Below are 228,732 nucleotides of genomic sequence, written 5' to 3' on the forward strand. Positions count from 1 at the left end.
GGGCCGAGCAGGGCGACGCGTTCGCCCCGGTCGACCGTCAGGTTCACGCCGAAGAGTGCCTGATGGCCGTCGGGGTAGGCGTAGGCGAGGCCGCTGACCTCCAGCGACGGCGCGGGGGCGGTGTGCAGGCTCATAGGGTCCATCCCAGCAGGCAGATCGTGAGGGCGAGGACGGGGAGGGCGGCGGCGTACGCCCACTGGGTCCGGGAGGCCGTCACCTCGTCGATGACCGGCATGGAACCGGCGTAGCCGCGGCTGACCATCGCGAGGTGGACGCGTTCGCCACGCTCGTACGACCTGATGAAGAGCGCGCCCGCCGATTTGGCCAGGACGCCCCACTGCCGTATCCCGCGGGCCTCGAAGCCGCGGGAGCGGCGGGCGATCGACATCCGGCGCATCTCGTCGGTGATCACGTCGCCGTACCGGATCATGAAGGACGCGATCTGGACGAGCAGCGGCGGCAGCTTGAGCCGTTGGAGGCCGAGCAGCAGTGCGCGCAGTTCGGTGGTGGAGGCGAGGAGCACGGAGGCGGCGACGCCGAGGGTGCCCTTGGCCAGGACGTTCCAGGCGCCCCAGAGGCCGGGGACGCTGACGGAGAGTCCGAGGACGTGGGTCTGCTCGCCAGGCACCACGAACGGCATGAGCAGCGCGAACGCGACGAATGGCACCTCGATGAGCAGCCGCTTGAGCAGGAAGCCCGCGGGGATGCGGGCCAGCGCGGTGACGGCGCCGATCAGTACCGCGTAGAACGCGAACGCCCACACCGCCTCGCGCGGCGTCGAGACGACGACCACGACGAAGCAGAAGGCGGCGGCGAGCTTGCAGTGCGGCGGCAGGTCGTGGACGGGCGAGTGCCCGTGCCGGTAGAGCCTGTGCGCATGTCCCGCGCCCACGTCAGACCATTTCCCGGTCGTGCGCGGAGCCGGCGGGCGCGTCCGGCGTGCGGCGGCGGCGGAGCACGTAGAAGACCCCGCTGCCGACCACGATCGTGGCGCCGACACCGATCACCCCGGCGAGGCCGCCGGAGACGCGGGCGTCGGAGATGTCCTTGACGCCGTAGTCGGCGAGCGGGGAGTCCTTGGCGGCGTGCTCCTCGGTCTTCTTGTCGATGCCCTGGTCGGCGGCGACCTTCTCCAGGCCGTCGGGGCTCGCGGAGGCGTAGAAGGAGACGAAGCCCGCCAGGACGAGGGCGGTGATCAGGCCGGTGGCCCAGAGTCCCCGGGGGGAGCGGGCGGCGACCGGGGCGACGGGCTGCCGGGCCGGGACGTCGACGAGCTCGCCGTCGACCCGGAGCTTGAGCGGGGCGGTGAGTCCGCGGGCGCCGTGGACCAGGTCGGGGCGTACGGCGACGACGGCGCCGACGGTCAGCGCGGTGATCACGGCCTCGCCGATCCCGATGAGGACGTGGACCCCGACCATGGCGGTGAAGACCTTGCCGATCGGGATGTCCGTGGTGCCGCCGATCCAGTAGATCAGCGTGAAGACGCCGGCCGCGGCCGGTACGGAGACCAGGGCGGCGACGAAGGACGCGACCGTCACGGAGCGGCGGGTCCGCGGGAGGACGCGGGCCAGCCCGCGGAAGAGGGCGTACGCGACGACGGTGGTCGTGATGCCCATGTCGAGCACGTTCACGCCGAGCGCGGTGAGGCCGCCGTCGGCGAAGAGGATGCCCTGCATGAGCAGGACGACGGAGATACAGAGCACCCCGGTGTACGGCCCGACCAGGATCGCGGCGAGCGCCCCGCCCAGCAGATGCCCGCTGGTGCCCGCGGCGACCGGGAAGTTCAGCATCTGCACGGCAAAGATGAACGCGGCGACGAGGCCGGCGAGCGGCGCGGTGCGCTCGTCCAGCTCCCGGCGGGCGCCCCGCAGGCTGACGGCGACGGCGCCCGCGGCGACGACTCCGGCGGCGGCGGAGACGGGGGCGTCGATGAATCCGTCGGGTACATGCATGTGGGCGCTCCGCTTCCTGCGATCCTGCGTCACCGCGAACGGTGTCGTGAACCGCTCAATGATAGGGCCTTGTTGCGAACGCTTCGCAAGAGCGGGAATGTCACAGCTGGACGCCCCCGGCTCCCCGGCAGGAAACCTCACCGCGCCTTCAGCAGGAAATATGGGACATTAAATGACGAACCCCAACAGACTGGAGGAGTCGGCCATGCCCCCCGTGATTCATGAACAGGCCGAGGCCTGGCTCGTCAATGACACCCCCGACCTCCCGGCGGTACCGGTCGACCTGCTGTACGACGCCGACGTGGACCCGCGCACCGTCCATGTCGCCTTCCCCGGCGGCATCGACTGGGCCTTCAGCCGCGATCTGCTGGAGCGCGGACTGCGCTCCCCCGCCGAACTCGGCGGCATCCGGGTGTGGCCGTGCGGCCGGACCCAGCTGGTCGTGGAGCTCCGCTCGAAGGAGGGAGTGGAGGTGGTGCAGTTCGACAGCGCGCCGCTGATCCGTTTTCTGCACCGCACCTACGGCGAGGACGCCCCCGACCGCACGCCCATGACCCATATGGACGCATGACACCCACGCAATGACACCCACGCGATGAGGCATCCGCGATGAGGCCCACGCGATGACGCATCCGCATGACGGAAGCCCCCGTGCCGCACGGGGGCTTCCGTCATCGCCCGGTCCCCCGTCCCCACAGGTGACCGGCGCATCCGGGGCCGCGCTCCGCTCGGACGCGGGCCCCTCAGGCTCCATGGCTCAGACGCGGGTCAGCTCGCGCTCACCCTCGGCGTCGCCGCCGCGTCCGTCGCCGCCGAGTCCGTCGGCGCCGCCCCCGGACGTCTCGCCGAGCTGCTTGCGCAGCCCCTCGCCCTCCACGTCCACGTTCGGCAGGAGCCGGTCCAGCCGGCGCGGCAGCCACCATGCGCGCTTGCCGAGCAGGGCGAGGACCGCGGGCACGATCGCCATGCGGACCACGAACGCGTCGAAGAAGACGGCGATGGCGAGCGAGAAGCCGATCATCTTGACCATCTGCTCGCTGGAGCCGATGAAGCCGGCGAAAACCGCCATCATGATCACGGCCGCGGCCGTGACGACCCGGGCGCCGTGCCGGAAGCCGGTGACGATCGCCTGGCCGGGCTTCTCGCCGTGGACGTACGCCTCCCGCATCCGGGTCACGAGGAAGACCTCGTAGTCCATGGCCAGGCCGAAGACCACGCCCACCATGAAGATCGGCATCATGGACATGATCGGGCCGGTCTGTTCCACGCCGAAGAGCGAGCCGAGCCAGCCCCACTGGAAGACCGCGACGACCGCGCCCAGGGCCGCGACGACCGAGAGCAGGAAGCCGAGCGCCGCCTTCAGGGGCACCAGCACCGACCGGAAGACCAGCATCAGCAGCAGGAAGGCGAGGCCGACGACGAGCGCCAGGTACGGCAGCAGCGCGTCGTTCATCTTCTGCGAGAAGTCGATGTTCATCGCCGTGGAGCCGGTGACCAGAACCTCGGCGCCGGTGCCGGACTTGATGTCCTTGCCCGTGTCACGGATCGCGTGGACCACGTTCTCGGTCTCGGTGGAGCTCGGCCGGTCCTTCGGGACGACGGTGATCATCGCGGTGTCGCCGGCCTTGTTGAACTGGGCCGGGGAGACGGCGACGACGCCCGGGATGCCGGAGATCTCATCGGCGACCTGCTTGGCCGCACTCTTGCCGTCGGAGCTGTTCACGGTGTCGACGACGACCATCAGCGGCCCGTTGAAGCCGGGGCCGAAGCCGTCGGAGAGCAGGTCGTAGGCGCGCCGCTGGGTGGTGCTGGTGGGCTGGGAGCCGTCGTCCGGCAGACCCATCTCCAGGGAGGCGGCCGGTACGGCGACGACACCGAGGCCGATGACACCGGCCAGCAGCACCCAGACCGGCTTGCGCAGCACGAACCGCGCCCAGCGGGTGCCCATGTTCGGCTTGTCCTCGGCCCGGCCCGGGGCCCCGGCGGCCTTGCGCCCCTTGCGTCCCAGGACGTGCTTGCCCGCGAAGCCCATCATGGCCGGGACCAGGGTGAGCGCGATGAGGACGGCGATCGCGACCGTGCCGGCCGCGGCGAAGCCCATCTTCGACAGCATCGGGATGTTCACGACGGCGAGGCCGACCAGCGCGATCACGACGGTGAGGCCGGCGAAGACGACCGCGGAACCGGCCGTACCGACGGCCCGTCCGGCCGCTTCCTCGCCCTCCCGGCCCTCGGCCAGCTCGGCGCGGTAGCGGGAGACGATGAACAGCGCGTAGTCGATGCCGACCGCGAGGCCGATCATCATCGCGAGGATGGAGGTGGTGGAGCCCAGGTCGAGCACGTTCGCCAGGGCCGTGATCGTCGAGACTCCGATGCCGACCCCGATCAGGGCGGTGAGCAGCGGCAGCCCGGCGGCGATCAGCGAGCCGAAGGTGATGACCAGCACCACCGCGGCGATGGCGACACCGATGATCTCGGTGGCTCCGGTCTCCGGCATCACCTGGAGCGCGTCACCGCCGATCTCCACGGTCATCCCGCTCTTCTGCGCCGTGTGGCCCGCGTCCTCCAGAGCGGTGCGGGTCGCGTCGGTCAGCTCCATCGAGTTGACCTTGTAGGACACGGAGACGTACGCCGTGGAGCCGTTCTCGCTGACGGCGCCCGCGGTGTACGGGTCGGTGACGGAGGCGATCTGGTCCGAGCCGGACTTCAGCTCGCCGGCGACCCTGTTCACCTCGGCCTTGTTCGCCGGGTCCGTCATCTTCTGGCCGTCGGGGGCCTTGAAGACGACCCGTGCGGTCGCGCCGTCGGCGCCGACGTCGGGGAAGCGCTGTTCCAGCAGGTCGAAGGCCCTCTGCGCCTCCGTACCCGGGATCGAGAAGGAACTGGAGGTGGCGGTGGACGCGGAGGCCGCGCCGAATCCGGCGAGTGCCAGCAGTGCCACCCAGATCAGGGCGACATAGCGGCGGCGCCGGAAGGCGAGCCGTCCGAGCTTGTAGAGAAATGTGGCCACGGAGTCGTACTCCCGGTCAGGTCGTGTGCGTGGAAAAGGGCGTGAGGAACCAGCCCGACGACGAGAGCGGCGTGTCAGGTGGAGCTTGGGGAGAGGGCCGTACGAAGGGGACGGGTCGCGCTGAACGGTCCTGCCGCGCGAAGGGGTCAGACTCCGAGAGCGGGGAGAACCACGGAGTCGACGTAGTCGGTGAGGAATGCCTGGTCGACGGCGCGGTCCTCGACCAGCTGCCGGGCGGCGAAGGCGCCGATCAGCATGTGCGATACGTATTTCAGCGCCGGATTGTCCGGACGCAGTTCACCCCGGGACACGGCTCGGCGCAGCAGCGTGTCGAGGCCGGTCATCTCCGGCTCGATCAGCAGCTCGCGCAGGGCCTGGAGGAGATCGGGATTGTCGTGGACGGCATGGCTCAGGCCCCGCATCAGCGCGGAGTCCTTCTCCATCTGACAGTCGTCACTGCGGCTCAGCACGGCGTGGAAGTCACCGCGCAGCGATCCGGTGTCGATCTCCGCGAGGGAGACCGGCTTGTTGTGCCGCAGGGCCCTGACGACCAGCTCGGGCTTGCTCCCCCACTGGCGGTAGAGGGTGGCCTTGCTGGAACGGGTACGGGCGGCGACGGCGTCCATGGTCAGGGCGTCGTAGCCGACTTCGCGGAGCAGGTCGAGCACGGCGGCGTACAGCTCGCTCTCACGCTCGGGCGTGAGCCGGGTGCGCGCCATGGGTCGACCTCCCGTTCCCGTTTCTCGATCTCGCACATCAGCCATGGAACGAAACTGTTTCGTACACATCGACGGTACCCCGCCCGTCCAGCGAAACGAAATCGTTTCGCTTGTGTTCCGCACCACAAGTTGCCGGGGCCCCCGCGCGCGGAAAGCATTGAAGAGTGAGTGACGACGTCGCGTATCTCCGATTCCCGCACCTCCACGACGATCTGCTCTGCTTCGCCGCCGAGGACGACCTCTGGGTCGCTCCCCTCGCGCCGGAGGGGCAGCGGCCGGGCCGCGCGTGGCGGCTGACCGTCGACCGGACCAGAGTCAGCCACCCGCGGTTCTCCCCCGACGGGAGCCGCATCGCCTACACGACCTGGCGCAGCCTCGACCCCGAGATCCATCTCGCACCGGTCGAGGGGGGCCCGGCGAGGCGGCTCACCTACTGGGGGTCCATGGATGCCCGCGTCTGCGGCTGGACGCCCGATCCCGGGGACGCCGCCCAGATCCTCGCCGTGTCCTCGCACAACCAGCCGTTCTCGCACATCTCCTGGGCCTACGCCCTCCCCACGGACGGCAGCCCCGGCGGCAAGCTGCCCTGGGGACCGGTCTCCGACATCGCGGTCGCCGACATCGACGGCGAGCGCCGCACCCTGCTGCTCACCGGCAAGCCGCCGCACGAACCGGCCTCCTGGAAGCGGTACCGGGGCGGTGCGATGGGACGGCTGTGGCTGCACGGCAAGCGGCTGCTCCCGGACATCGGCGGGCACCTCGACTCGCCCATGTTCGTCGGCGACCGGATCGCGTTCCTCTCCGACCACGAAGGCGTCGGCAATCTGTACTCCTGCCGGCCCGACGGCACCGATCTGCGCCGCCACACGGACCACGACGCCTTCTACGCCCGGCACGCCTCCAGCGACGGCCGCCGGGTCGTCTATCAGTGCGCGGGCGACGTGTGGCTGGTGGACGACCTGGCGTCGCCGGACGCGGTACCGCGGAAACTGGAGGTACGGCTCGGCGGGCCGCGCGTCGGACGGCGTACGCACCAGGTGCCGGCCGCCAGCAACATCGACGCACTGTCCGTGGACGAGACGGGCCGGGCCAGCGCCGTCTCCGTACGCGGCAGCCTGTACTGGCTCACCCACCGCGACGGCCCCGCCCGGACGATCGCCGACACCCCGGGCGTCCGGGTCCGGCTGCCCGAGATGCTCGGCAGCGGCGGCCAGGTCGCCTACGTCACGGACGCCGACGGCGAGGACGCGATCGAGATCGCCTACCTGCCGCGCGCCAGCGGCGACCGCGCCCCGCGCCGGCTGGCCTCCGGACTGATCGGCCGGGTCCACGAACTGGTCTCCGACCCGGACGGCGAACGCCTGGCGATCGCGACTAACGACGGGCGGCTGCTGCTCCTGGACACGGACGAGGAGACGTCCACGGAGGAGCCCGTGGAACTGATCCGCTCCATCAACGGCCCGGTCCGCGACATGGCGTTCTCGCCGGACGGCGCCTGGCTGGCCTGGTCGCACCCCGGGATCGGCCGTTCACTGCGCCAGATCAAACTGGCCCGCATCCTCGGGACGGGATCGCCGGTCATCGTCGACGTCACCAACGGCCGCTTCGAGGACGAGAACCCCGTCTTCACGGGCGACGGACGCTACCTCGCCTTCCTCTCCTGGCGCGGTTTCGACCCGGTGTACGACGTCCACACCGGGGACCTCTCCTTCCCGCTGGGCTGCCGCCCCTACCTGGTGCCGCTCTCCTCGGCGACGCCCTCCCCGTTCGCCCTGTCGCCGGAGGGGCGCCCGGCGGCGGGCGGTCTCGACCCGGCCGACGACGTACCCGACGTGGGTGTGGGAGAGGGGCCGTCGACGGTCACGGTCGAGTTCGAGGGGCTGGAGAACCGGGTGACGCCGTTCCCCGTCTCGGCATCGAAGTACTCGGCCCTTCGTCCGGTGAGCGGCGGCGGGCTCGTCTGGCTGCGCTGGCCGATCTCCGGCGCGCTCGGTGAAACGTTCGCGAACCCGGCGGACATGTCGGGTCGCCCCACCCTCGAACACTTCAACATCTCCAAGGCCAGGAAAACCGAACTCGTCGGCCACCTCGACTGGTTCGCGGTCAGCGGCGACGCGACACGGCTGGTCGTCATGGACGAGGGCGAGCTGCGCGCCGTCCCCGCCACCGAGATCGGCGACAGCGACTCGACGGTCTACCTCGACCTGCGCCGCATCCTGCACGAGGTCGACCCGGCGGCGGAGTGGCGCCAGGCGTACGCGGAGGGCGGCCGCATCATCCGCTCGTACTTCTGGGAACCGGACATGTGCGGCATCGACTGGGACGCCGTGCTCGACCAGTACCGCCCGCTGGTCGAGCGGGTCGCCTCCCCCGACGAGTTCGCCGATCTGATGCGTGAGGTCCTGGGCGAACTGGGCACCTCGCACGCGTACGTCGCACCGGCCCGCCGCAACGAGGGCCCGCCGCACTACCAGCGGGCGATCGGGCTGCTCGGCGCGAACCTGGTGTGCCGGGACGGCGACTGGACGATCCGTCGCATCCTGCCCGGTGACTCCTCCGACTCCAAGGCCCGTTCCCCGCTGGCCGGTACGGGCATCCGGGCGGGCGCGGTCCTCACCCATATCGACGGCCGCCCCGTCGACCCGGTGGCGGGCCCGTACCCCCTCCTCTCCGCGGCGGGCGGCACCACCGTGGAACTCACCTTCCGCCCACCCGAAGGGGAGGGCCCCTCCCGCCGCGTCGCGATCATCCCCCTGATCGACGAACGCCCCCTGCGCTATCAGGACTGGGTGGCCAAACGCCGTGAAGTCGTAAGGGAGTTGAGCCACGGCAAGTGCGGGTACCTGCACATCCCCGACATGGGCGGCTCCGGCTGGGCACAGTTCAACCGGGACCTGCGCATGGAGGTCTCCCGCCCGGCGCTGATCGTCGACGTACGCGGCAACGCGGGCGGCCACATCAGCGAGCTGGTGGTCGAGAAGCTCACCCGCACGATCCTCGGCTGGGACCTGACCCGCAACGCCCAGCCGGTCAGTTACGCCTCCAACGCGCCCCGGGGCCCGGTGGTCGCCCTGGCCGACGAGGCGACGTCCTCCGACGGCGACATGATCACCGCCGTGTTCCGGCTGCTGAAGCTGGGCCCGGTGGTGGGCCAGCGGACGTGGGGCGGCGTGGTCGGCATGACCGGCCGGCACCGGCTGGGCGACGGCACGGTGATCACGGTGCCGATGAACGCGGCCTGGTTCGAGACGTACGGCTGGTCGGTCGAGAACTACGGCGTCGAACCGGACCTGGAGGCCCTGCGCACCCCGCTCGACTGGGCCGAGGGCCGGTACGCGGTACTCGACGACGCGGTGCGGGTGGCCCTGGACCTGCTGGCCGCGCACCCGGCGGCGACCCCGCCGACGTACGACTCCGTCCCGGACCGGCGGCGCCCGCCCCTGCCACCGCGGTAGAAGGCCCCGCGGCGGCACACCGTTCGGCGCTCAGCACGTCGGCCCGGCTCCGGATCTGCCGAGGACGGCGCGGCGCAGGGGGCACGCTGAGTATTTCTCGCCCTGGAGGCCCTGGCCGGCTTCGGCCTGCAGCCCGTCGCTCTGGCCGCTGCTCCCCTGCTGGTCGCCCTCACGGGAATCACACCGTTCGCGAATATTGCAGTGATCGTTCTGCTGACGTCCACCTATGCCGTACTCATCGTGCCGGGTACCGTCCAGCTTGCGTCACCCGCAACAGTCAAGGACCGGCTCGACCACAGGGCGACGATCCCGACTTCGTGAGGAGCACCCAAGACGTGGCCCAGCTTCGCTGCACCGGCATCACCTATGCGTACGGCGGTCTTACCGTCCTGGACGGGGCGGACCTGTCGGTCTCGGCAGGGGAACGCGTGGGCATCGTCGCCCCGAACGGCACAGGCAAGTCAACCCTGCTGCGGATAGCCGGCGGTGACCTGGCTCCGGACAGCGGGACCGTAACCCGGGCGCCGGTGACCGCGACCGTTATCCGTCTGGCCCAAGAACGGGACATGCACGACGGCGAGCCGCTGGGTGACTATCTCGCCCGCCGTACCGGTGTCGCCCAGGCACAGAAGGACCTGGACGCCACCACCCGGTTGTTGGAGGAGCAACTGCCTGGTGCAGACCACGCTTACGCCGAGGCCTGGGACAGGTGGCTCGCCCTGGGAGGAGCGGACCTTCCCGAACGCGCCGCCGGCGTTACGGCCGACCTGGGACTGCGGCTCGACGCCAGAGCCACCTGCGAGCTGTCCGGTGGACAACGCGCACGACTGGCGCTGGCCGCCGTGCTGCTGGCTCAACCGGATATCCTGCTGCTGGACGAACCGACCAACGACCTGGACGACGACGGGCTGTCCCGGCTGGAGCAGCATGTCCGGCACAGCCGAGCGGGCATCGCGCTGATCAGCCACGACCGTGCCTTCCTGGCGGCAACGGTGGACAAGGTCGTGGAACTGGACGAGTTCACCCGCCGTACCAGCGAGTTCGGCGGCGGTTGGGACAGCTTCGTCACGGAGCGTGCCGCCGCCCGGCAGCGGGCTGTCGAGGCCTACGCGGCCTATGAGGCCACCCGGCAGCAGCTGACCGGCACGGCCCGCACGCAGCGGGAGTGGGCCCGTCAGGGCGCGGCTCGTGCGGTCAATCCGCGACGGCAGCCCGATGGGGACAAGTTCCGCAAGGCGTCCCGGCTCGCTGGTGCGCAGAACACCGGTGCGGCAGCTGCCAAGGCCGACCGTGCCGTGCAGCGGCTTGATGCCGCCGCACCTGAGCAGGTGAGGGAGGCATGGCGACTGCAGTTCACGATCGCCGAGGCCGGCGCCCCGTCCGGGACCGCATTGTCGCTGCACGGGGCAGTCGTGCGGCGCGGATCGTGCCACCTCGGGCCCCTGGACCTTGAGGTCGGCTTCGGTGAGCGGGTGCGGATCGCCGGTCACAACGGCAGCGGCAAGACGACGCTGCTGAGCGCCCTGCTCGGTCGTCTGCGGTTGGCGAAGGGCACGCAGCACATCAGCTCTGCTGCCCGCTTGGGCGAGGTCGATCAGACACGAGCCCTACTGGACTGCGAACGGTCCACCGCCGACATCGTGGGCGACGCCACCGGCATGGACACCACCGAGACCCGTACACTCCTGGCCAAATTCCGGCTTGGCCAGGACCTGGCGCTGCGGCCGGCATCGTCGCTGTCGCCGGGCGAACGCACCCGCGCCGGTCTCGCACTTCTGCAGGCACAAGGTGTCAACTGCCTGATACTCGACGAGCCCACCAACCACCTGGACATCGAAGCGGTGGAACAGCTCGAACAAGCGGTGGCCTCCTTCACCGGCTCGCTGTTGCTGATCACGCACGACCGACGTCTGGCCGACGCCGTCCGCGTCGACCGCACCATCCGCGTCGACGACTACCGGCAGCCGTGAGCCAATGCTCTGCCGACTGCCGGCCTACCGGGCCAGAGCAAGGCGAACCAGGTCCGCCTTGTTACGCACACCCAGCTTCGAACGGATCCGCTTCACATGGGTGTCGACCGTGTGCTGGCTGATGCCCAGGCGACGCGCGGCCTGAGCGTGGGTGAGTCCGGCGGCGATGAAGTCCAGCACCCCGGCGTCATCCCCGTCCGCGACTCCAAGCGCGCCGAAGGCCCGGCGCTCGTGATCCCCGCGTCCGCCTGGACCCCGTTCGTCGAGTCCGTCAAGGCGCCCTGAGCGTCGAGCAGTTCACTGCCCACCCGGAGCGAGCGTGGCGACCGGTCACTGGACGGCGGTGACGCCGTCCGGGTTCGGGTCCGGCTTCCCTCTCTCCAGGCACCTCCACGCCACGGGGAAATGACCACGTCTCCCGGTGATGGGCCAGCCGATGACCTCTTCCAGTTGGAGATCGCGGAGAACAGCTTTGTCGAGCTTGGCGCCGGTGGCATTCGTCAGCCCGTGGGGTGGGGCACCGGTGAGGACCCGGCCGAAACGGGCTCCGGTCAGATCCGCTGCGCGCAGGTCGGCGCCAGTCAGATCGCAGCCCGCCAAATTGACCCCCCGCGTGGAGGCGCCGCTCAAATTCGCTCCGCGGAGATCGCATAGTTTGAAGTGGCAGCCATCGAGGGCGGCTTGGCGGAGATCTGTCTCGCGAAATGTGCACCGCGTGAACCACAACGACCGCAAGCGCACCGAAACGAGATCCGCGCCGTCAAAGGACTCCCGCTGGAGAGTCGCGTACTGACGGCGGGAGGCGAGGTTCTCCTTCAGCGTTACCAGTCGGCCCATGCTGGACATCGTGCCAGCTCTTGAATGGGGCTGTCGTTGCCGGACAGTTGGCCGAGCACGGCTACTGCGCCGGCCACAGCCGCTTCTTCCGTGGCCTTCGACTGCACCTGGTGTGCACCCTCAGCGCCTGCCGATCGCTTTCGCCCCGACCAGGGCCAAGGCCGACGAGCGCGAGACGCTGCTGGACCTGCTCGCTGCCGAACCGGAACGTTGGAATCGATCATCCAGGAAGGCCTCAGGATCGGCCTTCCTGGACGGGTCCGTCCCGGAACGACCCCGGACGATCCTCTACCACCGGGCGCCGCAGTGTCTCCCACTGCGCTGCGGCACCGTCCAGCAGCATCTCCAGGGCCGTGGGGTAGGCACTGTCGACCATGCGGGTCGCCAGGAGGGGCGCCGCCTCGGCAATCCGGGGGTGTGTGGTTTGCGGCAGGCGGGCGTACGTCGAGCGCCACATGTCCTCGTCCGCTCTGAGGCTTTCGCGCGGCAGGGCCAGCGAGGCGGCGTCGAGCGCGGCGAAGGCCAGGGTCTGGTCGATGAAGGCCTGGTAGATCCGTACCGCGTCCGGCAGCGGGAACCCCGCCGTGCGAAGTACGTCGAGGATGGCCTCGTCGGCCGCCACCTCGTTGGCTCTGCCGGTGACCCGGTTCGCGGTCAGCAGCGCCGCCTGCGGATGCGCCAGGTACACGGCGTGGATGCGCAGACCGAGGCCGCGCAGATCCGACCGCCATTCCCCCGTGGGCCGCCAGCCCTGCAGGGCCTGCCCGATGAGGGCGTCGCCGATGGCGAGGGTCAGATCGTCCATTCCGCGGAAGTACCGGTAGAGGGTGCTGGGGTCGGCGTCCAGGGCCAGTCCGAGACGGCGGGCGGTGAGTCCCGCGCTGCCGTGCTCACGCAGCATCCGCAGGGCGGTCTCGACGATCAGTTCCCCGGACAGCACGGTGCCGCTCCGGGTGGGACGACGGCGTCGCCGCTTCTCCTCGGGCACCACCGTTTTCGCCACCGCTGCCTCCTCGCCCGACCCTTATGCCAACACCATTGACCTTATCCGAGTACCCGGCGTTGGATCTCCTGGCAGGGGCGCCGCACCTCCCGTCCGTGCGGGCACGCCCCGTCTCCGCAGAGAGGAAGTCCGTGTCATGCGTGTTCTGCTTGTGGGAGCCGGCGGTGTGGGCACCGCGATCACCCGGATCGCGGCCCGGCGCTCGTTCTTCGACGAGATGGTCGTGGCCGACTACGACCTGAGCAGGGCCGAGGCGGCGGTCGCCGCTCTCACGGGCACGGAAGGCTCCGAGGGCCGCTTCCGCGCCGAGCGCGTGGACGCCTCCGACCGGACGGCCGTGTCGGCGCTGCTGACGCGGTACGGATGCGACGTCCTGCTCAATGCCACCGACCCGCGGTTCGTGATGCCCCTCTTCCACGCGGCGCGCGCGGCCGGCGCGACCTACCTCGACATGGCGATGTCCCTGTCGCGCCCGCACCCCGAGCGACCGCACGAGGAGTGCGGGGTCATGCTCGGCGACGCGCAGTTCGCGCAGGCCGACGACTGGGAGAAGGCGGGCGCGCTGGCCCTCGTCGGTATGGGTGTGGAGCCGGGGCTGTCCGACGTCTTCGCGCGGTACGCGGCCGACGAACTCTTCGACGAGATCGAGGAGATCGGCATCCGCGACGGTGCGAACCTCACCGTCGACGGCTATGACTTCGCCCCCTCCTTCAACATCTGGACCACCATCGAGGAGTGTCTCAATCCGCCGGTCGTCTACGAGGCGGACCGCGGCTGGTTCACCACCGCGCCCTTCAGCGAGCCGGAGGTGTTCGACTTCCCCGAGGGCATCGGCCCGGTCGAGTGCGTGAACGTGGAGCACGAGGAGGTGCTGCTCGTCCCCCGTTGGATCGGCGCACAGCGCGTGACCTTCAAGTACGGCCTGGGCGAAGAATTCATCCAGACCCTCAAGACGCTGCACCTCCTGGGCCTGGACAGCACCGAACCGGTGACCGTGCCGGGCGCTGCGGGGCCGGTGAGTGTGTCGCCCCGCGATGTCGTGGCCGCCTGCCTGCCGGACCCGGCGACGCTGGGCGATCGTATGCACGGCAAGACCTGCGCGGGCACCTGGGTGCGCGGCACCAAGGACGGCGCACCGCGCGAGGTCTACCTCTACCACGTGGTCGACAACCAGTGGTCAATGGCCGAGTACGGCTCCCAGGCGGTGGTGTGGCAGACGGCCATCAACCCGGTCGTCGCGCTCGAACTCCTGGCAACGGGCGCGTGGACCGGCTCGGGAGTCCTCGGCCCGGAGGCCTTCCCCGCCCGCCCCTTCCTGGATCTGCTCAACGCGTATGGCTCTCCGTGGGGCATGCGGGAGCAGTGACCGTCTCGGCTCATCAAGGATCCGACGTCCCTCCTGGGTGGGGCGAGCGCCCCGCAGCCGATCCACTCGCCGCTGTCGGGGTATTCCCCGCTCGTCGTCCCCGCGTCCGCTCGGACCCCGCTCGCCGGGCCCGTCAAGGCACCCTGCCGCGAACACCGGGCGGACGCCGTCCGCCCCGCCGGTGACCTGTGGTCTCCGGCGGGGCGGAACGTCCGTACGGAGCGCGGGAATTCGCCCGTTCGGGCGTGATCAGCCGACGCGCACGCCGAACTGGAAGCTGCCGATGGTGTTCATCGACTCGTAGCGGACCAACGTGCCCGGGTAAGGGGCGTGCAGGACGGTGTTGTTGCCCGCGTAGAGCGCCACGTGCGAGGTGTTGTTGAAGAAGACCAGGTCGCCCGGCTTCAGCGCGCTGCGCCCGATGCGGACACCGTCGTTGACCTGGGTGTACGTGACCCGGGAGATCTGGACATTGGCCTGGGCGTAGGCCCACTGGGTCAGCCCGGAGCAGTCGAAGGATCCGGGGCCGGTACCGCCGCGGCCGTACGGCTTGCCCACCTGGGCAGAGGCGGCGTTCAGGGCGGCGGCACCCCAGGCGGAGGCGGGGACCTCGTTGCCGAGTTCGACCCGGTCGCCCGCGGCACGGCTGGCGCGCTGCTGGTCCTCGCGCATCTTCGCGCGCTCGGCTTCGGTCATCGTGTTGAGCAGGCGCTGCGCCTCGGCCAGCTTGCTCTGGAGCTTCTTCTTCTTCGCGCCGAGCGTCTTGCGCACGTCCGCGAGGTCACCGAGCTTGTCCTGGGCCTCCTTGCGCTCCTGCGCGAGGATCCGCTGCTTCCCCTGGATCTTCCCCAGGGTATCGGTCTGCTTGGCCGTCAACTGGTCGAGGGCCGAGGCCTCGTCGAGGAAGGTGTCCGGGTTGGACGAGAGGAAGAGCTGCACCGACGGGTCGATGCCGCCGGAGCGGTACTGCGCCGCAGCGAGCGAACCGAGGCCGTTGCGGAGCGCGTTGATCTCCTGCTGGCTGCGGGCCACCTTGTCCTGCAGCGCGCTGACTTCCTTCTCCAGCTTCTGCTGCTTCTCCTTGGCGCCGTAGTACTGCTCATTGGCCTCGCCCGCCTCGTGGCTGAGTTTCTCGACCTCCGCCCTGACCTCGCCCTTGGAGGGCTTCGGTGCGGCTTGGGCCGCCTGGGAGGTCAGAGCCACGGCCGCGGCGGCGGTCGCGGTGAGCACGGTCACGCGGGCGCGGCTCGGCTGCTTGGGACGACGGTGGGACGCCACGAAGGCGAGCTCCTTCTTCCTCCAGCCGCCTACCGGGCTGTGGGGGAGACGAATCCCCGGCTCCGTGCACGTCACGGACTCGGCGGTGCCTTCACTGCCACCCCGGTTGGGTGATCAATCGCGCGAAGGTTCGAGGCCCGACCTTAGTAACCATCGTGTGACCAGTTCAATTCCTCGCGGGAAGAATCTCGTCACAGGGGCACTTCTTTGGTCACATCGCACCGGCTGTAGCCGTGACTTGACGGTCCGTTCCTGATTTCCAGCACGCCGCAACGGGTCTCACCAGACGCGTGAAAGCCGTTTCGGAGGCAAGGCGGACGCAAACCGGGCCCGGCCCCCGCCCTCCGCCTCTCCGTCGCGCACGTCCGGCACGAAGGCTGCGCGGACATTTGCCGGACACACCGTGCCGGTGGTTTGTTGACTGCGGGTCAGGGCTGTAGTAGGCCATTCAAGGCCGTGCACGCGGTTGCCGACAATGCGGCCGTGATCGTGGCCGAAGACCTCACCACGACTTTCGCCGGCGTCAAGAAGCTGGGGAAGAACACGAACCGACGCCTCGCCGCGTGGACCAAGGGTGTCACCGCGGAAGCGCTCAATGCCGTGTCGGACCGCAGAGGTTCTGCGGTGCGGCTGGTCAACGCTGCCTATACATCACAAGTCGTCCCCTTTACGAACATCCTTGGTGTCCGCAAAGGGGACAGGCTTCACTGCACCGAGTGCGGGACTGTGTGGCAAGCCGACCACGCCGGAGCGGTCAACATCCTGCACAGGGACAGTGATCCCATCACCCTGTTCACCGCGCACACGCGGGTGAGACAGCTCTTGCAGGAACGTACCGACCGCCAACGGTCCCGACTGCCGATGGACCAGGACTCCAGCACGTCAGCACAACTGTGCTCGTGCGGAGAGCAAAATATCCGAATGCTCAACAACGAGCAATAAGCAGGAAGCAGCAACGACGTGCACCAGCTCACGTACGACGACATCAAGGCCGCCACCGAACGGATCGCCGGGCACGTCCGCCCGGTCGCCGTGGCCCCCGTCGACCCGGGAACGATCCGCACGGCGCACCGCGGTCCGCTCGACGACCGGCCCGAGAAGCCCTACGAGGTCTGGTTCGCACTGGAGTTCATGCAGTACACCGGCTCCTTCAAGGCGCGCGGCGCGCAGAACTTCATCCAGGCCCACCGCGAGGCAGGCACCCTGCCGAGCGCTGGGGTGACCATCGCCTCCGGCGGCAATGCCGGGCTGGCCTGCGCCTGGGCGGCCCGGCAACAGGGCGTGCGGGCAACGGTGTTCGTGCCGACCGTCGCCCCGGCGGTGAAGGTGGCCAAGCTCCGCGGCTTCGGGGCGGACGTGCGGCTGGTCGGCGCGGAGTACGCCGAAGCCCTGGAAGCGTGCGAGGAGTTCGCCGCCTCGTCCGGCGCGCTCGCCGCGCACGCCTACGACCACCCGCTGATCGCCGCAGGGGCCGGCACCCTGCTGGAGGAGATCCACGCCCGGATCCCCGGTCTGGACACCGTGGTGGTCTCGGTCGGCGGCGGCGGCCTGTTCGCCGGCGTCGCCGCCGCTGCCCGGCACCACGGAATCCGCACGGTCGCCGTCGAGCCGGAGAACTGCCGGGCGCTGAACGCCGCCATCGAGGCCGGTCGCCCGGTCGACGTCCCCGTCGACTCGATCGCCGTCGACGCCCTCGGCGCCCGACGCGCCACCGCACTGGCCCTGCACGCCGCCCGCCAGGACGACGTCCGCTCCGTCCTGGTACCGGACGGCGAAATCGTCCGCGCCCGCCAGACGTTGTGGGACCACCACCGCGTCGCCGTCGAACACGCTGCCGCCACCGCACTGGGCGCGCTCACCGCTCCGGACCTTCCGAACGGGCCGACGGCGCCGGGCCACGGCTACCGGCCGCGCGACGGCGAGCGGGTCGCCGTGGTGCTGTGCGGGGCGAACACCGACCCGAGCGACCTGGTGCGCCCGGCCGAGAACTGAGATCCGGTGGCCGGCCGGGACTTGCCGCCCTGGCCGGTGGCCCCGCCGGAAGCCCCGGCCGACGCCACGCGAAAGGGGCGCACCCGGTCACCCGGGCACGCCCCTCACAGGCAACGCGCAGTGTCACGAATCGCGTCAGCGGTCGAAGCGCTCGCGGGTGTCGTCCGTCGCGCCCTGGGCCTTGCCACGGCCCTGCTGCGACGTCTTCGAGCCCGGCTTCGAGGCCCGCTGGGACGCGCCCTGCGCCCGCTCCCGGCCCTCGCCGTGGGCCTCGCGGCCCGCGCCCTTGCCCTCGTTCGTCTTCTTCTTCGCCTGGTCGGCGAGCTCCTGCGCCTTGTCCTTGAACTGGTCTGCGATACCCATGCTGTTTACTCCTAGTGATTGCGTGGGGACGACCCGTAAGGGCCTCGATCAGAGTTACACGCTCCGACACGCCGCGCATTTCGATCAATTACGCTGCGTACGCACCGCCCGCGCGTCCCGGTCCGCCGCGCCTCCCGCGCCCACGAGCCCCTTGCTCACGCCCTCCAGCCGCGGCCCGAACCGTCGCATCTCCCGCTGCCCGACGACGCCGATCAGCGCGGGGAGGTAGCCCCGTACGGACTGCATCCCGCGCAGCCACCACTGCGCGTACACGTGCGCGGAGCGCCGTTCGATACCGGCCACGATCCGGTCGACCGCCGGTCCCAGCGGGTACGTACGGTTCGACGGCCAGGGCAGCCGCTGCCGCAGTTCCCGCATGACGTCGTCCTGGTCGGCGCCCCGCACCATGTCCGTGTCGGTCCAGGACAGATAGCCGACCCCGACCTTCACGCCGCGGTAGCCGACCTCGGCCCGCAGGCTGTGCGCGAACGCCTCGACCCCCGACTTGGACGCGCAGTACGCGGTCATCATCGGCGCGGGCGTTATGGCGGCGAGCGAGGCGATCTGGAGGAAGTAGCCGCGGCTTTCCATGAGGACCGGCAGGAACGCCCGGCCCGTCACCGCGCCGCCGATCAGGTTGACCTCGATGACCCGCCGCCACGCCTCCGGGTCCGAGTCGACGAACGGACCGCCCGACGCGACCCCGGCGTTGGCGACGACGACGTCGACCTTCCCGAACCGCTCCTTGACCTCCTCGGCGACGCGGGCCATCGCCTCATGGTCGGTGACGTCCGCGAACCAGTGGTCGCTCTCCGAATGCAGCCGCTCGGAGACCTTCTTCAGCTCGTCCGGCTCCAGGCCGACCAGCGCGAGCTTCGCGCCGCGCGCCGAGAGCTTGCGGGCCAGCAGTTCACCCACGCCACGCGCCGCGCCCGTGACGACGACGACCTGTCCTTCGAGACTCCGCCGATCGCTCATGCGACATCCTCCTTCTCGGCCGTACCGTCCACACCATCCGCAACGCCCGAACTGCCCGCACCGGTCGTGCCGGCCGTGCCGCCCGCGCCGCCCGCGCCGCCCGCCGGGACGTACGCGGTGACGAGCTCCCGGATCTTCGCGGTGACCGCCTCGGGCGCCTCCACCGGTGTCATGTGCCCCATGCCCGCCAGTTCGGTGAGGCCCAGGCAGTCGGGGAGCGCCGCCGCGATCGCGCGGGCGTGCACGGGCGGCGTCAACCGGTCCTGCGCACCCGCGATCACCGCCGTGGGCACCCGCAACTCCCGTACCCCGGCGTCGAGATCGAGGTCCGCGAGGACGTGCCCCCAGGCGACCCTGGCCACCCGCGGACACGCGTGCACGATCCGGGCGCAGGTCTCGACCCGTTCCGGGGCCGAGCCCGCTCCCATCGTGCCGTACTTGAGTATCCGCCTGGAAACCGGCGTGACCGGTCCCAGCGGGGCGCGTGCCCCGAGAATCGCGCGGGTCGTCCGGGTCCGGACGGCCCCGGCCCGCAACGGCACCACCAGCGACTCGTCGATCAGCCGCGAACTGCCGGTGCTGCACAGCAGTATGGCCGCCGCGTGCGCTCGCAGTCCGGCGCGCCGCGCGGCGGCCATCATCGTCATGCCGCCCATGGAGTGCCCGGCGAGCACGGCCTTCTCGCCCGGTGCGAGGGTGGCGGCCAGTACCGCTTCGAGGTCGTCGGCGAGGGCGTCGGTGCTGTAGCCCTCGCGGCCGACGGCGGGTGAACGGCCGTGGCCCCGCTGGTCGTAGGCGACGACCCGGTGGTCCGCCGCCAGATCCCGGATCTGTGCGGCCCAGAAGTGGGTGTTGCAGGTCCAGCCGTGCGCGAGGACCACCGCGGGGGCACCGTCCGGTCCGTGCACCTCGACGTAGATCCGGGCGCCGTCGGCGGAGAGCGCGGTCAGCTCACGTGCGGGGACCGGCGGGGCGTCGTCCCGTCGTAGCAGCCGGCTCATCCCACGGCCTCCTCGGAGACGGCCCGTTCGGCGGCGACCCGCTTCGGTATCCGCACGATCGCGTACTCCGCAAGGTCGACCGACCGCGTCGCCCTACGGAATTCGGCGGTGGTACCCGGCCACACCGTGGTGTTGCGGCCGTTGGCGTCCAGGTACCAGCTGGTGCAGCCGCCGGTGTTCCACACGGTGCGCTTCATCCGGTCCTGGACGCGACGGTTCCACGCGCCGACCGCCGAGGGTCGCGCGTCGAGTGCGACCCGGCCGCCCAGCACGTTCAACTGGCGCAGGTAGTCGGCCATGTAGTTCAGCTGGGACTCGATCATCAGGATCATCGAGGAGTTCCCGAGCCCCGTGTTCGGGCCGATGATCGTCATCCAGTTGGGGAAGCCGGCCGCGCTCGCACCGCGCAGCGCCTGCATACCGCCCTTCCAGGATTCGGCGAGCGTGCTGCCTTCCGCGCCCACCACCCGGTCGGCGATCGGCATGTCGGTCACGTGGAAGCCGGTGCCGAAGATGATCGCGTCGACCTCGGTCTCCGTACCGTCACAGGCGACGACCGTGGAGCCGCGCACCTCGGCCAGCCCGGAGGCGACCACGTCCACGTTGGGCTGGGCGAGCGCCGGGTAATAGGCGCTGGAGAGCAGGATGCGTTTGCAGCCGATGCGGTACGAGGGGGTCAGCTTGGCCCGCAGCGCCGGGTCCTTGATGGACCGGGCCATGTTGGACTTGGCTATCTTCTCGACCAGGCTCAGTTCGTTCGGGTGTTTGGTGAAGGCGCTGACCTGCAACTCCCGTATGCCCCAGAGCAGTCCGCGGCGTGCGGCGCCGGTGACGGGGAGCGTGCGGTGCAGCCAGCGCTCGGCGCCGCTGATCCTGCGGTCCATGCGGGGCATGACCCAGGGCGGGGTGCGCTGGAAGAGCGTCAGCCTGGCGGCCTTCGGCTGGATCGAGGGCACGATCTGGATGGCGGAGGCGCCGGTGCCGATCATCGCGACGCGCTTGCCGGTCAGGTCGTAGTCGTGGTCCCAGCGGGCCGAGTGGAAGACCTTGCCGGGGAAGCCGTCGAGCCCGGGAATGTCCGGCGTCTTCGGGTCGGAGAGCGGTCCGGTCGCGGAGACGACGACATCGGCCGTGAGCGTGGCCCCGTTGCCGGTCCCGATGACCCAGTGGAGCTCGTCGCGGTCCCAACTCATCTTCATGACTTCATGGTTGAGTCTGATGTGCGGGCGCAGCCCGAAGGTGTCCGCGACATGTCCCAGATAGGCGCGGATGTGTTCCTGCCCGGAGAAGGTGCGCGGCCACTCGGGGTTGGGCGCGAACGAGAACGAGTAGAGGTGGGACGGTACGTCGCAGGCGCAGCCCGGGTAGCTGTTGTCGCGCCAGGTGCCGCCGACGGAGCCGGCCCGTTCCAGGACGACGAAGTCCGTGATGCCTTCGCGGCGCAGCCGGACCGCGGCCCCGAGGCCCCCGAATCCGGATCCGATCACCGCCACTCGTACGTGCTCGTGCTGGGCCATGCTGCCGCCTCCCGCGGTACGTCACACGACTCCGCCAGCAATCACTGGCATTGTTGGGAGGGTAGAGCAGCTCTCTACCGATGGGTAGGGGTCCGGCAAGGGAAAGTTACCGGCGGTACAACATAGGGTGCGGGTGTGGCTGAGGGACGCGAGCACCGCGAATACCGGATGGAGGAGCTGGCCAAGGAGGCCGGCATCCCCGTACGGACCGTGCGCTTCTACCGGGAGCGCGGCCTGATCTCGCCGCCCCGCCGCGAGGGGCGCATCGCCTGGTACGACGATCACCACCTGGCCCGGCTGCGCACCATCGCGGGCCTGCTGGAGCGGGGCCACACCCTGACCGGCATCGCCGATCTCGCCCGCACTTTCGAGAGCGGGCGCGATGTCGCCGAGGTGCTGGGCCTGGGCGAGCCCAGCGAGGAGACGCCGGTCCGCGTCACCCCCGAACAGCTCGCGGACTACTTCGAGGGCGAGGTCACCCCGGAGAACCTGGCCGCCGCCCTCGACCTGGGCTATCTGGCCACCGACGGCGACGAGATCGTCCACATCAGCCGCCGTCTGCTGGAGGTCTCGGCGGAGCTGGTACGGGAAGGGGTGCCGCTCGCCACGGTGTTCGCGGCCGGCCGCCGGGTCCGCGAACACGCGGACGCACTCGCCGAACTCTTCGTCAGCGTCCTCGAAGCCCACAGCGACGAGGATGCCCGCGGCAACGCGCCTGAACCGCCCCAACTACGCCCGCTGGCACGCGCGGTGGTGGACGCCGAGCTCTCCATGGCCCTGGACCGCCGCCTGCGCCGAGAGGACACCGACCGACCGCCGCGCAAGCCGGCTTCCTGACGCGGAGGGCCCGGAACGGCGTGCGCCCGACGGCCAACAGGCCGACGACCGAAACGGCGTTGACCGGCAGACCGAAGGTCTACAGGCCGAAGACCGGCGGACCGAAGACCGGCAGGCCAAAGACCTACAGGTCGAAGACCACCGTCACCGGCGCGTGGTCGCTCCAACGCTCGCCGTGCGTCGCAGCCCGCTCGACCCAGCCCTTCACCGCACGGGCGGCCAGCCCCGGCGTCGCGACCTGGTAGTCGATCCGCCAGCCCATTGAAATATAGATACAGTTTGCTCCCGGAGGGGGATTCGCATGACCCATACGAACAACGACCGCCCCGGACTGCGGGCACTCGTCGCGGTACGACTGAGCGTCAGGACCGAGGAATCGACATCGCCGAAGCGCCAGCGGGAAGCCGGCGAGGCGGAGGCCAGGCGCCTCGGAGCTGAGGTCGTCGGCTACGCGGAGGACCTGGATGTCTCCGCCACCAGGACGACTCCGTTCGAACGGCCGGAACTGGGCGACTGGCTGGCCAGACCCGACGACTTCGACGTGATCGTCTGGTGGCGGCTCGACCGTGCCGTCCGCTCCATGGGCGACATGGCCGAGCTGACGCGCTGGGCGAAGCGCCACGGCAAGCGCCTGGTCTTCGCGGAGGGCCCGGGAGGCAGCTCACTGGAACTGGACATGACCTCGATCATGTCCGAATTGATCACCATGCTGCTGGCCTTCGCCGCGCAGATGGAGAGCCAGGCCATCAAGGAGCGCGTCACGAGCGCCAATGCGGCGCTGCGGGCGATGGGGCGGTACTCCGGAGGGCTCCCGCCGTACGGATACGCACCCGTTCAGCGTCCAGCCGGCGAAGGATGGACGCTGGCCCAGGACCCGAAGCGCGTGGAAGCCATCGAAACGATGATCCGGATGCTACTGGACGGCAACGCTCCGAACGCCATCGCATTCCATCTGAACAGCGAAGACATCTTGACGCCTCGCGATTGGAATGACGTTCGGCAAGGGCGAAACCCGAAGGGGCGCAAGTGGGTCGGCCAGACCGTCAAACGCGTACTGCTGTCCCCGTCGCTCCTCGGTCACCAAACGTACGCGGGCTCCGTCGTCCGGGACGGCAACGGCCTGCCGGTGAGCATCACCTCCGACCCGATCCTGACGCGAGACCGGTTCGAGCAGATCAAGGCCGCGCTTGGTGAACGCCCCAAGGGGGCCGCAGGGAATCGCAAGGACACCGGCGCACTCCTGCTCGGCGTCCTGCACTGCGCCTCCTGCAAGGGCCGCATGTACCGGGTCCCCGCACACGGCTACTCGGTCTACGTCTGCCGGGCCCGCACCAAGGGACTTCACTGCGAGGCTTCCGTAGCCATCAAGACCGACTGGGTGGAGGAGTACGCGGAACGGGAGTTCCTGAAGGAGTGGGGAGGCTTCCCCGTACTGGAACGGGTGACGTACCCCGGCTACGACCCCCGCCCCGAACTGGAGGAGATCACCACCGAACTCCGCGAGCTGTACGCCGTTCGCGAATCGCGGCGATCACGTGTCGGCCTCGCCATCTGGCAGGAGCAGGTGGACGCACTGGAGGGCCGCGCCGAGGTCCTGGAAGCAACTCCAGTACAGAAAGAACGCACGGAGCTGGTTCCCACAGGGAAGACCTACGCCGATTACTGGAGGATCGGCGACGCCCGCGAACGGCGGTTCATGCTGCTCGACACCGGAACCCGCCTGGAGTGCGCGAAGGGTCAGCGAGGGGGACGCCCTGCGGACATGAAGCGCCGCGCACTGGAACGCCTGTCGATCGACTTGCAGGGCACGAGGGTCCAGCGGCAGGGGCATACGGCCGCCTGAGCCTGTCTGAGCACCGTTCACGGCCCGCCGCTGGGGAGATTCCCTGGTGTCGGGCCGTTTGCGCGCTACGGGGGCGCCGCTGCCTTGCTGCTCTCTCAGAGGCAGAACGATGACGGAATGACGGTTCTCCCTACTTTTTTTGATTGCACATAGAAAAATAAGAGAAAAACAGATCGAGGGCCTCATCCGTCATCCCGTCATCGCGGGCGCCTGCTTCGCTGTCGCGCTGCCGGACACGGACCCCAGGGAGGTGCCCCTACCCTGTTCCCGCCAGAGCGGAAGGGAGGGAAATCTCTCGCGTGGCTGATTGGACTGCTTGCGCGGGGAGTTGCTGTGTGTGACGGTCGGCGGGGCGTCCATCAAACGATGGTTATTGAGACGTTCCCGCCGCCCCTTCTCAACCCCCGAAACCGTGTACCGAAACCCGTCTCGCAACCCACCCAGACCCCTTGAGGTTTTGAGACGGATTGTGAGACAGCCTCGTCGTGAACGCGACCACGGGGCACCTCATCGGCTACGCGCGAGTCTCCACCGACGACCAGGAAGCACAGTTGCAGCACGACGCGCTGGCTGATGCGGGGTGCGCCCGGATCTTCACGGACAAGGCGAGCGGGAAGAACACGGACCGCCCCGAACTTGCCGCCGTGCTCGACTACGTCCGCCCCGGAGAGACCCTCTGTGTGTGGAAGCTGGACCGGTTTGCCCGCTCGCTGATCGACCTGGTGAACATGGTGGACGCGCTTGCCGCGCGGGGAGTTGGGTTCCGGGTGCTGACGGGCGCGCTGGCCAGCATCGACCCGAACACCCCGGACGGGCGGCTCATGCTGCAAGTGGTGGGCGCGATGGCGGAGTTCAAACGCAGCTTGATCAAGGACCGGACCCGCGCCGGTTTGGACGCTGCCCGCACTCAGGGGCGTACGGGTGGACGGCCCGCCGTGATGGACGCTGACAAGCTCGCTGCAGCCAAGGCGCGCCGCGCCAAGGGGGAGAGCGTCACGGCCATCGCCAAGGCCCTCGGGGTGTCCCGTGCCACGCTGTACCGAGCGCTGAGCAAAGCCGAGTAGCCCGACCCGATCGGAGAGACCGCCTTCCCCTGGTGGCGGACGGTCTTTCTCGTGTGCGGACCCAAGGGGTAAGCGGGCTCTGTCGCTGATCTTCCGACCTGTCGTGCCGTTAAGATCCGCTCACCTGTACGACACCTTGGGGGGAACACCATGCGTACCGCCACCACAGCCATGTCCGTTGGCCTGCTCTGCGCAGCCCTCGCCGCGTGCGGTAGTAACAGTGAAGCTGTCAGCGAGACCGTGCAGGGGGCTACGTCGGCTCCAACGCCTGCACCGTCGAAGTCGGAGCAGCTGAGCAATGACGATCCGCAAGTCGGCGGCGGCCTCACCTATGCCGCGCCTCCAGACGACCCCATGGCTCTCGGCGAGGCATGGCAGTGGAGCAGCACTACACGCAGTGACGCAAAGGGTACCGGCACGACAGCGGTGCTGGCCTACAAGCAAAACATGCCGCCCAAAGTGGCAGATGAGGACCTTCGATACGACCAGGTGAAGGTTCGTATCTGCAGCACCACCGGAACGCCGATCACCGTCTATCGGAGCTTCTTCGCACTCATCAAGCCCAGCGGCGAAGTGAACACCATGAAGATGGTTGCCCCCGATCCCAGGACTGCTTTTCCGAGTAAGGACACCATCCTCAAGCCCGGGCAGTGCACCGAAGGCACCATCGACTTCCTTGGTGTCCGCAGCGAACAGCCCGTCCTGGCCGTGTAGGAACCCGATGGCGCGCCCAAGCCCGCAGCGTGGGTCATTTCCCAGTGAGCCACCGCCGCCGACGATCAAGTTGCGCGAGTGCCCCGAAGCCACCGACTCAGGGGCCGCAACGTGATGCGGGGCTACTCAGGCGCGGGTTTCGAGGCCCGAGGCACAGCCCGCTCCCACAGTTCCTCGCCGTGCTCTGCGAACCGGTCGAACATGCCCCCACTGCTATGGCGACGCAGATGCAGGAGTGGTGAGTCGTGCCCCACGAGCCGAGCGAGGTGCGGTGTCACCAAGGCATCGTCATCGAAGCGGAACACGGACAGGCTCACGTGATTGATGGCGTCCAGAGGGGCGGACACGCGCGTCTCCAGCCCTTCCAGCGGGCCGAGCCGGTCAAGGTGCTCCAGGGTGATCCTGATGCGCGTGGAGACGGACAACGCCACGTCCTCGATCGTCTCTCGCTGGCGGGTCACCTCTCCGTCCGGGTCCCCCACGAGGAACCGCACGCGGCACCCTGACTCGACTTTGCGCCGGATCGTCTCCGCGAAGTGCGGGATCTGCGTCCAGAAGAAGTAGTTCGTATAGCCGGCGAGGAAGAGCTCCGCTCGGGCCGACTCGACAAGTTCCGTCCAGACCGTGGACGAGCACGCGGAACGGTAGGGGTAGCTGTGGACCAGCTCCCGGTCAGTGCCGGTCTTCACGCGCTCTTGCACAGCCTTCGGCCACAACATCTCTTCGTCGACTCCCAGCGCCCGACAGGCGTCCGCTCGGTTCCTTGCGTGTGGTGTCAGATCAGCATTGCCCAACCATCGTTCCACCTGCTTCGCAGATACCCCCACCCGGTACGCTAACTGGCGCGGGGACAGGCCGACGTCATCCATGGCGGACTGAAGAGCGGCGTTCAAGTCAACCCCCTCGCCGTGGCCTTTTAGGCTTTCTTCGACCCTAGCGTCAGACGTCTCAACTGTCCGCCATGTGGGGGAGATACGTCCGCAGGGGTGGGCCACGCTCCCGCCATGACCGAACCCACGCGATACAGCACCCCGCCGATCGAACTGCCGCTGGACCTGGACTGGGAGCCGGACCCCATCGACGGGTGCGCGGGTTGCGTCGAACTCGCCGCCGTACGGGACCGCGCTCGCATCGTGGGTGACTGGACGTCCGTGAGCGACTGCAACGTATTCATTCGGCGCCACCCCGAGGGGCACTGATGGTCACACGAGCGGACATCGGCCGAAGCGTGCAAGACCGCACGGGACGGGTCGGCATCCTGCATGCCGTGATCCCGGACTACGAAGATCCCGCCGAGTCTCCCGGAGAGCGCCACAAGCGCCCCACGGCGTTCCTGCGGCCCGAGGGTGGGGGCCAAGAGTGGCTGGTCCCGCCCAGCGACGTACAGCGCGCCTAGCGCCCACCAAGCGGCCCCGTCCGGCAACGGCGAGCAAACACAGCCAGGCGGGGCTTTCCGCTGCCGCTTCCTACAGATCGAACACGGCAGTCACGGGCGCGTGATCGCTCCACCGTTCCGCATGGCTCGCGGCCCTCTCCACGTACGCCTTCACCGCACGCTCCGCCAAGCGAGGCGAACTGACGATAAGGTCAATCCGCCAGCCCGTATCGTTGTCGAAGGCCCGCCCGCGGTAGGACCACCACGAGTACGGCCCCTCCTCCTCCGGATGCAGCGCCCGTACGACATCGACGTACTCGGCCTCGTCGAAGACCCGGGTCAGCCACTCCCGCTCCTCGGGGAGGAAGCCGGAGTTCTTCTTGTTGCCCTTCCAGTTCTTCAGGTCGGCCTCCTGGTGGGCGATGTTCCAGTCACCGCACACCACGACCTCACGGCCGTCGGCCGCCGCCCGCTTCCTGAGGCCCTTCAGATACGGGAGGAACGCTGCCATGAACCGTTCCTTCTCGTCCTGCTTCTCCGTGCCGACCTCACCTGAGGGCAAATACAGGCTCGCGGCCGTGACACCGGGCAGGTCGACCTCGATGTAGCGGCCGCTCGCGTCGAACTCCTCGCTCCCGGCGTCCCCGAAGCCGCCGAACCCTATCTGCACACGCTCGGGCGCCCGCCGCGTGTACAGGGAGACGCCGGCCCGCCCCTTGGCGGCGGCCGGTGCGTGCACGGTGTGCCAGCCCTCGGGGTCACGCACCTCCTCGGGCAGTTGCTGCGGCTCGGCCCGTACCTCCTGCAGGCAGATCACATCGGCTTCGGTCCGGGCCAGCCACTCGACGAAGCCCTTCTTGGCGGCGGCACGGAGCCCGTTTACATTGACTGTGGTGACAGTGAGCATTCCGGCACGATACCGACAGACCCAGGTCGCATACATGTACCATCTTTTGCATGAATATCCGCCCTCGGTGCTTCGATCACGCCGATGCCGTCAAACTCAACGACCAGGTACAGCTCGAATACGCGGCGCGGTACGGCGACGAGGGCGATGTCACACCGCTCGACGCGTCGATGTTCGAGCCGCCGAACGGTCTGTATCTCCTCACCTACGATGCGCAGGGCCGCCCGGTCGCCACCGGTGGCTGGCGCTCCCAGGAGCAGAACGACCAGGGCTACTCCGACGGCGACGCCGAGATCAAGCGGATGTTCGTCATACCCGAGGGTCGCGGCAACGGGCTGGCGCGCCGCATCCTGGCCGCCCTGGAGGCCGACGCGCGGGCGGCGGGCCGTAGTCGCATGGTGCTGGAGACCGGGGACAAGCAGCCCGAGGCGATCGCGCTGTACACGTCCAGCGGTTACACCCCATGCGAGAAATTCGGCCACTACCGCACGTACGAGAACAGCATCTGCCTCGCGAAGCCGCTGCACTAGCAGGTCTCACCGCCCCGGGCCTCAGGTCCCGGCCGCGTACCGCCAGAACTCCCGCATGACCGCGGGCGGGGTCGGTCCGGCCCTCTCCAGCTGAGTGAGCAGGACGGTGACCGTGCCGGGGGACGGAGTGAGGTGCGCCGTCGTTCCGGTGCCACCCACCCAGCCGTAGCGTCCCGGTACGTTCCAGGGGTCGATGGCCTCGACATCGACCCTGCCGACTCGGCGTACCGGCCGAGGTCGGTACGGCCAACGGACGTGGGCGCGCAGAGGCAGCCCGTCGGGCGCACCGCCGCCGCAGGCGCCGGGGCCCTGGACCGGACAGGCGGATCCTGCGCGCCGTACGGGAGCGACCAGCTCGCGCAGCTCCGATGTGTCGTCGGCGAACTCGCCGGCGAAAGCAGCCTCAGCGAACCGCCTCGGCATCCGGCTCTTCGACCGGAACGGAACCCGGGCCCGGGTCCTCGGTGTCGGAGTCGAACGGCGGCGCCTCCTCGGTCCACTTCATCGACGTGATCGTCGTGTAGTCCAGCAACTCGCCCTTGCTCACGCCGTCACCGCCCCGGGTGGCCACCTTCTCGGTGCCGAGCGGCATGCCCGTGGACTTGTCGAAGATCAGGCGGAGTTCGGCGGGCTCGTGGGGGCTGGGGAGGGCGACGGCGTAGCCGGTGCGGCCGGTGTGGTCCTTGACGTCGCCGAGCGAGCGCACGCCGGGTTCGGCGGCGAGGAGGCGGTAGGCGGCGGCGCGCAGGGCCGGGGTGGACGGGAGGGTCGTGGCGAGTCGGACGGCTGTGTCGACGACGATCATGTCGAGGATTTTCTCGGGGGCGTTGTAGTCCTTGTCGACCAGGGCGAAAAGGCTCTTGCGGAGGGCCTGTTCATCGGTGGGGAGCGTGGCCAGAAGGCGGAGAGGGAGGTCGCCCATCGCGACGACGTCCGCGCTTCCGCCGGGGGCGTCGTGTTGGATCTCGCCCTTGCCGGCGTAGGTGAAGGTCTCACCCTCCACGTTCCACGACGTGGGGGAACCGTCCGCCTTCCACGCCGCCTCGTCGGCCTTCGTGGCCGGACGTGCACCCAGGTCCAGGAGTTGCGACCACTGCTTGTTCTTGGCGGCGGCCGTCCAGTACCGCTGCTCGGTGCGGACGTCGACGGTGTAGTTCTTGCCGGGGACCTTGTGGAGGGAACCGAAGTGTTCCTCCACGTACCAGTACGTGCCGGAGCCGGCCGGTTGCTGCTCGACGTGGGACGCGGCAGCGAGAAGGACCTGGCTGCCGGAGCCCGACGTCGCGGAGGGCGCAGGTCCTGGCTTCTCCGGCACGGTGTCGGCGATCAGGAGAGCCGCCACCGCCGTCGCCGTGGCCAGGGCGAGACCCGAGACGAGAGGGCGGCCCACCCTCCGCGGCTGGGCGGTGGTGCGAGCCGTGCGCGCCGCGCGCGGACAGGCCGTGAACGTTGCGAGCTCCTCTTCCCGAACCGGCGACGGCGTGGGGCGGTCGGGGTCGAGGTGGGTGGGGCGGGCGGCTGTCAGACGGTGCAGGACGTCGTTCTTCACCGGGCTTCCTTTCCTACGGCGATCCGGACTCGGGTGGACACGCGGCGCACGGTTGCGGCTTCCTCCGTGGGTGGGGAGGCCGACGCGGCCTGGGTGAGACGTTTGCGCGCCCGGTGCAGACGGACCCGCAGGGTGATGGGCGAGCAGCCGACCACCGCGGCCGCCTGTGCCGGGGTCAGGCCCTGCCACCCGGAAAGGATCAGCAGTTCCCGATCGTCCTCCGGCAGCGTGGCCAACGCGTTGAGCAGCGCGCTTCGCTCGGATACCTCCTCGGCGATGTCCGCCTCGGCGGGTTCCGCCCAGGAGCGCAGTTCGGCGGCGAACGACGCGTGCCTGGCCTCCGCCCGGATGTTGTCCCGCAGGATGTTGCGGGCGACCCCGAGCAGCCATGGCAGCGGCGGCTCGGGGACGTCGTCCAGCTTGCGCCAGGCCACGGTGAACGTCTCGTTCACCACCTCGTCGGCGACCTGCCGTCCCGCACGGCTGACCACGTAGGCCCACACGCGTTGCCGACAGCCGTCGTAGATGGCGGTGAAACGATCCGCGTCGTAATCGGGCACTGCCGCACCTCCTGTCTCTCCTGGTGTGCTCTGTCGTCAGGTAATGGGCCGAACGGGGTGATCGTTACAGCGGCATGCCAGGAAACACGCCCGAGAAACGAGGCGTACGTCACATCAGGGGGCTCGGGCGCGGGCGAGGTCGTAATGGGGCCGGTCACCGCTCAGCCGGTCCGGGATGTGCGTCAGCCGGTCAGCCGTCACGCATACCGTTCCGGCGGCCCCACAACGCGGATGGAGAGCACCGCTGGGAACAGCGGCAGCCGGCAAGACCCCCGTACCGGTCGAGCCTGAAGGAGACGTACTCGCCGGCGCGGGCGGCGGCGTGGGGCGTGGACGGCAAGGCCACGCCGGGAGCGGCGTGTGCGTGGGGCGCCACGACGGCGGTACGGGCGGCGGTCGCGCCAAGCAGTGCGGCGGCGACAGCCGCGGTCGCGGCAGCGGTACGGGCAGGATGCACGAGCAGAGTCCTCTCGAAGAGCATGGACACGTCGTGAACTTCGTACCGGTCGGCCGCATCACGCCGTGCCGGAGAACCATTCCCCCTCTCACCCGGCCGGACGATAAGTCAGATCAGTACAGCCGCAGCCCCAGCCGGGCATGAGGGGCCGTCAACGGACCGACGGCCCCTCATGAATGATCGAGGCTGATGTTCGGCGTATCAAAACCTTATGTTTTGCCTGCGATCGAAATTCATGACCGCGTCGAGCCCAGGTGCATATGGTCGGAGAATCTCGTTCAGGTGATTTCCCATCGGGATCTCCGGGCATGGATGGCTGGCATCCCTAAGATGCTCGTCCAATGCCGATGCGCTCGCAATGGCGAAGCGGCTTTCCGGTTCGGCATTGCGACTGAAGGGGAAAATTATGATTTCAAGAACGAGGAACGTTGCGCGCACCGCGGCAGCGACGCTTGCCGCGGCCGTCGCGTTCACCCTGGCCGGTCCGGCCGGAACGGCGTCCGCCATCGACCACGTCACCTGTGACCCCGACGCGGGTTTCTTGAAGATCTGGTCGCACAACAGCAGCGGTCGTCAGAGCGTGGACTGCTATGCGAACCGCGGAAAGACCAATTTCGGCGGGTGGTGGGTCGACCAGATCTCGACGGGGAACAACGACGTGAAGTACTACGACGCCAATGGCGATGTAGTGAAAATCACCCGGTGGAATAATGTCAAGTATCGGAACGTGCCGAAGGTCAACGCCATCGAAATCCTGTAAAGACTTCTCCCGGGGACGTTTCGGAGTCCCGGTGGGCGAATGAGTCCACAGGCCGTGGCAGGGCGAGGAGTCCGTGCCGGCCCGTCATGGATGCAACGAAGCTCCGGTCGAACGGGGCGGCCCCCCAAGTTGCCCCGAATCGCCGGAGCTTCGGTGTATCGACGGCCTGCCGCTGTCGGCCCGTCGGCCAGCTGACGGCCCTTTGGCCTCGGCAATTCATGACGGTCCGCCGGATCTTCCGGCGGGCCGTTTCGGCTCTTCGGGCGCCGGACGACCAGCTCCGGGGTGGCCGTGTCCGTGGGACCCGGTCCGGCCGCCGGCGAGGCAGGCAGGACCGGGAGTCCCAAGGGCCGTTGCGGTCACGCGTCACAGGTTCCGGCATCCCGGGCATCCCCGGCATCCTCGATGTCCGCCACGTGCAGGCGCATGCCGCGCGACTCGGCAACCCTCAGTGCGTCACTCAGGCACTCGGCGAGCCTGATCCCGGCGTACCGCACCTCGCTGTACGGGGACATGGTGTCACCCAGCACCGTGCGGGCGTGGTCGAGGATCTCGACCCCCATCTCCAACTGCACGTCCTCCATCTCGTCGGCCAGCCGGGACAGGTGGCTGCTCTGGTCGTCGGTGACGAGGAAGCACGGCTTGCCCTCGGTGGACGACCAGGGGAGCAGGCGGGACGGGGCAGCTGTGGACGGCGTGGCGGGCTGAGCTACGGAGTTCGGCAGGGCGTCCATCAGACCGCCACCCCCTGTGCGCCGACGACATGCTGGTCGAGGTCGAACCCGAAGTCGGCGGCGAGCACCAGGGCGAGCCGCCGCCGTCGCTGCCGTGCGCGCTCGTGGCCACAGGCGACGAGGTACGGGCGCACCAGTGCGCTCGCCCTGCCGTCGAGCGCGTGGTCCAGCCCGTAGAGCGACCGCGCATCGGGGAGGTGTTGGGGGCCGTCCATCCGGTGGACGGGGGCGGCGTGGGGCTCGCGGGGTGGTGTACTGGCGCGGTGGCGGCCGATACAGGGACCGAGGATCGGCCTCAGCAACCATGCGGCGATCCGGCGGATATGGTCGTGCATGTCGACGCTCCTAACTCAGCGTTGGCCATGCCCCGGGGCCCTGCCAGGCCGCCGGGGTCTTCACTGTCTCGACCCACTATGCATTAGGAAGCATAGGGTAGCAACCTAACGCTTTAGGAAGCATGTGGACGTTGCCGTACGTGGTGGGCTGCTACGAGTCGCCTTAGCGTGCAGATATGGCTGACGATCCCGACTGGAAGCCCGACCCGGCGAGCCACGTGTACGTCTATCTCCAAGTCGTGCACCACATCGCCGAGCAGATCCGCACCGGCCGCCTTCCTGCAGGCGCCCGGCTACCGGCCGAACGCGACCTCGGCGAGCAGTACGGCGTAGCCGTCAACACCATCCGCAGGGCCGTCCGTGAACTGCGTGACCAAGGCCTTGTCATCACTGTCCCCATCAAGGGCACCTTTGTGCGCGCGGAAGCACCTCCTGGAGACGTCCCCGAAGGGGACGAGGCCGCCAACTGACAATTCCCCGGCGCTTCAAGAACGCCGGAGAAGAACACCCCCTACTCGGCAGTCTTGGGGCGCCGCCCGCCCCTGCCGCACTCCGGGCTCCGGGCTCCGGGCTCCGGGCTCCGGGCTCCGGGCTCCAAGCACGGTGGTCGGCCTCCGAGAGGTTCCGATCCGCACAGCCACGGTTCAGCATGGTCTGGAACTCCTGGGCGGGGCTGTCGCCCCACTCCTCGTCGTACGCGTCGCACCAGGGGAGGACCCGCCGCATGACCTCCCGCAGCCCGCAAGCAGCGGAACGAAGCGCGGATCGCCCGGCGCCCGTGTACTTCGGCGGAACCTTGACAGGGGCCCGACCGGTTGGCCGAGGTTACGACTGCCGCACGGCCGGCCCTCGCAATGCGTGGAGCGAAAATCGGCCGGATGGCCACTTTGTTCGTTGCTACCGGGAAGCACACCGTGACAGCATTCGACGGTGTTCGATAACGGGGATGACATAAGCGGGGATGACGTAGCAGAGCCTGGCCGGCCTTCGAAGATCGCCGACTTGGCCGATTGGCCTGTTCCCGAGGCGCTGTCGGCACCGCGTGAGGCACCGGAACCAATCCCTGCGACGACGTCGGAACACGATCCGACAGCGGTGGCCCGGTATGAGTTTGCTGTGTTGCTGGGTGAATTCCGGCGTACGGCGGTGCTGGTGCCGCTGGATGAGGCTGGGGATCTGTGGTCGGCGGAGCAGAACGGGGTCCGTTGGATCTGTGCGTTCTCGGACGAGGCGGCCCTTGCCCGGTTTGCGCAGGCCAGGGGTGACGCCGAGCGGGAGTGGACGTATCGGGCCGTGTTGGGTGCGCGGTTGTTGGATGTGATGGTGCCGATGTTGCCGGGGCCGGCGGGGGTGGCGCTGGATGCGGGCAGTGCGGACGGGATGTTGTTCCCGCCGGTGGCGGGCATCGTGCCGGATGCTGCGGCGGTCGGTCTCGGGGGGACGCGATGAGTGGGGACGGTTCTGATCTTCAAGTGCCGCCGGAGGCCTTGACCGCGATCGCGGAGGGGATCGATCTGGCTCATGCCGAGTTGAAGGACCTGGGTGGGATCGGAGAGTCGTTCGCCGGGCGTGGGTTCTCCGACCTGGCGTTGTCGGGTCTGGAGTTGGGGCACGGCGGGCTGACGTCGGAGTTCGAGACGTTCTGCAGCCGCTGGGAGTGGGGTGTGCGGGCGCTGACGCTCCGTGGGAACAACTTCGCGCTGGGGGTGGGCCTCTCGGCCGGCTCGTTCGCCGAGCAGGAGCAGTACATGAAGGACTCGTTCAAGATTGGCGTGAACTCCCTCAACGGCAACCCGCACTTGACCGAGGACGAGGTCAAGCAGATGAGCTGGGAGACGATCCGCGACCAGCACGCGTGGGACAACGCGGACTGGAGCAGTGAGTCGTTCTCCGAGGCCCACGCAGAGGTCAAGCAGACGTGGAAGGACACCACGTACGACGTCATGGACGCGCAGATGGACTCCATGGAGCGCTCCGGCATCATCGACCCGGCAGTGCGGGATCTGCTGGACGAGCAACTGAAGGATGATCTCGATCCGTCCCAGGAGACGGTGACGCAGGCCGAGCAGCCGCGGTGGGGGGAAGGTCGCTGATGGCGGATTTCGGAGTCATAGGCGGCCTCGTCGGCAAGGCCACCGACAAAGTCGTCGACGGGATCGATACCGGCATCGACAAGGGCAAAAAACTTCTCGGCGAGGGGGTCGACTGGGCAACCGACAAAGCCGGTGACGGCCTGCGGCACTACGGATACGACGGCGTCGCCGACGCCGTAGAGGACTGGGGTGATGAGACAGCCTCCTCACTCGGCGCGGAGATCGGTGAACAACAGCTCGGCCAGACCGAGGAGCCCGACGAGCTGATCCACGGCAAGCCCGAGCAGATCGCTGCGACGGTCAAGAACCTGCACGACTTCCGACACGCATTCGATCTGGTCGGCGGCGGGATGAAGAAGCTCGACTCCAGCAACTGGAAGGGCGAAGCGGCCAACGCCTTCCGCGAGAAGTTCGAGACGCTGCCCACGGACTGGCTCCGGGCCGCCGACGCGTTCGAGGACGCGGCCAAGGCACTGGAGACATACTCCAAGACGATCACCAGCGCACAGGGCAAGGCCCGCGAGGCGATCGCCCTGTACAAGGAGGGCGAGAAAGACTCCAAGGCAGCTGTCGAGGCATACAACAAGAAGGCCGATGCCTATGAGGCTGCCCGCAACGGCGACACCCCGCTGCCCCACCCCGGCACGTTCACCGACCCCGGCAAAGCCAAGCGAGCCAGAGCACGAGAGATTCTGACCGATGCGAGGCGCGCCCGCAACGAGGCCGCCGAGTTGGCGAAGAGCTCTGTCACGGCTGCGATGGCCCACGCACCGAAGGAGCCCACCGGCCGCGAGAAGCTGAAGCTCGAAATCGTCGACCAGGGCCTGGGCACGGGCGCCGAGAGCATGCACCTGGCCGGCGGAGTCGTCAAAGGCACAGCAGGCCTGGTCAACTTCGTCCGATCCGTCCACCCTCTCGACGCCTACAACCTGACTCACCCCGCCGAGTACTACAAGGGCGTCAACATGACGCTCGCAGGCCTCGTCTCCACCGCCGCCAACCCCGACCGCGCCCTCAAGAACGCCTGGGACGCCGCAAAGGGCGACCCCGCCGAATTCATCGGCCGCCTCATACCCGAACTGGTCGGCACCAAGGGCGGCGGCCTCATCAAGGGCGGCCTGCGGGCCGGGATGAAGGACCTCCTCGAACGCCCGAAAGGCAAGAACCGGCACGGACACGAGAAGGCCCCCGACTCCAACGCCAAGAAGTGCAGCGAGGTCAGGTGCGCCGGAGACCCCGTCGACGTCGCCACCGGACGCATGCTGCTCCCGCAGACGGACATCACGCTGCCCGGATCGCTGCCCCTGGTCTTCGCGCGCGTCTTCGACTCCTCCTACCGAGCCGGCCGCTGGTTCGGTACCGGCTGGTCGAGCACGGTCGACCAGCGCCTGGAGATCGACGCGGAAGGCGTGGTGTTCAGTTGCGCCGAGGGCAGCCTGCTCGCCTACCCGCATCCCGCGCCCGGCGTTCCCGTCATGCCCACGCATGGTCGGCGCTGGCCCCTGGACCGGGTGGACGACGGCTACACCGTCACCGACCCGGAAACCGGCCTGGTCCGGCACTTCGTCGACCACCCCGAGGGGGAACTGGCGCTCCTGGCCCAGATCGACGACCGCAACGGCCGCTGGATCGCCTTCGAGTACGACGAGACAGGTGCCCCGACGTCGATCGTGCACCACGGCGGCTACCACCTGAAGCTCACCACGAACGACGGCAGGGTCACCGCCCTGCACCTGTCAGGCGCCGCACCGGACGGCACCGACCAGGAGATCCTGCGCTACGGCTACACCGACGGCCACCTCACCGACGTCACCAACTCATCAGGCAAGCCATTGCGCTTCGGCTACGACGAACTGGGCCGCATCACCTCGTGGACGGACACCAACGGCAGCCGGTACGAGTACGTCTACGACGAACACGACCGCTGCGTGTACCAGACCGGCTCCAACGGCCACCTCGAAGCCCACTTCACCTGGGACGACACCGCCCCCGACACCGCCCTGCGCATGACGTCCATGACCGACGGCCTCGGCCACACCACGCGATACGTGATCAACGACCGCTCCCAAGTCATCGCCGAAATCAACGCACTGGGAGCGGTCACCCGCTACGAGCACGACCGCTACCACCGGCTCCTGTCCCGCACCGACCCGCTCGGACGCATCACCCGCTCCACATACGACGAGCACGGCCTCCTCACCTCGGTAGTCCGCCCGGACGGGCGCGAACTGACCGCCGAATACAACGCCCTCGGCCTGCCGGTGCGGGTCAAGGGCGCGGACGGGACGATCACCCGCCAGACGTACGACGAGCGCGGCAACCGTACGTCGGTCACCGAGGCCTCGGGCGCGACGACGACTTACTCGTACGACGAAGCCGGGAACGTCACATCTGCGACGGACGCCCTCGGGCATCGCTCCGAGGCACGGTACGACAGGGCTGGTCTGCCCACCGAGACCACGGACCCGCTGGGCGCGACGACTCGCTGCGAACGGGACGCCTTCGGTCGGCCGGTTACCGTCACCGACGCCCTAGACACAACCAGCCGGTACCAATGGACAGTCGAAGGTCGGCTGGCTCGGCGTACTGAGCCGGACGGCAGCGAGGAATCCTGGACGCATGACGGCGAAGGCAATTGCCTGTCCCATACCAATGCCATGGGTACGGTCAGCCATTTCGAGTACACCGACTTCGACCTCCTTGCAGCACGCACGGGCCCGGACGGGGCTCGCTACGAGTTCATTCACGACACCAATCTGCGGCTGACTGAGGTAAGCAACCCGCATGGCATGAAATGGAGTTACACCTACGATCCCAGCGGTCGCCTCATCGCGGAGACCGACTTCGACGGCCGCACACTCGCATACGGTCACGACGAGGCCGGACGCTTGACCACTCGCACCAATGGGCTTGGCCAGCAAATCCGTTACGAGCGCAACGAAATCGGACAGCTGCTGCGCAAGCATGCGGACGGCGCGGTCACCACCTTCGAATACGACATCTTCGACCAACTAGCCTGCGCCGTCGGCCCTGACGCGACCCTCACCCGCCTTCATGACCGGCACGGGAGGCTCAGGTCCGAGACCGTAAACGGACGTACACTGACTTACGGCTATGACACGTTGGGGCGACGGATCTCCCGAACAACCCCCTCCGGCGTGACAAGCACCTTGGACTACGATGCCGCCGGGCGATGCAGCAGCCTCAGCAGTTCCGGCCGAACCGTGGCGTTCACGCGGAACGCCGCCGGGCAGGAGAGCGCCCGGCACATCGCGCAGTCGATCAGCCTCACCCACGAATTCGATACGGCGGGCCGTCTCACCAGCGAGCAGGTGTGGGTCCAGGGGCAGAGCCTGAAGCACCGCGCTTACGCCTACCGCGCAGACGGCAACCTCATCGGAATCCACGACAGCGTTTCCGGAGCCCGACACTTCGAGCTGGACGCCGTCGGCCGGGTAACCGCGGTCGACGGCACGCACTGGACCGAAACCTACGCTTACGACCAAGCGGGCAACCAGACACAGGCAGCGTGGCCTGCAGGTCACCCCGGTCACGAGGCCACGGGCGAACGTACCTACACAGGCACACGGCTCACCCGCGCCGGCCGCGTCCGCTACGAGCACGACGCCCAGGGCCGCATCGTCCTCCGTCAGAAGACCCGCCTCTCCCGCGCACCGGAAACCTGGCGCTACACCTGGGACTCTGAGGACCGGCTCACTTCGGTCACCACTCCTGACGGGGCGCACTGGCGTTATCTCTACGACCCTCTCGGCCGCCGCATGGCCAAGCAACGCCTGCAAGCCCAAAGCGACGCAGTGGTAGAGGAAGTCTCATTCACCTGGGACGGAACCACTCTGTGCGAACAGATAGCCTCCGCCGAAGCGCTGGCCAACCCGGTTGCCCTCACTTGGGACCACGACGGGCTCCGCCCCCTCACCCAGACGGAACGAATCCTCTCGGCCAACACCCCGCAAGACACCGTCGACGAGCGATTCTTCGCCGTAGTCACCGACCTCATCGGCACCCCGACCGAACTCATCGACGAATCGGGCGCGTTGGCCTGGTACACCCGCAGCACCTTGTGGGGAACCACCAGCTGGTCCGCCACCAGCATCGCCTACACACCACTTCGCTTCCCCGGCCAGTATTTCGATCCGGAAACCGGCCTCCACTACAACTTTCACCGCCACTACGACCCAGAAACCGCCCGATACCTATCTGTCGACCCTCTGGGTATCGCACCGTCACCCAACTCGGATACCTACGTCGCAAATCCCCACATAGGGGCAGATCCTTTAGGGCTTGCCCCCTGCCCCGAAGTCAACCCGAGAAAGTTGGATTACCTGTTCAATAAGGACGTGAAGCCGGATCCTCACAACACGCCGAGGGCAATACAAAATGCCAATCAACTCAAGAGTATAGGGTTCCATGACACTCCGGCCTCTCGCCAATTCGTGACCGACCACTTGAAGGAGGCAACCGGCAATGGATTCTCAGAACATTTCACCAACGAATGGGGGAATTTCGGGAAAACAAAATCCGTCCTATACGGCCCGCATGGAATGCTCGGCGTGGAGAGCACCTGGCAGATCATGCCCGACGGCGGATACAGGCTCTCGACCGTAATATTCCGCAGCTGAGAGACCCACCGACCGTTTACAGTCCGGACAGGTAATCGCATACGGTCCGGACAGGTAATCGCACGCGAAATCCAGGAGGAAATTTCTTGCCAGCCGAATTCGTCACACCTGACCCCCAGGACGTCGTCAACGCACTGGGAGTCGAACCAGAGATCACTGGGGAGACTCAGAGGACTGTAAATCTCGCCGATGTCACAGGCGAAGACTTGACATTGTCGTACGACGCAGTCGGACAGTCGGTAACTGTACGCTGGTGCACACCATCCGGCAAGGTCATTTTGAATCTGTTCAGAGAAGGTGCGATTCTTCTCCGCGTTCAGGAGGGAGATGGCGAGACAAAAATCGTCGTGGAATTCGAAACTAGAGACACCACAGGAGAGCTCAGATTGCAGGTATTCCCAGAAGTATCTATCACCGAAACATCGCTCTTCTCGTGAGCCGTTCGTGAAGAGAATAGGGTTCCCTCGCAGCATTCAGGTCAGGGACGGCTCCACTCCCACGTTCCGAAGACTCGCCTTCTCTTAACCACCACGAATCAGCGGAACAGTCCCAACGACAAGCCCCCCCGGGCCAGGGCCAGGGAACCCGACAGCTCGCCTGCTCGCACGCCCCTGACTTCAACTCCTTCAGGAACAGCCCGTCGAGCACCACCCACCCGGTCGCCCGGTCCACGACATCCATCCAGAGCGGGCGAGGCCTCGGGATCCTCCATGGGGACGAGAAGCCACGGGCCGTGCGGGGGTCGGCTGGGCGCCCTGCGGCGTTCTGCAACGCGACCAGCAACTCCCATACCCCCACCTGCCAGTAGTGGGCGAGCAGCACCGTGCATGGGCCCGAAGCCGTGGCCAGCTCCGCGACCCGCTCCAACGCCAGTCGCGCGTAGGAGGCGAGGCCCGCACCGACGCTGCCGGAGGCAGCGAACGCGGCGCCCGCTGCTCCACGGCAAGCTCCCGCAGTGTCGTGAGAAGGAGCTCGCCCAGGGCGAGCGGCGTCGCATCGAAGCGTTCCGCCAACTGATCGGCCACACCAGGGAGTTCGGGCCCCTTGACCGTCAAGGCTACGAAACCGTCCCCTCGGCGGGCCGCCTGGAGACGGGCGGCAAAGGACGCACCGGGGATCGCGGCCAGGCGCCAGTTCACCCTGCGCATACGCGATCAGCGTCCGGGTCCTGGCCAGGGCGGACACCGTCGGCCAAATCGGCTGCCTGCACAGGGCCGGCCGCACCCTGCCTTCCGTCCGACGGCGATGCTCCGGCATCGGCAGAGCGGGGGCCGCGGCGCGGAGCGGCCGTCGAAGGAGGTGGAATTCAAGGACCCGGACACCGGAAAGACCTGGCGCAGGAGGCGTCAACGCAGCTTCAACTGCTCGCGAAGACGGTTCACATGCGCCTGGATGTCGCGTTCGATGCCGGGGGCTGCCTCGGGGGCAGGGTGGGCGGCAGGGCCCGGAGCGGGTTGGCAGCAGGGGCCGCACAGCCCGTCGCGGAACGCCTCGTACTTACCGGGTGCGCCGCATTCGGTGCACTCGACCATCAGACGGCGTACGGGAGAGCCCGGCGCAGCCGGTGCCGGGGTGGCGGGGAGGCGGGGCGGGATCTTGTCGAGGAGGCGACGCCTGACGAAACCGGCGGGCGAGTCGACAGCCGCAGGAAGTCCGGCGGTGAGGGCGTGCGTGAGGTAGTCGGCGTCGACACCGCGTGCGAACCACTCGGCGGCCGTCTGCTCCAGCGCTGTGCAGTCTGCGGCGGAGAGGGCCAAGCGGGGTTCGGTACGGCCGAGTTGAGCCAGGGCGAGGAAGGCGAGCGAGGGGTGCCCCGAGGCACCCTTGGCGCACTTCGGCTCCGCAGTGCGCTGCTGCGGCACGGCCGGGACGGGTGGCGGTACCGCTACGGGTGCGGCCGCTTCGGCCGGGACATCTGCCCGGGGTGCGGCGGGATCGGCAGGGGCCCACTGCGGCGGGGGCGCGATGGCCACTGTGGTCTCCTGCGGTACGGGGCAGCTCTCCTCGGCGGCGAGGAAGGTGGTCCACCACTCGTTGTCGCGGGCTGTGCGGGACCAGAAGGTGCGGGTGACCCAGCGGGCCTGGCCGCCTTCGCCGGTCAGGCACCGTACGTGGCGCAGGTGACCGGCCACTCCCAGGGCCCGCAGCGCACTGCCGACGGCCATCTGCCCGTACAGCGGCTGGCACTTGGCCAGCGACTTGATGTCCATGGCCGCGCCGTCAGGCAGTTTGTCGACGTAGCCCGCGATGTGCCGCTCGCGCTCGGGCAGAAACGTGAAATCGTCGTTGTGGGGCGGGTGCTGGTCCGGTACGGATCGCTTCCCGTAGCCGGGCTTCGCCTTCGGGTACGGGCGCGAGGATGCGGGCGCGCACAGGGCAGGGCTAAGGTTCTGGGTAGCCAAGGGATCGCCTCTTTCGATCTTGAGGTGAGACCCCGGCTCGGTGCTGCTAACACCGCGTCGGGGTCGTTACGTTGGGGGCACCGTAAGCAGTCGCGACTCCGCGCCGCAAGTCGGTCACGATTAGTCATACTTGCTGGCCGTGACGGGTCAGGGCGGGTAGGTAGGTTTCCCCAATCCCCTTCTTTTACCTACCGGTTGTAAGACACGGCTCGGGTACCGAAGCCCGGGCCCCGACGCCCGGATCCCGAAGCTCAAGACTCGGGCGCGGCGCCGTCCCCGTGGCCACGAAAAAGTAGGCGGGCCCCTCCCGGGCCTCGAACCCCGAAGCCCGGTTCCGGAATCCCGGCTCCCGAGGCTCGGGCTGCGGGGGATTCCGTGAGCGCACATGATCATGAACCGTCCAATGCGGTGCTCGCGGTCCACGCCCAGCGGTTCCGTCGCAGATGGCAGGCATCGTCGGCCTCGGGTGCGGTTCGGGTGCGGCGAGGTTTCACACCTTGACGATCTCTACCGTGGGGCCGTAGAGGGGCGCGAGGTCCTCCAGGCCGGAAGTGAGAACGGTGACCGGCCGGGGCACGGCTCCGGCAATATCGGCAAAGGCGGCGTCGATGGCGTACTTGCGGCCATGGAGGTGGTGGGCGCGACCCACGAACATCGCCCAAGCGGGTGGGTGAACAGACTTGGGTACCAACCATGCCTGAAACGACAGGATCCCGGTCCGACGATGATCGTCGGACCGGGATCCTTAATGTGCGGTGGACCTGTGGGGATTTGAACCCCAGACCCCCTCGATGCGAACGAGGTGCGCTACCAGACTGCGCCACAGGCCCTTGCAACGAGTGAAACTCTAGCACCCCCGCGGGGGTGCTCGGAAATCCGTTACGTGCTGGTCAGCCGAGTCTGTGTCGCAGCGGGGGACGGCGGTCTCACTCGTTGGCGGCACGAGGGCGTTCCCCGTCCTCGTACTGGTCGAAGAGCGGGGTCCGGCCGCGGTCTCGGGTGCGGCGGGACTGGTTGGTGCGCTGGCGCGGTGCCGGGTCGACGGAAGGTGCCGCGGCGTGCGAGGTGCCCGTCCGGGTGGGTTCCGCGGCGCTGGAGCGGGCCGCGCTCCAGGCCTCCGGGTTGCCGACCTCGACGCCGCCCGTGGCGCGCGGGGCGACCGGGGCGGTGACGTACGTCGGCAGCGGGACCGGGACGGGCTCCCAGCTGTCACCCTGGCCCCGGCCGCGTTCGCGCTGCTGGTCGACCCATTCCGCGTGGTCCGTCTGCTCGACCAGGGCGCGGCGGCCGGCCTCCTGCGGGGAGACCGCGGGTGCGGGCTCGGGCTCGGGGCGGCGCGCCTCGGGCTCCTCGTCGGCCTCTGCGGGGGCCGACGCGGCCGGCTGGTGCCTGCGGGGGCGGTTCTCGCGCAGATGCTGCGCCGCGACCTCGGCCCGCCGCCGGTCCATGGTGAAGGCGAACCGGCGCCGCTCCTGGGCGCGCAGATGCACGATGTACGTGCTCAGCAGCACCGCCGGAACCGCGGGCGCCCACAGGAAGCCGAGTCCGCCGACCGCCGCGACGATCGCGCCGAGAGTGAAGGCGAGGAAGAGGACGACAGTGGTACGCCGACGGCGCGCGAGGACCTGCAGGCGCTGGGCGTGCCGGATCCGCTCGGCGTCCGCCCCGCCCGGGCGCGGGCGCGGGCGCGCGCGCCGTGCGGATGCGGGGCGTTCCCGGTCCGTGCGCTCGGGCGGATGTGCCGGGTCGTGCAACCGGGCTTCGGTATGCGCCGGAGGCGCGGCGAAGGCCCGGACGTCCACGGAATCCATACGGTCCGTGTCGACGTCCGGGTCGGCGTCGGGCCCCGCCTCCTCGGCGGTGCGCTCCCGCAACTCCTTGGCGTACCGGCGTTCCATCGCCGCCCGTCCGGACAGCAGCCGGATGGCGGTACTGAAGCGTTCCGTCGGACGGGCTTCGTTGAGCTCGTCCTGCCTGCGGAGCCACATCGGCACCAAGTAGGCGGCCCAGGCCCCGACGATGACTGCGTAGATGAGGCCGCTGCTGCTCACGTCTCACACCGTAGAGGGGTTTACCCGGAGGCATCCGCCAATTGGCCCGGTGTGTCGCACGATCCGGCTGATCTCAAAGACTTTTTTTGTGATTGTTCAGATCGGCGGCGCATGTTTGCGCGTTCATTTGTGGTCACGCGCCGATCGATATCGAACACTTATTTCATTTCCGTGGTGTTCCGGGTCGTGCCTGGTGCCAACGCCGGAGCAGCCCCTCGGGCACTTCCTCCGCGGTGAGCGCGTAGATCAGATGGTCCCGCCAGGCGCCGTCGATGTGGAGATAGCGCGGACGCAGGCCTTCCTCACGGAATCCCAGTTTCTCGACGACCCTTCTGCTGGGCCGGTTCTCCGGACGAATGCACACCTCGATGCGGTGCAGTCCGACCCTTTGGAAGCAGTGGTCGGCCGCGAGGGCGACGGCTGTCGGCATCACACCGCGGCCCGCCACGTCCTGGTCGACCCAGTAGCCGACATGGCCCGAGCACATCGAGCCCCAGGTGATGCCGGCGACCGTCAGCTGGCCGACCAGCCGGCCCTCGTACTCGATGACGAAGGGCAGCATCCGGCCCGCGTTGGCCTCCAGGCGCAGATGACGGACCATCTGACGGTAGGTGGGGCGCTGGGCCACCGGGCCGCCCGGGGCGGGCGGCGGCACGGTCGCCTCCCAGGGACGCAGCCAGTCACGGTTGCGCCGGTTGACCTCGCGCCACATGCGCTGGTCGCGCAGTTTCACCGGGCGAAGGGTGACCGCTCCGTCCGTAAGGACCACCGGCCAGGTCGGGACGTTCAGCTCGGGCTCCCGGGTCGGGGGTGATCGCCGCCGCGAAGCTGGTCGACGGCGTGCACCAGGAGACGTTCGAGGACGGCGAGGCCGTCGCGCACCCCGCCGGTGGAGCCCGGCAGGTTCACGATGAGTGTGCGGTCGGCGACGCCCGCGAGGCCCCGGGAGAGCGCGGCGGTGGGCACCTTGTCGCGGCCCTCGGCGCGGATCGCCTCGGGGATGCCGGGGATCTCGTGGTCGAGGACGCGACGGGTGGCGTCGGGGGTGCGGTCGGTGGGCGAGATGCCCGTACCTCCGGTGGTGACGATGACGTCGTACCCGGCGGCCACGCCGGCGCGCAGCGCCTGTTCGACCGGGTCGCCGTCGGGCACGACCCGCGGTCCGTCGACGGCGAAGCCGAGCCGCGTGAGCGCCTCGGAGATCAGGGGGCCGCCCTTGTCCGCGTAGACCCCGGCAAAGGCGCGGTTCGACGCGGTCACGACGAGGGCCGCGTACGGGGCGGTCAGCGCGCCACCGAGCGGAGGCTCGGCCGGTCGGCCGGCGCCGGACTGCCCGGTTCCGGACGTTGCGTTCTCGTCCGGCCCGCCGGGGGCTGCCGCGTCGGGCGCCGTCACGCGTCCGCTCCGTCCGGCGCGGTGCGCCGGTACTCGCCGGACTTGCCGCCCGACTTCGACTCGACCCGCACGTCCGTGATGACCGCCGCCCTGTCGACCGCCTTGACCATGTCGATCACGGTGAGCGCGGCGACCGAGACGGCCGTCAGGGCCTCCATCTCGACGCCGGTGCGGTCCGTGGTCTTCACCGTGGCGAGGATCTCCACCGCGTCGTCGGCGACGCTCAGCTCGACCTTGACGCCGGAGACGGCGAGCGGGTGGCAGAGCGGAATCAGCTCGGGGGTGCGCTTGGCGCCCATGATCCCGGCGATCCGGGCGGTGGCGAGGGCGTCGCCCTTGGGTACGCCTTCGCCGCGGAGCAGCTCGATGACGCGCGGCGAGACGAGGACCCGGCCACTGGCGCTGGCGGCGCGCGCGGTGACGGCCTTCTCCGAGACGTCGACCATGCGGGCCGCGCCCGCCTCGTCGATGTGCGTCAGCCTGTTCTGCGTACTCAACTCACTCCGCCTCGCGGTAGGGCGCCGGTTGTCCGACCGGCCCGCACCACTGGTGCGGGCCGAGGGGCCCGGGGGTGTCCCCGGGACGGCACAGCGGCAGATACCGTACCGCCACCGCCCGGGGATCAGCGGAGCAGGATCACCTCGGTGTCCGTGCCGGGTTCGGCGGAGGTGACGTCCTCGGGCAGCACGATCAGCGCGTCCGCCTGTGCGAGGGCCGCGATCAGATGCGATCCGGAGCCGCCGACGGGGGTGACGGTGCCGGCCTCCGCGTCGTACGTACCGCGCAGGAACTGGCGCCGGCCGGCCGGTGAGGAGAGCGCCTTGTCGGTGTTCAGCGTGGCCCGGGCGGTGGGACGGTTCACGTCCTGAAGACCCATCAGGGCGCGGATCGCGGGCCGTACGAACAGCTCGAAGGAGACGTACGACGAGACGGGGTTGCCCGGGAGCGCCAGCAGCGGGGTGTGGTCGGGGCCGATCGAGCCGAAGCCCTGCGGCTTGCCGGGCTGCATGGCCAGCTTGCGGAAGTCGATGCCGCTGCCGGGCTCGTCCTCGTCGCCCATCGAGGACAGGGCTTCCTTGACGACGTCGTACGCGCCGACGCTGACGCCACCGGTGGTGACGACGATGTCGGCGCGGATCAGCTGGTCCTCGATCGTGGCGCGGAGCGTGTCGGCGTCGTCGGTGACGGCGCCGACCCGGTAGGCGATCGCTCCGGCGTCCCGGGCGGCGGCCGTGAGCGCGAAGCTGTTGGAGTCGTAGATCCGGCCGCCGGTCAGCTCCTCGCCGGGCTGCACCAGCTCGCTGCCGGTCGAGATGACGACGACGCGCGGCCGGGGCCGCACCTTCACCGTGGAACGGCCGATCGCGGCGAGCAGACCGATCTGGGGCGGGCCGATCACCGACCCGGCGCTCAGGGCCAGATCGCCCGGCCTGACGTCGCTGCCGCGGTCCCTGACATGGGCGCGGGCCTCGACGGAGCGGTGGACGCGGACCTCGCCGCCCGCACCCTCCGGGGCGTCTCGGTGGGCGCGCATCGTGTCGGCCGGGCCGCCGCCCGTACCCCCGTCGGTCCACTCGACCGGGACCACGGCCTCGGCGCCCTCCGGCAGCGGGGCGCCGGTCATGATGCGGGCGGCCTCACCGGGGCCGACGCGCCGGTCCCCGGGCAGCCCGTCGCTGCCGGCCGCGATGTCACCGATGACGGTGAGCACCGCGGGGAACTCCTCGTCGGCGCCCTCGACATCGGCGACGCGGACCGCGTACCCGTCCATCGAGCTGTTGTCGAAGGGGGGCAGGGCGATCTCCACGACGACATCCTCGACGAGGACGCAGCCCTGCGCATCGTGCAGTTGCAGCTCGATGGGTTCGAGCGGTCGCACCGCGCCGAGAATGTCTTCCAGGTGCTCGTCCACCGACCAGATCGTGCTGCTCAAGGTGCTACAACTCCTCGGTGACGTAACTGCGGAGCCAGGTCCTGAAGTCCGGGCCCAGGTCTTCACGTTCGCACGCGAGTCTGACAATGGCACGGAGGTAGTCGCTCCGGTCACCGGTGTCATAGCGGCGCCCCTTGAAGACGACGCCGTGCACGGGGCCGCCGATCTTCTCGTCCTCGGCGAGGATTTGCAGGGCGTCGGTCAGCTGGATCTCGCCGCCGCGCCCCGGCTCGGTCCTGCGCAGTATGCCGAAGACGGCGGGGTCGAGGACGTAGCGGCCGATGATGGCGAGGTTGCTGGGTGCTTCCGCCCTGTCGGGCTTCTCGACGAGGCCGGTGACGCGCACCACATCGCCCTCGGCGGTGGGCTCCACGGCCGCGCAGCCGTACATGTGGATCTGCTCCGGCGCGACCTCCATCAGCGCGACGACGCTGCCGCCCTCGCGCTCCTGGATCTCGACCATGCGGGCCAGCAGCGGGTCGCGCGGGTCGATCAGGTCGTCGCCGAGGAGGACCGCGAACGGCTGGTCGCCGACGTGCGGCGAGGCGCACAGCACGGCGTGACCGAGACCGCGCGGATCGCCCTGCCGGACGTAGTGAATGGTGGCCAGGTCGCTCGACTCCTGGACCTTCTGGAGCCGTTCGGCGTCTCCCTTGCGGGTGAGCGCGGACTCCAGTTCGTAGTTGCGGTCGAAGTGGTCCTCAAGGGGACGCTTGTTGCGGCCGGTGATCATCAGGACGTCGGAGAGGCCGGCGGCCACCGCTTCTTCGACGACGTACTGGATTGCGGGCTTGTCGACGACCGGCAGCATCTCCTTGGGAGTGGCTTTGGTGGCCGGCAGAAAGCGGGTACCGAGTCCTGCCGCCGGGATGACAGCCTTGCTGATCCTGGTGTGCGACTGAGTCATGCGCAGAACCATAACCGGTACGTATGGGCGGAAGATGAGGTTCCGGTTAACTTTGTACGCCTATATGAACCTAAGAGAAATTCAGGTGCCCATTGAATACTGACATGTCACGAAAGGCGCTTCTCCGGCGTGAACTGCTGGCCGCGCGGCGCCTTCTGACCAACGAAGACGTGGACGACGCCGCGGTGGTTCTGTCCCGGGGCGCATTGCGTCTTCCGGAGCTCTCCGGGGCCCGCACCGTCGCCGCGTACGTCTCGGTGGGGAGCGAGCCGGGCACCCGTCCCCTGCTGGACGCACTGCGCGCGCGGGGCGTGCGGGTGCTGCTGCCGGTGCTCCTGGCGGACAACGATCTGGACTGGGCGCCGTACGAGGGAGCCGGCCGTCTGGTCCCGGCCGGTCGCGGACTGCTGGAACCGGACGGCGAACGGCTCGGCCCCGATGCCGTTCTGGACGCCGAGGTGGTCCTGCTGCCGGGTCTCGCGGTGGACCCGCGCGGGATGCGGCTGGGCCGCGGCGGCGGCAGTTACGACCGGGTGCTGGCCCGGCTCGCCGCGGCGGGTGCGCATCCGTTGCTGGTCGTCCTGCTGTACGACGACGAGGTGGTCGCGCGGGTCCCCGAGGAACCGCACGACCACCCCGTGGACGCGGTGGTGACTCCGGCCATGACCCGCCGGACGGGTCCTACGGTTTGAGGGTCAGGGTGTCGGTCGTCGACGCGGCGACGGCGTTGGTCCCGAAGGACCAGCCGAGCAGTTCGCCGTTGACCCACTTGTCGGTCTGATCGGTGTAATGCGCGCTGAACGCGTGCCCGGAGGCGCCGGTGAGGTTGATCCAGCGGGACTTGTCCCAGTCCCCCACGTTGACCACCATCCGCATGGACGGCACCCAGACGACGTCGTAGCCGCCCGCCGCGTTCCAGCCGGTGGCGTTCACCGCGGCCTCGCCGCCGCCGAGGTTCCACGGGCCGCGGTTGAGGGCCCGCTGGAGCAGACCGGGGCCCTCGGTGCCGAGGGTCTGGTTCTTCAGGGTCAGCCGGTGCAGCCGGCCCCAGTTCCAGGTGGTGATGTCCTTGCCGAGCTTGGCGGTCAGCTCCCAGCGGGCGTCTTCCATGGCTCGGGCGAAGAGCTGGTCGCGGTTCTCGGTCGCCTCGGCGCGGCCGCGCTCCGGCGACTTCCACCAGTCGCTCTTCGTGTCCTTCATCAGCCGCTCGACGACCTGGTACCAGCGGTCGCCGCCGTCCGGCTGTGCCGTGTCCGCGTCGCGCCGGCCGCACTCGCGCACCAGCTTGCCCTGCTCGTCGACCGGGCCCGAGTTGTCGGCCCGCGGCACGTACAGGCACTCGCCCTTGACCCGCAGCTCCTTGGGCAGCTTGTCGCCGAAGGCCAGCTTCAGGATGTTGCGCCAGACCGCGTTGAAGTACGCGGCGGCGGCCGAGTCGGGCTCCTGGGTGTAGTCCCAGCCCTCCAGCAGCTTCTGCGCCTCGCGGACACTCTTGTCCGAGATGTTGATCTTCATCAGCTCGGGCACCAGCAGCGCGGCGATCTCGCTGGTGTTGTCCATCTGCATCTTCTGCATGTCTTCGGTCGAGATCTTCCCGCCGCCCTTGATCTTCGACTCGATGAGGTCGTTGATCCGCTGGCTGCGGGAGCCGTAACCCCAGTCCTTGGTGAGCATGGGGGCGTACGTGTTCTCGTCGATGACGGCCTGGTTGGCGGTGACGATGTAGCCGCGCTTCGGGTCGTACCCGTGGGGCAGCTCGTCGAACGGGACCGGGTCCTTCTTCCAGCCGTGCTCCGAGGACCAGCCGGGGCTGGGCATCGTGCCGTCGCCCTGGAGGCGGACCGGGATCTTTCCGGGTGCCTGGTAGCCGATGTGGCCCTTGGTGTCGGCGTAGATGAGGTTCTGCGAGGGAACCTCGAAGTGCGCGGCCGCCTTGCGGAAGGACGGGAAGTCCTTGGCCCGGTTGAGCTCGAAGACGGCGTCCATGGAGTGGCCGGGGTCCAGCGCGGTCCACTTCAGGGCGACCGCGTAACCCTCGGCCCGGTCGGGGGCCGCGTTGGCGACGGGGGCCTTCTGGCCGACCTTCTCCAGTTCGCTGCTGCGGTCGGAGACCAGCGGACCGTTGTTGGTCTCGCGGACGGTGATCTGCCGGCTCTTGCCGCCCGCGACCTTGATGGTCTCCTCGCGGACGGTGAAGGGCTCGACCTTGCCGTCGTACAGGTAGCCGTCGCCGGAGACCTTCTCCAGGAAGAGGTCGGTGACGTCCGCGCCGAGGTTGGTGAAGCCCCAGGCGATGTCCTGGTTGTGGCCGATGACCACGCCCGGCATGCCGGAGAAGGTGTAGCCGGCGGTGTCGTACTGGCACTTCGCCGAGATCTGGCGGCAGTGCAGCCCCATCTGGTACCAGAGCGAGGGCAGCTGCGGCGCCAGGTGCGGGTCGTTGGCGAGCAGCGGATTGCCGGTCGTCGTGTACTTGCCGGAGACCACCCAGGAGTTGGACCCGATGCCGGTCCCGTTCGGGCCGAGGAGCGCCGGGATCTGGTCGAGGGTGTCGGAGAGCGAGGAGAGCTGGGTGTTCAGGCCCTCGGTGGCGCCCACCACGGTGTTCGAGCCGAGGCTCGTCGACGGTGTCGCGTCCGGGTCGAACTTCCCGGTGACCGGGGAGATCGCGCCCCCGTCGACGATCGGCTTGTGCTTGTCGTACGGGTAGGCCGGGTACAGGTCCTCGATCTGCTTCGCGTCGAGCCTGCTGGTCATCAGCGAGCGGTCGATCTCGTCCTGCATGTTGCCGCGCAGGTCCCAGGCCATGGCCTTGAGCCAGGCGACGGAGTCGACCGGGGTCCACTCGGCCGGCTTGTAGTCGTTGGTGAAGCCGAGGGCGGCGTACTCGACGGAGATGTCCTTGCCGTCGCGCCCCTTCAGGTAGGCGTTGACGCCGTCCGCGTACGCCTGGAGGTTCTTCTTGGTGTCCGGGGACAGGACCTTGTCGTACTCCTCCTGCGCGACCTTGTGCCAGCCGAGCGTGCGCAGGAAGGAGTCCGTCTCGACCTGGCCGGAACCGAACATCTCGGAGAGCCGGCCCGCCGTCATGTGGCGGCGGACGTCCATCTCCCAGAAGCGGTCCTGCGCCTGCACGAAGCCCTGGGCGCGGAAGAGATCGGTGTCGGAGTCCGCGTACAGCTGCGGGATTCCGTAGGAGTCGCGCTTGACGTCGACGTTGCCGTCGAGGCCGTCGAGCTTCAGCGACCCGGTCGTCTGCGGGTACGAGGCCCGCACGGTCGATACGGACCAGAACGCGCCGTACCCGATACCCGCGACAAGCGCCAGCACCAGAACGATCACGAACAGGCGGGCACGTCGCCCCTTCTTCCTGCCGGTCTTCCCACCGGCGGAACCGGTGGTGCCGGAAGAGGCAGTTGTGTTGGCGGGCATCGCTGTCCTTCGAGGGGCAGGTGGTCCTGGGAGTGCAGGAGCAACCATAGGCGCAGCACCGGGGCGGCTCTGACGCGGCATAGGAATGATTCGAATTCCACAGCGATCGCACGAACGCTCGAGCGCGTCAAGAAAGCGTTAAAGATTAGGTAAGGTAACGAAGTGTCGGCGGGGAACAGCCGATGCCGAAGGTCGATTCGGCAGGCGTACGCAGGGAAGGAACGGCCACTGACTGTCCACGCGCTCAACGAACTCCTGCTCGTCTGCTCACTCGTCCTGCTCGTCGCGGTGGCGGCGGTGCGCATCTCGTCCCGCAGCGGGCTCCCCAGCCTGCTCCTGTACCTGGGCATCGGGATCGCCATAGGGCAGGACGGCATCTTCGACGTCACGTTCAACAACGCCGAACTGACCCAGGTGATCGGCTATGCCGCACTGGTCGTGATCCTCGCCGAGGGTGGCCTGGGCACGAAGTGGAAAGAGATCAAGCCCGCGCTGCCGGCCGCGGCGATACTCTCGACCGTCGGCGTCGCGGTGAGTGTCGGCGTCACCGCGGCCGGGGCCCATTACCTGGTCGGCCTGGACTGGCGGCAGTCACTGATCATCGGCGCGGTCGTCTCGTCGACGGACGCCGCCGCGGTCTTCTCCGTCCTGCGCAAGGTGCCGCTGCCCGCCCGCATCACGGGTGTACTGGAGGCCGAGTCCGGCTTCAACGACGCCCCTGTGGTGATCCTGGTGGTGGCCTTCTCGGCCAAGGGATCGGTGGACAGCTGGTACGTACTGGTCGGCGAGATAGCCCTGGAACTCGCGATCGGCGCGGCCGTCGGTCTCGCCGTCGGCTGGCTCGGCTCGTTCGGACTGCGCCATGTCGCGTTGCCCGCGTCCGGCCTGTACCCGATCGCCGTGATGGCGATCGCGGTGTCCGCGTACGCGGCGGGCGCCATGGCCCACGGCAGCGGCTTCCTCGCCGTCTACCTGGCCGCGGTGATCCTCGGCAACGCCAAGCTGCCGCACTGGCCCGCCACCCGCGGATTCGCCGACGGGCTCGGCTGGCTGGCCCAGATCGGCATGTTCGTACTGCTCGGACTTCTGGTCACGCCGCACGATCTGTACGCCGACTTCTGGCCCGCGGTCATCGTGGGACTGGTCCTGACCGTGGTCGCACGGCCGCTGGAGGTCTTCATCTCGCTGGCGCCGTTCCGGCTGCCGTGGCAGGAGAAGGCGCTCATGTCCTGGGCGGGGCTGCGCGGCGCCGTACCCATCATCCTGGCGACCATTCCGATGGTGTCCGGAATCGAGGGCTCCACCCGGGTCTTCAACATCGTCTTCGTGCTCGTCATCGTCTACACCGTCATCCAGGGACCGACCCTGCCCTGGCTGGCGAAGGCACTGAAGATCGCCGAGGATCCGGCCGAGGCATCCGACCTGGGCATCGAATCGGCGCCGCTGGAGCGGTTGCGCGGCCATCTGCTGTCGGTGGCGATCCCCGGGAAGTCGAAGATGCACGGCGTGGAGATCGGGGAGCTGCGGTTGCCCGCCGGAGCCGCGGTCACGCTGGTCGTACGGGACGGGAAGAGCTTCGTACCGGCGCCGTCGACCGCACTGCGGCACGGCGACGAACTGCTGGTGGTCACCACCGACCCGGTGCGTGACGCCGCGGAGGAACGGCTGCGCGCGGTCGGCGAGGGCGGCAAGCTCGCGGGCTGGCTGGGGACGACCGGCACGGGCGGCGAAAGCCTCGCCGGGAGCCATGTGGCACAGGATGTGGCACACGCGCTCAAGACCGTGACGAAGCGCGGGAAGACCGACGGACCGAAAGCGCACCAGTGAGATTCCTGCGTCACCTGAGACTCCTGCGTCCCGTGATGCTCCTACGTCACCGGGGGTGAAGGTGGCCGCGGGTCAAGGGCTCATGTGCTGCCGATCCGAGGCGGGGCAATCCCAAGCGGGGGCGGAGGCCCACTGCACATTCAGAGGTGTGCGGGGGCGTCCGCCTGTATCATCAAGGATGCCTGTTCGGCCCTTACTACGGACGGGACCGGTCGGCCCGACGACCGACCCGAACACCCCCACGCGAACGCTCCACACAAACACCCCACTCGAACGACCAACTCGAACGACCAACTCTGCCTGATGCAGAGCTGGCGCGACCGTATGGCGGTCGTGGCGTCCTCCGCCTCTGCTGAGCGCCCGGCATCTACCGCAGTTCCGCGCGAAGAGGACAGCTCTCGGCAGCACCCGTACGCGCCCGCACCACCCGTGCCGGCCGGCTCCGGGAGCTCTGCCACCAGGCGGCAGAAAGGCATGGACCGTGGCATCCACGGTCTCCGACCGCCCCGGTTACGGGCAGTTGCTGCGCACCCCCGGTGCGTGGACGTTTCTCCTTCCGGGCTTCGCCGCACGGCAGCCCTTCGCGATGCTGACGATCGGCATCGTGCTCCTGGTTCAGCACACCACCGGCTCGTACGGCAGCGCGGGCTCCGTCGCCGCCGTGACCGGTGTCTCCATGGCCCTGTTCGCGCCGCAGACCGGCAAGCTCGCCGACCGTTTCGGCCAGCGCGCCGTGCTGCTGCCCGGTGTCCTGGTGCACGCGGCGTCCGTGTCGGCACTGGCGGCGCTCGCGCTGGCGGACGCGCCCCTGTGGGTGCTGTTCGTGGCTGCCGTTCCGACCGGTGCGTCGGTTCCGCAGGTCGGGCCGATGGTCCGGGCCCGCTGGGCGGCCCTGCTGGGCGCGGCACCGGGCCGCGAGGCTTCACCGTTGCTGTCCACCGCGGCCGCGTTCGAATCGGTGACGGACGAGTTCACCTTCGTCATCGGCCCGGTGCTCGCCACCGCACTGTGCACGGGGGTGCACCCGGCGGCAGGCCTGATCACGGAGGCCGGCCTGACCCTGGTCGGCGGACTGCTCTTCGCCGCGCAGCGCCGCACCCAGCCCGCGGTGCGCAACGCCGCGCCCGGCACCTCCCGGCGGCACGCGTCCGCACTGTCCGTACCGGGTGTCCGGGTGCTCGCGGTGGCCTTCCTGGGGATCGGCGCGGTCTTCGGCGGCATGCAGGTCTCGCTGACCGCCTTCGCCGAGGAGATCGGCCGGCCGGGGGCGAACGGCCTGCTGTACGGGGTCTTCGCGGCCGGCAACATGCTGGCCGGTATCGCCTGTGGCGCCATCGCCTGGAAGATCGGACCGCGGCGGCGGCTGATCGTCGGGTACGCGGCGCTGACCCTGACCGCGTCCGGACTGTGGGCGGTGCACTCCGTGCCGCTGCTGGCCGGGCTCGGACTGCTGGTCGGGCTGTCCATCGCCCCGGCCCTGATCAGCGGCTACACGTTGGTGGAGGCATTGGTTCCGGACTCCGCCCGGACCGAGGCGTTCACCTGGCTGACGGGCTCGGTCGCCCTCGGCCAGGCGGCTGCGGTGACGGTCGCCGGACGGCTCGCGGACGTCCACGGCGCGAGCACCGGTTTCGTCGTGCCACTGGTCGGGACCGTACTCGCACTGGTCATACTCGTCGCGCTGCGTTCGAGGCTGGCACCGGCCCGCGCGACCGTCACGGCCGCGCGTGGTGCGGTTCGCCGCGATGCTGTCACGGCCGGAGAATGACGATTCCCGCGCTCGAATCACTCGAATTTCATGGGAACCGCGGAAGCCACTGGAACGACTGGAACCGCGGAGTCGGCGGGATGCGCCGGTGTGACTCATACGGACTCCTGCGGGCTCGGGCGCCGCATGATGTGGCAGCCTTCTCACCCGGGCCGACGGCCCTCACGACGGCCGAACCCTGACCGCTGCCCACCGGGCAGGTGACAGACGTTACTGCAGACAGCGGCCCGCAGCAGTTACCATGGACGACTGTTAGCACTCATCGAGTGAGAGTGCCAGGAGGAAGACAAGTGCCGACCTATCAGTACCAGTGCACCGAATGCGGCGAGGGCCTCGAGGCGGTGCAGAAGTTCACCGATGATGCCCTGACCGTGTGCCCGAGCTGCGAAGGACGCCTGAAGAAGGTGTTCTCGGCGGTAGGCATTGTCTTCAAGGGTTCCGGTTTCTACCGGAACGACAGCCGTGGCTCCTCGTCGAGCAGCGCGTCGTCCTCGGCGAAGGCGACCGGTTCCGATTCGTCGTCGACGGGGTCGGACGCGAAGTCGTCCGCCTCCTCCTCGGCTGCCGCGTCCTCGTCGTCGTCCTCTTCTTCGACTTCGACGTCTTCTTCGTCCTCTTCGTCCTCGACGAGTGGTACGTCGGCCGCCTGACCCGCACCGCACCTCCCCGGGGACCCCGCCGATCCGTTCGGCGGGGTCCCCGGCGTTTTTCAGCGCCGCTACTGTGATCGCATGGCGAACGCAGAGATCGGTGTCATCGGCGGCTCGGGCCTGTACTCCTTCCTGGAGGACGTCACGGAGCTGCGTGTGGACACCCCGTACGGACAGCCGAGCGACTCCCTCTTCCTGGGCGAGGTCGGCGGCCGCCGGGTCGCCTTCCTTCCCCGCCACGGACGCGGCCACCATCTGCCGCCGCACCGCATCAACTACCGGGCCAACATGTGGGCGCTGCGTTCCGTCGGCGTACGACAGGTACTCGGCCCGTGCGCGGTGGGCGGACTGCGTCCGGAGTACGGACCGGGCACGCTGCTCGTACCCGACCAGATGGTGGACCGCACCAAGGCTCGTACGCAGACGTTCTACGACGGGGAGATCCGGGCCGATGGCGCGGAGTCGAATGTCCTGCATCTGGGCTTCGCCGACCCGTACTGCCCCGAGGGGCGCAGGGCCGCGCTGACGGCGGCTCGCGCGAAGCGCTGGGAGCCGGTGGACGGCGGGACGCTGGTGGTCGTCGAGGGGCCGCGCTTCTCGACCCGGGCGGAGTCGCGCTGGCATGCGGCGATGGGCTGGTCGGTGGTCGGGATGACGGGGCACCCGGAGGCGATCCTCGCCCGTGAACTGGGCCTCTGCTACACGACGATGACGCTGGTGACGGACCTGGACGCCGGGGCGGAGGCCGGGGAGGGCGTCTCGCACGGCGATGTGCTGAAGGTGTTCGCGGCCAATGTGGACCGGCTGCGCGCAGTGCTCTTCGGCGTGGTGGCCGCGCTGCCCGCCGAGGCGGACCGCGACTGCCCGTGCTCGCGTGCGCTGGACGGGCTGGAGACGGGGATCGAACTTCCTTAGCCGGGGCAGTCGGGGCAGTCGGGGCAGTCGGGGCGGCCAGGGGCCGGGGGGCGACCCGGAGGTGGCCGGGTGACGGAGTTATCCACAAAACCGGGGCTGTCCACAGGCTTCGGCGGGAAATTCACGGACGGTGGATCGTGAGGGCTGTTCGTCCGAAACTCCTCACGCCAGGTGGTGCTGACCATGTTCCCGTCGTCACAGACACCCCACTCCTCCCCGCCGTCCCCGCCGTCCCCGCCGTCCCCGCCGTCCCCGCCGTCCCCGCCGTCCCCGCTGTTCCCGCCATCCCCGCTGTTCCCGTCGCGCTCCGGGCGGTCCGCTCCGACGATGGCTCCAGGTCCTCCGGCATCTGCTCCCCCGCCGTGTGGCGTGCCCGCGTTCGAACCGTTGCGGGTGCGCGGAGGCGGTGGGCACCGATTGCGGCGGGCACTGTGGCGGCAACGCCACACCATGGCCGCCGGACTGGCCCTGACTGCTGCGGCGCTGGCCGCGACGGGGCTGGGCGGGAGCGGCGGGGGCAGCGATTCCGGGCATGGTGCGGGAGCAGAGGCAGGGGGTGCGGCCGGGGCGGCGGCGGAGCGGGCGCGGGGGACGGCTCCGTTGGTGTCCGCACCGGTCCGGATCGCGGATGCGGGGACGGTGCGGCTGTTACGGCCGGGCGACCGCGTCGATGTCATCGCCGCCGAGAGAACCGGATCCGACGCCCGGGTGCTGGCGAAGGGCGCGCGAGTGGTGGACGTACCGCAGGCCCCGGCCGAGGGTTCCGCGGAGGACGGTGCGTTGATCGTGCTGTCCGTACCGCGGGGCACGGCCGCGTCGCTGGCCGGTGCGGGCATCTCCGCCAGGCTGGCGGTGACCCTGTGCTGAAGCGTACTGATGGATGGTCAGTATCAGGACCCTGCGGGGCTCGGTGCGCGGGAGAACCGACAGCAGCGTCGTCGGACCACCACGGAGCGGGGGCTCAGATGTGGTGGGGCGGCTTCTCGTCGAGGAAGCGTGCCAGATCGGCGGCGCTGCCGCCGGCCGGGGCCCGCTCGCCCCACCCTCGGTCCGTATCGTCCGCGGACTGCTGGTCCAGCGGATCGTCGAAGATCAGAGCCGGTTCGGGTTTCGGCTGTTCCGGCTGGGACGGCTTCGAATCGCGCGGGCCGGGGGCGGGGGCGGTGCTCATGCATCCAGGGTACGGCGACGGCCCGCGGCACGGCGGCCGTCAGCCGGACGTCTGTGATCAGAGGAACGTCGACGGTCAGAGGAACGTCGACGGTCAGCGGTCCTTCGGGGGCGGGCAGCCACAGCCCGAGGACGACGAGGAACGACGGACAGAGGAAACCGGCGCCCCACCAGGCCGTGCCGGTGTTGCCCTCCGTCCACGCGTCGACGATGACGGTCGGGCCCCGGAGCTGTCCGATGACGACGGTCATGGCCAGAACCAGCCAGGCCGTCAGTTTCGAGGAGCGTTCTCTCTCCTGCCCGGCCTTGAACATGCGCCGGGCATGGTACGCGGAGACCCAGCCAGTGCGACCGTCCAGTCGCCCGCGTCGAAGGCGCGCGGCACCCCGGCGGCGAGGACGAGCACGCCGGTGATCTGCACGGACGTGACCTGGCGGTGCTGCGGATCGTCGGTGTTCATCTGGGGATACGGATACTTCCTGATCTTCGGCTCCGCGGCCGCGACCGGCTCGGACCTCGAGCTCGCGGTGGAGGAGGCCGTGGGTCCCAACGACGGTGGCCACCGCCGCGGCGACCGTGCCCTCCGCGCTCTTCCTGCTGACGATGTGGGCGCTGCACGCCCGCCGCTTCACGCGCGATCTCGCGGAGCAACTGCCCCTCCCCGTGGCCGCGCCGGCGATCCTGGCCTGTACGTTCGCCGGGGAGTGGGCCGTGTTCGCGGCCGGCCTGATGGCTGCGGCGACCGTGGCCGTGGGGGTGCTGCTGTCCCGGCGGCCCGCGGTGGCGGGGTGAGCACACAGATGTGGCGCGGCACCCCGGCGGACGGCGAGTGGTGAGTTGCCAGTGGTGAAACCTGTGAGGAGCGCGTGATGACGCAAGAACCGCACGAGCCGACCGGCCTCTCCGCCGTGCAGCACACGCCGCCGCCGTCCGCCGGGCCGCTCGACGCGCTCACCGATGTGGCCGGGCTGCGCGTCGGCCATGCGCAGGTGCCGGGCGCGGGCGCGCTGAGCGGCACCACCGTCGTCCTCGCCCCCGAGGGCGGCGCGATCGCGGCCGTCGACGTACGCGGTGGCGGCCCCGGCACCCGGGAGACGGACGCGCTCGATCCGCGCAATCTGGTGCAGCGCATCGATGCGGTCGTCCTGACGGGCGGCAGCGCGTACGGACTGGACGCGGCGTCCGGCGTGATGGCCTGGCTGGAGGAACAGGGTCGCGGAGTGCGGGTCGGGCCCGATCCGGCGCAGGTGGTGCCGGTCGTTCCGGCCGCGTGCGTCTTCGACCTGGGGCGGGGCGGCGACTGGCGGGCCCGCCCGGACGCGTCGACCGGTCGCGCGGCGGTGGTGGACGCGGCGGGTACGGAGACCGGGGCGCCGGTCGCCGAGGGGAATGTCGGCGCCGGTACGGGGGCGGTCGCCGGGCAGCTCAAGGGCGGGGTCGGCACGGCAAGCGTGCGGCTGGCGTCCGGGATCACGGTGGGCGCGCTCGTCGTGGTGAACGCGGCGGGTTCGGTGATCGATCCGGGGACCGGAGTGCTGTACGGGGAGTACGGCGCCGCCGAACCTCCGGTACCCCCCGCGCCCGAGGTCCACCGTGCGGCGCGACAGCGCCTGGCCGAGGCCCGGGAGGCGACCCCGCTCAACACCACGCTCGCGGTCGTCGCCACGGACGCCGACCTCACCCGGGCCCAGGCGCAGAAGCTCGCGGGTACGGCGCACGACGGACTGGCGCGCGCCGTCCGCCCCGTGCATCTGCTGACCGATGGGGACACCGTTTTCGCGCTGGCCACCGGCGTCCGGTCACTGGATCCGCAGAACCCGATCGCGCTCAACGACCTCCTGGCGGCGGGCGCGGACGCGCTGACCCGTGCCATCGTGAAGGCCGTCCGCGCAGCTCAGAGCGTCAATGGCCGCCCCGGCGAGGGCGGCTACCCCGCGTACAGTGATCTCTACGGCGCGAGCCGGTCCCCATCACGGCCGTCGCCGCAAAGCCGCCCGGACCTCGACTCACCTGCCGGGTAAGAAAGTTCGGACGAACCGCCAGGAACCATCTGCGTGCGTCATACGTTTTCCTGAACCCCGGTCACGATGTCAGACCCAGGGACTACGTTAAGCACGCATCAAGTAACACGCGGCGACGGCCTGGAGACAGCACCTTGAGCGATCCGTACGAGACAACCGAGCAGCACCTCGAGCGACTCCTGCGACGGGCACTCAACTCTTTCGACCTGCCCGACAGCACGGTCGAGAGACTCGGTACCGCACTCGCCCACAGCAGTTCCCTGCACTCCTCGCACCACAGTTCCGTACTCCACCGCGAGACCTACCGACACACATATCTGCTGTCCGACGGCACCCCCCTCACCCTGTGGGAGCTGGTGCACGGCGGTCCGCGGAGCCCGATGAACCCGATGAACCCGATGAACCCGCGCTCCCGGACGGAGCCCGACCTCCGGCACCACGAGCTGTACGACGACGAGACCGATGCCCATATCGCCGCCGCGCGGCTGACCGGCGGCTTCGGTGACGTCCCGGCGTTCGGGGAGGACGGGCCGCAGGGCGACCTGGAGATACTCACGGTCCTGATGGCGGCTCCCCCGGTCCCGCTGCCCCGGACGTACGCCCCTGACAACTCCGCCGACCATGCCCGCCGCGTCCTGCGCCGCGCGGAGAACAGCGACTGCCCCGGTGAGGAGACCGCCCGGCTGCTGCGCGCCGCGTTCGCCCACCACATCACCCAGGTCTTCGGCCGGCAGTGCCAGGTGGACGGGCGGGACGCCGGATTCACGCTGTACGAGCACGCCTTCCTGCTCCTCGACGGCAGCGAGACGAGCCTGTGGGAGGTCGAGCACACGGCCACGCCGGACGGCCGCCACATGTGCGAGGTGTACGGCGACGAGGACTCCGCGCGCGGGGCCATGGAGAGCCGCACACGCATCTGCTGACCCGAGGCGACCCGAGGGGACCCGGGCGAGAAGCGGCGAGGAGTAAACGGCGACGGTGCCCGCACCCCCTCGGGGGATGCGGGCACCGTCGCCCTTCTCCACGCCGGAGCAACGCCGGAGCATCAGGGAGTGAAGGCGGGCTCCTTGCCGAGCCCGGGCTTGTCCACGGCGTGCGCGGATCCGGCCAGGGTGTCCGGAGCGTCGTCCGCATGCCCGTGATCCACGGCTTCGTCCGTGGCGTCCGCGCCCTCGCCGCCGCCCTCCGCGTGCCGCCGCGGCCGGGCGGGCAGCGCGAACATCACCAGGAAGATCACCGCGAGCACCCCGGCCACCCACCACAGCGAGTGCTGGAACCCCTCCGCGAAGGCCGGGCCCATCTGCTGCGGCGTCAGCCGGTCCCCGATCGAACTGAAGAAGACGACCGAGACCAGTCCGAGCCCGAGCGCGTTGCCCATCTGCTGCACGGTGTTGATCAGCCCGGAGGCCGAACCGGAGTGTTCCTTGGGCACCTCGGACAGCACCATGTCCGTCAGCGGGGCCACGATCAGGCCCATGCCGGCGCCCATGACCACGAGCGGCAGCGCCATCTGCCAGGACGTGATGCCCATGCCGTACCGGTCGGACTCCCAGATGTAGAGGAGCAGGCCGATGATCATCAGCAGCGCGCCGGTCTGGAGGACCTTACGGCCGAAGCGGGGCACCAGCTTCTGTACGGAGATCCCGGCGGCGAACGAGACGGCGATCGAGAACGGGATACCGGTCGTGCCGGCCCGCAGCGCGCTCCAGCCGAGCCCCTTCTGCATGTACAGCGTCCAGACCAGGAAGAAGATGCCGAGGCCGACGCCGAAGGCCAGCTGCACGGCGATGCCCGCCGCGAAGCTCTTGACCCGGAACAGCGACAGTTCCACGAGCGGCGAACCGTCCTTGCGCGCCTTCTGCCGCTCGAACACCACCAGGACCAGGAACACCAGCAGGCTGCCGATCATCGACGCATGGCCCCACAGCGGCCAGCCCAGCTCGCGGCCACGGGTCAGCGGGTAGATCAGCATCAGGAGCCCCAGCGTCACCAGGGCGACGCCGATCAGGTCGAGCCGGAGCGCCTTCGGCGCCTTGGATTCGGTGATGAACTTCCGGCCCAGGACGAGGCCGACGAGGCCGACCGGCAGGTTGATCAGGAAGATCGGCCGCCATTGAAGACCGGCGATGTTCCACTCGGTGAGCAGCGCACCCAGCAGCGGTCCGAGCACGGCGCCGAGGCCGACGATCGCACCGAAGAGGCCGAAGACCTTGCCGCGCTCGTGTGCCGGGAAGGTGGCGTGCACGATCGACAGCACCTGCGGAACCATCAGCGCGGCGGTGCCGCCCTGGAGGATGCGGGAGGCGACCAGCATCTCCGGATTCATCGCGAATCCGCAGAGTGCGGAGGCCAGCGTGAAACCGCCTATGCCGATGAGGAACAGCCGCTTGCGGCCGTAGATGTCGCCCAGTCGGCCGCCGGTGATCAGCCCGGCCGCGAAGGCCAGGGCGTACCCGGCGGTGATCCACTGGATCGAGCTGAACGAGGCGCCGATGTCCTTCTGGATGCTCGGGACGGCGATGTTGACAATCGTGACGTCGACCAGGTCCATGAAGGCCGCGGTCATCACGATGGCGAGCGCGAACCAGCGTCGCCGGTCCGACGGGTCCGAGGACACCGTGGGCCCGGATGCCGTGGACGGCAGAGATGCGGAAGAAGTCATGAGAAGAAGCTAAACATCCATTAGGACAGGTCATGACCCAATGGACGGGCAACCTGGTGAGACGACCGACACCCGGACACACCGGCACCCGGACACGAGGATGGGCCCATGACGGACACCCCGGCACGACTGCTGAACCTGCTGTCGCTCCTCCAGACGCCTCGCGAGTGGCCGGGCAGCGAGCTCGCCGAGCGGCTCGACGTCAGCCCGCGCACCATCCGTCGCGACATCGACCGGCTCCGCGAACTCGGCTATCCGGTCGAGGCCTCGCGCGGTTCGGTCGGCGGCTACCGCCTCGTCGCCGGCACCGCCATGCCGCCGCTGCTCCTCGACGACGAGGAGGCGGTGGCCATCGCGGTCGGCCTGCGGGCGGGTGCCGGGCATGCCATCGAGGGGGTCGACGAGGCGTCCGTGCGGGCTCTGGCGAAGCTGGAGCAGGTGCTGCCGTCGCGGTTGCGGTACCGGGTCTCGACCCTGCAGAACGCGACGATGCCGCTGACCCGTGGCGACGGCTCGACGATCGATCCGCACACGCTGACGGTGTTGGCGTCGGCGGTCACCGGCCGGGAGCGGCTGCGGTTCGCCTACCGCGCGGGCGACGGCGCGGAGACGAAGCGGGAGGCCGAGCCGTACCGGCTGGTGAGCACGGGGTGGCGCTGGTATCTCGTCGCATACGACCTGGGACGCGAGGACTGGCGTACGTTCCGGGTGGACCGGGTCAGCGAGCCGTTCGCGACCGGGACCCGGTTCACACCGCGCGAGCTGCCCACGGGGGACGCGGCGGAGTTCCTCGCCGGCTCGATCGCCCGGCGGCAGCCGGAGCTGGCGGTGGATGTCGACTTCGCGGCCCCGGTGGACTTCGTGTCGGCGCGGCTGCCCGCCTCGTTCGGCCCGCTGGAGCGGACCGGCGAGAACAGCTGCCGGCTGCGGGCGGTGCTGTCGGACTCGCTCGAGTGGTTGGCGCTCCGACTCGCGCTGGTGGACTGCGAGTTCACCGCCCACGAGCCGCCGCAGCTGGTGGAGTACCTGGGCGATCTGGGCGCCCGCCTGACGCGCGCGACGGCGCGCTGACTCATTGCCCGCCGGACAGCGTCCAGGGGAGACGGCCGGACGACCGCCGGGCAACGGCCGACGGCCGAGCGTCAAAAAATACGTGCGAGCACCACAATGCGCGCGAGAGCCAAAAGACGTGCGAGAGCAAAAAAAGAATGAGCCCCGGCGCCAGGGGGGGGTGGGCGCCGGGACTCAGCTCAGGGGGTCACACGAAGCGACCTAATTGGGAGGATACTGGACCGAGGCTCAGGCCGCAGCGTCAAAACCCGTGTCGTGGGCCATTCGCTTCAGTTCGAGCAGCGCGTGCTTCTCGATCTGCCGGATCCGCTCACGGGTCAGGCCGTGCTGCTTGCCCACCTCCGTGAGGGTCCGCTCGCGGCCGTCCTCGATGCCGTACCGCATACGGATGATCGACGCGGTGCGGTTGTCGAGCTTGCCGATCAGGTCCTCCAGTTCCTCGCTGCGCAGCAGCGTCATCACCGACTGCTCGGGTGACACCGCGGAGGTGTCCTCCAGCAGATCGCCGAACTGCGTCTCACCCTCGTCGTCGACGGACATGTTGAGACTGACCGGGTCACGAGCCCAGTCCAGGACGTCGCCCACGCGCCCCGGCGTGGAGTCCAGCTCGGCGGCTATTTCCGCGTGCTCCGGCTCGCGCCCGTGCTCGCGGTTGAATTCGCGCTGCACCCGGCGTATCCGGCCGAGCTCCTCCACCAGGTGGACGGGGAGCCGGATCGTACGGGACTGGTCGGCTATGGAACGGGTGATGGCCTGGCGGATCCACCACGTCGCATACGTGGAGAACTTGAAGCCCTTGGCGTAGTCGAACTTCTCGACCGCGCGCACCAGGCCCGCGTTGCCCTCCTGGATCAGGTCGAGCAGGGGCAGCCCGGCCCGCGGATAGCGGCGGGCGACGGCAACGACGAGTCGGAGGTTGGAACGGATGAATATGTCCTTGGCGCGCTCGCCCTCGGCGACCAGCGCCTCCAGCTCCGCGCGTGATGCTCCGCCGGCTTCGCTCTCCACCGTACCGTCGAGAATCTGCCGCGCGTACACACCCGCCTCGACGGTTTGCGACAGCTCGACCTCCTTCGCGGCGTCCAGCAGCGGCGTACGCGCGATCTCGTCCAGGTACATGCCGACCAGGTCGCGGTCGGCGATCTCTCCGCCCGAGGCGCGAACACTGCTTGCCCGGCTGGTCCCACCGGTGGCGGACGAACGACGGGCGACGGCACGGGTTGCCATGCGTGCTCCCTTGCTGAGTAGGTCGCGACACCCTCTCGGGTGCCCTGCATCCGATGGAAACAACGACTGGAATCCGGACAGAATTCCCATGCCTGGCATTCATTTTCGCGATCATGCAGTACCCTGTGCCGCCACGAGGGGAGATCGCATGCCGAACGCCCGGACAAAAGCGCTGGTCAGGCCGGGCACCGAAGGTGATTTGGCGGCACTCACGGACATCTACAACCATTACGTGCGTGAGACCGCGCTCACATTCGATACGGACCCCTTTACACCTGAACGGCGTCTGCCGTGGCTTCGTTCCCACCCTGAAGACGGCCCGCACCGCCTCCAGGTTGCTCAGGATGTCCGCATTGTCGGCCCCGCCTCGATCCTGGGCTATGCCACCAGCAGCGCATTCCGCCCCAAGCCGGCGTACGCGACCTCGGTCGAGGTGAGCGTGTACTGCGCCCCCTCGGCCACCGGCCGCGGCATCGGCACGCTCCTCTACTCGTCGCTGTTCGAGGCGCTGGCCGGTCAGGACCTGCATCGCGCGTACGCGGGCATCACCCAGCCCAACGACGCCTCGGTCCGGCTGCACGAGCGCTTCGGCTTCCGTCACGTCGGCACGTACGCGGAGGTGGGCCGGAAGTTCGGCACGTACTGGGACGTGGCCTGGTACGAGAAGCGGCTGGGACCGCGACCCTAGAGCCCGGCCCCGGCCCCGGCCCGCCCCCAACACGGACAGGGCCCGCCGTCCGTTGCGGGCCGCGGGCGCCACGGGCCGCCCGGCTCCGCTCGCCGGCCTCAGCCGAACTGCGCCGACCGAACTGCACCAACCCTCAGCCGAACTGCACCGACCGCTTCGCGAGTCCCATCCAGAACCCGTCGATGACACTGCGACCCCGGTCCAGTTCGTTCTCCGACGCGCCGAGCGTCACGAAGAGCGGTGCGAAGTGCTCGGTACGCGGGTGGGCCAGCCGACCTGCCGGGGACTTGTGCTCGAAGTCCAGCAGGGCGTCGACGTCCTGCGCCTGGAGCGCCCGGTTCCCCCAGTCGTCGAACTCCGCCGACCAGCCGGGGGTGCCACCGCCCGCGTGCCGCAGGGCGGCCAGGTTGTGCGTGAAGAAGCCGCTGCCGACGATCAGGACGCCCTCGTCGCGCAGCGGCGCGAGCTTGCGCCCGATGTCCATCAGCCGTTGCGGGTCCAGGGTCGGCATGGAGATCTGGAGTACGGGGATGTCGGCGTCGGGGAACATCTCGACCAGCGGGACGTACGCCCCGTGGTCGAGCCCGCGGTCCGGGATGTCCTGGACCGGCATGCCGGCACCGCGCAGCAGCTTGCGTACGTTCTCGGCCAGCGCCGGGGCGCCCGGGGCCGCGTACCGCACCTGGTAATAGTGCTCGGGGAATCCCCAGAAGTCGTACACGAGCGGGACCGCCTCCGTGGCACCGAGGGCGAGCGGGGCCTCCTCCCAGTGCGCGGAGACCATCAGGATCGCGCGGGGGCGGGGCAGAGAGGCGGACCAGGTGGCCAGTTCGCCGGGCCAGAGCGGGTCGTCGGCCAGCGGCGGTGCGCCGTGGGAGAGGTAGAGGGCGGGCATGCGCTCCGCGGTGACAGTCATGACACTCCCCATCCGCTGCTGATCGAGGTAAGTCTTTTACAGGTGTCTTCGAGAAGGAAGGATTCTTGGATTCTTTAATCTTCAAGCTCCTACCTCCGGAGACCTTAGCTCCATCTAGTTAAACCTTCAAGAAAAGGTCGTACAGTGGAGTACATGACCCCGGCATCCCCCGGCGAGCCGCGCTGGCTCTCCGACGAAGAGCAGTGCGTCTGGCGTGCGTACCTCCACGCCACGACGCTCATGGAGGACCATCTCGACCGTCAGCTGCAGCGCGATGCCGGCATGCCGCACATCTATTACGGACTGCTCGTCCAGCTCTCCCAGGCGCCCCGCCGCCAGAAGCGGATGACCGAGCTGGCCAAGGACGCCAAGATCACCCGGTCCCGGCTCTCGCACGCCGTCGCGCGGCTGGAGAAGAGCGGCTGGGTGCGCCGCGAGGACTGCCCGTCCGACAAGCGCGGCCAGAACGCGGTCCTCACCGACGAGGGCTACGAGATGCTGCGCCGGTCCGCGCCGGGCCATGTCAGCGCCGTGCGCCAGGCGATGTTCGACCGGCTGACTCCCGAGCAGATGCGCTCGCTGGGCGAGATCATGCAGGTCGTCGCCACCGGACTGCAGCCGGAGGGCACGGACGCGGATCTCCCCTGGCTGCGCTGAGCCGCCCGCCGAAGCGGCTCTGCCCCGGTCCCGTCGAACGGAACCGGGGCAGAGCCGCGTTCATACCACGTGAGTCTTCAGGGCCACGTCAGTGGGCGACGACCGGGACCTTGAACTCGTCCTCGACACCGTCGGCGTCGCCCGAACCGGCGCCCCCGCCCACCGCGGCCGCCGAGGGACGACCGGCGTTGATGAAGGTCAGCGCGATCGCGGAGGCCACCACCAGGATGCCGACGGCCCACCAGATGGCGCCGGTGAAGCCGTGCACCATCGCCTGGAGCTTCAGCAGCTCCGGGTCGGTGGCACCGAGCGCGGCGTGCGAGGTGGCGTACGCCGTCGCGGCCGAGGCGGCCACGGTGTTCAGCAGCGCCGTACCGATCGCGCCGCCCACCTGCTGCGAGGTGTTGACCATCGCGGACGCGACGCCCGAGTCCCTCGGCTCGACACCGTGCGTAGCCAGCGACATGGCCGGCATGAACGCCGTACCCATACCCAGGCCCAGCAGGAGCTGCGCGGGCAGGATGAGCAGGGTGTAGGAGGAACCGATCTCCAGCTGCGTGAGCAGCAGCATGCCGACGGCGGCGGTCAGGAAGCCGGGGCCCATCAGCTTGCGCGCCGGAACCCGGGTCATCAGCCGGGCGCCGATCTGCGTCGAGCCGGTGATCATGCCCGCGATCATCGGGAGGAAGGCGAAGCCCGTCCTGATCGGCGAGTAGCCCCTCACGACCTGCAGGTAGTACGTCAGGAAGAGGAACAGCCCGAACATCGCGATGATGGCCAGACCCAGCGAGAGGTAGACGCCACCGCGGTTACGGTCCAGCAGGACGCGCAGCGGCATCAGCGGCGACGAGACCCGGGACTCGGTCACGACGAACGCCAGGAGCAGCACGCCGGACGCGACGAACATGCCGATGGTCAGCGCGTCCGACCAGCCCGCGGACTCGGCGCGGGTGAATCCGTACACCAGGGAGACCAGCCCGAGCGCGGACAGGACGACACCGGGGATGTCGAGCGACGAGCGGTTGCGGCTGCCGGCCGGCTCACGGATCACGAAGTACGCGCCGAGGGCCGCGACGATCGCGAACGGGATGTTGACGAAGAACGTCCAGCGCCAGTTCAGCGCCTGGGTCAGGAATCCGCCGAGGATCAGGCCGACGGCGCCACCGCCACCGGCGATCGCGCCGTAGATTCCGAACGCCTTGGCGCGCTCCTTGGCATCGGTGAACATCACGGCGAGCAGGGACAGCGCCGCCGGGGCGAGCAGCGCGCCGAAGACGCCCTGGAGCGCACGGGAGCCGAAGAGCATGCCCTGGTTCTGCGCGGCACCCCCGAGCGCGGAGGCCAGCGCGAAGCCGATCAGGCCGACGACGAAGGTCCGCTTGCGGCCCCAGAGATCGGCGATCCGGCCTCCGAAGAGCAGCAGCCCGCCGAAGGCGAGGGCGTAGGCCGTGATGACCCACTGCTTGTTGGCATCGGAGATACCCAGTGCCGTCTGGGCGTGCGGCAGCGCGATGTTCACGATCGTGGCGTCGAGTACGACCATCAGCTGCGCGAGGGCGATGAAGGCCAGCGCTTTCCAGCGGCTGGGGTCCGGGAGTCGGATGTCGGCTGTTTTTGGCATGGCGGTATCCACCTAATGGCGCGCGGGAGCGCGGAGTCATGAACCGAGAGGTCGGCGAACGGGCAGTCGGTCAGGGACGGTCGAAGACAGCGACCGTCGGTGAAAGGCGGGCGGTGAAAGGCGGGCGGTGAAAGGGAAGACGGTGGGCGGGAGGACGGCGAAAGGGCTGGTCGTGAAAGGGCTGGCCGCAAGGCCGTGGCCCGTGAGGACGCGGCCCGTGGGAGCAGGAGGTGTGTGAGGACGAGGCGTGAAAGCCCGGGTCATGAAAGGCATGGCGTGGTCGAGGTGCACCGGCCGCCCGGTGGCGGGCCCGGTGCGGGCGTCATGACCGGCGCCGCAGATCCTCCAAGGTCGCCGCCGTTCCGGGCAGCCGGGACCGGGCCGGGGTCTCCAGTCCGTCCAGGAACAGTTGTAGATGGCGGTGGGTGAACCGGTCGATGTCCGGGCAGCCGATGCCGGGCAGCGGCCGGGTGAGCTGGGAGAGGGCGACCAGTACGTCACCGACGGCAATGTCGGTACGCAGGCGCCCCGCGGACATGGCGCGCGACACGAGCCCTTCGACGGCCTCTTCGAGACGTCGGCGCTCGGCGAGCAATTCGGGATGGTCCTTGTCGAAGCCGCCGGACAGCATCGGGCACAGCGCCCCGATCCGTTCGTCGGCCGCCGCGTGCACGAAGCGGCTGAGTGCGGCGAAGGGATCGGCCTCCTCGGCCGTCGCCTCCTCCGCGCGTTCGGTGGTACGGGAGGTGACCGCGAGCACGACTTCGTGCGTCAGCGCGGCCCGGTCGGGGAAGTTCCGGTACAGCGTGGCGTTGCCGACGCCGGCGCGGCGGGCCACCTCGTCGAGCGGCACGTCCGGCCCGAACTCGACGAACATCTCGCGCGCGGCCGTCACGATCCGCTCCCGGTTGCGCAGCGCGTCCGCCCGCGGACGGGTCGTCCGGTGCTGCGCCGCTCCGGTGGCGGTGCGGGTGACGGTATCCACGACGGCTCTCCCTGCCTTCCGACTCTTGCTGCTCATGTTGCTCTTCTGGAGCTTCTGGTCCTTCTGGAGCTTCTGGTCCTTCTGGTCCTTCTGGTCCTTCTGGAGCTTCTGGTCCTTCTGGTCCTTCTGGTCCTTCTGGTCCTTCTGGAGCCTCCGGGCCCGCTGACCCGTCCGGCTCTCGTCGCCACGCCCTTCGTCGCCGCGACGCTCTTCGTTCTTCATGGCGACCCCCTTCCGTAACCGGGGACCACCTCCCCGGTTCGCGGGGACAGACGTTCAAACGGGGAAACGGTCCCCGGATATTTCCCCAGCACAATGTGACCTGACCCACACCTCCAGATCGGAAATACCAACCGATCGGCGCACTCAACGAGCGGTGCCGCACCACCCATCACAGGCTGATCCGCAGAGCGCAGTCCGGGCCGGCCGACTGCCGCGGACCCCGAGGCGCCTCTATGCAGAATCCCCGCCACCGGATACGCAAGCACCGCCACCCGATCGCGCTCGGTACGGCAACCGCCCTGATCATCGCCACTTTGGCCTCGGCCAGCAGCAATCTTCCGATATCCAGCCGGGCCTCGGACGGCCCCGTGGCCACCGCCCGGGCCGCGGGGATAGCCCCGTGCCGCATACCGGCGACCATGGGCGTACAGATGTCGGAGGGCATACCGACACCGGAGGGCTACACCCGCTCCACGGGCCGGATCCACGCCCTCATCCTGATGATCGACTTCCCGGACGCACCGGGCCCCGATCCGGCGATGGACCGGTTCGACGAATTCTTCCCGCAGACCATCAACTGGTTCCGGACCGCCTCGTACGGGCGACTCACCTACGTCCCCGACGCCCCCGTGAAGTCCTGGCTGCGGATGCCACTGCCGTTCTCGGAGTACGGGATCGAGCGCGGATCACCCTACGAGCCGGGCTACCGCCACCTCGTCCAGGACATCGTCGCGGCCGCCGATCCGAAGGTCGACTTCAGCACGTACGACCTGGTCAACATCCTGGTCACCCCGAACGCCGGACCCTCCGCCCTGGACACCGTCCTGTCCGTGACCTTCTCCGGCAATCAGGACGCACCCCCCGCGGACGGCGCGCCCCTCGGTAACACGTCCTTCATCTACAGCCACCAGGACGACGGCTCGGGGTCGTTCAAACAGAACGGATTCCGCGTCCTGCCGCACGAGAACGGGCACATCTTCGGCCTTCCCGACCTCTATACCGTGGAGGGCGGCGGCGCGGTCGGACACTGGGACATCATGTCCGAGGACTGGGGGGCCGACAACGACCTGCTCGGCTGGCACAAATGGAAGCTCGGCTGGCTGGACAACAAGCAGATCAGCTGCGCCGCCAGGCCCGGCACCAGCGACCACGTCCTCGAACCGCTGGCCACCCGCCGGGGCGGGACGAAGCTGGCGTTCGTCCCGCTGAGCGACGTGTCCGGCTACGCGGTGGAGGTACGGACGCAGGCGGGCAACGACCAGGCGGTCTGCCGGCCCGGCGTGCTCATCTACAAGGTGACCACGAACGTCGACACCGGTCAGGGGCCGGTGTCCGTCATGGACAGCACCAAGGACAGCATCGGCTGCACCCGGCTGCCCAATGTGCACGGCGAGCTCTCCGACGCCGCCTTCCGGCCCGGCCAGACCTTCACCGACCGGACCCACGGGATACGCATATCCGTGGTCGACAAAGAGGGCAACGGGAACTACCGCGTCCGGGTCACTCGCCCCTGACCACACCCCCGGCCGCCCGCCGCACCTCCGCCTCGGCAGGCCCGCGCAGCTCCCGCTTGAGGATCTTCCCGGTCGGATTCCGGGGCAGCGGCTCCTCGCGTACGAGCACGTGGGCCGGGACCTTGAACGCGGCCAGGCTCCGCCCGACGTGCGCCCGCAGCTCCTCGGCCGTGGCGGTCGCACCGGCCCGCAGCCGGACGACGGACACGACCTCCTCGCCCAGGACCGGGTGCGCCACCCCCAGCACCGCGGCGTCCTCCACGTCCGGATGGTCGTGCAGGACCGCCTCGACCTCCACGCAGTACACGTTCTCGCCGCCGCGGATCACCATGTCCTTGATCCGGTCGACCACCTCGACCCGTCCCTCCCGCACCACCGCGAGATCACCGGTCCGCAACCACCCGTCGGTGAACGCCCGAGCGGTCGCCGCCTCGTCCCGCCAGTAGCCGCGGACCAGGGACTGGCCGCGCAGCCACAGCTCACCGACCTCACCCTCGGGCAGCGCCTCGCCCGCGGGACCGGCGATGCGTACCTCGGTGACGGGCGTCGGCCGGCCGACGCTGCCCGGGTGGAGCCGGTACTCGGCGCCGAAGTTCGCGAGGACACCCCCGCTGGTCTCGGTCAGGCCGTAGCCGTTGCGCGGCTCGATCCGGTCGCCGTGGCGGGCGGTCAGCCGCGCGACCAGATCGGGCGGGGCGGCGGCCCCGCCGGTGTTCAGCATCTGGAGGCTCTCCAGGCCGTCGCCCGTCCGCTCGGCCGCGGCAAGCAGTTGGAGCGCGGTCGTCGGGACGCCCGCGTAGTGCGTGACGCCGTGCTCACGGATCAGCCGCAGCGCCTCCTCGGCGTCCCACTTCCGCATCAGGACGAGGGTGCCGCCCGCCGCCATCGCCGCGTAGAAGCCGGTGAACGCGGCGACATGGAAGAACGGGAACGTCAGCAGCGTCACGGGGGCGGGCCCCTGCCCCGGGATGATCCCGCGCCCGAGCGCGGAGGCGGCCGCGTGGTAGCGCGGGTTGAGTACGGCCCCCACCTGGGCGAGATGGGTGGCGACGGCGCCCTTGGGCCGGCCGGTGGTGCCGGAGGTGTAGATGATCGTCGCGTCGTCCTCGGGCCGGATCTCGACCTCGGGTGGCGCGGCGAGCGGATCGGGCCCGGGCAGGTCCTCGTACTGCTCGACGCCGTCCGGAACCGCGCCCTCCGCGTGGCAGACGACGACGCGCGCGCCGTTCTTCGCCGCCCAGCCGGCGACCCGCGGCAGCCGCTCACCGTCCACCAGGAGCACCCGCGGCCCGGAGTCGTCGAGCGCGTACGTGAACTCGTCCTCCGTCCACCAGGCATTGAGCGGTACGGCGACCAGACCGGCCAACTGCGCAGCCCAGAAGGCAATCTGCCACTCCGGGTGGTTGCGCATCGCGATGACGGCCCGGTCGCCCCGGCGGAGCCCGTACGTCCCGGTCATCCGGCACGCCAGCGCGGACGCGGCGGCGAAGAATTCGGCGTACGAGTAGCGGCGCTCCTGCGCGATCAGGAACGGCCGGTCCCCGAAGGCCCAGGTGGTCTCCACGAACTCTCGGAGCGTCCTGGGTCCGTCCGCGTACACGAGCGAGCCCGCGTGCGCCCCGTCCTCCACGCGCACCACGGCGAACGGGGCTCCCGGGTTGGTCAGCGCGGCTTCGATATGCGGCACGAACGACCTCTCTAAGCGCTTGCTCAGTACTTCGCGACGGTATGCCCGCGCTCATTGCCCGTCAAGGGAGCCGTCCGGCCCGGTCCCGACCGCAGATCGCCGCCTGCCGGCGTTCACCCGGACCGTGCAACGGGATGACGGACAGCGGACGCCGAACCCGCGACAAAAATGCAAAAGGGCAGCCCGATCCGCCGGTCCGCCTGACGCGGTCTACGGTCGCCGCACCTCGAACTGGAAGCAGCCGTACTCCAGCGCCCGCACATGTACCAGTGCCACCTCCGGCTCGGCGAACGCCTCCCCGAAGACCCGGTCGAACCCGGCCTCGGCGTTGTCGGGGATCTCGAAGAAACGGCCCCCCATGATGTGTCCGTCGGCGTTGTAGCGGCGAATGGTGCGCAGCGCCCCGGGACGGGCGAAGGGATAGCCCCGGACTCCCCGCGCGGCTCCGCATTCATCGGCGTGGATGAATACCGGCCCCGCCTCGTCGTAAGCCCCCGGCTCGGCACCGGTCGCCATCGCCCAGCGGCGCAGCGGCGCGTAGGAGACGAGTGCGACTCGTTCGCCGGGCTCGATGGCCCGCAGGCAGCACCGCAGCGGACTGCCTACGCAGTCGAGGGGGACACCGTCCTCGCGTGCGGTGTACGGCCGCAGTGGCTGTCCGGCGTCGTCGACGTGGCGGAGTTCTTCGAGTGCGGCGGGCGGGATGGGGAGGGGCGTGTACGTGGTCGTGGATGTCATGGTTCCAGCGTCGGCGGGTCCCCGGTGGCCCGCTGGCGGAATTCGGACGCGATGGTCCACCCGGACACCTGCGACGGATCCGGCAGCGTGCGCGGTACGCGGCGGGAGCGATCAGGGGGCGGGGCAGCCGTGCCGCTCGCCCGAAGCGGTGGCGTACGACTCCAGAATCCGCTTCAGCGCCGCGGGGTCACTCGCTCCATCCGTTCCGACGGCGCCGTCCGCCGCCTTGCCCTTGGCGCGCTCAAGCTTGAAGTAGGCGGTCCCGATGGCGCCCCCGCATTCGACGGTGCGGGTGTAGGCGCCCTTCACCGTGCCCGGATACTTGTTGTCGAGATACATCTCCTCCTGCGCCGACGGCCCGTAGTAGCCGGTCATGCTGAACAGGCCCAACTTGCCCCGGCCCATCGCGCATTGTTCCGTCAGCGCACGCCCCGCGGGCTTCTCTGTGACGTCGGTAACGCGCAGCCGGGCAGCCTCACGCCCGGCAACCACGCCGCCGCACGTGCCCGTCGCCCGACCGACGGGCCGCGTCGTCCACTCCGCGCGGTCGACAGTTCCCGGACGTTCACCGAGCACGCCCTCGCACTCGGCGCGACCGGCCGCTCGACGCGCCGTCTCCGTCGCGACCCGTGCCACTTGGAGCAGCTGCCGGGCGGAGAGGTCCTCCGACTTCCTGCTCGTCTCGGCCGTGACGAGCAGACCGGCGCCCGCCATCGCCTTGCAGTCGACCAGCACAGCGGCTCCCGGCGAATACCCGCTCACGAAGGACCCGGTCCAACCGTGGCCGATCGGCGTCGCCGACGCATCCGCGGCAGACCCGCTCGACCGGTAGGACCCTCGCGGCCATACCCGGAGCTTGAGGACCGGTCCGCTGTCATCACCCTCGGCCCAGACCGAGCACCACTGGGCGTCGTGCCCGCCCCAGTCGGCGGTGCGGCCGCGCGCCTTCAGCCTGGCGCCGTCGAAGAACTGCCGCGCCTCCTCCACCGCGAGGGAACCCTGGCACCGGTCTGCGAGGTCTTCGCCGTCACCGCCCTTGGACCAGGCGCTCCAGGCCAGCCCGCCGGCAACCAGCACGAGGAGCAGCCCCCCGACGCACAGGGACAGTCTCAGCCGCGTCATTCGTTCCCCCCGGAAGCGGTTGCATCAGTCATACGCCCACAGCGGTCGTGCAAGCCGTGCACCCACCACGGTGCGCCGCCCGCCGACGCGTTCCACAGGGGCGACTCCGCTTCAGTTGATCTCCCCCGCACCCTGCCGTCCCTCCATAGCCTACGAGTTCGAACATCCGGGGCGACCAGGGCCCGGGATCGACAAGCAAGCACCGGCGTGACCGGGCCGGCCCGTACGTACAAGGACGCCGCGAAGGGCAAACCAGGGGGCACAGCCACCGCTTCCGACCGAGAGGGACGACCACTCGACCACCGCGAGACGCCGAACCAGGAAAGAACGGACGGCCAGAACTCCTGGTCCGCGGCAGAGCGTTCACGCGCCAGAAGGACCACGGCCCCGGGACCAGCCGGCCCGAACCGGCCCACCCCGGAAGCAGCAGGTCAGAGGAGTGCAGCCCGCGTCTCGCGTGGCTAACCCGATAGGGAAGCCCTTCACCGACACGGATCCGCTAGGCTGTCCCTGGTCGGTCGTTGGTACGTCCCACTCTCTGCCCGAGCAAGATCGCAGAGGTAGCGCACCGCATCCGACCAGCGGGCTTGTGAACATTGCCGTAGATCCACTTCTTGTGTTTTCGGCAAGGTTTCCTCCAAGCCCCCGCCTTCGTAGCTCAGGGGATAGAGCACCGCTCTCCTAAAGCGGGTGTCGCAGGTTCGAATCCTGCCGGGGGCACAGCACAAAGGGCCAGTTCGGAGGCTTGATCTCTCGAACTGGCCCTTTCGCTGATCCAGTCCGTGCCACATGTGCCACTGCGTCGCGGCATCTCCTTGCCCCTCGCGGAGTATCGCCGCCTGCCGATCGGCGATTGCACGGTCCCGATCGGCGGTCCTGTGCTGAAGCGCAGCGAGCACGGTGCACGCCCCCTCTCCCGTAACCCCTCGCGTCTTACCGAGCCCGACACCTGAATCGCGCCACAATACGTCACCATCCACCGCGGAACGTAACCGCTGCCCGGCATGAGCGCGGAAGCGCACGCCATGTCGATCGATCTGCAGGTGCTAACAATCGGGAGTCTCCGGCGGTCTCGCCACATAGGTTCCCACCTGCATAGAAGCACTTTCATAAAGCCCCCATCGCGCGACCTTGACCAGGCCGATCGGGGCGGGCGCGACCAGCCCGTCCGGCAACGTGCCCAGCACTGGGGCTGTGAAGCGGATTCGGTCATTCTGCCCGGAGCCCGTTGCTGTGACCTCGACCGGCCCTCATCCTGGAACGTTCGTCAGCGGCCAAGAAGGAGAATGGTGAACGTTTCGCGACGCCACGCGAGTGATCCTGACGTCATCGGGCAGACAGCAGGGCTGGTCAACTTCCTGCGCGACGTGGTCCATAGCAGCCACCAGCGACAGCGTGACGACCGCGGTCGTGAGCGCCTCTGGCTGGCCCGGCTGCCGGAACCCATCCGCAGGCCGGCGTCGCGCGATGACGGCGTGCTGCTGACACTCGGCCACGTGCCGCAGAGTGCGCCGCCCGGCCTGCCCGCCTCCCTCGACGGCTGGGTCGAACCGACACGCTGTCTGGATCCCGATGGAGGTGATCCGCCTCTTGCCGAGGAGGGTCCGGGGCGGGAGCTGGTGCGCGTCGCGGACGAGAGGGAGCGGCTGGAGGAGGAAGGTACCCTGCGCCGCGAAGAGGCCGGTGAGGTGCTGCGGGCCTACGGCACCTGGCTGGACCGCTGGCGCAGGTGGGCAGAGCGGGAGCGCGCGGAACGGCCGCTCCGGGAGCTCTACGATCGGGTCTACGCATGGCACCAGAAGCTGGCCCAAGAGGACGACCAGACGGAACTCATCCTGGGCATAGGGCTATTGACCTGGACTGGTCCGAACGAGGACACAGTGCACCGCCATCTGTTCACCCATCGGGTGGAAACGTCAGTGGACCGGCGCACGGCAATGCTGACGGTGCGGCTGTCGTCGGAGAGCGCCCTGCGCCTCGAAGACCAGGACTTCCTGGACAGTGACGACGGATGGGTACGCGAGCGCGGGGCCGCTCTCTCGGAAGAGATCACCACTCGCGGGATGGACCCGCTGGGGCCCGAGGCGCTGGAGCAACTGGCGCAGTGGCAGGAGCGGGCGACCACGCGTCCCATGGGCTTCAGTGCCGCGTGGGAGCCACCCCGCGCACCTGAGCCTGGAGCGCGCCTCACATACGCGCCCGCGCTGGTCATGCGCCCCCGCAATCTCAACTCTCTGCTGCGGTTCTACGGCCAGATCGCGGAGGCCGTGGCCTCGGAGGGCCGCGCACCGCTCGGCTTGGCCCAAATGGCCATGACGATCGAGACCAACGACCGATCTGCCTGGGACGGAACCCAGAGGGCACCGCTCTTCGGTGAAGATCCTCTCTTCCCGGGCAAAACGAATGCACAGCAACGCAGCGTGCTAGGGCGCCTGGAGCACGACACCGGCGTGGTGGTCCAGGGGCCGCCCGGCACGGGCAAGACCCACACGATCGCCAACCTCGTCTCCGCGCTGCTCGCACAGGGCCAGCGGGTACTCGTCACCAGCGCCCGCGACCAGGCACTGACCGTGCTGCGGGACAAACTTCCGCCCGCAGTTAGGGACTTGTGTGTCCTGCTGCTCAGCTCCACTCGCCACGATGGCGCGGGCGAGCTGGAACGCACCATCAACGCGCTCACCGACCAGGTGGCCGCCAGTGACCGCGACGAACTACGCGCCGAGATCCGCCAACTCGCCGGCGAGCGAGACGAGGTACGGGGACGCATCGAGACGCTCACAGAGCAGGTGATCTCGCTCCGAGAGGCCGAGTACCGGCATCGGAGCGTGGCTCCGGGATACGCGGGAACGCTCGCCGAGATCGTGGAGCGGGTCCGCGCCGGTGCCGAGGACTTCGGGTGGGTCAGCCCTCTCCCGGACACCGCCGTGGACACTCCGCCGCTGGCCTCCGAGCAAGCCCAGGAACTCCTCCTCTTGCTGCGTGACGGCGCGGGTGAGCCGCGCGCGGGCGGCGCGCTTCCCGTCCCTGACGAGCTCCCTTCGCCCCAGCGCGTCGCGGACGTCTTCGCGGCGGGCCGCCTCAGCGACGAGGGTCTTTCTCCGGAAGCCGTCGAGTTCCGGAACCTGCTCGCCCCTCTCGACGCATCCGTGACCGCCGAGCTGGCCTCGCTGCTCGATGCCTGCGAGACGGCCCTTCATCACCTCGGGGTGCCTGCCGACGCCACGCGTTGGGATCTGGATTCCTGGATCACCCGGGCGCTGACGGACCGGCTCCGCCGGTCCGACCTCGGACTGTGGCAGCGCGTGGCAGCCGTCACCGAAGACATCCAGGCGGTTGCGCGGGACGTGGACACGCTGGGCCTTCGCCTGGTCACCATGCCCAAGGACCTGGATGCCCAGAAGGCCGGCCATCTGGCGACCGTCGGCTCCGCGCTCCGAGCCCACCTGGCCACGGGCAAGACCCTGCGATCCCGGTTTCCGAGCAAGGTACAGAAGAACGCCAGAGAGTTGCTGGACTCCTGCACTGTCGACGGCCGTGCGCCGCAGACGACCGATGACCTGGACGCAGTACTGGCGTACCTCCGGGCCCACTCCGCGCTCGTGGGCGCGGCCACACGCTGGCAACAGGCGAAAGCCGCGATCCCCCCAGGGGACGTGGAGGTACAACTGGCCGAACTGACCGCACGCGCCGAGCGCCTTGAGCACGTGCAGGCATTCGGCTCGGCTCGGGACCGCGTCGACGAGCTTCTCGTACGTCACGGCGTACGCCTGACGGTCGCCTCCCGCCGGGCGTGGCAAGACTTCAATGCCGGAGTCGCCGCTCTCCATGGCCGACGCGCCGCCGACGAGGCGGTCGCGCAGCTGGCGGCGTGGGACGAACTCCTGCGCACCCCTGTCAATGGCGCGCAGCCATCCTCAGAGTCCATGTCTCTCGTACAGGCCCTCCGCAATCAGGACGTGGACGCTTATACCGAGGCCCTGGAGGCACTGGCCGCCGCGCACCGGCGGGAGCACCACACACGCCGGTGCGCCGAACTGCTGGGCGTCCTACGCGCCGCTCACCCTCTGCTGGCAGGCCGCCTCGTGGACAGCGCCGGCAACCCCGACTGGGAGGAACGGCTGGGCTCCCTGGAGCAGGCTTGGGCGTGGGCGAAAGCTTCTCAGTTCCTGGACAGGCAGCGCACGCCCGGACTGGAGCGCAAGCTCGAAGGCGATCTCAGCGAGAACGAAACCCGGCTGGAACATGTGACTGGTGAACTTGCCGCGGCCTGGGGTCGGTTGCACTGCCTGGAGCGGATGACGCAGGACCAGCGGTCGGCGCTCCAGGCGTACCGGACGCACGTGGCGTCCCTCGGCAAGGGCAAGGGGCGGAACTCGGGGCTCTTCAAAGCCGCGGCGCGCGATGCCATGTCCGTGGCCCAAAACGCGGTCCCCGCATGGGTCATGCCCATCCCACAGGTCGCCGAGATGGTGCAGGCGAAGCGGGACGCCTTCGACGTCGTCATCGTGGACGAGGCCAGCCAGGCGGGCATGGACGCGCTGTTCCTCTTGTGGCTGGCTCCCCGCGTGATCGTCGTCGGTGACGACAAACAGTGCGCGCCCTCCGTCACGCGCAACGGCCGTCACCAGGCCATCCAGGACAAGCTGGCGGCCCATCTGCCGGACGTGCCCACCCGGCTGCGCCAGCTCTACACGCCACACACCAACCTCTACCAGTTGCTGTCCACCTTCTTTCCGCAGGTGATCCGCCTCGAAGAGCACTTCCGCTGTGTGCCCGAGATCATCAACTGGTCCTCCAGCACTTTCTACGACAACAAGCTTTTGCCCCTGCGCCAGTACGGCGCCGAACGGCTGGACCCGTTGCGTACCCATTTCGTCGAAGGCGCCGTGGTCGCGGGCCGCGACAGCCGTGTCCACAACCCCAAGGAGGCCGAGGCGATCGTCGACTGCCTGGCCAGCCTGGCCAAGGACCCCGCCTACCAGGACAAGACCATGGGCGTGATCGTGCTCCAGGGCTTCGGGCAGATCAAGCTCCTGGAGAACCTCATCGAACAGCGGCTGCCGGCCACCGTGCGCGAACAGCACCAGATACGCGTCGGCAACGCGGCCTCGTTCCAGGGCGACGAGCGCCACGTCATCCTGCTGTCCATGGTCGTGACGAACCCACCGCGCGCAGCGGGCGGGAACAAGAGCGAGCAACAGGCGTACAACGTCGCCGCCAGCCGGGCCCAGGACCAGATGCGGCTCTTCTACTCGGTCCCACCGGATCGCCTCAAGCCACACGACCTGCGGCTCAACCTCCTGACATACATGGAGAACCCGCCCGCCGCGCTGGAGGCCGCCGACGACATCGGACCGGTGCTGCCGGACGTCCGGAGGGCTCCCTTCGACTCGCTCTTCGAACAGCAGGTGTACCTGGAGATCAAGCAACAGGGCTACCACGTAGTCCCGCAGTTCCCGGCCGGCAGCAAGCGCATCGACCTGGTGGTGGTAGGGGCCCGCGGTCGGCTCGCCGTCGAGTGCGACGGTGACGCCTTCCACCGCGCCACGCGGGAGCAGATCGAGAGCGACCAACGGCGGGACCGTGAACTGAAGCGCGTGGGGTGGAAGTTCTGGCGGCTACGGGAGAGCGACTTCCGCTTCGATCCCGTCGAGGCCCTCGACGGCCTGTGGGAAGAACTCGACCGGCAGGGGATCCGTCCCGCGAACTACACGCGGTCCTCGGCGGCCACCCAGTCGGTCAACTCCAACGCTGGCTGGAAGCCACTCGACCTCTCCTCGGACGACGCACTCACCGATGACGAGGGCATCGGGGACGAGCAGACCGACGACCGTTACGACGACCAGACCGACGACGACACCATGGAGGACGACGCCGCATGACGCAGGAAACCGTTCTGGGCCCGCTCGACGGCAACACCTTGAAGGAGCTGGCCCGCGTCATCTGCGGCGACGACCACCTCTTCTACCGCAGGGGCTTCGAGATCGCCCAGTTCCTGGAGAACGCCGGGTGGCGCAACGTGCCCGAGTACGACGGCGAGTACCGGGGCGAGTGGGCACTTCAGCTACTCACGGAACGTCGCGAGAGCCCTACCGAGCTGGAAAAGGTGCTCCTCAGACTCGCGGACGCGCGCGAGTACCTCGAAGAACCCGGCGTCCTCCCGACCGTCGTTAACGCGGTCAACACCTTCCTGGTCCACGAAGGCTTCCGCCTGGAGAACCCCGGCGGCAGACCCAGGGTTGTCGTCTGCGACCCAACCATGGCGCACCCGGGCCAGCAGGCATCGGTCGAGCTCAAGGCCACCATGGCCGAGATCATCCGAGAACCGCGGATGGCCGCGCTGCTCCAGCGCCGGCTGGACGAGGCCCGCACCTGCTATGCCAACGGAGCCCACGTCGCGGCCATCATCATGCTGGGCAGCCTCCTCGAAGGCGTCCTGCTCACGGTGATCGAGGAACGCGACGCCTCACTGCTGGGCAACAAGGACCCCAATTTCATCGGTCTCAAGGTCCTCATCGACATCTGCCACAAGGCGGGCTGGGTCGACGTCGACATGGAGCGCTTCAGTCAGGCCCTTCGCGAGTACCGCAATTTCGTCCACCCACGGCGTGAGTTCCGCGAGGCGCACACGCCCGACCGCGACACGCTCACCGTGTCCTGGTATGTCGTGAACGGTGCTCTCAACGACCTCGCGGCCAGCCAGCCCGAAGCCAGCGCGTAGAGCGGGCACGAACGAAAGCCACTGCGTGGCTACCGGGCCACGCAGTCAGACCAGGGACAACGGATCACGAGGGGGAGCAGGTTGAAGCTCACGGCAGAGGTGCTGAGAGACCTTGCGGAGCCGTCGAACGTCGCAGTCCACTCGAACTCGGGGCTGGCCGGGGATGTGCGCGCCGCGGCGGCAGACGACGACAAGCAGAGAAAGGGGAAGGAGGTCGACCCGCTTCGACGAAAGCCGGAGCTACAGCCCATACCGGCGAAGGATCTCAACCGGCTCGTGCAAATCACGCCCTGGGAGGTGCTGCACACCTTGGGACGGTCTATTACCTTGGCCCGGCGCGGCGCGGGACGCGGCCTCGCCGAGCACTGGGGCTGCCTCAAGTACAACCAGGCTCTGACCGGGAACTCGGACTCCTTCATGGCCCTCTCGGTCGAGGGCCGGGAGACCGCGGACTATTACAAGGCGCTTCAGTCGGGAGAACTCGGCACCGGTTTCGCGCTGGCGCTCGCCACACGACTCCTGAGCATGCGCTACCCGGATCACTTCGTCTCGATCGTGCCGGCCGACACGGCCCTGCGTGCAGGATGGGCCCTGACCAGCAGGGACTCCGGCCCGAGGTCGGGCTACCGGTACCGCCCGCAGTTCTTCGCCGAGGTATGGAGACCCGGCGAGCCCTCTCGCGTCTTGCCGATCGTATGCAAGGGCAACCACAGTGGGCTCTCCACCTCGCATACTCAGCTCGCATCGGCTTCCGCCCACGTTGAGGCGGTGCAGATCGGGGCATGGGATGAGACACCGTGTCTCGTGTTCAGCACTGAGCTCCCCCTCGACGGACCACTGACGGTCCACACACTGGAGGCGGGAGGAAAGGGCGGTTGGCTGGACGCTCCGGGCCGCGTTCTTGATCACGCGTTGGAGGACGAGAACGTCTATCCCGGCATCCGGCCGCCCACGCAAGGCGACAGGCCCATGGAGCCCGAACCCGGCTATCACGTGAGCCCGGATCTCTACGCATGGTTCCAACATGCCCTCGCCCGCACATCCGCAGCCGGTCTCACCGCCTTCGCTGGGGACGGAAGGGCGACCGCCCCGTACCTGACGAAGCGGCAAGGGCAGCGGCACTTCACAGGCTTGACGCACGCGGCCACGGACAGCGTCCAGGACGCACGCCACCGGTTCCTCGGCATCGACTTCGTTGGCACGGACCACGTCTTCCGGCTCAACCGGAAGCGGGTCGAGGCATTCTCCGGAGTCGCGGAGGATCTCTTCCGCCACCTTGAGGAGGGGCAGGTGGAGCAGTACCGTCACGAAATCTACACGCGCCGGTCCACCTGGCCACGCGAGACGTGGGACCCACGCTGGAACGGTCCTGTCTCCGTGCACCCTGACGGTTCCGTGCTGGCCATGCGCCTACTGCGCGATTAGTCGACGCTGCATATATGCACAGGCGGCGCTCGGCCCTTTCATGAGCGGAGCTCATGAGTCTGGTCCGATGAGCGGAACAGGCTCACGAGCACCGACACGGGGCCTGCATCTGGGGTGCAGCGCCTCACACACAGGGCTATTCCTCTGGCCGAGGTGAGGTTCCCTATCCACCACAGCCAAGGGCCGGCACACTCCAGACGGTTCGCCACTGAGCAATGGCACCGCCCGGCAGGGGGCAACGTCCCGTCGACAGGCGCCGCTTCTCCTTGGTATGCACAGGCTAGGGCGGAGCGGAGGCCATCTGCGGCAAGGGCATGGGCGCACGGCTGGTTGCCGACTAGAGTCGCCTCATCACTGCTGGTTATGGGGCCAGGGCTTGGTGCACGCACGCCGAGTCTCTGGTGGGGAGGGCCTGTAGAGCATGAACCGTCGCTCCAATGGGTTGGTCGGTGTCTGGGCTGAAGCGCAGCGCCAACAGCAACGTCAACGTGAGGCGCAAGCCAGATACCAGCGGGATCAGGAGAGGCAACAACGCGCCTACCAGCGAGAGCTGGCGCGCAGCCACCGTGAACAGAGAGCGGCGTATCGGGAGCAGCGCGAGGCGGAGGCCCGGCGGCGCACGGAGGAACTCGACGCACGGGTTGAGTCGTTGCAGGGTCTGTTGGCGGCAGGGTGCCGAGCTCCGGCGTTCAGGGCCGACGCACTGACTCGGGCGGAGCAGATCGAGGCGTTCTTCCCTGGACAGCTCGCGCACCCCATCCGCATGCCGGACCCGAACCAGTACCAGCCGCAGGGTGGTTGGACCGCAATACGACGAGCTCAGGCACAAGCGGAGGCCCAGTCCAGGTTCGAGCGCGACTGGCAGGCCGCACAGGCTGCAGAAGCACAGCGTCAGCACCAGTTGGCTACCTACCAGTTGCAGTACCAGCAGTGGGCCGAAACCCAGTTGGGCGAGATCCGTCGACACAACGCCGGTATCGCAGAGATGACGACGGGGCTTCGCAACGGAGATCCCGAGGCCGCGGTGGAGTATTTCTCCGCCGCCCTCTACGCCTCGACCGGTTGGCCGGAAGACCTGCCCCGCCAGGTATCCGCAGCGTACGACCCCGGTGCGCGCCAGTTGGTACTGAACTGGGAGCTGCCCAAGTACGACGTCGTCCCGGAGGCGAAGTCGGTGCGCTACATGATCAACGCCGATCAGGAGAAGGAGTCGCCCCGACCGGTCACGCAGCGCCGCGCCCTGTACCGGGACGTACTCGCGCAGTGTCTCCTGTTGGTTCTGCGTGATCTTTTCGCAGCCGATGAGTTCGGTGCGCTGGAATCGGTCGCGTTGAACGGTTTCGTGGACGATCACGACCCGACGACCGGCCGACGCGCACCCATGTTCCTCGGCACTGTCATGGCCCCGCGTTCGACTTTCGCAGAGCTGCATCTGGAACAGGTGAACGCTGTCAACTGCCTGGTGGACGGACTCCGGGGGCAACTGTCGTCGCGCCCCGATCAGTACGCGTCCGTACGGCCCGGCCGGGTTCCCGAAGACGTCGGTAACGGTGTCGTCACCCATGGAGGCGACGAAGTTCCGGATCTGTACGAGATGGATCCCATCGCCTTCGAAGCGCTGGTCGCCGATCTGTTCCGGGCCATGGGCATGCAGGCCGTGACCACACAACGCTCGAACGACGGGGGCGTGGACGTCGAAGCGCTGGACCCGACCCCGATTCGCGGCGGCAAGATCGTCGTCCAGGTCAAGCGCTACCGCAACACCGTGCCCCCGACAGCCGTCCGCGACTTGTACGGCACCGTCCAGGGCGCCGGCGCCAACAAAGGTGTCCTGGTCACGACGTCCGGATTCGGCCCCGGCTCACACACCTTCGCCAACGGCAAGCCCTTGGAACTGGTGGCAGGCTCCGAGCTGGTCGACCTGCTGCACCGCCACGGGCTGCGCGGGCGACTGGGCAACGGCGAACGCTCGGTGCCCGCCCAGCGGACAGCGTCGGACAGCGAGACCAGCACGGACGACCACAACGTGCTGGGCATGTACTGGTCGGGCAACGTCGCCTTGGACGTGTGCGCGCTCGTCTGCCACGGCAACCGCGTCCTGGACGACGACCACTTCGTCTTCTTCAACAACCCCCGGACACCCGACGGCGCGGTCCGCGCGCTCATCCCCGTCGCGCCGGACAGAGCCGCCATCCAAGTCTCCTTCGATGCGTTACCGACGCGCGCTGACCGTCTCGTCATCATCGCCGCGGTCGACCCTGTCGCCAACCCCGCGGCCGATCTGTCCGGCTTCACCGACGCCGGTATTCGGCTGCTGGACACCGAGAGAACTCCACTCGACCAGTTGGAAGTCTCCGACGGCCGCACCGGCGAAACCGCCCTCGTACTGGGGTCCTTCCGTCGCCGCGCGAACGACGACTGGGAGTTCGTCACCGGAGGTAAGGGATACCGAGGCGGCTTGGAGGAACTGGTCCAGGAGTACGGCATCGATGTGGATTAGCGCCACTGCCGACATGAGACCTCAAGCAGGGTGCCGCTGATCCTTCGTGTCTGTCACGAAGACCCGCTGCCGACCACCTGCCGAGTAGCCCCGATTCAGAACGGATTCAGCACACATCAGGACGGGAAACCACGCGAACACGTGTGAACTCGGGAGAGGAATCCTTCCAGGCGAGGCACCCTACGCCCGACATTTATGCAGGTCACGACCTCGCCCCCGGAAAACTCCTAAAGCGGGTGTCGCAGGTTCGAATCCTGCCGGGGGCACCAGCGCAAAGGCCCCGGACCGATCATGGTCCGGGGCCTTTGACATCAGTTTTTGACATCAACGAGGGCGGTCACTCACGGCCGGGGCGCCTCTTGAGTAGCCGTTCCATGTGGCTGATGGCCTCGCGCTGCGTGTCGTGGACGACGTGCGACCACACGCCAGTCGAGGATGTCGCGGTCTACGCTCGCCGGCAGTGCGGTCACGGGTCCTCCGAAGTCGCTGTACAGCAGCGGAGTACAGCAACGGCGCAGACCGCAGTCAACCGAGTAGGACCCCCTTGCCAACCTGCTGGACAGCCCGTCGCCCCTCAGCGACCGGCGCGCCCATAGTTCGCATCGAGGGGGCGTCGACCCGTCGGAATGACTCAGTCACTTAGACTCCGCCGACCACCGCTGAGCAGTGCGGCCAAGGGGAGACTCATGAGTGATCAAGGCCTGATGCGGGACCCGCTCACGGCAGCGGACCGCCTACTGATCTTCCTGAAGATCATCGTGGCGGTGATCGTCTTGCCAGTTGCGCTCATGTGGGCTGCGGCCCTGTTGTTCTACGTACTGGTCGGCACGGCATAGCTCGCGTTGAGGTGAACTATCGAAGATGGGGGATTCAGACGCCCCAACCTGCCTTGAGTGCAGCCAAGCCATGCAGTTCGGCGGATTCGTCCTCTGTGTGCGGGAGGACGACGGTGAGCGGACGTGCCGTGCGCTGTGGAAGTGCACCAGTCGCCATGTGTGGTGGAAATGGGCCGACCGACCGGATGAACCGTTGGAGGTCTGCCCAATGCCGGAGCTGTTCCGCCGACGTCCAGCGTTGACATCAACGACTATGGACAGCCGCAGCGTTCAGCGATCGCGAATGGCCCGAGTGTGCACGGGTGGAGCCCGACAGGCAGCGGGTGGATCGAACCCCTAAAGCGGGTGTCGCAGGTTCGAATCCTGCCGGGGGCACCAAGCGTTACTGCTCTGACCTGGGGTTTCTCCCCCAGGGAGGGGCTTTACTCGGCCTCGGACTTCTCATCCGGGGCCGTTTGCGTGAGCGGAAGGACGTCCTCGTCGAGGGTGTCGGCACGGTGTCGAGGTCACGGTGACCCTGGTCGAGGGCGGCTCCGCCCGGGTCCGGTCAGTGTGCCGTGCATCGTGCGCCGCTCGACGGCTGGGCGATCCGCGCAGGCGACCGACATCCTGGTGCGCCCCTGCTCCTCAGTTGCGTCCAGGCGGTCCTTCGCGAGGCAGGGCCGCGTATCGGGGCCAGAGACGCGGCCGACCCGAGTTCGGCCGGCAGTACGTAGGCCGTGTGGGCCGGCGTTGCGGCACCGTAGCGCAAGTCGTGGAGCCGGACCGGCGGGAGACCGACTCTCCTCGCACAGCTCGACGAACCGCCGTGTGGCGCGTTGGTGGGGTGGAGCATCTCGCCGTTCCCTCGGGGCACTTCTTGCCACTGCTCCGGCTGGTCGAACGCATCGCCCCCGGAGCCGATGCAGGACGGGGCGCCGCTGCAAGTCCGGAGTCTCCGACCGGATCGACGAACTGCGCCGGCGAGCGTGGCGCCGGCCTTTCCCCTGGCGGTGTCGGCTTCGTCGCGTTGCGCGCCGGCACCGGGCGTCACATCTGTTGCAGGCGATGCGCGCTGAGGGCCAGGACGACCAGGGCCGCGTCCTCGGGGCGTCTGGGGTCGCGGCCGGTGAGTTCGGCGAAGCGGTTGAGGCGTTGTTGGATCGTGTTGCGGTGGCAGTACAGGGCGGCGGCCGTGTCGGCCACCGATCCGCTGCCCGACAGATGGACCTGGACGGTTTCCAGCAGGCGTTCCGCCTCCGCCGCAGGAACCGCGGGAACTCCCGTGTACAGGCCGCCGAGCACGTCGGACGCCAGGTCCCGGCCGAGGTCGCCGGCGCGGTGGACCAGGACATCGAGCCAGTTGTCCTCCAGCCGGTGCGGTTCTGTGGCGTCGGGCGGCAGCACGCGGGCCGTGGCGGTCGCGAGCGTCACCGCGCGGGGCACCTCGGTGAGTCCGGTCACCACGCGGGAAACGCCGCACGGCGTCCCGTGCAGCTGTGTCAGCACCGCTTCCCGGGTGAGGCGTGGGCCCAGCTGGACCACCAGGACCATGTCCGAGGCGACCGCCTGCTGTTGCAGAGGGGCGTCGAGGTTGCGGAGGGCGTTCGCGACTCTCCGTAGCGACGCCTCGCCGCCTCCGGGCGCTACCGCGCACACGAACTGCCCGGGCACCTGGAATCCGAGGGCCCGCGCCGCGTCCTGCACCACGGTGGGGTTGCGGCCGTCGGTGTCCAGGAGCCTGCTGAACCACAGACGCCGCTCGTCCTCCGTCCGCCGCCCCATCTCCAGGACGGTGCGCTGATAGGCGGTCATGATGCCGGTGACGTGGCGCTCGACCGCCTCCCACACGTAGTAGGCGGAGGTGACCAGCTGCGCCCTGCCCTCCTCGCCCGCGCGCCGCACCAGGGCGGCCCAGACGACCCGGAAGTCCACGCGGGCGGCCTGCAGCAGCGCATCCAGCGGAACGCCCTGCCGGGCACGCTGTTCGCCGACCCGCTCGGAGACGCCGGCGATGTGTTCCGGCACCGGCAACTGCGCGACGGTGCGCAGCAAGAGCTCGAACGCCTGCCAGGCGCTGTCGCGGAACTCGTGCCGGGAGACCAGGTCCGAGTAGGAGGCGCGGACCGGCCCCACGTACTCGGCCCACTCGTCGACCAGGCTGTCGATCTCCTCCAGGCACTCGCGGGCCAGAGCGACGACATGTGGGTCCGGCGAGGGCAGGGCGGCCGGGTGCGGAGTCGGGGTGTGCATGTGCTCCATCGTGCCTCGTCCCCGCCGGGGTGGAAACGCCGAGTCAGCTCGCCCGGCCGCGTACGCGGATCACCTTCCGGTTCACGAACTCCGCCATTCCGTACGCCCCCAGCTCCCGCCCCACGCCGGACAGCTTGACCCCTCCGAAGGGGAGGTCCTCCTGGGTCTGGGAGGAGCCGTTGATCGAGACCATGCCGACGTCGAGCGCGTCGGCGACCGCCTTCGCGGCGGCGAGGTCGCGGCCGAACACGACGCTGCCGAGGCCGTACGGGGTGTCGTTGGCGAGGCGGATCGCCGTCGCGGTGTCGGGGACGCGGTGGACGACCGCGACCGGGCCGAAGATCTCCTCCTGGTACGCCCGCATACCGGGGGTGACCCCGGTGAGGACGGTCGGTTCGACGAAGGCACCCTCGCGGGCCGGCCGCTTGCCCCCCGTCACCGCCGTCGCGCCCCGCTCCACCGCGTCGTTCACCTGCGCGATCACGGCCCGGGCGGCCTCCTCGGAGGAGAGGGGACCGAAGGAGACGCCGTCGTCGGTGGGGTCTCCAACGGTCAACGCCCGCACCGCGTCCGTGAAGGCGCCGAGGAAACGGTCGTAGAGAGGGTCTACGACTATGAACCGCTTCGAGGCGGTGCACGCCTGGCCCGCGTTGCCCATCCGGCCCTCGACGGCCGCGGCGACGGCGGCCTCCAGGTCGGCGTCGGGAAGGACAACGAAGGGGTCGGAGCCGCCGAGTTCGAGGACGTACTTCTTGAGGTGGCGGCCCGCGACCTCGCCCACCGCTCGCCCGGCCCGCTCCGAGCCCGTGAGCGACACCCCCTGGACCCGAGGGTCCGCTATGACGCGGGCGACCTGCTGGTTGGTGGCGTACACGTTGGTGTACGCGCCCGCCGGCAGTCCGGCCGCCCGCATGATGTCCTCGATGGCCTGCGCCGACTCGGGGCAGTTCGGGGCGTGCTTGAGGACGACGGTGTTGCCGAGGACGAGGTTGGGGGCCGCGAAGCGGGCGACCTGGTAGTACGGGTAGTTCCACGGCATCACGCCGAGCAGCACGCCCAGCGGCTCGGACCGTACGACCACGTCGTCGCCGCCGCGGATGTCGAGCCGCTGGTCGGCGGCCAAGTCGGGGCCGTGCTCCGCGTAGTACGCGAAGATCGCCGCCGACAGGTCCACCTCACCCAGGGCTTCGCGGGTGGTCTTGCCCATCTCGCGGGTGACGATCGCGGCCAGTTCCTCCCGCCGGTTCTCGAACTCCCGGGACACGGCGAGTACGGCGTCGGCCCGCTCTTCGACCGGGCGTCGCCGCCAGGCCGTGAACTCCGCTGCCGCCGCCTCGACCGCGCGGTCGACCGTGGCGTCGTCCGACGTCGGGTACCGCCGCACGAGAACGTTCGTGGCCGGGTCGACGATCTTGTATTCCGTCACGCGTGTCTTCTTCCTTCGCATAGCCAAAGGTGGATCAGCCGAGGTGCAGAAGCGTCCGGAGGTCCTCGCCCGCGCGGATCCGCCGCAGGAGCTCCGGCTCCGCCGCGTCCGACAGTTCCGCCTCGTGCACTACGGCGGCCAGCGCTGCCGGCGGCAGGGCGATCACGCCGTTGGCGTCGCCGATGACGATGTCCCCCGGCGCGATGCGGACACCGCCGATCTCCACGGGCACCTGGTGCCGCCCGCCCCGGCCGTCAAGCCGCTTGGTGGTCAGGCAGCTGGTGCCCCGGGCGTGGACCGGCAGGCCGAAGGCCGGGTCCGTGAGCGCGTCCACATCCGTCACCACTCCGTCGACGAGGATGCCCGCGGCTCCGCGCGCTCGCGCCGCCGCTACCGTGACGGCGCCGATCGGCGCGTGGGTGTGGTCGCCGCGCATGTCGACGACCAGCACCTCGCCGGGGCGCAGCGCGACGAGCGCGCGGTTCACCGCCACGGCGTCCGGGGCGTCGAGGGCGAGGGTGGCGGCCGTACCGGCCATCCGCCGTGGCCGGCCAAGTCGCCGGACGGCCGAGTCGACGAAGCCTTCTTCCAGGAAATGGCCAAGCGTCGGAAGGTCCACTCGACGCAGGCGCTCCAGCAACTCCCCGGGTGCGAGTCCGGCCTGATCGGGGGCGGCGGTGACGCTCACTCCCCCGCTCCTTCCTTGACCACCGCGATGCAGTCGATCTCCAGGGACACGCCCCACAGCCCCACGCAGACCGTCGTCCGCGCCGGCCGGCGGTCGGCGAAGAACGCCTCGTACGCCTGGTTGTAGGGCGCGAGCTGGTCCGGCGAGCTGAGATAGGTGTTGACCTTGACGATGTGGTCGAGATCCGAACCCGCCGCGTGGAGAACGGCTTCGAGGTTGCGCAGCGTCGCGCGCACGTCGTCCTCGAAGGCGCCGTTCGACTGCCCCGGGGCGGCGGGTATCTGACCGGTGGTGAAAACGAAGCCACCGGCGGACGTCGCCTGGACGTAGGGGCCCACGGCGGCCGGGACGCCCGGCGCCGAGTCGATCCGCTTGATCCCGCGTCCATTTGTCGCTGTTGCCGCCGTTGTCGCTGTGCTCATGCGACCGCCCCGATCGGGCGCGCGGCGGACCGGGACTCCACGCCCGGCTCGTCGATGTCCCCGAACCGTGTCTCCGCGAGCAGGAGCAGGGCCAGCAGGGACAAGGACGCGGCACCGAGCACGTACCAGGCGATCGAGGAGCTGCTTCCGGTGACCGACAGCAGCCAGGCGGTGACGGCCGGAGTCGCCGCGGAGCCCAGCAGGCCCGACAGCATGTAGGCGACCGAGAGGCCCGAGTACCGGACCCGGGTGCCGAAGAGCTCGGCGAGGAAGGTCGCGATGGGGCCGTAGTTGGCGGAGAACGCGAGCATCATGAGCGTGTAGGCAACGAAGACCCCGAGCGCCGATCCGGTGTCCAGCAGCCAGAAGAACGGGAAGGCGAGTACGGCCTCCGCCGCGATGCCCGCGTAGATGACGGGCTTGCGGCCCACCCGGTCGGACAGCCGGCCGAAGTACGGGATGGCCAGGAACGCGATGGCGCATGCCACCATGACCGCCCACAGCATCAGGTTCTTGGAGTGTCCGAGGTCGTTGGTCCCGTAGCTCACGCCGGAGGCCACCATCAGGGTGAAGGTCGACCCCGTGGACAGGGTCGCTACGCCGCCCAGCAGCACCTGGCGCCAGTACCGGCTCATCAGCGCGAAGAACGGGATCCTGGCCTTGACGCCCTCCTCCCGGACCGCCTGGAAGGACGGCGTCTCCTCGATGTGGAGCCGGATGTAGAAGCCGATCCCGACGAGGATCGCCGAGGCCAGGAAGGGGATCCGCCAGCCCCACGAGTACAGCGCGTCACTGCTCGTGGTCGAGGCGACCAGCAGGAACGCCCCGTTGGCGAGCAGCGTTCCGATCGGCACCCCGATCTGGACCATGGAGCCGAAGAATCCGCGCCGGTTCTCCGGTGCGTGCTCGACGGTCATCAGTACGGCACCGCCCCACTCGCCGCCCAGCGCGAGACCCTGCACCACGCGGAGGCCGAGCAGCAGGAGGGGCGCGGCCACGCCGAGGGTGGCGTAACCGGGCACGAGGCCGATGGCGAAGGTGGCCACGCCCATCGTCGTCAGGGAGATCAGCAGCATGGACTTGCGGCCGAGACGGTCTCCGAAGTGGCCGAAGAGCACGGCGCCCACCATGCGCGCCAGGTAGGCGGAGGCGAAGGTCAGAAACGAGAGGATCGTGCCTACGGCCCCGTCGAACTCGGGGAAGAACACCTTGCCGAAGACCAGCGCGGAGGCGGTGCCGAACAGGAACAGGTCGTACCACTCGACCGTGGTGCCGACCATGCTGGCGAGGGAGATCCTGCGCATCTTCGTCGCGTCGAGCCGGCTGCCGGTGGTCGGCGGGAAAGCGGGAGCGGTCATGGGGACTCCGGTCTGAGGTCTGAGCCGAGGAATCGTCTGGGGGACTGGGGGCTGGGGGCTGAGCGGGCGCCGTCCGGTTGGCCAACGGTGCATCGACGACTTCACCGACCACAAGGAGCAGAAGCACACCGCCACGGGGCGACGACTGTGCACATGACCAATGCGCCATGTCGCGCTCCGAATTCCAGCTGAAATCTTTCGTGTTACGGACCTGGCCCCTCGCCCACGCCTGTTCATCTGCACATCGCAGCACCGCTATCCGGGGGCCTTTGCCCCGTGTCTCCGGCCGCCTCGAAAGCAACACTGGCCGGGCAACCGCGGCCTCAAGAGAAGGAACAGACCCCCGATGGCGAACGTCGCACCCGAGCCCACCGACTCCCCCGAGCGCCCCCTCTCCGCCGGCCATCTGATCGTCGCGCAACTGGAGCGCGAGGGCGTCCGGCGGGTGTACGGGGTTCCCGGTGAGTCCTTCCTCGACGTTCTGGACGGCCTGCACGACTCGTCGATCTCGACGGTGGTGACCCGGCACGAGGGCGGTGCGGGCTTCATGGCGCTGGCGGAGGGCAGGCTGACGGGCCTGCCCGGGGTGGCGATGGTGACCCGGGGGCCGGGCGCCGCCAACGCCTTCATCGCCGTCCACACCGCGTACCAGGACGCGACCCCGATGCTCCTCTTCGTCGGGCTGGTCCCGGTGCCCGACCGCGGCCGGGAGGCATTCCAGGAGTTCGACCTCAGCGGGTGGTTCGGCAGCACGGCGAAGAAGGTCGTCATGCTGGACGACCCCACCGCCGCCGCCCGCGTCGTCGCGGAGAGCGTCCACGCGGCCCGCAGCGGCCGGCCCGGCCCGGTGGTGATCGGCCTTCCCGAGGACGTACTCACCCTCCCCGCGGGCCCCGCCCTCGGGGTTCGGCCGCTTGCGGTGCCGCGGCCCGGCGCCGCAGAAGCGGAGCTGAAGGAGCTGGTGCGCCGGTTCGAGCGCGCGCGGCGGCCCCTGGTCGTCGTAGGCGGAGAGGGCTGGACCGCGGAGAGCGGCCAGGAACTCATGCGCTGGGCGACACGGCACTCGATCCCCGTCCTCGCCGACTTCCGCGCGTACGACGCCGTCCCCCACGACCTCGAAGGCCTCGGCGCCTACGCCGGCTCGCTCGGCTACGGCCGTGGCGACCACGCGGCCCGGCTGCTGGACGAGGCCGACCTCACGGTCTTCCTCGGCGCACCGCGCGGTGACGTGCTCAGCGACGGATACGCCCGCGGCCTCGACTCGGAGACGGTGCTCGTCCTCCCCGGCGACGCACAGGGCCACTGCGGCCGCATCGACCAGTTCGTCTCGGCCCACGCGCCCGCCTTCGTCCTCGACCTCGTCACCACGCCGGCGGCGCCGGACGCCGACGCCGCGTGGTTCGGGGCGGCCGTGGACACCCAGGCCCGCTTCGCCACTCCCCCCTCCGAGCCGACCGAGGAAGACACCCACGACACCTACGTCGACCTCACCGCGGTCATGGGCGTGCTGCGGGAGGAGCTCACCCACGACGCCGTCATCACCTACGGCGCCGGAAACCACGCCCTCTGGCCGGCCCGCTACCTCCCGCACCGCGCCCCGGCCTCCCTCGTCGCCCCCCGCAACGGCGCCATGGGCATGGGCATACCGGCCGCCGTCGCGGCCTCGCTGGCCTTCCCTGGACGCGAGGTCGTGTCGGTCGCGGGTGACGGCTGCTTCCTGATGAACGGTCAGGAACTGGCCACCGCGGTGGGACACGGCGCCACCTTCGTCGCCCTGGTGGTCGACAACGGCTGCTACGCGACGATCCGCGAGCACCAGGAGGGCGCCTACCCGGGCCGCCCGTCCGGCACCCAGCTGACCAACCCGGACTTCGCGGCATGGGCCCGCTCGTACGGTGCGTACGGCGAGACCGTGACCTCGCACCGCGACTTCCGCGAGGCGTTCCGGCGGGCCCGCGCGAGCGGCCTCCCGGCCGTGCTGCACCTGATCCAGGACCCGGCGGTCCGCGCTCCGGCGACCGCCGCCTGAGCCCCGAAGCCGCCCGCCCGATGAGCCGCGAGGCCACCCGCCCGATGCCCCCCGCGCCACCCCACGACCGCCGGCGCCCCACCCGCCCCCGCCAAGGTGACCTGCCTCCCTCCGTGGACGCGTTCCCGCACCCCACCCCGCAAACCGACAGGACGTGATCATGAGCAACCCCGCCACCTCTTCCACGGCTCCGACCGCACACGACGTCACCCTGCTGGAGGACTTCGCGACTCTCTCGGCGTTCGGCGCCACACCCGGCGGTGGGGTCGACCGACAGGCTGCCACCCCCGCCGACGCAGAACAGCGTGCCTGGCTCCACCGGTGGCTCACCGCCCGCGGCGCCGAAGTGCGCTACGACGGTGTCGGCAACCAGTTCGGTCTCTTCACCGTCACACCCGGAGCCCCGTACGTCCTCACCGGCTCACACCTGGACAGCCAGCCGCTCGGTGGCCGCTACGACGGTGCGTACGGCGTCCTGGCCTCGGCCCACGCCGCGCACCGGGCCGTGGAACGGTACGGCGTCTCGGACGCCGCACCGAAGTACAACGTGGCCGTGGTCAACTGGTTCAACGAGGAAGGCTCCCGGTTCAAGCCGAGCATGATGGGGAGCTCGGTGTTCACGGGGAAGCTGCCGGTCCGGACCGCCCTCACGACGACCGATCCTGCGGGCATCACGGTCGAAGCCGCGCTCCGCGGGATCGGAACGATCGGCGACTACGCCGGGCCGGACGTGGCGGCGTACGCCGAGATCCACATCGAGCAGGGCCGCGACCTGGAGAACAAGGGGATCACGATCGGCCTGGTGGATGCCACCTGGGCGGCACGCAAGTACCAGGTCGTGGTTCGCGGCGAGCAGTCGCATACCGGATCGGCGATCATGGCGGACCGACGCGACGCCCTGTTCGGCGCCTCACTCCTCGTCGTGGCGGTGCGTGAACTGGCCGAGCAGAGCACGGACATCCCGTTGCACACCTCGGTGAGCGAGATGACCATCGAGCCCAATTCTCCCGTGGTGGTCGCGCGCGAGGTGCGCATGCACGTCGATCTGCGTTCGCCCGACGAAGCGTTTCTCGACTCGGCGGCCAAGAAGCTGGCCGAGTCGATCCCCGGCATCGAGGAGCGTGCGTCGGTCACCATCGAGCAGGTTCAGACACACGGTTGGGGCGTGGCGCCGTTCCCGGCGGCCGGGGTCGAGCTCGCAGCCCAAGCAGCCGACGAACTGGGGCTCAGCCACCGGACCATGATGACCATCGCGGGACACGACTCGGTGAACATGAAGGATGTCGCGCCCTCGATCATGCTGTTCGTGCCCAGCATCGAGGGAATCTCCCACAACGAGGGCGAGTTCACGAACGACCAGGACATCAGCGCGGGCACCGATCTGCTGACCGAGGTGGTCCGCCGGCTCATGTCGGGTGCTCTGGACGGCGCACGGTGACCCGCGGGGCAGAAACGGATTACGCCTCTCCCGCGCGGTCCTTGTGGACGCGGCCGGGATCCTCACAGCCGACACCGCACAACTCCAGCGGAACGGATTCAGCACACATGAGGCCGGGAAGCCCCGTGAACACGTGAGAAGCGCAGAGGGGTGTTTTCCCGGGCCAGGCACCCCGCAACCACTGTTTCCGCAGGTTACAGCCCTCACCCGGGAAAGCTCCTAAAGCGAGTGTCGCAGGTTCGAATCCTGCCGGGGGCACAGACAGAAGGGCCGGCTCAGGAACGGTTCCTCCCAGGAGACGGAACGCACCCCGGCCGCGGACTTCGGCGCCTGTCGGAGAGCCGGCCGTCCTGCAGCTCGCTTGCGCTCGGCGAACAGTGGCGGTCAGCCCCGCCGGATCGATGCCCCGGCGCCGCGTCATCGAGGCCCTGAACCTCAGCGGCTCGCGGCGGGGCCTTCTGGCTCGGTGTGGATTGCCGCATCCGCACCGGCGGCCAGAAAGGCCCTCGTGCCGCACCGCTGACCGAAATCCGGGGCGCCACCCCCTGTGTGGCGCCCCGGCGGGTGGCGCTACGGCAACCGCTTCTCGTAGTTCTTGTCCTTGTCGGAGTCGTAGACCAGCTTGCTGTCGGCGTCATAACCCTTGATGCGCGGGGCCACGGTGACCTGCTGGTTCAGGACACCAGAGGCGACGAACCAGCCGTGGTCCAGGGCGGCCTGGCTGGTGGCGCCGCCGTAGGAGACGGTCACCCGGGCCACTGACGGCTCGACGGTGCCGATGACACCCCACCTGAACGGCAGCTTCCAGTTGCCGCGGTCGAGGATCGACTGCTGGTAGAGCTTGCCGCCGTTGATGTCGGCCATCACGGGGCCGGCGCCCGGCACATCGTCGGAGCCTACGCCGGCGTTGAGGCCGTTTGCCTTGCCGTCCTTCACGTTGCAGATCAGCCGGGTCTGCTTCGGTTGCTCCTTCACCGCGACGACGTACATGCCATCGCCGGACACGTTGGAGTCGCCGGTGCTGTTCATCGCCAGGATGATCCGGTACTCCTCGGCCGCGCCCATGTCCGTGCGGAAGTCGGCCGGGCCGAGAGTGTGCGACTGCTCGTATGCGAGGCACTCCTTCAGACCGTCGACGGCCTGCCCGAAGGTGATCCCGTCGAGGAGTTGGTCCTCCGTGGCCGGCCGCGCGGGCCTCGCCGGCGAGGCGGACGGCGTCGCTGACGTCCGCGGTGTGGCGCTGACCGGCGGTGTCGATGCCACCGTGTTCCCATCCGCATCCCCGCCGGCCAGCGCGTACGCCCCCACGGGCATCGCCACCAGCGTCACCAGGGCCGCCCCGGTCGCCGCCACCCGGCGTCGCCGCTCGACCGTGCCCCGGTGGCGGATCACCGGATACGGCACCGGCGCGGGCCGGATCGTGTTCGCGTCCCCGGCGAGCAGCTCGCGCAGCTGCTCCTCGAAGTCCCCGCCGGTTCCCGTCCCCTGCTGCTTCTGTTCCTCGTTCACTTGCTGCCTTCCTGCCCGGACGACACTCGGCTGCGGACAGGTTCGTCCACGACCTGCGCGAGCCCCGGATACGTACGCAACTTCGCCAGCGCCTTGGACGCCTGGCTCTTGACCGTGCCAGGGGAGCAGCCGAGCACCTCGGCGACCTCGGCCTCGGACAGGTCCTCCCAGTAGCGCATGACGATCACCGCCCGCTGCTTCGGCGGCAGTCCGGCCAGCGCCGCGAGCAGGGCGCTGCGCTCGTCGGCCCACGAGACGGCCTCGTCGCGCCCGGCCACCTCCGGCGGCGCCGCGGTCAGAGCCTCCGTAACCCGCCGCTTGCGGAACCGGTCGTTGTTGCAGTTGACCAGTATCCGCCGGACGTACGCATCCGGCCTGTCGCTGCGCGAGACGCGCCGCCATGAGCGGTACGCCTTGGCCAGCGCCGTCTGAGCCAGGTCTTCGGCGTAGTGCACGTCACCTGTGAGCAGATACGCGGTCCGTACGAGATGGGACCACCGCGCTCTGACGAATTCTTGGAACTCGGCCTCTTGTTTGGCCTGCATCAAGCACCCTCCCTCGCCCTCCAGACCACAGTTTCGGCGGATTCGGTTGCCCGGGATCCGGTGCCTCGTCGGTCAGGTGAGCGGGGCCACTGACAACCATCAGCTGGGACCGAAATGTCAGGCGTCTCCCGGGACCGGACGCAAGGCACCGTGATGAGCCCGGCGTCCAGGCGGGTGTCGGTCCGCCTCTGGCTGCATGCCTCACCGCGCCGCGGTCCGCGGAAGGCGACCAGGTGGAACAGCGCGTACAGACGCTCCTCGGCGACATGGCCGAGGAAACGGCCGGTGTGCTCCGGCGTCCGGACCATCACCGGTGAACTCCTCGCCCCCGACGCCGTCACGCGCCGTCCCGACCACCTTCTCGTGCACGCTGGTCGCAGCGTGCGAGCTGCGCGAACGCGTGGAGCAGGCGCGGATCCAAACCTCCACCCAGCGCACCACCTCGACGTCCTCTGCATCCTCGACGTCCTCGGCCTCCTCGACTCCGAAGACTGCGGAGAATCCGGTACGCCTTGACGACGGTCGGCTCGCCCACCCCGGCCGCAGAGCAGTTGGCCGTGTCAGGCCCGGACGCGGGACGTGGTGACGTCGGCCAGAGATCCCGATCCGATCGTCTGCGTGATGTGCAGTCGGATCACCGCCCATGGCAGCCTCGTCGCACAGGGCGGACAGTGGGATCAGGGGCATCAGGGAAGCGAGATGGTCATGGACCGTTACCCGCCCATTGCCGACCACGGCCTCGTCGGCGACCTGCAGACCGCTGCTCTGGTGTCGTCCCAGGGAGTCGTCGACTGGTTCGCGGCTCCCCGGTTCGACTCGCCCAGTGTCTTCGCCGCCCTGCTCGACCACGACCGCGGCGGCTACTTCCTGTTCGCGCCGGAAAGCCGGGCCACCACCTGCAAGCAGCTCTACTACCCCGACACCGCAATCCTGGTGACGCGGTTCATGTCCCCGGACGGGGTCGGCGAGGTATTCGACTGCATGCCGCCGGATCGCACCGGCACCCCAACGGACAGGCACATGCTGATGCGCGGAGTGCGGGCGGTGCGCGGAACGGTGCGCTTCACTTTGGAGTGCCGTCCGCGCTTCGACTACAGCCGGGCCACCCACCATCTCGACTTGCAGGACGGTACCGCCACGTTCCGTGCACCGGACGTCACCGCCTTTCTGCAGAGCACCTTCCCCCTGCAGCAGGACGGCAGGGACGTGCGGGGTGCGGTGACCTTGAGGCCGGGTGAGGTGGCCGCGGCGGTGTTCACCGTCGGCGGACCCGATGGTGACCCTCCGCCGCCGGTCACCCCGGACTCGGCGATGGAGCGGTTCTGGGACGTGGTGGAATTCTGGCAGCGCTGGGTGCACTCCTCCCGGTATCGCGGCCGGTGGCCGGGGGTGGTGCACCGCTCGGCCATCACGCTCAAGCTGCTCACCTACGCACCCACAGGTGCTCCCGTCGCCGCCGCCACCATGGGCCTGCCCGAGCAGATCGGGGGTGAACGCAACTGGGACTACCGCTACACCTGGGTCCGTGACGGCTCCCTGTCCGTGCGTGCCCTGCTCGACCTGGGGTTCGCCGAGGAGGCGACGCAGTTCACGCGCTGGCTGAGCGACCGCCTCCAGGACCGGGAGGGCGTCGAAGGCGAGCCGCTGCAGATCATGTACCGCGTCGACGGGGACTCCGAGCTGCCGGAAGAGGTTCTCTCGCACTTCGAGGGCTATCGGGGTTCGTACCCGGTACGGGCCGGGAACGCAGCAGCCGATCAGCTGCAGCTGGACATCTACGGCGAGGCGCTCTATGCCTTGTCGGAGGGGCGTGAGATCGCCGTGGGCGGCAGCTACCACGGCTGGAAGAACCTCGCGCGGACGCTGGACTGGCTCGCCGATTCCTGGGATCGCCCCGACGCAGGCATCTGGGAGACCCGTGGTGGGCGCCAGGACTTCACCTTCAGCCGAGTGATGGCGTGGGTGGCCTTCGACCGGGGGCTGCGCCTGGCGAGAGAGCACAGCCGTCCCGCCGACGCTCCTCGTTGGACCGCGGCTCGCGACGCGATCCTCGAACAGGTGATGGAGCGGGGCTGGAACGAGACGGAGCAGGCTCTCGTCCAGCACTACGGAAGCGATGTCCTCGACGCTTCGTTGCTGCTCATTCCGCGCGTCGGGTTCCTGGCGCCCAAGACGGTCAGCTGGCTGTCGACCTTGGACGCGATGGAACGCACCCTGATATCGGACAGCCTCGTCTACCGCTACGACCCCGCGGCCTCCCCGGACGGTCTGCGGGGCTCCGAAGGCACGTTCAGTCTCTGCACCTTCCTCTATGTGGACGCTCTTGCCCGCGCCGGGCGGATTCGTCCGGCGCGCTATGCCTTCGAGAAGATGCAGACCTACGCCAACCACGTCGGCCTGTTCGCTGAGGAGATCGGCCCCAGTGGCGAGCAGTTGGGCAATTTCCCGCAGGCTTTCACGCATCTGTCCCTGATCATGGCGGCCACCACCCTGGACAACGCCTTCGCGCCTGCCGCTCGTGGCCGCCGCAGCGGTTCAGCCGCCGGTGGCGAAACCGGGAAAGAGGGTCATGCCGCCGTCCACGTAGAGAGTGGTGCCCACCACGTAGTCCATGAGGTCCGAGGCGAGCCCGACGACCGCGTGGGCGATGTCCTCCGGATCGCCGACGCGCCCGTAAGGAATCAGCTGCAACAGGTCCTTTTCGGCGTCGGGGGTGTTCCAGGCGCTGCGATTGATGGGAGTCCTGATGGCTCCCGGAGCAATTGCGTTGACCCTGATCCTGTGGGGCGCGAGCTCCTGGGCGAGCGTCTCCATCATCATCTGCACGCCGCCCTTGGAGGCCGCGTAATTGACGTGGCCGGCCCAAGGGATGAGTTGGTGCACCGAGCTCATGCAGATGATCTTCCCGGCCGCTCGCGACACCTCGGGGACGACTCCCCTTCTCAAGAACTCCTTCGTCGCCTCCCGGGCGCACAGGAACTGGCCGGTGAGGTTGACGTCCAGCACCTTCTGCCACTGGGCCGTCGTCATCTCGGTGAACGGAGCGTCGCGCTGCAGCCCGGCGTTGGCCACGAGGATGTCGATGGTTCCGAACTCCTGCACCATCCGATCGATCATCGCGACGACCTGGTCCTCCTGGGACACATCGGCCTCGTACGCCTTCGCGCGCACGCCGAACCCGGAGATCTCCCCGACCACCTGCTCGGCCTCCTCGCGCCCGGCGACGTAGTTCACGACCACGTCGGCTCCGGCGCGCCCCAGGCCGATGGCCGTCGCCTTGCCGATGCCAGAGTTCGCGCCGGTGACAAGTGCCTTCTGGCCCTTCAGCAGTTGCGAGGGAATGAGGCCCTGCGGGGCTCCCTGAGTCACACTCACGCCGGTTCTCCTCCTCGACTGGCCGACCTCGCGACCACAGGTGAGTCAGGTCGGCTCCTGCCGACACCGAACCATCCGAAAGCCCGGGTCACACGCCGGACACGGACGGATTGCACCGATCGGTCGAACGCGACCGGGCCTCGGGGACATGGGGCTCCGGAGCCGAACGGCAGCGCAGCCTTTCCCGGAGTGCGGGCAAAGTACGCGCGGGCTACGCTGTTTGGCAGGAAGGCCAGGATTTCTGGGCGGTTCTACCCGCCGGTCGCCTTGTACGCGATAACCAACCTTCTGCGGCGACCCGACGAGCGCGGTGCATCTCCTGGCGACCGCGGAGCTGGGCAACGGCTGCACGCGTTCACTCGCGCCGTCTCGCGCCGTGCGCTCCTTGCGCTCCTTGCGCTCCTTGCGCACCGAGTGGCGACGGTTTCCGGGCCCGCAGCTTGTAGTCCCTGTGGAGGTCGGGATGAGAGTTGTCGTTGATCTTTCCCGATGTGAAGGGTATGCGCAGTGCGCCTTCCTGGCTCCGGACGCGTTCCGGATGCACGGCGAGGAAGCGCTGATGTACGACCCGAACGCCGACGACGCCCAGCGCGACCAAGTGCTGCGCGCCGCGAAGGCCTGTCCGGTCCAAGCGATCCTGGTCGACCGGTTGGAGGAACCGGACGCACCGGCGGAGGCGTCGCCGTCATGACCAGCGCCGACAATCTGCAAGCGTTCAAGCGCGATGGCCGCATCGTGGTTGTCGGGGCGTCGCTGGCAGGACTGCGGGCCGCGGAGGCACTGCGCGACGAGGGTTTCACCGGATCGCTGACCATGATCGGCGACGAGCTGGGCGAGCCCTACGACCGGCCCCCCCTGTCCAAGCAGGTACTGACCGGGTGGGTGCCGGCCGAAAGCACCAAACTGCCGCGACGTCGTGACATCGATGCGGAGTGGCTGCTGGGTGTGCCTGCCGGCGGGCTGGACCTGGGGACCAACCACATACGTCTCGCCGACGGACGCGACGTCCCCTTCGACCGGGTGTTGATCTCCACCGGGGTCCGGGCCCGGCCTTGGTTCGTCGAGAGCGAGGCGGCTCTGGACGGGGTCTTTGTCGTGCGCACGCGCGAACACGCCGGGGGCCTGCAGCGAGCCCTCGCCGCCGGCCCCTCGCGCGTCCTGGTCATCGGTGCGGGATTCACCGGCTCCGAGATCGCCTCAGTCTGCCGCGAACGGGACATCCCGGTGACCGTCGCCGAACTCGCGCCGGCCCCGCTGGTCGGGGCGCTCGGCGCCATGATCGGTGAGGTTGCGGCGGACATGCAGCGCGCTCACGGTGTAGACCTGCGCTGCGGTGTCAAGGTGACCCGGCTGGAGGGCGACGCGCAGGGGCGGCTTCGCCGCGCTCACTTCGACGACGGCACCACGATCGACGCCGACGTGGCGGTGGTGGCACTCGGTGGCATCCGCAACACCGAGTGGCTGCAAGGCTCAGGACTGGCGGCGGGTGTCTGGGGAATCGCCTGCGACACGGGCTGTCGCGCCCTCGACCTCAACGGCCTCGTCACCGACGATGTCTTCGTCGCCGGAGACGTGGCACGCTGCCCGAACCCGATCTACGAGTACCGGCTCATCTCGCTGGAGCACTGGGCCAACGCAGTGGAGCAGGCCGAGGTCGCGGCACACAACATGGTCAGCTCCCAGGCGGACCGCTGGCCCCACCTGTCCATCCCGCTGTTCTGGTCGATCCAGTTCGGCGTCAACATCAAGTCCGTCGGCGTGCCGACCTTCGCCGACGAGGTGGTCGTCACCCAGGGATCGGTGCCCGACCACCGCTTCGTCGCCGCATACGGCTACCGGGGCCGCGTCACCGCGGCAGTGAGCTTCAACAACGCGAAGTGGCTGGACCACTACCGGACGCTCATCGAGACGGCCGCACCCTTCCCGCCTCCCTGCCCCACGCCCGACCGGCCCGCCGACATGAAACCGGTGCCCGTCGACTTCCCCGGGCCCGTTCTGCTCGCCCAGGGCGCCACCGTCGTCGTCACCGGCCACGATCCGGGCGAGCGACGCGTCACGGCCGCGCGCCAGCACCGGTAGGAGGGAAGCGAGATGACCACGATCAACACGCCCGACCTGCTGCGCCGGGTCCTCGACCACTCCTCCCGGGCCGACCCGTATCCGCTGTACGCCGAGCTGCGCAAAACACCGGTGGCCCGGCAGGAGGACGGCAGCTACGTCATCAGTACCTATCGCGAGATCACGGACATCCTGCACAACCCGCACCTGAGCTCCGACACCCGCAATCTCTCGCATCCGACGGCCGGAGCCGAGGAGCATACCACGCCGGCGTTCATCAACCTCGACCCGCCCGAGCACGACCGCCTGCGGCGTATGGCGATGCGCCATTTCGGCCCCCCGCACACCCCGGGGCTGGTGACCGGCATGGAACCCGCCCTGACCGCCACCGTCAGCGGCCTGATCGACGCTTTTGCGGGCAAGGAGCAGATCGACGTCGTGGACGACTTCGCCTACCCGTTCCCCGTCACCGTGATCTGCCACCTGCTCGGCGTGCCACGCGAGGACGAACCGCGGTTCCACCTGTGGGTGAACGACATCATCAACTCGATCGACTACGACCCCAAGACCGATCCGAAGGAAAAACTGGACAACGGCGTGCAGGCCCGCAAGGACTTGCGCCAGTACCTCGGCGGGCTGCTCGAGCAACGCCACGGCCGGCCGGGCGACGACCTGTTGTCACGGCTGGCCAACGACGACGGGCCCGACGGGCGGATGACCGACGAGGAAATCGCCAGCACCGCCAACCTGCTGCTGATCGCCGGCCATGAGACCACCGTCAACCTCATCACCAACGGCATGCTGACGCTGCTGCGCCACCCGCAGGTGCTCCAGCGCCTGCGCGACGAACCGGGCCTCGTCATACCGCTGGTCGAGGAACTGCTGCGTTACGAGCCGCCCGTGCACATCATTCCCTGGCGGGCGGCGTACAGCGACATCGCTGTCGCCGACACCGTGATCCCCAAGGGCTCGCAGATCATGCTGATGCTGGCCTCGGGCAACCGCGATCCGGACCGCTTCCACGATCCCGACCGCTTCGACCCCGATCGGCGTGACAACCAGCACCTCGGCTTCGGCAGCGGCATTCACCTGTGCTTCGGCGGCCCGCTGGCCCGAAGGGAAACCCACATCGCACTGACCGAGCTGGTACGCCGCCTCGACCGGCCAAGGCTGGTCGCCGACCCGCCACCGTACCGGCGCAGCCCCGTTCTGCGCGGGCCGATCCACCTGCGCATCGAGCAGGGCGACGGTTAGCGCGACGATCGTGCCGGACGGCGCTTCGCCGATCCGGGCCGTGGAGACGGACCGGTCCCCGCCGATCCGTCTCCACGGCCTCCGTCACGGCGCCGCCAACGCCGGCTCACGCGGCCGGCGCCGATGGCGACGCGGCAGGAAGGCTGGGTGCGCTCCAAGTGACGGGGCCTCGCAGCAAAAGAACGGTCCGATTGCATGGGCGAGTTCGGTGCCGTCCTCGGCATGGGCGACCTCCTCGTGTACGCCCTCTTCACCACCGTGGCCTACAAGGCGTACGGACGTTCGGGGCTGACCTTGGCCCTTGGGCTGTGTCGCCGTGTTCGCGCGCTCGTGCCGACGCTGACACCCATCACGGTCGAGGCGCTCACCGGACACCTTCCGAAGGTTGTGCCCGCGCAGATCTTCTTCGGTCCGGCCGCGTTCTTCGGGTACGTCGTGCTGCGGCGGCGCGGCCCGGAGCGGCGCATGGCCGATGTCCGGCCGCCCGCGCGGCTCGCGACAGCCCACGGACAGCTGGAGGCCGCGAGCCCCCGCACTCGCGCGTGAGCCGTCAAGGGCCCTCGGGGCCCGGTCCAGCCGGGGGCTGAGTCCGGCACGCGCTGCTGGGGTGTGGCTCGGCTCCGCGGCCGATCAGATCAACGACGAAGCAGCGGAGAACAGCCGCCCGCCTTTACGGCTTCCCGCCCGAGGAACACCCGCCATTCGTCCGGGCCCGCGGGATTCGCCCGCCACTGGCCAATATCGGAGCGCCGCAGGATCAGGCCCGCGCCCTTGACACCTATGAGTCATCCAGTTGCGACATTTCTTTAAAGCATTGGGTCGGGGTTCTACATCGGCACGGCGCCCGGTATTGGTGCCGCGTTCATGTCCTGCTCCTACCGTTTGCCTCGCCCGGCCTGTCCCGGTGCATCGTCCAACGTCCGAGGAGAGCACCCCGCACATGCGCAGCAGACCAAGCAAGATCCTGGCGGTTCTCGCCGTGACCGGTGCACTTGCCGCCAGCACCGCGGCGACCGCCAACTCCGCGCCCCAGCAGGGCGGCAATGGCAAGAAGCCGGAGATCCGTAACGTCATCTACCTGCTCGGCGACGGCATGGGCCGTACCCATGTCACCGCCGGGCGGGAGCGCTACTACGGCGCCGAGGGCAAGCTGAACATGGAGCGGCTGCCGAGCTATGGCGCGGTGGCGACGTCCGCCGTCGAGAAGGGCAGTGACCGGCCGGCGCTGGTCACCGACTCCGCCAGCGCGGCCACCGCGTGGTCCTCCGGTGTGAAGACGTACAACGCGGCCATCGGCGTCGACTCGTACGAGAAGAAGCTGCCCACGCTGATGGAGCAGGCCAAGAAGTCGGGCTTCGCGACCGGCAACGTGTCCACCGCCGAGATCACCGACGCCACCCCGGCCGCCCAGATGAGCCACGCTCTGCTGCGCGGCTGCCAGGGCCCGGTGTACTCCGACGCGGCGTGCCTGCCGAAGAAGGACGACGGGTCGTACGAGGACAAGCCCGCCGACAAGACCCTGATCACGCCGATCGCCCAGCAGATCGCCCGTAACGGCACCGCCGACGTGATCTTCGGCGGCGGCCTCGCACGCTTCGCGCCGGACGACCAGAAGGCGCTGGGGTCGCAGGGCTACCAGGTGCTCGGCAGCTTCGGCGACCCGGCGCTGCCCGCCCAGACCGCTGAGAGCCAGAAGGTCGCCACCAAGGCCGATCTCGACAAGGTCAAGAGCGGCAAGGTCGTCGGACTGTTCAACCGCGGGAACCTGACGGTCGAGACGTCCAAGGCCGGACTGCCCGCCGCCGCCCCGGAGAAGAAGGAGCCGACGCTCGCCGAGCTGACCAAGAAGTCGATCTCGCTGCTCGACGGCCGGTCCAAGAAGGGCTTCCTGCTCCAGGTCGAAGGCGCGCTGATCGACAAGCGCTCGCACGCCAACGACGCGTCGCAGACCCTGGGCGAGATCAAGGCGTTCGACGACGCGGTCAAGGCCGCCACGGACTTCGCGAAGAAGGACGGCCACACCCTCGTCGTCGTGACGGCGGACCACGAGTGCGCCGGCTTCAACATCATCGAGAAGGGCACCTTCACCAACGCCGAGGCGGCGGCCCCGCCGGCCAACAACGACTCGGGCAACACGGCCAACGACTCCGTACCCGCGCGCTCGTCCTCGGCCAACGTCAAGGACCCGGCCCGCTCCTCCGGCATCGTCAACGGCTCGGGTGCCGGCGACGCCAAGAACTTCGGCCCGGCCACCTTCCGTACCCCCGACGACCCGGCGGGTGTGAAGGACGGCAGCAAGGACGCCGGCCTCTGGCTGACCTACCTGTCCGGTAACCACACCGGCGCCGATGTGCCGATCTACGCGTACGGACCGGGCAACAGCGCCTTCGCCGCCAGCCAGGACAACACCGAGCTCTACGGCAAGATGTACCGCTCGCTGTTCGGCACCGCACCGCACGGCCACTGACCGTCGCTCAGCCACACGACCCGGGGCCGGGAGGGGGTGCCCCTCCCGGCCCCGGGTCGTTCGTATCCCAGGAGCATGTCCGATGAGACACCCGATCCGCATCACGACGGCCGCCGCGCTGGGCGCTCTCGCGCTGACCGCTCTCACGGGCTGCGGAACCTCCGCGGGGACCGACCCGGGCAAGGGCGAGCCGCTCGCGGCCGCCACCTCGGCCACCGGTCTGCCCCTGCCCCCTCCCCGTTCCGCGCCGTCCCCGGCCGCGACGCTCCCGGCGCCCCCCGCGCAGGGCGAGGTACGTGTCGAGGAAGGGCCGTTCACCGACCGCATCCGCCTCACGCGGCTCACGCTCACCGGCGGGTCCGCCGTCAGCGGGCATCTGGCGATCACCTCCGACGTCAGCGATGTGCTCGCGCTGGAGCTGAGTGCCGCCTATTACGATTCCCGGGGTCGTTTCATCGGCACCGGCAGCTTCCAGTACCAGGAAGAGGGGCAGGACGCAGAAGGCGGCCATCACCACGACGGGCCGCGCGCGGCGGGCGAGGGCATCGACTTCAAGGCGCCCGCCACCAAGCTCACCGGCACCGCGGCAGCCGCCGTCGTCTCCGTCCCCGTCCTGGTCAACGAGTAGCCGGGCTGGTCGACGAGCAGCCGTCCTGGTCAGCGCGCAGCCGGGCGTCCGGTACGACACGACCAGAAGAGCACGGCGTACATGGGCGTACTCCATCGTGGGGCGTGAAGTGCCCCGGCCGCACCTGTGGACGTGCGGCGCGGCGTTCAGACGATCGGCGTGGACACGGCGCCGATTCCGTCGATCGTCACCTCGACCACGTCTCCGGCCTTCAGGTACACCTGCGGTGTACGAGCCCGCCCCACTCCGCCGGGGGTTCCGGTGAGGATCAGGTCTCCGGGGCGCAGCGGCAGCATGGTGGACACGTACGTGACCAGGTGGGCCGGGGTGAACAGCAGGTCCGCGATCCCGTGTTCCTGGACGGATGTTCCGTTGACCGTGGTACGCAGGACCGCGGTGGTGGGATCGAATTCATCGGGCGTGACCAGGACCGGACCCACCGGGGTGGAACGCGCCCAGATCTTGCCCTGCAGCCACTCCGTCGAACGGTACTGCCAGCCCCGCATCGAGATGTCGTTGGCGACCGTGAAGCCGGCGATGTACTCGCCCGCTTCCTCCTTGCCCACCTTGTAGGCGGTCCGTCCGATGACGACGCCGAGTTCGCCCTCCCAGTCCATCTCGGGATCCTCCGCCACGGCCGCCACGGAGTCGGTGGGGCCGGTCAGGGTGTCGGCGAACTTCGCGAAGAGGGTGGGGTACGAGGGAAGGTCCCGGCCCATCTCCTGGATGTGGCCGGTGTAGTTGAGTCCGGCGCAGAGCACCTTCGACGGGTTCGGTACGACCGTCTCCAGCTCGACCTCGTCCACGCGGTGCCGGCTTCCGGTGGCGTTCCTCGCGATCTCCCGCCAGTTCTCGTTCGCCAGCAGGGCGCCGTGTCGGCATGGCCGGGGATCTCGGTGAGCACGTCACCGTCCAGCCGGGCCGCGATCGTCCCGTCGTGGGTGCGCAGGGTTGCCAGTTTCATGTCTCTCTTCTCCTCTTGTCCCGTTCGACGGCGCCGGCGCCGTCAGGCGGCCGTCGCGGCCGGCTCGGGGACGACCAGGTCGAAGAAGCCCCAGTGCGCGCCGGCGGGCAGCGTGCCCGACAGCATCCGGCCGCACTTCTGCGTCACGATGTGCGAGGAGCCCCGGTGCTGGCTTCCGGCATGGCTGTCGCGGAAGAAGCGCTGCAGGATGCCGTCCCGCATGACCTGCGCACCCGCGAATCGGTGCACGAGCTGGCTGATCTCCAGCGCGGTACGGGTGGCGAGGCTGCAGGCGAGCCGCGACATCGTCTCCTGCTCGTCGTTCAGCTGGGCTCCCGCAGCGAGCGTCGACTCGTTGTCGCGCAGGGTGTCGCGCAGCAGCGCCATCGTGCCCCGGACGTGCGAGAAGTGCCGCGCGAACTCGCCGAAGAACTCGTCGCTGGTGACCAGGGAGCCCTCCGCCGGGTCCTTGCGCCGGGTCAGCTCGCGCAGTTCGTCGAGCATGCGCCGCCCGACGCCCTGCGACCAGGCGGCCTGGTGCAGGCCGGCCAGCAGAGCAGGGCTGAGCCAGTGCGTGGAACGGCCTCGGCGGGCGTTCTCCGGGCCGATGCCGAACACGTACTTGTCCTCGACCAGCACGTCCTCGGCCCGGTAGTCGAGACTGGCGGTCGCGCGCAGTCCGAGCATCTCCCAGTTGTCGCTGATCCGCACGGCCGAGCGGGGCACGAGGCAGACCAGCCGCTCCCCGGTCTCCTCGACCGTCGCCGCGAGATTGAGGTGCGTGGCCATGGACACCCCGGGGGCGAACTGCCAGACGCCACTCACCCGGTAGCCGCCGTCGACCCGTACGGCCCGGCCGGTGAACGAGGTCGACTGCCCCGCCACCAGCGGGCACCCGCCGTCGGCGAAGAGCTCGGTCACCGCCTCGTCGCCCAGGTAGGTGGCCGCGGTCGCCGTCTCACTCGTGACGGCACGCACGAGCCAGACCAGCGAGGCGTCGGCGTGCGACAGCTTCTCCACCACGTGCAGGACCTGCAGGGGCGAAGCCTCCATACCGCCGAGTTCGGCCGGCACGTGCAGCTTGAAGATTCCGCTGTCGCGGAGTGCGTCCTGCACCACGGGGGTCGGACGGCGCAGCCGCTCGCTGTCCGCGGCCTCGCTCTGCAGGAGCGGGTAGATCTCGTCCAGTTTCTCCAGCAGCCCGGAGAATTCCACTTCCACCTGCGTGTGGACCGTCACGGTCGGCTCCTTTCGGACTGCGCGCCGTCCTTGGCGTTGTCTTCGGTGTCCTGGGCCAGCGCGCTCCACTGGCCGCGGTAGAAGAGCAGGGGCCGGGTGTCGTCCTGCTGGCCGTAGGACAGCACACGTCCGAGCACCAGGGCGTGGTCCCCGCCGTCGTAGCCCGCCCATGGCGTGCACTGGAAGTACGCCAGTGAACCGTTGATCCGCGGCGCCACGTCGTCCTCGACCCATTCGATGGGCTGGGACTGCGGCTTGCCCGCGAAGTGGAGCGCGGTGTCGAGCTGGTTGTCCCCGAGGACATTGACCGCGAAGGGGCGTTCGAGCAGATACGTCAGTGCGCGCGAGGTCCGCTGCATGGAGACCAGCACCAGGGGCGGGTCCAGAGATACCGAGGTGAAGGAGTTCACCGTGACCCCGTAGTAGCTGTCGTCCGCCTGGTAGGTGAGTACGACGACGCCGGTGGCGAAGTTGCCCAGCGTATTGCGAAGTTGACGGGGATCGGCGAGCGATTTTGACGGAAGTCCATGCTCCCCTGCCTTTCATGGCCCCCGGGAAATACCGACAAGCAGGCAGATTAGCCGCGATCGTTCATGAGCCCGACAGCCCCTCGGGCGTGCGGCACCGGCTGCCGGGTGGCTCAGGACGACGTGATGCGGCACCTGTTGCCGAGTGGCTCAGGACCACGTGATGCGGCACCCGTTGCCGGGTGGCTCAGGTCGACGTGACCGCGCTCAGCGCAGTTCCTCCGGGCACGGCGTGCCGGGAAGCAGCTGGTAGGGGGCGGCGAGCCGGTACATACCCGGCCGCGGCGCGAGCAGTTCCGTCCACTCGTCGCCGTTCTCGTCCTCGTCGACCTTGATCAGGCAGCCGTCGGTGTTGAGATACGTCCGCGGGCTGTTCTGGTCCTCGCGCCGCTTGGACTCCTCGGTCTCCTGCGGCCGCTCGACGCTCTTGCCCCGATCGTCGACCACGGCGAGCCAGCGCGAGTACGGGATGCGGATCAGGATCCGGCCGGCCGTCTTCACATGGATGGTCAGCTCGTCCGCACCGGCCCGGTCCACCGTGGCGGGCGGATCGGCCAGCGGTACGGGGCTGTCGACCTCGAAGAGCCGCCAGTTGGCGTCGGACCAGACCAGCTTCAGATACGGCAGCCCGCCGTCGACGAGCTCCGCCTCCTGCACCGCGCCGGTGGAGTCCGGTGTCCCCCGGGGCAGCACCACGTAGTGCACCGCCCAGCGGTCGAGCCACTCGCGGTAGCCGGCGCTGTTCAAGGTGTCGTCGTAGAAGAGCGGGTTGCGCTCCATGTCCGCCTGCCGGTTCCAGCCACGGGCCAGATTGACGTACGGCGCGAGCGCGGACGCCTCCCGGTGGCTGCTCGCGGGCACGACCTCGACCCGCCCGCGCTCGGCCCCGACCTCCTGGAGTTCGTTGACCAGCGGGGCCAGCTCTCGCGTCCAGGACGCGGCGGGGGCGGTACGGACGATGTCGTCGACGCCCTTGAAGCCGATCCAGAAGTTCAGCCCGGCGAAGGCGAGAACCAGCGCGTACCAGCGCCGGGAGCGCGGCTCCGCGTACGGAAGAGCGGCGAGCAGCACCACCCCGGCGAACAGCATCGCCATCCGCGTGACGTTCGAGCCGATCTGCGAGTCGATCACATAGGTCAGCAGTGTCCCGACGCCGTACACGGCGGCCGCGGTACGGACCGTCTTCCAGTCGCGCGGTACGAGGACGAAGACGAGGACCGCGAAGAGGAACGGCAGCGACAGCGTCGCGATCGACATCGGCTGCGTACCGGAGAACGGGAACAGCCACGCGGACAGCGCCACGACCGCGACCGGTGCCAGGCCCAGCGCGTACGCGCCGGGGCGCCGCTTGTTCAGGAAGAGCGCGGCGGCGACCACGCCCAGGAACAGACCGGCGACGGGGCTGCTCGCCGTCGCCAGCGCGGCGAGCGGAGCGGCGACGGCGGCCTTCGCCCACCGCTTGTACCGCCAGCGGTAGGGCCAGCAGAACACCGCGGCCACGGCGCCCACCGCGAACATCATGCCGAGCCCGAACGTCACCCGCCCGGACAGCGCGTTGCACAGGTACGCGAAGACCCCGGCGAGCGAGCAGGCGAGCGGATTGCGGACGGCCCGGACCCGGACCACGATCATGGCGGTCAGCGCCGCCGACACGGTCCCGGCAACCATCATCGTCGTACGCACACCGAGCACGGACATCAGATACGGCGACACGACGCTGTACGAGACGGGGTGCATGCCCCCGTACCAGGCGAGGTTGTACGCGGTACCCGGATGCCGGCCGACGAACTCGGCCCAGGCGTCCTGGGCCGCGAGGTCGCCGCCGCTGTTCGCGAAGAAGAAGAACCAGAGCACGTGGGTGACCGCGGCGGCCGCCGTCGCGATCGTCACCGGATGCCGCAGCAGCCGCTCGGCACGGGTCCGCCGCGCCGGGGCGGTGCGCGGCCCCTGGGTGTCCGTGGCGGGGCGGTCCGGGGCGGGCACGGCTGTCCGCGTGCTGCCACTGCTGCTACCGCTACCGCTGCTGCCCCTGCTGTCCCTGCTGTCCCTCATGCCGCTGCTGTCGGCCGCCTCACGGCCGGGCTTCGGCTCCGCGGTGGTCACTACGGCTCTCCCCGTCTTCCCGAATCCGCCGGCCCCGTGCCCCGTACCCCGTACACCTGTGAGGACGCCGTCGCGGCATCCCTGAGTTGCTCCGGGACGCTAACACGTACGCAGTCGGGAAGTGGGTGCCGGGACCGGCACCCACTTCCCGACTACCGAGCTGTTCCGGCCACCGGCCGGTCAGCCGATCCGGGTCAGCTTGTCCCCGGCCGCCGGCTCCGCCAGATCGCTCTGCAGCGCGACGGGCACCTTCACCTGGCTGGTGCCCTCGCCCACGGTGAGCGTTCCGACGTGGGTGCCGGCCGCCGCCGAGTGCGGGATCGTCCTTCCGTCGTCGGTCAGTTCGACCCTGACCGTGAGACCGGACCAGCCGACCGCCGTCACGTCCTTGGTCGCGACCACCGGGGTGCTGCCGCCCAGGCCGTCGGAGACGGTCCCGACGACATCGCCCTTCTTGATGACCTTCGCGCCCTTCAGCAGATCCTGCGTCGCGATCATGACGTCCTTGCTGGCCGCGTTGACCGTGTCGATGATGGACGGCTTGTGCTGGCCGAGAATGGCGCCGACGATCAGCTGGTCGGTGTCGCCGACCATCTTGTGCGCGGCGAAGAGCAGGTTGCCACCGGCCTTGGTGGTCGTGCCCGTCTTGATGCCGAGCGAGTTGTTGTACGGAACGAGGCTGTTCCAGTTCGGCCACCGGTGGCCCGAGGGGTCGGTCCACGACGGCAGCACGGTGATCGCCATCAGCGCCGGGATCTCCACCAGCTTCTGCCCGAGCTTCACCTGGTCCTCGGCCGAACTGACCGTGGTCTCGTGGAGACCGGACGGATCGGTGTAGGTGGTGTTCGTCATCCCGAGCGACTTGGCGGTGTCGTTCATCTTCTTGACGAACGCCTCCTCCGAACCCGCGTCCCAGCGCGCCAGCAACCGCGCGATGTTGTTGGCGGAGGGAATCATGATGGCCGCGAGCGCCTGCTTCTCGGTGAGCTTGTCGCCCTTCTTCACGGTGTTGAGCGTCGACTCGTTCACCGCGTCGAGCCCGCCTTCCTCCTCGGCCTTGGCGTCGACCGTGATCGACGGACCCTCCTCGCCCTTCTTCAGCGGGTGGTCCTTGAGCACGATGTACGCGGTCATCGCCTTGGCCACACTGCCGATCGGCACGCCCTTCTGCTCGCCGAACGAGCCCACCGTGCCCAGACCGGTGGCCGCCATGTAGCCCTGGCCCTCGCCCGGCCACGGCAGCGACGGCTTGCTCCCCTTGAAGGTGTACGTCGGATTCGCCGACATCCGGAGCTCGGGGTCCGGGAGCGGGCGCACCATCTGCACGATCGCAAAGACGATCAACAGGAGCAGGACCAGGGGGGTCCAGATCTTGACCCGGCGGACGGCGGTGCGGACCGGCGTCTCGGGTGGCGGGGGTGTGTTCGTCAGCTCGGCCAGCAGGTCGAGCGGCGGCTTGGGCGGCATCGGCTGCTGCGTGGTCCGCTCGGCGCCGGAGAGCGCGGGGGCGGCGGAGAGCGCGGGGGCGGCGGCCGGCACCGGTCGTACGTCGTCCCCGCGCAGGGGTACGAACGTGCTGGTCCGCCCAGCACCGGCCCCGGGCTTCGAATCCGGCTTGGAATCCGGCTTCGGCGGGGTCTTCGACGCGGGCGGGATGATCTTCAGCGCGGTCGTCGGCTGGTCGCCCCTGGCCGCCGCCGGCGCCCTGAAGACGGCGGTCGGCTGATCGACTCCGCGCTTGCCCCCGGCGGTGTCGGCCTTGTCTGCGTCGTCGCTCTTGCCTGCGTCCTTGCCTGCGTCGTCCGCGTCGTCCGCATCGTCCGCATCGTCCGCGTCGTTCGCGTCGTCCGCATCGGCGGTGCCAGCGCGGTCCTTGGCGTCGGCTTCGGCGGCCTTCGCGTGCTCGGCGGCCTCGGCGGAGGCGTCGTCGTCGGACGGCTCGTCCGCACCGTCGGGCTGCGCCGCGGCGTCGGTGTCCGTGCCGTTGGCGCCATCCGCGCCACCCGGGCTTCCCGTGCCGGACGCGTCGGCCTTCGGGCTCTCGTCGCTCCCGGCGGGCTCGTCGCTTTCGGCGTCTTCCTTCGACACCCATGCTGCGACCGCCGCACGCAGCCGCGTGTCGCCCTCCTCGGACGCTTCGTGCGCTTCGTGCGCTTCGCCATCGGCATCGGCATCGGCGGGCTCGGTGCCGTCCGCGTCCTCGGAGCCCTTGGGGCCCTCGGACTCCTTGGGGGACTCGACCGACTCATCGGCAGATTCTTCGGCGGACTCCTCAAGGGGCTCCCCGACCGGCTCCTCATCGGCCCCAGATGCCTCATCAGGCGCCTCCTCCGGGCCCGCGGCAACCTTCTCGACCCCCTCGGAGCCCTCGGAGTCCTCGGAGCTCTCAGCCGCCGAGGAGCCCTCCCGCGCCCCGCGGTCGCCGGAGTCCGAGGAGTCGTCGCCCCGACCGCCGTCCCCGACGGTTTCGCTGCCCTCGCCGTCGTCGGCTCCGGACGGCCCCGGCCTCGATCCCGTCCCCGGCCCCGTGCGGAAAACGGCCGTCGCCGTGTCCGTACCCCCGCCGGCCCCGGCCTCGGCCTCGGCGGACGGTTCGCGGAAAACGGCAAGCCGCGGATCGCTCTCGCTCCACGCCGTCCCCGACGACTTCTGCTGCTTCGACTTGTCGGGGGACTCGCCCGCCACCGATGCCTCCTCCATGCGGCGCGGGGACATCCCCGCGCTGTCCGAACCATCTACCAGTGTCCCGTGTGAACCACTGACCCGGCTGCTAGACGGGAACGACATACCTACTGGTTCCCGTGCAAAGCGCCCAGGCACCCTCGACAGACCAATGTGAGAGGGGTCACCCTGTCATTCATCCACGCGGGGAGGCATGGATGGGCAGGAGCCGCAGAACAATTCCGGAGGAGCTTCTGCTGCTCGCTCTGGACCCGGCCACGGGTACCACAGCGCAGCCGCAGTCGCTCGACCTCGGCCTCGCCGGAGCTCAGCTAGTGGAGCTGGCTCTGGCAGGACGGATAGCCCCTGACGGGGATCGTATCGCCGTGGTGATGCCACGGCCGACAGGAGATCCGACTCTGGACTCCGCACTGGAACTGCTGCGCCGACGCGGCAGCCCGGTTCGGGCGGTCCACTGGATAGGCGGACCCCGGCTGGGGCTGCGCCAGATCTACCTCGCTCATCTGGAGCGGTGCGGCATGGTGCATGCCGTGGCGGGCCAGATGTGCGGAGTGCTGCCGACGACTCGCTACCAGGCGACGGAGACGGCAATCAGCCGGGACATCAGAGCCAGGCTGGACAGTGCGATCCGCACCGGCGTACCGCCGGACCCGCGGACCGCGGCGCTCGCCGCGCTGGCCCACGCGGTCGGACTCGGCAAGCATCTTTATCCCGGAAACGAGGGGCGTTCATCCCGCTCCAGGCTCCGGGACCTGATCAGACACGACCCGATGGGCGGACTCGTGGCCCATGCCGTGATGGACGTCCAGAACGGGGCGGTCGCACAGCCGCGCCGCAACCAGGCGGCCGGAATGCCGTTGCAATCGCAAGTCCAGTCGCAGTCACGCCGCGACAGCATGGCGCACACCGCGGCCCACTAGGGCCTGTCGCCGTACGCACCGCAGCACCGACCGCAGTGCCAACCGAATACCGCCGCACCGTCGTCCCCAAGACCCGGTTCGGGAGCCGCACCAAGCGCGGGGCAGCCGGAATACTGGCTGCCCCGCGCCCTTGCGTGTGACCATTTCCCAGCGCGGCCGGGGTCGGAGGTGGCAATCTGCTCAGCAGTAGATACGCACAGCTACATAGCCGGAGGTGCCGTTTCCGTGCCGTCCAACGTCAATCCCACCGTCAGGCGACGCCGGTTGGGCCAGGAATTGCGCCGACTGCGCGAACTCAAGGGCATGACGGCCGAGGAGGTCGCGGAGCGACTGCTGGTCTCGCAGTCGAAGATCAGCCGTCTCGAAAACGGCCGCCGCTCCATCAGCCAGCGCGATGTACGGGACCTCTGCGGGGTGTACGAGGTCGAGGATCACCGGGTCGTCGACTCGCTCATGCAGATGGCCAAGGACTCGCGCCAGCAGGGCTGGTGGCACGCCTTCGGCGACATCCCGTACAGCGTCTACATCGGCCTGGAGACCGATGCCGAGTCGCTGCGGGTGTACGAACCCCAGGTGGTCCCGGGCCTGTTGCAGACCCGCGGATACGCCGAGGCACTGATCAACGGCGCACTGCCGGAGGCCCCGCCGAGCGACATCGACAAGCGCGTCAGCGTCCGGGCCCGCCGCCAGGACCGCATCACCGCCCTGGAGAATCCGCTGCGGCTGTGGGCGGTGATCGACGAATCCGCGCTGCGCCGGATGGTCGGCGGCAAGCAGGTCATGATCGAGCAGTTGGAGCAACTGGTCGAGCTGTCGCACCTGCCTCATGTCACCGTGCAGGTACTGCCCTTCGACATGGGTGCGCACCCCGGCATCAACGGGCAGTACGCCATTCTCGAATTCCCGGACGCCGCCGACTCCAGCGTCGTCTATATCGAGGGCGTCACCAGCGACCTCTATCTGGAGAAGGCCAATGACGTGCAGCGGTACAGCGTCATGTACGAGCACCTGCGGGCACAAGCGCTGAACGTCGAGCAGACCCGGCACTTCATCAGCGACATCGCGAAGCAGTACGCCGGGCGCTCGGGCGCGTAGATCCGGACAGCCCGCAAAGTCTGGTATGCGGGAAAAGAAGTGATGTCACGAGGAGGGGCGGCGGTAAGGTACACCGCCGCCCGTCCGCAGCGGAAGGTCTTGGTGGTATATACCATCCGGTCGAGTGAACGCACCCTTCACTCAAGAGACTTGGCGAGTAGCGTCGATCACGCCAACCGGAACGCTGTTGGTGTCCTTCACACGACTCTCTGAACCGGAGTGAACATGGCCATTCGTCAGGGTGCTACGGACAAGTGGACGAAGTCCTCGTATTCCGGGGGCAACGGCGCCTGCGTCGAAGTCAAGTCCCCTCTCACGCGGGCGATCGCGGTGCGCGACTCGAAGGCCCCCGAGGGCCCTTCGATCACGTTCGTCCCCGCCGCGTGGAACGCCTTCGTGCGTGACGTCGGCAAGGGTGCCATCGACGCCTGACCACCCCTTCCCCCGTACGCATCGCAGCATCGGTTCCGGGGCTGCCGGTAGCCCTCTCGACTGGTCCGCCGTCCTGGCCGAGGGGGCTCGATGCCACTCGATGCCAGGCCGGCGGCTCGTGCCCGACCGGGCGCTCAGCGCAGCCGGTCGACATACAGATCGGTGCCGGGCACGGTCGGGATGAACGGTGCCACCAACTCCACCCGCCCCAGCCCCGATTCCGCGACCTCGGCGTCGAGCCCGGTGAAGTGCCCGGCCCAGCAGTCCCGCGGGTCCTCCTGGAGGAACCACAACAGGGTCAGTCGGGTGTCGACGCCCTCGACCTGCTTCACGTAACTCATCCGGTCGCCCGGCAGCGGCGTGGGACGGAAGACGGTCACCATCGCCGCCGGCGAGCCGCCCAGCCGCTTCGGCAGATGGCGCGAGCGCAGCCACTCCAGCAACTCGGCCCGCTGCTCCGCCCCTTCGGCGTCGATCACCTGAAGGACCAGCCCGCGGTAGGGGTGGTCGAGCGCATGGAAGTCCCGCGGCCCCGCGGCGCCGTCCCGGTAGACCGTCGCCTCGTGGTCCTGGAACGACGTGAACACATGGGTGCGGTCCTGGTAGACCCGGCCGTCCCGGTTCAGCCGCTTGTTGATCCCGACGGTCCACCTCATGTGGTCGTCGTAGCGCCCGTCCGTCACCCAGTACGTGGACAGATAGCAGCCGGCGCCGACGGGCTGCGCGACCGCGGACTTCTCCGGGTAGCGCAGTTCCCGCAGCTCCCGGGTGGCCACCCAGCGGCGCCCGGCGAACATCCAGGGCATCGCCATCGCGCCTGCGTAGTAGTGATCGTCTTCGTACCATCTGTGGTAGGCGTGCTCATGTCCAGCGTGAGGCTCGACCATGGTGATCAATGCATGTCCCACCTCAACCCGGTACGGACCAACCGAGGCCAACTTGGCGTACAGATCCGAGTAGGTCTCCTCGCTGCCGTCACTCATCGCACTCCCTCCTCATTCCGCCCGGCACAGCCACCTGACGGTATGTCACTTACAAACCAATGGGAATGCCTGTGCGATCGCCCATTCGTCTGCGTGAGCAGCGCGCAATGCGCCGGTGCATTCGCGGGCAATGGCTACGTTCAGGGGTGCCATGAACGTCCTGCCAGGAGGCGCCATGAACCCGCGACGCAACCCGGCCCCCTCGCACGCCGACCTGTTCCTGGAAGGCGTCCTGATCCCAGAGCGTGTCCGAAACCGCACCACAGTCGCGCTCTCCATTGGCGACTCACTCCGCGAATTCGTTCCCCGCCGTCCAGGGTGCTACCTGCGCACCTCGTACGACAGGCGCGGCAACGAGCGGAGCCTCGAACTGCAGCTCCATGACGCAGAACTAAAGCGGATCAAGCTCGGCTGGGGCCCGTTCGCCGAGACCTACCGGGAGAACGACACCGGGGCCTTCAAGAAAAAGCGGATCGTACAGGCGGACGGGTCAGTCGACTGGATAGTGGTGCGCCCCGAGTTCCGGCGCATGCTCAGTGACCTGCTCGCAGGCCGGATCGACGGCGTCATCTTCTACGACACCGATCGACTCGCGCGTCAGCCCCGCGATCTCGAAGACCTGATCGACGTAGTGGAGCACGCCAAGCGTCCTGCGACGGGCGTCACGGGTGACCTCAATCTGATCCACGACGCCGACCGGCACATGGCCCGGATGCTGTGCATCATGGCCCTCAATGCTTCGGAAGACACATCCCGGAGGATCGCCCGAAACCATCTGGCGGACGCCTCGGCAGGCGAGTTGACCGGACGCACGCCCTATGCTTGGAACCCCGACGGAACGCTCCGCCGGGATCGCGCGCGGATCGCACGGCGCATCTACGAACGGTTCGCAGCCGGCACATCGATCGCGGGGATCGCCCGCGAACTCAACCGAGACAGAATCCCGTCACCACAGGGGGTCAAGTGGGCGCCCGCCACGGTGAAGGCGATCATTACCAATCCGCGCTACTGCGGGTTCGTCTCCTATCAGGGGAAGCATCGCACGGGAAATCCTGGATCTCGCGAAAGCTGTGGTCCGATACCCAGCTTGAACTCGACCACCGGAGGCTGCTGGACCGGGAGAGAGGCATCTCGCGGAACCTTGAGGGAGCCAACCAACGCAAGTACGTTTTCACCGGATATCTTCGATGCGGCATCTGCAAAGCACCCATGAGCGCCAAGTGGGTGTCCCGGCGCGGCCATGCGATCTACTACTGCCCCGGCAAGGTCCGCAATGCCTGCGGCAAGGTGAGTCGACGCGCCGCACCTGTCGATGCCCGCCTGGAAGAACTGATCACCGAATGGGCGCACTCTCGAGCGTCGACCCCTTCGCCGACCGAAGAGCCTTCCGAACCGGTGGCCGACGTCCACTCCCGCATCTCAGTGATCAGCACCCGCAAACAGGAGCTCATTACCGCCTGGGCCAAGGGCGCTGCCAGCGTGCGCGACATGCACCCAGACGACTACTACCAGTTACTTTCCTCGATGAATGCCGAACTGGCCACTCTGGAACAGCGGCTGGCGGATGCCGCGACGCGACCAGCGGGACTACCGACCCGCAACTACGAGGCAGAGTGGAAGAACGGCAGTTTCGAACATCGACGCGCCATCGTAGGTGAGGCATTCACGGCCGTGTATGTCATGCCTTCCGGAAAGGGCCGGGCACCCTTCAACCCCGCACACATCCGCCCCGAGTGGGTCGAGTGACTTCCCTCCACCGACAGCCAGCCCTACTCTGACGCCCCGTCAGGAGAATTGCCAGAGCCGGGAGGCCACCGATGTTGCTCGCAGGGAAGACCGTCATCGTGTCCGGTGTGGGCGCCGGGCTCGGCCATCAGGTCGCGGCGACGGTCGTCCGGGACGGCGGCAACGCGGTGCTCGGGGCGCGCACCGCCGCGAATCTCGCCAAGTCGGCCGCGGAGATCGACCCGGAGGGCCGGCACACCGCCCATCTGGCCACCGACATCACGGACGAGGCGCAGTGCGAGGCGCTCGCCGCGCTGGCGCTGGAGCGGTTCGGACGGATCGACGCGGTGGTCCATGTCGCCGCCTGGGACAGCTACTTCGGCGGGATCGAGGACGCCGACTTCGCCACCTGGCAGTCGGTCGTCGACGTCAATCTGCTCGGCACGCTACGGATGACCCGCGCCTGCCTGCCCGGCCTCAAGGAGCGGGGCGGCTCGGTGGTCGTCATCGGCACGCAGTCCTCGGTGGCCGCACCGTCCCAGGTGCAGCAGGCTGCATACGCGGCCTCGAAGGGGGCGCTCACCTCGGCGATGTACTCCATGGCACGGGAGTTCGGCCCGCACCGGATCCGGGTGAACACGGTGCTGCCCGGCTGGATGTGGGGTCCTCCGGTACAGGCGTACGTACGGTTCACGGCGCACACCGAGGGTGTGCCCGAGGCGGAGGTGCTGGGCAGGCTCACCGAGCGCATGGCGCTTCCGGACCTTGCCACGGACGGCGATGTGGCCGAGGCCGTCGCATTCCTGGCCTCTGACAGGGCGCGGGCGATCACCGGGCAGTCCCTGCTGGTCAATGCCGGCGAGCTGATGCGGTAGAGCCACGTCCGTAAGGGCAGCTGCCCCTCCTTCTCGGCCGCACGGGACCCGCATCCCGTGCGGTCTTTCTGCGCTTCTCCCGGTACTCCCGATGCTCTGCACAGCCTGACGAAGCGCCCGCTCATCGTGTGGCCGCCGTCACGGTCGCGACAACGCTTACGTGAGTCAAGAGCAAGCAAAATTGTCCGACTTACTGATCTGCGTTCACATCTCTGATCGTGAAAAACCTTGACCGGGGACCAGGCAGGCGGTTCAATCCCCGATGTCCCCGCTCCCGCACGGGGCCCCGCTGAGCGGCCGTACCGACGAAGTGCGTACGCGTTCACAAGGCGGACCCCGGGAGGGGGCACATGAACAGTCTCGACTGGGTCGTGCTCATCGGCTACTTCGGCGTGTTGATCGCGATCGGGCTCTGGTCCCACAAGCGTGTGGACAACGTCGGCGACTTCTTCACGGCCGGTGGCAAGATGCCGTGGTGGCTGTCCGGCATCTCGCACCACATGTCCGGCTACAGCGCGGTGATGTTCACCGGATACGCCGGTATCGCGTACCAGTACGGCGTCACGTCCTTCGTGACCTGGTCGCTGCCGATCGCCATCGGTATCGGCATCGGCGCCCAGCTCTTCGCGCCCCGGCTCAACCGGCTGCGTTCGCGGCTGCATGTCGCGTCCCCGCTCGAGTACCTGAAGAACCGCTACAACATCCAGACCCAGCAGGCGCTCGCCTGGTCCGGGCTGCTGCTGAAGATCGTCGACGTCGGCGCCAAGTGGGCGGCCATCGCCACCCTCCTCTCCGTCTTCACCGGCATCTCGATCACCCAGGGCATCTTCATCACCGGCTGCATCACCGCCATCTACTGCACGGTCGGCGGCCTGTGGGCGGATGCGCTCACGGAGCTGGGGCAGTTCGTCATCCAGCTCTTCGCCGGGGTGGCGATGCTCGTCACCGCCATGGCGAAGCTCGTCATCAAGCCGGAGGACACCCCGGAGCGGGACGCGATCACCGCGAAGATCAACTCGGACGGTGACGGCTCGGCGGCCGGGGCGACGGTGCCGGCTCAGGCCGGCCCGGAGGACGCGGCGGTCACGGAGGGCGTGAAGGACTGACGCCCGCCGCTCGACGGGGACGGGGTGGGGTCGGAAAAAAACGTGACAGAGAACCGTTTCACTGTCACGTTCTTTTCCGCACCCCTGCCCTCGCCCGTGCTCCGCGTGCCGGCCGCATGGGCAGCGCGCGTCAGCCGTGAGCAGCGCGGGTCAGCCGCGCGGGTAGCGGGTCAGCCAGCCCGGCGCGACGGCTGACGGGCTGTGCAGGGCCGGGCCCTGGGTCATCTCCATGGCGAAGTCGTCGGCGAGTTCGAGAAGGGTTGCCCGCCCTTCCAGCTCCGCGAGCCAGGCGGGCGGCAGCGCGGTCTCGCCGTGCAGCGCACCGAGCAGCGCCCCGCACAGGGCCCCGGTGGCCGCGGATGGGCCGCCGTGGTTGACGGCCAGCCGCAGACCGTGCCGGATGTCCTCGCCGACCAGGGCGCAGTACACGGCGACGGCGAGGACGTCCTCCGCCGAATCCGTGGCGCCGAGCGACTCGATCAGGGCCGGTCCCGGGATGCCCTGGCGCACGGTTCCGAGGGCCCGCTTCAGCGCTTCGGAGACCGGTTCGTGCCCGGGCCGCTCGGCGAGCAGTGCCAGCGCGTGCTGGACGGAACCGTCCAGGGTCTCGGCGCGGGCCAGCCCATGCACGATGACGGCGAGGGCGCCCGCGGAGAGCAGGGCGGTGGGGTGGCCGTGGGTCTGCGCGGCGCATTCGACGGCCAGTTGGAGGACGAGCTGCGGCTCCCAGCCGACGAGCAGCCCGAACGGCGCGGACCGGGTGAGGGCCGCCGAGTCCCGTGCGGTGGGGTTCTTGGGCTGGTCGAGGGTGCCCATGGTGGCGTCCCCGAGCCCGGTGAGGCATTCCCGGGTGGGGGTGCGGCGGGCGTAGAGCCACTCCTGCTGGGCGAGCCAGCCGTTGTCCTTGCGGCGCTCGTCGGGCCCCCAGTCGTGCTGGGTGGCCGCCCAGCGCAGATGGGCCCGGTGCACATCGGTGGGCGGGTGCCAGGCGCCGGTGTCGCGCCGGACCTGGGCGCGGATCAGCCCGTCGACGGTGAACAGGCTGAGCTGGGTGACGGCGGTGACGGTGCCGCGCCCGCCGTGCGCGGGCACGAAGTCGGTGAGGGCGTCGGCGCCGTGGGCCGCCCGGATCTCTTCGAGCGTGAGCCCGTCGACCCCCGCCCCGAGTGCGTCGCCGATGGCCCCGCCCAGCAGAGCGCCCCGCACCCGGCTACGGAAGTCCTGCTGCTCGGCACGGCCCCAGACCGCTGTGGTCCCTGTGCTCACCGTGCCCCTCCCCCGTCGACCCGTCCGACCGCCCGTCCGCCCGTCTGTCTGCGACTGCGCAGCACTGTAATCGAACCGGAACGATCGGTTGAGGGCGCGGAACCGAGTACGCGTGGGTATGTGGACGGACGTCCCGCAGGTCGTTTTTGACCGGTCGAGGACGGATCGGAGGTGCACGACACCTCGCGTCGCCACAAGCGTTACCCAGCGGGCCACTGACGACTACGACTGGCACGTCCGAGCAACCCGGACAGCCATGAGCCATTACTTTCCATTGCGGAAAGTACATGCCAGGATGGGAAGGCAACGCAGTTCACCCAGCGACGCGAAGGCCAAGAATCTCCATGCCCTCACCCGAGAACGTCCCAGCACAAACAAGTGCGGTTCCCATGTCGGGCGATCTCGCGGCAGATGCCCTGCGGGATGTCGACGCGGCCAAATCGCTGGCCCGTCTCAGGGCCAGGCTGACTCCCGCCTGGTACGGCCCCGCCGCGGCTGCGGCGGTGATCGTTCCGGCCCTCGGCGAAGCCTGGACAGAGGGGCGGGGCGGCTGGGCGGCGCTGCTCTCCCTCCCGATCTCGCTCGCGGGCCTGGCCGTGGTGCTCGTGCTCGCCAACGCCGCCAGGCGACGGGCGGGAGTGATGGTGACCTTGCCCTGGTCCGTACGTCTGCGCCGGGCGGCGATCCCTCTGCTCTCGCTGCTGGCCGCGGGGATCGTGACGTACGCGCTGTGCCGCCAGTTCGGAGCCGACCGCGCGACCACCAAGGTCGTGCTGTTCGCCGTGCTGGGGCTCGGCGTCTGGGCGGTGTTCGCCCTCCGGAACAAGTCGATCGGGAAGACGCTCGCGCAAGGCTCCTGGAGGACGGATGACCACCGCGTCCGAGTCGGGTAGACCACTGATCGACGCGACGATCCACCATCCCACCCGGCTGACGGTCGTCGCCTTCCTCTCCGCGTGCGACGAGGCCGAGTTCGCCACCGTGCGCAGCAGCTGCCAGGTGTCCGATTCGGTACTCAGCAAGATCTCCTCCGCTCTGGAGGAGGCCGGATACCTCACCGTCCGCAAGGGCCACGTCGGCAAGCGCCCCCGAACCTGGCTTTCGCTCACCCCCATGGGGCGACAGGCCCTGGACCGGCACATCTCGGCACTCCAGGACATCGCCACCACAGCCAGGAAGGCGGGCACCAGAGCCCAGGCCGACCCGGCACACGGGACGGACTCGCCGCGCGGCGACGACGCGATCAATCACTAGGACATCGAGCGGCGTCGCAGCCGCGCCGGCGGCCTGCGGCTCAGTTCGGCAGCACGGGAAGCAGCTCCGGCAGGTGGCCGTCCGAGGCGGCGGCCGCCGTGACCCGCTCTTCGGGGACAGGGCCCGCACCCTCTGGGAGGCGGCCCTCGCCGCTTCGATGTGCGTGTGGGGGGGCCGGCCCGGTCGCGAAGGATGAAAGCGGGCACCGGGTTCAGTGCATCGCGCCGAACGTGTTCCGAGCCCGGAAATCTAACCGCTGGTCATGCTGCGTGCCGAGGAGTACACGTCGAGGACGGCCAGGCAGAGGGGGACGAGCGCGAGGAGGAGAACCACCTCGGCCAGGTCGGAGAGACGGCCCCAGAAGGGTGACAGTCCCCTCTTCGGAATGATCAGAGCGATGCCGATCAGCAGGGCGGCACCGGCCGTGACGGCCGTGGCGAGCCACAAGGTACGGATGTCGAGCGGCCCTCGGTCCTGTTCCGTCAGGAGCTTGATGACAGCGTCGGCAGGCGGATTGAGCGCCAGCCCCAGCACCAGCAGGCCCAGGGCGGCGAGGCCCGCGCCCAGAACGGCGGCGACTTGGGCGGTGTAACGGAAGAGCCGTGCTCGCAACAGCATGGCCAGGCCTGCGACCAGCGCGAGGGTCTGGCCCCAGACGTCACTGGAGAAGCCCAGGACAGCGGCGGCCGCGACCACCACGACGCAGCAGCCTCCGACAAGGCCCAGCAGCAGCTCGTGCCCGCGCCGGGCCTGGGCCGCGATGCGTTCGGCGTCGACAGGATCGGGCTCGCCGACGCCCGGCTCGTTGTCGAGGTCGGCGTCCGTCGTGGGGCGGGGGGCGGCGTAGCCGATCGGCAGGTGGGCCACCCGCGCGGAGAGCCCGGGCAGGAAGGCGACGGCGCCGATCGCGACGACCGCGCAGACAGCGGCGGTCTCGCTGGGACGGGCGTCGGTGAGGATCGCGCAGAACGTCGCGAGGGTACCGACTCCCGAGGCGAAGACCAGGGCGACGAAGGGTGCGTCGCCGGTCGGCATCGCGGCGACGAGCCCGGCCGAGACGAAGAGCACCGTGGCGCAGCCCAGCATGAACTGGAGACGTCCGATACCGGCGCCCGGGTCGAGCGCGAGGAGGCCGGACCCGGCGATCATCAGGTGCGGCAGGGCCGCGAGGCCGAGCGCGATTGCGGAGGCCCGGTCGCCGTAGCTCCGCGCCCTGACGCCGGCGAGCGTGACGAGCAGCGTACCGACGGCGGCGGCAACGATGCCCGGCAGTCCATGCATGTCATGCCGGACCGGGTCGGAGAACCAGAGCACAAAGCCCATGAGTACGAGAAGGAGCGCGCCACCGAAGCGACCGGAGACGCCCAACAGCTGGTCGCTCCACAGTGCGCGGTCGCGGCGGACGGCGGACGCGACCGCGTCGGCGACATCGTCGAAGACGGCCGGGGGGAGCGATTCGGCGAAGGGCCGAAGCCGCAGGACGTCACCGTCCAGGACCCGCTGGACGGCCAACGGGTGGGTGGCGTCCAGAAGGGTGCCGTCGCGGCGGGCCAGATGGTAGCCGGGGGGCGCCCCCGGTGGTGTGACCTGGCCGGTCAGCCGCAGGATCTCCGGTAGGAGATCGGCGACAGCGACATCGTCCGGGAGGGCGACATCGACACGGCCGTCCGGCGCCACGACCGTTACTCGGCAAAAACCGGTTGTCAGGGTCGAACTCACCTGGTGGATCCCCTCGTTCGCTGTACACCACGCTCCGGGCCAAGGGCGCCACCCTATCGGGGTCCTTCCCATGGCCTACACGTAGGATTATTGGCGCGCGGAGGTAGGTCGCTGCCACGGGGGTGCCGGCCCGCAACTCTCCGGGCCGCACTGAGGGATTGATTCGCCGGTGACCCAGATCGTCGTCAAGCGCCTGCCCCGAGCCATGCCACCTGAGACATCTGCGGCGGAGGTGCGACTCGAGTCGCCTCCCGAACTGCCGCGTGGGCAGCAGGAGGGCATGGCCATGCAGTTGCTGCCGATGCTCGGCATGGGCTCATCGGTGGTGTTCTTCTTCATGCCCGGCTCACAGCCGTTCATGAAGATCATGGGCGTCATGATGCTGCTGTCGACAGCGGCCATGGCGATAGCGCAGGTGATGCGGCACCGCAAGGGAACCCAGGGCGAGGCCTCGGAGGGGCGCCGGGACTACCTGAAGTATCTCGCGCAGACCCGGCGGAAGGTACGCCGTACCGCGCGGATCCAGAGGGACGCGCAGTTTTATCTGCATCCGGATCCGGACCAGTTGTGGTCGCTGGTCGCCGAGGGCGAGCGGCTCTGGGAGCGGCGGATCGGCGACAAGGACTTCGGACAGGTCCGCATCGGTCTGGGACCACAGCAGTTGTGGACACCGCTGGTGGCTCCGAGCACCGCGCCGCTGGATGAGCTGGAGCCGCTGTCGGCCGGTGCCATGCACCAGTTCCTGGCCTCTCATGGTTCGCTCGACCGGCTCCCCATGGCGGTATCTCTTCGCGCCTTCTACCACGTCGTGATTTCGGGCGAGCCGGGGTCGGTGCGCGGTTCCGCACGCGCGCTGGTGGCCGGCCTGGTCGCGCTGCACTCACCCGACGACCTCGTGGTCGCGGTGGTGGCATCTCCGGATGTGACGGACCAGTGGGACTGGACGAAGTGGCTGCCGCACGCCCAGGTTCCTGGATCTTCCGACGGGGCCGGTACGAAGCGGCTGTTCGGCGACAACCTGATGGAAGTCGAGGCACTGCTCGAAAACACCCTGGCGGGCCGGTCGAGGTTCAACCGCGAGGGATCCCCGCTCCTCGACCAGCCGCACGTGGTCGTCGTGCTGGACGGCAGTTTCGTGCCGGCCGAGTCGCTGCTCGCCTCTCCGGAGGGGCTGCAGGGTGTGACCGTCGTGGAGATCGTTCCGGAAGAGCTGGACGAACCCCGCGGCGGACTGCACATCGCCGTACGGCCGGGCCGGCTACGGCTGGAGTCGGCCGCGGCCACCTATCACGGCACGCCCGACTTCCTGCCGGTCGAAACCGCGGAGGCCCTGGGCCGTCAGCTCGCCCCGTTGCGGATGGGCAGCGGCGCGGAGGACGACGAGCCTCTGCTCGCCAACCTGGACTTCACGGACCTGCTGGGAATCGGCGATCCGGCCGCGGTCGACACCAATACTGTCTGGCGGCCCCGCTCGACGGCCGACCGGCTGCGCGTACCGATCGGCATCGGCGAGGACGGCTCGCCCGTCATGCTCGACCTCAAGGAGGCCGCGCAGGAGGGTATGGGCCCGCACGGGCTGTGTGTGGGAGCGACCGGTTCCGGCAAGTCCGAGCTGCTGCGCACCCTGGTGCTGGGCCTGGCGGTCACCCACTCCTCCGAGACGCTGAACTTCGTCCTGGCCGACTTCAAGGGTGGTGCGACGTTCGCCGGAATGTCCGAGCTTCCGCATGTCGCCGCGGTCATCACCAACCTGTCGGACGACCTCACCCTGGTCGACCGTATGCGGGACTCCATCACGGGTGAGCTGCAGCGCCGCCAGGAGCTCCTTCGGTCGTCGGGCAATTACGCGAACCTCACCGACTACGAGAAGGCGCGCGCCGCCGGGGCCCCGCTGGAGCCCCTGGCCTCGCTGGTCCTGGTGATCGACGAGTTCAGCGAACTCCTCACCGCCAAGCCCGATTTCATTGACATGTTCATCCAGATCGGCCGCATCGGACGGTCCCTGGGCGTGCACCTGCTGCTGGCCTCGCAGCGCCTGGAGGAGGGCCGCCTGCGCGGCCTGGACACCTACCTGTCCTACCGGATCGGCCTGCGTACGTTCTCCGCCGCCGAGTCCCGTACCGCCCTGGGTGTGCCCGACGCGTACCACCTGCCCTCGGTCCCCGGTTCCGGGTTCCTGAAGTTCGGCACGGAGGGGATGACCCGCTTCAAGGCCGCCTACGTGTCGGGTACCTACCGGCCGGGAGTCGCCCCGACCGTCGGCAGCGGGGAACTTCCCATCGACCGGCGCCCCGTGCTGTTCACCGCGACTCCGGTGGCGGTCCACTACCCCGAGCCCGATCCGGACATCTCCTTCGCACCCGGACAGCGAACTGACGATGCGCTGGCGGACACCGTTCTCGACGTCATCGCACGCCGCTTGGAGGGACAGGGGCCCCTCGCCCATCAGGTGTGGCTGCCGCCGCTCACCGAAGCACCTTCCCTCGATCAGATGCTGCCCCCGCTGGCGGTGACGCCCGAGCGCGGACTCCACTCCCCGCAGTACGCGCAGAACGGCGCTCTCGTCATTCCCTTCGGTCTGGTGGACAAGCCCTTCGAGCAGCGGCGCGACCCTCTGGTGCGGGACTTCTCCGGCGCCGCCGGCCACATGCTGATCGTCGGCGGCCCCCGCTCCGGCAAATCCACCCTCCTGCGCGCCCTCATCGGCTCCTTCGCCCTCACGCACACGCCGCACGAAGTGCAGTTCTACGGAATGGACTTCGGCGGCGGCGGCATGATCGCCGTCGAAGGCCTGCCCCACGTCGGTGGGGTGGCCTCCCGGCTCGACCCGGAGAAGATCCGCCGCACGGTCGCCGAGGTCTCCGGGATCCTCAACCGGCGCGAGGAGTTCTTCCGGGACAACAACATCGACTCGATCGCCACCTACCGCCGGCTCCGCGCCGCCGGCCGGCTGCCGGGCGAGCCGTGGGGCGACGTCTTCCTGATCATCGACGGCTGGCAGTCCTTCAAGACGGACTACGAGTTCCTGGAGCCCGTCGTCGCCGACATCGCCGCACGGGGCCTCGGACTGGGCGTGCACCTGATCGCCACCGTCGCCCGGTACATGGAGATGCGGGCAGCGCTCAAGGACCAGTTGCTCAACCGGCTGGAGCTGCGCCTCGGTGACCCGACCGACTCCGAACTGGACCGCAAGATCGCGGTGAACGTCCCGGTCGGCGCACCTGGCCGAGGCCTGACGGCGGAGAAGCTCCACTTCATGGGCGCGCTGCCGCGCATCGACGACTCCGCGGGCTCCGGCGACGACCTGTCCGAGGCCACCAGCGCCTTCGTCCGGGCCTCGTCCGACAACTGGCCCGGCCCGCACGCCCCGCAGGTCCGCATGCTGCCCAGGAAGCTGTCCGCGCGCGAGCTGCCGAGCGGCCCCGACCGGTCGCGCGGTGGTGTCGCGATCGGCATCGACGAGATGAACCTCGCACCGGTCCTCGTCGACTTCGACACCGACCCGCTGTTCGCGGTCTTCGGTGAGTCGGAGTCCGGGAAGACCGCCCTGCTGCGGCTGCTCATCAAGCAGATCACCGAGCGGTACACCCCGGAGGAGGCGTTGATCTGCGTCGGTGACTACCGGCGCAGCCTGCTGGAGTGCGTGCCCGAGCCGTACCTGGTGGGATACGCGACGACGCACAACGCGTTCGAGACGTACCTCAACGACATGAACACCCTCATCAGCAGCCGCATCCCCGGACCGGATGTGACCCCGCAGCAGCTGCGCACGCGCAGCTGGTGGCGGGGGCCCCGGGCGTTCATCATCGTCGACGACTACGACCTGGTCGCCACGTCCTCCAACAACCCCATGGCGATGCTGGTCGACAATCTGCCGTACGCCCGCGACGCCGGGGTGAACTTCATCATCGCGCGCAGCAGCGCGGGGGCCGGCCGCTCCTCGTACGAGCCCTTCGTCCAGCGCTTCAAGGAGCTGGGCGCCCAGGGCGTCGTCCTGTCCGGTCACCCCGGTGAGGGCGAACTCCTCGGCGACGTGAAGGCCCGCCCGCTGCCTCCCGGTCGCGGCCTGTTCGTCTCCCGCCGCAGCGCGCCTTCCCTGATCCAGACGGGCTGGCTGCCGACGGACCTGGACTGAGCGGGTCACCGCGGAACGGAGGAGGGGGTCGGCCCGGTCACGGGCTGACCCCCTCTTACGCTCTCAGTGGTACGTCACGAAGGAGGCGTGCGTCCTGAGCGGGTCAGGCGCCCTCGAAGGTCTCGCCGTCCAGCCCCGAGCCATCCGGCTCGTGCTGGAGCGCGCTCGTGCCGTCCGCAGGGATGTCAATGCAGTCCGACCGTTCCCGGCGGCGGGGGGGGACTTGTCCAGCTGGCCGCGCGGCTCGGCGTCGGCGGGGTACATGTCCACGCGGCGCACGCGAGTCCGTGCACGGCGCTCCGGTATTCAATCTTCGGTGAGACGGGACGCCGATGCCCGAACTGCGCATACTTCGACTACACCGAGGCGCCCGCCCCTGTCGCGCCGCCCTTGCCCAGGTTCCAGGGCTCGACGGTGTACCTTCCCGGGGCAAACCGCTCGACCGCGTCAACGATCAAGTCATGGTGAGCCGGCCTCCGTCGGCGCCAGAGGGAGTTTCCGAGCGAGTAGTAGGGCACAGCCACCGTCGGCCCGCCAACGGCGTTCGGCTTCCCCGGGCGGGAGCCTGCCTTCATCACCAGCACCAGGATGCTCCGCTTCGTCGTGAACTGAACCTTGTCGATATCAGCCCACGGCACGGTCTCCGTTCCGCGACGCCGCACCTTGCTGATGCCCGTTGGATCGATGCGCAGGGCCGGTTGTCGCCACGCAAGCGCGAACAGCGGCAGGCTCACTACTGCTGCGATCACCGGCAGTCCCACATATCCGCCGACGCCCGGCGAGCCCATAGTTCCCATGTCGTCACCCGCGATCAGCACGCCGCCCACAAATACCGATACGCCTTCGAGGATCGCCAGGCAGAGCATCACTGCGAGGACCATACCGAGGTAGGCCCCACCGCGGCGCGCCCGCTCAGCGGGGAGCAACAGCCCTTCGACGGCGGCACCAGAGGGTGTGGACATGATGTTTCCTTCATTGAGTCTCAGGCGGCGAGTACAAGTCGCACAACTCTCCGCTGGCGAAGCGTGATTGAACATCACATATGAACTGTCCAGGCTGGTAGCGCAATGTCAACACGTGAGCTGCCACGGACTCTCCCCCGGTTTCCAGTCGCCCGACGGGCCGGGGTATCAGCCTGATGGCCCCGGGCCTGCGCGTCGTCTCAGGTGGACTCAAAAGGCGAGGCCGGCCGCGCGGCTCGGCGTCGGCGGGTTACATGTCCACGCGGCGCACGCGAGTCCGTGCACGGCGCTCCGGTACTCAATCTTCGGTGAGACGGGACGCCGATCCCCGAACTGCGCATACTTCGACTACACCGAGGCGCCCGCCCCTGTCGCGCCGCCCTTGCCCAGGTTCCAGGGCTCGACGGTGTACCTTCCCGGGGCAAACCGCTCGACCGCGTCAATGATCAAGTCAGCTTGAGCCGGCCTTCGTCGGCGCCAGAGGGAGTTTCCGAGCGAGTGCATCAGAACCGCTCTCGGCCCTTCAACGGCGTTCGGCAGCTCCGGGAGTGCACCTTCCTTCAGCAGCAGTATCAGGTAGCTCCGCCTGCTGTTGAACCGGACCTTGTCGATATCAGCCCAGCGCACGGTCTCCGTGCGGCCACGCCACACCTTGCTGATGCCCATTGAATCGATGCGCAGGGCCGAATATCGCGGCACAAGGTAGATCAGCAGCAGCAGACTCACTACTCCTCCCATCACCGGTAGTCCCGTACACAGGCCGACGACGCCCACACTGCCCATAAACTCAATACCTTCACCCAAGATCAGCACGCAGGTAACAAACACCACGAGTGCTCCCAAAAGCACCATGCAGAGCATCGCAGCGAGAACCAAACCGAGGTAGAACCCGCCGCGGCGCGCCCGCTCAGCGGGGAGCAATAGCCCTTCGGCGGAACCGGGGGGTGTGGACATGATGTTTCCTCCATTGAGTCTCGGGCGGCGAGTGCACGTCTCACAACTCTCCACGGCCAAGCCGATCGGCATCCAGAGCACTGCACAGCGCCGAACCTTGACGGCCATGGTGAGCGGGTACAGCGCTCACAGCGCTTGGATTTCTTGGATGCCGCCTTCCCTGGCACCAACACGAACTCAGGGAGGGCACGCCGCCTCGCAGCGCACCCTCCCTGATCCGGACCCGTCTGTGGCACGCGGGCTCACAATGCCTTGACCAGGGTTACCGCCACGTCCAACGGAAGCCGGGGAAGCCGGCGCTTGACCTCCCGTACCGCGTTGGCAGGCGCCTTCTCGTCGCGGATGCGACGCAGGCCCGGCTCGTCAACGGCCTTCCGCAGCACGTCGATCGAGCCGAAGCTCTGGGCGTACCAATCCCGTTGCTCCGCTTGGCGCGCTTTCTGTTTCCGGTGTGCCACCTGGCCCTCGGCCACCAACGGGCAGGCCAGGGACAAGACTACGGAGAGCATCAGGACCACCTCGGGGAGATCCGATCTCATCAAGAAGAACGAACACCCCAAGGCCACCAGGCCGATGGCCCAGAGAGCGACCCGCAATCCGTACATGAAGTCCACCCTGCCTGTTGATCCGAGAATTCCGCGCGCCCGGTCATGCACTGGGCGAAAGTCGGGCGTCGGACGGTGCCCAGGAGAAGGCAACGGCACCCGGCGCCGCGATCGCGCCGCTCAGGGTCACGACGTACTCAGCCGGGATGACGCCCGGCGTGACGTAGAACGCGCCCCGACAGCGCCACGCAGCGCTGGGCCCATGACGGCCTTATCCGTGCTTGTTCCGACCTTGACGACCGCGGTGAGCGAGTGGAGCGGTCACAGCGACTGGATCATCTTCAGGGCTTCACTCAAGGGACACCGAGGAAATTCGCGCCTGAACCGGCGAGCAGCCACTAGCAACCCTTTTTCGTCACGGATCCGCCGGAGCTCTGCCTCGTCCGTCACTATCAACCGCAGTTCGTCGACGGACGCAAATCTCTGTTCGTACCAATCTCTCTGGCGCCGCCTTTGCGCGTATCCCTCGACCCAGCTCGGGAGGAAAACGGCCAGGCCGTAGAGGAGTGCGAGCAACACCACGTTACGAGGCGTATGGAAGAACGTCACGTAAAAACAGGCCAGGGAGGCACACCAAAGCGGTAGTCGAATCCAGTACATGCGAAACCATCACCCGTCATTCAGAAGGTCCTGCCTTCCCGGCGTCATCAAGCACTGCCGAGCTAGCAGAATCAATTCGGCAGCGCCGCACCTGCATCAAACAGTCGCGGACGGCCACTTACCTCCCTGGGGGAAGGCACTGTTGTCGTTTGCTTCACCCTTGGCAACGGCCATTTGACCAGCCTGCGCTGTGAGCACCCCCACCAGCGCTACCACAAGTCCGGTGATGATGCCGGCGTCCGAAACCGCTTCCCCCACGGCGGCGAGCAGGCCCGCCCACGAGAACACGACGGAGGCCGCAGCAGCGGCTGCCGCGATCATGATAACGATGGCCTTGATCAAAACGGCCAGCAGCGCCAAATAGAATGCCGCCCCGGCCACCGCGCACAACGTCAATGCCGTGGCAAGCTTATCGGAGCTCGTCTCGATCTGAGTGGCTGCGATGGGCTGACCCTTCACTGCCCCGACGTACGCCGTGGCGCCGTCGCCCGTCCAGCTGAGGGGCGCCTTGAGCGATTCCCCCGCAACGTTTCCGGCAACGCCCGACACCTTCCCCCGGATCTGCGGCCCTTCCCATTCCTGCGCATCCAAATAGAACATCACTGGCGCGGCAGCACCCTTGAGGCATTCGACGACCTTGTCCCGGATCCAGCATCCGAGCTCTATCATCTTGTTTGCGAACCAGATCAACGGCTTGGCGATGGCATCCGGCACGTACCAATGGTTCACCGCCTTCTCGACGGCCGGGCCGATGAGATCCAGCTTGGCCGACATCTTGGTGACGCCGGAGTTCAACTTCTCTACTGTCGCCTGCGTTTGAGCCACATTGAACGCCATTTCAAGTTCCTCTAATCAGTAGGCGTCTTCGACGGACTTGGTGGTATCCGCCTCGTGATTGTCGTAGGCGTTCGCGTTTTTGATCAATGCATCCGCGACCTCCGCCATGCGACTTTCTCCCTCGAAGCATCGGGCCGAGATGTGATCGATGGCCTCGTTGTAGTTGGAGACAACCAGTTGGAAGATGCCGGCCTCAAGGCGCGTCAGCCTCATCCCGTCAGCCGCGCGGGCCACCTCCCCCAAAGCAACGCTCTGTTCGTCCCACATTCCCGCTTCGGCCCGCAGCGCATCGGTGATGTGCTTGAGATCTGCCATGTCGACCTGCCCCTTCGAAACTCAGTCAGCGAAACGTTGCGGATCACGGAGTATGGCCAGAGCCTCGTCCAGCAAACCGTCCACCTGCAGGCCTGCAAGGCCGTCCGCGGCAGCAGCCTCAGCACTGCTCAGCTTGTCCCTGGCATCACCGAGGGCCTCTTCGAAGGCCTGGTTCAGTCCGATGTACGTCTGACCGGCCGCCCATCGCTGATCTACTTCGCAAGAGCGCAGAGCGCCCTTGGACACGACGAGGGTCACATGGCGGGCAGTGGACGTTCCCTCGGCCTCGGCCGGTCCTGACGCCGTCTCGTCCATCCGTTCCACCGCGTCGAAGGCCGAAAGAACATCCTCGGCCAGCGCGTCGAGGGGGCGGGAGACCACGTAGCGCAGGTCCCGCTCAGGAATGTCGGGCTGCGCTGCGGGAGCGGCCGAGGCGTCCGGTTGACCGAACTGGCTGCCCAGTCGGTCTGCCTTGCCCTGCCAGTCGCCGTCCTCGAAGACCTGGGCCCATGCCGTCATCTGCTGACTCATGGCCGCTTCGTAAGCTTCGCTGACGGCTGCCCCGATGACCTCGGGCGCCTGCCTGCGCTGCCAGTCCGATGCGGCCCTGATGAATTCCGGAAGCCCGTCCGCCGCCAGTCGTACGGTCACGGCACCCTGGGCGTCCGTTCCTTCGGCACCCTGCGGCATCCGGTTCTGCATGTCGGTCATCATGCTCTGCAGGTTCAGTGCGTGCTGCTGGAACTGCTGCAGGCCGCGTATGAATTCGTCGTCCACGATGCCTCCTCCTGACCTATGGCGTACAGATGATTTCGAATGGGGCGGTGCGTGATGACCCGCGTTCAACGCCAGATGCCGGCAGCTCTCCGGCGCAGCAGGAGCACCACGCCGACAACGACGACCACGCCGACTCCGACGGTGATCCAGACGATCGCACCGGCGCCCTTGCCGTCATCGGCCTGAGCCGAGGCAGCGGGTGAGGCCGACGGCTTCGAGGGGTTCGAGGAGCTGCCGGATCCGCTTGGGGCGGACGGTGACGGGGACTTGGGGGATCGGGCAGCAACCAGAGGGTTCACGTCGGCGGGGCCCGGGTCTCCGGGATCGCCGAGGACGGCCACGCGGGGGCGGACCGTGCCGTAGCCGATGTAGCGGCTGGGGATCGCGCCCTCGGTCGGTTTGCCGGCGGTGTTCATCAGGACGCGGAGAACCTGGTTGCCGGTCCAGGACGGGTGCATGGACCAGATGAGGGCGGCTGAGGCGGAGGCGAGGGCGGTTGCCTGACTCGTGCCCCAGCTGCTGCAATATCCGGGCGTGCCGCCGCCACAGAGGATCGGGATGTCCTCACCGGGGGCGGCGAGCGCCACCTGGGGTCCTGACACCGAGAACTTCGTGACCGAGGACGTCTTGTCGACGGCCCCGATACCGGCGACGCCGATGCTTCCCGCCGGGTACGAGACCTTGTTCTCCTTGTCGCCCCTGTTGCCGGTCGCCGCCAGAAGCAGCTTCCCGCGCTCCACGGCGTAATCCACAGCCTTTTGGATCTGGTCCCGCTCGCCCACGTCGAGCATGAAGTCCTCGAAGCCCAAGGACATGTTGATAATCCTGGCTTCGCTGTCGGCGGCATATCGGATAGCCGCGACGAGAGCCGGGATGCTATTGGTGCCCGATTCCTTGGAGGATCCGAAAACGGTCAGCGGGAGAATGTGTGCGTCCGGTGAAAGCCCCTTCACCCCCTGGTCGTTCACCCCGTCTCCCGCGATGAGCATCGCCATGGCGGTGCCATGCCCGTCCTTGTCCTTGTGCGCACCCCGCTCCGGCTCGACAAAGTTCTTGCCGGTGAGCACTTTCCCCGTCAGTTCAGGAACAGAGGGGATCACGCCGGTATCAAGAACAGCGACAGTGATCCCTTTGCCGGTGCTGGTTTTCCACATCTCAGCGGCCTGCATCCGGTCCAGGTACCACTCGCGGTCGCGCATGGTGTCCGCAGACGCAGCCGGGGCGATGGCGCCGCCGATGAGGAGCAGGGAACCCAGGACTGCCACCACCGCCGGCGCCCGCCTGCGTTGATGCCTGACCATTGACCTCATGCCACCCACTCGTTCTCTGTCCGCCGTCTGGCGTCGCTGCTCCGGAAACGGCGCTAGTCGATCACGGGGGGAACAACGCCGTCGTCCCCCGTGACCCAGGTCTCTTCGCCCTCGGCGAGGTATCCCGGATTTTCTCCGTCACGTCGCTGTGAACGTCGCCCTGTGCCCTGGGACACGCCGCCCATCGCACCGCCCATCGGGCCCATCGCACCGCCCGTTCGTGGCGATTCACGGACGAGCCCGGTGCCACCCGGGGTGAATTCCCGTCCCACCCCCAGCTGCGTCCCGCGCGGTGACCGCACAGTGCCACCGGGCTCGGTGACCAGGCGCTGCGAGCCACCACCGAGGCCAGTGGCACCGGACCGCCCCCCGGTCACCCCGTGCGCGCCACCGCCGCCCATCATTCCGTGGCTGGTCGACGGCTTCTCGCCGCCGATCACCGTCCCACGCGACGTGCTCCGGACCGGGCCGACCCCGGTCTGCCCGTGAGCCGGTGTACCGCCGTGGATGCCGGTGTCGGTGCGGGTGGTCATGGGGGGACGGACGCCTTCCACGCCGCCCCTGCCGGGGTTGATCGTCGGAGGCCGGACGCTTCCGATGTCGCCCTTGCCCCCCGGCCCGGTCGGGGAGATACGCCCCACGCCGTCTCCGGGCCCGAAGGGGCCCGAACGCGGGGGCATCACCACGGGCGGCAGAGGTGCCTGGGGTCCGCCGCCGCTCGGGCTCTGCGGGGGGAATCCGCCGCTGGGCGGGAGCGTGGTGGGCGTCGGGGTCTGCGGCATCGTCACCGTGTCGATGTTCGTCCCCGTGGTGTCCGGGGCCCCGGGCACCGGGGTGACGTGCTGCGGCGTGTGGACGACGGGTGTGCCGTCCGGGGAGGACGGGGTGACGCCATCGGGGCGCACGGTGGTGTAGTGGTGATCGACCGTCGACGTGCTGCCGTTCTGCGCACCTGTCCCTGAGCCCGTACTGCCGGAGTAGCTTCCCGGAGCCCCGTACCTCGTCTTCCCGCCGTCGTACGAACTGTCCGGCACCACTTCACTCGGCAGCGGCTTGAAGTTCGGCTCCTCCTGCGAGGAGATCGACTGCTGTGCCATCAGGTAGTACGAGGCGAGCTTGTTCATCTGCGGAATGGCCTCGTTCCGCGCCGTCTCGACGGCTGCGAGCCGGGCCTTTTCCTTCTCCGCGTCCGCGTAGCACATCTGCACGGCGTTGGGATGTCCCTGGATCACCTTGGCGACCTCGCTGAGCGCCTGGCCCGCCGTCTGCAAGGCGCTGCCCGCGTTGCCCGCGTAGTCGGCCAGCTTCAGGGTCTCCAGGGCGAAGTCGTTGCCCCACTCGCGGAAGGCGTCACCGCCCTTGCCCTTCCAGGTGGTACGGCCGACGTGTTCCTTGAGCTCGGTGCCGATCTTCTCGATCTCGGTCTGCGCGTCGACGAGAGCGGTGCCGCGGCTGATGATCTCCGCGGCGTTGACGCCACGGACCATGTTGAGCATGTCCTGGTACGACGCGTGCTCGAAGTCGCTCGTGTTGTAGCAGGCATTGAGTGGTGGCAGCTTCTTTGAGTCACCCATGCTTGTCCCTGTCCCCCGTTCACTTCACTGTTACATGCCGTCGGTTCCGCTGGACGAACCCCCGCCGGTCTTGGCCCTGTCCTCTGCAGGCACTCCGGGATCCGTGTCGGAGCCCGGCTTCCTGTAGTTGACCTCGGTGCGCTGCTGGATGGCGTGGAGCCGGTCGGCGTGCTCCTGGTCGACGTTCTCGTAGCCGCGGTCGGCCAGATCGACGGTGATGCCCATCGCTTCCAACTGATCGCCGAGCGTCTTGGAGAGCAGCGCCAAGCGCGCATGCACCATGTCGTAGGCGCTGGACAGCCCCAGAGCCTCCGGAAAGCCGGTTCCGTACGCGGTGGTGGTGACCTTCTGTTCAGTGATGCGGGTGTGCGCGGCCGGTGACCCGTCGAGCGTCGTGAGCAGTCTGTCCACGCGAATCTTGAAGTTCTGCAGAGACTCGCTGGGCGTCGCCAGATCCGGCGCGCTCGGTCCCTTGCCCGGAAGGAACGGGCCGTACAACGGCCTCTTCGGTCCATCGTCCGGAAGTTGAGAACCCATGGAAGCACCTCCCCTAAAGTGCCGCGGAACCGCCCGCGCGGGTGTGGGATGCGGTCAGCGCATCCCACACCCACAGCATGCCGGTTCCCTCGTGATTCATCTGAGCCTGGGTCAGCCCTGGAAGCGCCTGGCCTGGGCCAGGTCATTCGCGCGGTAGCCCTCGGTGGCTTCCATGAGCCTCCTCGAAATGGTCGTCAAGGTCTCGTGCATGTGGTTCACCTTGATGTCCCAGCCACTGTGCCGGTCGTAGAACGCCTGCTGCGTCTCACCGTCCCACGTGGCAACGACGGCCTTGACCTTGGCGTTCAGCTCGTCGAGCTGGGTCTTGATGGTGTCGGCGGTCGACTTGACCTGGTTCGAGGCCTCGACGACCCCTGAGTACGTAATCTCCATGGAACGGTCTCCTGATGCGAGGCGGGATGAGGACGGGTTACGAAGAGACCTGGAACCGGTCCAGAACGCCGTTGCTGCCCAGGTTGCCGCCGTCGACGCCCTTGAAGCTGTTGAGCCGCTCCACTTCCTCCGCGTCGAAGCCGTCACGGCTCATCTGAACGGCTTCCTTGGTGAAGGCGAGGAGCTCCTTCAGGTTGCGCACGTCGAGGTTGACCTGCGTCTGGAGGCCGTTGTACGCGTTGGCCGCAACGCCCTTCCAGTGGCCTTCGACGGCGTCGATGACCCCGTTGAGGTGGGTGATCCTGCCTTCGAGCGTGTCATGCATATTGCCGAGTTCGCCGATGAGCTTGTCAATCTGATCGGCTGAAAGCTTAAGCTTGTCTCCCATAACGCACCTTCCCCCATGAATCGGATGTCGCGGGTTGCCCGAATGTCGAGTGCCACGTGTACATCGGACCAAAGTTGTCAATTATCACTTTAGCTTCGGCCGCCACCGATTCCAACCGCCTTCGTTCCGCGTCGAGTTGTTGAATAGTCACCGGAATACCGGCGACGACGGTCTCGCAGCACGATCGCGGTGCCCGCGATCACTGCGATGAGAAGGCCCGTGGTGGCCAGCACATAGATCGAGATCCGGGTGATCCGCTCCTGCCGGGTCTCCCCCATCTGGAGGGCGATCGGTTCCGGTCCGACGGGACCGTCCGACACCGCACGATCCGGGACAGGGGCGTTCACCGGGTGCTCGTCGTCGTTGAGAGCGCGCACCGGATCGACCACTCCCCACCCGATGAAGTCGTCCCGTCCCTTGACCGCGCGTTCGGCGGTCTGCTCGATCTGGGCGACCACCTGGGACTGCGTCCAGCGTGGGTGCTTGGCCCGTAGGAGGGCAGCGACTCCGGCGACGTAGGGGGCCGAGAAGCTGGTGCCGTTGTCGACACACTGGCCGCCCTTCGGCACGGTGGACACCATGTCGACACCTGGCGCCGCGACCCCCACGAAGGCCCCGGTCTGGGAGAACGGCGCCCGCTCGTCGTTGCGGTCCGATGCGGCCACCGCCAGGACGCCCGGATAGGCCGCCGGGTACGTCGCCTTGACCTTGCCGGCGAGACCGTCGTTACCCGCGGACGCGACCACGACGATGTCGTTGCTCAGAGCCTCGCGCACCGCGAGCGCAAGGTCGGAGTCGGCTCGCAGGGGCTTGACGGTGTCCTGGGAGATATTGATGACGCGGGCGTGCTTCGCGATGGCGTGGCGGATGGCCGCCGCCATCGTCGCGGCGGTGCCGGTGCCTTTGTCGTCGTTCTGCCGGATGGGAATGATCATCGCTTCCGGGGCGAGACCGACGAACCCCGTGCCCGGACGCGGGCGGGCCGCGATGATGCCGGCGACCTTGGTGCCGTGGCCGACGAGATCGGTGGTGCCATCACCACCACCTCCCTTGCCCTTGGATTTCGAGGCATCCGCGGCCGGGTCCTGGGACCCGTCCTTCGACGGCGGAAGCAGATCGGTCCCGGACGCCCGGTCGACAGCGGACTTCAGCTGCGGATTGCTGTCGTCGACACCGGTGTCGATCACCGCGACCCGGACCCCCTTTCCCTTGGTGTCCTGCCAGAGCTGGTCGAAGACCAGCCGCTGGAGTGCCCAGGGACGGCCCTGGATCTGCTTCGCCATCGGAAAAGTGCACTCACCGCTGCCCTCGGAACCCGTCTGCGGGTCGGAGCCCTGTGCTGCCGCGGAAGCCTGCGCGAACCCCGGCAGGCCGGCGCCCGCCGCGCACATCAGGAGCAGCACGACGGCCGAAGAACGGAATCCGTTGCGTGTGATCATCACGCGCTTCCTCCTCTCCGCTCTCAGGAACTCTGGGGCTGTTTGGCACTGTTGGTGTCGAGCCGGGGTCCCTTGGGCAGGAGGCCGGACCAGTTGTCCGGCACCGGCAGCGGCCGTACATCCTTGTAGCCGAGCCTGATCTGGGCCTGGTTGACCTCGGCAGCCTGCTCCTCCGCTGTCGGGGGCTTCGCATCGGCCCCGATCTTGGAGGGGTTCGCACTGCTGTCGTTGTTCGTCTGCACGGCGTAGCGCAGCCCGGTATCCGTCACCAGAAAGAGCGAACCGGTACTGGGGGAAGCTCCGTTGAACTGCCGGTACAGCACACCGCTGCCCGGCGTGACGTACGCGCTGGTGGCCCCGTCCTGGAAGCGGACCGGATACCCGGGGCCGGCCCAGGTGGTCAGTTTCGGCACGCCCGCCGAGGTGACGCCGTGCAGCACGTTGCAGACGGTTCCGGTCCGGGCCGACGTGTCGTTGGCCTGTGTCGGGACGTTCTTCGGCCAGCCGTACTTCGCGTAGAACTCGTCCGGGGAAGAGGTGAAGGACTGCGGTCCGACTTCGGTGGCCTGCGCCTTCTGGCCCAGCACCTCCGCCTCCGGGCTCGTCAGGAGCAGCCTGGCGACGAGGTCGGACACGGGCGCAACCGCCCCCGGCAGGACGACGTACTGCTGCATGCCGGTACCGGCCACGGCTTTGAGTACCGTGCCCACCTTGTCCAGGCGGAGGTCCAGGCCGCTGACGCCGGCCGGGTCACCGACCTTGCCGGGCAACAGCGGGAAGTCGATGGGCTTGCCGGCATGCAGGGTGCCGAGCCAGTCCTTGGTGACCTTCTGGGGCTGTGCGCCCTCGCTGAACAATGAGCGGCGCAGCACCTCGTCCCGGGCCGAGGGCTTGTCGCCTCCGGTGGTCCCGATGACGTGCTGCGTGCCGTCCGCATCCACCAGGTAGCGCGTGCCACCCCCGCCGTCCGCCTCGACGTAGAGGGCCTGGCCGCCGTGGAGCTGCTGCTTGCCGCCCACCTTGTCCGCCTCTCGGTCAGCGAGCAGGAAGACCGCCTTCTGCACAGTGTCACCGGCGCCGGCGCCCGGCTGCTCGCAGACCGCCCAGAGCTTGTTCCGGCCCGCCTCGTCCGCGCTGGGCAGCCGATCGGGTGCGTACGGTATGCCGAGCATCGGACCGCGCTGCAGCTTTCCGTTGTCCAGTTCGGACTCCGCCACCTGCATCACCGAGGACTTGTCCGGGTCCAGGAGCAGTTTCGCGGAGGAGAAGTTCAGCACCGGGTGCAGGCGCTTGACGCCTTTGGTCTCCAGGACGACGTATCGGGTTGTCGATTCACTCCCGACGATGACGTGGGCACCGGGGTCGTCCCAGCCGTCGGGAACCTTGGGCTTGAAGATGCCCCAGGCCCCGAAGCCCGCCACCAGCAGGGCGCCCACCACCACTCCTGGCAGCAGGGCCCGCAGCGGGCGCGGCGCCCCCTCGTCCGAACCGGCTGCGGACGGCTGCAGAAAGGCGGCGACCAGCCGCTTCTTCGCGAAGGTGTAGGCATTGAGTTCGTCCCGCCGTGATGCCATCTGCCCTAGCTCTCCCCGTGGTTGTAGATGCCTCGCGAACCGCCCCCCACTATGCCCGGCGCCGCTCGTTCACCGCCGTGCGGGTACATGCTTCAAGGAGCCGGCCGACGCCCCTGCCCGACCGGGCGGGCCGTGAACCCCCTTCGAACCCCTCGTCGCCGGGCGTGGGACAGTGGGCGGTCGCGGGCCGGTGTGCCGATAGCGTCGGTCCGACTCGCACACGCCTTAGTGCCGTGACACGGAGGGACATACCGGGGGATGAGCAGCGCGACGACCGCAGTGATGAGTGTGCACCCGCAGCCGGGGCGGATCGGTGGAGTGCGGCTGCACCAGGTGGTGTTGATGGAGGTCGCCGGCGCGCTGATGCTTATCGCGTGGGTGACGAACAGGATCCTGTTGGTGCCGATGGGCCTGGTTGCGGCGGCGCTGGTGCTGCTGGCGGTTCTGCGGCGGCGGGGGCGGCCGGTGATGGAGTGGCTCACCGCCGTCATGGCCCTGCGCGGGCGGCTGAGGGCCGCGCGACGGCCGTGGTCCGCGGAAGGGGTGGACCCCGCGCTGGCCCCGGTCGTCGAGTGCGAGGCGGCGCTGCGGACGTACACCTACACCGACCGGCAGCGCGAGCGCACGATAGGGATGGTGGGTGACGGAACGTTCCTGACAGCCCTGCTGCTCGTGCAGCCACGGGACGAACCGCTGCGGATGGCCCGGGACGCGCGTCCGCTGGAACTCGGATTGCTGCACGACGCCCTGGAAGTGGACGACATCCGGCTGGAGTCGGTACAGGTCGTGCAGCACACGCAGCCCGCGCCCGGACCGCACCTGCCTGAACAGGCCGCGGCGGCACGGTCGTACGCGCCGCTCCAGGCCCAGGCCGGTACCCCCGCGATCCGGCTGACATGGATCGCGCTGAAACTCGACCCGGAGCTGTGTCCGGAGGCGGTGCAGGCACGCGGCGGCGGCATCGACGGAGCGCAGCGCGCGCTGTTGCGGGCCACGGATCAGCTGGCAAGCCGACTGGCAGGGGCGGGATTCGACGCTTCGGTCCTGACCGAGGCGCAGGTGACGTCCGCCCTCGCGGCCTCGGCCGGGGTGAATCCGCAGGCCAGCGCGCTGGCGGTGCGGACGGATGCGCCGCTGCGGCGCACCACGGAGTCCACCCGCGCCTGGCGCTGCGACGACCGTTGGCACACGACCTACTGGGTCGGCCGCTGGCCGCACCTGGGCGCGGGTGCTGCGCCATCGGCACAACTGGTGGCGCTCCTGACGTCGATGCCGGCGCTGGCCAGCACATTCAGCCTGACGGTGTCGCGCGGGACCGGTGGCACACCGGCCGTCAGCGGATACGTCCGCCTCACCGCCCGCGGGAGTGATGAACTGGTCTCGGTGCGACGGCAGTTGGAGCGCGCCGCACGAGGAGTGAAGGTCGGCCTCGTACGGCTGGACCGCGAACAACTGCCCGGCGTGCTGGCCACCTTGCCCCTCGGAGGTACCCGTTGACCACCCCCCGTATGACGCCCCCCGGCACTACCGGTCCGGCTGCTCCCGCCCCACCGGCGGCCGGACGGGGCAGGGCCGGGTTCGGACTGCTCGGCCCACGCCGCGGCCGGCACGTACTGCCCGTGGAACAGCTCGCCGCGCTGTCGCTGCCGCTCGGTGACGACGGAGTCGTAGCGGGCGTCGACGCGAAGGGGAAGCCCGCGGTGCTCGGCTTCTTCCGCCCCTCTCAGCTCGATGTCGTGGTCATCGGCAGTGTGTGGACGGCGCAGGTACTGGCGCTGCGCACAGCCGGCACCGGTGCGCGCGTCGCCGTCGAGACGGCCAGGCCGCAGGCGTGGACGGGACTCGCGCAGGCCGCGGGCGGCGGGCAGCAGTGCATGACGGTGCACGACGTCAAGCAGGTGGGACCGCAGGGCGCGTCGGTCACCAGCCCCGTCCTGGTCGTGAGGGACTGCGGTATGCGTCCGCCGCGCAGCCGGCTGGCGACCGGACCGTGGCAGTCCGTGCTGACGCTGCTGCCGTTCCTGGGCCCGACGGCGCCGAGGCTGCTCGGCAACGCGGGACTGGTCGGGATCCAGCGGGTCTCCCCGGAGGAGGCCGAGGTCCTCGCCCGGATTCTGCGGCTGCCCCGGGTACAGGCGGAGGCGCTGCCCGTACTCGGCGACGACATGGTGCTGTGGTGTACGACTCAGCACCGGAAGTTGGTCAAACTGCAACCGACTGACGTCGAGGCCGGGCTCCTCGGGACCCCACGCCGCCTGGACTGACTTGATCCTTGACCTGTGCGGTGGGTCCGTGGGTCCGCGGGCCCGCTCGTCGGGGAGCACAGCTGGTGCCGGGGGCGTCGCCCGCCCATGACGACGAGGAAATCCGGCGCTGGACGGCCACGCCGGACGGCCGAGTCGGACGGGCCACGCTGGACAGCCACGCCTGCGCGGACCGGAAGCGGGCCGCCCCCGAACCGCTCGTGATCGACGCCGTGCCGGCCGATCACGAGCGGTTCGGCTGACGAGCGCCGCCCTGCTAAGGCAGCACCGGCAGCAGCACCGGCAGGTGACCGTCCGAGGCGGCGGCCGCCGTGACCCGCTCCTCGGGGACCTCCCCGTACAGCGTCGTACGCGGCTTCGCCGGCCGCCCGGCCAGCTCGGCGATGGCGACCAGGTCCTGGATGGAGCGGTACGAGCCGTAACTGGAGCCCGCCATCCGGGAGATGGTCTCCTCCATCAGCGTGCCGCCCAGGTCGTTGGCGCCCGAGCGCAGCATCTCGGCCGCGCCCTCCGTGCCGAGCTTGACCCAGCTGGTCTGGATGTTGGTGATGTGCGGGTGGAGCAGGAGCCGGGCCATGGCGGTGACGGCCCGGTTGTCGCGGTCGGTGGGGCCGGGCCGGGCGATGCCGGCCAGGTAGACCGGGGCGTTGGTGTGGATGAACGGGAGGGTGACGAACTCCGTGAAGCCGCCGGTCTCCTGCTGGAGCCGGGCCAGGGTCCTCAGGTGGCCGAGCCAGTGGCGGGGCTGGTCGACGTGGCCGTACATCATCGTCGACGAGGAGCGCAGCCCCACCTCGTGGGCGGTCCTGATGACCTCCAGCCAGGTCGCCGTCGGCAGCTTGCCCTTGGTGAGGACCCAGCGGACCTCGTCGTCCAGGATCTCGGCCGCCGTGCCGGGGATCGAGCCGAGCCCGGCCTCCTTCGCGGCGAGAAGCCAGTCGCGGATCGACATGCCGGTGCGGGTGGCCCCGTTGACGACCTCCATCGGCGAGAAGGCGTGCACGTGCATGCCGGGGACGCGTTCCCGCACCGCCCGTGCGATGTCGAAGTACGCGGTGCCGGGCAGGTCCGGGTGGATGCCGCCCTGCATGCAGACCTCGACCGCGCCGACGTCCCACGCCTGCGCGGCCCGGTCCGCGACCTGGTCCAGGGAGAGGGTGTACGCGTCGGCGTCGGTGCGCCGCTGGGCGAAGGCGCAGAATCGGCAGCCGGTGTAGCAGACGTTGGTGAAGTTGATGTTCCTGGTGACGATGTACGTGACGTCGTCACCGACCACGTCACGGCGCAGGGTGTCCGCGATCCGGCAGAGTTCGTCGAGCGCCGGGCCGTCCGCGTGGAGGAGGGCGAGGGCCTGGTCGTCGGTGAGTTTCGTCGGGTCGTCGGCGGCCTGGCCGAGTGCCTGGCGTACGTCGGCCTCGATGCGGGACGGGGCCATGCCGGGGGCGGCGGCCTCGCGGAGCGCGTCCCAGTCCCCGTACACCTCGTCGAAGTCCTCGCGGCGGTCGCCGGTGCGGCCCTCGGTGTCGATGGTGCGGTGCAGGTCGGTGCGGCCGGTGGCGCCGAACTCCTCGTCGGGTTCCTGCCAGGGCAGACCGGCGGGGATCGCGTCTTCGCGGGCCAGGCCCGTCTCCGGGTCGGCGAGGGCGCGGACGTGCGGGAGGAGGCGGGGGTCGAGCCAGGGTTCGCCGCGCTGGATGAACTCCGGGTAGATGGTGAGGCGTTCGCGGAGCGTGAAGCCCGACTCGGCGGTCTTCGCGGCCAGTTCGCCGATGTGGGGCCAGGGGCGTTCGGGGTTCACGTGGTCGGGGGTGAGCGGGGAGACGCCGCCCCAGTCGTCGATGCCCGCGCCGATGAGCAGCGCGTACTCGGCGTCGACGAGGTTCGGCGGGGCCTGGATGCGCGCGGACGGGCCGAGGATGTGCCGGGCGACGGCGATGGCCGCGGCCAGTTCCTCCAGCTCGGCGTCCGGCATGCCGCGCATCGCCGTGTCCGGCTTGGCGCGGAAGTTCTGGACGATGACTTCCTGGATGCCGTGGTAGGCGCGGGCGGTCTTGCGCAGCGCGAAGAGGGAGTCGGCGCGCTCCTCGTACGATTCGCCGATCCCGATCAGGATGCCGGTGGTGAACGGGACGTTGGAGCGGCCCGCGTCTTCGAGGACGCGCAGGCGTACGGCCGGTTCCTTGTCCGGGGAGCCGTGGTGCGGGCCGCCCGGTTCGGACCACAGACGGGTGGCGGTCGTCTCCAGCATCATGCCTATGGACGGGGCGACGGGCTTGAGCCGCTGGAGGTCGGTCCAGGTCAGCACGCCCGGGTTGAGGTGTGGGAGGAGGCCGGTCTCCTCCAGGACCCGGATCGCCATGGCGCGTACGTACGCGAGGGTGTCGTCGTACCCCTCGGCCTCCAGCCACTCCCGTGCCTCGGGCCAGCGGTCCTCGGGCCGGTCGCCGAGCGTGAACAGCGCTTCCTTGCAGCCCATGGCGGCGCCCTCGCGGGCGATGGCCAGCACCTCGTCGGGCGACAGGAACATTCCGTGCCCGGCGCGCCGGAGCTTGCCGGGGACGGTGACGAAGGTGCAGTAGTGGCACTTGTCGCGGCAGAGCCGGGTCAGCGGGATGAAGACCTTGCGGGAGTACGTGATGACACCCGGCCGGCCCGCGGCTTCGAGCCCGGCGTCACGCACCCGGGCGGCCGAGGCGGCGAGATCCGTCAACTCGTCGCCGCGCGCCTGGAGCAGAACGGCGGCCTCGGTGACGTCGAGAGTGACACCGTCGCGGGCCCGCTTGAGGGCCCGCCGCATGGAGTTGGTGGTCGGGCGTCCGCGCTGAGGATCGGTCATGGAGCGAGCATACGAGCGAGGCGCGCGCCCCGGACCAGGGCCTCCGTGGGACCGGCGGGACCGAAGCCGCGACCCTGGGGGCGCCCGGCCCGTACGCGTCGCCATGACGCGGGAAGGAGGCGGAGCTGCCCGGACGCATGGCGCGAGAACAACAAATGACGTGCGCGCCGGCAGACCTCCCCGTACGGTGTTTCGTATGGGTTCCCTGTGACAGTCCCCGTGCGACCGCGTTGAGCTCGGCTCCGCCGTCGCACGTTCTCATCCGTGCTCCTGCTCCTTCGCCGATGCCGCCTGCGCGGCGGGCCGTGAGGTGCCCCGGCGTGCACGGATGCGTCCAGCTGCCCGTTCCGATCGGCCCCGGCCGAGAACAGGGGACTCCTCCATGCCCACCGCACAACTGTCCCTTCACAACATCACCCGCCGCTACGACGACCACGTCGTGCTGAACGAGGTGTCCTTCACCGTCGGACCGGGCGAGAAGGCCGGCATCATCGGCGACAACGGGGCCGGGAAGTCCACCCTGCTGCGGCTCATCGCTGGACAGGACGGGCCCGACAACGGCGAGTTGACCGTGGTCTCGCCCGGCGGCATCGGCCATCTCGCCCAGTCCCTGGCGCTGCCGCCCGAAGCCGACGTCCAGGATGCCGTGGACCTGGCCCTCGCCGAGCTGCGCGACCTCGAAAGCCGGATGCGCCGCGCCGAAGCCGGGCTGAAGGACCTGGCCGGGGCGGAGCTCACCGCCGCGCTCGACGCCTACGCCCGGCTGGTCGCCCGGTACGAGGCACGTGACGGGTACGAGGCGAATGCCCGGGTGGACATCGCACTGCACGGCCTCGGTCTGCCGGGCCTGGCGCGCGACAGGGCGCTCGGCACACTGTCGGGCGGCGAACGCTCACGTCTCGCGCTGGCCGCCACGTTGGCGTCCCGGCCCGAACTGCTCCTGCTCGACGAACCGACCAACGATCTGGACGACCGGGCCGTGAGCTGGCTGGAGGCGCATCTGCGCGCGCATCGCGGCACGCTGCTCGCGGTCACCCACGACCGGGTGTTCCTGGAGCGGGTCACCACCACGATCCTGGAGGTCGGTGAGGGCAAGGTGTCGCGTTACGGGAACGGCTACGACGGCTACCTCGCCGCCAAGGCCGCAGAACGTCGGCGCCGGCTGCGGGAGTACGAGGAATGGTGCGCGGAGCTGGCCCGTAACCAGAAGCTGGCCGCGACGAACGTGTCCCGTCTCGACGCCATTCCGCGCAAGCTGCCGTTCGCCGTGTTCGGCCACGGCGGCTTCCGTACCCGTGGCCGCGGGCACGGGGCGATGGTCCGTATCCGCAACGCCAAGGAGCGCGTCGAACGCCTCACCGACAGCCCCGTCGCGCCGCCTCCCGACCTGCTCGTCCTCGCCGCCCGCATCACCACCGCGGGCCCTCGGACACCGCGGACGGCGGCCGAACTCACCGACGTCCGCGTCGGGGACCGGCTGCACGTACCGTCCCTGCGGATCGGGGGCGAGGACCGGCTGCTGGTCACCGGACCCAATGGGGCCGGCAAGACGACACTCATGCGGGTCCTCGCGGGCGAACTGCGGCCCGACGACGGGACCGTGCGCACCACGGGCCGGGTCGGGCACCTGCGGCAGGAGGAAACACCGTGGCCGCCCGGCCTGACAGTGCCGCAGGCCTTCGCCCGGGGCCGGGACGGGGACCTGGACGAGCACACCGACACCCTGCTCTCGCTCGGTCTGTTCAGCCCGGACGACCTGCGTCTGAGGGTCGGCGAGCTGTCCTACGGCCAGCGGCGCCGCATCGAACTGGCCCGCCTGGTCAGCGAACCCGTGGACCTGCTGTTGCTCGACGAGCCCACCAACCATCTCTCCCCCGCTCTGGTCGAAGAACTGGAAGGAGCACTGGCCGGCTACCCGGGAGCCGTCGTCGTCGTCACCCACGACCGCCGCATGCGAGCCCGCTTCACCGGCAACCACCTGGAGCTGAGCGCAGGCCGCATCACAGAGCACCGGCCACTCGCAGCGACGGAACAGGCCGCCCCCGCCCGGAGCCCGATCCACCCGCCGACTCGTTCCTGAACACGCACCTTCCCCTGCCCGGGGTGGCCCGGCCCGCTCTTCGGCCGGGCCGGCCACCCCACGCGTATCCGCGCGGCCCGATAATCGCTGGATCCGGCCCGGGCGCATTGTTACCGTCACCTCGACCACGGTGTCGACCGTCGCCGAACCATGGGCGCCTGCCCTGGAAAGAAGTTGATGTATGCCCCGGCCAGTAGTTCCGAGCTTCCCTCGTCGCGCCTCCATCCGCGCCGGGGCAATCGGAGCTGCGTGCATGCGCACGCCCGCGGCATCGCGCTGACCCGCGTTCCCTGACCGGTACGCGTTTCCGCCTCGTCAGTACGTGATCCCGGCTGACAACTCACGCCTCTGAGGCCCATGCCCCCGAGGGCTGCTCGGTACTTCCCTGCTGCATTGCTCATCCTCTTCGGCAAGGAGAAAACCGGGTGTCCACCGACAACCCCCAGAACCGTTCGACCAAGTCCTCCGCCCACGGCACCAGTGCCTATCTGCGGACCGACACCTTCACCTGCCTGTGGTGCGGGCTGACCGTCGCCACGCTCGCGCCCAACGGCAGCCGTCGCAACCACTGCCCCAGTTGCCTGCACTCGCAGCACTGCCTCGACCACGTCGAGGGCGGACCGTCCGACTGCGGGACGCGTATGACCCCGATCTCCATCGCGGTGCTCCGCACCGGCGACTGGATGGTCATCCACCGCTGCACCCGCTGCGACGAGCTGACCTCGAACCCGGTCTGCGGGGACGACAACCAGCTGATTCTGATGCGGATGGCCGTACGCCCACTGGCCCACCCTCCCTTCCCCCTCGAAGCGTTCGGTCACCTGTGACAGGCCGCCGACGGCCGAGGACCGGAAGGAGGACCCCCCGTGCCACGACGTAGACCCCGACGAGCGTCCCACCGCCCACAGCGACGAAAGGATGTCCTGCACGGACCGGGCGGCGCCCACGGCGATGCGTTCCGTTGCGTCGGCTGCCGTCTGGACGTGCCGCTGATCGCACCGGGCACCGGGCACCGCAATCACTGCCCGCACTGCCTGACCAGCCTGCACGTCGATCTGCGGATCCCGGGCGACCGCGCGTCCGACTGCTGCGGGCGGATGACGGCACTCAGTCTGTCCGTAAGGCAGGACGGCGAGTGGGCGGTCATCCACGAGTGCCTGACCTGCGGCGAGTTGAGCGCCAACCGCATCGCGGGGGACGACAACGCCCTCGCCCTGATGCGGATGGCAGTACGCCCGCTGTCGGACACCGCCATCCCCGTACGAGCACTGCTCACGCTCTGACACGGGGGCGCCCGGTCACCGCCGTCACGGCGACGGCGGTGACCGGGCGCCGAGGGTGGTGTGCGCCGTCTCGCGTATCCGGGTCGGGCCGGCCGCTCGCGGAGCCGCGCGGCTCCGGCATGGTCGAGAAAAAACGTGACGTGTGGGGGGTGTGGTGTCACGTTGTGCGGATGGGTGTCCGGGATCCGTGAGCCCTACGCTTGCGGCCGGTGACGGTCGGACGACCAGTCGCGGCACGTCGTATCCGGCGTCCACCACGATCAGAACGTCCGGATCGCCGTCTTTCCACTGCCCGGCCGCCATCAGCCGCTCGACGAGTTCACGCATCTGCCCGGCCGTGACCGTGGCGGCATCATCTCCCGGGGCCAGACGCAGCGCGTCCAGCGGCGCGGTCCACGAACTGCGGCCCGTTTCCAGCGCGCAGATCACCGAGTACGGCCAGCCGGGAACAGGAATGTGCTGATCCTTGCCCCGTCCGTAGGTGTGGCACAGGATCCGCTGCGGTGAGGTATGCGCGCTCGGCCGCAGCCAGCAGGTGATGTCGGCGGCCAGCACCAGCCGGCCGTCCGCCGCCCGCGGCAAAGACACCGCAGCCAGGGCCCGCCGCAGCCTGCCTACATCGACCTGGCCCGCGGCCAGAGCATCGTAGAGCCCACCGTGCCCACGACGATGCTCGTCCACCAGCGACAGCTCCACCAGCGACCGGACCGGACCATCCGCACACAACACGGCGTCCGACAGCTCGAACAACGCATCCGCACGCTTGGTCAGACACGAGTAGAACTCACCCCGGAAGCGTGACAGTTCCGCAAACGGATCCTGCCCGACAGCATGATGCAACAGACTCATCCCCACGGCCTTCGTGCTGAGCTTGTGTGTTCCTTGGTCGGATCACATGCTCAGCCGAAGGCCGCCTGCACGCAGGGCAGTTACCGGACCAGGTGATCAAGTACGAGAAGCCGTTCGACACCCGATGCCGGCGTACAGGTGAACGTGCTCGGTGAGGTACAGATGGACGTGCTCAGTCATAGACCTGTTGAGGCAGCACGCGGCGCGGCAGTGGCTGATGCCATGTGCCCAGTCGGGCGACGAGGATCCCACGGGCCAGAGTCCGCACCTCACCCCAGGTGGCATCGGTAGCCAGTGCGTCGGCCCACCGGCCGACGTGACCACAGCCGTCCGCCTCGCCGACGAGCCGACCGATGGCCTTGAGGTCCTGCAGAGCTTCCGGTTCGAAGGTTCCCCGGTCCGCCATTCCCTTGGCCAGATGGAGGCTGAACTCGACTTCCTCGGCAACGGCGGCGGTCCTCACTTGGTGCTTGTCGGCCCAGGCCAGCTGATCCGAAGCATCAGCAGCAAGGAAGGCCAGCAACGGCGCTATCCAGCGCTGCCAGTAATCGCTATCGAGGCTCATGCAAGCAGGGTCGCAGTACACCACTTCTGCGCCTACCGCAGCCCACCGGCCTGGGCACGTTCATCCGTACTTGTATGGACACGCCGACCAGTACGCCGACACCCGAGGTTAAAGATCAAGCTAGGGCGTGTATCGAAAGTAGATCTCGACCGCGCGGTGATCTCGGCAAGTGCCGCCGATGTCGCCGACCCGTCAGCCGCCGGGTCCTCCACTGCCAAAAGCCCCACCGTTGTCATCCTTGGGTACGTCCTTTGGCGAAGAGGGCCGGTTGATCTCATATGGGCTGAGACCTTCCCCGAAATCATCTGCAGCCCTCAAGTTTTCGCTGCTTCGGGAGGAACGTTCGGGCCGTGGTCCCTGCTGTCGTGCCCGAGACCGGCGGCGCGCGTCCCACCAGACGAGGCCAAGCAGAACAGCGACTACGACCACTGCTATACCGAGGGGGAAAATCCAGCGCACAGCCGAAGCGGCCAGTGTGATGTCACTGATGGGCACCTGGCTCACAAGGTGGCTCATCTGGCCCACGTCCTTCCTGAGGGGATTTCACCGCTCACAAAGCGAGGCAGAGGCTTCCGCTCATTGGAGAGAGAGCCCGCGATGGCCGGAGCCGTGGGAAACTCCAATCCCGCCGCCCTGGCGGGATCAATCTCGCGGGGCCCGCCTGAACTGGACGTCTGGCAAGGCTCAAGCTCCCTGATAAGTCTACGGCGGGGAGCGTACGGGGGACCGCTAGGGCGTGTATCGAATGTGCTGGTCGCAGCCACTCGTTGATGGCCGCGACAAGGACGGTTGCTTCGTAGCGGACGGCGAGCTTCTCGTAACGGACGGCCACCACTCTATGGCTTTTGAGGCGATTGATGCCGCACTCCACCGCGTGCCGCTCCCGGTAGTCGATCTTGTCGAACTTCGGAGGCCGACCACCGCGAGTGCCGAGCTTCTTGCGGTTGCGGACGTGGTCGGCCTTGTCCGGAATCGTGCAGCGGATCCCGCGACGCCGCAGGTAAGTGCGGTTCCTGCGGGAGGCATACGCCTTGTCGGCCCGCACCCGGTCGGGTCGGGTACGCGGTCTGCCGGACCCCAGCCGGTGCACTCGGATCTTCTTCAGCACGGACTCGAACTGCGGGGAGTCCCCTCGCTGCCCTGCCGTAATCACGATCGACATGGGTTTCTGACCCTGCTCGACCGCCAGGTGCAGCTTGGTGGTCAGGCCGCCGCGCGAGCGCCCGAGCCCGTGGTCCTCCGGCTCGGTGTCGACGCCGCCGGGCGGTTCGACCTGCAGGTCCCCCTTTCCCGTGCCCCGGCGGCGTGCCGGTGGAGCGAGGAAAAAGGGGGAAATGCAACTGGCCCAACCGCCCTTTCCGCTCGAAGCAAGGTCACCCGCACCGCGATCCGCAAACACGCGATCACCGCTGATGCGGGCAACGGCAAGCCCGACAAACCCGCCGCCCCACGCCTGATCCACACCCACTGCCACCGTCGGCTGACCACCGACACCGGCAAGACGCCAGCACTTCTGACCAACTCGCGAGCCATAGAGCTTGCTTGAGCCGGTTGCCCGGAAATCGGGCACGGCCGGTTCTGAGGGGGACCGCTGCAGCAATGCAGCGGTCCTACCCGACGAGGCTGGCGAGCGCTGCCTGCCCCGCGCCGCAGCAACCAGCCTTACCACAGGTGCAGGAAGCTCCGGATGTCTTCAAAGCCGTCGAGAGCCCGACCGTCCACATCCGACGGATCCGCCTCTGCCCGCACCGCCAGCGACTTCGCCAGCGCAAGGGCCTCATCGCTGAGTTGTCCGAAGCGTCGGGCGGTATGCCCCAGGCACAGGCCGGCCAGACCGAGCAGAGGGCTGCCCGGCACAGCCCGCGTCCCGACCTGCACACACCAGTGCTCAACGAACTCCCGATCGTCGTCGTTCAGCGCACTCCCGACCAGAACGCTCGCCGCCTCGCCCTCGTGCGAGCGGTCGTGCAGAGCTCGTTCAAACGCCTCGGCCGCCACCTCATGAGGCAGCGCGGAAGGGTTCTCAAAGCGCAGATGAGAGTGCATCCCGCGAGACTACGTGCCCCGTCCCACCGGCGAGACCGAGGCGAACGTTGCCTGATGCGGCACTAGAGACTCCTCCGGGTCTCACGGAGCCGTGGCCAAGTCGGCCCACACGGTTTTGCCCACTACCCGGTCCTTCACCCCCCACGAAGTCGCCAGTACCCCGACCAGATACAGGCCGTACCCCGATTCCGCACCGGGCCGGGGCGGTTGCGGCTCCGGCCCCCGTTCTCCCCGCGCGTCCGACACCTCGATCCGGAGCGTGCCCGCGAGGGCAACGAGCCTCAGTTCGAAGTCCCGCCCCGCTACAAGCCCGTGCAGCACCGCGTTGGCCGCCAGCTCGGACACGATCACGGCGGCATCGTCGGAGAGCTCGCTCCCGTACGGCACACCCCACTCGTCGAGTTGATGCACAGCGAGCCGACGGGCGAGCCGCGCGCCTCGGCGGGTGGCGCTGAACCGCTGGACGAACTCGGCGCCCGCAAGGGTGATTTCGGCGTTCATGTGACTCAGCGTTTCCGGTTGCTCGTACGCTGACCAGGAGTGACACCACGACTCCGAGGAGCTGTACGGGCACGCCCGGTCGGCTGTACGGGGCGTCGGCCGTGACCGGGCGGACAGAGAGCGGTGCGGGGCAGATGGCGAACGCGGAACGCGAGGAACGACCGGAGCGACCGGCCGAGTCGGACGGCACGGCGCACCTGTTCAGGGCGCTGGGCAAACAGATCAAGGTGCTGCGCGAACGCGCGGGCCTGAGCCAGAGGGATCTGGGGCTCGCTGCGCATTGCGGGGAGGACCTGATCTCCGCGATGGAGCGGGGCGTGCGGACGCCGCAGCCGGACTTCCTGGGGCGTGCCGACACGTTGCTGAACGCGGGAGGCGTGCTGGCGGCGGCGGTCGATGAGGTGCGGGAGGCGTTGTCGCGGTCACGGACGCGGCACCCGGACTGGTTCCGCAGCTATGCGCGGGTGGAGGCGGATGCGCTTGCGTTGCACGAGTACAGCGCCCAGGTCGTGCCCGGCCTGCTTCAAACGGAGGCATACGCACGGGCCGTCTTCACACAGCGCCGCCCATTGCTGGACGAGGCAACCATCGAGAAGCGTGTCGCAGACCGGTTGGATCGGCAACAGATCTTCGAGCGCTGGCCTGCGCCGACCTTCAGCTACGTACTGGAAGAAACCCCGTTGCGGCGACCAATCGGAGGCAGAGCCGTCCACACAGAGCAGCTGCAACGGCTCTTGCACATCGGAAGGCTGCGGACGGTGGAGATCCAGGTCATGCCGACGTATCGCGAGGAACACCCTGCGATTGGCGGCACGTTCACCCTGATCACCCCCAAAGGCCGGCAGCAGGCGGTTTACACAGAGCTCTACGGACATCCACGGCTGATCACAGACTCCGAGGAGGTCCGGGTCTTCAGTGAGCGCTATGGGATCATCCGAGCGCAGGCTCTCACCCCGAGGGAGTCCCTGACGCTGATCGAGAAGATGCTGGGAGAGCTATGAACACCGAGCAACTGCACTGGTTCAAGAGCAGCCACAGCGACGGCGAAGGCGGCAACTGCATCGAGGTCGCCTACGACTGGCGCAAGTCCAGTCACAGCTGCGGAGAGGGTGGCGCCTGCGTCGAGGTCGCGACCTGCCCCACCACCATCCACATCCGCGACTCCAAGGTCACCCAGGGCCCCCACCTCGACGTTGCCCCGGCCACCTGGTCGGCGTTCGTCGCGTACGCGCAGCTGGGGTAGTCCGTCCCGGGGAAGGCCAAGGGGACATTGCGGCCGCCGAAGCCGAACGAACCGGCGATCCCGGCGGCCCAATTCCCCCGACGGCGCAAGCCCATGCACGATCGTGATCCCCGCGTGATCACCACCCCGTAACCTCCCACCGGCCAGGGGATGTGCGGGGTACGCAATCAAGGCGGGGGCAGGACATGACATACCGGCGCGCAGCGATACCGGCACTGGCCGGAGGACTGCTGCTCACGGCGCTTCTGTGGTGGGCGGGGGCGAGCGTGAACGCGCTGCACCTGTCGGGCACCGCCGACGTGATCGGCGGCCGGGCGGCCGCCGATCTCGAATACTGGCTCAGCCCCTGGTCGTACGATCCCCCGGCCTCGCTCCGGCTCGGCGCCGAGGTGTCCGGCGGGATCGGGGACACGGCCGTGACCGACGGCAGCCGCTACCTCTCGCTGTACGCGACCGGGATGCAGATCAGGTTCGTCGCGGTCTTCGCCTTCTTCATACCCGGGGCGCTGCTCCTGGTACGCAGGCTGCCGCCGGTACGCGGCCGGATCGTGGCCGCACTGCTCGCGGTGTGGGCCTGGGGCCTGGTGGCCGGGACCCTGGCGGTGACCGTCTCCGCGCCGTGGCTGATCGCCGCGCGGGGGCGCGGCAGTTACCGCTTCCTGCCCCAGTTGGCGGGGGTGATCTCCTCCGGGCGGCAGATCCTGACGTTGATCGCGCTCGTCGCGGCGGCGGCCACCGTGCTCGCGGCGTGGGTCACCGCCAAGGGTGCCGGTGTGCTGCCACGGCAGAACGTTCCGGCACGCGCCGCCCGCCTGGCCGCCACTTCCGGGACCTTCGTCGTCGCGCTGTCCTTGGTGGTCCTCTCGTACCAGCCGGTCGCCGCGACTCTCCAGAGCGTCCCCGTGTCCGGCCGACTGCTCTCCGAACCGGGCGATCTCCTGCGCCAGTGGCTACTGCTCGGGGCCTGGGCGGGCCCGGCGGGTGCGCCGGTCGGTCACTGGCTCCTGTACCGCGTCCCCGATGTACTGCTGCTCGCCGTGGTGTGGTGGTCGCTGCGGTGGCTGCCCGCACTGCTGACCCGGGCCACTGTTCCGGCGATGGCGGTTGGCACGGTCTGTGCGACCGTTATCGGGCTGCTGGCGAGCCAGTTGCTGCAGATCGTGACGACCGCGTCGGACTCGGGCATGCGCTGGGGGCTCGTATACCTGTCAGCCGGCATCGGTGGCGGCGTCCCGGCCGCCCTGACCTGCGGTCTGGTGGCGGGCGTCGCGGCTGTCGTGACACTGCGGCTGACCGCAGGCCGCACGGAATCCACCGACGCCACGGCCCCCGCCCCGCCTGCCGCAATGCCGGACCTGCACGAGTGAGGTTCTCCAACTGAACTGAATTTGTTACCGGTTGGCCGGCATATGCTCGCCCCCCACAACCAGGCATGCGTCGGCCCCCGGCCCGGACGGCAATCCTGATCGAGGGCCTGACCAGCGAGGAAGCGAACAGCTTCCCGATGGATATCCAGCAGGGTGGCGCGCCCTCACGCGCCCCGTCCCGCGTGCCCGTGGACGCCACACCGACATCCGGTGCCATCCGAGTACGTGCTGAACATCGGGGTCGGCGGTGTCCCTATCCTGTCCGAATGACCACTTTCCCAGAACTCGTCATATTCGACTGCGACGGCGTACTCGTCGACAGTGAACGAATCGCCGTGCGCATCCAGGTCGAAGTGGGTGCCGAGCTGGGGTGGCCGCTGACGGCGGACGAGGTGATCGAGAAGTTCGTGGGCCGGTCGGCCGCGTCCGTCGGCGAGCTGATCGCCGCCCGTCTGGGGGCGGGCCCGGCCGCCGCCTGGCAGCAACGCTTCGAGGACCTCAACCGCGACGCCGTGGACACCGAACTCGTCGCGGTCGACGGCATCCACGAGGCGCTGGCCGCCCTCACGCTGCCCACCTGCGTGGCGTCGAGCGGCAGCCACGAGAAGATGCGCCACACCCTCGGCCACACGGGTCTCCGCGCACACTTCGAGGGCCGGATCTTCAGCGCGACCGAGGTCGCACACGGCAAGCCCGCCCCCGACCTCTTCCTCCACGCGGCCCGGCAGATGGGGGTGGATCCCGCGGCTTGCGTCGTCGTCGAGGACAGCAAGTACGGTGTCCAGGCGGCACGTTCGGCCGGTATGCGAGCGCTCGGCTACGCGGGCGGGCTGACCCCGGCACACTGGCTGGAAGGTCCGGACACCGTGGTCTTCGACGACATGCGCAAACTGCCGACACTCCTGACGGAGATCTGACTGCTGGGCGAGCTCCACGCTGTTGGCCGGGCCCCTCACTCCCAGTGAGGGGCCCGGCCTTTTTGATCACACTGCCGATGTCAGCGGGCGACCGCCTTCGTCGCCTTGCTGGTGGCGGAACCGCTGGCGTGGCCGGTGCGGCGGGCGGTCACTTTCACGGTGATCTTCTTGCCGCGCTGCGCGGACTTGAGCGTCAGCGACGACTTGGTCGCACCCTTGATCACCTTGCCGTTCTCGTACCACTGGTAGGCGTACGAGGTCGGGGCGGGCGTCCAGGTGCCGTGGGCGGCCTTGAGCGTGCGACCCACCTTCGCCGTGCCGGAGATCGTGGGCTGCTTGGTGGCCTTGGGCGCGCTGCCCGTGGCGATCTTGACCGAGGCGGTCGTCGCAGCGCCGTTGGCGTGGCCGGTGCGGCGGGCCGTGACGGTGACCGTGACCTTCTTGCCGAGCAGTGCCGCGGGGACGGTGTACGTGGACGCGGTCGCGCCCTTGATCGCCTTGCCGTCGGCCTTCCACTGGTAGGCATACGAGGTGGCGGACGGAGTCCAACTGCCGGACGCGGCCGTCAGCTTGGCGCCCACCTTCGCGGTGCCGGTGATCTTCGGGGCGGTCGTCGCCCTGGGCGCCGCGCCCTGGGCGGCCGTGACCGCCGTCGAGGTGGCCCGGACGTCCGGGGTGCCGGTGCGGCGGGCCGTGACGGTGACGGTGATCTTCTTGCCGAGCAGTGCCGCCGGGACGGTGTACGTGGACGCGGTCGCGCCACTCACCGGCTTGCCGTCGGCGTTCCACTGGTACGCGTACGAGGCCGGGGCGGGCGTCCAGGTGCCGGTGGTCGCGGTGAGCCGTTCACCGACCTTGGCGGTGCCGGTGATCGCCGGGGGTGTGCTGTTCTTGAGCGGGGCCACGGTGACGTCGAAACTGCCGCGCTGGTACCCCCACCCGTTGTGGGTGCTGACGCCGACGTTCCAGATGCCGACGGCGGCCCCGGTCAGGTCGAGGACGGCTGTCAGGGTCCGCCGGTCCGCCGACACCGCGGTGGTGGTCGAAGTGATCTGCTTGCCGTCGAGCGACAGCACGACCTTGTCGTCCTTGTGCAGGGACGTGCCGGTCAGCTGAATCGTCACCTTGGTGCCGGTGATCCCGGTGGTCGGGGTGATCTGTCCGATGGTCATCTGCTCGGTACCGCAGAGGATGGACGTGCAGACCGCCTCGGCCTTGTACGAGGTCCTGGATGCCGTCTCCGGCAGCGAGAGGACGAGGATGCTCGGGGTGGTCTCCTTGGTGTACGGCTCGCTCACGCCGCATTCGTAGCCGGTGGGGATGAAGTGTCTGCAGCCGTTGTCGAGGCTCAAGTCGTACAGCGCGGGTACCGCCGTCTCGGTGGCGCCCGTCGTGTCGCTGATCTTCATGTCGAAGCGGTCGCGGTACGCGGTGGGCAGCGCGGCGCAGACCGCGGTGTGCTGCTCGTCGAGGGTGCCGGTGACCGGTCCGTATCCGTAGGCGACGCTGGGGACCTTCTCGCACTCGGCGGCCGGTCCCTGCGCGCCGGCGATGCGCAGGGCGTCGAAGCGGTAGGAGTCGGCGGCCTTCAGCCCCGACCGGACGGTGACCAGGACCTGGTAGTGGGTGGAGCCGGTGACGGCACACGCCTGGTTCTTGTTGCACAGGGCGGTGCCGTCGGCGTCGTACACCACCACGTTCGCGGTGCCGAGCGCATCACGGACATCGATGTGCAGGCTGTCCTTGGCGTCGGCGGTGGTCACCTGGCGGCAGCGCAGCTCGCCGGGGGCGCCCATCGCACCGCCGGTGGACGGACCGCCGACCTTCGTCGCCGGGTTCGGGGTACAGCCCTTCGCGGTCGCGGTGACGTCGCGGCGGGTCAGGGTGTAGTCGGCGGCGGTGTCACGGCCGGTGACGAGCACGGTGTGGGCTACGCCGGGCGCCAGTTCGCAGGTCGTCCAGGTGGAGAGGGACGAGTAGATCGAGCAGACCCGCTTGCCGTGGGGGTCCAGGACGGTGAAGGTGGCGGTGGCCGTGGTATCCGGGGCCGCCTGGAGCTGGAGGTTCTCCTGGGCGCTGTGGTCGTCGGCCGGAATGCTCAGGCAGTGCGAGAAGACACCGTCACCGGTGGAGAGCCGGGCCGTCGGACTCGTCGTGGTGAAGTCCCCCGCCGGAATGGCGGGACAGTTGCTCACCGCGTCGGTGCGGTGCAGGGCGAGGGCGTACGAGCCGGTCGGCTCCGACGAGTCGTCGGTGGAGACCAGGGCACGGAACGGGGCCTTGCCGGTGAGCGCGCACGTACCTGCCGAGAGGTCGCTCCTGTCGCAGGGCTGGAGGCCGTCGGCGTCGACGACGATCACTTCGGGGCTCGGCCCGGTCCCGTTGAGGGACTTCAGTACGGCCAGTCGGGCGTCCGCGGGCAGCGGCAGGGCCAGACAGTCGATCTCACCGGCCGAGGCGAACGTGGAGCGGTACAGACCGAGTTCGACGGGCTCGCAGCCGGTGGTGGCGGAGCCGTCGAAGATGAGGGTCGGGTCGTCGGTGAAGACGGTGTAGTCACCGGCGGCGGGAAGGCTGCAGCCGTTCCAGGTGGTGCAGACGGTCTTGCCGTCCCCGTCGTACACGGCGAGCACCGAACGGGCGCCGTCGTGGACGGAGTACACGTTGTAGCGTCCGGCGGCCGGGGCGGTGAACGTCTTGCAGCCGCTGGCCGGGTCCGCGGTCGTGGGTGCGGAGTTGTACGCGCTCAGGGGGACGTGGGTGCAGCCGGCCGGGTCGGAGATGCGGCGGACGGTGAGGGTGTACTCGGCCGGGAAGCCTCGCTCCGCGTAGCTGACCTGGGAGAGGACCCGGTACGGGCCGTCGCCGGGCAGTACGCAGCCCTCGCTGTCGTCCTCGTTGAAGGGGGGGCAGATCCGGGCACCGGTCTCGTCGGTGATCCAGGACAGGCTCTGGCCGTACACGGTCGTCGTGATCTTATTGGTGATCCGCTCACCGGGCCTGCCCGTGAACGGCTGGCACTGGATCGCGTTCGCCCCGGTCGCCGAGCCGACGACGGGCGCGGTGTCCCACGCGGTGCTGATCTCCGCCGCGCAGCCCTTGGTGGTGCCGAGGGGAACGACGGCGACGGTGGGCCTGCTCGGCTCGGCCCAGTTGTTCACCAGCTGGAGCGTGAAGGCGCCCGCACGGGGCAACTCGCACCAGCCGGCGCCCCATTCGGGGTCGTAGCAGTCGATCTCCGTCTCGCCGTCGAAGACATGGGCGTACGCGTTCCCGGCGTTGCCACCGATGAGCACGACCTTGTGCAGGCCGGGCGCCTCGGCCGTGATGGTGAGGCAGGCCGTTCCGTCCGCGGGAACGGTCACGGCGCCTTCCGCCGGGACGTCTTCGCCGAAGGCGGAGAGAGGCAGCGCGGCACAGTTCTCGTCGGCCGGGGCGGCAGCCGCGGGTGCGGGGGCCGCCTCGGCGGCGTACGCCCGGCCGGCACCCGCGGGGATCAGCAGGGAGAGCAGGACGGACAAGGTGAGCAGCAGAGTGGTGTGTGCCGCGAATCTCGCGGCCTTACCTGGGCGGTTGGGCATTCCGTTCCCCCCGGACCGGTGAAGTGAGCACGTTCCGCCGGGACTTCGCGAACGACGAGCGAAAGCCGGTACGGCCCGGAACGCGCGCAACATGTGTGTGACTCGTAAAGAAGAGTGCACACGATGATCGCACACATGTCCCAGGAAGCTACTTGCCCAGTACCGCCTTCATCACGCTCTTCGCGATCGGCGCACCCAGCCGGCCACCGGAGATGTCCGATCGGGAGATATCCATGTCCGTCGGGTCGATGAACACCGCGACCGCCACCGACCGCCCGTCGGCCTTCTTCCCGTACGAGACGAACCAGCCGTACGGCACCTCGTCCTTCACGTTCACACCGCGCTGCGCCGTGCCGGTCTTGCCGCCGACCGTGACGCCGTCGATCAGGGCCCGCTGTGCGCTGCCCTCCTTCGCGGTGAACTCCATCATTTCCTGGACCTTCTTCGCCGTCGCCTCGGACACGGCCTGGCTCTTGAGCTTCGGTTCGTGCTTCTCCAGGGTCGACAGGTCCGGGCCGCGCAGCTCTTCGACGATGTACGGCTGCATCAGCTTGCCGTCGTTGGCGAGCGCGGCGGTCACCATGGCCATCTGCATCGGCGTGCTGGTGAGGCTGCCCTGGCCCATGCCCGTGAGTGCGGTTCCGGGCTTGTCCAGTTCCTTCGGGTAGAGGCTCCTGGTGGCGAGCATGTCGCCGAACTCATCGGAGTAGACATCGGAGTTGAAGCCGAACTTCTCCGCGGTCTCACGCATCTTGTCGGCGCCGACCTTGGACGCCGCGTCGAGGAAGACGTTGTTGCAGGAGTGCTGCATGGCGGTCTTCATGGACGCCTTGCTGCACACCGCGTCACCCGCCTCGCTGCCGATCTTGTTCGTGGAAAGCGGCAAGGGATACGGGGAGACGGCGTCGGACGCCTCGTCGACGTCGGTCACCACTCCGTTCTCCAGGGCCGCCGCCGCCGTCAGGATCTTGAACGTGGAGCCGGGCGGGTACGTCTCGCGCAGCGGACGGTTGGCCAGCGGCTTGCTCTTGTCCTTGATGAGTGCCTGAAAGCGGTCGCCCTCCTTGAACGAGTTCCCGGCGAAGACCGACGGATCGTACGAGGGTGTGGAGACCAGGGCCAGGACCTTTCCCGTACGCGGGTCGAGAGCGACGACCGCGCCGCGTGCGCCGAGGTCGGTAAGTCCCTTGTACCCGGCCGCCTGTGCCTTCGCGTCGATCGTGGTGACCACCGCACCGCCGCGCCGTTCCTCGCCGGTGAGGATGTCCTTGGCATGCCTGAACGCGAACCGGTCGTCCTGGCCGCTGAGGATGCTGTCGTACGTCTTCTCCAGGAGCGACATGCCTTGCGCCTGGGAGGCGTAGCCGGTGACGGGGGCGTACATGGGGCCGTTCTTGAAGGTCCGCTGGTACCTGTAGTCCGTGCCTTCGACCGCTTTGGAGCCGGTGATCGCCCGGCCGCCCACGACGATGTCGCCGCGCGGGATGGCGAACTGGGCGATCTTCACCCGTTGGTTGCGTTCGTGGGTGGCCAGCGACTCGCTCTGGACGTACCCGAGCCAGTTCGCCCGCAGCAGCAGAGCCATCACCAGCAGCCCGCAAAATATGGCTATGTGCCGCAGCGGCCTGTTCATCGCTCTCCTCACCCCGGGTCTGCTCGGCAGACCCCTTCGATCTCCAACCGATGAAGATGCGAAAAGATGGTGAATTGGTTGCGCCGAGCGGTTACAGGTACTCCGCATACGCGTCCAGCGCCCGCAGTACCTCCGCCTCTCCGGCCGGGGGCAGCTGGAGGACGACCTCCTCGATGCCCAGGTCCGCGTAGTGCGCCAGCTTCCCCGGGCTCGGGAGTACCGCGTAGGGGACCACGTGGAGGTGCTTCGGGTCGCGGCCGGCCGATTCCCAGACCTCGCGGAGCTTCGGTACGGACTCCGTCAGGCCCCGGCCGCCGATCGGGAGCCAGCCGTCCGCGTACTGCGCGATGTGCGTGAACAGCTTCGGGCCCGCCGCCCCACCGATCAGGGTGCGGGGACCGTTCACCGGGCCGCGCGGCTCCTGGACCGGTTTCGGATACGCGTAGCCGGCGCGGACTGAGCCGAACTCGCCGTCGTACGCGGTCGGTTCGTCCGACCACAGGGCTCGCATCAGGGCCATGCGGTCGCGGACGAGTTCGCGGCGCGTCGACCAGTTCACCCCGTGGTCCGCGGCTTCCTCGACGTTCCAGCCGAAGCCGAGCCCGAGCGTGAACCGGCCGCCGGAGAGGTGGTCGAGGGTGGCGATCTGCTTCGCCAGGTCGATCGGGTCGTGCTGGGCGACGAGGGTGATGCCGGTGCCGAGGGCGAGGCGCTCGGTGACCGCGGCGGCCTGGGCGAGCGCGACGAAGGGGTCGAGGGTGCGGCCGTATTCCGGCGGGAGTTCGCCGCCCGCCGGGTAGGGGGTTTCCCTGCTGACGGGGATGTGGGTGTGCTCGGGCAGGTAGAGCCCGGCGAACCCGCGCTGTTCGAGCTCGCGAGCGAGCCGCAGCGGCGTGATCGTCTCATCGGTGAGGAAGATCGTGGTGGCGATCCGCATACGAGGGCTCCTCCGTCGTGGTCCGGTGACGGCCCCAACGTATGCCGTGCGGTGCGCGAAGCCGAGCGTCCGGGAGTCCGGGAGTTCGGGCCCCGGTCATTCCTCTTGCCATTTCCCCGGAGTTCACGGTGCGCGGCCAGGGTCGGGTACGTCGACGCTCGTCCCCGCCCGGCGCCGGTTGCGCCCTCGGTAGAGTGACGGCCATGCGGATAAAGATCGTTACAGCCGTCATGGTCGGTGCGGTGGGCCTGTTGGTCACGGGGTGCGGGGGCGGAGATTCCGGCTCGGACGACGCCGGTAGCAAGTCGGCGGCGGCCCTTCCCGTGCTTCCGCAGAAAGTGCCCAAGCCGCCGGCGCTGCCGGAGGGAGAGCTGCAACCGTCGCCGGACGCCGACGCCCCGTTCAGCAAGAATTTGGCGTACGAACTGCGCCGCAAGACGCTCGACATGGCCAAGGCCGAGGGGAAGACCGTCGGCGAGTGCCCGGATGACGTGGCGTCGAAGGCCGGTACGCGGGTGACCTGCACGATCACCTACGAGGGCCTCGAAGTGGTGTGGGATGTGACCATCGGTGACAAGTCCGGCTGGTCGGACAACGTGGTGCAGTACCAAGCGGTTCCGCGCAAGGGCGTCCTCACCCGAGACGGCGCCGCCCGCCTGCTCTACGGCAACTACAACCCCGAGCTTGTGCGCTGCAACAACATTCCCAAGGCCGTGCTGGTGCCGCTGAACGCGAAGACCGAGTACAGCTGCCAGACCGTGGACAAGGGCAAGCCCGGCCTGGTCGAGGCGGCAAGAGTCACCGACGCCGGACCGCGGTTCTACTGACCACGACGCGGCGCTGCGCCGGCGGCCCGCAGACTGGGCGCCCGAATCAGGCGGACCGGACGGATCGACCTCACCGACAGGCTCCATGTCAAGAGGCTTGATGTCGAGATACTTGCCGTCCGCGCCGGTGCCGGCGTCCCTGTGCACGTCACGCCCGGGAGCGTCACAGTGGAAGGGGGAAAGGGGGCACTGGGCGGGCTGTCGGAGGAGGTATCCCGATGAACGTGACCGGCAAAAGCGGCGACCGGCTCCGGGACTACCGCGGCAAACGGCACTTCGACGCGACCGCGGAGCCGCGCGGAGACGGCGGGCGAACTGATCCGGCGCCCTGTTTCGTCGTCCAGATCCACCAGGCACGGCGCATGCACTTCGACTTCCGGCTGGAGGTCGGCGGCGTGCTGAAGTCCTGGGCGGTGCCGCGCGGCCCGTCCGAGAACCCGCGCGAGAGGCGGCTGGCCGTCCCCACGGAGGACCACCCGCTGGAATACCGCACCTTCGAGGGAGTGATCGCGAAGGGCGAGTACGGCGGCGGCACGGTGATCGTCTGGGACCAGGGCACCTACCGGCCGCTCAGCCACGACCGCTGGGGCGCGCCGGTGCCGTTCGAGCAGTCCCTGGAGGACGGGCACGCCACCTTCTGGCTCGACGGGACCAAGCTGCACGGCGAGTTCGCCCTCACCCGCTTCAAGGGCGGCAGCGGGAACGACGCCCCGGGCGAGGAGGTGTGGCTGCTGATCAAGGCGAAGGACGGCCAGGCCACCCATGACGGGCCGGACACGCCCGACCCGTACCGGGCACGGTCCGCCCGCACGGGGCGCACGCTGCAGCAGGTCGCCGCCGAGGAAGGGGGCGGGGCCCCGTGACCGCGCGCAGAACCGTGGAGGTGCTCCTCGACCGCTACGGCACCACCTATGCAGCCGAGGCCGGCATCAGGCTGCGGAACACACCGCAGCCCCTGTACCAACTCCTCGTCCTCAGCGATCTGTTGAGTGCCCGCATCCGGGCGTCCGTGGCGGTGGCGGCGGCCCGTGCGCTCTTCGCCCACGGCCTGCGGTCCCCGGACAGGATGATCGGAGCGACCTGGCAGGAGCGTGTCGACGCCCTGGGCGAGGGCGGCTACCGGCGCTACGACGAACGGACCGCCACCCAGCTCGGTGACGGGGCGGAGCTGCTGCTCGTCGAGTACGGGGGCGATCTGCGGCGGCTGCGCAAGGAAGCCGACGGCGACCTGGACATCCTGCGGTCCGGGCTGCGCAGGACCCCGGGCATGGGCCCGGCCGGTGCGGACATCTTCGTCCGCGAGGTGCAGGCCGTGTGGCCGGAGGCGGCACCGTTCCTGGACGGGAAGGCGCTCCAAGGGGCCGAGAAACTGGGGCTGCCCGCTTCGCCGGCGAATCTCGTACGGCTGGCGGAACAGGTCGACCAAGCCGAGCAGGGCGAGCGAGCCGGGCAGGCCGACGACCGCGGGCCCGCCGTGCTCGCGGCGGCCCTGGTGCGTGCCGCTCTGGACAAGCACGTCGTGGACGATGTCGCAGCGCACGCGTGAGGCCTGAGCGGCCCCGGGGACACCCTGCCGCCCGGCGGGGGCCCTGCCCCGGGACTGCGCCGCCGCACTCCTCGGCATGCGGGTGGGCATCGTCAAGTCACGGCTGCACCGGGCCCGGGACTCCTTCCGGAAGGCATGGACGTCATGACTGTTCCCCCGCCCCCCCCAGTGGCCCACCACCCCCGGCCTCGACCCGGTCCGCCGCCTGCACGCCCTCGCGGCGGGCGTCCGCGGCGCCCGCGGGAACCGGGCCGCACCGGGGCGGGCACGGTCACTGAGGCGATCCGGCCCTCAGTCCTCGACGACCAGCGCCGGAGTCTCCTTCGTCAGCACTTCACCGCGGAAGAACGAAGGGCTCCTGCGCTGCATCACGACCATCAGCACCAGGCCGAGCAGCAGCAGACCGACACCGATCACGAACACCGAGCCGACCCCGAAGACCGACGAACCGGAGCCGTACGCGGGGTTCCACATGTCGTAGAGGGTCTTGCCGAAGACCGCGGTGAGCAGGATGCCGCCGACGACCGGGAAGAGGCCCTTGAAGACCAGGTCGCGGACGGAGCGCGTCAGGTCGGCGCGGAAGTACCAGGCGCAGGCGAAGGCCGTCAGCGCGTAGTAGAAGCAGATCATGAGGCCGAGCGCGTAGATCGTGTCGACCAGGACGTGTTCGCTGACCAGGGTCATGACCGTGTAGAAGACACCGGTCGCCACGCCCGCCGTGACCGTGGCCTTCCCCGGGGTACGGAACCGCGGGTGGACGCGGGCGTACGAGGCGGGCAGGGCCTCGTACGTGGACATCGCGAGGACCGTGCGGGCCACCGGGATGAAGGTGGTCTGCAGGCTGGCGGCGGCGGAGGCGAGCACGGCGATGAAGAGCAGGACGCCGAGGCCGGGGCCCATGACCGGGCCGGCGAGTGCGGCGAAGACGTTGTCGGAGGTGTCCGGGTTGGCGAGGCCGAGACCGGAGCTGCCGGAGCCGACCGCCATCTGGGCGGCGACACCGGTCGCCAGGTAGGAGCCGACGAGCACGACCATCGCGATGAGAGCGGCGCGCCCGGGGGTCTTCTCGCTGCCGATGGTCTCCTCGTTGGCGGTCAGACAGGTGTCCCAGCCCCAGAACATGAAGATCGACAGCGAGAGGCCCGCCGTGAACGTCGCGAACGACTGCACCGCGAACGGGTTCAGCCAGGACCAGGAAAAGTGCAGCGACGAGGTGAACTCCCCACTGTTCGCCTTCTGCAGGGCCATCGCCACGAACAGCGCGAGGACGACGAGTTGAAGGCCCACCAGGGCGTACTGGATCCCCTTGGTGGCCGTCATGCCCCGGTAGCTGATCGCCGTGGCGACCGCGATCAGGATCAGACAGGTGAGGATGTGGACAGGCTTGCTGTCGTCCAGAGCGGCGATCGAACCGCTGCCCGTGATCTCGCCCGCGAGGAGCCAGAAGTACGAGGTGGCGACGCCCGCCAGGTTCGACAGCACGATGATCGTCGCGATGACCAGGCCCCAGCCGCACATCCACCCGACACGCGGGCCGAAGGCCTTCACCGTCCAGGTGAAGGAGGTGCCGCAGTCCGGCATGGCCTTGTTGAGTTCGCGGTACGCGAAGGCGACGAGCAGCATCGGCAGGAAGCCGGCCAGGAAGACGGCGGGCATCTGCACGCCGACCTCTCCCGCCGTGGAACCGAGGGTGGAGGTGAGGCAGTAGACGGGGGCGACGGTGGAGATGCCGATGACGGCGCTGCCCATCAGGCCGACGGAGTTCCCGCCGAGGCCCTTGCCGCGCACTCCGCCGTCTGCCGGGGCGTCGCCCCGTCCCGCCTCTCCGGCCTGCGGCCGAGCGTCCAGCTGTGTCATGAAAAGGACATTAAGCGCTGCGATATCCACATCCGGAGGCTGAGACTCCACCCCCTCGACCTTGAATTTCAGGCGTCTTGGCGTCCAAGTTGGATGTAATTGAAGGCAATCAGCGACCGGTGCCTACTAATGATAGGTCGATAACCGATCACGGCACCGTACGGGAATCGCAGCACTGTCCGTTTTGTGGGGATTCAAAATTTTCCCGTGGATGTTCGCTCAGCGGACACCCACACAGGCGTGTACACCGCTCACCGGTTCAGCCCGGCCAGACGATCGCCTGGAGTTCGCTGTACGCGTGCAGGGCGTACGAGCCGACGTCGCGCCCGACACCGCTCTTCTTGAACCCACCGAACGGGGCCTCCATGTTCCGCCCGATGGTGTTCACGCCGACCCCGCCGGCGCGCAGCCGCCGGGCCACCCGGAAGGCGCGTGCCACGTCCGACGACCAGACGTAGTCGATCAGTCCGTAGTCGCTGTCGTTGGCGAGTGCGATGCCCTCCTCCTCGTCGTCGAAGGGGACGACCACGACGACCGGGCCGAAGATCTCCTCGCGGACGACGCGCATGTCGTTGGTGCAGTCGGCGAGGAGGGTCGGCGCGACGTAGAAGCCCCGGTCGGGTCCGGCCGGGCGTTCGCCGCCCGTGACGATCCTGGCCCCCTCCTTCCGCCCCAGCTCGATGTACGACTCGACGCGGTCGCGGTGGGCGGCGGAGATGACCGGCCCGACGACCGTTCCCCTGACCGTCGGATCGCCCACCGTCAGATGGCCCGCGTACGCGGCGAGCCGTTCGATCAGGGCGTCGTGGGCCGCGCGTTGGACGAGGACGCGGGTCGGGGCCGTACAGATCTGTCCGCTGTAGAAGGAGAACGTGGTGCCGATGCCCGCCGCCGCGGAGTCGAGGTCCGCGTCGTCCAGGACGACGGCGGCGCCCTTCCCGCCCAGTTCCATCAGCTGCCGCTTCATGGAGCGCCCGCACACCTCGGCGATGCGCTGCCCGACGGCGGTGGAGCCGGTGAAGCTGACCATGTCGACGTCCGGTGAGTCGACGGCCGCCTCCCCCGCGTCCGGGCCCGACCCGGTGACGACGTTGACGACGCCCGCCGGGACACCGGCCGCTTCGAGCGCCTCGGCCATCCGGTAGACGGAGAGCGGGTCCTGCGGTGCGGGTTTCACGACGACCGTGTTGCCCATGGCGAGTGCGGGGGCGATCTTGCCGGCCGGGTTGGCCCACGGGTTGTTGTACGAGGTGATGCAGGTGACGACGCCGACCGGCTGGCGTACGGCCAGCGCCCCGAAGATTCCGGCCCGGCCCATCGGGCCGGCCTCGTTGATCTGCGGTGCGACGGCTTCCTCGACCGGCTCCAGGGCGCCCTTGGCGTACCGGCGGAAGCGGGAGGCGCCGACGGCGACCTGCATGCCCCTGGCCGTTGCCGTGGTGGCGCCGCTCTCCGCCTGGGCGAGCGCGGCGTTGCCGGTCAGGTCGCGCTGCATCAGGTCGGCTGCCCGGTCGAGGATCGCGGCCCGCTCCTCGGGGCGGGTGCGGGACCATGTGGCGAACGCCTCGCGGGCCGCGGCTGCCGCCGCGTAGACCTGCGCGCGGCTCGCCTCGGGGGCGAGGCCGACGGTGTCCTCCGTCGCCGGGTTGATCACCTCGTAGTGGCCGTGGTCCGGTTCGGTCCACTCGCCGCCGATGAAGAGGCGCTGGGGTGTGTTCACAGTGTGCTCACCGTCCGGGTGTCGCGGCCCGAGCGGAGCACCGTACCGGGGACCGCGCCGGTCACCTTGTCGTCGCGCAGGGTCTCCACGCCGTTGACGCGGACCGACACGATGCCGATGGCCTTGGCGTCGAGACGGGGGCTGTCGCCGGGCAGATCGTGTACGAGGGTGGCGGGCCCGGCGTCGATGCGTTCGGGGTCGAAGAGGACGAGGTCGGCGTGGAAGCCCTCCCCGATCCTGCCGCGGCCTCGAAGCCCGAAGAGGCGGGCGGGGTCGTCGGTGAGCATCTTGACGGCCTGTTCGAGAGGGAGGAGCTTGCGTCGGCGCAGGCAGTCGCCGAGGAAGCGGGTGGTGTACGGGGCCCCGCACATCCGGTCCAGGTGCGCGCCCGCGTCGGAGCCGCCGAGCATGACGTCCTCGTGTTCCCAGGTCTGCCGGCGCAGCTCCCAGGAGTCGGGGTCGTTGTCGGTGGGCATGGGCCACAGCACCGTACGCAGGTCGTCGGCGGCGCAGATCTCGACGAGGCAGTGGAAGGGGTCCCGGCCGCGTTCGGCGGCGATGTCGCGGACGACGCGTCCGCTCAGTCCCTCGTTGGCCGCGCTGTACGTGTCCCCGATGACGTACCGGCCGAAGTCGGCGAGCCGGCGGAAGACGCCGGCCTCCTTGCTGTCGGCGCGGCGCAGCATCTCGGTGCGGGTGGCGGCGTCGCGGAGCCGCTCGATGCGTTCGGGGACGGGGAGGGCGAGGATGTCGCCCCAGCCGGGGATGAGGTTGAGGGCGCAGAAGGTGCCGAGCGACATGTTCATGGGGGTGAGGATCGGCATGGTGAGGGCGACGATCCGGCCACCGGCCCGCCGGGCGCGTTCGCTGGGGACGAGCTGGCGGGGTACGCGTTCGGGGACGGCGGCGTCGATGGTGAGGACGTTCCAGTTCAGCGGGCGTCCGGCGATGGCGGTCATGTCGACGAGGAGGTCGATCTCCTCGTCGGAGAACTGGTCGAGGCAGCCCGCGACAATCGCTTCGAGCTGCGTTCCCTCGTGTTCGCCGACGGCACGGGAGAGGGCGAGGAGCTCCTCGGGCAGCGCGTGCCGGGAGGCGACGGGTTGTCCGTCCCCGTCGGAGTGGGTGGCGGACTGGGTGGTGGAAAGGCCCCAGGCCCCGGCGTCCATGGCGTCGTGGAAGAGCGCCAGCATGGCGGCCAGCTGCCCGGGTGTGGGCTGTCCGCCGATCGCGTCGGCGCCCATGACGTGCCGGCGCAGGGCGCAGTGGCCGACCATGAACCCGGCGTTGACGGCGATCCGCCCTTCGAGGGCGTCGAGGTATTCGCGGAAGCTGGACCACGTCCAGTCGACGCCCTCCTCCAGGGCCTTGAGGGCCATGCCCTCGACCCGCGCCATCATGCGGCGGGTGTAGTCGGCGTCCTCGGGGCGTTCGGGATGGAGCGGGGCGAGGGTGAATCCGCAGTTGCCCCCGGCGACGGTGGTGACGCCGTGGTTCATGGACGGGGTGGCGTACGGGTCCCAGAAGAGCTGGGCGTCGTAGTGGGTGTGCGGGTCGACGAAACCGGGGGCGAGGACGAGTCCGGTGGCGTCCTCGGTGGTGACGGCCTCCTCGGCGAGCGTGCCCGGTTCGGCGATGACGGCGATGCGCCCGTCGCGCAGGCCGATGTCGGCGGGGTACGAGGGTCCGCCGGTGCCGTCCACGACGGTCGCTCCGCGGATGAGGTGGTCGAGCATGACGGGGTTCCCTTCTGTGGTGTGTGGGGGGCCGGGGCGCGCGCGGCCGCACCGCGCACCCCGGCCCCACGGAGCGGCGGTCCGGGAAGACGCCGCTGGTCGGGGGAGTCAAGCCCCTCCGGCGAAACTGAAGACCAAGCCCGACCGGGCAAAATCAAGCCCCTCCGGCGATTGAGGAGCGGGGGTAGGGGGCGCTGCCCCCGAAACCCCCCTACGCCGCGCCGCGGAACCGCGAGGTCCGATGCACCGGATCCGTATCGATCTCCGGAATCACGTGCTCCCCGATCAGCCTGATCGAGTTCAGCGTGTCCTCACGGCTCATCCCCACCGGCAGCCCGAAGCTCAGCTGATCCGCCCCCGCCTGCTCCCACCGCTTGCACTGCCGCAGCACCTCGTCAGGATCGCCGCAGATCATCAGCTCCTCCGCGATCAGGAGCTCGATGATCTCCTCGGAGTACTCCGGCAGCAGCTCGGGCCACTCCGGTACGCCCTCGGGCCGGGGGAACGTGTCGTGGTAGCGGAACAGCAGCGACTGCAGGTAGTTCAGCCCGCCGCCCACCGCGATCTCGACGGCCTTCGCGTGCGTCTCGGCGCAGATGGCCGTGGACGTGACCATGACGTTGTCGTTGACGAAGTCCCCGACGGGTTCGGCGTCCTTGACCGCCGTCTTGTAGGACTCGACGACCCACTCCATGTCGGAGACCTTCTGCACGCTGAAGCCCAGCACGCCGAGCCCCTTCTTCCCCGCCATCGCGTACGAGGACGGCGACCCTGCCGCGTACCACATCGCCGGGTGCGACTTCCCGTACGGCTTGGGCAGAATCTTGCGCGGCGGCAGCGACCAGTGCTTGCCCTGGAAGCCGACGTACTCGTCCTGGAGCCACATCTTGGGGAACTCGGCGATGGTCTCTTCCCAGAGTTCCTTGGTGTGGTTCATGTCGGTGATGCCCGGCATGAAGCCCAGGATCTCGTGGCTGCCGGCCCCGCGCCCGGAGCCGAATTCGAAGCGGCCCTCGGAGAGGTGGTCGAGCATGGCGACCTTCTCGGCCACCTTCACCGGGTGGTTGACAGGGGCGAGCGGGTTGAAGATCCCGGATCCGAGGTGGATGCGGTCGGTGGCGTGCGCGAGATAGCCCAGGTACACATCGTTGGCCGAGAGATGCGAGTACTCCTCCAGGAAGTGATGCTCGGAGGCCCAGGCGTACTTGAAGCCGGACTTGTCCGCCTGGATGACGTACTCGGTCTCCTCGATCAGCGCCTTGTGCTCAGCCCCGGGGTCGGTCCTGGCCCGCGCGGCGGGCACGTACCCCTGTACAAAGAGCCCGAATTCCAAGGGGGTTCACCGTCCTCAATCGTTTCTGACGTATCGTCAGTTCGTGATGCAGACTGTTCCACCGGCACCCGCACCCGTCAATACCTGACGCACCGTCAGGTCTGCTGGAGGGGTCCCCCCGGAGCGGCCGGAGGCGGCCGCTCAGAACAGGCTGACGCCCGCCAGCCAGCCCCCGTCGATGACGAACGGCTGCCCGGTGATGTACGAGGAGTCGTCCGAGGTCAGGAAGAGCGCCAGCGCCGCCACCTCCTCCGGCCGCCCGATCCGCCCCAGCGGTACGAGCTTCCGGTACAGCTCGGCCACCGCCTCCCTGGACTCCTCCGGGTCCGCGGTCGGGTCCAGCGCCGCCGGGTTGGTCATCGCGGTGTCCACGGCACCGGGGCACAGCGCGTTGACCCGTATCCTCTTTGCCGCCAGCTCCACCGCCGCCACTTTCGTCAGCCCGAGCACCGCGTGCTTGGTGGCGGCGTACGCGCCCACGAACGCCATGCCCGTGAGCCCCGTGTACGAGGCCGTGTTGACGATGGTCCCGCCGCCCGCGGCCTCGATCTCGGGCGCGACGTTCTTGATCCCGAGGAACGCGCCCACCTGATTGACCTGCACCACCTGCTGGAACTCCTCCAGTGGCGTCGCCACCAGCTCGTTGAACCGCAGGATCCCCGCGTTGTTGACCAGCCCGTCGATCCCCCCGTAGGCGCCCTTCGCCGCGGCGACGGCGGCCTGCCAGTCCTCCTCCCGGCTCACATCCAGATGGACGAACCGGGCGACGTCCCGCCCCAGCTCCTCCCTCAACTCCTTGGCCAGCGCCTCGCCCTGCTCGTCGAGCACATCGGCGATCACCACCCGCGCGCCCTCCGCCACGAAGAGCCGCGCCTCCTGCTCGCCCTGCCCGCGCGCCGCCCCGCTGATCAGCACGGTGCGCCCGTCCAGCTTGCCCATGACCTGACTCCTACCTGTCGAGATGGGGTGCGACCTCGGCGGCGAACGCCGTCATCTGGTCGGTCAGTTCGCTACGGCTCCGGCTGCGGAACCGCACCTGGATCTGGTGAACGCCCATGGCCCCGTACGCGCGCAGCGACTCGGCGAGCACCTCCGGCTTTCCGGCGAGGGTGCGCCGCCCCACGGACCACTCCGGCTCACCGACGTACAGCGGCTCGGTGATCGCGCCGATGACGATCGGATCCTCGATCCCGGCCGCCTCGCGCAACTCCTTGAGCCGGGCGATCTGCGCGGGCAGCTTCTCCCGCGGATCCCCCTGCGGCAGCCAGCCGTCGCCCCGCACCGCGGCCCGGCGCACGGCGGCGGGCGAGGAGCCGCCCACCCAGAGAGGCACCCGCTCCTGGGCCGGCCGCGGCAGCTGCCCGAGACCGGCGAAGGAGTACCGTTCCCCCACGAACTCGGGGTACTCCTCGGGACCCAGCGCGGCCTTCAGCGCGTCGATGGTCTCGTCGAGGACCCCGCCCCGCCCGTCGAAGTCCGCCCCGAGCGCCTGGAACTCCTCCGGTACGTGCCCGGCCCCGACACCGAGGATCAGCCGGCCGCCGCAGAGGTGGTCGAGGGTGGCGTACTGCTTGGCGGTGGCCAGCGGGTGCCGCAGGCCGACGACGGCGACATGGCTCATCAGCAGGACCCGCTCGGTGATCCCGGCAAGAAAGGAGAGAGTGGCGACCGGGTCGTACCAGACGGTACCCATGACCCCGGCGAGCCTCCGCGGGATCGCGACGTGGTCACAGCTCGCCAGGTAGGCGAAGCCGGTACGGTCCGCGGTGCGGGCGATCTCGGCGAGATCGGCGGGGGTGGCCGCGGCCTCCCACCCCTCGGCATAGATGGTGCTCTGCGACTGGACCGGGAGCTGCATCCCGTACGGCAGCGGCCCGGTGAGCGGTATCGGCACCGAACGGCCTCCTCCCCGCTTGAATCTGACGCATCGTCACTTGACGGCGCGGGGGCCATCGTCGTACCTGACGTCGCATCAGACAAGGGGCGGGAGCGGTCGACCCGGTACGCCGCGGCGGGAGGCGACCGCCGCCGGGCCCGGCACAAGAGGGCCGCCATGGTGCGGCTGCCGCCGATCACCGCGACCCTGCGGGGCTGCGGGAGCGCGAGGGGCATCATCTCGGCCGGCTCATCTCGACGAGCTCCTGACCCTTCAGTAACCTTACTTTGGAGTAAATCCAGGATCGAGCAGGGAGTCCGGACCATGGCCGACCGCTATCTGCACTTCACCGACACAGCGCCCGGCCAGTTCCTGACCCGGCGGCTCGGCCTCCCGCAGGCGCAGGACGAGTTGACCCGTACCGCCGACCGGCTCAACGCCACCGCGCTGCCGCTGGACATCACCGCCGCGGACGCTGCGGAACCGATCGTCGCCGCGGCGTCCATCGCCGGTATCTCGGGCAACACCGGCCAGACGAACTACGCGGCGGGCAAAGCGGGCATGATCGGTCTGGTCCGCTCGCCTGCCCCGCGTGCCGCCGCCGACCACGCTGTCACGGTCAACGCGGTGGCCCCGGGCTTCATCGAGACGAAGATGACCGCGACCGTCCCCCTCTTCATGCAGGAGGCGGGCCGCCGGATGAACTCCCTTGCGCAGGGCGGTCTGCCGGTCGATGTCGCCGAGACCATCGCCTGGTTCGCCCAGCCCTCGTCGACGGCCGTCAACGGCCAGATCATGCGGGTCTGCGGCCAGAGCCTGCTGGGTGCGTGACCCATGCCGAATCTGAACGTGACACTCGTACGGGCAGCTGTCACGTTCCCGTTCAAGAGGGCCCCTCGCCCGGGCGCCGCCGTACCCACCGGCCGGGCGGTCCTCCCGGCCGCGCCGATCGCACCGGGCCCCCTCGCCTCGTACCGACGGGTCTGCGGCTTCTCCGGAACGGGCGCGCTGCCGCTCGCGTACCCGCATGTGCTGGGCTTCCCGCTCGCCACGCGGCTGATGACGGCCAGCGAGTTCCCGCTGCCGGTCGTCGGGCTCGTCCACACCTGGATCGAGATCACCCGCCACCGGACCCTGCACCCGGCCGATCCGCTCGAACTCACGGTGTACGCCGACGGGTCGGCCCCGCACCGGCGCGGCACCGAGGTCACGATGGTCACCGAGGCACGACTGGCGGGCGAGCTGGTCTGGGAGTCCCGCAGCGGCTATCTCTCCCGGCACGCGACGCGCGCGCCCGTCGCCACGGGGGTCCCGGCCCCGGACCCGAGCCCGGTCCCCGAGCTTCCCGCCGTCGCCGAGTGGTGGCTCCCCGGCGATCTGGGGCGCCGTTACGGTGCCGCGTCGGGCGACCGCAACCCCATCCACCTGTATCCGCTCACCGCCCGGCTCTTCGGCTTCCCCCGGGCCATCGCCCACGGCATGTGGACCGTCGCCCGCTGCCTGGCCGCGGCACCGCGGCCCGATGAAGTCCGTCGGGTACGGGCCGACTTCAGGTCTCCCGTTCTGCTGCCCGCCACCGTCACCTACGCGGCGGACCACACCGGCTTCCAGCTGCGCGGCACAGACCGCGTCCACCTCACCGGGACGACACTCAGGTCGCCCGGTCCGCGGCCCGATTCGGCGGCTGCCACGGACGGCCGTCCATAAGGTTCTCCAGTCCCGCCCAGGAGAAGTTCATCAGAGTGGCCGCGGCCTCCTTCGCCGAGATGCCCGGGGTCTCGTTCGCCCATCCGGCGAGCGATTCCGCGGCCCCCACGAGCGCCTGCGCCAGCCCCGCCACATCGCGGCCGGGGAGCGCCGGGTCGTGGTGCGCCTCGCGTGCCGCGGCCCCGATCAGGCCGGTCACGAACGCCACGATCTCGTCCCGCATCGCCGTGACCTCGGCGGCGAAGGGCTCCCCGTGCGTGCGCGCCTGGCGGTGCAGCACCGACCAGCCGTCCGGATGCTCCGCCGTGTGCGTGAAGAACGCGCGCAGCCCGGACCACAGTTGCCGGTCGGCCGGAAGTCCCGGCTCCGCCCCCGCCCGTACCGCGTCGACCAGCGCTTTCGCCTCGCGCCGGATACAGGCGGTGAAAAGCTCTTCCTTGGAGTTGAGGTACAGATACACCAAGGGCTTGGACACCCCGGCCAGCTCGGCGATCTCGTCCATCGACGCGGCACGGTATCCGCGCTGCCCGAAGGTCCGCACGGCGGCGTCCATCATCTGCTGCTCACGCACGGCACGCGGCATCCGTCTGCTCTTCACGGCACCCACGTCGACTTCCTCCCGCCCCGCTGCGCCACTCCCCGGTAAGAGTACGGCGCGGGTCTCCTCGACGTCGTACGGAGCAGTGGCGGCCCGGTTCCGGACGGCCGGTTCCCGGACAGGGCCCCATGCGCACCGTGTGGACCCAGCGGCTATCAGTGCGGCGCCCGGGTACTGCCGAGGACTCCGACGGCCGCGACGGGCGCTGGTGCATTACCCGGGGCACCGCGCAGGACCGGATGGTCTCCACCGTCGACCCCGAGGCCCGGCACACCCACAAGACCCGCACCCACCAGCAGGACGGATACAAGGGCCACCTGGCCATCGAGCCCGAGACCGGGTTGTACACCGCCGTTGCCCTGCGGCCCGGCAGCGGCCCCGAGCACCACGAGGCCGCCGTCGGCCCGGACCTGCTCGCCGAAGAAGTCGAGCCGGTGGACGCCTTCGGTGACACCGCCTACTCCACCGGCCAGGTCCGCCAGGCCCTCGAAGAGGCAGGACACCGGCTGTTCCTCAAAGCCGCCCCGCTCCGGGCGGCCGTCCCCGGCGGCTTCACCCTGGACGACTTCGACTTCGACATCGACACCGCCGCCGCCACGGTGAGCAGCACACCCACCAACGGAACGTGCCCCACACCCAAATCGCGGGTGCGGGGCACGTTCCATACGAGCCTGGGGACGTCAGGCGGCGGCGAGCACAGCCTGCGACTCATCCACGGGGGAGGGCGTCGCCGCGTTGTACCTGTCGCGGTCGAGGATCTTCTCTCGCGAAGCCACAATCAACGGAGTTACAACTTGACCAGCAACGTTCGTGGCCGTGCGCATCATGTCCAGGATCGGGTCGATGGCCATGAGCAGACCGACACCCTCCAGCGGGAGGCCCAGCGTCGACAGCGTGAGGGTCAGCATGACCGTGGCGCCGGTGAGGCCGGCGGTGGCCGCGGAGCCGATCACCGAGACGAACGCGATCAGGACGTAGTCACCGACACCCAGCTGGACGTCGAAGATCTGCGCGATGAAGATCGCGGCCAGCGCCGGGTAGATCGCGGCGCAGCCGTCCATCTTGGTGGTGGCGCCGAACGGGACCGAGAAGGAGGCGTACTCCTTCGGGACGCCGAGGCGCTCGGTGACCTTCTGGGTGACCGGCATCGTGCCGACCGAGGAGCGGGAGACGAACGCCAGCTGGATCGCCGGCCAGGCGCCCTTGAAGAACTGCAGCGGGCTGAGCTTGGCGACGGTGGCGAGCAGCAGCGGGTACACACCGAACAGCACCAGGGCGCAGCCGATGTAGACGTCGGCGGTGAACGTCGCGTACTTGCCGATGAGGTCCCAGCCGTAGTCGGCGATCGCGTAGCCGATGAGGCCGATGGTGCCGATGGGGGCGAGGCGGATGACCCACCACAGGGCCTTCTGGAGGAGCTCCAGGATGGACTCGCTGAGGGTGAGGATCGGCTGGGCCTTCTCGCCGAGCTTGAGCGCGGCGATGCCGGCGACGGCGGCCATGAAGACGATCTGGAGGACGTTCAGCTCGGTGAACGGGGTGATCACGTTGTCCGGGATGATGCCGGTGAGGAAGTCGAGCCAGGAGCCCGCGTGTTCCGGCAGCTTGCCGTCCTTCGGCGTGAGACCGGTGCCGGCACCCGGGTTGGTGATCAGGCCGATCGCGAGGCCGATCGCGACCGCGATCAGCGAGGTGATCATGAACCAGAGCAGCGTGCGGGTGGCCAGCCGGGCGGCGTTGTTGACCTTGCGCAGGTTGGTGATCGACACCAGGATCGCGAAGAAGACGAGCGGCGCGACGGCCAGCTTCAGCAGCTGGACGAAGATGTGGCCGACCTTGTCGAGCGTGGTGTAGAGCCAGTTGATGTCGTACGTACGGGCAAGCCACCCGAGGACGACACCGAGGACGAGACCGGCGACTATCTGGGCCCAGAACGGGACCTTGGGTATACGGGAACGGGAACGGGAACCGGAGCCGGATGGGCTGTCGGTCGCGGCGGCGGACGCGGGATTCGCGGACACGGACACACTCCAGGGGTGGCGCACCGGGGCGCACGGGGGATGTTGTGCGAGGGACGGGGGTGCGGCGCCCGCGTCAGGGGCGGCGCCGCTGCATGGTGCCGGTTCAGACGTTGCGGCAACAGACCGCAGACATACAGCGGCAGAGATCGACATGCAGGCGCTCCACGAGCGGGACGCTCGCGGCGAATCGATGGCGCACTACTGTCTTCATGGCGAACACGTTAACACTTGAACTTTGAGAACCTCAAAGGTCTTCTTTGACTCCGCCCGGGTGGCGACACGGGCCCCGGAGCGCCCAATACGCCTGCAGGAACGGCGAAACCCCAGTACAGGAGCGGCTGCTCCTGTACTGGGGTTTCGCACGGAAGGGTGCGGGTGTGAGGAAACTTACGTAGCCCTTACGAGGGCTTGCACAGCTTTACGGGGCTTGCGCAGCCTTACGGGGCCTTGTGCAGCCGCCCGCGTCGCCCTCGGCCGGTCGTCACTGGGTGACGTGGTCCTCGCGGTTCCGGTTGGCTTCGAGCCGCGCCTTGGTGCGGCCGACCGTGGACACGATCTGCTCGGACATCTCGTCACGCTGCTTGCGCAGCAGCACGTAGCTGAGCGGCGCGGACAGGACCAGGGCGAGGAGGATCACCCAGATGAAATTGGAGCCGCCCGCCCCGGAGGGCAGCAGGCCGAAGTGGACGGCCACGGCCGCGACGGCGAAGCAGCCTACGAAGATGCTGAGGCGCATCGCGGTGTACCGAATGGTCGCGCTCGGCTTGGCAGCGGACACAGTTGGCCCCTCTCTCTACGTACGACGGTCCTGCGATCCTGCCCGACCAGTGAAGCATGCCCCGGAATCGATCACTTCGGAGGGCTGCGCCGTAAGGGGTGCGCCGCGTCCGCCGCGGGCCCTCAGCCGAGCGGCAGGAGCATGATGATGTCGTCGCGGTCGTCCCCCTCGGCCACCCGGATCGCGTCGGGCACCCGCCCCACCTCCTTGTATCCGCACGAGGTGTAGAACCGGTCGACTCCGGTGCCTCCGCGGCAGGTGAGCCGGATGGCCTCGATCCCCCCGATCCCCCGGGCGGCGTCCGCGGCGGCGTCCATCAGGTCGCGCCCATAGCCCTTGCCCTGGTGGCGGGGATGGACCATCACCGTGTAGAGCCAGAGCCAATGGGTCATCAGCCGGTGCGTGTTGAGGGCGAGGAAGGCCGTGGCGGCGACGGCACCCTCCCGGTCGCGGCCGACCAGGAGGCGGGTGTGTCCCTCGGCCATGGCGACGAGGTGCCTGACCAGCTCGGGCTGGACGTCGTCGATCGTGACGGGCGGTACGAAGCCGACCGCGCCGCCCGCGTCGGAGACATCGGCCCACAGCTCGGTGATGCCGTCCCGCAGGGCGCGGTCGACCTTCGGGTCCAGCTCAAACGTAAGCGCCATAGCAGCAGATTAACTATTACCGACCCGCCGCCTCAAGCCACGTCCCGTACGCGAGGAGGCCCCTGCACGAGCAGAGCCCCGGCCGGCGGCCGGAGCTCTGCTCGCACGGGGCTGCTGACGACGGAACGTCAGACGCGCATCGGCTGCGGCGACTCGCGCCGCCCGGCGTCCGGGCCCGGGTACTCGCGGATGATCTCGTACCGGGTGTTGCGCTCCACGGGCCGGAAGCCCGCATCCCGGATCAGGTCGAGCAGATCGTCGCGGCCGAGCTTGTTCGGCGTACCGTAGTTGTCCGCGTCGTGCGTGATCTTGTACTCGACGACCGAGCCGTCCATGTCGTCCGCGCCGTGCTGGAGCGCGAGCTGGGCGGTCTGCACGCCGTGCATCACCCAAAAGACCTTGACGTGCGGGACGTTGTCGAAGAGGAGCCGCGAGACGGCGAAGGTCTTCAGCGCCTCGGCGCCGGTCGCCATCGTCGTCCGGGCCTGGAGCTTGTTACGGACCTTGCCGTCCTTCATGTCCACGAAGTCGTGCTGGTAGCGCAGCGGGATGAAGACCTGGAAGCCACCGGTCTCGTCCTGCAGCTCACGCAGCCGCAGCACGTGATCGACGCGGTGCCGGGGCTCCTCGATGTGCCCGTACAGCATCGTCGCCGGGGTCTTGAGACCCTTCTCGTGCGCCAGGCGGTGGATGCGCGACCAGTCCTCCCAGTGGGTGTCGTGGTCCACGATGTGCTGCCGGACCTCCCAGTCGAAGATCTCCGCGCCGCCGCCGGTCAGCGACTCCAGACCGGCCTCGATCAGCTCGTCGAGGATCTCGGAGGCGGAGAGCCCGGAGATGGTCTCGAAGTGGTGGATCTCGGTGGCGGTGAACGCCTTGAGGGAGACCTGCGGCAGGGCCTCCTTCAGCGCGCTGAGCGAGCGCGGGTAGTAACGCCACGGCAGGGTGGGGTGCAGCCCGTTGACGATGTGCAGTTCGGTGAGGTTCTCGCCCTCCATCGCCTTCGCGAGCCGGACGGCCTCCTCGATGCGCATGGTGTACGCGTCCTTCTCGCCCGGCTTGCGCTGGAACGAGCAGTACGCGCACGACGCGGTGCACACGTTGGTCATGTTGAGGTGCCGGTTGACGTTGAAGTGCACGACGTCGCCGTTCTTGCGCATCCGCACCTCATGGGCGAGGCCGCCGAGCCAGGCCAGGTCGTCCGACGCGTAGAGGGCGATGCCGTCCTCACGGGTCAGCCGCTCCCCTGCGCGGACCTTCTCCTCCAGCTCGCGCTTGAGCCCAACGTCCATGCGGCTGCCTCCCAGGTGTCGACGTACTGTGCCTTCCCGGCGATACCGGGCGAAACCCCCGGTCCCCCGGGGGCTCCACCACGGTACGCCTACACCTCTTCGGGAAGTTCCCCGACCCGGTTCTCCCACTTGGTGGAGAGCACGATCGTGGTACGCGTACGCGAGACGCCCCTCGTACCGCTGAGCCGGCGAATGGTCCGCTCCAGGCCGTCCACGTCACCGACGCGCACCTTGAGCATGTACGAGTCGTCGCCCGCGATGAACCAGGCGTCCTCGATCTCCGCGAGGTCCTTCAGCCGGCGCGCCACGTCCTCGTGATCGGCCGCGTCGGAGAGCGAGATGCCGATCAGGGCCGTGACGCCGAGCCCCAGGGCGGCGGCGTCGACGGTGGCGCGGTAACCGGTGATGACACCGGCGGTTTCCAGCCGGTTGATGCGGTCGGTGACGCTGGGCCCGGAGAGCCCGACGAGCCGTCCCAGCTCGGCGTACGAGGCCCTGCCGTTCTCCCTGAGGGCCTGAATGAGCTGCCTGTCCACCGCGTCCATATGACTGAAACCTTCCATTGTTCAGCAGTATCGCGAGTTTACGTGTAGAATCTAAGGCATGTGGGCGTCAGCGCCTGCAAATCTTCCCGAACATCCAAAAAATGCTTTCGAATCATCAGGAGTGAGAACACCGTGTACACGATCGAGATGGCCTACGCCCGGATGCGCGAGCTGCAGGACCTGGCCAACCGCTCGCGTGCCCACCAGCCCGCCGCCGCGCGCCGCATCGACAAGGCCAGCAGCCCGCGCGCCACGAAGAAGCGCTGACCACCGGCTCAGCCATCCCTGCGGGAGCCACGACCGAGCTCTCCTTCCCACCGGCGGTACAGGCCGTGCGGCACCCCCGCCGCGTCCAGCACCCGCCCCGCGACGAAGTCCACCAGATCCTGGATGTGCGTCGCCCCCGCGTAGAACGCCGGAGAGGCGGGCAGCACCACGGCGCCCGCCTCGTCCAGGCTCACCAGATGCTTCAGCGTCTGCCCGTTCAGCGGGGTCTCCCGCACCGCGACGACCAGCTTCCGCCGCTCCTTGAGCGTCACGCTCGCGGCCCGCTGGAGCAGATCCTTCGAGAGCCCGAGCGCCACCCCGGCCACGCACGCCGTCGACGCCGGGACGATCAGCATGCCCTTCGCCGGGTACGACCCCGAGGACGGCCCCGCGGCGAGATCACCGGCCGGCCAGTGCCGTACGCCCTCGATGTCCGCGTCGCCCACGTCGAAGGTGTGCGGCTTGCCGTCCGCCCCCCGCGCCAGCCAGCTGCGCAGATCCTCCCGCCAGTGCGCGTCGCGGAACGCGATCCCGGTCTCGTCCAGCAGCGTCAGCCGCGAGGCCCGGCTCACCACCAGATCGACGCTCTCCCCCGCAGCCAGCAGACCACGCAGCACGGAGGCCGCGAATGGAGTGCCCGAAGCGCCGGAAACCCCGACAATCCAAGGCTGCCGCTGGTGCTGACTCACTGAAGTCCCGGAATCCACACACCCGAGCCTATCCGGCGCACAAAGCGGCCACGCGTCAGGAGTTGGGGTCCGCCGGGAGGCTCGTGGGCGGCATCCGCCGGACCGCCCCCTATACCGTCAGTCCGCGCACCAGCAGGTCGAGCAGCGCGCACGCGAACAGCGCCATCCCGATGAACCCGTTGACCGAGAAGAACGCCCGGTTCAGCCGGGACAGATCGTGCGGGCGCACCACCCGGTGCTCGTACACGAAGGCGACGGCGACGATCACCATGCCGATCCAGTAGAAGAGTCCCGCCTGAGTGGCCAGCCCGAACCAGGCCAGCAGCCCGGTCGTCACCACATGGCAGACCCGCGCCCCCCAGAGCGCGGCCGGGATCCCGAACCGGGCCGGTACCGACAGCACCCCGTGCGCCCGGTCCGCCTGGACGTCCTGGCAGCCGAAGATCAGGTCGAAGCCGCCGATCCAGATTCCGACGGCGAGACCGAGGATCACCGCGTCCCACGACCAGCTGCCGGTCACCGCCAGCCAGGCGCCGATCGGACCTATCGCCTGCGCGATGCCGAGGATGGCGTGCGGGTAGTGGGTGAACCGCTTCCCGTACGGATAAACCACCATCGGCACGACGGCGACCGGTGCGAGCGCCAGACAGAGCGGGTTCAACAGCGCGGCCGCCCCGAGGAAGACGACGACGGCGATGATCGCCCCCGTCCACGCCGACTTCACGGACACCGCGCCGGTGACCAGTTCCCGGCCCGCGGTGCGCGGGTTACGGGCGTCGATCTCCCGGTCGATGATCCGGTTGCAGGCCATCGCGAACGTCCGCAGCCCCACCATGGCGATGGTGACGAGCAGCAGCGTGAGCCAGCGGATGGACTTGTCCGCCTGGAACATCGCGGTCAGGGCGGCGATATAGGCGAAGGGCAGCGCGAAGACCGAGTGCTCGATCATCACGAGCCGCAGGAACGCCTTGACCCTGCTGTTCGGCTGTACGGGCCCTGAGCCCAGTGCTGCTTCGGCGGCGCTCACAGTCCGTATTCCTTCCATCGGCGGTCGACCTTCGCCGCCGTCCCGGGGTCGGACTCGACCATCTCCGGCCAGCCCCCGTCCCGCGTGTAGCCCTCCTCGGGCCACTTCCTCGTCGCGTCGATCCCCGCCTTCCCGCCCCAGAACTGCTGGTAGGAGGCGTGATCGAGATGATCGACGGGCCCCTCGGCGACGGTCAGGTCCCGCGCGTAGTCCGTGTTTCCGAGCGCCCGCCAGGCCACCTCGTGCAGATCGTGGACGTCGCAGTCGGAGTCCACGACCACGATCAGCTTGGTCAGCGACATCATGTGCGCGCCCCAGACGGCGCTCATCACCTTCTGGGCGTGCTTCGGGTACTTCTTGTCGATCGAGACGATCGCACAGTTGTGGAAGCCGCCCGCCTCCGGCAGGTGGTAGTCCACGATGTCCGGCACGATGATCTTGAGGAGCGGCAGGAAGAACCGCTCGGTGGCCCGCCCCAGCGGCCCGTCCTCGGTCGGCGGCCGGCCCACCACGATCGACTGGAGCAGCGGACGCTTCCGCATGGTCACGCAGTCGATGGTCAGTGCGGGGAACGGTTCCTGCGGCGTGTAGAAGCCGGTGTGGTCGCCGAACGGCCCCTCGGGAAGCATCTTCCCGGGCTCCAGCCACCCCTCGATGACGACCTCCGCCTGCGCCGGGACCTGCAACGGCACCGTCTTGCAGTCGACCATCTCGATCCGCTTGCCCTGGATGAACCCGGCGAAGAGGTACTCGTCGATGTCCCCCGGCAGCGGAGCAGTGGAGGCGTACGTCACCGCGGGCGGCGCCCCGAACGCGATCGCGACCGGCAGCCGCTCCCCGCGCTTGGCGGCGACCTGGTAGTGGTTGCGGCTGTCCTTGTGGATCTGCCAGTGCATCCCGATGGTGCGCCGGTCGTGGCGCTGGAGCCGGTAGAGGCCCAGGTTCCGTACGCCGGTCTCCGGGTGCTTGGTGTGCGTGAGCCCCAGGTTGAAGAAGGAGCCGCCGTCCTCGGGCCAGGTGAAGAGCGCGGGCAGCAGGTCCAGGTCCACGTCGTCGCCGGTGAGAACGACCTCCTGCACGGGGGCGCTCTCGGACTTCACCTTCTTCGGCGGCACGTGCACCATCGACCCGAGCTTCCCGAAGGCCTCCCGCACCCCGACGAAGCCGTGCGGCAGCTCCGGCTTGAGCAGCCCGCCGATCTTGTCGCTGATATCGGCGTACGACTTCAGCCCGAGCGCCTTGAGCAGCCGCTTGTCGGTCCCGAAGACGTTCATGGCCAGGGGCATCGACGACCCCTTGACGTTCTCGAAGAGCAACGCGGGCCCGCCCGCCTTGTTCACCCGGTCGACGATCTCGCCGACCTCCAGATACGGGTCGACCTCGGCCTTGATGCGCTTGAGCTCGCCCTCGCGCTCCAGGGCCCGGAGGAGGGAACGAAGATCGTCGTAAGCCATGCCGTCCAGTTTGTCATTACCGTCGGCGATCCCCTGGGGTGCCCCACCTCGGTGGCCCTCGGACGGAACAGGGACGCGCCCGCGCCACGGGGGCGGACGCCTCCGGACGACCGGCTTCGCCGGGGCTACGGCCGCTGGAAAGAAGGAGGCCGGGAGAACAGGTCGTCCTCACTATTCTCCCGGCGGCTGGAGTGTCTCGGCCGGTCCCGCCGACACCAGCCCACGGTCACCGGAGGCCACCGCCGCGACGAACGCGCGCAGCATCTCGTTGTCCGCGCCACCGTGGCCGTCCGCCGCCGACGCCCCGCCGTCCGGGTCGAAGTCGAAGATCTCGCGGGTGTCGGTGAGGAAGTCGTGGAGCGTGACGGTACGGCCGTCGCCCTCCAGCGATCCACGGGCTCCACGATCCGCCGGGCGTCCGGATCACCGCTGCCCCGAGCTGAGGGCCGACATGCGTGAGGCGGGCCTCACCTGAACCCGGGTGTACGGCGTCGAGGGCCCCGCCCGGGCCCTGCCGAAAGCGGCCGAGCGGCACACCGGAGGGTCCCTCACCGCATCGCGGATATCCGCCTCCGCGCCGACCGCGGCCCGCATGGCGCAGCCGTACCCCGGCCTGCCGGCCGCCGGTTTCCCGCCTGCTCACCGTGGGACGTCATTGACACCGGCTACTCTGGGCGCGTCACCGGGGCGGGACAAGCCCCGCCATCTCTCCGCGGGGGGACCTTTCCACCATGTTCCGGGCCTTGATCTATCTCCTGCCTCTGGCGCTGACGATCTACGCGTTCATCGACTGCCTGAACACCCCCGAGGACGAGGCCAAGCACCTGCCGAAGATCGCCTGGGTCTTCATCATCCTGCTGTTCTGGATCGTCGGCCCGATCGTCTGGCTGGCCGCGGGCAAGATGCGCGAGGTGCCCGCCGGGGGCCGTACGCCCTCCGAATGGCACCGCAAGCACCGCTCGCAGTGGGTGGCGCCGGACGACAATCCGGAGTTCCTGAACGCACTGAAGGAAGAGAACAAGAAGGACGAGTCGCTCCTCAAGGACTGGGAGGCGGATCTGCGCCGCCGCGAGGAGGAACTCAAGCGCCGCGAGAGCGGGGAGAGCTCAAGCCCCTCCGGCGATTGAGGAGCGGCGGTGCGGGGGCAGCGCCCCCGGCAACGGCTACCAGGAGCGCGCACGCGTGAACGACAGGGCCATGCTCGCCACCGCCCTCGCCGAGGCCCGGACCGGGCTCGCCGAGGGCGGCATCCCCATCGGCGCCGCGCTGTACGGGCCGGACGGCACGCTCCTCGGGCGCGGGCACAACCGCCGGGTGCAGGACGGCGATCCGTCGCTGCACGCGGAGACGGCCGCCTTCCGCGCGGCCGGGCGGCAGCGTTCGTACCGGGGCACGACGATGGTGACGACGCTCTCCCCGTGCTGGTACTGCTCCGGCCTGGTACGGCAGTTCGGGATCTCGCGGGTGGTGATCGGCGAGGCGCGGACGTTCCACGGCGGGCACGACTGGCTGGCCCGGCACGGGGTCGGGATCGCGGTGCTCGACGATCCCGAATGCATCGCGCTCATGCGGGACTTCGTACGGGATCGGCCCGGCCTGTGGAACGAGGACATCGGCGCCGGCTGATACACCCGGCCCATCCCGCGGGCCCGGCAACCGGAGGGGCGCCGCCCGGCCCGAGGTGCCTGCCGCCGTCGTAGCCGGAAGTCGCGGTCACCGCGCGGTGGCCGCGTACTCCTCGCGCAGCTCCGCCCACCGGACCGGGGTCCATCTCGTCCAGTCGGCGGGATAGCCGTCGAGCGCGTCCACGAGGAAGCGGAAGTGGTCGTGCCACTCGGCGAGGCGGTCCAGGCACAGCGCATCGTCGCCCCGGAACTCGTGCCTGAAGCGCAGCAGCACATGGTCGCCGCGCGGCGGCTCCAGGTGGAAGCGGACGCGGCCGTGGGCCCCTTCGAGGGTGTATTCGGCGACCCGCTCGACGTCCCAGGCGGTGACGGTTCCGGAGGCGGCCGAGGCGCGCCCGTTCCGGTCGGTGGTCAGCCGGCGCAGCGTGATCGCGCCGCCGATGTGCGGTTCGAACGGATCGGCGGCGCCGAGCCAGCCGGCCAGCCCCTCGGAACTGGCAACGGCTGCCCACACCCGTGGAACGGGGTGGGGCAGCCGTAGCAGGAACCGCAGAGTGTGCAGGTCACCTTCGGTTTCACTGGTGCCACGCTCGATGACGGGGGTCGCATCGGTCATGGTTCCAGCGTGGCCCGGTGGACCGGGATCCGCACCCTTACGGGGCGGGCGCGGGTCAGACCCCGGCGTAGGAGTGCTTGCCGGTGACGAAGATGTTCACGCCGTAGTAGTTGAAGAGCCAGCAGCCGAAGGCGATGAGGGCCAGGTAGGCGGCCTTGCGGCCCTTCCAGCCGGCGGTGGCGCGGGCGTGCAGGTAGCAGGCGTACGCGACCCAGGTGATGAAGGACCAGACCTCCTTGGGGTCCCAGCCCCAGTAGCGGCCCCACGCGTCGCCCGCCCAGATGGCGCCCGCGATGATCGTGAACGTCCACAGCGGGAAGACGGCGGCATTGATGCGGTACGAGAACTTGTCGAGCGTCGCGGCGGCGGGCAGCCGGGAGAGCACGGACTGGGCGAACGAACCGGGCTGCCCGCCGCCCGCGAGCTTGCTCTCGTAGCTGTCGCGGAAGAGGTAGAGCAGCGTGGCGACCGCGCCGATGTAGAAGACGGCACCGCAGATGATGGCGGTGGAGACGTGGATCCACAGCCAGTACGAGTGCAGTGCCGGCACCAGCTGGGCACTGGAGGTGTAGAGCACCGTGGTCGCGATGCCGAGGTCCAGCAGGACGGTGGTGACCAGGAGCAGGCCCATCCAGCGGACGTTCTTCTTCAGCGCGAGGAGGGTCAGGTACGCGCCGACCGCCACCGTGGAGAAGGTGATGGAGAACTCGTACATGTTGCCCCAGGGCGCACGCTGCACGGACAGCGCACGGGCGATGACACCACCGGCCTGCACGACAAAGGCGAGCACGGTCATGGAGACGGCCATGCGTCCGTACAGGTCGCCCTTGAACGTGCCGCCGGCCGCGCCGGGCCCGTCCGGGACGTCGCGGGAACCGGCGGCGGAGCGCGTGATGATCTTCGGGCGGTCCAGTACGGCGGTGCCGCCGCCCTTCTGCGCGACCTGCACCTTCACCGAGGCCCCGGCGGCCTCGGTACCGGCCCCGGTCAGCGCGGCTGCGGTGCGGCCGACCTTGCTGCGGCTGCCGAACACCCATTCCGCGATGTGCGCGAAGAAGGCCAGGGTGTACACGGCCATCGACGAATAGATCAGCACATTGCTGGTGTGCGCCAGGTTCTCGTTGGTTGCGGCGGCGAGATTCACTTCTCAGCCCCTTCGGCAGGTTCTACGGAGGATTCTTCGACGGAGCCGGAATCGGATCCGGGGTCGGGGCCGGGCGCGGTGGGCGCGACGGCGTTGAGCGTGACCGCGAGATCGGCCAGCTCCTCGGGAAGCTTCGCGGACTCGCTGCGGCCGAGACCTGCCATTTCGACGACGGTGACGCCGTCCGCACCGCGTACGGCCCGCACCCAGATCCGGCGCCGCTGGATGAACAGCGAACCCGCGAGTCCGGCGATCGCGGCGATGGCTCCGGTGAGTGCCCAGCCGCTGGCGGGCTGCTCGGAGATCTGGAAGCTGGCCCACTCCTCGACGCCCTCGAAGGTGATCGAACCGGCGCCGTCGGGCAGCTTCATCGTGTCGCCGACCGCCAGGCGCTGCTTGAGCTGATTGCCCTTGCTGTCCTTGAACTCCGTCATCTTGGACTTGTCGAGCTGGTACACGTTCTGCGGCAGTCCGGAGTCGACACCGAGGCTGCCGTGGGAGCCGTTGAGGGCGAGCCGCGGGTTGTCGGCGGCGGGGAACTGGGAGAACATCGTGCCCTGGTTGTCGCCCGCGAAGGTCGGCACGAAGAAGGCCTGGAAGCCCAGCTGGGTCTTCTTGCCGTTCTTGTCGCGGTAGCCGTCCATCACCTTGATCGCCCCGGTCGAGGTGACGTTGCTGTCGATGGGCAGCAGCGGCACGGCGTTCCGGTAGACCACCTTGCCGCTCGCGTCCTTGACGGAGACGACGGGCGCGTAGCCGTGCGCGTTGAGGTAGACCTTGGTGCCGTCGACGACGAGCGGCTTGTTGACCTCGATGACGGCCTTCTGCGGCTTGCCGTACGCCCCCTTCTCGTACGTCACATGGGCCTCGTAGGTCCGCGGCGTACCGACCTGGGGGCCGCTGCGCTCGTACGTACCGATGAACTTGTCGAGCTTGAAGCTGAACGGTGCGAGCGAGTTGTTGTCGAACAGCGAACCGGGCTTGAAGTCGTCGTACTGGGTCAGCGTGTTGGAGAAGCCGTCGCCCTCGACAACCAGCTTGGCGCCCTCGGACTTGAAGAGCTGCCCGAAGGCGAACGCCACCAGCATCACGATCAGGGCGATGTGGAAGAGCAGGTTCCCGGCCTCGCGCAGGTAGCCCTTCTCGGCGGCGACCGCGTCCCCCGCGGTGTGCGCGCGGTAGCGGCGCCTGCGCATCATGGCGAGAGCGGCCTCGCGGACCTGCTCGGGCTCGGCCTCGGTGCGCCAGGTCGTGTACACGGGCAGCCGGGTCAGGCGCTTGGGCGCGCCCGGCGGGCGGCTGCGCAACTGGCCGATGAACTGGCCGGTGCGCGGCACGATGCAGCCGATGAGCGAGACGAACAGCAGGATGTAGATCGCGGAGAACCACACCGAGCTGTAGACGTCGAAGAACTGGAGCTTCTCGTAGATCGGCGTGATCGTGGTGTGGGCGTCCTTGAAGGCCTGCACCTTCATTTCGTCCACGCTGTTCTGCGGGATCAGCGAGCCGGGGATGGCGCCGAGCGACAGCAGGAAGAGCAGGATCAGCGCGACCCGCATCGAGGTGAGCTGCCGCCAGAACCAGCGGGCCCAGCCGATGGCGCCCATGGCCGGCAGGGTGGCCGCGGACTCCTCGCGCGGGGCGGTGGAGAGCTGGGAGCCGGCCGCGCCCAGTTCGCGGGCGTTCTCCCGGTCCTGCTCGTCCCGGATCTCCCGCTCGTCCCGGTGCTCGCGCTCCGGGGCCGGGTTGGACTTGGTGTTGCTCATGGAACTCAGATCCCCACAGTGAAGCCGTCGGACCAGCCCTGCAATGCCTGCATCATGCTGCCCCAGACACCGGTCAGCAGGAGCAGCCCGGTCGCGATCATCATGACGCCGCCGATCCGCATGACCCATGCGTAATGGCGCTTGACCCAGCCGAAGGCGCCGAGCGCCTTGCGGAAGGCGACCGCCGCGAGCACGAAGGGCAGACCGAGCCCGAGGCAGTACGCGACGGTCAGTATCGCCCCGCGTCCGGCGGTGCCCTGCTCCATGGCGAGGAAGCTCACCGAGCTGAGCGTCGGGCCGAGGCACGGGGTCCAGCCGATCCCGAAGAGGGCGCCCAGCAGTGGTGCGCCCACCAGCCCGGTCACCGGTCTCTTGTGGATACGGAACTCACGCTGCGTCATCCACGGCATGAGACCCATGAAGAAGATCCCCATCAGGATCATCAGCACGCCGAGGATCTTGGTGAGCGTCTCGCTGTGGTCCTGGAGGGTCTGGCCGAAGAAGCCGAAGAGCGCGCCGCCGGAGACGAACACGGCGGTGAAGCCGAGCACGAAGAGCGAGGCGCCCGCGACCATCCGCCCCCGCCGGGCCTGCGCCAGGTCCGTGCCGCTGACCCCGGTGACGTAACTGAGGTAACCGGGGACGAGCGGCAGGACGCACGGCGAGAAGAACGAGACGAGCCCGGCGAGTACGGCGACGGGCAGGGCGACGATCAGCGCCCCGTTCACGATGGTCAGGTTCTCGCCCTGGACCGCGGCAAGGGTGAGCACGGAATCACTTCTCCGCGATCAGCGGGTCGATCATCTTGTGCAGATCCTCGGCGTCGAGCGCGGCCAGCGAACGGGCGGCGATCTTCCCGTCCCGGTCCAGCACCACGGTCGACGGAATCGCCTGCGGACGCAGCGTGCCCTTGGGGAAGCGGAGCATGAGCTTGCCGGTCGGGTCGAAGATGCTCGGGTAGGGGACCCCGTAATCCTTCTCGAAGCTCAGCGCGGGGCCCTTCTGGGCGTCGCGCGTGTTGATCCCGACGAACTGGACGTTCTTGTCCTTCGTCTCCTTCGCCACCCTCGCGAAGTACTGGGCCTCCAGACGGCAGGGCCCGCACCACGAGCCCCACATGTTCAGCACGACGACCTTGCCCTTGTAGTCGGCGACGTCGAGCTGCTTGCCTTCGAGGGTCTCGCCGTCGAGCTTCGGGGCGGCCTTGCGGTCACCCTTGGCCACGGTGGAGATTCCGCCACTGCCCGTGACGAAGTTCGTATTGCCACCGCCACCCGTCTTGTTGTCGTCGCCACCGCACGCCGTCAGCGTGAGTGCGAGCGCGACGACCGCTGCGGGGGCGGCGAGCAGGGTGAAGCGGCGTCGAGGTGCCCGGCCATAGCTCATGTGAAAAGTTTCGCATGGCGGTTACGGCGATCTCGGGCACCCCCCTCGGTGCCCGTAAAGCCCGTTGTCAGGTCTGTTTAAAGAAGGCGTTCCAGCCGCCTTCGGGCGCCTGTCCGACGCCCAGCGTACGGAGCTTGTCGAGCACGGCCGGGGTCTGCACGTCGAGCCAGTCGACGAACTGCTTGAAGGAGACCAGCCGCACATCCGGCTTCCCCGCGATTTTCTTGAGCGCTTCCTCGACCGCATCCATATAGATGCCGCCGTTCCACTGCTCGAAGTGGTTTCCGATGTAGAAGGGCGCGCGATTCGTCGTGTACGCGCGGTCGAAACCGGCGAGATACGACTGGGTGGCCTGCTCGCGCCAGCCCGGATATCGGGAGGGTATGCCCTTGGTCGAATTCTGCGACTGGTTGGCGAGGATGTTGTAGTCCATCGAGAGGACTTCGAAGGAGTGCCCGGGGAACGGCATGCCCTGCAGCGGCAGGTCCCAGACGCCCCCGCGCTTGTGGGGCCACACCTGGATGCCGCCGGGCGAACTGGCGTCGTAGCGCCAGCCCAGCCTGCTCGCCGTGGGCAGCAGATTGTCCTGGCCGAGCAGACAGGGGGCGCGGCCGCCGATCAGTTCCCTGCGGTAGTCGAAAGGCAGCGGATCGAGGTCGGTCCAGCCGGTGTTGGTGCGCCATTCGGTGACGAAGGAGACCGCCTGATCGATTTCGCTCCGCCAATCGGAAGGCGACCAGTTCGCCACCGATCCGGAACCGCCGCAGAAATGCCCGTTGAAGTGGGTGCCTATCTCATGCCCGTCGAGCCAGGCCTGCCGAACGTACTTCAGCGTCTGCTTGATGTGGTCATCGGTGAGATATCCGATGTCGGAAGCGCCGACCGGGTTGTTGGGCGGCCGGTACATGGACTTCTTCGACTCGGGCAGCAGATAGAGGCCGGAGAGGAAGAAGGTCATCGCCACGTCGTGTTCCTTGGCGAGTTCGAGAAAGCGCGGGAAGAGCCCGTTGCCGACCTCGCCCGCGCCGTCCCAGGAAAAGATCACGAACTGCGGCGGCGTCTGCCCGGGTTCGAGCGGAACCGGCGCTGCGGGCTGGTGCGGCTGCTTCCCGGTGTCCGAGGTGGAACCGTCCCCTATCTCGCGAACGTCCTTCTTCGCAGGTCCGGTCCCCCGGGTGTGCCCGTTGGCGCCCTTCTCCCCCGTGGTCCCCGTATCAGCGCCCGAGCGGACCGTATCGGAGGAACCGCACCCCGTCAGACCGATGGCGGCCGCGGCCCCGAGGCCGGCTCCGAGCAAACCCCTTCGGCTGATGTCGCGCATGAGTTCCCCATCTGCGGTCGATTTACCTCAAGTCCATACAAACTGACAAAGGCTTAGATGAGGGAAGCAGCACAGGGGTTCCGCGGATCAGCGTATTTTTCTTTGCGCGACCAGACCTCGGCCTTGGCCGCGCGCATGGCCGAGCAAGCTGGACGCGGCGGGAGCAGGGCTCAACCGCCGGCGGAGTGATCAATCGCTGAAGAGGAATCGGTCCCCGGCTTCGGGGCGCCGGTCCCGAGGCGGCAGCAGAATCACCGGCCGGGCCGAAAGATCAGGCCCGTCCGGTGATTGAGGACAGAACGGCAACCGGACGACCGGGAAGACCGGCGGGCCGGGGCACGGCGCACCCCCGCCGGCCCCGGGCCGGCTACGCGCCGAACGCCTTCGACTTCCCCTTCACCGGCTTCGCCCCGGCCCGCAGATGAACCGGCACCAGATCCCGCGCCGGCTCCGTGTACCCGACCGACACGATCTTGTCGCCCTCGTACGTGAAGCTGGTCAGCGACGCGAGCGTGCACTGCCGCTTGCGCGGGTCGTGCCACAGCCGCCGCCGCTCGACGAAGCTCCGCACGATCCAGATCGGCAGCTGATGGCTGACGCACACCGCCTCGTGACCGCGCGCCGCGTCACGCGCGGCGTCCAGGGCACCCATCATCCGTACGACCTGCTCGATGTACGGCTCGCCCCACGACGGCCGGAACGGATTCGTCAGGTGCTTCCAGTTGTCCGGCTTGCGCAGCGCCCCGTCGCCGACCCCGAAGGTCTTGCCCTCGAAGACGTTGGCGGCCTCGATGAGCCGGTCGTCGGTGGCCAGATCGAGGCCGTGCGTCTTGGCGATCGGCGTGGCGGTCTCCTGGGCCCGCTCCAGCGGGGAGGCGACGACATGGGTGATGTCGCGGTCCTTCAGGTGCTCGGCGACCCGGTCCGCCATCTGCCGGCCCAGCTCGGAGAGGTGGTAGCCGGGGCGGCGCCCGTACAGCACGCCCTCCGGGTTGTGCACCTCTCCGTGCCGCATCAGATGGACGACGGTGACGTCCTTGTTGCCGGCGTTCCCGCTCATGCGGTGGCCTCCGATGCGGCGCGGGCGGCGGCGGGCAGGGCGGCGGCGATGCGCTCGACGGCCTGCGTGTCGTGGGCCGTGGAGACGAACCAGGACTCGAAGGCGGACGGCGGCAGGTAGACGCCCTGCGACAGCAGCGAGTGGAAGAAGGCGGTGTAGCGGAATGCCTCCTGCTGCTTCGCGTCCTCGTAGTTCCGCACCGGCCGGTCCGTGAAGAAGACGGAGAACATGTTGCTCGCCCTCTGCACGGTGTGCGCCACGCCTTCCTTGGCGAGCGCCTCGCTGACCAGCCCGCGGATCTCCGCGGAGACCGCGTCCACCTTGGCGTACGCCGCGTCGTCGAGCAGCCGCAGCTGCGCGAGACCGGCGGCGGTGGCGACCGGGTTCCCGGAGAGGGTGCCCGCCTGGTAGACGGGGCCGGCCGGGGCGAGGTGCGCCATCACGTCCGCGCGTCCGCCGAAGGCCGCGGCCGGGAAGCCGCCGCCCATGACCTTGCCGAAGGTCATCAGGTCGGGCCGCACCCCGTCGACGCCGAACCAGCCGGCCTTCGAGGTACGGAATCCGGTCATGACCTCGTCGGAGATGTAGAGCGCTCCGTTGGCGGCGCAGATCTCCTTGAGCCCGGCGTTGAAACCGTCCAGCGGCGGTACGACGCCCATGTTGCCCGGCGACGCCTCGGTGATGACGCAGGCGATCTCGCCGGGCTGCGCGGCGAACGCCTCCCGCACGGCGTCCAGGTCGTTGTACGGCAGCACGATCGTGTCGCCGGCCTGGGCGCCGGTGACGCCGGGGGTGTCCGGAAGGCCGAAGGTCGCGACCCCGGACCCGGCGGCGGCCAGCAGCGCGTCGACGTGGCCGTGGTAGCAGCCGGCGAACTTCACCACCTTGGCCCGGCCGGTGAACCCGCGGGCAAGTCGGATCGCGGACATGGTCGCCTCGGTGCCGGACGACACCAGCCGCACCTGCTCCACGGGCTCGACCCGGGCCACGATCTCCTCGGCGAGCGCGACCTCGCCCTCCCCGGGGGTACCGAACGAGGTGCCGCGGCCGACCGCTTCCCGGACCGCGGCGATGACCTCGGGGTGGGCATGGCCGAGGATCATCGGCCCCCACGAGCACACGAGGTCGACGTACTCACGGCCGTCGGCGTCGGTGAGGTACGGACCGGTACCGGACACCATGAAGCGGGGCGTGCCGCCCACGGCCCGGAAGGCACGGACGGGAGAGTTGACGCCGCCGGGCGTCACGAGGGACGCGCGGTCGAACAGCGTCTGCGAGACTGGGGCTTCATATTGATAAGGCAGTTCGGTCATGACCTGCGACTTCTCCGACTCCGGGGGGCTAGTGACCTCCCCAGGGTAGGACAGCGCCCGTACGCGGCCGGGCGCGGAAGATTCCGGCCACCGAAAGCCCGGCGAACACATCCGTCGTGCGACGACCGGGCGTCGGCCCCTCACGTCTGCGAAACTGGACCGACATAGGGAAAGCTCACACAAGCCATGGTGTCCGAGCCACGGACGGTCTTGCGGACAGGTGTTTCACCGCGCGCCCGTGGGGGAGGTCACTGACACGATGATCGGGTTGCGCAGCGGGGGCTGTGTCTCCTAAGTAGTAGTCGGGTGGATGAGATATGCATCGCGGTGGCGGATTGGGCGAAGGGACCGACGACCTGGGGCCCGAGCCTTCCCGGCGGGGTCGGCACCGGCGTGAGGCAGAGCGCAGACAGGGCATGCAGGCCGGTGGGGCGCAGGGTGGCGGAACCGGAAGCAGGAGTGGTGGCCGGGTGGGGGTGACCTACAAGTACTTCGGTGCCCCCGACGGGGCCACTGCGGCACGCGTGCCCATTTCGATGCGCCCCGAAGAGCTCGGGGGCGACGAACTGGGCATGGGTGGCATGTTCACCAAGATCAAGCCGGAGACGGTGGCGGCGATGGTCCTCACCGGCATCCAGGGCATGCCCCTGCACAGAGTCCCCCCGCTGGAACTGGTCGTACTCCACCCCGATTACGCGGTGGTCAAGCTTCCGATGACGGTCGTCGACCCGCTGCGCGACGTCGGCGAGGAGTCGGTGGGCGCCGCAGCCTTCATCTGGTCCACGGTCCCGGACCGGGGCGGCCCGCGCGACGCGTTCAACGTCTACCAACTGCTGCACGAGTGGCAGGACTTCAGCCATCGTCTGCACGACGCGGGGCATCAGGCGTACTGCCTGGTGTGGCCCTGAATCAGGGGTTCCTCGCGGGGCAGGGCGGATCAGGGCAGGACGAGGCTCATCGGGCCGGAGCGCATCGGTGCGGGGCCGGGTACATCGGGCCGGAGTGCATCGGTGCGGGGCCGGGTACATCGGGCCGGAGTGCATCGGTGCGGGGGCCGGGTACATCGGGCCGGAGTGCATCGGTGCGGGGGCCGGGTACATCGGGCCGGACGGGGCGGCCGGTGATGTCGGACTCGCCCATGCCGCCTGTGCGGTACGGCTTCGTGCGGCGGCGGCTCGGCATCCTCGGCGGGCCGCCGCCGCACGTGGCGGGGGTCAGGCAGCGGCGGACGTGGCCTGCCCGGACAACTGGCGGATGACCTCGGTGAGTGCGGTGACGACCTCGGTGTCATCGGCGGGGTGAGTCTCGGCGAAGCGCGTCACGGAGCCGGGGATGGACAGCTTGACGTCCTCCAGGACCACGCCGCCTGCGATCCCGGCGGACTTGCGGGCATCGTCCTGCGCCCATACACCGCCGTACTGACCGAAGGCGGTGCCGACCACGGCGACCGGCTTGCCGGAGATGGCGCCGGCGCCGAACGGGCGGGACAGCCAGTCGATGGCGTTCTTCAGGACGGCCGGCATGGTGCCGTTGTACTCGGGCGAGAACAGCAGGAAGGCGTCGGCCCGGCCGGCTGCCTCGCGCAGCTGGGCGGCGGCGGCCGGGACGCCTCCCTCGATGTCGGTGTCCTCGTTGTAGAAGGGCACGTCGGCCAGACCCTCGTACAGCTGGATGTCGACGCCCTCGGGGGCGTGCTTGGCGGCGGCTTCGGCGAGCTGACGGTTGTGCGAGCCGGCGCGGAGGCTGCCGACGAGCGCGAGGACGCGTACAGACATGAGGAACTCCCAAAAGGGCAAAAAACTTCGAAAACGGCTTCAATCGGACCGCAGGTCCGTTGAAATTTGTACCACTTAACCGGACCGCGGTCCACTTTTCCCTTCCGGACGCTACCCTGAGTCCATGACCGGTCCCGATGCCCCGCCGCTCAGACCGTCCGCCCCCGGCGAGGCACGGACGGGTCTCCCTCTCGCCCCGACCGATGAACCGCCGCAGCTACGGGCGGACGCCGCACGCAATCGCACCCGCCTGCTGGACGCGGCCTCCCGGCTGATGACCCGGTGCGGAGCGGCGGACCTGACCATGGAGTCGGTGGCCGCCGCCGCGGGGGTCGGCAAGGGCACCGTCTTCCGGCGCTTCGGCGACCGGGCCGGTCTCCTGATCGCGCTCCTGGACCACCGGGAGGTGCAGTTCCAGGCCGCCTTCCTCTCGGGTCCGCCGCCCCTGGGCCCCGACGCCCCCGCGGCGGAACGGCTGCACGCCTTCGGGCCCGCCGTCCTGCGCCACGAACGCGATCACCACCCCCTGATCCTGGCCAGCCGGACCGACCCGCTGCGCACCTACGCCGTCCCGGCCAGCCGTCTGCGGCTCAGCCACATCGCGGTGCTGCTGCGGGGGGCGCAGGTAGCGGGCGACCCGGAACTGCTCGCGCACACCCTGCTCGCGTCCGTCGACACCGCTCTCGTCCACCACCTCACGCAGGAGCGCGGCATACCCCTGGAGCGCCTGGAGGAAGGCTGGCACCACCTGGTCACACGGCTGGGGGCGCCCCGGCCGCCGGACCGGGCGGACTGTACGGACTCGTCTGACCGGACGGACTGTGCCGGCTCGCGCGACCTGGCGGCCAAGGGCCCGGTGGTGGAGGGCTTGGCGGTGGAAGGCCCGGCGGTGGAGGGCTGTGACGAGTCGGGGGCAGATCGAGCCAGCGGGCCGTACCGGGTGTGATCACATGGGTGTGGCCTCCCAGGACGACCCGGACGGCCGGGTCGTCCGAGTCCGGTACGGCGATCCGGAGCCGCTGGGAACGCAGACGCAGGTCCACATCCCAGTAGCAGCGGAACCGGATCCGCATCCCGAATTTCGAGAGCTGCGGCAGCGTGGCCGGGGCAAGCCACAGTGCGTCGTCGCGGGTCTCCAGCCCCGTCATCCCGCGCTGTACGAAGTCGAGGGTGCCCGCCATCGCCCCCAGGTGGATGCCTTCTTCGGTGGTGCCGCCCTGGATGTCGGCCACGTCCCCGGTCAGGGCCTCCACGCAGTACTTCCACGCCGCCTCGCGGCGCGCCCGGGCCAGAACCCATGCATGGACCAGGGAGCTGAGTGTGGAGCCGTGGCTCGTACGCGCGAGGTAGTAGTCGACGGTGGCGCGCCAGCTGTCCTCGTCCAGCGAGTACCCGAGCCGCCGGAAGAGACCCGTGAGTTCTTCCGGCGAGAAGAGGTAGCCGAGCATCAGCACGTCGGCCTGCTTGGACGCCTGGTAGCGGTTGGCCGTGTCGCCCTCCGCCTCCAGGATCCGGTCCAGCCGCCGGATGTCCCCGTACCGCCTCCGGTACCCCGCCCAGTCGAGCTCCTCCAGCTCCCCGTAACCGGCGAACTGGCTGATGACGCCCTGGTGATACGGCACGTGCAGCCGGCGGGAGATGTCCTCCCAGCGTTCCGGTTCGGCGGAATCGAGACGCATCCGGTCGCACAGCCGCCGACGCCGTGTCTCGGGCAGGGTCCAGTACAGCTCCGTCGAACGTGACAGAACCCAGGCCGCTGTCACGTTCGTGTACGTGTTGTCGTCGATGCCTGGCGCCTCCGTTCCCGGATAGCCGTCGTGGTACTCGTCCGGCCCGACGACACCGCGGATCCGATACCGGGCCAGGGACTCGTCCCATGTGGCGCTGTCCGCCCAGAACCTGGCGATCTGCAACAGCATCTCCGCCCCCCTGGAGTAGAGGTACTCCGTGTCCCCGGCGGCCTGGCAGTACTGCCACACGTTGTACGCGACGGCCGAGCCGACATGGTGCTGCAGCCGGGAGCGGTCGGGCAGCCAGCTCCCCGAGTGCGGGTTGAGATGGAGTTCCTGGGTCTCCTCGCGTCCGTTGGCGGCGCTCTGCCAGGGGTACATCGCCCCCGCCCGGCCGGCCTCGCGCGCCGCCCGGCAGGCCGCGGGCAGCCGCCGGTAGCGGTAGTCGAGAAGGCCCCGGGAGACTTCCGGGAGATGCAGATTCAGGAACGGCAGTACGAACAGCTCGTCCCAGAAGACATGGCCGCGGTACGCCTCGCCGTGCAGCCCTCTGGCCGGTACGCCGACGTCGAGTCCGGCGGTGTGCGGGGAGAGCGTCTGCAGTACGTGGAAGAGGTGCAGCCGCAGAACGCGTCCCGCCTCGCCCGGGACGTCCAGCCGGACCTGCCGCCACAGGTCCGCCCAGGCCTGCCGGTGCGAGGACAACAACTGTGCGAAGTCCGGGGCCCTTCGCACCGCGGCCACGGCTGCCCGCAGCGGGCTGCCGATCGCGAGGTCGCGGGTGGTGTGGAGGGCGACCGTCTTGTCGACGGCGACGGTGGCGGTGGAGTCGGAGTCCGGGTCCAGCGGCAGGACCAGCCGCTGGAAGACCGTCTTCTCCGTCTGCCGGGAGTGGGGATGGGGGTGAGGGCGAGGATGAGGGTGGGCATCGGATCCCGGGGCGGAGTCGATGTCGGAGTCGGGGTCGGAGTCGAGGGCGGGGTCGGGGCCGGAGTCGCGGTCGCAGTCGGTACCGATGTCGGGGTCGGGGCCGGTTTCACCGCCGTACACCGCCAGCGTGCGGGCCGCCAGCGCGACACCGATGTCCGACTCCACCGTGCGGCACTTCAGCGACACCACACCGTCCTCGTCCGCGCCGGTCACCCAGCCGGTGAGGTGCTGGTTCGACAGATCCCGGTACCGCGCGACGCCGGAGTTGCGGACGCCGCCGTCGATCCCGGACTCCACCTCGATCACGCCCGCCCACCTCTCCGCCCGGAACACCGTGTGCAGGGCGGCGAGATGCGGATCGCCCATGTGCACCAGACGGCACTGCTCCACGTACAGCCGCCGGCCCGCCTCGTCCTCGTATACGGATCGGCGGGTCAGCGTGCCACCGCGCAGATCGAGTGACTGGCCGTGTTCCACGAGGTGTTCGTGGTCCGGGGTGAGCCACGGTCCCGGGGCGGCACCGGCAGGGTGGATGCGATAGTGAAGCGGCAGCCAGTTCGGGAGATTGACCAGGTCCTCGTTCTCGACCCGGCGGCCCCGGACCGTGGAGGTCAGCCGGTTGTAGCAGCCCGCCACATAGGTGCCGGGGTAGTGCGGCCACGCCTCGGACGACGTCTCAGGCGTCGTAGGTGGCACAGGTGGCACAGGCCTCATAGATGTCACGGGTGTCTCGGACGCGGCTCCGCGGGTGGCGAAGTACCCGTTGCCGAGCGTGCACAGCGCCTCCCGCAGCCGTTCCTCCTGCGGGTCGTACCCCTCGTACGACCAGGTCCAGGCCTGCGTCATCAGTCGTCACCGACCGTCAGCAGCTCCCCCGGATCGGACACCACGAGGTCGGCGCCGTGGTCGCGCAGTTCGGCGGCGCTGGTGGGGCCGCCCGTACGGTCCACGCCGACCACGAGTCCGAAGCCGCCACGGCGCCCGGCCTCGACCCCGGCCAGCGCGTCCTCCACCACGGCCGTGTCCGGGACCGGGACCCGCAGGCGCCTCGCCGCTTCGACGAAGAGCGCGGGGTCCGGCTTCCCCGGCAGCCGCAGCCGTTGCGCCTCGTTCCCGTCGACCACGGCCTCGAACCGGTCGATGAGGCCGGCCCGCGACAGCAGTTCCGTCGCGTGCCGGGACGCGGATACGGCGGCGCACGGCATCCGTTCTCCGCGCAGCACGTCGAGGAGACGGACCGTGCCGGGCCAGACGTCGACCGGGTCGGTACGCAGGCTCTGCGTGAACAGCTCGTCCTTGCGGGCCGCGATCGCCCACACGGTCGCGGTTCCGGGCGAGTCGTCGGGGCTGCCTTCGGGGAGGTCGAGCCCCCTCGACGCCAGGAACGCGGCCGCGCCGTCCCTCCGCGAGCGACCGTCGACGTGGCGCAGGTAGTCGCCGACGGGATCGAAAGGCCGCTGTCCCTCGACGGCCGCCAGACAGGGGTCGAACGCCTTCTTCCAGGCTGCGGCGTGACTCCGGGCGGAGTCGGTGATCACTCCGTCCGTGTCGAAGACCACGGCCCGCACGGAGCGCAGGCACGGTGCCGGGGACAGTGCTGCTGCCACGATCGGGGTCCCTTCGTCAGGGGCGCTGTTTCATGGCACCACGGTTCCGGCGCAGGGGCACGGCGTGGCTCCGTACGATGTCCCGGCGTCACGACGCACCAGTGGTCCCAGTGGTCCCAGCGTTTGCATGGCGCGAGGAGCCGTACGGAGCCCGGGACGGCACGAACGGCCCAACCCACCGGAACAAGATCTGTTCCATGCTGGAGGGACATCGAACGGTCCCGATCTCCCGGGGGTCCCGATGCTCAGCCAACCACTCGACGACACGACGATGAGCGGCCTCGTAGCCGATGCCACCGCCGCCCCTCCATGCACAACCCAGCCCTGGCAGTTCCGCTACCCGCGCGTCGGCCGGACCCTGCCGACCACGCCGTGGACTGGCTGCGCGCCGGTCAGGCGCTGGAGCACGTCCTGCTCACCGCCATGCTCCACCAGGTGTCACCGCGTTCTCGACCCAGCCCGTCGAATGGCCGGACCTGCGATGGCTGGCTGCTGCGCGATCCGGTCTTCGGCACGGGACAGGCCCAGATGATCGTCCACCTGGGGTACGGCCCCGGAGGACCACGCACGCCGCGCCGCCCGCTGGACCGGATACTGACCATCGAACCGTAGAAGCCGAACCGTAGAAGCAGAATCGAAGAACCGTAGAGACATCCGTACGGAAGGCGGTGGGAGCGATGCGGCTCCCCGTAGTCGTCGGAGTGGACGGATCAGAGGGCAGTCTCCGCGCCCTGGACTGGGCGGCGGCGGAAGCGGCCCGCTCGCAGCACCCCCTGCGCGTCGTCCACGCCTCGCTGTGGGAACGCTACGAGGGCATGCACCCCGACTCCGACGGCGAGCGTCCCACCGAAGAGGTCCTCGCCGAGCATCTCGTCGCCACCGCCCGTGAACGCGCCCAGCGGCTCGGGCCCGAGGTGGCCGTGACGGCCTCCGTAGAACCCGAGGACCCGGTGGCCGCACTCGTCAGGGAGAGCCACGAGGCGGCCATGGTCGTCCTCGGCTCCCGCGGCCGCGGGAGGATCGCCGGGATGCTCCTGGGCTCCGTCAGTCTCGCGCTCTCCGGCCGGTCCCACTGCCCGGTCGTGGTGATCCCGGCGAGGACACCGGACACCCCGCCGCAGTCCGGCCGCGTCGTCGTCGGGATCAGCGATGCCGCGGAACCGTCGGCGGCCACCGTCTTCGCCCTCGCCCAGGCCGCTTCGCGCCACGGCGAACTGGTCGCTGTACGGGCCTGGCGCCGCCCCGCCCACCACGCGGTGGTCCATCCGCTCATCTCGGGTTCCCCGGCCTCCGCGCACCACCGGCAGGCCGAGGAGCACCTCGAAGAGGTACTGGCGCGGCTGGACCGGACCGGTGCCCCGGACGTCACCGTCCACAGGTCGGTGGTGCAGGGGCCGGTCCACCAGGAATTGATCGAAGCCGCCAAGGGTGCGGAACTGCTGGTCGTCGGCGCGCGGCGGCCCAGCGGATGGCACGGCACCCACCTGGGCCAGGTGAACCACGCGATGTTGCACTACGCGCCCTGCCCGGTCGCCGTCGTCCCCGACGCCTACCACCGCCCCGAGCCCGGGCCCGATATGGACTGAGCGGAAGGTTCCGCAGCACCGTCGGGCGCCGTCCAGCCCGTGGGGGCGAGGAGCTCTCGGCAGCCGGGGCGACGAGCTCGGACCGCTTCGAGGTCCGCTCGGCGGGATCGGATCCCGGCGACGCCGTGAACCCGGCCGCCGTCGAGGCGATGCGCGAGGTCGGCATCGACATCTCGGCCGAGATCCCGAAGATCCTCACGGTCGACGCGGTCCGCGAGCCGGACGTCTCCATCACCATGGGCTGCGGCGACACCTGCCCGGTCTTTCCCGCCAAGCGCTACCTGGACTGGCAGCTCGAAGACCCGGCAGGCCAGGGCGTCGAGGCCGTCCGCCCGATCCGCGCCCCGATTCCGGTATCACGCGCCGGACGGACGCCAGCCCGGGTCCCGGCCGGTCAGCGCCAGCACCTGCTCGAAGGGGCCGGCCCCTTGCGGTACGGGGTACGGGTCGCCGAACACCTTCGCCTCCCGGGCCATCGGCGCCATCGCGGCCAGCCCCGGACCGATCTCGTTCAACACGGACTCGTCCGGCACGAACTCCTGGCCGGTGGCCCGCGCAAGGTCCCACGCGTGAACGGTCAGATCGCCCAGCACCATGTTCCCGACAGTCCTGGCCGGGAGCCCCATGGCCCCCGCGGTGCCCTCGTCGGCCCCGGGCACGGCCCAGGCCGCCACCAGCTTGGCCGTCTCCTCACCGAAACGCGCCCGCCAGTCCCCCGTGACGACGTCCGGCACCGCACCGAAGTCGGCCTCCTTCCTGGCCGCCAGGGCCTGAAAGTTGACGACCACTTGGAAGAGGTGGTTGATCAGGGCCCGTACGTCGTACTCCGCGCACGGCGTGGGGTCCCCCAGCCTGTTGTCGTCTATGCCGGCCAGCACGGGAACGGCCCGTCCGGCGGCCGTTTCCAGCAGCTCGCTGATTTTCTCCATCCTTCGACTCTGCACGCCGGGACGGCCGGGCGCTTGAAGAAACGCGACATCGCTCCCACTGAGTTCCGTGCCCACCGTAGGATCGCGGCCATGCCAAGTCCGCGACGTGACAGCCGGGGCATTGTCGGCGCCCCCGAACTCTTCGCGCAGGTACGCTTCCGCCGCCGCGAACCCGCCCCCGGGCTGCGGCCGTACCTGGAGCACTACTGGCTCATCGACTGGGATCTGCCGGAGCCCTACGTCTCCCATCTGGTGCCGCACCCGTCTGTGAACCTGGTCTTCCAGCGGTACGGGACCGGGGGCGGGCCCCGGACCGGTGAGGACCACCACGGCGCCGGGTCGGCCGAGATCTCGGGCATCGGCCTGGAGCTCTTCACGCAGAAGCTGGAGGGGCGGGGACGGGTCTGCGGGGTGCAGTTCCGGCCCGGCGGATTCCGCCCGTTCGCACCGGACCGGCCGGTCTCCGCGTGGACGGGGCGGCGGCTTCCCGCGGACGAGGTGTTCTCTCCGCCCGCCCCGCCGTCGGACGTGCTGGACCCGGTGGACGAGGAGGTGCGGGTGGCGGCGCTCGACGCGTACCTGCTGGCGCTCGGCCCGGAACCGGATCCGCAGGCCGAGCGTGCGATGTCGCTGGTCGACCTGGTCCGTACGGACCGCACGGTGCGCCGCGTCGACGAACTCGCCCGCGTCGAGGGGCTGTCGTCGCGCTCGCTCCAGCGGCTCTTCGCCACGTATGTCGGAGTCGGCCCCAAGTGGGTCATCCTCCGCTACCGCATCCATGAGGCGCTGGAGCGGGCCGCATCGGATCCGGAGGTGGACTGGGCGGCACTCGCGGCGGAACTCGGCTACAGCGACCAGGCCCACCTGGTCAGGGACTTCACGGCAACGGTCGGCGTCCCCCCGACAGGGTTCGCCCCACACTGACCCTGCCCCGCTGTCAGTGCCCCGTTCTACAGTTTTGACATGGAACGCACCGCTTCATCTTCCGTACGGATCGAGCCCTGGTCGGAGACCGACCTGGAACTGCTCCGCCGTGCCAACGCAAGGGAGTTGATGGACCATCTGGGCGGACCCGAGTCGGAGGAACTGCTCATAGCGCGTCACGAGCGCTATGTGGAGATGAGCGCGGACCGCACGGGCCGGGGCAGGATGTTCCGCATCGCCCTGGCCGGCGGGGACGAGGCCGTGGGCACGATCGGCTTCTGGGAGCGGACCTGGCAGGGCCGGAAGGTGTACGAGACGGGCTGGGCCGTCCTCCCCGGACACCAGGGCCTGGGCATCGCGACGGCCGCCACGACAGCCGTGGCCGAGCAGGCCCGCGCCGAGCACAGGCACCGCTATCTGCACGCCTATCCGTCGGTCGACAACGGCGCGTCGAACGCGGTGTGCCGCAAGGCGGGCTTCACCCTGATCGGCGCGTGCGACTTCGAGTACCCACCCGGCCATGCGCTGCTGACGAACAACTGGCGGCTGGACCTCACCCCGGACGAGGAGGGCTGACCTCAGTCCAGGTCGAGGGCCTTGTCGAAATTGAACGCGCCGATGTTCAGCCGCTCCCGCAGATAGAAACGGTGGGCGTCGGTGCGCTGCGTGCCCGAGTCCAGATTGAGGTGCAGGCAACCGGCCGCCCTGGCCCGCCCTTCGACGTGTCTGAGGAGCCGGCGGCCGACACCGGTGGAACGAGACCCTTCGGCGGTCACCAGATCGTCGACGTACAGCATCCGGATCCGGCTGGTGTTGTGGACGACGCGCCAGCCGGCCGCGCCCACGCAGGCGCCCTCGTCGTCATAGGCGGCGCTGAACCGCAGCCCCTGCGGGTGCCCCTGCTCGTACACCTCCCCGAAGAGATCCTCGGTGAGGTGCGGGCGGAGTTCACGCAGTACGGGAAGCAGGTCGGCGGCCAGTCGGGCATCACCGGGTTCGAGGTCGAGGATCTTCATGCGGGAACTGTAGGCACGCGAGGAGAAAGCCCTCGCCGACGCACCCCACCCGATGACATCCTGACGGGGTGAACGGACCGCAGATCCACCTCGAAGTCGCCCCCGAGCTGCGACTCTTCGTCGCCCATGAACGCCGCCGGGGGCGCTCGAACGTGACCACCGACGGCGCGTCCACCCTCGGCCATGTCGTGGAGTCGCTCGGCATCCCGCTCACCGAGGCCGGGCAGCTCCTGGTCGACGGCCGGCCCGTATCCGTCTCCCACATCCCGAGGGCGGGCGAAGTGGTCGAGGTGCGCGCCGTGGAACGCCCCCAGCGCGTCCCGGGCGCACCTCTGAGGTTCCTGCTCGACGTCCACCTCGGCACGCTCGCCCGGCGGCTTCGGCTGCTGGGTGTCGACGCGGCGTACGAGAGCGAGGACATCGGCGATGCCGCACTGGCCGCCCGGTCCGCGGACGAGCGCCGCGTACTGCTCTCCCGCGACCGCGGGCTGCTGCACCGGCGGGAGATCTGGGCCGGGGCGTATGTCTACAGCGACCGGCCGGAGGACCAATTGCGGGACGTGCTGGAACGGTTCACCCCGCATCTGGCCCCCTGGACCAGATGCACCGCCTGCAACGGCCCGCTGAAGGCTGCCGACAAGGATTCCGTCAGCGGCAGGCTGGAACACGGAACCCGGCGCTCGTACGACGTCTTCGCGCAATGCACGGAGTGCGACCGGGTCTACTGGCGGGGCGCCCACCACACCCACCTGGACGCGATCGTCAAGAAGGCGCTCCACGACTTCGCGTCCACTCCCCCGCAGCCCTGAGAGCCGAGGAACCCCCACAAACCCCTGGAACCCTACGAACCCCAGGAGCCCCAGGGTTCGAATACTGACGGGCTACCCTCCCGCAACGCCGCGGCCTGCGGAGCGCTCAGCGCGGCAGCCGCCCCACACCGCGCCGCACACTGCGGTGCCCCCGGGATTTCCGCGGCACGCAGAGGGTGCACGAGGCGGTCACTGTCGGCCGACCCGTTGCTCTACGGCCGCTCTACGGCCGCTCAGCGGTCAGGTAGCGCTGAACGGTGGGCGCGAGCCAGGCGATCACTTCCTCGCGCGGCATCGAGACGGCGGGTTCGATCCGCAGGACGTAGCGTGCGAGCGCCATCCCCAGGATCTGCGAGGCGACGAGAGCCGCACGGCGCGGGGCGGCAGCCGGGTCCGGGCAGACGCCGACCGCTATCGGACCGAGTTGTTCGGCCAAGACCGCCTTCATCCGCTCGGCTCCGGCGTCGTTGGTGACACCGACCCTGAGCAGGCCCGTGAGCACGTCGTCGCCCTCCCATCGGTCCAGGAAGTGCGCGACGAGGGCGGCGCCTATGTGTTTGCCCGGTATCGCGCCCAGCTCGGGCATCCGCAGGTCGATCACGGACGCGGCGGCGAACAGGCCCTCCTTGTTGCCGTAGTAGCGCATGACCATCGACGGGTCGATGTTCGCGTCACGGGCGATGGCCCGGATCGTGGCGCGCTCGTACCCGTCGGCGGCGAACCGCTCGCGCGCGGCTTCGAGAATCGCGGCCTTCGTGGCGTCCGAGCGGCGGTTGGCGGTAGCGGGCTTCGTCTCCATGCCAACAACTGTAGGCCAACAAGCGTTGACACGCCAGTCACGGCAGAGTTACCGTGGCCAACAAGCGTTGACCAACGGTTGTTGGCGCGAATTGCACGAAGGTGCCAGCTGACGAACGGGCCCAGGAGGCAGACATGACCACCACCCCGCGCACCACACCCGACACCGTCGACGTCCTCGTCGTGGGCGCGGGCCCCACCGGCCTGCTGCTCGCGGGCGACCTCGCTGCCCAAGGTCTCTCGGTCGCACTCGCGGAGCGCCGCCCGCACGAGACCAGCAACATGACCCGCGCCTTCGCCGTACACGCCCGTACGCTCGAACTGCTCGACACCCGCGGCGTGGCCGACGAGCTCATCAAGACGGGCACCCCTCTCTCCGCCTTCCGCTTCTTCGGCAAGCTCTCGCTCGACCTCTCCCGGCTGCACACCCGCTTCCCCTTCGTGCTGATCACCCCGCAGTACGAGGTGGAGCACCTGCTGGAGCGCCGCGCCCGCACCACGGGCGCCCATCTCCGTTACGGCACGGAACTGACCGCGCTCCATCAGGACGCCTCATCGGACACCGTGACCGCCGAACTGCGCCAGGCGGACGGCAGCGTGACCACGCTCAGGGCCCGCTACCTCGTCGGTACCGACGGCGTGCGCAGCCGAGTGCGTCAGGCGCTCGGTCTCCCCTTCCCCGGAGAGTCCGTGATCCAGTCGATCGTCCTCGCCGACGTCCGGCTCGCCGAGGAACCCCCGGACCTCCTGACGGTCAACGGAGTGGGGGACGCCTTCGCCTTCATCGCCCCCTTCGGCGACGGCTGGTACCGCGTGATGGGCTGGAGCCGCGCCCACCAGGCCGCCGACACCGATCCCGTCGACCTCGATGAACTGTGCGAGATCACCCGCCGCGCCTTCGGCGCCGACTACGGCATGCACGACGCGCGCTGGATCTCCCGCTTCCACAGCGACGAACGTCAGGTGCCCGCCTACCGCACCGGCCGGGTCTTCCTCGCCGGGGATGCCGCCCACGTCCACTCCCCCGCAGGCGGGCAGGGCATGAACACCGGCCTCCAGGACGCCGCCAACCTCTCCTGGAAGCTCGCCGCCGTTCTGCGCGGACAGACGACCGCCCCGGAGACGCTGCTCGACAGCTATCACGCCGAACGGCACCCGGTCGGCGCAATGGTGCTCCGCTCCAGTGGCGCACTCATCCGCCTCGCCATGGCCCGCACGCCGCTGCAGCGGACGGTCCGAGCGCTCGCCGCCACCGTGCTGTCCACGATCCGGCCCGCCGCCGACAAGGCGATCGGCCAGGTCTCGGGCATCTCGATCGCCTACGCGGCCCCGCGCGGCGCCCACCCCCTCACCGCGAAGCGCGCCCCGGATCTGAGCCTGCGGGAGGGCCGCCTCCACCAACTCCTGCGCGACGGCACGTTCGTCCTCGTCACCCCCGCCGACGCCACCACTCCGGCATCGCCCATCCCCTTGGTGCACGCCCACTGGAGGAGCGACCGCACCACCTCGCTGCTCGTCCGCCCCGACGGCTACATCGCCTGGGCGAGCGACCACGCCGACCAGGCGGCCCTGCAGACCGCGCTCACGCTATGAACACCCACCTCGCACCCGCAGCATCCACAGCGCCCGTCGTGCCGGCATCGCGGGCCGCCGACGGTCAGAACACGTACTCGTCCCCAGTGGCCGGGGCCAGTACCTCGTAGTCGTTGTTCTGCGGGTTCCGGTCGGTCGCCCCGCCGTTCCACAGCGTGTCGACCCGTACGACGACCTCGTCCGGCTGCCCCGCAAGCTGCAGTTCGACGGCGAGCTGCCGCCCCTCCGTCTCATCCGTGCGCAGCGCACCCGTGCGGCACAGCACGGTCAGCCGGTCCGCCTGCAGACAGCCTTCCGGAAGCTCCTGCCGCCCGAAGAGCATCACCGATGTACGCACCCGCAGGGTCATATCGGCCAGGTTCGACGGACCATAGTTCACGCTCTGCACCCAGACGCCGAGCCCCGAACCCCACAGCGAGACATGCCCGTGGTGCGACACGTCCGCCTCGGGCGAGATCCCCCCGGCCGCCGCCCCCGCCCGATTCCCATTCCCAGCCCCAGCCGCAGCCGCGCCACCCATCCCGAGCACCACAACCACAGCCATAGCCACAGCTACCGCCGCTGCGGCCGCAGCAGACTCCGCAGGCGCACCTCTACGTGTCACTACCATGCCCCGAAGATACAGATCGCCCTGAATCATCCATATTTACCCACCAGTTCGGCGCGCCTTCCCCCGCGCCTCGCCCACGACTCCTCCTCGGTCTCCCGGGGCCTCGCCCCCTGGCCCCGGCTCCCTCCCCTCCCATGACACGCTGAGTCCATGGTCGTCGCCCGCTCCGTAGCCCTGTTCGTCGTCGCCGCGCTTTTCGAGATCGGCGGCGCCTGGCTCGTCTGGCAGGGCATACGTGAACACCGGGGCTGGATCTGGATCGGCGCCGGCGTCATCGCACTCGGCGTCTACGGTCTTGTCGCCACGCTCCAGCCGGACGGCGAGTTCGGCCGCATCCTCGCCGCGTACGGCGGTGTCTTCGTCGCGGGCTCGATCGCCTGGGGCGTCGTCGCCGACGGCTACCGCCCCGACCGCTGGGACGTGATCGGCGCGCTGATCTGCCTGGCCGGCATGGCCGTCATCATGTACGCCCCCCGCAACCACTGACCGCAGGCCTGCCTATCCTGACCCCGTACCGATCTGCTGTCCGAGGAGTCCGCCATGGCCGCCACCCCGATCGCCGTCATCACCGGAGCGAGCAGCGGCATCGGCGCCGCGACCGCCCGCCGGCTGGCGTCCGCCGGCTACCGCGTGGTCCTGACCGCCCGCCGCAAGGACCGCATCGAGGCACTCGCCGCCGAGATCAACCAGGCGGGCCACCAGGCAACGGCCTACGCCCTGGATGTCACCGACCGCGACGCCGTGGACGAGTTCGCCACGGCGTTCCGCACCCTCGCCGTCCTCGTCAACAACGCGGGCGGCGCGCTCGGCGCCGACCCCGTCGCCACCGGCGACCCCGCCGACTGGCGCCAGATGTACGAGACGAACGTCATCGGCACGCTCAACGTCACCCAGGCCCTGCTGCCCGCGCTCACCGAGGGCGGCGACGGCACGATCGTAATCCTCTCCTCCACCGCGGGCCTCTCCACGTACGAGGGCGGTGGCGGCTACGTGGCCGCCAAGCACGGCGAACACGTCCTGGCCGAGACGCTCCGACTGGAGATCGTCGGCACCCCGGTCCGCGTCATCGAGGTGGCCCCCGGCATGGTCAAGACGGAGGAGTTCGCCACCACCCGTTTCCGCGGCGACACCGAGAAGGCGGCAAAGGTCTACGCGGGCGTCGAGGCCCCCCTCACCGCCGACGACGTGGCCGACACCATCACCTGGGCCATCACCCGCCCCAGCCACGTCAACATCGACCTCCTGGTGGTCCGCCCCCGCGCCCAGGCCTCCAACACCAAGGTCCACCGCACCGCCTGAGCCCTCCGGGACCCCGAACGGAGCAGCCGGACGGGCCCGGACACAAGCGAGCCCCGGACGCGCAATCCACGCCCGGGGCCCTCGTTTCTCATGCGTAAGGGGCCTCAGCCCTTCACGCACACCACCTGCTTGAGCTTGGCGACGACCTCCACCAGGTCCCGCTGCTGCTCGATGACCTGCTCGATCGGCTTGTACGCGGCCGGAATCTCATCCACGACGCCGGAGTCCTTACGGCACTCCACGCCCCGCGTCTGATCCTCCAGGTCCCGCGCCGTGAAGCGCCGCTTCGCCGCGTTCCGGCTCATCTTCCGGCCGGCGCCGTGCGAGGCCGAGTTGAAGGACTTCTCGTTCCCGAGTCCCTTCACAATGTACGAGCCGGTGCCCATCGAGCCCGGGATGATTCCGTACTCACCGGCCCCGGCACGGATCGCACCCTTCCGGGTGACCAGCAGGTCCATGCCCTCGTAGTGCTCTTCACTGACGTAGTTGTGGTGACAGCTGATCTCCGGCTCGAAGGTGACCTTGGCCTTCCTGAATTCCTTGCGGACGACTTCCTTCAGGAGCCCCATCATGATCGCGCGGTTGCGCTTCGCGTACTCCTGAGCCCAGAACAGGTCGTTCCGGTAGTCCGCCATCGGCGGGGTGTCAGCGATGAACACGGCCAGGTCACGGTCGATCAGGTTCTGGTTGTGCGGCAGCTTCTGCGCCTGCCCGATGTGGAAGTCGGCCAGTTCCTTGCCGATGTTCCGCGATCCGGAGTGCAGCATCAGCCAGACGGAACCCGACTCGTCGAGGCAGAACTCGATGAAATGGTTTCCCGATCCGAGCGTTCCCATCTGCTTCGTGGCTCGTTCCCGACGGAATTTGACCGCGTCGGCCACCCCGTCGAACTCTCCCCAGAAGTCGTCCCACCCCTTCGACGAGAGGCCGTACACCCGGTCCGGGTCCACGGCGTCGTCATGCATGCCGCGACCCACCGGAATGGCCTGCTCGATCCTCGACCGCAGCCGGGACAGGTCACCCGGCAGGTCGTTGGCCGTCAGGGACGACTTCACCGCGGACATCCCGCAGCCGATGTCCACGCCGACCGCCGCCGGACACACCGCTCCGCGCATCGCGATCACCGAACCGACCGTCGCGCCCTTGCCGAAGTGGACGTCCGGCATGACGGCGAGTCCCTTGATCCAGGGCAGGGTGGCCACATTGTGCAACTGCCGCATCGCAACGTCCTCGACCGAAGCCGGGTCGGCCCACATGCGGATCGGAACCTTCGCGCCCGGCACCTCTACATACGACATACTTCCTCGATTCCCCCGAAAAGCCTGAAAGCGCAAAACCGGTGCCAAGATCGACAAATATGTCGGCCGACCGGCAATCACAGCGGCGCGTGCGATACACATTGTGTCCACCGGTCGCCATCGAGCGGCAACCGTTTTTCGCACGAAGGGAGCCCAGGACCGTGCGACGAATGGCGTACGTACCCGGCACCGCGCTATTGGCAGCGCTTGTCGTCGGCTGCAGTGCCAGCACCGGAACGGGTGGCTCCGCCCCCGACAGCAAGCCCGGCGAGGCAACCGTCGCGGCCGCCGCTCCGGGCAAGTACCGCACCCTCCTCGATCCTTGTCGCGCCGTTGCGTCGTCCGCCCTGAAGGACCTGCTTCCGGGCGCCGCCGATCTGACCGAGGACCAGCAGAAGAAGGTGTACGACGGCACGGCCACCGTCACCTACGACACCGACCGCCGCGTCGGCTGCCGCTGGAAGTCCGAGGCCTCCGACTCCTCGCACACCCTCTTCGTCGACTTCGAGCGGGTCGTGTCCTACGACCCCTCGGTGAGCGATGACGACCGGGCTCGCGAGGTGTACGGGAAGAAGGAGGCCGCCGTCGGCCTGTCGGCGGACGCGAACACCGATGCCGCCACCGACGCCGCCACGCCCGGCAGCACGAAGAAGCAGACGCCCTCCGCCTCCGCCTCCGCCTCCGCCTCCAAGGACAAGAACGCGGACGATCCCGGAGGCGACAGCGCCGACAGGAACAACAGCGCAAACACCGACGCCATTACGGCTGACAGTTCCGGCAGCTCCGGAAGTTCCGACGAGAACCTCGCCCCGCGCGCCCTCGACGACATCGGGGACAGTGCATTTCTGGACGATCTGCTCACCCGGGCTGGTTCCACCACACAGAACCGCACGGTGAGCGTGGTATTCCGCACATCGAACGTCATCGTGACCATCCAGTACACCGAGCAGCCGACCGTCTCCACGGTGGTCCCCGACAGCAAGGAACTGCAGGAGAAGGCCCAGTCCCTGGCCCGGAAGCTGGTCGAGAAGTTCAGCGAATAGCCCCGCCCGGGGCGCCCCGGACCGGCACCGTCCCCGCCCGCCGAGCACCCGGCCGAGGCGGCACCCGATCGCTGTCCGTCGTACCGTGGCCCTCCGGAACACCAACCGGAACACACCAACCGGGACACCACCCAAAACACCCCCGGCCCCTCCCGGAACGTCCGCCGACCACCTGGCAGCCCGACCGCCGCGCCACCCGAGTGAAGGAACCATGCACCGTTCAGCCCCGCGACTCTCCCGCATACTCGCCTGCGCCGCCGTTCCGGTGATGCTCGTCGTCGCCGGCTGCTCGTCGGACTCCGGCGGCAAGGACAAGAAGGACTCGTCGGCTTCGTCCTCGTCGTCCGCGGAACCGAGCGCAAAGAAGTCGGAAGCGAGCGTCGCGCCCGCCAAGTTCGCCGCGCTGCCCGACCCGTGCAAGTCGATCGCCAAGAAGACGGTCACCTCCCTGGTCCCCTATGCGAAGTCCAAGAGCGGCACGGCCGCCAACTCCAGCGACATGTCGTACCGCGCCGGCTGCTCCTGGAACGGCCTTGCCGACAAGGGCGTGCACGGTTCCCAGTACCGCTGGCTCGACGTCGGCTTCACCCGCTTCGACTCGGACCAGGCCCTGGGAAGCGGCGCCGAGCGGGCGCAGCAGGACTACGCGAAGCAGGTAGCCAAGGCCAAGGCGGCCGAGGGTGCGAAGAAGGTCGCCGAGGGGCCCGTCAGCGGCATCGGCGAGCAGGCCACCAAGATCACGTACGACCTCACCAAGACGAGTGAGGACTTCAAGTACGCAACGATCGTGGCCCGTACGGAGAACGTCGTCGTCACCCTCACCTACAACGGCGCGGGTTACGCGGGCGCGAAGACCCCGTCCGACGACGACATCCTGAAGGGCGCCGAGAAGGCGGCCAAGGAGGCGGTCGCCTCGGTCGCCTCGGTCGCCACCCCCGCCGCCGCCGACACGAAGCCGGACGCACCGGGCAAATCCGCCGAGCCCAGCAAGTCCGCCAAGACGAGCTAGCCGACGCGGCAGGGCGCGGCAGGCCCCTCGGGACGCCCCTCAACACCCCTGCCCAGAAGCAGTTTTACGAAGCCCCTCACCAAGCCCGTTACGAGGCCCGGTCCTCCCCCGAGTACCGGGCCTCGCCCCTCCCCGCGCAACACGCCGCGCCCTCATGTGCCAGGCTGTGCCCGCCGGAAGTCGAAGCAGGACGTCGAAGCAGAGCATCAGCGCAGGGCGTCGGATACGGGAAACGGGGAGGGGAACGCGGGTGGCCGCGATGCAGCTGACACGCACCCACCGAATACTCATCGGGCTCGTGGTCGCCGGTGCGGTACTCATCGCCGCGATCGGTTTCGCGGGCTCGTACGCGGCGGTGCGCGAGCTCGCGCTGCAGAAGGGCTTCGGGAACTTCTCGCTGGTCTTCCCGATCGGCATCGACGCGGGCATCTGTGTCCTGCTCGCCCTGGACCTGCTGCTGACCTGGATGCGCATCCCCTTCCCGCTGCTGCGCCAGACGGCCTGGCTGCTGACCGCAGCGACGATCGCCTTCAACGGCGCCGCAGCCTGGCCCGACCCGCTCGGCGTCGGCATGCACGCGGTCATCCCCGTGCTGTTCGTCGTCTCCGTCGAGGCCGCCCGGCACGCCGTGGGCCGGATCGCCGACATCACCGCCGACAAACACATGGAAGGCGTACGGCTCACCCGCTGGCTGCTCTCCCCCGTACCGACATTCAAGCTCTGGCGGCGCATGAAACTCTGGGAACTCCGGTCCTACGAACAGGTCATCAAACTCGAACAGGACCGGCTCATCTACCAGGCCCGCCTCCAAGCCCGCTTCGGCCGCAACTGGCGCCGCAAAGCACCCATCGAATCCCTGATGCCGCTACGCCTGGCGAAGTACGGCGTCCCACTGGCCGACACCGGCCCGTCCGGCCTCGCCGCCGCAGGCATCGAACCAGCCCTGCTACCCCCCGCCCCGGCGCCGGCCCTGACCTCGTCCGGACCGGACGAGTTCCCGGAACTGCCGTACGCAGAGCCCCACCCGAAGCAGCAATCCCAGCAGCAGCACCCGGAACAGCAATCCCAGCAGCACCCGCAACAGCAACAGCAGCAGCACGCCCACCCCTCCGAGCCGGCCCATCCCTCCGAGCCGGCCCCCGCTTCCGAGGAGTGGCAGCAGGAGGGGCCCGGCTCGCACGAGAGCCCCTGGTTCGCGGCGGCCCATGTCCCGGACGACGCGTACGAGGGTGCGTACAACCCGACGTACGTCGAGGGCCTGGAGCCGACCCCGATCATGGTCCCGTCGGGCGCCGGCGGCCGCACCCGCCCCCTGGGCAACGTGGGCACCATCGGCGCCGTCCCGGGCCCCCGCACCGCGGAACACCAGGAATCGCAGCCCCAGCCGCAGCCCCAGCCCGAAGAGCCGGAGCCGGAACCCCGGCACGTGCAGCAGCAGGAGCCCGACCCGTCCGAGTGGGCCGAGGCCGAAGTCGAGTTCGGCAAGATCGCGTACGAGGTGTTCACCGCGTACACGAAATCGCACCAGGACTACCCGAGCGCGGAGGTCCTCGACATACACCTCTCCGACGGCCACAACGTCCGCCATCCCCGCAGCGCGGCCCTGCTCCGCCGCCTTCTGCCGGGATTCAAGCAGCGCTTCGACACCGAGATGGCGGAGAACCACATCGCGTAGGACCCCGCCCCGCCCGTGCCGGCGTTCAAAGCCGGAACCAGCGCGGACGCGACGAACACGCGACGGAACCGACAGCGGCAGAGGGCCGTCACCCGAATCAACGGGTGACGGCCCTCTGTGCTGACTACCTCCTACGCGCCCAGCAGCCTGCGCACCCGGTCCGCCCCCACGGCCAGCAGCAGCGTCGGCAGCCGCGGTCCCGTGTCCCGGCTGACCAGCAGCCGGTAGAGCAGCGCGAAGAACGACCGCTGCGCGGCCTTCAGCTCGGGCGTCGGCTTGGCGTCCGGCTCCAGGCCCGCCAGGATCTTCGGCACGCCGTAGACGAGCGTGGTGAGCCCGTCCAGCGACCAGTGCGTGTCCAGCCCTTCCAGGAGCAGCCGCAGCGACTCCCGGCCCTGCTCGTCCAGCGAGCCGAGCAGTTCCTTGTCCGGCTCGTCGCGGACGATGGTGCGGGCCTCGGCCGGGACCTGGCTGGTGATCCAGTTCTCGGCGCGGTCGAGGCGGGGCCGGGCCTCGTCGAGCGAGATCAGCGGGTTCTCCGGGTCCAGCTCGCTCAGGATGCGCAGCGTCTGCTCGTCGTGCCCGCCCGTGATGTCGACGACCGACGCGAGCGTGCGGTACGGCAGCGGGCGGGGCGTGCGCGGCAGCTCACCCGCGGCCGTGCCGACGGCCCGCGCGTACGCGGCGGCGTCGGCCGGCAGCACCGAGCCGTCGGCGACCTTGCGCGCCAGCGAGTCCCACTCGTCGTAGAGCCGCTGGATCTCCTGGTCGAAGGCGATCTTGAAGGACTGGTTGGGCTTGCGGCGCGCGTACAGCCAGCGCAGCAGCGGCGCCTCCATGATCTTCAGCGCGTCGGCCGGGGTCGGCACGCCGCCCTTGCTGGAGGACATCTTCGCCATGCCGGAGATGCCGACGAAGGCGTACATCGGGCCGATCGGCTGCACGCCGTCGAAAACCTCGCGGACGATCTGGCCGCCGACGACGAACGAGGAGCCGGGCGAGGAGTGGTCCACGCCGCTCGGCTCGAAGATCACGCCTTCATACGCCCAGCGCATCGGCCAGTCGACCTTCCAGACCAGCTTTCCGCGGTTGAACTCGCTCAGCCGGACGGTCTCGGCGAAGCCGCAGGCCGTGCAGGTGTAGTTCAGCTCGGTGCTGTCGTCGTCATACGACGTGACGGTCGTGAGGTCCTTCTCGCAGTTGCCGCAGTAGGGCTTGTACGGGAAGTAACCGGCCGAGCCGCCACTGCCGTCGTCCTCGCCGGCCGCGCCGGAACCCGCCTCGGCCTCCAGCTCGGCCTCGTCGACCTTCTTCTGCTGCTGCGGCTTCTTGCCGCCCTTGGCGCCCGCCGCACCGGGGTCCTTCTTCGTCCGGTACCGGTCGAGGACGGCGTCGATGTCGGCGCGGTGCTTCATCGCGTGCAGGATCTGCTCGCGGTACGTGCCCGCCGTGTACTGCTCGGTCTGGCTGATGCCGTCGTACTCGACGCCCAGCTCGTCCAGCGCGGCGGTCATGGCGGCCTTGAAGTGCTCCGCCCAGTTCGGATACGCGGATCCGGGCGGGGCGGGCACCGAGGTCAGCGGCTTGCCGATGTGCTCGGCCCAGGACTCGTCGACCCCCGGGACGCCGCCCGGAACCTTGCGGTAGCGGTCGTAGTCGTCCCAGGAGATCAGGTGCCGCACGGTGTACCCGCGGCGGCGGATCTCGTCGGCGACGAGGTGCGGGGTCATGACCTCGCGGAGGTTGCCCAGGTGGATCGGGCCCGACGGGGAGAGGCCGGACGCGACGACGACCGGTTTGCCAGGCGCACGACGCTCCGATTCGGCGATGACATCGTCCGCGAAGCGGGAGACCCAGTCGGTCTCGGTGCTGCTCTGACTCTGAGCCACGGTCTGCACGTCCTTCTCTCTTGTGGGGCTCGCAGGGACAAAACCCCTGACAGGGGCAAAACCCTTGGCAGGGACGAACCCCTGCGGGACTCGTAGGGCATTGCCCATTGTCCCAGGTCCCACCGACAGCGCGAAAACGGCTTTACTCGCCGTGGAATACTGGGTGTGATCCCTTGTACTCCTACGGAAACGGCAGCCAGCCCATGGCCTCGGTCAATTCCCTCGCTTCCACGCTCCAGCAGCAGCTGGCGGACGCCCTGACGGCAGCTCTGCCGGATGCCGGCACCGCGGACCCGCTGCTGCGACGAAGCGACCGGGCCGACTTCCAGGCCAACGGCATCCTGGCCCTCGCCAAGAAACTCAAGGGCAACCCGCGCGAACTGGCGTCCCAGGTCACCGCCGCGATCCCGGCGGGCGGCCTGATCAAGGAGATCGAGGTCTCCGGCCCCGGCTTCCTGAATGTGACGCTCGCCGACCGGGCGATCATCGAGACCCTCGCCGCGCGTGACGCGGACGACGAGGGCCGCCTCGGTGTCCCTTACAACAGCGCCGCGGGCACCACAGTCCTCGACTACGCACAGCCGAACGTGGCCAAGGAGATGCACGTCGGTCACCTCCGTTCCGCGGTGATCGGTGATGCGATGGCGCAGATCCTGGAGTTCACGGGCGAGACCGTGGTCCGGCGCCACCACATCGGCGACTGGGGCACCCAGTTCGGCATGCTCATCCAGTACCTGATCGAGCACCCGGGCGAGCTGAACCACGAGGCCGACGGCGGCGCGGCGGACGGCGAGGCCGCCATGTCCTCCCTGAACCGGCTCTACAAGGCGTCGCGGGTGCTGTTCGACTCCGACGAGGAGTTCAAGGCCCGCTCCCGGGACCGGGTCGTGGCGCTCCAGGCCGGTGACGAGGAAACCCTCGCCATGTGGCAGCGCTTCGTCGACGAGTCGAAGATCTACTTCTACTCGGTCTTCAACAAGCTCGACATGGAGATCCGCGACGCCGACATCGTCGGCGAGTCCGGCTACAACGACATGCTGGCGGAGACCTGCCGCATCCTGGAGGAGTCGGGCGTCGCCGTCCGCTCCGAGGGCGCGCTGTGCGTGTTCTTCGACGATGTGAAGGGCCCGGACGGCAACCCGGTGCCACTGATCGTCAAGAAGTCGAACGGCGGTTACGGCTATGCGGCGACGGACCTCTCCGCGATCCGCGACCGGGTCCAGAACCTCAAGGCGTCCACCCTGCTGTACGTGGTGGACGCGCGGCAGTCCCTGCACTTCAAGATGGTCTTCGAGACGGCCCGCCGGGCCGGCTGGCTGAACGAGGACGTCAAGGCCGTGCAACTCGCCTTCGGCACGGTGCTCGGCAAGGACGGCAAGCCGTTCAAGACCCGTGAGGGCGAGACGGTCCGGCTGCAGGACCTGCTGGACGAGGCGATCGACCGGGCGTCCGCGGTCGTGCGCGAGAAGGCACAGGACCTCACCGACGAGGAGATCACCGAGCGGGCCACGCAGGTCGGCATCGGCGCGGTGAAGTACGCGGACCTGTCGACGTCGGCCGCCCGCGACTACAAGTTCGACCTGGACCAGATGGTGTCGCTGACCGGCGACACGAGCGTGTACATCCAGTACGCGCACGCCCGTTCCCGCTCCATCAAGCGCAAGGCGGGCGAGCGGAAGCCCCAGCCGCACCCCGAGCTGGAGCTGGCCCCGGCCGAGCGCGCGCTGGGCCTGCATCTGGACCAGTTCGGCGAGATCGTGGCCGAGGTCGCCGCCGCGTACGAGCCGCACAAACTGGCCTCGTACCTCTACCAACTGTCGTCGCTGTTCACGACGTTCTACGACCAGTGCCCGGTGCTGAAGTCCGACGTCCCGGCCGAGGTGGCCGAGAACCGCCTCTTCCTCTCGGACCTCACCGCCCGCACCCTGCACCAGGGCATGGAGCTGCTCGGCATCAGGACGCCCGAGCGCCTCTGACCGGGACGTCCGCCGTACTCACCGGCCCGGTGGCCGTGACCGCTAGTCCCACTCCTTGGTCACCCACTGGGCCGTGTCGTACCGGTACATGTACTTCGGCCGCGCCTGGATGCTGCTGGTACGGAACGGCTTCCCGCCGTCGTCGATGCGCAGCGTCTCCTGCCGGCCGCCGCTGCTCCAGTCCAGCTCCAGGTACCAGCTGACGTCGTGCCCTTCGACATGGGCCTTGAGGTCGAACACCTCCACATCGGTGGAGGACACCTGGAACGGGAAGTTCTTCGGCGGCACCCGCACGTCCCCCTGCTGCCCCGCCACCGGGGTGAGGGTCGGCCGGTGGTCGTCGAGGTCGATGTCGAAGGACTGCGGGGTGATGCCGCTCCCGCAGCCGTCACCCATCGAGTACGCCGACCACGCCAGCGGCACCTTCCGGGACAGCGTCCGCACGTGCAGTCCCTTCAGCACGACGGCCTGCCCCGATTTCCCCTGCACGGTGAGTTCAAGCTGCATGCTGCCGCCGTCCACCCCGCCGAGCGCCCTGGCCCAGCCGCGGGTGTCCTGCGGTGCCGGCGGCGGAGGCACGTCATCCGGCTTCTGGTCCAGCACGTAGTGCTGACCGCAGGGCTCTTCCCAGTTGTACGAGCTGATGGTGGCGCTCAGCGGCACGCCCCCGCTCTGCTGGCCACCCGACCCGGCTGCCGTGCCGTGACTCCCGGGCGTGGCGGAAGCGCCGCCGGACGGCGGTGACGAGACGGTCGCCGAGCCGGACGGTACGGGCTTGCCCGACTTCTTCGCCCCGCTGGGCGAGGCGGTGACGCTCGCTTCGAGGCCGGGCCCGACGCGCGCGTCCTCGTCCGGCCCCTTCGCGTCCACGGCGGGGACGTTGCTGAGATCGTCCGTGTCCGTACCCGACAGGTTGCTGACGACGATCGAGGTGGGCACGGTCAGTGCGACGACGGCGACGGCCGCGAGCAGCACGCGCGCCCGTGCGGAGGCCAGGAACCGCCGGGGCGGGCTCGCCCCACCGGCCACGATCGCGGGCTCGGGCCCGGGTTCGGGTTCGGGTTCGAGCGTGCGCTCGGACGCGTCGCCACCAGCCTCGGCCCCGGAGCCACGAACCGCCTCGGGACCCGAGTCGGAAACCATGTCCGAAACCGTATCCCGACCCGGCTCCGAACCCGCGTCCCGCACCGGTCCCACAGCCGCGTCCCGCACCGGCTCAGCAGCCGCAGGAGCAGCCGCGGCCGGGCGCCGCCGGGTCGCATCCGCCACGATCCACCGCCGGTGCAGCTCCACCAGCTCCTCCGGACTCGCCGCACACAACCGCGCCAGCCGTTCCACCGGGGCGTACTCGTTCGGCACCGCATCACCGTTGCAGTACCGGTGGAGCGTCGACGTGCTGACGTGCAGTCTCCCGGCGAGAACCCCGTAGCTGCGCCCCGAACGGTCCTTCAGTTCCTTCAGCAGAGCCGCGAATTCCCCGGCCTCCGGCGTCGCCACTTCGGCGTTCCCCCTCCTGGTCCGTCCCGGAACACCGTTCCAGGGACGTGGAATCTGCCCAGGTCACAGTACGCGCAGACATTCCAGCTTCCCGAATGGGCTGTTCGGCGTTGCGGTCGGATTCCGCCGCCCCGCAATCTGTGAACACACCGCAGCGACCACCGGGACAACGCAGTGCGAATCCACTCCCGCTTCGAGCTCATCGATGCCGTGGCCATCGGAGTGGTGATCGTGTCCACCGCGATCGTCATGGTCCTGATCTGCCACAACTGACCGAACGACATCACCAGCCCACACACGGGGAGTACCACCATGCGCAGCAACCACATCCGCACCACCGCCCTCGCCGCGACCGCCCTTCTGGCCGCCCTCTCGCTCACCGCCTGCAGCGGCAACGACAACGGGAACGATGGCAAGGCAGGCGCGGTGGCCCCGGCGGCGAGCACCACCCCCACCACCCCCGACACGGGCAAGGAGGCCCAGGAGACCGGCAGCGGCACGGCCGATGCCCCCGCCGAGAACGCCTCCGCCGCGCCCAAGGGCTCCACCGGCGCCACCGACGGTCAGAAGAGCAACGCCGGCACCACCGGCGGCCAGAAGAGCAACGCCGGCACCACCGGAAGCGGCAGCAAGTCATCCGTTACCTGCACCGGCGCGAACACCAGGGTCACCGTCAGCAAGGTGAGCCGTCCCATCAACCACCTGCTGCTCACGGCGACCAACACCGGTTCCAGCCCCTGCTACGCGTACCACGCGCCGGCGCTCCGCTTCGACGAATCCCAGGCCGCCTTCCCGGTTCTCCGCGACAGCATTCCGCAGGCCGTGGTCACCCTTGCGCCGGGCCAGTCCGCTTACGCCTCGATCGGGCTGTCCGGTGAGCCGGACGGACAGGAGCTGCACAAGGGCACCCACCTCACGGTGTACTTCACCGGCAAGAGCAACCAGGGCTCCACGGGCGCCCCCGCCGAGCTGACGCTCCCCGCCGGCACCTCCTGGGGCGACAACGGCTTCGTCACCTACTGGCAGAGCGAGATGGCCGACGCCCTCACGTACTGAGCCCCCAACTGACGGCGCGGAGGCTCTGGTCAACCGCCCCAGAGCCTCCGCATCAGTTCGTCACTCCCGGCAGTTCGTCACTCCCGGCCGTCCTCAGTCCCGGCAGTTCGTCACTCCCGGCAGTCCTCAGTCCCGGTAGTCCGGAGCCACCCGGTCCAGCAGCCGCAGCATGGCCGCCCATGCCAGGTCGTAGGCGACATCGTCCTGAAGGTCGCTGTCCGCGGCCGCGTCGCCGGCGAGCTGCCGGGCGGTGTACTCGCAGGTCTCGGCCGGGGGAATGGTCAGCGGTCCGCCGCCCGCCTGGGCGGTGACCTGGATCTCGCAGGCCTTCTCCAGGTAGTACATGCGCAGGAAGGCCTGGGCCGCGCTCCCGCCCACCGTCAGCAGACCGTGGTTGCGCAGGATCAGCGCCGGATGGCTGCCGATGTCCTCGACCAGGCGCTTCTGCTCGTCGAGGTTGAGGGCCACGCCTTCGTAGTCGTGGTAGCCGACGCGGTTGTAGAACTCCATCGACATCTGGTTCAGCGGCAGCAGCCCGTCGCGCTGAGCGGCGACCGCGCAGCCGGCCCTGGTGTGGGTGTGCAGGACGCAGTGCGCGTCCTCGCGCGCGGCGTGGATCGCGCTGTGGATCACGAAGCCCGCGGGATTGACGGGGTACGGCGTGGGCTCGACCGGATTGCCGGACAGGTCGATCTTGACCAGGTTCGACGCGGTGATCTCCTCGAAGAGGAGGCCGTAGGGGTTGATCAGGAAGTGGTGATCGGGCCCCGGCAGCCGCAGCGAGATGTGGGTGAAGATCAGGTCGGTCATCCGGAAGTGCGCCACGAGCCGGTAGACGGCGGCGAGTTCACGACGCAGCCGGGTCTCCTCGGCAAGGTCCGCGCCGCGCCCGCTCCCCTCGGCGAGATCCGTGTCGTGGACGGTCGGCAGTTCGTTCACGAGGGGGCTCCTTCGAGCGTCGGGGCGACCACGGGAGTCAGCGGGCGCCCGGTGCGGTGCCAGGCGATGACGTTCTCGACGGGTGCGCACACGTACGCCCGCTGCGAGGTGTCGGACAGGTAGGCGCTGTGCGGGGAGAGCTGGATGCGCGGGTGGGCGCGCAACGGGTCGTCCGGCGCCGGAGGTTCGACCGGGAACACGTCCAGGGCCGCGCCCCGGAGCCGTCCGCCGTCCAGCGCGGCCAGCAGCGCGGCGGTGTCGACGAGTTCACCGCGGGCGACGTTCACCAGGTAGCCGCCCGGTCGCATACGGGCGAGCAGTTCCGCGTCGACCATGCCGCGGGTCTGCTCGGTCAGCGGCGTGTGCAGCGAGAGCACGTCGCAGCCGGCGACCAACTCGTCCCGGTCGAGCCGCTCGACGCCGGACGGCCACCCGGCCGCGTCGGCGTGCGGGTCGTACGCCGCGACGCGCCCGAAGACCGGACCCGCGATCCTGGCCAGCTCCCGTGCGATGCGCCCGAACCCCATGAGGCCGAGCGTCAGCTCACCGGCCCGGCGCGGCAGTTCGGCGAACTCGGTGCTCCAGCCACCGCCGCGCACGGTGGCGTCGGCCTGGGGCAGCGCGCGTACAAGACAGAGCGCGGAGGCGAGCGCGTGCACGGCGACGTCCTCGGTCGCGGCAAACGGAAGGTTGCTCACCCATACTCCGCGCCGGAGCGCCTGCGCGGTGTCGATCATGTCGTAGCCGGTGGACATGGCGGCCACCATCCGCACACCGGGGAGGCGGTCGAGCAGCGCGGCGTCCACCGGCGCGTAGCCGACGATCAGCGCGACGGCGTCGCGTGCGGCCGCCACGATCGCGTCCGGGTCGCGGCTGCCCACGACCCGGGTGTCGAAGCCCGCCTCGGCCAGCAGCCGCATCCCCGGACCGACATCGAGTTCCTCGGGGTCCGTGAACACCACCAGGGGCCGGCTCATCCCATCCTCCTCAAGCTGCACAAGCTCCTCCGGGCCTTCAGCCACGGCTGGCCTTCGGTCGCCGCAGCCCTTCAGCCACAGCGAAATACTGATTCGTTCGTCTCAGTTGCATTGAACCTACGTTTCATCCGACACAATTGTCCAGGGACAGTGATGCGTACGCCGGTGAGGCGCATCATCCGCCCCATCCCCCGTACCCCCCGCGCCCCGGTGGTCAAGAATGGGGCCCGCCCCGGGCGCACCCGCCCCCGGGCAACCGAACCGAGGGGAAGCGCCCAGGTGGATCTGGACCGGACCGATCTGGCCGTAGTCCGCGAACTGCAGACGGACGGCCGCCTGACGTACGAGACGCTGGCGCAGCGCGTCGGACTCTCCCGCCCCGCCACCCGCGCCCGCGTGCAGCGGCTGCTGGCGGGCGGCGGCGTACGCGTGGTGGCCGTCGTGCATCCCGCCGTACGGGAGCTGACCACCTCGGCCCATCTGTCGATCGGCGTGAGCGGACCGGCCGAGCCGGTGGCACGCGCGATCGCCGCCATGCCGCAGGCGCCGTACGTCACCCTCACCGCGGGCAGCCGCGCGATCATGGCGGAGCTGCGCGCCAAGGGGCTGGCGGAGCTGGACCGGGCCATCGAGTCGGTCCGCTCGCTGCACGGCGTCGACGCCGTGGACCCGCTGATCTCCCTCCAGCAACTCAAGGACCCCTACCTGCTGGCGGGCCGGCCCGATGTGCCGGAACTGGACGCGACGGACCGGCTGATCCTGGACGAGCTGGAGCGCGACGGGCGGCTGCCCTTCGCCGAACTCGCCGAGCGCGTCGGACTTTCACCCGGCGCCGCCCGCGCCCGCACCCTGCGCCTCCTCGACGGCGGCGTCGCAAAGGTGCTCGCGCTGGTCCGCCCCGACCTGCTGGGGCTCGGCGTCCTGTGCGGATTCGCCGTACGCCTGGAGGGCGAGCGGGACACCGTCGCGCGGCACATCGGCGGATGGGACCGGGTCTCGTTGCTGTCCGCCTGCATGGGGCGCGCGGAACTCGTCGGGACGATCAGCGCGGAGTCGCTCACTGCGGTGCGCAAAACCCTGGAGGAGATGCGGGCGTGCGCGGGCGTGCGCGCCGTGGAGAGCTGGGTCCATCTGGAGCTGGTCAAGGAGCGGTACGACCTCACCACCCCCGGCTCCTGAACGGGATGCCAGACGATACGTAAGCCAGAACCCACATCGCATTCCGAACAATTTGCGAGACGGGGGTCTAGGCAAGACATCGTCTGCCCCATATCGTCCATGCGACCGAATCAGCCGTCACGGACTCTCCGTTTGTGCGGCCTCCCTCATGGACGTCCCGGGTCGAAAGCATGCCCCCTCATGCACCACCCCCTCGACGACGCCGACCGCACACTCCTGGTGACCGGCGCCGCCGTCGCCGCCCCCGGTACCGCCGAACGCGCCGAGGCACTGGCTGTCCGCGGCGGCCAGGTCGTCCACATCGGCACCACCGACGACGTCCTCGAACTCGACGGCGGCCTCGTCCACCCCGGCTTCGTCGACGCCCACTGCCACCCCATGGTGTACGGGCAGGCACTCGCCTGGGTCGACTGCCGCCCGCGCCCGACGGACCGACCGATCCTCCGATGACACACAAGCCGGTGCCGACCGCTCTGTGACATCTGCGGATACGGCCCGCCTGTTCGTGCACCCCCCGTCAAGGACCACGGGCGGGGGTGCACGCATGCGCGGAGCCGGACGCACTGGTCGTGGGCTCGGGGATGGCCACGGGTGACTCATCGCCGAACCGCGCCTGTCCCACGCTACGGTGGCCCGCCGGAGCCGGGGTGCCGACGCCCCCGGTGCAGGGCTCCGAACGTGCCCCGACCGTCCAGGACAAGGTAGTGATCGACA

203 protein-coding genes, 2 tRNA genes and 10 pseudogenes (2 of these 215 running past the window's edge) are annotated in these 228,732 nt (G+C 69.3%); 96 read left to right on the forward strand and 119 right to left on the reverse strand.

Going from position 1 to position 228,732, the window contains the following annotated elements:
• The 3 genes in view from OG936_RS13730 to OG936_RS13740 are tightly spaced (at most 1 nt apart) and all read right to left on the reverse strand, a layout consistent with a single transcriptional unit that may run on beyond the window.
• Positions 1–134: the start of an energy-coupling factor ABC transporter ATP-binding protein gene (locus OG936_RS13730; protein WP_406494896.1), read on the reverse strand. It extends 637 nt beyond the left edge of the window; 134 of the gene's 771 nt are visible here — the first part of the coding sequence; it begins with the start codon at positions 132–134; its stop codon lies beyond the left edge, outside the window.
• Positions 131–892: a cobalt ECF transporter T component CbiQ gene (cbiQ, locus tag OG936_RS13735; RefSeq protein ID WP_383757869.1), complete on the reverse strand. Its 762-nt coding sequence runs from the start codon at positions 890–892 to the stop codon at positions 131–133. The genes OG936_RS13730 and cbiQ overlap by 4 nt, the downstream gene beginning before the upstream one ends.
• A 1-nt stretch (position 893) precedes the next feature.
• Complete coding sequence (locus tag OG936_RS13740; RefSeq protein ID WP_406494898.1) at positions 894–1,952, reverse strand: energy-coupling factor ABC transporter permease; 1,059 nt, start codon at positions 1,950–1,952, stop codon at positions 894–896.
• Positions 1,953–2,157: 205 nt separating this feature from the next.
• Between OG936_RS13740 and OG936_RS13745 the strand changes: the two genes are divergently transcribed.
• Positions 2,158–2,523 carry an SsgA family sporulation/cell division regulator gene (locus OG936_RS13745; RefSeq protein WP_383757873.1) on the forward strand — a complete coding sequence of 122 codons (366 nt, stop codon included), beginning with the start codon at positions 2,158–2,160 and terminating at the stop codon, positions 2,521–2,523.
• A 186-nt stretch (positions 2,524–2,709) separates the two neighbouring features.
• Here the strand turns inward: OG936_RS13745 and OG936_RS13750 are convergent, their stop codons facing one another.
• Both OG936_RS13750 and OG936_RS13755 read right to left on the reverse strand, forming a co-directional pair.
• A complete protein-coding gene (locus OG936_RS13750; RefSeq protein ID WP_406494900.1) occupies positions 2,710–4,962 on the reverse strand; it encodes an MMPL family transporter in 2,253 nt (750 codons plus the stop codon).
• Between the two features lie 146 nt (positions 4,963–5,108).
• On the reverse strand, positions 5,109–5,681 hold the full coding sequence (locus OG936_RS13755) for a TetR/AcrR family transcriptional regulator (protein ID WP_406494902.1): 573 nt from the start codon (positions 5,679–5,681) through the stop codon (positions 5,109–5,111).
• A 164-nt stretch (positions 5,682–5,845) separates the two neighbouring features.
• On the opposite strand from OG936_RS13755, the gene OG936_RS13760 reads away from it, so the two are divergent.
• Complete coding sequence (locus OG936_RS13760) at positions 5,846–9,136, forward strand: S41 family peptidase (RefSeq protein WP_406494903.1); 3,291 nt, start codon at positions 5,846–5,848, stop codon at positions 9,134–9,136.
• A gap of 335 nt (positions 9,137–9,471) precedes the next feature.
• Positions 9,472–11,106: an ABC-F family ATP-binding cassette domain-containing protein gene (locus OG936_RS13765; RefSeq protein WP_406494905.1), complete on the forward strand. Its 1,635-nt coding sequence runs from the start codon at positions 9,472–9,474 to the stop codon at positions 11,104–11,106.
• A 24-nt stretch (positions 11,107–11,130) separates the two neighbouring features.
• Here the strand turns inward: OG936_RS13765 and OG936_RS13770 are convergent, their stop codons facing one another.
• Positions 11,131–11,235 (reverse strand): LuxR C-terminal-related transcriptional regulator, encoded by a 105-nt coding sequence (locus OG936_RS13770; protein ID WP_406500430.1) that lies wholly within the window; start codon positions 11,233–11,235, stop codon positions 11,131–11,133.
• Here OG936_RS13770 and OG936_RS13775 point away from each other — a divergent pair.
• Positions 11,203–11,391: a DUF397 domain-containing protein gene (locus tag OG936_RS13775; RefSeq protein ID WP_406494907.1), complete on the forward strand. Its 189-nt coding sequence runs from the start codon at positions 11,203–11,205 to the stop codon at positions 11,389–11,391. The two genes, OG936_RS13770 and OG936_RS13775, sit on opposite strands and share 33 nt — an antisense overlap.
• A gap of 45 nt (positions 11,392–11,436) precedes the next feature.
• Here OG936_RS13775 and OG936_RS13780 read toward each other — a convergent pair whose 3' ends face one another.
• Positions 11,437–11,952, reverse strand: a complete 516-nt coding sequence (locus tag OG936_RS13780) for a pentapeptide repeat-containing protein (RefSeq protein WP_406494909.1) — start codon at positions 11,950–11,952, stop codon at positions 11,437–11,439.
• A gap of 226 nt (positions 11,953–12,178) precedes the next feature.
• Positions 12,179–12,946 (reverse strand): TetR/AcrR family transcriptional regulator, encoded by a 768-nt coding sequence (locus OG936_RS13785; protein WP_406494911.1) that lies wholly within the window; start codon positions 12,944–12,946, stop codon positions 12,179–12,181.
• Positions 12,947–13,082: 136 nt separating this feature from the next.
• Between OG936_RS13785 and OG936_RS13790 the strand changes: the two genes are divergently transcribed.
• On the forward strand, positions 13,083–14,312 hold the full coding sequence (locus OG936_RS13790) for a saccharopine dehydrogenase C-terminal domain-containing protein (protein ID WP_406494913.1): 1,230 nt from the start codon (positions 13,083–13,085) through the stop codon (positions 14,310–14,312).
• Between the two features lie 249 nt (positions 14,313–14,561).
• Here the strand turns inward: OG936_RS13790 and OG936_RS13795 are convergent, their stop codons facing one another.
• The gene (locus tag OG936_RS13795; RefSeq protein ID WP_406494915.1) at positions 14,562–15,590 is read right to left on the reverse strand and encodes an NlpC/P60 family protein; all 1,029 of its coding nucleotides are present in this window, start codon (positions 15,588–15,590) and stop codon (positions 14,562–14,564) included.
• 483 nt (positions 15,591–16,073) lie between these two features.
• Between OG936_RS13795 and OG936_RS13800 the strand changes: the two genes are divergently transcribed.
• On the forward strand, positions 16,074–16,532 hold the full coding sequence (locus OG936_RS13800) for a zinc ribbon domain-containing protein (RefSeq protein WP_406494917.1): 459 nt from the start codon (positions 16,074–16,076) through the stop codon (positions 16,530–16,532).
• 18 nt (positions 16,533–16,550) lie between these two features.
• Positions 16,551–17,582 (forward strand): threonine/serine dehydratase, encoded by a 1,032-nt coding sequence (locus OG936_RS13805; protein WP_406494918.1) that lies wholly within the window; start codon positions 16,551–16,553, stop codon positions 17,580–17,582.
• A 135-nt stretch (positions 17,583–17,717) separates the two neighbouring features.
• Here OG936_RS13805 and OG936_RS13810 read toward each other — a convergent pair whose 3' ends face one another.
• The 4 genes from OG936_RS13810 to OG936_RS13825 form a co-directional block, all read right to left on the reverse strand.
• Positions 17,718–17,945 (reverse strand): hypothetical protein, encoded by a 228-nt coding sequence (locus OG936_RS13810; protein ID WP_406494919.1) that lies wholly within the window; start codon positions 17,943–17,945, stop codon positions 17,718–17,720.
• Between the two features lie 84 nt (positions 17,946–18,029).
• Positions 18,030–18,923, reverse strand: coding sequence for an SDR family oxidoreductase (locus OG936_RS13815; protein ID WP_406494921.1), 894 nt, complete (start codon positions 18,921–18,923; stop codon positions 18,030–18,032).
• On the reverse strand, positions 18,920–19,924 hold the full coding sequence (locus OG936_RS13820) for an alpha/beta fold hydrolase (protein WP_406494923.1): 1,005 nt from the start codon (positions 19,922–19,924) through the stop codon (positions 18,920–18,922). The genes OG936_RS13815 and OG936_RS13820 overlap by 4 nt, the downstream gene beginning before the upstream one ends.
• Positions 19,921–21,441 (reverse strand): flavin-containing monooxygenase, encoded by a 1,521-nt coding sequence (locus OG936_RS13825; RefSeq protein ID WP_406494925.1) that lies wholly within the window; start codon positions 21,439–21,441, stop codon positions 19,921–19,923. The genes OG936_RS13820 and OG936_RS13825 overlap by 4 nt, the downstream gene beginning before the upstream one ends.
• Positions 21,442–21,609: 168 nt before the next feature.
• On the opposite strand from OG936_RS13825, the gene OG936_RS13830 reads away from it, so the two are divergent.
• Positions 21,610–22,278: a MerR family transcriptional regulator gene (locus OG936_RS13830; RefSeq protein ID WP_406500431.1), complete on the forward strand. Its 669-nt coding sequence runs from the start codon at positions 21,610–21,612 to the stop codon at positions 22,276–22,278.
• Between the two features lie 124 nt (positions 22,279–22,402).
• On the opposite strand, the pseudogene OG936_RS13835 reads toward OG936_RS13830, so the two are convergent.
• Positions 22,403–22,537, reverse strand: a pseudogene (locus tag OG936_RS13835) (exodeoxyribonuclease III); the annotation flags it as partial.
• 42 nt (positions 22,538–22,579) lie between these two features.
• Here OG936_RS13835 and OG936_RS13840 point away from each other — a divergent pair.
• From OG936_RS13840 to OG936_RS13850, 3 genes are all read left to right on the forward strand, one after another.
• Positions 22,580–24,121, forward strand: coding sequence for a recombinase family protein (locus OG936_RS13840; RefSeq protein ID WP_406494927.1), 1,542 nt, complete (start codon positions 22,580–22,582; stop codon positions 24,119–24,121).
• A gap of 485 nt (positions 24,122–24,606) precedes the next feature.
• Entirely contained in the window at positions 24,607–25,185 is a 579-nt protein-coding gene (locus tag OG936_RS13845; protein WP_406494929.1) for a recombinase family protein, read from the forward strand.
• Positions 25,186–25,335: 150 nt separating this feature from the next.
• Positions 25,336–25,899 (forward strand): hypothetical protein, encoded by a 564-nt coding sequence (locus tag OG936_RS13850; protein WP_406494931.1) that lies wholly within the window; start codon positions 25,336–25,338, stop codon positions 25,897–25,899.
• A 122-nt stretch (positions 25,900–26,021) separates the two neighbouring features.
• On the opposite strand, the gene OG936_RS13855 is transcribed toward OG936_RS13850, so the two are convergent.
• The gene (locus tag OG936_RS13855) at positions 26,022–26,618 is read right to left on the reverse strand and encodes an XRE family transcriptional regulator (RefSeq protein WP_406500432.1); all 597 of its coding nucleotides are present in this window, start codon (positions 26,616–26,618) and stop codon (positions 26,022–26,024) included.
• Between the two features lie 285 nt (positions 26,619–26,903).
• On the opposite strand from OG936_RS13855, the gene OG936_RS13860 reads away from it, so the two are divergent.
• Positions 26,904–27,098 carry a hypothetical protein gene (locus OG936_RS13860; RefSeq protein WP_406494933.1) on the forward strand — a complete coding sequence of 65 codons (195 nt, stop codon included), beginning with the start codon at positions 26,904–26,906 and terminating at the stop codon, positions 27,096–27,098.
• Between the two features lie 267 nt (positions 27,099–27,365).
• Here the strand turns inward: OG936_RS13860 and OG936_RS13865 are convergent, their stop codons facing one another.
• Positions 27,366–28,181: an exodeoxyribonuclease III gene (locus OG936_RS13865; RefSeq protein WP_406494935.1), complete on the reverse strand. Its 816-nt coding sequence runs from the start codon at positions 28,179–28,181 to the stop codon at positions 27,366–27,368.
• 50 nt (positions 28,182–28,231) lie between these two features.
• On the opposite strand from OG936_RS13865, the gene OG936_RS13870 reads away from it, so the two are divergent.
• A complete protein-coding gene (locus OG936_RS13870) occupies positions 28,232–28,711 on the forward strand; it encodes a GNAT family N-acetyltransferase (protein ID WP_406494937.1) in 480 nt (159 codons plus the stop codon).
• 21 nt (positions 28,712–28,732) lie between these two features.
• On the opposite strand, the pseudogene OG936_RS13875 reads toward OG936_RS13870, so the two are convergent.
• The 4 genes and pseudogenes from OG936_RS13875 to OG936_RS13890 form a co-directional block, all read right to left on the reverse strand.
• Positions 28,733–28,927, reverse strand: a pseudogene (locus tag OG936_RS13875) (serine hydrolase); the annotation flags it as partial.
• Positions 28,928–29,114: 187 nt separating this feature from the next.
• A complete protein-coding gene (locus tag OG936_RS13880; RefSeq protein ID WP_406494939.1) occupies positions 29,115–30,260 on the reverse strand; it encodes a CU044_5270 family protein in 1,146 nt (381 codons plus the stop codon).
• Positions 30,257–30,820, reverse strand: a complete 564-nt coding sequence (locus OG936_RS13885; RefSeq protein WP_406494941.1) for an RNA polymerase sigma factor — start codon at positions 30,818–30,820, stop codon at positions 30,257–30,259. Before OG936_RS13885 ends, OG936_RS13880 begins: the two co-directional genes overlap by 4 nt.
• A gap of 190 nt (positions 30,821–31,010) precedes the next feature.
• Entirely contained in the window at positions 31,011–31,301 is a 291-nt protein-coding gene (locus OG936_RS13890) for a hypothetical protein (RefSeq protein WP_406494943.1), read from the reverse strand.
• Positions 31,302–31,683: 382 nt separating this feature from the next.
• Between OG936_RS13890 and OG936_RS13895 the strand changes: the two genes are divergently transcribed.
• Positions 31,684–32,037 (forward strand): beta/gamma crystallin domain-containing protein, encoded by a 354-nt coding sequence (locus tag OG936_RS13895; RefSeq protein WP_406500433.1) that lies wholly within the window; start codon positions 31,684–31,686, stop codon positions 32,035–32,037.
• A 359-nt stretch (positions 32,038–32,396) separates the two neighbouring features.
• Here OG936_RS13895 and OG936_RS13900 read toward each other — a convergent pair whose 3' ends face one another.
• Both OG936_RS13900 and OG936_RS13905 read right to left on the reverse strand, forming a co-directional pair.
• On the reverse strand, positions 32,397–32,771 hold the full coding sequence (locus OG936_RS13900) for a hypothetical protein (RefSeq protein WP_406494944.1): 375 nt from the start codon (positions 32,769–32,771) through the stop codon (positions 32,397–32,399).
• Positions 32,771–33,106 carry a hypothetical protein gene (locus tag OG936_RS13905; protein WP_406494945.1) on the reverse strand — a complete coding sequence of 112 codons (336 nt, stop codon included), beginning with the start codon at positions 33,104–33,106 and terminating at the stop codon, positions 32,771–32,773. Before OG936_RS13905 ends, OG936_RS13900 begins: the two co-directional genes overlap by 1 nt.
• Before the next feature lie 176 nt (positions 33,107–33,282).
• Here OG936_RS13905 and OG936_RS13910 point away from each other — a divergent pair, with 176 nt between their 5' ends.
• The 5 genes from OG936_RS13910 to OG936_RS13930 all read left to right on the forward strand — a co-directional run bounded on the left by OG936_RS13910 (position 33,283) and on the right by OG936_RS13930 (position 40,276).
• A complete protein-coding gene (locus OG936_RS13910) occupies positions 33,283–33,576 on the forward strand; it encodes a GntR family transcriptional regulator (protein ID WP_406494946.1) in 294 nt (97 codons plus the stop codon).
• A gap of 460 nt (positions 33,577–34,036) precedes the next feature.
• Positions 34,037–34,555 (forward strand): SseB family protein, encoded by a 519-nt coding sequence (locus OG936_RS13915; protein ID WP_406494947.1) that lies wholly within the window; start codon positions 34,037–34,039, stop codon positions 34,553–34,555.
• Positions 34,552–35,199: a hypothetical protein gene (locus tag OG936_RS13920; RefSeq protein ID WP_406494949.1), complete on the forward strand. Its 648-nt coding sequence runs from the start codon at positions 34,552–34,554 to the stop codon at positions 35,197–35,199. Before OG936_RS13915 ends, OG936_RS13920 begins: the two co-directional genes overlap by 4 nt.
• Positions 35,199–39,839 (forward strand): putative T7SS-secreted protein, encoded by a 4,641-nt coding sequence (locus tag OG936_RS13925; RefSeq protein ID WP_406494950.1) that lies wholly within the window; start codon positions 35,199–35,201, stop codon positions 39,837–39,839. The genes OG936_RS13920 and OG936_RS13925 overlap by 1 nt, the downstream gene beginning before the upstream one ends.
• A gap of 86 nt (positions 39,840–39,925) precedes the next feature.
• Complete coding sequence (locus tag OG936_RS13930; RefSeq protein ID WP_406494951.1) at positions 39,926–40,276, forward strand: hypothetical protein; 351 nt, start codon at positions 39,926–39,928, stop codon at positions 40,274–40,276.
• A gap of 909 nt (positions 40,277–41,185) precedes the next feature.
• Here the strand turns inward: OG936_RS13930 and OG936_RS13935 are convergent.
• From OG936_RS13935 to galU, 9 genes are all read right to left on the reverse strand, one after another.
• Entirely contained in the window at positions 41,186–42,241 is a 1,056-nt protein-coding gene (locus OG936_RS13935) for a MarR family transcriptional regulator (protein WP_406494952.1), read from the reverse strand.
• A 490-nt stretch (positions 42,242–42,731) separates the two neighbouring features.
• Positions 42,732–42,896 carry a hypothetical protein gene (locus OG936_RS13940; protein ID WP_406494953.1) on the reverse strand — a complete coding sequence of 55 codons (165 nt, stop codon included), beginning with the start codon at positions 42,894–42,896 and terminating at the stop codon, positions 42,732–42,734.
• Between the two features lie 101 nt (positions 42,897–42,997).
• Positions 42,998–43,071, reverse strand: a tRNA-Ala gene (locus OG936_RS13945).
• Positions 43,072–43,167: 96 nt separating this feature from the next.
• Positions 43,168–44,292: a gephyrin-like molybdotransferase receptor GlpR gene (glpR, locus tag OG936_RS13950; RefSeq protein WP_406494954.1), complete on the reverse strand. Its 1,125-nt coding sequence runs from the start codon at positions 44,290–44,292 to the stop codon at positions 43,168–43,170.
• Between the two features lie 163 nt (positions 44,293–44,455).
• Complete coding sequence (locus OG936_RS13955; RefSeq protein WP_406494956.1) at positions 44,456–45,061, reverse strand: GNAT family N-acetyltransferase; 606 nt, start codon at positions 45,059–45,061, stop codon at positions 44,456–44,458.
• A gap of 17 nt (positions 45,062–45,078) precedes the next feature.
• Positions 45,079–45,579, reverse strand: a complete 501-nt coding sequence (locus OG936_RS13960) for a molybdenum cofactor biosynthesis protein B (protein WP_406500434.1) — start codon at positions 45,577–45,579, stop codon at positions 45,079–45,081.
• Between the two features lie 104 nt (positions 45,580–45,683).
• The gene (moaC, locus tag OG936_RS13965) at positions 45,684–46,184 is read right to left on the reverse strand and encodes a cyclic pyranopterin monophosphate synthase MoaC (protein WP_383761890.1); all 501 of its coding nucleotides are present in this window, start codon (positions 46,182–46,184) and stop codon (positions 45,684–45,686) included.
• 125 nt (positions 46,185–46,309) lie between these two features.
• Positions 46,310–47,620, reverse strand: a complete 1,311-nt coding sequence (gene glp, locus OG936_RS13970; RefSeq protein WP_327349729.1) for a gephyrin-like molybdotransferase Glp — start codon at positions 47,618–47,620, stop codon at positions 46,310–46,312.
• Positions 47,621–47,624: 4 nt separating this feature from the next.
• Positions 47,625–48,527 (reverse strand): UTP--glucose-1-phosphate uridylyltransferase GalU, encoded by a 903-nt coding sequence (galU, locus tag OG936_RS13975; RefSeq protein ID WP_406494958.1) that lies wholly within the window; start codon positions 48,525–48,527, stop codon positions 47,625–47,627.
• 104 nt (positions 48,528–48,631) lie between these two features.
• On the opposite strand from galU, the gene OG936_RS13980 reads away from it, so the two are divergent.
• Positions 48,632–49,219 carry a 5-formyltetrahydrofolate cyclo-ligase gene (locus OG936_RS13980; RefSeq protein WP_406494960.1) on the forward strand — a complete coding sequence of 196 codons (588 nt, stop codon included), beginning with the start codon at positions 48,632–48,634 and terminating at the stop codon, positions 49,217–49,219.
• Here OG936_RS13980 and OG936_RS13985 read toward each other — a convergent pair.
• A complete protein-coding gene (locus OG936_RS13985; protein ID WP_406494961.1) occupies positions 49,209–51,959 on the reverse strand; it encodes a penicillin acylase family protein in 2,751 nt (916 codons plus the stop codon). The two genes, OG936_RS13980 and OG936_RS13985, sit on opposite strands and share 11 nt — an antisense overlap.
• Before the next feature lie 288 nt (positions 51,960–52,247).
• On the opposite strand from OG936_RS13985, the gene OG936_RS13990 reads away from it, so the two are divergent.
• The 5 genes from OG936_RS13990 to OG936_RS14010 all read left to right on the forward strand — a co-directional run bounded on the left by OG936_RS13990 (position 52,248) and on the right by OG936_RS14010 (position 57,986).
• Positions 52,248–53,786, forward strand: a complete 1,539-nt coding sequence (locus OG936_RS13990) for a potassium/proton antiporter (protein ID WP_406500435.1) — start codon at positions 52,248–52,250, stop codon at positions 53,784–53,786.
• 481 nt (positions 53,787–54,267) lie between these two features.
• Positions 54,268–55,554, forward strand: a complete 1,287-nt coding sequence (locus OG936_RS13995; protein WP_406494963.1) for an MFS transporter — start codon at positions 54,268–54,270, stop codon at positions 55,552–55,554.
• Positions 55,555–55,844: 290 nt separating this feature from the next.
• The gene (locus OG936_RS14000) at positions 55,845–56,204 is read left to right on the forward strand and encodes an FmdB family zinc ribbon protein (protein ID WP_406494965.1); all 360 of its coding nucleotides are present in this window, start codon (positions 55,845–55,847) and stop codon (positions 56,202–56,204) included.
• Positions 56,205–56,285: 81 nt separating this feature from the next.
• Positions 56,286–57,119, forward strand: a complete 834-nt coding sequence (locus tag OG936_RS14005) for an S-methyl-5'-thioadenosine phosphorylase (protein ID WP_383761869.1) — start codon at positions 56,286–56,288, stop codon at positions 57,117–57,119.
• A 327-nt stretch (positions 57,120–57,446) separates the two neighbouring features.
• Positions 57,447–57,986 (forward strand): hypothetical protein, encoded by a 540-nt coding sequence (locus OG936_RS14010; protein ID WP_406494967.1) that lies wholly within the window; start codon positions 57,447–57,449, stop codon positions 57,984–57,986.
• 94 nt (positions 57,987–58,080) lie between these two features.
• On the opposite strand, the gene OG936_RS14015 is transcribed toward OG936_RS14010, so the two are convergent.
• The 3 genes and pseudogenes from OG936_RS14015 to OG936_RS14025 form a co-directional block, all read right to left on the reverse strand.
• The gene (locus OG936_RS14015) at positions 58,081–58,290 is read right to left on the reverse strand and encodes a hypothetical protein (RefSeq protein WP_383761863.1); all 210 of its coding nucleotides are present in this window, start codon (positions 58,288–58,290) and stop codon (positions 58,081–58,083) included.
• Between the two features lie 103 nt (positions 58,291–58,393).
• Positions 58,394–58,588: pseudogene (locus OG936_RS14020) on the reverse strand (hypothetical protein); the annotation flags it as partial.
• A complete protein-coding gene (locus OG936_RS14025; RefSeq protein ID WP_406494968.1) occupies positions 58,561–58,749 on the reverse strand; it encodes a hypothetical protein in 189 nt (62 codons plus the stop codon). The gene OG936_RS14025 and the pseudogene OG936_RS14020, both read right to left, overlap by 28 nt.
• A gap of 95 nt (positions 58,750–58,844) precedes the next feature.
• On the opposite strand from OG936_RS14025, the gene OG936_RS14030 reads away from it, so the two are divergent.
• The 3 genes from OG936_RS14030 (at position 58,845) to OG936_RS14040 (ending at position 61,233) form a co-directional block, all read left to right on the forward strand.
• The gene (locus OG936_RS14030; protein ID WP_406494970.1) at positions 58,845–59,081 is read left to right on the forward strand and encodes a hypothetical protein; all 237 of its coding nucleotides are present in this window, start codon (positions 58,845–58,847) and stop codon (positions 59,079–59,081) included.
• A 77-nt stretch (positions 59,082–59,158) separates the two neighbouring features.
• Entirely contained in the window at positions 59,159–60,310 is a 1,152-nt protein-coding gene (locus OG936_RS14035; protein WP_406494972.1) for a P1 family peptidase, read from the forward strand.
• 134 nt (positions 60,311–60,444) lie between these two features.
• Positions 60,445–61,233, forward strand: coding sequence for a DUF6227 family protein (locus tag OG936_RS14040; RefSeq protein WP_406494973.1), 789 nt, complete (start codon positions 60,445–60,447; stop codon positions 61,231–61,233).
• Between the two features lie 122 nt (positions 61,234–61,355).
• Here OG936_RS14040 and OG936_RS14045 read toward each other — a convergent pair whose 3' ends face one another.
• Complete coding sequence (locus tag OG936_RS14045; RefSeq protein ID WP_406494974.1) at positions 61,356–62,972, reverse strand: MFS transporter; 1,617 nt, start codon at positions 62,970–62,972, stop codon at positions 61,356–61,358.
• A 108-nt stretch (positions 62,973–63,080) separates the two neighbouring features.
• Between OG936_RS14045 and OG936_RS14050 the strand changes: the two genes are divergently transcribed.
• Complete coding sequence (locus tag OG936_RS14050; RefSeq protein ID WP_383761853.1) at positions 63,081–64,043, forward strand: helix-turn-helix transcriptional regulator; 963 nt, start codon at positions 63,081–63,083, stop codon at positions 64,041–64,043.
• Between the two features lie 228 nt (positions 64,044–64,271).
• Here OG936_RS14050 and OG936_RS14055 read toward each other — a convergent pair whose 3' ends face one another.
• The gene (locus tag OG936_RS14055; protein ID WP_383761850.1) at positions 64,272–65,270 is read right to left on the reverse strand and encodes an RNA polymerase sigma factor RpoD/SigA; all 999 of its coding nucleotides are present in this window, start codon (positions 65,268–65,270) and stop codon (positions 64,272–64,274) included.
• A 148-nt stretch (positions 65,271–65,418) separates the two neighbouring features.
• Here OG936_RS14055 and OG936_RS14060 point away from each other — a divergent pair, with 148 nt between their 5' ends.
• Entirely contained in the window at positions 65,419–65,958 is a 540-nt protein-coding gene (locus OG936_RS14060; RefSeq protein WP_266746740.1) for a GNAT family N-acetyltransferase, read from the forward strand.
• 133 nt (positions 65,959–66,091) lie between these two features.
• Here the strand turns inward: OG936_RS14060 and OG936_RS14065 are convergent, their stop codons facing one another.
• Entirely contained in the window at positions 66,092–66,874 is a 783-nt protein-coding gene (locus OG936_RS14065) for a dioxygenase (protein WP_406494976.1), read from the reverse strand.
• Positions 66,875–67,018: 144 nt separating this feature from the next.
• Between OG936_RS14065 and OG936_RS14070 the strand changes: the two genes are divergently transcribed.
• Entirely contained in the window at positions 67,019–67,531 is a 513-nt protein-coding gene (locus tag OG936_RS14070) for a MarR family winged helix-turn-helix transcriptional regulator (protein WP_266746742.1), read from the forward strand.
• An 88-nt stretch (positions 67,532–67,619) separates the two neighbouring features.
• On the opposite strand, the gene OG936_RS14075 is transcribed toward OG936_RS14070, so the two are convergent.
• Together OG936_RS14075 and OG936_RS14080 are read right to left on the reverse strand one after the other, a co-directional pair.
• Positions 67,620–69,152: an MFS transporter gene (locus OG936_RS14075; protein WP_406494978.1), complete on the reverse strand. Its 1,533-nt coding sequence runs from the start codon at positions 69,150–69,152 to the stop codon at positions 67,620–67,622.
• A gap of 322 nt (positions 69,153–69,474) precedes the next feature.
• Positions 69,475–70,173, reverse strand: coding sequence for a TetR/AcrR family transcriptional regulator (locus OG936_RS14080; RefSeq protein ID WP_406500437.1), 699 nt, complete (start codon positions 70,171–70,173; stop codon positions 69,475–69,477).
• 419 nt (positions 70,174–70,592) lie between these two features.
• Here OG936_RS14080 and OG936_RS14085 point away from each other — a divergent pair, with 419 nt between their 5' ends.
• Positions 70,593–71,873: a M6 family metalloprotease domain-containing protein gene (locus OG936_RS14085; protein WP_406494979.1), complete on the forward strand. Its 1,281-nt coding sequence runs from the start codon at positions 70,593–70,595 to the stop codon at positions 71,871–71,873.
• Here the strand turns inward: OG936_RS14085 and OG936_RS14090 are convergent.
• The 3 genes from OG936_RS14090 to OG936_RS14100 form a co-directional block, all read right to left on the reverse strand.
• Positions 71,860–73,560, reverse strand: a complete 1,701-nt coding sequence (locus OG936_RS14090) for a class I adenylate-forming enzyme family protein (RefSeq protein WP_406494981.1) — start codon at positions 73,558–73,560, stop codon at positions 71,860–71,862. The two genes, OG936_RS14085 and OG936_RS14090, sit on opposite strands and share 14 nt — an antisense overlap.
• Positions 73,561–73,770: 210 nt before the next feature.
• Positions 73,771–74,298, reverse strand: a complete 528-nt coding sequence (locus OG936_RS14095; protein WP_406494982.1) for a DUF1203 domain-containing protein — start codon at positions 74,296–74,298, stop codon at positions 73,771–73,773.
• Positions 74,299–74,409: 111 nt separating this feature from the next.
• Positions 74,410–75,420, reverse strand: coding sequence for a hypothetical protein (locus tag OG936_RS14100; RefSeq protein WP_406494984.1), 1,011 nt, complete (start codon positions 75,418–75,420; stop codon positions 74,410–74,412).
• A 647-nt stretch (positions 75,421–76,067) separates the two neighbouring features.
• On the opposite strand from OG936_RS14100, the gene OG936_RS14105 reads away from it, so the two are divergent.
• The 5 genes from OG936_RS14105 (at position 76,068) to OG936_RS14125 (ending at position 86,066) form a co-directional block, all read left to right on the forward strand.
• Positions 76,068–76,140, forward strand: a tRNA-Arg gene (locus OG936_RS14105).
• 566 nt (positions 76,141–76,706) lie between these two features.
• The gene (locus tag OG936_RS14110) at positions 76,707–81,302 is read left to right on the forward strand and encodes an AAA domain-containing protein (RefSeq protein ID WP_406494985.1); all 4,596 of its coding nucleotides are present in this window, start codon (positions 76,707–76,709) and stop codon (positions 81,300–81,302) included.
• A complete protein-coding gene (locus tag OG936_RS14115) occupies positions 81,299–82,141 on the forward strand; it encodes a hypothetical protein (RefSeq protein WP_406494987.1) in 843 nt (280 codons plus the stop codon). Before OG936_RS14110 ends, OG936_RS14115 begins: the two co-directional genes overlap by 4 nt.
• 81 nt (positions 82,142–82,222) lie before the next feature.
• Complete coding sequence (locus OG936_RS14120; RefSeq protein ID WP_406494988.1) at positions 82,223–83,566, forward strand: hypothetical protein; 1,344 nt, start codon at positions 82,223–82,225, stop codon at positions 83,564–83,566.
• A gap of 421 nt (positions 83,567–83,987) precedes the next feature.
• Complete coding sequence (locus tag OG936_RS14125; protein ID WP_406494990.1) at positions 83,988–86,066, forward strand: restriction endonuclease; 2,079 nt, start codon at positions 83,988–83,990, stop codon at positions 86,064–86,066.
• A gap of 337 nt (positions 86,067–86,403) precedes the next feature.
• On the opposite strand, the pseudogene OG936_RS14130 reads toward OG936_RS14125, so the two are convergent.
• Positions 86,404–86,490 (reverse strand): annotated as a pseudogene (locus OG936_RS14130) (integrase); the annotation flags it as partial.
• Between the two features lie 262 nt (positions 86,491–86,752).
• Here OG936_RS14130 and OG936_RS14135 point away from each other — a divergent pair.
• Complete coding sequence (locus OG936_RS14135; protein ID WP_406494991.1) at positions 86,753–86,902, forward strand: hypothetical protein; 150 nt, start codon at positions 86,753–86,755, stop codon at positions 86,900–86,902.
• 1,029 nt (positions 86,903–87,931) lie between these two features.
• On the opposite strand, the gene OG936_RS14140 is transcribed toward OG936_RS14135, so the two are convergent.
• The 5 genes from OG936_RS14140 to OG936_RS14160 are packed head-to-tail and all read right to left on the reverse strand — an operon-like array spanning position 87,932 to position 93,028.
• Complete coding sequence (locus OG936_RS14140; RefSeq protein ID WP_406494993.1) at positions 87,932–89,134, reverse strand: PucR family transcriptional regulator; 1,203 nt, start codon at positions 89,132–89,134, stop codon at positions 87,932–87,934.
• Positions 89,135–89,177: 43 nt separating this feature from the next.
• A complete protein-coding gene (locus OG936_RS14145) occupies positions 89,178–90,560 on the reverse strand; it encodes an NAD-dependent succinate-semialdehyde dehydrogenase (protein ID WP_406494995.1) in 1,383 nt (460 codons plus the stop codon).
• A 34-nt stretch (positions 90,561–90,594) separates the two neighbouring features.
• Positions 90,595–91,248, reverse strand: coding sequence for an RraA family protein (locus OG936_RS14150; RefSeq protein ID WP_406494996.1), 654 nt, complete (start codon positions 91,246–91,248; stop codon positions 90,595–90,597).
• Entirely contained in the window at positions 91,245–91,670 is a 426-nt protein-coding gene (locus tag OG936_RS14155) for a RidA family protein (RefSeq protein ID WP_406494998.1), read from the reverse strand. The genes OG936_RS14150 and OG936_RS14155 overlap by 4 nt, the downstream gene beginning before the upstream one ends.
• A complete protein-coding gene (locus OG936_RS14160; protein WP_406494999.1) occupies positions 91,667–93,028 on the reverse strand; it encodes an MFS transporter in 1,362 nt (453 codons plus the stop codon). Before OG936_RS14160 ends, OG936_RS14155 begins: the two co-directional genes overlap by 4 nt.
• A 346-nt stretch (positions 93,029–93,374) precedes the next feature.
• Between OG936_RS14160 and OG936_RS14165 the strand changes: the two genes are divergently transcribed.
• Entirely contained in the window at positions 93,375–95,057 is a 1,683-nt protein-coding gene (locus OG936_RS14165) for a thiamine pyrophosphate-dependent enzyme (RefSeq protein WP_406495001.1), read from the forward strand.
• A gap of 160 nt (positions 95,058–95,217) precedes the next feature.
• On the forward strand, positions 95,218–96,495 hold the full coding sequence (locus OG936_RS14170; RefSeq protein ID WP_406495003.1) for a M20 family metallo-hydrolase: 1,278 nt from the start codon (positions 95,218–95,220) through the stop codon (positions 96,493–96,495).
• A 570-nt stretch (positions 96,496–97,065) separates the two neighbouring features.
• Here OG936_RS14170 and OG936_RS14175 read toward each other — a convergent pair.
• Positions 97,066–98,004: a hypothetical protein gene (locus OG936_RS14175; RefSeq protein WP_406495005.1), complete on the reverse strand. Its 939-nt coding sequence runs from the start codon at positions 98,002–98,004 to the stop codon at positions 97,066–97,068.
• The gene (locus OG936_RS14180) at positions 98,001–98,549 is read right to left on the reverse strand and encodes a SigE family RNA polymerase sigma factor (protein ID WP_406495007.1); all 549 of its coding nucleotides are present in this window, start codon (positions 98,547–98,549) and stop codon (positions 98,001–98,003) included. The genes OG936_RS14175 and OG936_RS14180 overlap by 4 nt, the downstream gene beginning before the upstream one ends.
• Positions 98,550–99,254: 705 nt before the next feature.
• On the opposite strand from OG936_RS14180, the pseudogene OG936_RS14185 reads away from it, so the two are divergent.
• A pseudogene (locus OG936_RS14185) lies at positions 99,255–101,072 on the forward strand (glycoside hydrolase family 15 protein); the annotation flags it as partial.
• 12 nt (positions 101,073–101,084) lie between these two features.
• On the opposite strand, the gene OG936_RS14190 reads toward OG936_RS14185, so the two are convergent.
• Positions 101,085–101,879, reverse strand: coding sequence for an SDR family oxidoreductase (locus tag OG936_RS14190; protein WP_406500439.1), 795 nt, complete (start codon positions 101,877–101,879; stop codon positions 101,085–101,087).
• Positions 101,880–102,387: 508 nt separating this feature from the next.
• On the opposite strand from OG936_RS14190, the gene OG936_RS14195 reads away from it, so the two are divergent.
• The 6 genes from OG936_RS14195 to OG936_RS14220 all read left to right on the forward strand — a co-directional run bounded on the left by OG936_RS14195 (position 102,388) and on the right by OG936_RS14220 (position 108,331).
• The gene (locus OG936_RS14195) at positions 102,388–102,615 is read left to right on the forward strand and encodes a ferredoxin (RefSeq protein ID WP_406495009.1); all 228 of its coding nucleotides are present in this window, start codon (positions 102,388–102,390) and stop codon (positions 102,613–102,615) included.
• Positions 102,612–104,003, forward strand: a complete 1,392-nt coding sequence (locus OG936_RS14200) for an NAD(P)/FAD-dependent oxidoreductase (RefSeq protein WP_406495010.1) — start codon at positions 102,612–102,614, stop codon at positions 104,001–104,003. The genes OG936_RS14195 and OG936_RS14200 overlap by 4 nt, the downstream gene beginning before the upstream one ends.
• A 12-nt stretch (positions 104,004–104,015) precedes the next feature.
• The gene (locus OG936_RS14205) at positions 104,016–105,236 is read left to right on the forward strand and encodes a cytochrome P450 (protein ID WP_406495011.1); all 1,221 of its coding nucleotides are present in this window, start codon (positions 104,016–104,018) and stop codon (positions 105,234–105,236) included.
• Positions 105,237–105,431: 195 nt separating this feature from the next.
• Positions 105,432–105,782 (forward strand): hypothetical protein, encoded by a 351-nt coding sequence (locus OG936_RS14210; protein ID WP_406495013.1) that lies wholly within the window; start codon positions 105,432–105,434, stop codon positions 105,780–105,782.
• A 394-nt stretch (positions 105,783–106,176) separates the two neighbouring features.
• On the forward strand, positions 106,177–107,703 hold the full coding sequence (locus tag OG936_RS14215; protein ID WP_406495015.1) for an alkaline phosphatase: 1,527 nt from the start codon (positions 106,177–106,179) through the stop codon (positions 107,701–107,703).
• 82 nt (positions 107,704–107,785) lie between these two features.
• Complete coding sequence (locus OG936_RS14220; protein ID WP_406495017.1) at positions 107,786–108,331, forward strand: hypothetical protein; 546 nt, start codon at positions 107,786–107,788, stop codon at positions 108,329–108,331.
• Positions 108,332–108,477: 146 nt separating this feature from the next.
• Here OG936_RS14220 and OG936_RS14225 read toward each other — a convergent pair whose 3' ends face one another.
• From OG936_RS14225 to OG936_RS14245, 5 genes are all read right to left on the reverse strand, one after another.
• Complete coding sequence (locus OG936_RS14225; RefSeq protein ID WP_406495019.1) at positions 108,478–109,137, reverse strand: fumarylacetoacetate hydrolase family protein; 660 nt, start codon at positions 109,135–109,137, stop codon at positions 108,478–108,480.
• A 200-nt stretch (positions 109,138–109,337) separates the two neighbouring features.
• On the reverse strand, positions 109,338–110,534 hold the full coding sequence (locus OG936_RS14230; protein WP_406495021.1) for an acyl-CoA dehydrogenase family protein: 1,197 nt from the start codon (positions 110,532–110,534) through the stop codon (positions 109,338–109,340).
• On the reverse strand, positions 110,531–111,013 hold the full coding sequence (locus OG936_RS14235) for a flavin reductase family protein (RefSeq protein WP_406500441.1): 483 nt from the start codon (positions 111,011–111,013) through the stop codon (positions 110,531–110,533). Before OG936_RS14235 ends, OG936_RS14230 begins: the two co-directional genes overlap by 4 nt.
• A gap of 255 nt (positions 111,014–111,268) precedes the next feature.
• The gene (locus OG936_RS14240) at positions 111,269–113,164 is read right to left on the reverse strand and encodes an MFS transporter (RefSeq protein WP_406495022.1); all 1,896 of its coding nucleotides are present in this window, start codon (positions 113,162–113,164) and stop codon (positions 111,269–111,271) included.
• Positions 113,165–113,344: 180 nt separating this feature from the next.
• Complete coding sequence (locus tag OG936_RS14245) at positions 113,345–115,879, reverse strand: D-alanyl-D-alanine carboxypeptidase (protein ID WP_406495024.1); 2,535 nt, start codon at positions 115,877–115,879, stop codon at positions 113,345–113,347.
• Positions 115,880–116,043: 164 nt separating this feature from the next.
• Here OG936_RS14245 and OG936_RS14250 point away from each other — a divergent pair, with 164 nt between their 5' ends.
• The 3 genes from OG936_RS14250 to OG936_RS14260 all read left to right on the forward strand — a co-directional run bounded on the left by OG936_RS14250 (position 116,044) and on the right by OG936_RS14260 (position 118,293).
• On the forward strand, positions 116,044–116,766 hold the full coding sequence (locus tag OG936_RS14250) for a GPP34 family phosphoprotein (RefSeq protein WP_383759706.1): 723 nt from the start codon (positions 116,044–116,046) through the stop codon (positions 116,764–116,766).
• A gap of 225 nt (positions 116,767–116,991) precedes the next feature.
• On the forward strand, positions 116,992–117,861 hold the full coding sequence (locus OG936_RS14255) for a helix-turn-helix domain-containing protein (RefSeq protein WP_383759704.1): 870 nt from the start codon (positions 116,992–116,994) through the stop codon (positions 117,859–117,861).
• Positions 117,862–118,086: 225 nt separating this feature from the next.
• Entirely contained in the window at positions 118,087–118,293 is a 207-nt protein-coding gene (locus OG936_RS14260) for a DUF397 domain-containing protein (RefSeq protein ID WP_383759702.1), read from the forward strand.
• Positions 118,294–118,427: 134 nt separating this feature from the next.
• Here OG936_RS14260 and OG936_RS14265 read toward each other — a convergent pair whose 3' ends face one another.
• Complete coding sequence (locus tag OG936_RS14265) at positions 118,428–119,276, reverse strand: hypothetical protein (protein WP_406495027.1); 849 nt, start codon at positions 119,274–119,276, stop codon at positions 118,428–118,430.
• Between the two features lie 175 nt (positions 119,277–119,451).
• Here OG936_RS14265 and OG936_RS14270 point away from each other — a divergent pair, with 175 nt between their 5' ends.
• The 4 genes and pseudogenes from OG936_RS14270 to OG936_RS14285 all read left to right on the forward strand — a co-directional run.
• Complete coding sequence (locus tag OG936_RS14270) at positions 119,452–120,489, forward strand: recombinase family protein (protein WP_406495028.1); 1,038 nt, start codon at positions 119,452–119,454, stop codon at positions 120,487–120,489.
• Complete coding sequence (locus OG936_RS14275) at positions 120,486–121,022, forward strand: hypothetical protein (protein ID WP_406495029.1); 537 nt, start codon at positions 120,486–120,488, stop codon at positions 121,020–121,022. The genes OG936_RS14270 and OG936_RS14275 overlap by 4 nt, the downstream gene beginning before the upstream one ends.
• A 71-nt stretch (positions 121,023–121,093) precedes the next feature.
• On the forward strand, positions 121,094–121,876 hold the full coding sequence (locus tag OG936_RS14280) for an SDR family oxidoreductase (RefSeq protein ID WP_406495031.1): 783 nt from the start codon (positions 121,094–121,096) through the stop codon (positions 121,874–121,876).
• A gap of 350 nt (positions 121,877–122,226) precedes the next feature.
• A pseudogene (locus OG936_RS14285) lies at positions 122,227–122,838 on the forward strand (sodium:solute symporter family transporter); the annotation flags it as partial.
• Between the two features lie 294 nt (positions 122,839–123,132).
• On the opposite strand, the gene OG936_RS14290 reads toward OG936_RS14285, so the two are convergent.
• A complete protein-coding gene (locus OG936_RS14290) occupies positions 123,133–124,248 on the reverse strand; it encodes an ADP-ribosylglycohydrolase family protein (RefSeq protein ID WP_406495033.1) in 1,116 nt (371 codons plus the stop codon).
• Positions 124,249–124,637: 389 nt separating this feature from the next.
• On the opposite strand from OG936_RS14290, the gene OG936_RS14295 reads away from it, so the two are divergent.
• Positions 124,638–125,141 (forward strand): hypothetical protein, encoded by a 504-nt coding sequence (locus OG936_RS14295; RefSeq protein WP_406495034.1) that lies wholly within the window; start codon positions 124,638–124,640, stop codon positions 125,139–125,141.
• Entirely contained in the window at positions 125,116–125,502 is a 387-nt protein-coding gene (locus OG936_RS14300; protein WP_406495035.1) for a winged helix-turn-helix domain-containing protein, read from the forward strand. The genes OG936_RS14295 and OG936_RS14300 overlap by 26 nt, the downstream gene beginning before the upstream one ends.
• Before the next feature lie 249 nt (positions 125,503–125,751).
• Here the strand turns inward: OG936_RS14300 and eccD are convergent, their stop codons facing one another.
• The gene (gene eccD / locus OG936_RS14305) at positions 125,752–127,221 is read right to left on the reverse strand and encodes a type VII secretion integral membrane protein EccD (RefSeq protein ID WP_406495037.1); all 1,470 of its coding nucleotides are present in this window, start codon (positions 127,219–127,221) and stop codon (positions 125,752–125,754) included.
• Between the two features lie 169 nt (positions 127,222–127,390).
• Between eccD and eccCa the strand changes: the two genes are divergently transcribed.
• Positions 127,391–131,356: a type VII secretion protein EccCa gene (gene eccCa / locus OG936_RS14310; protein WP_406495039.1), complete on the forward strand. Its 3,966-nt coding sequence runs from the start codon at positions 127,391–127,393 to the stop codon at positions 131,354–131,356.
• 356 nt (positions 131,357–131,712) lie between these two features.
• Here eccCa and OG936_RS14315 read toward each other — a convergent pair whose 3' ends face one another.
• The 14 genes from OG936_RS14315 to eccB all read right to left on the reverse strand — a co-directional run bounded on the left by OG936_RS14315 (position 131,713) and on the right by eccB (position 143,621).
• Positions 131,713–132,318 (reverse strand): PH domain-containing protein, encoded by a 606-nt coding sequence (locus OG936_RS14315; protein WP_406495041.1) that lies wholly within the window; start codon positions 132,316–132,318, stop codon positions 131,713–131,715.
• Positions 132,319–132,666: 348 nt separating this feature from the next.
• The gene (locus OG936_RS14320) at positions 132,667–133,272 is read right to left on the reverse strand and encodes a hypothetical protein (RefSeq protein WP_406495042.1); all 606 of its coding nucleotides are present in this window, start codon (positions 133,270–133,272) and stop codon (positions 132,667–132,669) included.
• A 242-nt stretch (positions 133,273–133,514) separates the two neighbouring features.
• Positions 133,515–133,877, reverse strand: coding sequence for a hypothetical protein (locus tag OG936_RS14325; RefSeq protein ID WP_406500443.1), 363 nt, complete (start codon positions 133,875–133,877; stop codon positions 133,515–133,517).
• A gap of 261 nt (positions 133,878–134,138) precedes the next feature.
• Complete coding sequence (locus OG936_RS14330) at positions 134,139–134,399, reverse strand: hypothetical protein (RefSeq protein ID WP_327259109.1); 261 nt, start codon at positions 134,397–134,399, stop codon at positions 134,139–134,141.
• A 174-nt stretch (positions 134,400–134,573) separates the two neighbouring features.
• Positions 134,574–135,314 carry a hypothetical protein gene (locus OG936_RS14335; protein ID WP_406495043.1) on the reverse strand — a complete coding sequence of 247 codons (741 nt, stop codon included), beginning with the start codon at positions 135,312–135,314 and terminating at the stop codon, positions 134,574–134,576.
• Between the two features lie 15 nt (positions 135,315–135,329).
• Complete coding sequence (locus OG936_RS14340) at positions 135,330–135,629, reverse strand: hypothetical protein (protein ID WP_406495045.1); 300 nt, start codon at positions 135,627–135,629, stop codon at positions 135,330–135,332.
• Positions 135,630–135,650: 21 nt separating this feature from the next.
• The gene (locus OG936_RS14345; protein ID WP_406495046.1) at positions 135,651–136,406 is read right to left on the reverse strand and encodes a hypothetical protein; all 756 of its coding nucleotides are present in this window, start codon (positions 136,404–136,406) and stop codon (positions 135,651–135,653) included.
• Between the two features lie 65 nt (positions 136,407–136,471).
• On the reverse strand, positions 136,472–137,674 hold the full coding sequence (locus OG936_RS14350; protein ID WP_406495049.1) for a S8 family serine peptidase: 1,203 nt from the start codon (positions 137,672–137,674) through the stop codon (positions 136,472–136,474).
• A gap of 95 nt (positions 137,675–137,769) precedes the next feature.
• Positions 137,770–139,290 (reverse strand): hypothetical protein, encoded by a 1,521-nt coding sequence (locus tag OG936_RS14355; RefSeq protein ID WP_406495051.1) that lies wholly within the window; start codon positions 139,288–139,290, stop codon positions 137,770–137,772.
• 30 nt (positions 139,291–139,320) lie between these two features.
• Positions 139,321–139,701: a hypothetical protein gene (locus tag OG936_RS14360; protein WP_406495053.1), complete on the reverse strand. Its 381-nt coding sequence runs from the start codon at positions 139,699–139,701 to the stop codon at positions 139,321–139,323.
• A gap of 237 nt (positions 139,702–139,938) precedes the next feature.
• Positions 139,939–140,220 carry a WXG100 family type VII secretion target gene (locus OG936_RS14365; RefSeq protein WP_406495054.1) on the reverse strand — a complete coding sequence of 94 codons (282 nt, stop codon included), beginning with the start codon at positions 140,218–140,220 and terminating at the stop codon, positions 139,939–139,941.
• 37 nt (positions 140,221–140,257) lie between these two features.
• Positions 140,258–140,608, reverse strand: coding sequence for a WXG100 family type VII secretion target (locus OG936_RS14370; protein ID WP_393699584.1), 351 nt, complete (start codon positions 140,606–140,608; stop codon positions 140,258–140,260).
• 89 nt (positions 140,609–140,697) lie between these two features.
• Entirely contained in the window at positions 140,698–142,047 is a 1,350-nt protein-coding gene (mycP, locus tag OG936_RS14375; RefSeq protein WP_406495056.1) for a type VII secretion-associated serine protease mycosin, read from the reverse strand.
• A 23-nt stretch (positions 142,048–142,070) separates the two neighbouring features.
• Positions 142,071–143,621: a type VII secretion protein EccB gene (gene eccB, locus OG936_RS14380; RefSeq protein ID WP_406495058.1), complete on the reverse strand. Its 1,551-nt coding sequence runs from the start codon at positions 143,619–143,621 to the stop codon at positions 142,071–142,073.
• A 318-nt stretch (positions 143,622–143,939) separates the two neighbouring features.
• On the opposite strand from eccB, the gene eccE reads away from it, so the two are divergent.
• The 3 genes from eccE (at position 143,940) to OG936_RS14395 (ending at position 146,127) form a co-directional block, all read left to right on the forward strand.
• The gene (gene eccE, locus OG936_RS14385; protein ID WP_406500444.1) at positions 143,940–145,118 is read left to right on the forward strand and encodes a type VII secretion protein EccE; all 1,179 of its coding nucleotides are present in this window, start codon (positions 143,940–143,942) and stop codon (positions 145,116–145,118) included.
• An 11-nt stretch (positions 145,119–145,129) separates the two neighbouring features.
• Positions 145,130–145,885, forward strand: a complete 756-nt coding sequence (locus OG936_RS14390) for a hypothetical protein (RefSeq protein ID WP_406500445.1) — start codon at positions 145,130–145,132, stop codon at positions 145,883–145,885.
• A 65-nt stretch (positions 145,886–145,950) separates the two neighbouring features.
• Positions 145,951–146,127: a hypothetical protein gene (locus OG936_RS14395; RefSeq protein WP_406495060.1), complete on the forward strand. Its 177-nt coding sequence runs from the start codon at positions 145,951–145,953 to the stop codon at positions 146,125–146,127.
• Between the two features lie 14 nt (positions 146,128–146,141).
• On the opposite strand, the gene OG936_RS14400 is transcribed toward OG936_RS14395, so the two are convergent.
• The gene (locus tag OG936_RS14400; RefSeq protein ID WP_406495062.1) at positions 146,142–148,721 is read right to left on the reverse strand and encodes a bifunctional FO biosynthesis protein CofGH; all 2,580 of its coding nucleotides are present in this window, start codon (positions 148,719–148,721) and stop codon (positions 146,142–146,144) included.
• A gap of 382 nt (positions 148,722–149,103) precedes the next feature.
• On the opposite strand from OG936_RS14400, the gene OG936_RS14405 reads away from it, so the two are divergent.
• The 3 genes from OG936_RS14405 (at position 149,104) to OG936_RS14415 (ending at position 152,084) form a co-directional block, all read left to right on the forward strand.
• Positions 149,104–150,801 (forward strand): TlrC/CarA/OleB/SrmB family ABC-F type ribosomal protection protein, encoded by a 1,698-nt coding sequence (locus OG936_RS14405; protein ID WP_406495064.1) that lies wholly within the window; start codon positions 149,104–149,106, stop codon positions 150,799–150,801.
• Between the two features lie 425 nt (positions 150,802–151,226).
• Complete coding sequence (locus OG936_RS14410) at positions 151,227–151,628, forward strand: RNHCP domain-containing protein (RefSeq protein ID WP_406495066.1); 402 nt, start codon at positions 151,227–151,229, stop codon at positions 151,626–151,628.
• A 39-nt stretch (positions 151,629–151,667) separates the two neighbouring features.
• The gene (locus OG936_RS14415; protein ID WP_406495068.1) at positions 151,668–152,084 is read left to right on the forward strand and encodes an RNHCP domain-containing protein; all 417 of its coding nucleotides are present in this window, start codon (positions 151,668–151,670) and stop codon (positions 152,082–152,084) included.
• Positions 152,085–152,108: 24 nt separating this feature from the next.
• Here OG936_RS14415 and OG936_RS14420 read toward each other — a convergent pair whose 3' ends face one another.
• The 4 genes from OG936_RS14420 to OG936_RS14435 form a co-directional block, all read right to left on the reverse strand.
• Positions 152,109–152,933 carry a transposase gene (locus OG936_RS14420; protein ID WP_406495070.1) on the reverse strand — a complete coding sequence of 275 codons (825 nt, stop codon included), beginning with the start codon at positions 152,931–152,933 and terminating at the stop codon, positions 152,109–152,111.
• 172 nt (positions 152,934–153,105) lie between these two features.
• Entirely contained in the window at positions 153,106–153,498 is a 393-nt protein-coding gene (locus OG936_RS14425; protein ID WP_406495071.1) for a hypothetical protein, read from the reverse strand.
• 192 nt (positions 153,499–153,690) lie between these two features.
• Positions 153,691–154,014: a DUF6479 family protein gene (locus tag OG936_RS14430; RefSeq protein ID WP_406495073.1), complete on the reverse strand. Its 324-nt coding sequence runs from the start codon at positions 154,012–154,014 to the stop codon at positions 153,691–153,693.
• A 34-nt stretch (positions 154,015–154,048) separates the two neighbouring features.
• Positions 154,049–154,693 carry a transposase gene (locus OG936_RS14435; protein ID WP_406500446.1) on the reverse strand — a complete coding sequence of 215 codons (645 nt, stop codon included), beginning with the start codon at positions 154,691–154,693 and terminating at the stop codon, positions 154,049–154,051.
• Here OG936_RS14435 and OG936_RS14440 point away from each other — a divergent pair.
• Complete coding sequence (locus OG936_RS14440; RefSeq protein WP_406500781.1) at positions 154,583–155,044, forward strand: hypothetical protein; 462 nt, start codon at positions 154,583–154,585, stop codon at positions 155,042–155,044. The genes OG936_RS14435 and OG936_RS14440 overlap by 111 nt on opposite strands.
• A 116-nt stretch (positions 155,045–155,160) precedes the next feature.
• Here OG936_RS14440 and OG936_RS14445 read toward each other — a convergent pair whose 3' ends face one another.
• Both OG936_RS14445 and OG936_RS14450 read right to left on the reverse strand, forming a co-directional pair.
• On the reverse strand, positions 155,161–155,544 hold the full coding sequence (locus OG936_RS14445; protein WP_406495075.1) for a hypothetical protein: 384 nt from the start codon (positions 155,542–155,544) through the stop codon (positions 155,161–155,163).
• Positions 155,545–155,625: 81 nt separating this feature from the next.
• Positions 155,626–156,045, reverse strand: a complete 420-nt coding sequence (locus OG936_RS14450; RefSeq protein WP_406495077.1) for an ATP-binding protein — start codon at positions 156,043–156,045, stop codon at positions 155,626–155,628.
• A 134-nt stretch (positions 156,046–156,179) separates the two neighbouring features.
• Between OG936_RS14450 and OG936_RS14455 the strand changes: the two genes are divergently transcribed.
• The 4 genes from OG936_RS14455 to OG936_RS14470 all read left to right on the forward strand — a co-directional run bounded on the left by OG936_RS14455 (position 156,180) and on the right by OG936_RS14470 (position 159,572).
• A complete protein-coding gene (locus tag OG936_RS14455; RefSeq protein ID WP_406495078.1) occupies positions 156,180–157,046 on the forward strand; it encodes a Scr1 family TA system antitoxin-like transcriptional regulator in 867 nt (288 codons plus the stop codon).
• Complete coding sequence (locus OG936_RS14460; protein WP_406495080.1) at positions 157,043–157,288, forward strand: DUF397 domain-containing protein; 246 nt, start codon at positions 157,043–157,045, stop codon at positions 157,286–157,288. Before OG936_RS14455 ends, OG936_RS14460 begins: the two co-directional genes overlap by 4 nt.
• A 185-nt stretch (positions 157,289–157,473) precedes the next feature.
• The gene (locus OG936_RS14465) at positions 157,474–158,655 is read left to right on the forward strand and encodes a hypothetical protein (RefSeq protein WP_406495081.1); all 1,182 of its coding nucleotides are present in this window, start codon (positions 157,474–157,476) and stop codon (positions 158,653–158,655) included.
• A 266-nt stretch (positions 158,656–158,921) separates the two neighbouring features.
• A complete protein-coding gene (locus tag OG936_RS14470) occupies positions 158,922–159,572 on the forward strand; it encodes an HAD family phosphatase (protein ID WP_266746828.1) in 651 nt (216 codons plus the stop codon).
• Between the two features lie 80 nt (positions 159,573–159,652).
• On the opposite strand, the gene OG936_RS14475 is transcribed toward OG936_RS14470, so the two are convergent.
• The 3 genes from OG936_RS14475 to OG936_RS14485 form a co-directional block, all read right to left on the reverse strand.
• The gene (locus OG936_RS14475; protein ID WP_406495083.1) at positions 159,653–163,153 is read right to left on the reverse strand and encodes a hypothetical protein; all 3,501 of its coding nucleotides are present in this window, start codon (positions 163,151–163,153) and stop codon (positions 159,653–159,655) included.
• A 148-nt stretch (positions 163,154–163,301) separates the two neighbouring features.
• Positions 163,302–164,786 carry a peptidoglycan D,D-transpeptidase FtsI family protein gene (locus OG936_RS14480; protein WP_406495084.1) on the reverse strand — a complete coding sequence of 495 codons (1,485 nt, stop codon included), beginning with the start codon at positions 164,784–164,786 and terminating at the stop codon, positions 163,302–163,304.
• Positions 164,787–164,877: 91 nt separating this feature from the next.
• Positions 164,878–165,723, reverse strand: coding sequence for an LLM class F420-dependent oxidoreductase (locus tag OG936_RS14485; protein WP_406495086.1), 846 nt, complete (start codon positions 165,721–165,723; stop codon positions 164,878–164,880).
• Between the two features lie 203 nt (positions 165,724–165,926).
• Here OG936_RS14485 and OG936_RS14490 point away from each other — a divergent pair, with 203 nt between their 5' ends.
• The 3 genes from OG936_RS14490 to OG936_RS14500 all read left to right on the forward strand — a co-directional run bounded on the left by OG936_RS14490 (position 165,927) and on the right by OG936_RS14500 (position 168,096).
• Positions 165,927–166,550 carry a hypothetical protein gene (locus OG936_RS14490; RefSeq protein ID WP_406495088.1) on the forward strand — a complete coding sequence of 208 codons (624 nt, stop codon included), beginning with the start codon at positions 165,927–165,929 and terminating at the stop codon, positions 166,548–166,550.
• Between the two features lie 218 nt (positions 166,551–166,768).
• The gene (locus tag OG936_RS14495; RefSeq protein WP_406495089.1) at positions 166,769–167,413 is read left to right on the forward strand and encodes a DNA polymerase ligase N-terminal domain-containing protein; all 645 of its coding nucleotides are present in this window, start codon (positions 166,769–166,771) and stop codon (positions 167,411–167,413) included.
• Complete coding sequence (locus OG936_RS14500) at positions 167,410–168,096, forward strand: endonuclease (RefSeq protein ID WP_406495090.1); 687 nt, start codon at positions 167,410–167,412, stop codon at positions 168,094–168,096. Before OG936_RS14495 ends, OG936_RS14500 begins: the two co-directional genes overlap by 4 nt.
• Positions 168,097–168,387: 291 nt before the next feature.
• On the opposite strand, the gene OG936_RS14505 is transcribed toward OG936_RS14500, so the two are convergent.
• From OG936_RS14505 to OG936_RS14530, 6 genes are all read right to left on the reverse strand, one after another.
• Complete coding sequence (locus tag OG936_RS14505) at positions 168,388–169,953, reverse strand: APC family permease (protein WP_406495091.1); 1,566 nt, start codon at positions 169,951–169,953, stop codon at positions 168,388–168,390.
• Between the two features lie 259 nt (positions 169,954–170,212).
• Positions 170,213–171,673 carry an aldehyde dehydrogenase family protein gene (locus OG936_RS14510; protein WP_406495092.1) on the reverse strand — a complete coding sequence of 487 codons (1,461 nt, stop codon included), beginning with the start codon at positions 171,671–171,673 and terminating at the stop codon, positions 170,213–170,215.
• Entirely contained in the window at positions 171,670–173,409 is a 1,740-nt protein-coding gene (locus OG936_RS14515) for an amidohydrolase family protein (RefSeq protein WP_406495093.1), read from the reverse strand. The genes OG936_RS14510 and OG936_RS14515 overlap by 4 nt, the downstream gene beginning before the upstream one ends.
• Positions 173,410–173,620: 211 nt before the next feature.
• A complete protein-coding gene (locus OG936_RS14520; RefSeq protein ID WP_406495094.1) occupies positions 173,621–174,742 on the reverse strand; it encodes an LLM class flavin-dependent oxidoreductase in 1,122 nt (373 codons plus the stop codon).
• 141 nt (positions 174,743–174,883) lie between these two features.
• Positions 174,884–175,681 carry an SDR family NAD(P)-dependent oxidoreductase gene (locus tag OG936_RS14525; RefSeq protein ID WP_406495095.1) on the reverse strand — a complete coding sequence of 266 codons (798 nt, stop codon included), beginning with the start codon at positions 175,679–175,681 and terminating at the stop codon, positions 174,884–174,886.
• A 10-nt stretch (positions 175,682–175,691) separates the two neighbouring features.
• Positions 175,692–176,600: a TIGR03619 family F420-dependent LLM class oxidoreductase gene (locus tag OG936_RS14530; protein WP_406500447.1), complete on the reverse strand. Its 909-nt coding sequence runs from the start codon at positions 176,598–176,600 to the stop codon at positions 175,692–175,694.
• Between the two features lie 402 nt (positions 176,601–177,002).
• Here OG936_RS14530 and OG936_RS14535 point away from each other — a divergent pair.
• Together OG936_RS14535 and OG936_RS14540 are read left to right on the forward strand one after the other, a co-directional pair.
• Positions 177,003–177,449: pseudogene (locus tag OG936_RS14535) on the forward strand (SDR family oxidoreductase); the annotation flags it as partial.
• 3 nt (positions 177,450–177,452) lie between these two features.
• Positions 177,453–178,325 (forward strand): MaoC family dehydratase, encoded by an 873-nt coding sequence (locus OG936_RS14540; protein ID WP_406495097.1) that lies wholly within the window; start codon positions 177,453–177,455, stop codon positions 178,323–178,325.
• On the opposite strand, the gene OG936_RS14545 is transcribed toward OG936_RS14540, so the two are convergent.
• Positions 178,270–178,908, reverse strand: coding sequence for a TetR/AcrR family transcriptional regulator (locus OG936_RS14545; RefSeq protein ID WP_406500448.1), 639 nt, complete (start codon positions 178,906–178,908; stop codon positions 178,270–178,272). The two genes, OG936_RS14540 and OG936_RS14545, sit on opposite strands and share 56 nt — an antisense overlap.
• 254 nt (positions 178,909–179,162) lie before the next feature.
• On the opposite strand from OG936_RS14545, the pseudogene OG936_RS14550 reads away from it, so the two are divergent.
• Positions 179,163–179,363 (forward strand): annotated as a pseudogene (locus tag OG936_RS14550) (IS5/IS1182 family transposase); the annotation flags it as partial.
• Between the two features lie 240 nt (positions 179,364–179,603).
• On the opposite strand, the gene OG936_RS14555 reads toward OG936_RS14550, so the two are convergent.
• The 5 genes from OG936_RS14555 to OG936_RS14575 all read right to left on the reverse strand — a co-directional run bounded on the left by OG936_RS14555 (position 179,604) and on the right by OG936_RS14575 (position 184,206).
• On the reverse strand, positions 179,604–180,944 hold the full coding sequence (locus tag OG936_RS14555) for a dicarboxylate/amino acid:cation symporter (protein WP_406495099.1): 1,341 nt from the start codon (positions 180,942–180,944) through the stop codon (positions 179,604–179,606).
• A gap of 481 nt (positions 180,945–181,425) precedes the next feature.
• A complete protein-coding gene (locus tag OG936_RS14560) occupies positions 181,426–181,680 on the reverse strand; it encodes a DUF4229 domain-containing protein (protein WP_406500450.1) in 255 nt (84 codons plus the stop codon).
• 164 nt (positions 181,681–181,844) lie between these two features.
• Positions 181,845–182,369, reverse strand: a complete 525-nt coding sequence (locus OG936_RS14565) for a GNAT family N-acetyltransferase (RefSeq protein ID WP_406495101.1) — start codon at positions 182,367–182,369, stop codon at positions 181,845–181,847.
• Positions 182,370–182,497: 128 nt separating this feature from the next.
• Positions 182,498–183,661, reverse strand: a complete 1,164-nt coding sequence (gene mqnE / locus OG936_RS14570; RefSeq protein ID WP_406495103.1) for an aminofutalosine synthase MqnE — start codon at positions 183,659–183,661, stop codon at positions 182,498–182,500.
• An 89-nt stretch (positions 183,662–183,750) separates the two neighbouring features.
• Entirely contained in the window at positions 183,751–184,206 is a 456-nt protein-coding gene (locus OG936_RS14575) for an Lrp/AsnC family transcriptional regulator (protein ID WP_266746854.1), read from the reverse strand.
• Between the two features lie 132 nt (positions 184,207–184,338).
• Here OG936_RS14575 and OG936_RS14580 point away from each other — a divergent pair, with 132 nt between their 5' ends.
• Positions 184,339–184,473: a hypothetical protein gene (locus OG936_RS14580; protein WP_383759623.1), complete on the forward strand. Its 135-nt coding sequence runs from the start codon at positions 184,339–184,341 to the stop codon at positions 184,471–184,473.
• Positions 184,474–184,481: 8 nt separating this feature from the next.
• Here the strand turns inward: OG936_RS14580 and OG936_RS14585 are convergent, their stop codons facing one another.
• The 3 genes from OG936_RS14585 to OG936_RS14595 all read right to left on the reverse strand — a co-directional run bounded on the left by OG936_RS14585 (position 184,482) and on the right by OG936_RS14595 (position 187,643).
• Positions 184,482–185,162 (reverse strand): UbiX family flavin prenyltransferase, encoded by a 681-nt coding sequence (locus tag OG936_RS14585; protein ID WP_406495106.1) that lies wholly within the window; start codon positions 185,160–185,162, stop codon positions 184,482–184,484.
• A 109-nt stretch (positions 185,163–185,271) separates the two neighbouring features.
• The gene (gene mqnP / locus OG936_RS14590; protein WP_406495108.1) at positions 185,272–186,207 is read right to left on the reverse strand and encodes a menaquinone biosynthesis prenyltransferase MqnP; all 936 of its coding nucleotides are present in this window, start codon (positions 186,205–186,207) and stop codon (positions 185,272–185,274) included.
• Complete coding sequence (locus OG936_RS14595) at positions 186,186–187,643, reverse strand: menaquinone biosynthesis decarboxylase (protein WP_406495110.1); 1,458 nt, start codon at positions 187,641–187,643, stop codon at positions 186,186–186,188. The genes mqnP and OG936_RS14595 overlap by 22 nt, the downstream gene beginning before the upstream one ends.
• Before the next feature lie 731 nt (positions 187,644–188,374).
• On the opposite strand from OG936_RS14595, the gene OG936_RS14600 reads away from it, so the two are divergent.
• Positions 188,375–188,770, forward strand: a complete 396-nt coding sequence (locus OG936_RS14600) for a PLD nuclease N-terminal domain-containing protein (RefSeq protein ID WP_406495112.1) — start codon at positions 188,375–188,377, stop codon at positions 188,768–188,770.
• A 70-nt stretch (positions 188,771–188,840) separates the two neighbouring features.
• A complete protein-coding gene (locus OG936_RS14605; protein ID WP_406500452.1) occupies positions 188,841–189,269 on the forward strand; it encodes a nucleoside deaminase in 429 nt (142 codons plus the stop codon).
• An 87-nt stretch (positions 189,270–189,356) separates the two neighbouring features.
• Here OG936_RS14605 and OG936_RS14610 read toward each other — a convergent pair whose 3' ends face one another.
• The 8 genes from OG936_RS14610 to hemL form a co-directional block, all read right to left on the reverse strand.
• Positions 189,357–189,884, reverse strand: a complete 528-nt coding sequence (locus OG936_RS14610; RefSeq protein WP_406495114.1) for an SRPBCC domain-containing protein — start codon at positions 189,882–189,884, stop codon at positions 189,357–189,359.
• A gap of 55 nt (positions 189,885–189,939) precedes the next feature.
• Positions 189,940–191,028, reverse strand: coding sequence for a c-type cytochrome biogenesis protein CcsB (gene ccsB, locus OG936_RS14615; protein ID WP_406495116.1), 1,089 nt, complete (start codon positions 191,026–191,028; stop codon positions 189,940–189,942).
• A complete protein-coding gene (locus OG936_RS14620; RefSeq protein ID WP_406495118.1) occupies positions 191,025–192,794 on the reverse strand; it encodes a cytochrome c biogenesis protein ResB in 1,770 nt (589 codons plus the stop codon). The genes ccsB and OG936_RS14620 overlap by 4 nt, the downstream gene beginning before the upstream one ends.
• A gap of 5 nt (positions 192,795–192,799) precedes the next feature.
• Positions 192,800–193,564: a cytochrome c biogenesis CcdA family protein gene (locus OG936_RS14625; protein WP_406495120.1), complete on the reverse strand. Its 765-nt coding sequence runs from the start codon at positions 193,562–193,564 to the stop codon at positions 192,800–192,802.
• A 4-nt stretch (positions 193,565–193,568) separates the two neighbouring features.
• Positions 193,569–194,180, reverse strand: coding sequence for a TlpA family protein disulfide reductase (locus tag OG936_RS14630; RefSeq protein WP_406495122.1), 612 nt, complete (start codon positions 194,178–194,180; stop codon positions 193,569–193,571).
• A gap of 67 nt (positions 194,181–194,247) precedes the next feature.
• Entirely contained in the window at positions 194,248–195,501 is a 1,254-nt protein-coding gene (locus OG936_RS14635; protein ID WP_406495124.1) for a hypothetical protein, read from the reverse strand.
• A gap of 367 nt (positions 195,502–195,868) precedes the next feature.
• On the reverse strand, positions 195,869–196,561 hold the full coding sequence (locus OG936_RS14640; RefSeq protein WP_406495126.1) for a histidine phosphatase family protein: 693 nt from the start codon (positions 196,559–196,561) through the stop codon (positions 195,869–195,871).
• Complete coding sequence (gene hemL / locus OG936_RS14645) at positions 196,558–197,865, reverse strand: glutamate-1-semialdehyde 2,1-aminomutase (protein WP_406500453.1); 1,308 nt, start codon at positions 197,863–197,865, stop codon at positions 196,558–196,560. The genes OG936_RS14640 and hemL overlap by 4 nt, the downstream gene beginning before the upstream one ends.
• Before the next feature lie 326 nt (positions 197,866–198,191).
• Here hemL and OG936_RS14650 point away from each other — a divergent pair, with 326 nt between their 5' ends.
• Positions 198,192–198,782, forward strand: a complete 591-nt coding sequence (locus OG936_RS14650; protein ID WP_406495128.1) for a hypothetical protein — start codon at positions 198,192–198,194, stop codon at positions 198,780–198,782.
• 306 nt (positions 198,783–199,088) lie between these two features.
• Here OG936_RS14650 and OG936_RS14655 read toward each other — a convergent pair whose 3' ends face one another.
• Positions 199,089–199,649: an NAD(P)H-dependent oxidoreductase gene (locus tag OG936_RS14655; RefSeq protein WP_406495130.1), complete on the reverse strand. Its 561-nt coding sequence runs from the start codon at positions 199,647–199,649 to the stop codon at positions 199,089–199,091.
• Between the two features lie 124 nt (positions 199,650–199,773).
• On the opposite strand from OG936_RS14655, the pseudogene OG936_RS14660 reads away from it, so the two are divergent.
• Positions 199,774–200,415 (forward strand): annotated as a pseudogene (locus OG936_RS14660) (TetR/AcrR family transcriptional regulator); the annotation flags it as partial.
• On the opposite strand, the gene OG936_RS14665 reads toward OG936_RS14660, so the two are convergent.
• Both OG936_RS14665 and OG936_RS14670 read right to left on the reverse strand, forming a co-directional pair.
• The gene (locus OG936_RS14665; protein ID WP_406495132.1) at positions 200,402–203,155 is read right to left on the reverse strand and encodes a glycoside hydrolase family 65 protein; all 2,754 of its coding nucleotides are present in this window, start codon (positions 203,153–203,155) and stop codon (positions 200,402–200,404) included. The pseudogene OG936_RS14660 and the gene OG936_RS14665 sit on opposite strands and share 14 nt — an antisense overlap.
• Positions 203,155–203,916, reverse strand: a complete 762-nt coding sequence (locus tag OG936_RS14670; RefSeq protein WP_406495134.1) for an HAD family hydrolase — start codon at positions 203,914–203,916, stop codon at positions 203,155–203,157. Before OG936_RS14670 ends, OG936_RS14665 begins: the two co-directional genes overlap by 1 nt.
• Positions 203,917–204,288: 372 nt before the next feature.
• On the opposite strand from OG936_RS14670, the gene OG936_RS14675 reads away from it, so the two are divergent.
• From OG936_RS14675 to OG936_RS14685, 3 genes and pseudogenes are all read left to right on the forward strand, one after another.
• Complete coding sequence (locus OG936_RS14675) at positions 204,289–204,528, forward strand: hypothetical protein (protein WP_406495136.1); 240 nt, start codon at positions 204,289–204,291, stop codon at positions 204,526–204,528.
• A gap of 65 nt (positions 204,529–204,593) precedes the next feature.
• A complete protein-coding gene (locus OG936_RS14680) occupies positions 204,594–205,502 on the forward strand; it encodes a universal stress protein (protein ID WP_406495138.1) in 909 nt (302 codons plus the stop codon).
• A pseudogene (locus tag OG936_RS14685) lies at positions 205,499–205,900 on the forward strand (hypothetical protein); the annotation flags it as partial. The gene OG936_RS14680 and the pseudogene OG936_RS14685, both read left to right, overlap by 4 nt.
• Here OG936_RS14685 and OG936_RS14690 read toward each other — a convergent pair.
• Positions 205,859–206,431, reverse strand: coding sequence for a TIGR03086 family metal-binding protein (locus OG936_RS14690; protein WP_383759605.1), 573 nt, complete (start codon positions 206,429–206,431; stop codon positions 205,859–205,861). The pseudogene OG936_RS14685 and the gene OG936_RS14690 sit on opposite strands and share 42 nt — an antisense overlap.
• A 90-nt stretch (positions 206,432–206,521) precedes the next feature.
• Between OG936_RS14690 and OG936_RS14695 the strand changes: the two genes are divergently transcribed.
• Together OG936_RS14695 and OG936_RS14700 are read left to right on the forward strand one after the other, a co-directional pair.
• The gene (locus OG936_RS14695) at positions 206,522–207,355 is read left to right on the forward strand and encodes a DUF6597 domain-containing transcriptional factor (protein WP_406500455.1); all 834 of its coding nucleotides are present in this window, start codon (positions 206,522–206,524) and stop codon (positions 207,353–207,355) included.
• Between the two features lie 39 nt (positions 207,356–207,394).
• On the forward strand, positions 207,395–207,931 hold the full coding sequence (locus OG936_RS14700; RefSeq protein ID WP_406495140.1) for a GNAT family N-acetyltransferase: 537 nt from the start codon (positions 207,395–207,397) through the stop codon (positions 207,929–207,931).
• 2 nt (positions 207,932–207,933) lie between these two features.
• Here OG936_RS14700 and OG936_RS14705 read toward each other — a convergent pair whose 3' ends face one another.
• The gene (locus OG936_RS14705; RefSeq protein WP_406495142.1) at positions 207,934–208,371 is read right to left on the reverse strand and encodes a GNAT family N-acetyltransferase; all 438 of its coding nucleotides are present in this window, start codon (positions 208,369–208,371) and stop codon (positions 207,934–207,936) included.
• Between the two features lie 68 nt (positions 208,372–208,439).
• Between OG936_RS14705 and OG936_RS14710 the strand changes: the two genes are divergently transcribed.
• On the forward strand, positions 208,440–209,180 hold the full coding sequence (locus OG936_RS14710) for a Mut7-C RNAse domain-containing protein (protein ID WP_406495144.1): 741 nt from the start codon (positions 208,440–208,442) through the stop codon (positions 209,178–209,180).
• A 223-nt stretch (positions 209,181–209,403) separates the two neighbouring features.
• Here OG936_RS14710 and OG936_RS14715 read toward each other — a convergent pair whose 3' ends face one another.
• Positions 209,404–209,979 carry a TetR/AcrR family transcriptional regulator gene (locus OG936_RS14715; RefSeq protein ID WP_266746883.1) on the reverse strand — a complete coding sequence of 192 codons (576 nt, stop codon included), beginning with the start codon at positions 209,977–209,979 and terminating at the stop codon, positions 209,404–209,406.
• A 134-nt stretch (positions 209,980–210,113) separates the two neighbouring features.
• Between OG936_RS14715 and OG936_RS14720 the strand changes: the two genes are divergently transcribed.
• On the forward strand, positions 210,114–211,571 hold the full coding sequence (locus OG936_RS14720) for an FAD-dependent monooxygenase (protein ID WP_406495146.1): 1,458 nt from the start codon (positions 210,114–210,116) through the stop codon (positions 211,569–211,571).
• Between the two features lie 64 nt (positions 211,572–211,635).
• On the opposite strand, the gene OG936_RS14725 is transcribed toward OG936_RS14720, so the two are convergent.
• Complete coding sequence (locus OG936_RS14725; RefSeq protein ID WP_406495148.1) at positions 211,636–212,010, reverse strand: hypothetical protein; 375 nt, start codon at positions 212,008–212,010, stop codon at positions 211,636–211,638.
• A 321-nt stretch (positions 212,011–212,331) separates the two neighbouring features.
• On the opposite strand from OG936_RS14725, the gene OG936_RS14730 reads away from it, so the two are divergent.
• Both OG936_RS14730 and OG936_RS14735 read left to right on the forward strand, forming a co-directional pair.
• Entirely contained in the window at positions 212,332–212,667 is a 336-nt protein-coding gene (locus OG936_RS14730) for a YnfA family protein (protein ID WP_266746886.1), read from the forward strand.
• A 54-nt stretch (positions 212,668–212,721) separates the two neighbouring features.
• A complete protein-coding gene (locus OG936_RS14735; protein WP_266746887.1) occupies positions 212,722–213,480 on the forward strand; it encodes an SDR family NAD(P)-dependent oxidoreductase in 759 nt (252 codons plus the stop codon).
• A 104-nt stretch (positions 213,481–213,584) separates the two neighbouring features.
• Here OG936_RS14735 and OG936_RS14740 read toward each other — a convergent pair whose 3' ends face one another.
• Positions 213,585–214,778, reverse strand: coding sequence for an RtcB family protein (locus OG936_RS14740; RefSeq protein ID WP_406495151.1), 1,194 nt, complete (start codon positions 214,776–214,778; stop codon positions 213,585–213,587).
• A gap of 170 nt (positions 214,779–214,948) precedes the next feature.
• On the opposite strand from OG936_RS14740, the gene OG936_RS14745 reads away from it, so the two are divergent.
• The 3 genes from OG936_RS14745 (at position 214,949) to OG936_RS14755 (ending at position 218,505) form a co-directional block, all read left to right on the forward strand.
• Entirely contained in the window at positions 214,949–215,821 is an 873-nt protein-coding gene (locus OG936_RS14745; protein WP_406495153.1) for a DUF3558 domain-containing protein, read from the forward strand.
• A 211-nt stretch (positions 215,822–216,032) separates the two neighbouring features.
• Entirely contained in the window at positions 216,033–216,830 is a 798-nt protein-coding gene (locus OG936_RS14750) for a DUF3558 family protein (RefSeq protein WP_406495155.1), read from the forward strand.
• 250 nt (positions 216,831–217,080) lie between these two features.
• Positions 217,081–218,505: a DUF2637 domain-containing protein gene (locus tag OG936_RS14755; RefSeq protein ID WP_406495157.1), complete on the forward strand. Its 1,425-nt coding sequence runs from the start codon at positions 217,081–217,083 to the stop codon at positions 218,503–218,505.
• Positions 218,506–218,636: 131 nt separating this feature from the next.
• Here the strand turns inward: OG936_RS14755 and lysS are convergent, their stop codons facing one another.
• Positions 218,637–220,403 (reverse strand): lysine--tRNA ligase, encoded by a 1,767-nt coding sequence (gene lysS, locus OG936_RS14760; RefSeq protein ID WP_406495159.1) that lies wholly within the window; start codon positions 220,401–220,403, stop codon positions 218,637–218,639.
• Positions 220,404–220,597: 194 nt separating this feature from the next.
• Between lysS and argS the strand changes: the two genes are divergently transcribed.
• Positions 220,598–222,370, forward strand: a complete 1,773-nt coding sequence (gene argS, locus OG936_RS14765; RefSeq protein ID WP_383762986.1) for an arginine--tRNA ligase — start codon at positions 220,598–220,600, stop codon at positions 222,368–222,370.
• Positions 222,371–222,412: 42 nt separating this feature from the next.
• Here the strand turns inward: argS and OG936_RS14770 are convergent, their stop codons facing one another.
• Positions 222,413–223,867: a helix-turn-helix domain-containing protein gene (locus OG936_RS14770; RefSeq protein WP_406495161.1), complete on the reverse strand. Its 1,455-nt coding sequence runs from the start codon at positions 223,865–223,867 to the stop codon at positions 222,413–222,415.
• Between the two features lie 312 nt (positions 223,868–224,179).
• Here OG936_RS14770 and OG936_RS14775 point away from each other — a divergent pair, with 312 nt between their 5' ends.
• A complete protein-coding gene (locus tag OG936_RS14775) occupies positions 224,180–224,923 on the forward strand; it encodes a DUF4232 domain-containing protein (protein ID WP_406495163.1) in 744 nt (247 codons plus the stop codon).
• A 126-nt stretch (positions 224,924–225,049) separates the two neighbouring features.
• Here the strand turns inward: OG936_RS14775 and OG936_RS14780 are convergent, their stop codons facing one another.
• Together OG936_RS14780 and OG936_RS14785 are read right to left on the reverse strand one after the other, a co-directional pair.
• A complete protein-coding gene (locus tag OG936_RS14780) occupies positions 225,050–225,853 on the reverse strand; it encodes a class II aldolase/adducin family protein (RefSeq protein ID WP_406500457.1) in 804 nt (267 codons plus the stop codon).
• 5 nt (positions 225,854–225,858) lie between these two features.
• Positions 225,859–226,839 (reverse strand): C-terminal binding protein, encoded by a 981-nt coding sequence (locus tag OG936_RS14785; RefSeq protein ID WP_406495165.1) that lies wholly within the window; start codon positions 226,837–226,839, stop codon positions 225,859–225,861.
• A 279-nt stretch (positions 226,840–227,118) separates the two neighbouring features.
• On the opposite strand from OG936_RS14785, the gene OG936_RS14790 reads away from it, so the two are divergent.
• The 3 genes from OG936_RS14790 to OG936_RS14800 all read left to right on the forward strand — a co-directional run.
• Positions 227,119–228,018 carry an Lrp/AsnC family transcriptional regulator gene (locus tag OG936_RS14790; protein ID WP_406495167.1) on the forward strand — a complete coding sequence of 300 codons (900 nt, stop codon included), beginning with the start codon at positions 227,119–227,121 and terminating at the stop codon, positions 228,016–228,018.
• Positions 228,019–228,198: 180 nt separating this feature from the next.
• Positions 228,199–228,468, forward strand: a complete 270-nt coding sequence (locus OG936_RS14795; RefSeq protein ID WP_406495169.1) for a hypothetical protein — start codon at positions 228,199–228,201, stop codon at positions 228,466–228,468.
• A 254-nt stretch (positions 228,469–228,722) separates the two neighbouring features.
• Positions 228,723–228,732 carry the start of a hypothetical protein gene (locus tag OG936_RS14800; RefSeq protein WP_406495171.1) on the forward strand. The gene runs 362 nt beyond the window's last position, so only the first 10 of its 372 coding nucleotides appear in the window; the start codon lies at positions 228,723–228,725; its stop codon lies beyond the right edge, outside the window.

It is taken from the genome of Streptomyces sp. NBC_00846 (assembly GCF_045207325.1).
Classification (GTDB): Bacteria; Actinomycetota; Actinomycetes; order Streptomycetales; family Streptomycetaceae; genus Streptomyces.

Coding starts and splice junctions, on each gene's coding strand:
- OG936_RS14400 (WP_406495062.1), bottom strand. CDS start 148,721: ATGACCGATCCTCAGCGCGGACGCCCGACCACCAACTCCATGCGGCGG.
- OG936_RS13840 (WP_406494927.1), top strand. CDS start 22,580: ATGACCCATACGAACAACGACCGCCCCGGACTGCGGGCACTCGTCGCG.
- OG936_RS14490 (WP_406495088.1), top strand. CDS start 165,927: ATGCGGATAAAGATCGTTACAGCCGTCATGGTCGGTGCGGTGGGCCTG.
- OG936_RS14785 (WP_406495165.1), bottom strand. CDS start 226,839: ATGAGCCGGCCCCTGGTGGTGTTCACGGACCCCGAGGAACTCGATGTC.
- argS (WP_383762986.1), top strand. CDS start 220,598: ATGGCCTCGGTCAATTCCCTCGCTTCCACGCTCCAGCAGCAGCTGGCG.
- OG936_RS14465 (WP_406495081.1), top strand. CDS start 157,474: ATGACATACCGGCGCGCAGCGATACCGGCACTGGCCGGAGGACTGCTG.
- OG936_RS14460 (WP_406495080.1), top strand. CDS start 157,043: ATGAACACCGAGCAACTGCACTGGTTCAAGAGCAGCCACAGCGACGGC.
- OG936_RS13905 (WP_406494945.1), bottom strand. CDS start 33,106: ATGCACGACCATATCCGCCGGATCGCCGCATGGTTGCTGAGGCCGATC.
- OG936_RS13895 (WP_406500433.1), top strand. CDS start 31,684: ATGATTTCAAGAACGAGGAACGTTGCGCGCACCGCGGCAGCGACGCTT.
- OG936_RS14485 (WP_406495086.1), bottom strand. CDS start 165,723: ATGCGGATCGCCACCACGATCTTCCTCACCGATGAGACGATCACGCCG.
- OG936_RS14445 (WP_406495075.1), bottom strand. CDS start 155,544: ATGCACTCTCATCTGCGCTTTGAGAACCCTTCCGCGCTGCCTCATGAG.
- OG936_RS14515 (WP_406495093.1), bottom strand. CDS start 173,409: ATGCTCGACCACCTCATCCGCGGAGCGACCGTCGTGGACGGCACCGGC.
- OG936_RS14155 (WP_406494998.1), bottom strand. CDS start 91,670: ATGAGCACAGCGACAACGGCGGCAACAGCGACAAATGGACGCGGGATC.
- OG936_RS14085 (WP_406494979.1), top strand. CDS start 70,593: ATGCAGAATCCCCGCCACCGGATACGCAAGCACCGCCACCCGATCGCG.
- OG936_RS14795 (WP_406495169.1), top strand. CDS start 228,199: ATGCACCACCCCCTCGACGACGCCGACCGCACACTCCTGGTGACCGGC.
- OG936_RS14355 (WP_406495051.1), bottom strand. CDS start 139,290: ATGGGTGACTCAAAGAAGCTGCCACCACTCAATGCCTGCTACAACACG.
- OG936_RS13810 (WP_406494919.1), bottom strand. CDS start 17,945: ATGGGTATCGCAGACCAGTTCAAGGACAAGGCGCAGGAGCTCGCCGAC.
- OG936_RS13940 (WP_406494953.1), bottom strand. CDS start 42,896: ATGTTCGTGGGTCGCGCCCACCACCTCCATGGCCGCAAGTACGCCATC.
- OG936_RS14390 (WP_406500445.1), top strand. CDS start 145,130: ATGACGCCCCCCGGCACTACCGGTCCGGCTGCTCCCGCCCCACCGGCG.
- OG936_RS14775 (WP_406495163.1), top strand. CDS start 224,180: ATGCGCAGCAACCACATCCGCACCACCGCCCTCGCCGCGACCGCCCTT.
- OG936_RS14065 (WP_406494976.1), bottom strand. CDS start 66,874: ATGACTGTCACCGCGGAGCGCATGCCCGCCCTCTACCTCTCCCACGGC.
- OG936_RS14420 (WP_406495070.1), bottom strand. CDS start 152,933: ATGAGTCTGTTGCATCATGCTGTCGGGCAGGATCCGTTTGCGGAACTG.
- OG936_RS14730 (WP_266746886.1), top strand. CDS start 212,332: ATGGTCGTCGCCCGCTCCGTAGCCCTGTTCGTCGTCGCCGCGCTTTTC.
- OG936_RS14265 (WP_406495027.1), bottom strand. CDS start 119,276: ATGAGTGACGGCAGCGAGGAGACCTACTCGGATCTGTACGCCAAGTTG.
- OG936_RS14180 (WP_406495007.1), bottom strand. CDS start 98,549: ATGCAGGCCAAACAAGAGGCCGAGTTCCAAGAATTCGTCAGAGCGCGG.
- OG936_RS14060 (WP_266746740.1), top strand. CDS start 65,419: ATGCCGAACGCCCGGACAAAAGCGCTGGTCAGGCCGGGCACCGAAGGT.
- OG936_RS14715 (WP_266746883.1), bottom strand. CDS start 209,979: ATGGAGACGAAGCCCGCTACCGCCAACCGCCGCTCGGACGCCACGAAG.
- OG936_RS14050 (WP_383761853.1), top strand. CDS start 63,081: ATGACGGACACCCCGGCACGACTGCTGAACCTGCTGTCGCTCCTCCAG.
- OG936_RS13825 (WP_406494925.1), bottom strand. CDS start 21,441: ATGGCCCAGCACGAGCACGTACGAGTGGCGGTGATCGGATCCGGATTC.
- OG936_RS13775 (WP_406494907.1), top strand. CDS start 11,203: ATGGGTGTCGACCGTGTGCTGGCTGATGCCCAGGCGACGCGCGGCCTG.
- OG936_RS13890 (WP_406494943.1), bottom strand. CDS start 31,301: ATGCTCTTCGAGAGGACTCTGCTCGTGCATCCTGCCCGTACCGCTGCC.
- OG936_RS14740 (WP_406495151.1), bottom strand. CDS start 214,778: ATGTCGTATGTAGAGGTGCCGGGCGCGAAGGTTCCGATCCGCATGTGG.
- OG936_RS14630 (WP_406495122.1), bottom strand. CDS start 194,180: ATGAGCTATGGCCGGGCACCTCGACGCCGCTTCACCCTGCTCGCCGCC.
- OG936_RS14075 (WP_406494978.1), bottom strand. CDS start 69,152: ATGCCAAAAACAGCCGACATCCGACTCCCGGACCCCAGCCGCTGGAAA.
- mqnP (WP_406495108.1), bottom strand. CDS start 186,207: ATGGAAGGAATACGGACTGTGAGCGCCGCCGAAGCAGCACTGGGCTCA.
- OG936_RS14295 (WP_406495034.1), top strand. CDS start 124,638: ATGTCGGGCGATCTCGCGGCAGATGCCCTGCGGGATGTCGACGCGGCC.
- OG936_RS14680 (WP_406495138.1), top strand. CDS start 204,594: ATGCGGCTCCCCGTAGTCGTCGGAGTGGACGGATCAGAGGGCAGTCTC.
- OG936_RS14495 (WP_406495089.1), top strand. CDS start 166,769: ATGAACGTGACCGGCAAAAGCGGCGACCGGCTCCGGGACTACCGCGGC.
- OG936_RS14210 (WP_406495013.1), top strand. CDS start 105,432: ATGGGCGAGTTCGGTGCCGTCCTCGGCATGGGCGACCTCCTCGTGTAC.
- OG936_RS14045 (WP_406494974.1), bottom strand. CDS start 62,972: ATGACTTCTTCCGCATCTCTGCCGTCCACGGCATCCGGGCCCACGGTG.
- OG936_RS14315 (WP_406495041.1), bottom strand. CDS start 132,318: ATGTCCACACCCTCTGGTGCCGCCGTCGAAGGGCTGTTGCTCCCCGCT.
- OG936_RS14705 (WP_406495142.1), bottom strand. CDS start 208,371: ATGAAGATCCTCGACCTCGAACCCGGTGATGCCCGACTGGCCGCCGAC.
- OG936_RS14560 (WP_406500450.1), bottom strand. CDS start 181,680: ATGCGCCTCAGCATCTTCGTAGGCTGCTTCGCCGTCGCGGCCGTGGCC.
- OG936_RS14195 (WP_406495009.1), top strand. CDS start 102,388: ATGAGAGTTGTCGTTGATCTTTCCCGATGTGAAGGGTATGCGCAGTGC.
- OG936_RS13865 (WP_406494935.1), bottom strand. CDS start 28,181: ATGCTCACTGTCACCACAGTCAATGTAAACGGGCTCCGTGCCGCCGCC.
- OG936_RS14505 (WP_406495091.1), bottom strand. CDS start 169,953: ATGACACAGCTGGACGCTCGGCCGCAGGCCGGAGAGGCGGGACGGGGC.
- OG936_RS13920 (WP_406494949.1), top strand. CDS start 34,552: ATGAGTGGGGACGGTTCTGATCTTCAAGTGCCGCCGGAGGCCTTGACC.
- OG936_RS14455 (WP_406495078.1), top strand. CDS start 156,180: ATGGCGAACGCGGAACGCGAGGAACGACCGGAGCGACCGGCCGAGTCG.
- OG936_RS14370 (WP_393699584.1), bottom strand. CDS start 140,608: ATGGGAGACAAGCTTAAGCTTTCAGCCGATCAGATTGACAAGCTCATC.
- OG936_RS14470 (WP_266746828.1), top strand. CDS start 158,922: ATGACCACTTTCCCAGAACTCGTCATATTCGACTGCGACGGCGTACTC.
- OG936_RS14005 (WP_383761869.1), top strand. CDS start 56,286: ATGGCGAACGCAGAGATCGGTGTCATCGGCGGCTCGGGCCTGTACTCC.
- OG936_RS14480 (WP_406495084.1), bottom strand. CDS start 164,786: ATGAACAGGCCGCTGCGGCACATAGCCATATTTTGCGGGCTGCTGGTG.
- OG936_RS14300 (WP_406495035.1), top strand. CDS start 125,116: ATGACCACCGCGTCCGAGTCGGGTAGACCACTGATCGACGCGACGATC.
- OG936_RS13980 (WP_406494960.1), top strand. CDS start 48,632: ATGTCACGAAAGGCGCTTCTCCGGCGTGAACTGCTGGCCGCGCGGCGC.
- OG936_RS14170 (WP_406495003.1), top strand. CDS start 95,218: ATGAGCAACCCCGCCACCTCTTCCACGGCTCCGACCGCACACGACGTC.
- OG936_RS13745 (WP_383757873.1), top strand. CDS start 2,158: ATGCCCCCCGTGATTCATGAACAGGCCGAGGCCTGGCTCGTCAATGAC.
- OG936_RS13820 (WP_406494923.1), bottom strand. CDS start 19,924: ATGAGCCGGCTGCTACGACGGGACGACGCCCCGCCGGTCCCCGCACGT.
- OG936_RS14745 (WP_406495153.1), top strand. CDS start 214,949: ATGGCGTACGTACCCGGCACCGCGCTATTGGCAGCGCTTGTCGTCGGC.
- OG936_RS14200 (WP_406495010.1), top strand. CDS start 102,612: ATGACCAGCGCCGACAATCTGCAAGCGTTCAAGCGCGATGGCCGCATC.
- OG936_RS14205 (WP_406495011.1), top strand. CDS start 104,016: ATGACCACGATCAACACGCCCGACCTGCTGCGCCGGGTCCTCGACCAC.
- OG936_RS13850 (WP_406494931.1), top strand. CDS start 25,336: ATGCGTACCGCCACCACAGCCATGTCCGTTGGCCTGCTCTGCGCAGCC.
- OG936_RS14720 (WP_406495146.1), top strand. CDS start 210,114: ATGACCACCACCCCGCGCACCACACCCGACACCGTCGACGTCCTCGTC.
- OG936_RS13925 (WP_406494950.1), top strand. CDS start 35,199: ATGGCGGATTTCGGAGTCATAGGCGGCCTCGTCGGCAAGGCCACCGAC.
- OG936_RS14405 (WP_406495064.1), top strand. CDS start 149,104: ATGCCCACCGCACAACTGTCCCTTCACAACATCACCCGCCGCTACGAC.
- OG936_RS14010 (WP_406494967.1), top strand. CDS start 57,447: ATGGCTCCAGGTCCTCCGGCATCTGCTCCCCCGCCGTGTGGCGTGCCC.
- OG936_RS14695 (WP_406500455.1), top strand. CDS start 206,522: ATGCCAAGTCCGCGACGTGACAGCCGGGGCATTGTCGGCGCCCCCGAA.
- OG936_RS14425 (WP_406495071.1), bottom strand. CDS start 153,498: ATGAGCCTCGATAGCGATTACTGGCAGCGCTGGATAGCGCCGTTGCTG.
- OG936_RS13985 (WP_406494961.1), bottom strand. CDS start 51,959: ATGCCCGCCAACACAACTGCCTCTTCCGGCACCACCGGTTCCGCCGGT.
- mycP (WP_406495056.1), bottom strand. CDS start 142,047: ATGATCACACGCAACGGATTCCGTTCTTCGGCCGTCGTGCTGCTCCTG.
- OG936_RS14055 (WP_383761850.1), bottom strand. CDS start 65,270: ATGGCAACCCGTGCCGTCGCCCGTCGTTCGTCCGCCACCGGTGGGACC.
- OG936_RS14335 (WP_406495043.1), bottom strand. CDS start 135,314: ATGGCGTTCAATGTGGCTCAAACGCAGGCGACAGTAGAGAAGTTGAAC.
- OG936_RS14250 (WP_383759706.1), top strand. CDS start 116,044: ATGGGCAGGAGCCGCAGAACAATTCCGGAGGAGCTTCTGCTGCTCGCT.
- OG936_RS14600 (WP_406495112.1), top strand. CDS start 188,375: ATGTTCCGGGCCTTGATCTATCTCCTGCCTCTGGCGCTGACGATCTAC.
- eccB (WP_406495058.1), bottom strand. CDS start 143,621: ATGGCATCACGGCGGGACGAACTCAATGCCTACACCTTCGCGAAGAAG.
- OG936_RS14095 (WP_406494982.1), bottom strand. CDS start 74,298: ATGACATCCACGACCACGTACACGCCCCTCCCCATCCCGCCCGCCGCA.
- OG936_RS14575 (WP_266746854.1), bottom strand. CDS start 184,206: ATGGACGCGGTGGACAGGCAGCTCATTCAGGCCCTCAGGGAGAACGGC.
- OG936_RS13900 (WP_406494944.1), bottom strand. CDS start 32,771: ATGGACGCCCTGCCGAACTCCGTAGCTCAGCCCGCCACGCCGTCCACA.
- OG936_RS14025 (WP_406494968.1), bottom strand. CDS start 58,749: ATGAACACCGACGATCCGCAGCACCGCCAGGTCACGTCCGTGCAGATC.
- OG936_RS14365 (WP_406495054.1), bottom strand. CDS start 140,220: ATGGAGATTACGTACTCAGGGGTCGTCGAGGCCTCGAACCAGGTCAAG.
- OG936_RS14115 (WP_406494987.1), top strand. CDS start 81,299: ATGACGCAGGAAACCGTTCTGGGCCCGCTCGACGGCAACACCTTGAAG.
- OG936_RS14735 (WP_266746887.1), top strand. CDS start 212,722: ATGGCCGCCACCCCGATCGCCGTCATCACCGGAGCGAGCAGCGGCATC.
- OG936_RS14160 (WP_406494999.1), bottom strand. CDS start 93,028: ATGACCGCTCCCGCTTTCCCGCCGACCACCGGCAGCCGGCTCGACGCG.
- OG936_RS14100 (WP_406494984.1), bottom strand. CDS start 75,420: ATGACGCGGCTGAGACTGTCCCTGTGCGTCGGGGGGCTGCTCCTCGTG.
- OG936_RS14700 (WP_406495140.1), top strand. CDS start 207,395: ATGGAACGCACCGCTTCATCTTCCGTACGGATCGAGCCCTGGTCGGAG.
- OG936_RS14640 (WP_406495126.1), bottom strand. CDS start 196,561: ATGAGCGGGAACGCCGGCAACAAGGACGTCACCGTCGTCCATCTGATG.
- OG936_RS14545 (WP_406500448.1), bottom strand. CDS start 178,908: ATGCCGCGTGCCGTGCGTGAGCAGCAGATGATGGACGCCGCCGTGCGG.
- OG936_RS14620 (WP_406495118.1), bottom strand. CDS start 192,794: ATGAGCAACACCAAGTCCAACCCGGCCCCGGAGCGCGAGCACCGGGAC.
- OG936_RS14750 (WP_406495155.1), top strand. CDS start 216,033: ATGCACCGTTCAGCCCCGCGACTCTCCCGCATACTCGCCTGCGCCGCC.
- OG936_RS14525 (WP_406495095.1), bottom strand. CDS start 175,681: ATGGGCAAGCTGGACGGGCGCACCGTGCTGATCAGCGGGGCGGCGCGC.
- OG936_RS14430 (WP_406495073.1), bottom strand. CDS start 154,014: ATGAGCCACCTTGTGAGCCAGGTGCCCATCAGTGACATCACACTGGCC.
- OG936_RS14245 (WP_406495024.1), bottom strand. CDS start 115,879: ATGTCCCCGCGCCGCATGGAGGAGGCATCGGTGGCGGGCGAGTCCCCC.
- OG936_RS14450 (WP_406495077.1), bottom strand. CDS start 156,045: ATGAACGCCGAAATCACCCTTGCGGGCGCCGAGTTCGTCCAGCGGTTC.
- OG936_RS14125 (WP_406494990.1), top strand. CDS start 83,988: ATGAACCGTCGCTCCAATGGGTTGGTCGGTGTCTGGGCTGAAGCGCAG.
- OG936_RS14475 (WP_406495083.1), bottom strand. CDS start 163,153: ATGCCCAACCGCCCAGGTAAGGCCGCGAGATTCGCGGCACACACCACT.
- OG936_RS14270 (WP_406495028.1), top strand. CDS start 119,452: ATGAACCCGCGACGCAACCCGGCCCCCTCGCACGCCGACCTGTTCCTG.
- galU (WP_406494958.1), bottom strand. CDS start 48,527: ATGACTCAGTCGCACACCAGGATCAGCAAGGCTGTCATCCCGGCGGCA.
- OG936_RS14275 (WP_406495029.1), top strand. CDS start 120,486: ATGAGCGCCAAGTGGGTGTCCCGGCGCGGCCATGCGATCTACTACTGC.
- mqnE (WP_406495103.1), bottom strand. CDS start 183,661: ATGGACGTTGGGCTCAAGCGCGAGCTGGAGGAGAAGGTCCGCGCAGGG.
- OG936_RS14665 (WP_406495132.1), bottom strand. CDS start 203,155: ATGACGCAGGCCTGGACCTGGTCGTACGAGGGGTACGACCCGCAGGAG.
- OG936_RS14260 (WP_383759702.1), top strand. CDS start 118,087: ATGGCCATTCGTCAGGGTGCTACGGACAAGTGGACGAAGTCCTCGTAT.
- OG936_RS14340 (WP_406495045.1), bottom strand. CDS start 135,629: ATGGCAGATCTCAAGCACATCACCGATGCGCTGCGGGCCGAAGCGGGA.
- OG936_RS13790 (WP_406494913.1), top strand. CDS start 13,083: ATGCGTGTTCTGCTTGTGGGAGCCGGCGGTGTGGGCACCGCGATCACC.
- OG936_RS14610 (WP_406495114.1), bottom strand. CDS start 189,884: ATGACCGATGCGACCCCCGTCATCGAGCGTGGCACCAGTGAAACCGAA.
- OG936_RS14280 (WP_406495031.1), top strand. CDS start 121,094: ATGTTGCTCGCAGGGAAGACCGTCATCGTGTCCGGTGTGGGCGCCGGG.
- OG936_RS14655 (WP_406495130.1), bottom strand. CDS start 199,649: ATGTCTGTACGCGTCCTCGCGCTCGTCGGCAGCCTCCGCGCCGGCTCG.
- OG936_RS13870 (WP_406494937.1), top strand. CDS start 28,232: ATGAATATCCGCCCTCGGTGCTTCGATCACGCCGATGCCGTCAAACTC.
- OG936_RS13740 (WP_406494898.1), bottom strand. CDS start 1,952: ATGCATGTACCCGACGGATTCATCGACGCCCCCGTCTCCGCCGCCGCC.
- OG936_RS14320 (WP_406495042.1), bottom strand. CDS start 133,272: ATGTCCACACCCCCCGGTTCCGCCGAAGGGCTATTGCTCCCCGCTGAG.
- OG936_RS14540 (WP_406495097.1), top strand. CDS start 177,453: ATGCCGAATCTGAACGTGACACTCGTACGGGCAGCTGTCACGTTCCCG.
- OG936_RS14140 (WP_406494993.1), bottom strand. CDS start 89,134: ATGCACACCCCGACTCCGCACCCGGCCGCCCTGCCCTCGCCGGACCCA.
- OG936_RS14215 (WP_406495015.1), top strand. CDS start 106,177: ATGCGCAGCAGACCAAGCAAGATCCTGGCGGTTCTCGCCGTGACCGGT.
- OG936_RS13830 (WP_406500431.1), top strand. CDS start 21,610: ATGGAGGAGCTGGCCAAGGAGGCCGGCATCCCCGTACGGACCGTGCGC.
- OG936_RS14220 (WP_406495017.1), top strand. CDS start 107,786: ATGAGACACCCGATCCGCATCACGACGGCCGCCGCGCTGGGCGCTCTC.
- OG936_RS13815 (WP_406494921.1), bottom strand. CDS start 18,923: ATGAGCGATCGGCGGAGTCTCGAAGGACAGGTCGTCGTCGTCACGGGC.
- OG936_RS14165 (WP_406495001.1), top strand. CDS start 93,375: ATGGCGAACGTCGCACCCGAGCCCACCGACTCCCCCGAGCGCCCCCTC.
- OG936_RS14605 (WP_406500452.1), top strand. CDS start 188,841: ATGCTCGCCACCGCCCTCGCCGAGGCCCGGACCGGGCTCGCCGAGGGC.
- OG936_RS14015 (WP_383761863.1), bottom strand. CDS start 58,290: ATGAGCACCGCCCCCGCCCCCGGCCCGCGCGATTCGAAGCCGTCCCAG.
- OG936_RS14135 (WP_406494991.1), top strand. CDS start 86,753: ATGAGTGATCAAGGCCTGATGCGGGACCCGCTCACGGCAGCGGACCGC.
- OG936_RS14565 (WP_406495101.1), bottom strand. CDS start 182,369: ATGGCGCTTACGTTTGAGCTGGACCCGAAGGTCGACCGCGCCCTGCGG.
- OG936_RS14690 (WP_383759605.1), bottom strand. CDS start 206,431: ATGGAGAAAATCAGCGAGCTGCTGGAAACGGCCGCCGGACGGGCCGTT.
- OG936_RS13755 (WP_406494902.1), bottom strand. CDS start 5,681: ATGGCGCGCACCCGGCTCACGCCCGAGCGTGAGAGCGAGCTGTACGCC.
- OG936_RS14325 (WP_406500443.1), bottom strand. CDS start 133,877: ATGTACGGATTGCGGGTCGCTCTCTGGGCCATCGGCCTGGTGGCCTTG.
- OG936_RS13860 (WP_406494933.1), top strand. CDS start 26,904: ATGACCGAACCCACGCGATACAGCACCCCGCCGATCGAACTGCCGCTG.
- OG936_RS14080 (WP_406500437.1), bottom strand. CDS start 70,173: ATGAGCAGCAAGAGTCGGAAGGCAGGGAGAGCCGTCGTGGATACCGTC.
- OG936_RS13855 (WP_406500432.1), bottom strand. CDS start 26,618: ATGTTGTGGCCGAAGGCTGTGCAAGAGCGCGTGAAGACCGGCACTGAC.
- OG936_RS14650 (WP_406495128.1), top strand. CDS start 198,192: ATGCATCGCGGTGGCGGATTGGGCGAAGGGACCGACGACCTGGGGCCC.
- OG936_RS13910 (WP_406494946.1), top strand. CDS start 33,283: ATGGCTGACGATCCCGACTGGAAGCCCGACCCGGCGAGCCACGTGTAC.
- OG936_RS14035 (WP_406494972.1), top strand. CDS start 59,159: ATGACGCAAGAACCGCACGAGCCGACCGGCCTCTCCGCCGTGCAGCAC.
- OG936_RS14595 (WP_406495110.1), bottom strand. CDS start 187,643: ATGGCTTACGACGATCTTCGTTCCCTCCTCCGGGCCCTGGAGCGCGAG.
- OG936_RS14635 (WP_406495124.1), bottom strand. CDS start 195,501: ATGCGCGACATCAGCCGAAGGGGTTTGCTCGGAGCCGGCCTCGGGGCC.
- OG936_RS14530 (WP_406500447.1), bottom strand. CDS start 176,600: ATGCAGCTCCCGGTCCAGTCGCAGAGCACCATCTATGCCGAGGGGTGG.
- OG936_RS14110 (WP_406494985.1), top strand. CDS start 76,707: ATGGTGAACGTTTCGCGACGCCACGCGAGTGATCCTGACGTCATCGGG.
- OG936_RS13780 (WP_406494909.1), bottom strand. CDS start 11,952: ATGTCCAGCATGGGCCGACTGGTAACGCTGAAGGAGAACCTCGCCTCC.